The sequence below is a fragment of the Thioclava sp. F34-6 genome (assembly GCF_002213235.1).
GTDB lineage: Bacteria > Pseudomonadota > Alphaproteobacteria > Rhodobacterales > Rhodobacteraceae > Thioclava > Thioclava nitratireducens.
In genome coordinates this window covers 453,477-683,070 of record NZ_NBOA01000001.1, presented here as the reverse complement: position 1 = coordinate 683,070, position 229,594 = coordinate 453,477, and the positions used below count along the sequence as shown (strand labels likewise).

Annotated in this window: 201 protein-coding genes, 3 tRNA genes and 1 other RNA gene (2 of these 205 only partly in view); 103 read left to right on the top strand and 102 right to left on the bottom strand. The window is 63.7% G+C overall.

Annotated features, from left to right (window positions below):
* Positions 1-1,233, top strand: the 3' portion of a protein-coding gene (locus B6V72_RS03115; RefSeq protein ID WP_168173002.1) for a glutamate-5-semialdehyde dehydrogenase. Its footprint begins 33 nt before the window's first position; 1,233 of the gene's 1,266 nt are visible here — the last part of the coding sequence; its start codon lies beyond the left edge, outside the window; it ends in the stop codon at positions 1,231-1,233.
* 40 nt (positions 1,234-1,273) lie between these two features.
* Here B6V72_RS03115 and B6V72_RS03110 read toward each other — a convergent pair whose 3' ends face one another.
* Positions 1,274-1,888 (bottom strand): histidine phosphotransferase family protein, encoded by a 615-nt coding sequence (locus B6V72_RS03110; protein ID WP_088724226.1) that lies wholly within the window; start codon positions 1,886-1,888, stop codon positions 1,274-1,276.
* Between the two features lie 25 nt (positions 1,889-1,913).
* On the opposite strand from B6V72_RS03110, the gene B6V72_RS03105 reads away from it, so the two are divergent.
* From B6V72_RS03105 to B6V72_RS03095, 3 genes are all read left to right on the top strand, one after another.
* Positions 1,914-2,093 carry a DUF3553 domain-containing protein gene (locus B6V72_RS03105; protein WP_233243185.1) on the top strand — a complete coding sequence of 60 codons (180 nt, stop codon included), beginning with the start codon at positions 1,914-1,916 and terminating at the stop codon, positions 2,091-2,093.
* A gap of 169 nt (positions 2,094-2,262) precedes the next feature.
* Positions 2,263-3,039 (top strand): GNAT family N-acyltransferase, encoded by a 777-nt coding sequence (locus tag B6V72_RS03100; protein ID WP_240497673.1) that lies wholly within the window; start codon positions 2,263-2,265, stop codon positions 3,037-3,039.
* A gap of 50 nt (positions 3,040-3,089) precedes the next feature.
* A complete protein-coding gene (locus B6V72_RS03095) occupies positions 3,090-3,863 on the top strand; it encodes a lysophospholipid acyltransferase family protein (protein ID WP_088734678.1) in 774 nt (257 codons plus the stop codon).
* On the opposite strand, the gene B6V72_RS03090 is transcribed toward B6V72_RS03095, so the two are convergent.
* From B6V72_RS03090 to tyrS, 3 genes are all read right to left on the bottom strand, one after another.
* On the bottom strand, positions 3,839-4,063 hold the full coding sequence (locus B6V72_RS03090) for a ribbon-helix-helix domain-containing protein (RefSeq protein ID WP_075776606.1): 225 nt from the start codon (positions 4,061-4,063) through the stop codon (positions 3,839-3,841). The two genes, B6V72_RS03095 and B6V72_RS03090, sit on opposite strands and share 25 nt — an antisense overlap.
* On the bottom strand, positions 4,060-4,242 hold the full coding sequence (locus B6V72_RS03085) for a DUF4169 family protein (RefSeq protein ID WP_088734628.1): 183 nt from the start codon (positions 4,240-4,242) through the stop codon (positions 4,060-4,062). The genes B6V72_RS03090 and B6V72_RS03085 overlap by 4 nt, the downstream gene beginning before the upstream one ends.
* 74 nt (positions 4,243-4,316) lie before the next feature.
* Positions 4,317-5,564 (bottom strand): tyrosine--tRNA ligase, encoded by a 1,248-nt coding sequence (gene tyrS / locus B6V72_RS03080; protein ID WP_088726665.1) that lies wholly within the window; start codon positions 5,562-5,564, stop codon positions 4,317-4,319.
* 59 nt (positions 5,565-5,623) lie between these two features.
* Between tyrS and B6V72_RS03075 the strand changes: the two genes are divergently transcribed.
* Both B6V72_RS03075 and B6V72_RS03070 read left to right on the top strand, forming a co-directional pair.
* Positions 5,624-6,733: an anhydro-N-acetylmuramic acid kinase gene (locus B6V72_RS03075; RefSeq protein WP_088734626.1), complete on the top strand. Its 1,110-nt coding sequence runs from the start codon at positions 5,624-5,626 to the stop codon at positions 6,731-6,733.
* Positions 6,734-6,811: 78 nt separating this feature from the next.
* On the top strand, positions 6,812-7,258 hold the full coding sequence (locus B6V72_RS03070) for a DUF4405 domain-containing protein (protein WP_088734624.1): 447 nt from the start codon (positions 6,812-6,814) through the stop codon (positions 7,256-7,258).
* Here the strand turns inward: B6V72_RS03070 and B6V72_RS03065 are convergent, their stop codons facing one another.
* From B6V72_RS03065 to B6V72_RS03035, 7 genes are all read right to left on the bottom strand, one after another.
* The gene (locus tag B6V72_RS03065; RefSeq protein WP_088734622.1) at positions 7,259-7,687 is read right to left on the bottom strand and encodes a cupin domain-containing protein; all 429 of its coding nucleotides are present in this window, start codon (positions 7,685-7,687) and stop codon (positions 7,259-7,261) included.
* Positions 7,684-8,358, bottom strand: coding sequence for a haloacid dehalogenase type II (locus B6V72_RS03060; protein ID WP_088734620.1), 675 nt, complete (start codon positions 8,356-8,358; stop codon positions 7,684-7,686). Before B6V72_RS03060 ends, B6V72_RS03065 begins: the two co-directional genes overlap by 4 nt.
* A gap of 140 nt (positions 8,359-8,498) precedes the next feature.
* Positions 8,499-9,773, bottom strand: a complete 1,275-nt coding sequence (gene eno, locus B6V72_RS03055) for a phosphopyruvate hydratase (RefSeq protein ID WP_088718730.1) — start codon at positions 9,771-9,773, stop codon at positions 8,499-8,501.
* A gap of 104 nt (positions 9,774-9,877) precedes the next feature.
* The gene (locus B6V72_RS03050; protein ID WP_075776598.1) at positions 9,878-10,774 is read right to left on the bottom strand and encodes a DMT family transporter; all 897 of its coding nucleotides are present in this window, start codon (positions 10,772-10,774) and stop codon (positions 9,878-9,880) included.
* Positions 10,775-10,840: 66 nt separating this feature from the next.
* Positions 10,841-11,560, bottom strand: a complete 720-nt coding sequence (locus B6V72_RS03045) for an endonuclease/exonuclease/phosphatase family protein (RefSeq protein ID WP_088718728.1) — start codon at positions 11,558-11,560, stop codon at positions 10,841-10,843.
* 27 nt (positions 11,561-11,587) lie between these two features.
* Positions 11,588-13,018, bottom strand: coding sequence for a protein adenylyltransferase SelO (locus tag B6V72_RS03040; protein WP_088734618.1), 1,431 nt, complete (start codon positions 13,016-13,018; stop codon positions 11,588-11,590).
* A gap of 68 nt (positions 13,019-13,086) precedes the next feature.
* Positions 13,087-14,187, bottom strand: coding sequence for an AI-2E family transporter (locus tag B6V72_RS03035; RefSeq protein ID WP_077701375.1), 1,101 nt, complete (start codon positions 14,185-14,187; stop codon positions 13,087-13,089).
* A 179-nt stretch (positions 14,188-14,366) separates the two neighbouring features.
* On the opposite strand from B6V72_RS03035, the gene B6V72_RS03030 reads away from it, so the two are divergent.
* From B6V72_RS03030 to B6V72_RS03010, 6 genes are all read left to right on the top strand, one after another.
* Positions 14,367-14,456, top strand: a tRNA-Ser gene (locus B6V72_RS03030).
* Between the two features lie 383 nt (positions 14,457-14,839).
* Positions 14,840-15,631 (top strand): helix-turn-helix domain-containing protein, encoded by a 792-nt coding sequence (locus B6V72_RS03025; protein WP_088734616.1) that lies wholly within the window; start codon positions 14,840-14,842, stop codon positions 15,629-15,631.
* The gene (locus B6V72_RS03020) at positions 15,606-17,150 is read left to right on the top strand and encodes a GNAT family N-acetyltransferase (RefSeq protein WP_088734614.1); all 1,545 of its coding nucleotides are present in this window, start codon (positions 15,606-15,608) and stop codon (positions 17,148-17,150) included. Before B6V72_RS03025 ends, B6V72_RS03020 begins: the two co-directional genes overlap by 26 nt.
* Positions 17,150-17,680, top strand: coding sequence for an AAA family ATPase (locus tag B6V72_RS03015; RefSeq protein WP_088734612.1), 531 nt, complete (start codon positions 17,150-17,152; stop codon positions 17,678-17,680). The genes B6V72_RS03020 and B6V72_RS03015 overlap by 1 nt, the downstream gene beginning before the upstream one ends.
* Before the next feature lie 203 nt (positions 17,681-17,883).
* Positions 17,884-18,972, top strand: coding sequence for a hypothetical protein (locus B6V72_RS18925; RefSeq protein WP_146696157.1), 1,089 nt, complete (start codon positions 17,884-17,886; stop codon positions 18,970-18,972).
* A 14-nt stretch (positions 18,973-18,986) separates the two neighbouring features.
* Positions 18,987-19,490, top strand: coding sequence for a GNAT family N-acetyltransferase (locus B6V72_RS03010; RefSeq protein ID WP_206185765.1), 504 nt, complete (start codon positions 18,987-18,989; stop codon positions 19,488-19,490).
* Positions 19,491-19,667: 177 nt separating this feature from the next.
* Here the strand turns inward: B6V72_RS03010 and B6V72_RS03005 are convergent, their stop codons facing one another.
* The 4 genes from B6V72_RS03005 to B6V72_RS02990 form a co-directional block, all read right to left on the bottom strand.
* Positions 19,668-21,068: a DUF3987 domain-containing protein gene (locus B6V72_RS03005; protein WP_168173001.1), complete on the bottom strand. Its 1,401-nt coding sequence runs from the start codon at positions 21,066-21,068 to the stop codon at positions 19,668-19,670.
* A gap of 86 nt (positions 21,069-21,154) precedes the next feature.
* A complete protein-coding gene (locus B6V72_RS03000) occupies positions 21,155-22,048 on the bottom strand; it encodes a toprim domain-containing protein (RefSeq protein ID WP_088734608.1) in 894 nt (297 codons plus the stop codon).
* 58 nt (positions 22,049-22,106) lie between these two features.
* Positions 22,107-22,292 carry an AlpA family phage regulatory protein gene (locus B6V72_RS02995; protein WP_088734606.1) on the bottom strand — a complete coding sequence of 62 codons (186 nt, stop codon included), beginning with the start codon at positions 22,290-22,292 and terminating at the stop codon, positions 22,107-22,109.
* 338 nt (positions 22,293-22,630) lie between these two features.
* Positions 22,631-23,881, bottom strand: coding sequence for a site-specific integrase (locus tag B6V72_RS02990; RefSeq protein ID WP_088734604.1), 1,251 nt, complete (start codon positions 23,879-23,881; stop codon positions 22,631-22,633).
* 742 nt (positions 23,882-24,623) lie between these two features.
* Here B6V72_RS02990 and B6V72_RS02985 point away from each other — a divergent pair.
* From B6V72_RS02985 to B6V72_RS02975, 3 genes are all read left to right on the top strand, one after another.
* On the top strand, positions 24,624-25,220 hold the full coding sequence (locus B6V72_RS02985; protein WP_088734602.1) for a hypothetical protein: 597 nt from the start codon (positions 24,624-24,626) through the stop codon (positions 25,218-25,220).
* 79 nt (positions 25,221-25,299) lie between these two features.
* Positions 25,300-26,520: a surface lipoprotein assembly modifier gene (locus B6V72_RS02980; protein ID WP_168173000.1), complete on the top strand. Its 1,221-nt coding sequence runs from the start codon at positions 25,300-25,302 to the stop codon at positions 26,518-26,520.
* A 200-nt stretch (positions 26,521-26,720) separates the two neighbouring features.
* On the top strand, positions 26,721-27,812 hold the full coding sequence (locus tag B6V72_RS02975) for a LuxR C-terminal-related transcriptional regulator (protein ID WP_088734598.1): 1,092 nt from the start codon (positions 26,721-26,723) through the stop codon (positions 27,810-27,812).
* A gap of 36 nt (positions 27,813-27,848) precedes the next feature.
* On the opposite strand, the gene B6V72_RS02970 is transcribed toward B6V72_RS02975, so the two are convergent.
* Positions 27,849-29,051 (bottom strand): M24 family metallopeptidase, encoded by a 1,203-nt coding sequence (locus tag B6V72_RS02970; RefSeq protein ID WP_088734596.1) that lies wholly within the window; start codon positions 29,049-29,051, stop codon positions 27,849-27,851.
* 461 nt (positions 29,052-29,512) lie between these two features.
* Here B6V72_RS02970 and aroQ point away from each other — a divergent pair, with 461 nt between their 5' ends.
* Both aroQ and B6V72_RS02960 read left to right on the top strand, forming a co-directional pair.
* A complete protein-coding gene (gene aroQ / locus B6V72_RS02965) occupies positions 29,513-29,950 on the top strand; it encodes a type II 3-dehydroquinate dehydratase (protein WP_088718722.1) in 438 nt (145 codons plus the stop codon).
* A 71-nt stretch (positions 29,951-30,021) separates the two neighbouring features.
* Positions 30,022-30,711 (top strand): DUF2927 domain-containing protein, encoded by a 690-nt coding sequence (locus B6V72_RS02960; RefSeq protein WP_088734594.1) that lies wholly within the window; start codon positions 30,022-30,024, stop codon positions 30,709-30,711.
* Here B6V72_RS02960 and B6V72_RS02955 read toward each other — a convergent pair whose 3' ends face one another.
* The 3 genes from B6V72_RS02955 to B6V72_RS02945 form a co-directional block, all read right to left on the bottom strand.
* Positions 30,712-31,449: a sulfite exporter TauE/SafE family protein gene (locus tag B6V72_RS02955; protein ID WP_088734592.1), complete on the bottom strand. Its 738-nt coding sequence runs from the start codon at positions 31,447-31,449 to the stop codon at positions 30,712-30,714. It abuts the gene before it with no gap.
* A gap of 64 nt (positions 31,450-31,513) precedes the next feature.
* Positions 31,514-32,467, bottom strand: coding sequence for an aldo/keto reductase (locus B6V72_RS02950; protein ID WP_088734590.1), 954 nt, complete (start codon positions 32,465-32,467; stop codon positions 31,514-31,516).
* Positions 32,468-32,486: 19 nt separating this feature from the next.
* Entirely contained in the window at positions 32,487-33,197 is a 711-nt protein-coding gene (locus tag B6V72_RS02945; RefSeq protein WP_088734588.1) for an SDR family oxidoreductase, read from the bottom strand.
* A gap of 228 nt (positions 33,198-33,425) precedes the next feature.
* Between B6V72_RS02945 and B6V72_RS02940 the strand changes: the two genes are divergently transcribed.
* The gene (locus B6V72_RS02940) at positions 33,426-34,097 is read left to right on the top strand and encodes a phosphoribosyltransferase family protein (protein WP_088718719.1); all 672 of its coding nucleotides are present in this window, start codon (positions 33,426-33,428) and stop codon (positions 34,095-34,097) included.
* A 16-nt stretch (positions 34,098-34,113) separates the two neighbouring features.
* On the opposite strand, the gene B6V72_RS02935 is transcribed toward B6V72_RS02940, so the two are convergent.
* Positions 34,114-34,539, bottom strand: a complete 426-nt coding sequence (locus B6V72_RS02935) for a DUF2267 domain-containing protein (protein WP_075776585.1) — start codon at positions 34,537-34,539, stop codon at positions 34,114-34,116.
* A gap of 155 nt (positions 34,540-34,694) precedes the next feature.
* Positions 34,695-35,270 (bottom strand): Hsp20/alpha crystallin family protein, encoded by a 576-nt coding sequence (locus B6V72_RS19110; protein WP_166504531.1) that lies wholly within the window; start codon positions 35,268-35,270, stop codon positions 34,695-34,697.
* A 198-nt stretch (positions 35,271-35,468) separates the two neighbouring features.
* Between B6V72_RS19110 and B6V72_RS18915 the strand changes: the two genes are divergently transcribed.
* From B6V72_RS18915 to B6V72_RS02915, 4 genes are all read left to right on the top strand, one after another.
* On the top strand, positions 35,469-36,308 hold the full coding sequence (locus B6V72_RS18915; RefSeq protein ID WP_168172999.1) for a universal stress protein: 840 nt from the start codon (positions 35,469-35,471) through the stop codon (positions 36,306-36,308).
* 8 nt (positions 36,309-36,316) lie between these two features.
* Positions 36,317-36,763 (top strand): host attachment protein, encoded by a 447-nt coding sequence (locus tag B6V72_RS02925; protein WP_088734584.1) that lies wholly within the window; start codon positions 36,317-36,319, stop codon positions 36,761-36,763.
* Between the two features lie 106 nt (positions 36,764-36,869).
* A complete protein-coding gene (locus B6V72_RS02920; protein ID WP_075776582.1) occupies positions 36,870-37,235 on the top strand; it encodes a hypothetical protein in 366 nt (121 codons plus the stop codon).
* Positions 37,236-37,591: 356 nt separating this feature from the next.
* Positions 37,592-38,305, top strand: a complete 714-nt coding sequence (locus tag B6V72_RS02915) for a response regulator transcription factor (RefSeq protein ID WP_088718716.1) — start codon at positions 37,592-37,594, stop codon at positions 38,303-38,305.
* Here B6V72_RS02915 and B6V72_RS02910 read toward each other — a convergent pair.
* The 3 genes from B6V72_RS02910 to B6V72_RS02900 form a co-directional block, all read right to left on the bottom strand.
* A complete protein-coding gene (locus B6V72_RS02910; RefSeq protein WP_168172998.1) occupies positions 38,280-40,238 on the bottom strand; it encodes a PAS domain-containing sensor histidine kinase in 1,959 nt (652 codons plus the stop codon). The genes B6V72_RS02915 and B6V72_RS02910 overlap by 26 nt on opposite strands.
* Positions 40,239-40,303: 65 nt before the next feature.
* Positions 40,304-40,738 (bottom strand): hypothetical protein, encoded by a 435-nt coding sequence (locus tag B6V72_RS02905; RefSeq protein ID WP_075776579.1) that lies wholly within the window; start codon positions 40,736-40,738, stop codon positions 40,304-40,306.
* 116 nt (positions 40,739-40,854) lie between these two features.
* A complete protein-coding gene (locus B6V72_RS02900; protein WP_088718713.1) occupies positions 40,855-41,727 on the bottom strand; it encodes a Crp/Fnr family transcriptional regulator in 873 nt (290 codons plus the stop codon).
* A 519-nt stretch (positions 41,728-42,246) separates the two neighbouring features.
* On the opposite strand from B6V72_RS02900, the gene B6V72_RS02895 reads away from it, so the two are divergent.
* The gene (locus B6V72_RS02895) at positions 42,247-42,663 is read left to right on the top strand and encodes a cytochrome c (protein WP_075776577.1); all 417 of its coding nucleotides are present in this window, start codon (positions 42,247-42,249) and stop codon (positions 42,661-42,663) included.
* Positions 42,664-43,140: 477 nt separating this feature from the next.
* Entirely contained in the window at positions 43,141-43,503 is a 363-nt protein-coding gene (locus B6V72_RS02890; protein WP_088734580.1) for a hypothetical protein, read from the top strand.
* Between the two features lie 95 nt (positions 43,504-43,598).
* On the opposite strand, the gene B6V72_RS02885 is transcribed toward B6V72_RS02890, so the two are convergent.
* From B6V72_RS02885 to B6V72_RS02860, 6 genes are read right to left on the bottom strand one after another with little or no spacing between them, the layout of a single operon-like run.
* Positions 43,599-44,567 carry an agmatinase gene (locus B6V72_RS02885; protein WP_088734578.1) on the bottom strand — a complete coding sequence of 323 codons (969 nt, stop codon included), beginning with the start codon at positions 44,565-44,567 and terminating at the stop codon, positions 43,599-43,601.
* A 13-nt stretch (positions 44,568-44,580) separates the two neighbouring features.
* Entirely contained in the window at positions 44,581-45,312 is a 732-nt protein-coding gene (locus B6V72_RS02880) for a 3-oxoacyl-ACP reductase family protein (RefSeq protein ID WP_088734576.1), read from the bottom strand.
* Positions 45,309-46,076 carry an SDR family oxidoreductase gene (locus B6V72_RS02875; RefSeq protein ID WP_206185764.1) on the bottom strand — a complete coding sequence of 256 codons (768 nt, stop codon included), beginning with the start codon at positions 46,074-46,076 and terminating at the stop codon, positions 45,309-45,311. The genes B6V72_RS02880 and B6V72_RS02875 overlap by 4 nt, the downstream gene beginning before the upstream one ends.
* Positions 46,073-46,867, bottom strand: coding sequence for an ABC transporter ATP-binding protein (locus B6V72_RS02870; RefSeq protein WP_075776572.1), 795 nt, complete (start codon positions 46,865-46,867; stop codon positions 46,073-46,075). The genes B6V72_RS02875 and B6V72_RS02870 overlap by 4 nt, the downstream gene beginning before the upstream one ends.
* A 2-nt stretch (positions 46,868-46,869) precedes the next feature.
* Positions 46,870-47,670: an ABC transporter permease gene (locus tag B6V72_RS02865; protein WP_077701206.1), complete on the bottom strand. Its 801-nt coding sequence runs from the start codon at positions 47,668-47,670 to the stop codon at positions 46,870-46,872.
* Between the two features lie 58 nt (positions 47,671-47,728).
* Entirely contained in the window at positions 47,729-48,790 is a 1,062-nt protein-coding gene (locus tag B6V72_RS02860; RefSeq protein WP_088734574.1) for an ABC transporter substrate-binding protein, read from the bottom strand.
* A gap of 139 nt (positions 48,791-48,929) precedes the next feature.
* Here B6V72_RS02860 and B6V72_RS02855 point away from each other — a divergent pair, with 139 nt between their 5' ends.
* Together B6V72_RS02855 and B6V72_RS02850 are read left to right on the top strand one after the other, a co-directional pair.
* Positions 48,930-49,562, top strand: coding sequence for a TetR/AcrR family transcriptional regulator (locus B6V72_RS02855; RefSeq protein ID WP_088734572.1), 633 nt, complete (start codon positions 48,930-48,932; stop codon positions 49,560-49,562).
* A gap of 12 nt (positions 49,563-49,574) precedes the next feature.
* A complete protein-coding gene (locus B6V72_RS02850; protein WP_088734570.1) occupies positions 49,575-50,435 on the top strand; it encodes a polysaccharide deacetylase in 861 nt (286 codons plus the stop codon).
* Positions 50,436-50,532: 97 nt separating this feature from the next.
* On the opposite strand, the gene B6V72_RS02845 is transcribed toward B6V72_RS02850, so the two are convergent.
* The 9 genes from B6V72_RS02845 to B6V72_RS02805 all read right to left on the bottom strand — a co-directional run bounded on the left by B6V72_RS02845 (position 50,533) and on the right by B6V72_RS02805 (position 60,000).
* The gene (locus tag B6V72_RS02845) at positions 50,533-52,356 is read right to left on the bottom strand and encodes an ABC transporter ATP-binding protein (protein ID WP_346394062.1); all 1,824 of its coding nucleotides are present in this window, start codon (positions 52,354-52,356) and stop codon (positions 50,533-50,535) included.
* On the bottom strand, positions 52,353-53,312 hold the full coding sequence (locus B6V72_RS02840) for an acetamidase/formamidase family protein (RefSeq protein ID WP_088734568.1): 960 nt from the start codon (positions 53,310-53,312) through the stop codon (positions 52,353-52,355). The genes B6V72_RS02845 and B6V72_RS02840 overlap by 4 nt, the downstream gene beginning before the upstream one ends.
* A 6-nt stretch (positions 53,313-53,318) precedes the next feature.
* On the bottom strand, positions 53,319-54,950 hold the full coding sequence (locus B6V72_RS02835) for an ABC transporter substrate-binding protein (protein WP_075776625.1): 1,632 nt from the start codon (positions 54,948-54,950) through the stop codon (positions 53,319-53,321).
* Positions 54,951-55,024: 74 nt separating this feature from the next.
* Positions 55,025-55,945: an ABC transporter permease gene (locus B6V72_RS02830; RefSeq protein WP_088734566.1), complete on the bottom strand. Its 921-nt coding sequence runs from the start codon at positions 55,943-55,945 to the stop codon at positions 55,025-55,027.
* Complete coding sequence (locus B6V72_RS02825; protein ID WP_075776567.1) at positions 55,945-56,832, bottom strand: ABC transporter permease; 888 nt, start codon at positions 56,830-56,832, stop codon at positions 55,945-55,947. Before B6V72_RS02825 ends, B6V72_RS02830 begins: the two co-directional genes overlap by 1 nt.
* Complete coding sequence (locus B6V72_RS02820) at positions 56,810-57,418, bottom strand: ANTAR domain-containing protein (protein ID WP_075776566.1); 609 nt, start codon at positions 57,416-57,418, stop codon at positions 56,810-56,812. The genes B6V72_RS02825 and B6V72_RS02820 overlap by 23 nt, the downstream gene beginning before the upstream one ends.
* Positions 57,415-58,518 (bottom strand): transporter substrate-binding protein, encoded by a 1,104-nt coding sequence (locus B6V72_RS02815; protein ID WP_088734564.1) that lies wholly within the window; start codon positions 58,516-58,518, stop codon positions 57,415-57,417. The genes B6V72_RS02820 and B6V72_RS02815 overlap by 4 nt, the downstream gene beginning before the upstream one ends.
* 536 nt (positions 58,519-59,054) lie before the next feature.
* Positions 59,055-59,144 (bottom strand) — tRNA-Ser (locus tag B6V72_RS02810).
* 109 nt (positions 59,145-59,253) lie between these two features.
* Positions 59,254-60,000, bottom strand: coding sequence for an SDR family NAD(P)-dependent oxidoreductase (locus tag B6V72_RS02805; protein ID WP_088734562.1), 747 nt, complete (start codon positions 59,998-60,000; stop codon positions 59,254-59,256).
* A 251-nt stretch (positions 60,001-60,251) separates the two neighbouring features.
* On the opposite strand from B6V72_RS02805, the gene B6V72_RS02800 reads away from it, so the two are divergent.
* Positions 60,252-60,845, top strand: a complete 594-nt coding sequence (locus B6V72_RS02800) for an outer membrane beta-barrel protein (protein WP_158275150.1) — start codon at positions 60,252-60,254, stop codon at positions 60,843-60,845.
* A gap of 100 nt (positions 60,846-60,945) precedes the next feature.
* Here B6V72_RS02800 and B6V72_RS02795 read toward each other — a convergent pair whose 3' ends face one another.
* The 8 genes from B6V72_RS02795 to B6V72_RS02760 form a co-directional block, all read right to left on the bottom strand.
* Positions 60,946-61,554 (bottom strand): TetR/AcrR family transcriptional regulator, encoded by a 609-nt coding sequence (locus B6V72_RS02795; protein WP_075776547.1) that lies wholly within the window; start codon positions 61,552-61,554, stop codon positions 60,946-60,948.
* Positions 61,547-62,443, bottom strand: a complete 897-nt coding sequence (ppk2, locus tag B6V72_RS02790) for a polyphosphate kinase 2 (protein WP_088734560.1) — start codon at positions 62,441-62,443, stop codon at positions 61,547-61,549. Before ppk2 ends, B6V72_RS02795 begins: the two co-directional genes overlap by 8 nt.
* Positions 62,444-62,599: 156 nt before the next feature.
* A complete protein-coding gene (locus B6V72_RS02785) occupies positions 62,600-63,583 on the bottom strand; it encodes an alpha/beta hydrolase (protein ID WP_088734558.1) in 984 nt (327 codons plus the stop codon).
* Positions 63,558-64,478, bottom strand: coding sequence for a homoserine O-succinyltransferase (metA, locus tag B6V72_RS02780; protein WP_075776544.1), 921 nt, complete (start codon positions 64,476-64,478; stop codon positions 63,558-63,560). The genes B6V72_RS02785 and metA overlap by 26 nt, the downstream gene beginning before the upstream one ends.
* Before the next feature lie 54 nt (positions 64,479-64,532).
* Positions 64,533-65,387: an ATPase gene (locus tag B6V72_RS02775; RefSeq protein ID WP_075776543.1), complete on the bottom strand. Its 855-nt coding sequence runs from the start codon at positions 65,385-65,387 to the stop codon at positions 64,533-64,535.
* 50 nt (positions 65,388-65,437) lie between these two features.
* The gene (locus B6V72_RS02770) at positions 65,438-66,343 is read right to left on the bottom strand and encodes a DMT family transporter (protein ID WP_088734556.1); all 906 of its coding nucleotides are present in this window, start codon (positions 66,341-66,343) and stop codon (positions 65,438-65,440) included.
* A 118-nt stretch (positions 66,344-66,461) separates the two neighbouring features.
* Positions 66,462-67,559, bottom strand: coding sequence for a hypothetical protein (locus B6V72_RS02765; RefSeq protein WP_088734554.1), 1,098 nt, complete (start codon positions 67,557-67,559; stop codon positions 66,462-66,464).
* 199 nt (positions 67,560-67,758) lie between these two features.
* Entirely contained in the window at positions 67,759-67,965 is a 207-nt protein-coding gene (locus B6V72_RS02760; protein ID WP_088734552.1) for a hypothetical protein, read from the bottom strand.
* Positions 67,966-68,038: 73 nt separating this feature from the next.
* Here B6V72_RS02760 and B6V72_RS02755 point away from each other — a divergent pair, with 73 nt between their 5' ends.
* Positions 68,039-68,932, top strand: a complete 894-nt coding sequence (locus B6V72_RS02755; protein WP_168172997.1) for a GNAT family N-acetyltransferase — start codon at positions 68,039-68,041, stop codon at positions 68,930-68,932.
* Between the two features lie 39 nt (positions 68,933-68,971).
* Here the strand turns inward: B6V72_RS02755 and speB are convergent, their stop codons facing one another.
* Positions 68,972-69,961, bottom strand: coding sequence for an agmatinase (gene speB, locus B6V72_RS02750; RefSeq protein WP_088734548.1), 990 nt, complete (start codon positions 69,959-69,961; stop codon positions 68,972-68,974).
* 107 nt (positions 69,962-70,068) lie between these two features.
* Between speB and B6V72_RS02745 the strand changes: the two genes are divergently transcribed.
* Complete coding sequence (locus B6V72_RS02745; RefSeq protein ID WP_088734546.1) at positions 70,069-71,031, top strand: tellurium resistance protein; 963 nt, start codon at positions 70,069-70,071, stop codon at positions 71,029-71,031.
* Between the two features lie 298 nt (positions 71,032-71,329).
* Positions 71,330-72,778, top strand: coding sequence for an IMP dehydrogenase (gene guaB, locus B6V72_RS02740; protein ID WP_075776536.1), 1,449 nt, complete (start codon positions 71,330-71,332; stop codon positions 72,776-72,778).
* A gap of 568 nt (positions 72,779-73,346) precedes the next feature.
* Here guaB and B6V72_RS02735 read toward each other — a convergent pair.
* Positions 73,347-73,553: a DUF1127 domain-containing protein gene (locus tag B6V72_RS02735; RefSeq protein WP_075776535.1), complete on the bottom strand. Its 207-nt coding sequence runs from the start codon at positions 73,551-73,553 to the stop codon at positions 73,347-73,349.
* Between the two features lie 386 nt (positions 73,554-73,939).
* On the opposite strand from B6V72_RS02735, the gene B6V72_RS02730 reads away from it, so the two are divergent.
* Positions 73,940-75,355, top strand: a complete 1,416-nt coding sequence (locus B6V72_RS02730; RefSeq protein ID WP_146696155.1) for a hypothetical protein — start codon at positions 73,940-73,942, stop codon at positions 75,353-75,355.
* A gap of 735 nt (positions 75,356-76,090) precedes the next feature.
* Here B6V72_RS02730 and B6V72_RS02725 read toward each other — a convergent pair.
* From B6V72_RS02725 to B6V72_RS02690, 8 genes are all read right to left on the bottom strand, one after another.
* Positions 76,091-76,984 carry a 2-oxo acid dehydrogenase subunit E2 gene (locus tag B6V72_RS02725; protein ID WP_240497672.1) on the bottom strand — a complete coding sequence of 298 codons (894 nt, stop codon included), beginning with the start codon at positions 76,982-76,984 and terminating at the stop codon, positions 76,091-76,093.
* 10 nt (positions 76,985-76,994) lie between these two features.
* Positions 76,995-78,425, bottom strand: coding sequence for an NAD-dependent succinate-semialdehyde dehydrogenase (locus B6V72_RS02720; RefSeq protein WP_088718688.1), 1,431 nt, complete (start codon positions 78,423-78,425; stop codon positions 76,995-76,997).
* 19 nt (positions 78,426-78,444) lie between these two features.
* A complete protein-coding gene (locus B6V72_RS02715) occupies positions 78,445-79,803 on the bottom strand; it encodes a biotin/lipoyl-containing protein (RefSeq protein ID WP_088734540.1) in 1,359 nt (452 codons plus the stop codon).
* Positions 79,793-80,788 carry an alpha-ketoacid dehydrogenase subunit beta gene (locus tag B6V72_RS02710; protein ID WP_075776530.1) on the bottom strand — a complete coding sequence of 332 codons (996 nt, stop codon included), beginning with the start codon at positions 80,786-80,788 and terminating at the stop codon, positions 79,793-79,795. The genes B6V72_RS02715 and B6V72_RS02710 overlap by 11 nt, the downstream gene beginning before the upstream one ends.
* 10 nt (positions 80,789-80,798) lie before the next feature.
* Complete coding sequence (locus B6V72_RS02705) at positions 80,799-81,797, bottom strand: thiamine pyrophosphate-dependent dehydrogenase E1 component subunit alpha (protein ID WP_088734538.1); 999 nt, start codon at positions 81,795-81,797, stop codon at positions 80,799-80,801.
* A gap of 77 nt (positions 81,798-81,874) precedes the next feature.
* Complete coding sequence (locus B6V72_RS02700; protein ID WP_075776528.1) at positions 81,875-83,176, bottom strand: Xaa-Pro peptidase family protein; 1,302 nt, start codon at positions 83,174-83,176, stop codon at positions 81,875-81,877.
* Positions 83,177-83,265: 89 nt separating this feature from the next.
* Entirely contained in the window at positions 83,266-84,069 is an 804-nt protein-coding gene (locus B6V72_RS02695) for an SDR family oxidoreductase (RefSeq protein WP_075776527.1), read from the bottom strand.
* Between the two features lie 11 nt (positions 84,070-84,080).
* Positions 84,081-85,886 carry an extracellular solute-binding protein gene (locus B6V72_RS02690; RefSeq protein ID WP_088734536.1) on the bottom strand — a complete coding sequence of 602 codons (1,806 nt, stop codon included), beginning with the start codon at positions 85,884-85,886 and terminating at the stop codon, positions 84,081-84,083.
* Between the two features lie 228 nt (positions 85,887-86,114).
* Here B6V72_RS02690 and B6V72_RS02685 point away from each other — a divergent pair, with 228 nt between their 5' ends.
* The 12 genes from B6V72_RS02685 (at position 86,115) to B6V72_RS02630 (ending at position 99,401) form a co-directional block, all read left to right on the top strand.
* Positions 86,115-87,065, top strand: coding sequence for a sugar ABC transporter substrate-binding protein (locus B6V72_RS02685; protein ID WP_075776621.1), 951 nt, complete (start codon positions 86,115-86,117; stop codon positions 87,063-87,065).
* A gap of 77 nt (positions 87,066-87,142) precedes the next feature.
* Positions 87,143-87,940, top strand: coding sequence for an SDR family oxidoreductase (locus B6V72_RS02680; RefSeq protein WP_075776525.1), 798 nt, complete (start codon positions 87,143-87,145; stop codon positions 87,938-87,940).
* 129 nt (positions 87,941-88,069) lie between these two features.
* Positions 88,070-89,044 (top strand): ABC transporter permease, encoded by a 975-nt coding sequence (locus tag B6V72_RS02675; RefSeq protein ID WP_075776524.1) that lies wholly within the window; start codon positions 88,070-88,072, stop codon positions 89,042-89,044.
* 10 nt (positions 89,045-89,054) lie between these two features.
* Complete coding sequence (locus tag B6V72_RS02670; RefSeq protein WP_075776523.1) at positions 89,055-90,044, top strand: ABC transporter permease; 990 nt, start codon at positions 89,055-89,057, stop codon at positions 90,042-90,044.
* Positions 90,041-91,567 carry a sugar ABC transporter ATP-binding protein gene (locus tag B6V72_RS02665; protein ID WP_088734534.1) on the top strand — a complete coding sequence of 509 codons (1,527 nt, stop codon included), beginning with the start codon at positions 90,041-90,043 and terminating at the stop codon, positions 91,565-91,567. Before B6V72_RS02670 ends, B6V72_RS02665 begins: the two co-directional genes overlap by 4 nt.
* Positions 91,567-92,433 (top strand): NAD(P)-dependent oxidoreductase, encoded by an 867-nt coding sequence (locus B6V72_RS02660; protein WP_088734532.1) that lies wholly within the window; start codon positions 91,567-91,569, stop codon positions 92,431-92,433. The genes B6V72_RS02665 and B6V72_RS02660 overlap by 1 nt, the downstream gene beginning before the upstream one ends.
* Positions 92,433-93,143 carry a ThuA domain-containing protein gene (locus tag B6V72_RS02655; RefSeq protein WP_088734530.1) on the top strand — a complete coding sequence of 237 codons (711 nt, stop codon included), beginning with the start codon at positions 92,433-92,435 and terminating at the stop codon, positions 93,141-93,143. Before B6V72_RS02660 ends, B6V72_RS02655 begins: the two co-directional genes overlap by 1 nt.
* A gap of 154 nt (positions 93,144-93,297) precedes the next feature.
* Complete coding sequence (locus tag B6V72_RS02650; protein WP_075776519.1) at positions 93,298-93,783, top strand: TrgA family protein; 486 nt, start codon at positions 93,298-93,300, stop codon at positions 93,781-93,783.
* Positions 93,784-93,870: 87 nt separating this feature from the next.
* Positions 93,871-95,004, top strand: a complete 1,134-nt coding sequence (locus tag B6V72_RS02645; protein WP_075776518.1) for an NUDIX domain-containing protein — start codon at positions 93,871-93,873, stop codon at positions 95,002-95,004.
* An 86-nt stretch (positions 95,005-95,090) separates the two neighbouring features.
* A complete protein-coding gene (locus B6V72_RS02640; RefSeq protein WP_088718678.1) occupies positions 95,091-96,122 on the top strand; it encodes a cysteine synthase A in 1,032 nt (343 codons plus the stop codon).
* On the top strand, positions 96,119-98,671 hold the full coding sequence (locus B6V72_RS02635; RefSeq protein WP_088734528.1) for a DUF3772 domain-containing protein: 2,553 nt from the start codon (positions 96,119-96,121) through the stop codon (positions 98,669-98,671). The genes B6V72_RS02640 and B6V72_RS02635 overlap by 4 nt, the downstream gene beginning before the upstream one ends.
* Entirely contained in the window at positions 98,655-99,401 is a 747-nt protein-coding gene (locus tag B6V72_RS02630) for an alanyl-tRNA editing protein (RefSeq protein ID WP_088734526.1), read from the top strand. The genes B6V72_RS02635 and B6V72_RS02630 overlap by 17 nt, the downstream gene beginning before the upstream one ends.
* A 194-nt stretch (positions 99,402-99,595) precedes the next feature.
* Here B6V72_RS02630 and fumC read toward each other — a convergent pair whose 3' ends face one another.
* The 5 genes from fumC to ssrA all read right to left on the bottom strand — a co-directional run bounded on the left by fumC (position 99,596) and on the right by ssrA (position 102,913).
* Positions 99,596-100,990 carry a class II fumarate hydratase gene (gene fumC / locus B6V72_RS02625; RefSeq protein ID WP_075776620.1) on the bottom strand — a complete coding sequence of 465 codons (1,395 nt, stop codon included), beginning with the start codon at positions 100,988-100,990 and terminating at the stop codon, positions 99,596-99,598.
* A 96-nt stretch (positions 100,991-101,086) separates the two neighbouring features.
* Positions 101,087-101,488, bottom strand: coding sequence for an ester cyclase (locus tag B6V72_RS02620; protein WP_168172996.1), 402 nt, complete (start codon positions 101,486-101,488; stop codon positions 101,087-101,089).
* Positions 101,489-101,492: 4 nt separating this feature from the next.
* The gene (locus tag B6V72_RS02615; RefSeq protein WP_075776513.1) at positions 101,493-101,957 is read right to left on the bottom strand and encodes a ClpXP protease specificity-enhancing factor SspB; all 465 of its coding nucleotides are present in this window, start codon (positions 101,955-101,957) and stop codon (positions 101,493-101,495) included.
* A gap of 219 nt (positions 101,958-102,176) precedes the next feature.
* Positions 102,177-102,578: a nuclear transport factor 2 family protein gene (locus tag B6V72_RS02610; protein ID WP_168172995.1), complete on the bottom strand. Its 402-nt coding sequence runs from the start codon at positions 102,576-102,578 to the stop codon at positions 102,177-102,179.
* Positions 102,559-102,913, bottom strand: a transfer-messenger RNA (tmRNA) gene (gene ssrA, locus B6V72_RS02605). The genes B6V72_RS02610 and ssrA overlap by 20 nt, the downstream gene beginning before the upstream one ends.
* Before the next feature lie 89 nt (positions 102,914-103,002).
* Between ssrA and B6V72_RS02600 the strand changes: the two genes are divergently transcribed.
* From B6V72_RS02600 to B6V72_RS02590, 3 genes are read left to right on the top strand one after another with little or no spacing between them, the layout of a single operon-like run.
* Positions 103,003-104,586, top strand: a complete 1,584-nt coding sequence (locus B6V72_RS02600) for a glycosyltransferase (protein WP_088734522.1) — start codon at positions 103,003-103,005, stop codon at positions 104,584-104,586.
* Positions 104,583-105,728: a glycosyltransferase gene (locus B6V72_RS02595; protein WP_168172994.1), complete on the top strand. Its 1,146-nt coding sequence runs from the start codon at positions 104,583-104,585 to the stop codon at positions 105,726-105,728. Before B6V72_RS02600 ends, B6V72_RS02595 begins: the two co-directional genes overlap by 4 nt.
* On the top strand, positions 105,725-106,735 hold the full coding sequence (locus B6V72_RS02590; RefSeq protein WP_088734518.1) for a sulfotransferase family 2 domain-containing protein: 1,011 nt from the start codon (positions 105,725-105,727) through the stop codon (positions 106,733-106,735). The genes B6V72_RS02595 and B6V72_RS02590 overlap by 4 nt, the downstream gene beginning before the upstream one ends.
* Positions 106,736-106,753: 18 nt before the next feature.
* Here the strand turns inward: B6V72_RS02590 and B6V72_RS02585 are convergent, their stop codons facing one another.
* Together B6V72_RS02585 and B6V72_RS02580 are read right to left on the bottom strand one after the other, a co-directional pair.
* The gene (locus B6V72_RS02585; protein WP_199224693.1) at positions 106,754-107,935 is read right to left on the bottom strand and encodes a hypothetical protein; all 1,182 of its coding nucleotides are present in this window, start codon (positions 107,933-107,935) and stop codon (positions 106,754-106,756) included.
* A 104-nt stretch (positions 107,936-108,039) separates the two neighbouring features.
* Positions 108,040-109,092 (bottom strand): ABC transporter substrate-binding protein, encoded by a 1,053-nt coding sequence (locus tag B6V72_RS02580; protein WP_088722726.1) that lies wholly within the window; start codon positions 109,090-109,092, stop codon positions 108,040-108,042.
* A gap of 206 nt (positions 109,093-109,298) precedes the next feature.
* Here B6V72_RS02580 and B6V72_RS02575 point away from each other — a divergent pair, with 206 nt between their 5' ends.
* Positions 109,299-110,711 carry a deoxyribodipyrimidine photo-lyase gene (locus B6V72_RS02575; protein ID WP_088734516.1) on the top strand — a complete coding sequence of 471 codons (1,413 nt, stop codon included), beginning with the start codon at positions 109,299-109,301 and terminating at the stop codon, positions 110,709-110,711.
* Between the two features lie 22 nt (positions 110,712-110,733).
* Here the strand turns inward: B6V72_RS02575 and B6V72_RS02570 are convergent, their stop codons facing one another.
* Positions 110,734-111,240: a transcriptional activator RfaH gene (locus tag B6V72_RS02570; protein ID WP_088734514.1), complete on the bottom strand. Its 507-nt coding sequence runs from the start codon at positions 111,238-111,240 to the stop codon at positions 110,734-110,736.
* A 195-nt stretch (positions 111,241-111,435) separates the two neighbouring features.
* On the opposite strand from B6V72_RS02570, the gene B6V72_RS02565 reads away from it, so the two are divergent.
* Together B6V72_RS02565 and B6V72_RS02560 are read left to right on the top strand one after the other, a co-directional pair.
* Positions 111,436-112,866, top strand: a complete 1,431-nt coding sequence (locus tag B6V72_RS02565; RefSeq protein WP_088734512.1) for a mannose-1-phosphate guanylyltransferase/mannose-6-phosphate isomerase — start codon at positions 111,436-111,438, stop codon at positions 112,864-112,866.
* Between the two features lie 164 nt (positions 112,867-113,030).
* Positions 113,031-115,004 carry a polysaccharide biosynthesis tyrosine autokinase gene (locus B6V72_RS02560; RefSeq protein ID WP_088734510.1) on the top strand — a complete coding sequence of 658 codons (1,974 nt, stop codon included), beginning with the start codon at positions 113,031-113,033 and terminating at the stop codon, positions 115,002-115,004.
* 307 nt (positions 115,005-115,311) lie between these two features.
* Here the strand turns inward: B6V72_RS02560 and B6V72_RS02555 are convergent, their stop codons facing one another.
* Together B6V72_RS02555 and B6V72_RS02550 are read right to left on the bottom strand one after the other, a co-directional pair.
* Positions 115,312-116,658: a pilus assembly protein TadG-related protein gene (locus B6V72_RS02555; RefSeq protein ID WP_088718661.1), complete on the bottom strand. Its 1,347-nt coding sequence runs from the start codon at positions 116,656-116,658 to the stop codon at positions 115,312-115,314.
* Between the two features lies 1 nt (position 116,659).
* Positions 116,660-117,037 carry a TadE family protein gene (locus B6V72_RS02550; RefSeq protein ID WP_088722735.1) on the bottom strand — a complete coding sequence of 126 codons (378 nt, stop codon included), beginning with the start codon at positions 117,035-117,037 and terminating at the stop codon, positions 116,660-116,662.
* Between the two features lie 242 nt (positions 117,038-117,279).
* Between B6V72_RS02550 and B6V72_RS02545 the strand changes: the two genes are divergently transcribed.
* Both B6V72_RS02545 and B6V72_RS02540 read left to right on the top strand, forming a co-directional pair.
* The gene (locus B6V72_RS02545; RefSeq protein WP_088734508.1) at positions 117,280-118,440 is read left to right on the top strand and encodes an RsmB/NOP family class I SAM-dependent RNA methyltransferase; all 1,161 of its coding nucleotides are present in this window, start codon (positions 117,280-117,282) and stop codon (positions 118,438-118,440) included.
* A gap of 152 nt (positions 118,441-118,592) precedes the next feature.
* A complete protein-coding gene (locus tag B6V72_RS02540; RefSeq protein ID WP_088734506.1) occupies positions 118,593-120,974 on the top strand; it encodes an ATP-binding protein in 2,382 nt (793 codons plus the stop codon).
* On the opposite strand, the gene B6V72_RS02535 is transcribed toward B6V72_RS02540, so the two are convergent.
* A complete protein-coding gene (locus tag B6V72_RS02535; RefSeq protein ID WP_088734504.1) occupies positions 120,966-121,568 on the bottom strand; it encodes a hypothetical protein in 603 nt (200 codons plus the stop codon). The two genes, B6V72_RS02540 and B6V72_RS02535, sit on opposite strands and share 9 nt — an antisense overlap.
* Positions 121,569-121,784: 216 nt before the next feature.
* Here B6V72_RS02535 and recA point away from each other — a divergent pair, with 216 nt between their 5' ends.
* From recA to B6V72_RS02490, 9 genes are all read left to right on the top strand, one after another.
* A complete protein-coding gene (gene recA / locus B6V72_RS02530; protein WP_075776496.1) occupies positions 121,785-122,852 on the top strand; it encodes a recombinase RecA in 1,068 nt (355 codons plus the stop codon).
* A 124-nt stretch (positions 122,853-122,976) separates the two neighbouring features.
* Positions 122,977-125,631: an alanine--tRNA ligase gene (alaS, locus tag B6V72_RS02525; RefSeq protein WP_088734502.1), complete on the top strand. Its 2,655-nt coding sequence runs from the start codon at positions 122,977-122,979 to the stop codon at positions 125,629-125,631.
* Positions 125,631-125,936, top strand: a complete 306-nt coding sequence (locus B6V72_RS02520) for a DUF1330 domain-containing protein (RefSeq protein ID WP_088734500.1) — start codon at positions 125,631-125,633, stop codon at positions 125,934-125,936. The genes alaS and B6V72_RS02520 overlap by 1 nt, the downstream gene beginning before the upstream one ends.
* A gap of 255 nt (positions 125,937-126,191) precedes the next feature.
* The gene (cysS, locus tag B6V72_RS02515) at positions 126,192-127,592 is read left to right on the top strand and encodes a cysteine--tRNA ligase (protein ID WP_088734498.1); all 1,401 of its coding nucleotides are present in this window, start codon (positions 126,192-126,194) and stop codon (positions 127,590-127,592) included.
* A 172-nt stretch (positions 127,593-127,764) separates the two neighbouring features.
* A complete protein-coding gene (gene cimA, locus B6V72_RS02510; RefSeq protein ID WP_088734496.1) occupies positions 127,765-129,387 on the top strand; it encodes a citramalate synthase in 1,623 nt (540 codons plus the stop codon).
* Positions 129,384-130,148: a squalene/phytoene synthase family protein gene (locus B6V72_RS02505; RefSeq protein WP_088734494.1), complete on the top strand. Its 765-nt coding sequence runs from the start codon at positions 129,384-129,386 to the stop codon at positions 130,146-130,148. Before cimA ends, B6V72_RS02505 begins: the two co-directional genes overlap by 4 nt.
* A 125-nt stretch (positions 130,149-130,273) precedes the next feature.
* Positions 130,274-133,324, top strand: a complete 3,051-nt coding sequence (locus B6V72_RS02500; RefSeq protein ID WP_168172993.1) for a methyl-accepting chemotaxis protein — start codon at positions 130,274-130,276, stop codon at positions 133,322-133,324.
* Between the two features lie 20 nt (positions 133,325-133,344).
* Positions 133,345-134,409 (top strand): chemotaxis response regulator protein-glutamate methylesterase, encoded by a 1,065-nt coding sequence (locus tag B6V72_RS02495; protein WP_088734490.1) that lies wholly within the window; start codon positions 133,345-133,347, stop codon positions 134,407-134,409.
* Positions 134,406-134,927: a chemotaxis protein CheD gene (locus tag B6V72_RS02490; protein ID WP_075776489.1), complete on the top strand. Its 522-nt coding sequence runs from the start codon at positions 134,406-134,408 to the stop codon at positions 134,925-134,927. Before B6V72_RS02495 ends, B6V72_RS02490 begins: the two co-directional genes overlap by 4 nt.
* An 87-nt stretch (positions 134,928-135,014) precedes the next feature.
* Here the strand turns inward: B6V72_RS02490 and B6V72_RS02485 are convergent, their stop codons facing one another.
* The 10 genes from B6V72_RS02485 to B6V72_RS02440 all read right to left on the bottom strand — a co-directional run bounded on the left by B6V72_RS02485 (position 135,015) and on the right by B6V72_RS02440 (position 143,463).
* A complete protein-coding gene (locus tag B6V72_RS02485; RefSeq protein ID WP_088734488.1) occupies positions 135,015-135,377 on the bottom strand; it encodes a hypothetical protein in 363 nt (120 codons plus the stop codon).
* Positions 135,377-135,763: a response regulator gene (locus tag B6V72_RS02480; protein WP_075776487.1), complete on the bottom strand. Its 387-nt coding sequence runs from the start codon at positions 135,761-135,763 to the stop codon at positions 135,377-135,379. The genes B6V72_RS02485 and B6V72_RS02480 overlap by 1 nt, the downstream gene beginning before the upstream one ends.
* 4 nt (positions 135,764-135,767) lie before the next feature.
* The gene (locus tag B6V72_RS02475) at positions 135,768-136,625 is read right to left on the bottom strand and encodes a protein-glutamate O-methyltransferase (protein WP_088734486.1); all 858 of its coding nucleotides are present in this window, start codon (positions 136,623-136,625) and stop codon (positions 135,768-135,770) included.
* A complete protein-coding gene (locus B6V72_RS02470) occupies positions 136,622-137,092 on the bottom strand; it encodes a chemotaxis protein CheW (RefSeq protein WP_088718650.1) in 471 nt (156 codons plus the stop codon). Before B6V72_RS02470 ends, B6V72_RS02475 begins: the two co-directional genes overlap by 4 nt.
* Positions 137,093-137,095: 3 nt before the next feature.
* Positions 137,096-139,333, bottom strand: a complete 2,238-nt coding sequence (locus tag B6V72_RS02465) for a chemotaxis protein CheA (protein ID WP_088734484.1) — start codon at positions 139,331-139,333, stop codon at positions 137,096-137,098.
* A gap of 10 nt (positions 139,334-139,343) precedes the next feature.
* On the bottom strand, positions 139,344-139,709 hold the full coding sequence (locus B6V72_RS02460) for a response regulator (protein ID WP_075776484.1): 366 nt from the start codon (positions 139,707-139,709) through the stop codon (positions 139,344-139,346).
* Positions 139,706-139,990 carry an STAS domain-containing protein gene (locus tag B6V72_RS02455; protein ID WP_088734482.1) on the bottom strand — a complete coding sequence of 95 codons (285 nt, stop codon included), beginning with the start codon at positions 139,988-139,990 and terminating at the stop codon, positions 139,706-139,708. Before B6V72_RS02455 ends, B6V72_RS02460 begins: the two co-directional genes overlap by 4 nt.
* A 113-nt stretch (positions 139,991-140,103) precedes the next feature.
* Positions 140,104-141,060, bottom strand: coding sequence for an ROK family protein (locus B6V72_RS02450; protein ID WP_075776482.1), 957 nt, complete (start codon positions 141,058-141,060; stop codon positions 140,104-140,106).
* The gene (locus tag B6V72_RS02445; protein WP_075776481.1) at positions 141,057-142,385 is read right to left on the bottom strand and encodes a GH1 family beta-glucosidase; all 1,329 of its coding nucleotides are present in this window, start codon (positions 142,383-142,385) and stop codon (positions 141,057-141,059) included. Before B6V72_RS02445 ends, B6V72_RS02450 begins: the two co-directional genes overlap by 4 nt.
* A 46-nt stretch (positions 142,386-142,431) precedes the next feature.
* Complete coding sequence (locus B6V72_RS02440) at positions 142,432-143,463, bottom strand: substrate-binding domain-containing protein (RefSeq protein ID WP_088734480.1); 1,032 nt, start codon at positions 143,461-143,463, stop codon at positions 142,432-142,434.
* A 268-nt stretch (positions 143,464-143,731) separates the two neighbouring features.
* On the opposite strand from B6V72_RS02440, the gene B6V72_RS02435 reads away from it, so the two are divergent.
* The 6 genes from B6V72_RS02435 to B6V72_RS02410 all read left to right on the top strand — a co-directional run bounded on the left by B6V72_RS02435 (position 143,732) and on the right by B6V72_RS02410 (position 151,668).
* Entirely contained in the window at positions 143,732-145,096 is a 1,365-nt protein-coding gene (locus B6V72_RS02435) for an ABC transporter substrate-binding protein (protein ID WP_088734478.1), read from the top strand.
* Positions 145,097-145,169: 73 nt separating this feature from the next.
* Positions 145,170-146,147 (top strand): sugar ABC transporter permease, encoded by a 978-nt coding sequence (locus B6V72_RS02430; protein WP_075776478.1) that lies wholly within the window; start codon positions 145,170-145,172, stop codon positions 146,145-146,147.
* Entirely contained in the window at positions 146,147-147,304 is a 1,158-nt protein-coding gene (locus tag B6V72_RS02425; RefSeq protein WP_075776477.1) for a carbohydrate ABC transporter permease, read from the top strand. The genes B6V72_RS02430 and B6V72_RS02425 overlap by 1 nt, the downstream gene beginning before the upstream one ends.
* Positions 147,304-148,944 (top strand): alpha-glucosidase, encoded by a 1,641-nt coding sequence (locus B6V72_RS02420; RefSeq protein ID WP_075776476.1) that lies wholly within the window; start codon positions 147,304-147,306, stop codon positions 148,942-148,944. The genes B6V72_RS02425 and B6V72_RS02420 overlap by 1 nt, the downstream gene beginning before the upstream one ends.
* Positions 148,945-148,954: 10 nt before the next feature.
* Positions 148,955-150,040: an ABC transporter ATP-binding protein gene (locus tag B6V72_RS02415; protein ID WP_088734476.1), complete on the top strand. Its 1,086-nt coding sequence runs from the start codon at positions 148,955-148,957 to the stop codon at positions 150,038-150,040.
* A gap of 71 nt (positions 150,041-150,111) precedes the next feature.
* Positions 150,112-151,668: a trimethylamine methyltransferase family protein gene (locus B6V72_RS02410; RefSeq protein WP_088734474.1), complete on the top strand. Its 1,557-nt coding sequence runs from the start codon at positions 150,112-150,114 to the stop codon at positions 151,666-151,668.
* Between the two features lie 4 nt (positions 151,669-151,672).
* Here B6V72_RS02410 and B6V72_RS02405 read toward each other — a convergent pair whose 3' ends face one another.
* The 6 genes from B6V72_RS02405 to B6V72_RS18910 form a co-directional block, all read right to left on the bottom strand.
* Positions 151,673-151,948, bottom strand: coding sequence for an antibiotic biosynthesis monooxygenase (locus B6V72_RS02405; protein ID WP_088734472.1), 276 nt, complete (start codon positions 151,946-151,948; stop codon positions 151,673-151,675).
* Between the two features lie 133 nt (positions 151,949-152,081).
* A complete protein-coding gene (guaA, locus tag B6V72_RS02400; protein ID WP_075776472.1) occupies positions 152,082-153,644 on the bottom strand; it encodes a glutamine-hydrolyzing GMP synthase in 1,563 nt (520 codons plus the stop codon).
* A 93-nt stretch (positions 153,645-153,737) separates the two neighbouring features.
* Positions 153,738-155,060 (bottom strand): HlyC/CorC family transporter, encoded by a 1,323-nt coding sequence (locus tag B6V72_RS02395; protein ID WP_075776471.1) that lies wholly within the window; start codon positions 155,058-155,060, stop codon positions 153,738-153,740.
* Between the two features lie 33 nt (positions 155,061-155,093).
* A complete protein-coding gene (locus tag B6V72_RS02390; RefSeq protein WP_075776470.1) occupies positions 155,094-156,071 on the bottom strand; it encodes a site-specific tyrosine recombinase XerD in 978 nt (325 codons plus the stop codon).
* Positions 156,068-157,672 carry a hypothetical protein gene (locus tag B6V72_RS02385; protein WP_088734470.1) on the bottom strand — a complete coding sequence of 535 codons (1,605 nt, stop codon included), beginning with the start codon at positions 157,670-157,672 and terminating at the stop codon, positions 156,068-156,070. The genes B6V72_RS02390 and B6V72_RS02385 overlap by 4 nt, the downstream gene beginning before the upstream one ends.
* Positions 157,662-157,886 carry a hypothetical protein gene (locus B6V72_RS18910; protein WP_146696153.1) on the bottom strand — a complete coding sequence of 75 codons (225 nt, stop codon included), beginning with the start codon at positions 157,884-157,886 and terminating at the stop codon, positions 157,662-157,664. Before B6V72_RS18910 ends, B6V72_RS02385 begins: the two co-directional genes overlap by 11 nt.
* Before the next feature lie 232 nt (positions 157,887-158,118).
* Between B6V72_RS18910 and B6V72_RS19345 the strand changes: the two genes are divergently transcribed.
* The 5 genes from B6V72_RS19345 (at position 158,119) to B6V72_RS02355 (ending at position 161,843) form a co-directional block, all read left to right on the top strand.
* Positions 158,119-158,691, top strand: coding sequence for a shikimate kinase (locus tag B6V72_RS19345; RefSeq protein WP_276206163.1), 573 nt, complete (start codon positions 158,119-158,121; stop codon positions 158,689-158,691).
* The gene (aroB, locus tag B6V72_RS02370) at positions 158,684-159,790 is read left to right on the top strand and encodes a 3-dehydroquinate synthase (RefSeq protein WP_088734466.1); all 1,107 of its coding nucleotides are present in this window, start codon (positions 158,684-158,686) and stop codon (positions 159,788-159,790) included. Before B6V72_RS19345 ends, aroB begins: the two co-directional genes overlap by 8 nt.
* A gap of 51 nt (positions 159,791-159,841) precedes the next feature.
* Positions 159,842-159,918: transfer RNA gene (locus B6V72_RS02365), tRNA-Arg, on the top strand.
* Positions 159,919-160,004: 86 nt separating this feature from the next.
* Positions 160,005-161,003, top strand: coding sequence for a tRNA dihydrouridine(20/20a) synthase DusA (gene dusA, locus B6V72_RS02360; protein ID WP_088734464.1), 999 nt, complete (start codon positions 160,005-160,007; stop codon positions 161,001-161,003).
* A gap of 24 nt (positions 161,004-161,027) precedes the next feature.
* Complete coding sequence (locus tag B6V72_RS02355) at positions 161,028-161,843, top strand: sulfite exporter TauE/SafE family protein (protein ID WP_088718638.1); 816 nt, start codon at positions 161,028-161,030, stop codon at positions 161,841-161,843.
* A 65-nt stretch (positions 161,844-161,908) separates the two neighbouring features.
* Here B6V72_RS02355 and mazG read toward each other — a convergent pair whose 3' ends face one another.
* Positions 161,909-162,751 (bottom strand): nucleoside triphosphate pyrophosphohydrolase, encoded by an 843-nt coding sequence (gene mazG, locus B6V72_RS02350; protein ID WP_088724288.1) that lies wholly within the window; start codon positions 162,749-162,751, stop codon positions 161,909-161,911.
* 63 nt (positions 162,752-162,814) lie between these two features.
* Between mazG and B6V72_RS02345 the strand changes: the two genes are divergently transcribed.
* From B6V72_RS02345 to B6V72_RS02300, 10 genes are all read left to right on the top strand, one after another.
* Positions 162,815-163,978: a M20 aminoacylase family protein gene (locus B6V72_RS02345; protein ID WP_088718636.1), complete on the top strand. Its 1,164-nt coding sequence runs from the start codon at positions 162,815-162,817 to the stop codon at positions 163,976-163,978.
* 308 nt (positions 163,979-164,286) lie between these two features.
* Entirely contained in the window at positions 164,287-164,625 is a 339-nt protein-coding gene (yajC, locus tag B6V72_RS02340; protein ID WP_088718635.1) for a preprotein translocase subunit YajC, read from the top strand.
* 21 nt (positions 164,626-164,646) lie between these two features.
* On the top strand, positions 164,647-166,317 hold the full coding sequence (gene secD, locus B6V72_RS02335; protein WP_075774768.1) for a protein translocase subunit SecD: 1,671 nt from the start codon (positions 164,647-164,649) through the stop codon (positions 166,315-166,317).
* A gap of 13 nt (positions 166,318-166,330) precedes the next feature.
* Positions 166,331-167,317, top strand: a complete 987-nt coding sequence (gene secF / locus B6V72_RS02330; protein WP_075774769.1) for a protein translocase subunit SecF — start codon at positions 166,331-166,333, stop codon at positions 167,315-167,317.
* Complete coding sequence (locus B6V72_RS02325) at positions 167,301-167,690, top strand: Mth938-like domain-containing protein (RefSeq protein WP_088734462.1); 390 nt, start codon at positions 167,301-167,303, stop codon at positions 167,688-167,690. Before secF ends, B6V72_RS02325 begins: the two co-directional genes overlap by 17 nt.
* Positions 167,687-168,319 (top strand): heme ABC exporter ATP-binding protein CcmA, encoded by a 633-nt coding sequence (gene ccmA, locus B6V72_RS02320; RefSeq protein ID WP_088734460.1) that lies wholly within the window; start codon positions 167,687-167,689, stop codon positions 168,317-168,319. Before B6V72_RS02325 ends, ccmA begins: the two co-directional genes overlap by 4 nt.
* Before the next feature lie 163 nt (positions 168,320-168,482).
* Positions 168,483-169,139 (top strand): heme exporter protein CcmB, encoded by a 657-nt coding sequence (gene ccmB, locus B6V72_RS02315; RefSeq protein ID WP_075774771.1) that lies wholly within the window; start codon positions 168,483-168,485, stop codon positions 169,137-169,139.
* A gap of 65 nt (positions 169,140-169,204) precedes the next feature.
* A complete protein-coding gene (locus tag B6V72_RS02310; protein WP_075774772.1) occupies positions 169,205-169,933 on the top strand; it encodes a heme ABC transporter permease in 729 nt (242 codons plus the stop codon).
* Positions 169,930-170,148 carry a heme exporter protein CcmD gene (gene ccmD, locus B6V72_RS02305; RefSeq protein WP_088718631.1) on the top strand — a complete coding sequence of 73 codons (219 nt, stop codon included), beginning with the start codon at positions 169,930-169,932 and terminating at the stop codon, positions 170,146-170,148. The genes B6V72_RS02310 and ccmD overlap by 4 nt, the downstream gene beginning before the upstream one ends.
* Positions 170,141-170,677, top strand: coding sequence for a DsbE family thiol:disulfide interchange protein (locus B6V72_RS02300; protein ID WP_088734458.1), 537 nt, complete (start codon positions 170,141-170,143; stop codon positions 170,675-170,677). Before ccmD ends, B6V72_RS02300 begins: the two co-directional genes overlap by 8 nt.
* Positions 170,678-170,765: 88 nt before the next feature.
* Here the strand turns inward: B6V72_RS02300 and ssb are convergent, their stop codons facing one another.
* Positions 170,766-171,275 carry a single-stranded DNA-binding protein gene (ssb, locus tag B6V72_RS02295; protein WP_075774774.1) on the bottom strand — a complete coding sequence of 170 codons (510 nt, stop codon included), beginning with the start codon at positions 171,273-171,275 and terminating at the stop codon, positions 170,766-170,768.
* Between the two features lie 273 nt (positions 171,276-171,548).
* Here ssb and B6V72_RS02290 point away from each other — a divergent pair, with 273 nt between their 5' ends.
* The 4 genes from B6V72_RS02290 to B6V72_RS02275 all read left to right on the top strand — a co-directional run bounded on the left by B6V72_RS02290 (position 171,549) and on the right by B6V72_RS02275 (position 173,781).
* Positions 171,549-171,812 carry a PepSY domain-containing protein gene (locus B6V72_RS02290; protein ID WP_075774775.1) on the top strand — a complete coding sequence of 88 codons (264 nt, stop codon included), beginning with the start codon at positions 171,549-171,551 and terminating at the stop codon, positions 171,810-171,812.
* Between the two features lie 82 nt (positions 171,813-171,894).
* Positions 171,895-172,494 (top strand): cytochrome b/b6 domain-containing protein, encoded by a 600-nt coding sequence (locus B6V72_RS02285; protein WP_077701218.1) that lies wholly within the window; start codon positions 171,895-171,897, stop codon positions 172,492-172,494.
* 6 nt (positions 172,495-172,500) lie between these two features.
* Entirely contained in the window at positions 172,501-173,040 is a 540-nt protein-coding gene (locus B6V72_RS02280; RefSeq protein ID WP_088734456.1) for a helix-turn-helix transcriptional regulator, read from the top strand.
* A 117-nt stretch (positions 173,041-173,157) separates the two neighbouring features.
* Positions 173,158-173,781 (top strand): lytic transglycosylase domain-containing protein, encoded by a 624-nt coding sequence (locus B6V72_RS02275; protein ID WP_075774777.1) that lies wholly within the window; start codon positions 173,158-173,160, stop codon positions 173,779-173,781.
* A gap of 99 nt (positions 173,782-173,880) precedes the next feature.
* On the opposite strand, the gene B6V72_RS02270 is transcribed toward B6V72_RS02275, so the two are convergent.
* Together B6V72_RS02270 and hemB are read right to left on the bottom strand one after the other, a co-directional pair.
* A complete protein-coding gene (locus tag B6V72_RS02270) occupies positions 173,881-174,438 on the bottom strand; it encodes a YSC84-related protein (RefSeq protein WP_075774778.1) in 558 nt (185 codons plus the stop codon).
* A 141-nt stretch (positions 174,439-174,579) separates the two neighbouring features.
* The gene (gene hemB, locus B6V72_RS02265; RefSeq protein WP_088734454.1) at positions 174,580-175,581 is read right to left on the bottom strand and encodes a porphobilinogen synthase; all 1,002 of its coding nucleotides are present in this window, start codon (positions 175,579-175,581) and stop codon (positions 174,580-174,582) included.
* 157 nt (positions 175,582-175,738) lie between these two features.
* Here hemB and B6V72_RS02260 point away from each other — a divergent pair, with 157 nt between their 5' ends.
* Both B6V72_RS02260 and mfd read left to right on the top strand, forming a co-directional pair.
* On the top strand, positions 175,739-176,272 hold the full coding sequence (locus B6V72_RS02260; RefSeq protein WP_075774780.1) for a hypothetical protein: 534 nt from the start codon (positions 175,739-175,741) through the stop codon (positions 176,270-176,272).
* Positions 176,273-176,321: 49 nt separating this feature from the next.
* Entirely contained in the window at positions 176,322-179,765 is a 3,444-nt protein-coding gene (gene mfd / locus B6V72_RS02255; RefSeq protein ID WP_088734452.1) for a transcription-repair coupling factor, read from the top strand.
* Here the strand turns inward: mfd and B6V72_RS02250 are convergent.
* The 6 genes from B6V72_RS02250 to B6V72_RS02225 form a co-directional block, all read right to left on the bottom strand.
* A complete protein-coding gene (locus tag B6V72_RS02250; RefSeq protein ID WP_088734450.1) occupies positions 179,737-180,411 on the bottom strand; it encodes a class I SAM-dependent methyltransferase in 675 nt (224 codons plus the stop codon). The two genes, mfd and B6V72_RS02250, sit on opposite strands and share 29 nt — an antisense overlap.
* A 66-nt stretch (positions 180,412-180,477) precedes the next feature.
* Positions 180,478-181,698, bottom strand: a complete 1,221-nt coding sequence (locus B6V72_RS02245; RefSeq protein WP_240496892.1) for a multidrug effflux MFS transporter — start codon at positions 181,696-181,698, stop codon at positions 180,478-180,480.
* A gap of 138 nt (positions 181,699-181,836) precedes the next feature.
* Positions 181,837-182,484, bottom strand: coding sequence for a DsbA family oxidoreductase (locus B6V72_RS02240; RefSeq protein ID WP_088734448.1), 648 nt, complete (start codon positions 182,482-182,484; stop codon positions 181,837-181,839).
* Positions 182,481-184,001, bottom strand: coding sequence for a class I adenylate-forming enzyme family protein (locus tag B6V72_RS02235; protein WP_088734446.1), 1,521 nt, complete (start codon positions 183,999-184,001; stop codon positions 182,481-182,483). The genes B6V72_RS02240 and B6V72_RS02235 overlap by 4 nt, the downstream gene beginning before the upstream one ends.
* 278 nt (positions 184,002-184,279) lie before the next feature.
* Positions 184,280-184,609: a hypothetical protein gene (locus B6V72_RS02230; protein WP_075774785.1), complete on the bottom strand. Its 330-nt coding sequence runs from the start codon at positions 184,607-184,609 to the stop codon at positions 184,280-184,282.
* Between the two features lie 248 nt (positions 184,610-184,857).
* Positions 184,858-186,684 carry an extracellular solute-binding protein gene (locus B6V72_RS02225; RefSeq protein WP_088734444.1) on the bottom strand — a complete coding sequence of 609 codons (1,827 nt, stop codon included), beginning with the start codon at positions 186,682-186,684 and terminating at the stop codon, positions 184,858-184,860.
* 317 nt (positions 186,685-187,001) lie between these two features.
* Between B6V72_RS02225 and B6V72_RS02220 the strand changes: the two genes are divergently transcribed.
* Positions 187,002-187,775: a 3-hydroxybutyrate dehydrogenase gene (locus tag B6V72_RS02220; RefSeq protein WP_075774787.1), complete on the top strand. Its 774-nt coding sequence runs from the start codon at positions 187,002-187,004 to the stop codon at positions 187,773-187,775.
* Positions 187,776-187,811: 36 nt separating this feature from the next.
* Here the strand turns inward: B6V72_RS02220 and B6V72_RS02215 are convergent, their stop codons facing one another.
* Both B6V72_RS02215 and B6V72_RS02210 read right to left on the bottom strand, forming a co-directional pair.
* Positions 187,812-188,474, bottom strand: a complete 663-nt coding sequence (locus B6V72_RS02215) for a response regulator transcription factor (RefSeq protein ID WP_088734442.1) — start codon at positions 188,472-188,474, stop codon at positions 187,812-187,814.
* A gap of 198 nt (positions 188,475-188,672) precedes the next feature.
* Positions 188,673-190,157 carry an ATP-binding protein gene (locus B6V72_RS02210; protein WP_168172992.1) on the bottom strand — a complete coding sequence of 495 codons (1,485 nt, stop codon included), beginning with the start codon at positions 190,155-190,157 and terminating at the stop codon, positions 188,673-188,675.
* Positions 190,158-190,408: 251 nt separating this feature from the next.
* Here B6V72_RS02210 and B6V72_RS02205 point away from each other — a divergent pair, with 251 nt between their 5' ends.
* From B6V72_RS02205 to B6V72_RS02190, 4 genes are all read left to right on the top strand, one after another.
* A complete protein-coding gene (locus B6V72_RS02205) occupies positions 190,409-197,281 on the top strand; it encodes a peroxidase family protein (protein ID WP_088734438.1) in 6,873 nt (2,290 codons plus the stop codon).
* Between the two features lie 72 nt (positions 197,282-197,353).
* A complete protein-coding gene (locus B6V72_RS02200; RefSeq protein ID WP_075774791.1) occupies positions 197,354-199,126 on the top strand; it encodes a type I secretion system permease/ATPase in 1,773 nt (590 codons plus the stop codon).
* Positions 199,127-199,129: 3 nt separating this feature from the next.
* Complete coding sequence (locus B6V72_RS02195; protein ID WP_088734436.1) at positions 199,130-201,025, top strand: cadherin-like domain-containing protein; 1,896 nt, start codon at positions 199,130-199,132, stop codon at positions 201,023-201,025.
* 36 nt (positions 201,026-201,061) lie between these two features.
* The gene (locus B6V72_RS02190) at positions 201,062-202,354 is read left to right on the top strand and encodes an HlyD family type I secretion periplasmic adaptor subunit (RefSeq protein ID WP_088734434.1); all 1,293 of its coding nucleotides are present in this window, start codon (positions 201,062-201,064) and stop codon (positions 202,352-202,354) included.
* A 61-nt stretch (positions 202,355-202,415) separates the two neighbouring features.
* On the opposite strand, the gene B6V72_RS02185 is transcribed toward B6V72_RS02190, so the two are convergent.
* Positions 202,416-204,899 carry a penicillin acylase family protein gene (locus tag B6V72_RS02185; protein WP_088734432.1) on the bottom strand — a complete coding sequence of 828 codons (2,484 nt, stop codon included), beginning with the start codon at positions 204,897-204,899 and terminating at the stop codon, positions 202,416-202,418.
* Between the two features lie 48 nt (positions 204,900-204,947).
* Between B6V72_RS02185 and B6V72_RS02180 the strand changes: the two genes are divergently transcribed.
* Together B6V72_RS02180 and B6V72_RS02175 are read left to right on the top strand one after the other, a co-directional pair.
* Complete coding sequence (locus B6V72_RS02180) at positions 204,948-205,922, top strand: NAD(P)-dependent oxidoreductase (protein ID WP_341865708.1); 975 nt, start codon at positions 204,948-204,950, stop codon at positions 205,920-205,922.
* A 74-nt stretch (positions 205,923-205,996) separates the two neighbouring features.
* On the top strand, positions 205,997-206,353 hold the full coding sequence (locus tag B6V72_RS02175) for a YigZ family protein (RefSeq protein ID WP_088734430.1): 357 nt from the start codon (positions 205,997-205,999) through the stop codon (positions 206,351-206,353).
* A 9-nt stretch (positions 206,354-206,362) separates the two neighbouring features.
* Here B6V72_RS02175 and B6V72_RS02170 read toward each other — a convergent pair whose 3' ends face one another.
* The 3 genes from B6V72_RS02170 to B6V72_RS02160 all read right to left on the bottom strand — a co-directional run bounded on the left by B6V72_RS02170 (position 206,363) and on the right by B6V72_RS02160 (position 212,838).
* On the bottom strand, positions 206,363-208,399 hold the full coding sequence (locus B6V72_RS02170) for a bifunctional DedA family/phosphatase PAP2 family protein (protein ID WP_088734428.1): 2,037 nt from the start codon (positions 208,397-208,399) through the stop codon (positions 206,363-206,365).
* A gap of 1 nt (position 208,400) precedes the next feature.
* The gene (gene mprF, locus B6V72_RS02165; protein ID WP_088734426.1) at positions 208,401-211,007 is read right to left on the bottom strand and encodes a bifunctional lysylphosphatidylglycerol flippase/synthetase MprF; all 2,607 of its coding nucleotides are present in this window, start codon (positions 211,005-211,007) and stop codon (positions 208,401-208,403) included.
* A gap of 244 nt (positions 211,008-211,251) precedes the next feature.
* On the bottom strand, positions 211,252-212,838 hold the full coding sequence (locus B6V72_RS02160) for an alpha-amylase family glycosyl hydrolase (protein ID WP_075774799.1): 1,587 nt from the start codon (positions 212,836-212,838) through the stop codon (positions 211,252-211,254).
* 166 nt (positions 212,839-213,004) lie between these two features.
* On the opposite strand from B6V72_RS02160, the gene B6V72_RS02155 reads away from it, so the two are divergent.
* From B6V72_RS02155 to B6V72_RS02130, 6 genes are read left to right on the top strand one after another with little or no spacing between them, the layout of a single operon-like run.
* Complete coding sequence (locus B6V72_RS02155) at positions 213,005-215,401, top strand: glycogen/starch/alpha-glucan phosphorylase (protein WP_075774800.1); 2,397 nt, start codon at positions 213,005-213,007, stop codon at positions 215,399-215,401.
* A gap of 13 nt (positions 215,402-215,414) precedes the next feature.
* Positions 215,415-217,559 (top strand): 1,4-alpha-glucan branching protein GlgB, encoded by a 2,145-nt coding sequence (gene glgB / locus B6V72_RS02150; RefSeq protein ID WP_088734424.1) that lies wholly within the window; start codon positions 215,415-215,417, stop codon positions 217,557-217,559.
* Positions 217,560-217,585: 26 nt separating this feature from the next.
* Positions 217,586-218,857, top strand: coding sequence for a glucose-1-phosphate adenylyltransferase (glgC, locus tag B6V72_RS02145; RefSeq protein ID WP_075774802.1), 1,272 nt, complete (start codon positions 217,586-217,588; stop codon positions 218,855-218,857).
* A 57-nt stretch (positions 218,858-218,914) separates the two neighbouring features.
* Positions 218,915-220,336: a glycogen synthase GlgA gene (gene glgA / locus B6V72_RS02140; protein WP_088718611.1), complete on the top strand. Its 1,422-nt coding sequence runs from the start codon at positions 218,915-218,917 to the stop codon at positions 220,334-220,336.
* Positions 220,333-222,351: a glycogen debranching protein GlgX gene (gene glgX, locus B6V72_RS02135; protein ID WP_088734422.1), complete on the top strand. Its 2,019-nt coding sequence runs from the start codon at positions 220,333-220,335 to the stop codon at positions 222,349-222,351. The genes glgA and glgX overlap by 4 nt, the downstream gene beginning before the upstream one ends.
* The gene (locus B6V72_RS02130) at positions 222,348-223,973 is read left to right on the top strand and encodes an alpha-D-glucose phosphate-specific phosphoglucomutase (RefSeq protein WP_088734420.1); all 1,626 of its coding nucleotides are present in this window, start codon (positions 222,348-222,350) and stop codon (positions 223,971-223,973) included. The genes glgX and B6V72_RS02130 overlap by 4 nt, the downstream gene beginning before the upstream one ends.
* A gap of 123 nt (positions 223,974-224,096) precedes the next feature.
* Here the strand turns inward: B6V72_RS02130 and B6V72_RS02125 are convergent, their stop codons facing one another.
* Both B6V72_RS02125 and B6V72_RS02120 read right to left on the bottom strand, forming a co-directional pair.
* Entirely contained in the window at positions 224,097-225,068 is a 972-nt protein-coding gene (locus B6V72_RS02125) for a quinone oxidoreductase (RefSeq protein ID WP_088734418.1), read from the bottom strand.
* A 47-nt stretch (positions 225,069-225,115) separates the two neighbouring features.
* Positions 225,116-226,045, bottom strand: a complete 930-nt coding sequence (locus B6V72_RS02120; protein ID WP_088724310.1) for a LysR substrate-binding domain-containing protein — start codon at positions 226,043-226,045, stop codon at positions 225,116-225,118.
* A 107-nt stretch (positions 226,046-226,152) separates the two neighbouring features.
* On the opposite strand from B6V72_RS02120, the gene B6V72_RS02115 reads away from it, so the two are divergent.
* The 3 genes in view from B6V72_RS02115 to tkt are tightly spaced (at most 17 nt apart) and all read left to right on the top strand, a layout consistent with a single transcriptional unit that may run on beyond the window.
* Positions 226,153-227,148, top strand: coding sequence for a class 1 fructose-bisphosphatase (locus B6V72_RS02115; protein ID WP_088734416.1), 996 nt, complete (start codon positions 226,153-226,155; stop codon positions 227,146-227,148).
* Positions 227,149-227,151: 3 nt separating this feature from the next.
* The gene (locus tag B6V72_RS02110) at positions 227,152-228,024 is read left to right on the top strand and encodes a phosphoribulokinase (protein ID WP_088722779.1); all 873 of its coding nucleotides are present in this window, start codon (positions 227,152-227,154) and stop codon (positions 228,022-228,024) included.
* A 17-nt stretch (positions 228,025-228,041) separates the two neighbouring features.
* A protein-coding gene (tkt, locus tag B6V72_RS02105; protein ID WP_088734668.1) for a transketolase crosses the window boundary here: on the top strand, positions 228,042-229,594 show its 5' portion. 421 nt of this gene lie beyond the right edge of the window; 1,553 of the gene's 1,974 nt are visible here — the first part of the coding sequence; the start codon lies at positions 228,042-228,044; its stop codon lies off the right edge, out of view.

Genomic DNA, 229,594 nt, shown 5'->3' with positions numbered 1-229,594 from the left:
GAGACGATGGGCGCTGCCGCGCGGGCGGCCGCGGCGGAACTGGCCTTCGCCAGCGCCGAGGTAAAGCAGAAGGCGCTGGAAGTGGCGGCCGATGCGGTGCTCGCGCGTAAAGATGACATCATCACCGCAAATGGCGATGACATGGCCTACGGGGCCGAGAAGGGGCTGAGCCCCGCGATGATGGATCGGCTGATGCTGGACGATGCGCGCATCGAGGCGATCGCCAAGGGATTGCGGGCGGTGGCAGCGCAACGCGATCCGGTGGGCGACACGATCGCGGAATGGGACATGCCCTCGGGGCTGCATATCAAGCGCGTGCGCACGCCGCTTGGCGTGATCGGCGTGATTTATGAATCGCGGCCCAACGTGACGGCGGACGCCGGCGCGCTATGCCTGAAATCGGGCAATGCGGTGATCCTGCGCGGCGGCTCGGAGAGCTTCCATTCCAGCCGTGCGATCCATGCCTGCCTGCTCGAGGGGCTGCGTGCGGTGGGGCTGCCCGAGGCGGCGGTCCAGCTCGTGCCGACCCGCGACCGCGCCGCCGTGGCCGAGATGCTGCGCGCGACCGAATTGATCGACGTGATCGTGCCGCGCGGGGGCAAGGGGCTCGTCGGTCTGGTGCAGGCCGAGGCGCGTGTTCCGGTCTTCGCCCATCTCGAGGGCATCTGCCATATCTATGCCGACGGGGCAGCCGATCTGGAACAGGCGCGGGCCGTCGTGGTGAACGCCAAGACCCGGCGCACCGGGATTTGCGGCGCGATGGAGTGCCTTCTGATCGACCGCGCCTTCTGGAAGAAACATGGCGGCGTGCTGATCGAAGACCTGCTCAAAGCAGGCGTCGAGGTGCGCGGCACGGGCGATTTGCTGCAAATCGAGGGCGTCACCGAGGCAAGTGCGGAAGATTTCGGGCGCGAATTCCTCGATATGATCTGCGCGGCGAAGATCGTCGATGGCGTGGATGGCGCGATCGAACATATCCGCCGCTATGGCAGCCAGCACACTGAATCGATCCTGACCGAGAATGACGCCGCCGCCGACCGCTTCTTCGAGCGGCTCGACAGCGCGATCCTTATGCGCAACGCCTCCACCCAATTCGCCGATGGCGGCGAGTTCGGCATGGGCGCAGAGATCGGTATCGCGACCGGCAAGATGCATGCGCGCGGGCCGGTGGGCGCCGAGCAGCTCACCTCGTTCAAGTACCTGGTGACCGGGCACGGCACGGTGCGTCCCTGAGCGCACCGTACCCTCCGATTTCAGCCTGACGCGGTCGCTGTCAGAAGGCGATCGTGCCGCCTTCGGAATCGACCGACCAATCGAGTCTGCGACCCTGCCGCGCCGCCTCGCGCGGCAGGAGCGCGAATTGCACCCGCGTGGGCGTCAGGTCCAGCGGTTCCCCATCGAGCGCCGCGAAGGCCGCACGATCGGGTCGCGCTTTCTCGGCGCGCGCCGTGATCATCCAGCCGTCGCCGCAGGGCATCGCGCGGATATCGCCGCCGAAGGGCAGCGCGGTTTCGAGGCAAAGCATCGCGAGAAGCGCCAGTTTCACCTCGGCGCGCGGCGTCTCTCCCGGCGCCCGCCAATCGTAGTCCACGCGGCTCTGAGCGGAGACTTCGCCCAGCAACCCGGTGATTTCCGCTTCGCTCAACTGCTGATCGGGGCCGGCGCGTCCAAAGGCCAGCCGGAAGAACTTGACGCGCGCATTCGCCGCCGCCACGCTTTGCGAAATGAGCTCCACCTCCGGGCCGGGCGCTTCGCTTGTCATGGTGAGCAATTCTACCCCATTGCCGATGGCCCCGATCGGGCTGATAAGGTCATGGCACAGGCGCGACGCGACAAGTTCGATCAAATCAGCGTCCTCCGCACCCGCATTCGCGGTCTCGAATGGCATCAAACTCTCCAGAAGGTGAAATGTGATCTATGAAATCCTAGAACCCGGCATGCTGGTCAGGAATCCCGCCCAGCCCGACTGGGGCACTGGCCAGGTGCAATCGCGTATCGGCGAAAAGGTGACGGTCAATTTTGAACATGAAGGCAAGCTTGTCCTGGACGGTCGGCGGGTCGCGTTGGAATTGGTTTTCTCTGAACAAAGTTGATGAAACGTTAACAGGCGCGTGAGGTCACGCGAGAAATTCCGTCAACCGGAGGATGTGGCGCATCGCCCCCCGTCGTGATGCGTCCATGACACGCTCCGCGCCGCGCGATATTGCCAATCCGGGCGCGGCTTTCTAAACCGGGCCAGCGAATATCGGCAGGAGGACGCCCGTGATCGACAGCGCCGCATTCGAAATCAGGCTGGCCCGCGATGCCGCCGATCTCGTGGCGTCCCAGCGGCTTCGCTACCGCGTTTTCGTCGAAGAACTCGGCGGCGGCGGCGAGACGGTCGATCACCAAAATCGTCTGGAAAGCGATCGGCTCGACGCGATCTACGATCATCTTCTGCTGGTCGATCCCGCACGCGCTGAAGGCGAGCATGTGGTGGGCGCCTACCGGCTGCTACCTTCGGATCGGCTGGAGCGGGCAGGGCAATTCTATTGCGATAGCGAATACGACCTCTCGCCGCTGGTCGGCACCGGGCGCAAGTTGCTGGAGCTTGGGCGCTCCTGCGTCGATCCGGACTATCGGGGCGGGGCGGCAATGCTGCTTTTGTGGAATGCGCTGGCCGATTACGTCCTTGCCCATGACATCGAGATTCTCTTCGGCGTTGCGTCCTTCCACGGCACCGATGCCGAGAAGCTGAAAGCGCCGCTGTCGTGGTTGCATCACCATCACCTAGCGCCCGCGCACATGCGTCCGCGCGCGCGGCCAGAGGCGTTCCAGCCAATGGACCTCGTACCTGAGGCGGCGCTGGATCGGCGTGCGGCGCTGGCCGAAATGCCCAATCTGATAAAGGCCTATCTGCGGCTCGGCGGCTTCGTGGGCGAGGGGGCTTTCATCGACTATCCGTTCAACACGACCGACGTTCTCCTGCTCATGGATACCAAGGCGATGAGCGACAAGCATCGCAGCTTCTACACCCGTCGTTTCGAGGGCCGCGCGTGAGCTGGATCGAGGACGAGCCCGATCCAAAGCAGTTCGGCGCGCTCGATTGGATGCGGGCGGGGCTGCGCGGTCTGATCTGGGGGCTGATGCTGCTGATCGGGCTTGTAGTGCTGCTGCTGGTGCGTCTGGTGGAGCGCCCGGTTCACGGGCTGGCGCGGCCCTGGACGCCGTGGATCACGCAAGCGGTCTGCCGGATGAGCTTCCCGATCCTCGGGATCTCCTATCGCGTCACGGGGCGTCCGATGACCAAGATCGGGGCGGTGGTCGCAAATCACGGATCGTGGCTCGATATCTTTGCGCTCAACGCCTGCCAGCGGGTCTATTTCGTCTCCAAGGCCGAGGTCGCCAGATGGCCTTTCGTCGGCTGGCTCGCGCGGGCCACGGGCACCGTTTTCATCAAGCGCGATCCGCGTGAGGCAAAGACGCAGCAGGGGCTGTTCGAGGATCGCATCCGGGCGGGCCATCACCTGCTGTTCTTCCCCGAGGGCACCTCGACCGATGCGCGCCGGGTGCTGCCCTTCAAGCCGACGCTGTTTCAGGCCTTCTACAGCCATGGGCTGGAGCGCGTGATGCAGATCCAGCCGGTCACCGTGGTCTACACGCCCCCCGCGGGCGAGGACGTGCGGTTCTATGGCTGGTGGGGCGATATGGAGTTCGGGCCGCATCTGATCAAGGTGCTGGCACAGGCGCGGCAGGGCGCGGTCGAAGTGGTGTTCCACGCGCCGCTCTCGGTCTCCGACTATCGCTCGCGCAAGGAGCTTGCATGGGCTGCGGAGAGCGCCGTGCGTCGCGGCTTGCCTTACGAGATCGCACGCGCCCGGTAATAGGCCAGCACGTAGAGGCGGATTGCCGTGGCAAGGCCCGTCTCGGTGCCGCGATCCACATCAATTTCGGCTGCCAACTCGTTGAGGCCTAATGATTTCTCATGGGCGATATCGCGGAAGGCACGCCAGAATTCATCCTCCAGCGTGACCGAGGTGCGGTGCCCGCCCAGCGTCAGGGAGCGTTTCTTCGGTCGGCTCATTCGTCGTGCTCGCGCTGATGGCCGTCGAGATCGCGCCGCTCTTTCGTGGCACGGTTTTCCTGTAGCGTTTTCTCGGCCTTGCTGCGACCGAATTTCTCAGCATTCACAGAGCCTTGCTCGCGCTTCTTCACGCGCGCCTGCTGTTTGCGAAACTGGTTGAGATTGGTGACCTTGCTCATGGGCAAAGAGTGCCACAGCCGATCGTATCGGAAAAGGGGCTTGGGCGCGCCCGCATGAGGCGCGCCCGATAGAGTTACTCGACTTCGACCAGCGCGTGACGCTTCTTGCCCGCGCTCAGCTTCACCGGGGTCTCCAGATCGGCGGCGGTGAACATGCGGCCCGGATCGGCGCAGGGCTCGTCATCGACCTTGAGCGCGCCTTCGGCGATCAGCCGCTTGCCGTCCTTACCCGATTTCGCGAGGCCCGAACGCACGACGAGCTGCGCGAGGCTGATCCCGTCGCCCAGTTCCTCGACCGTCAGCGTGAGGGTAGGCAGGTCGTCGCCCACGCCGCCCTTCTCGAAGACTTCGCGCGCGGTTGCCTCGGCAGCATGCGCGGCCTCCCAGCCGTGGCAGAGCGCGGTGACCTCGTTGGCCAGCCGCACCTTCGCCGCGTTGATCTCGGAGCCTTCCAACGCGCCCAGACGCTCGCATTCCTCGACCGGAAGCTCGGTATAAAGCTTAAGGAAGCGGCCAACATCGGCGTCGGTTGTGTTGCGCCAGAACTGCCAGAACTCGTAAGGGCTCAGCATGTCCGAGTTCAGCCAGATTGCGCCCGAGGCCGATTTGCCCATCTTCCTGCCGTCCGAGGTTGTCAGAAGCGGCGAGGTCAGTCCGAAGATCTCCTGATCGAGCACGCGGCGCGTCAGGTCGATCCCGTTGACGATATTCCCCCATTGATCCGAGCCGCCCATCTGCAGCAGGCAACCGTAGCGGCGGTTCAGCTCGAGGAAGTCATAGGCCTGCAGGATCATGTAGTTGAATTCGAGGAAGCTGAGGCTCTGCTCGCGATCCAGCCGCGATTTCACGCTCTCGAACGACAGCATCCGGTTGACCGAGAAATGCCGCCCGATATCGCGCAGGAAATCGAGGTAGTTCAGCCCGTCGAGCCATTCCGCGTTGTTGAGCATCAGCGCCGGCGTCTCGGCCTCGTAATCGAGGTATTTCGCAAACACCTGCTTGATGCCCGCGATATTGTCGTCGATCTGGTCGGGCGTCAGCAGCGGGCGCTCGTCGGCGCGGAAGGAGGGGTCGCCCACCTTCGTCGTGCCGCCGCCCATCAGGGTGATCGGCTGGTGGCCGGTCTTTTGCAGCCAGCGCAGCATCATGATCTGGATCAGCGAGCCGACATGCAGCGACTTCGCCGTCGCGTCGAAGCCGATATAACCCGGCACGGTGCCTTTCGCCAAAGCCTCGTCCAGCCCCTGATAATCCGTGCAGTCGGCCAGAAAGCCCCGCTCGATCATCACGCGCATGAAGTCTGATTTCGGATGGTAGGTCATCGTGCTTGTTCCTTTCGTCTGAGCGTGCGTATATCGGGGCAGGCGACGAGAGGGAAGCCATGTTGAAATCCGGGCCGGTCTGGGCGGTTGGCGCCATGTCGGGCACGTCCTTGGACGGGGTGGACGCGGCGCTCGTGTTGACCGACGGAACCCGCATTCTCGATTTCGGCCGCAGCGACTACCGCCCCTATACCGAGGCCGAGCGCGCGACGCTCCATGCAGCCCTCGGGCGCTGGCCCGGCGAGGCCGGGGTGGAGGAGGCCTGCGAGGTGGTCGAAACCGCCCATGCCGAACTGCTCAGCGGCTTCGGAGAGGCGCAGCTCGTGGGGTTTCACGGCCAGACGCTCGCCCACGATCCCTATGGGATGCAGGGCCCGCGCCGCACCCATCAGGCCGGCGACGGCTCGGTCCTGGCCGAGGTGCTGTCGCGCCCGGTGGTCTGGGATTTCCGCTCCACCGATGTCGAGATGGGCGGGCAGGGCGCGCCGCTCGCGCCCTTCTTCCACTTTGCCTGCGCGAAATACGCCAAGCTCGATGCGCCGGCGGTGTTTCTGAACCTCGGCGGCGTCGGCAATGTGACCTGGGTCGATCCGCGCCAACCCTCGGCAGAGGTGCCGGGCGCGGTTCTGGCCTTTGACACCGGCCCCGCCAACGCACCGATCAACGATCTGATGCGGCTCAGGCGCAAGGCGGAGTTCGATGCGGGCGGAGAGCTGGCGCTGACGGGCCGCGTTGACGAGGCAGTGGTCGAGGCCTTCCTGACGCATCCCTATTTCCTGAAGATGCCGCCGAAGTCGCTCGACCGGAACGATTTTCATGACGTCCTGTCCCGTGTGGCCGCGCTGGAAGACGCGGATGCGGCAGCCACGCTTACCGCCTGTGCGGCAGCCTCGGTCGCGCGGGCGGGGGAGCATTACCCGACCTCGCCCTCGGCGATCTATGTATGCGGCGGCGGGCGGCTCAACACCGCGCTGATGGTGGCTTTGCAGCGGCGCATGAACGTGCCAGTGCAGCCGATCGAGGATATCGGGCTCGATGGCGACATGCTGGAGGCGCAGGCCTTCGCCTATCTCGCGGTGCGGGTGGCGCGTGGCATGGCAACCTCTGGGCCCTCGACGACCGGGGTGTCGGCGCTGATCGGCGGCGGCAAGGTCTCGCGCCCCGGCTAAATTCGCATCACTTGACGCTGATCATGCCGCGCCGCGGCGGACGGCGCTAGGATCGGCCTCATTGAAGAGGGTAGTCCGATGTCTGAAACTCCAACCGATCCCTGTCCGACGCCGCAGGCGCGCAAGCAGGCCCCGTTCTCGAACCGGGCCGCCGCGGTCTTCCTTGCGGGGCTCAGCTTCGTCGTCATGGTCATCTCCGGCCTCGTCGTCAGCATTGCGCCCTCGGGCCGGGTTGCGCGGGATATCGACTGGTCGCTCCTCGCGCTCGACCGCGCCGACTGGGAGCTTTTGCACCTCGCGATGGGGGTGCTCTTCGTCTTCGCCGGGGTCTGGCACATCAAGCTGCACTGGCCGGTGATCCGCAACCTGCTGTGGTCCGCGGCGGCGCAAACGCTGTGTCACAGGCGCGAATTGGCGCTGGCGGTGGGGCTCGTGGCCGCGGTGATCGTGCTGACGCTGCTCTGGTGGCCGCCTGTCAGCTGGCTCGATCAACTCTCGCGTTGGGCGAGCGTCGGGCTCTGGTGATCAGCGGGGGATGTCGAAACCGGGCGGGGCCAGTTCGAACCCCTCGAAGCGAAAGCCCGGCGAGACAGTGCAGCTGACAAGGCTCCACCCCCCGGTCGAGCGCGCGGATTGCCACTGGCCCGCGGGCACGATCCCCTGAGGTTGATCGCCGCCGATCACGTCGGGGCCCAACAGCAATTCCAGCACCGGTCCCGCCTCCTGCGGCGCGATATCGAGCTGCACCGGCGCGCCTGCGTGGAAATGCCAGATTTCGGTCGCGTCCACCCGGTGCCAGTGGCTGCGCTCGCCCGCCTTGAGCAGGAAATAGATGCAGGTGCCCGAAGGACGCGCGCCGTCTGCGGCTTCCGCTTCCCAGGTTTGGCGGTAATGCCCGCCTTCGGGATGCGGCACGAGGCCAAGGGCCTCGATGATCGCGTCGGCCTCGCTCATGCGAAGAGCTCCTTGGCGAGCGTCTCGAAATCGGGCGCGATCGCGTCCCATTCCTCGCTCGGCACAAGGTCCTTGTCCTGAGCAGGCCCGTATTCGGTCGGGCGCGGTACGAAAGCGGTCTTTAGCCCCAGCGACCGGGCTGCCGCAAGATCATCATTATGCGCGGCCACCATCATCACCTCTTCGGGCGGCAGACGCAGCGCGGCGCAGGAGGCCAGATAGACCTCCGGCTTCGGCTTGTAGTCGCGGGCGATATCCGCGCCGAGGATGCAATCCCACGGCAGCCCCGCGTGGCGCGCAAGCCGTGTCATCAGCGCGATGGACCCGTTGGAACATGGCGCGATGATCGCATGGCGCCTCAGCGCGTGAAGGCCGCTGACCGCGTCGGGCCACGGGTTCAGCCGCTCCCAGACATGCGACAGGCTATCGGGTGCCGAGACCGCGAAGCGCTTGGCTACCCGGTGCAGGTTCTCGCGATGCAGATCGTCGAGCGCCACATAGCCGCGCCCGCCGTCGCGAATGCGCCGCATCGCAGGATCGTATTCGCCACGCCACGCATCGGCGAAAGCCAGGGAATCGATCCCGGGAAAGGCAGTTTTCACCTCACGCGCGACGGAGTTCCTCCAATCGACACAGGTGCCGAACACATCGAAAATCAGAGCCTTGATCATGGCCCGACAGTGACGCGGATAAGGGCGCAACGCAATCGCCCCTTCGGCTTGGCCCAAATATCCTCGCCGAAGGCGAAACGAAAACCCCCGGCGAAGCGCGTGCTCCGCCGGGGGCCTGGGTGTCTCACGTCAAGACGCGCTTAGCGCAGGATCGAACGACCCGCATATTCCGCGGTCTCGCCCAGCGATTCCTCGATGCGGATCAGCTGGTTGTATTTCGCGAGCCGGTCCGAACGCGCCAGCGAGCCGGTCTTGATCTGACCGCAGTTGGTGGCGACCGCGAGATCGGCGATGGTCGCGTCCTCGGTCTCGCCCGAACGGTGGCTCATCACGTTGGTGTAGCCTGCGCGGTGCGCCATATCGACGGCCTGCAGGGTCTCGGTAAGGGTGCCGATCTGGTTGACCTTCACCAGCATCGAATTCGCGACGCCCTGCTTGATGCCATCGGCCAGACGCGTCGGATTGGTCACGAAGAGATCGTCGCCCACCAGCTGCACCTTGTCGCCCAGACGCTCGGTCAGGAGCTTCCAGCCTTCCCAATCGTCCTCGGCCATGCCGTCTTCGATCGAGATGATCGGATAGGCCCCCAGCAGCTTCTCGAGATAGTCGACATTCTCTTCCGAGGTCAGCGACAGGCCTTCGCCCTTCATCTCGTATTTGCCGTTCTTGTAATATTCGGTCGAGGCGCAATCCATCGCGAGGTAGATGTCCTCGCCCGGCTTGTAGCCCGCTTTCTCGATCGACTTGAGAATGATGTCGAGCGCGGCCGTGGTCGAGCTGAGTTCCGGAGCAAACCCGCCCTCATCGCCCAGACCCGTGGACATGCCGCCGGCCGAGAGCTCTTTCTTCAGCGTGTGGAATACTTCCGAGCCCATGCGCACCGCGTCGCGGATATTGCCCGCGGAGACCGGCATGATCATGAATTCCTGGATGTCGATCGGGTTGTCGGCATGCTCGCCGCCATTGATGATGTTCATCATCGGCACCGGCAGGACGCGGGCCGAGGTGCCGCCGACATAACGGTAAAGCGGCAGGGTCGAGAAATCGGCGGCCGCTTTCGCGCAGGCGAGCGAGACGCCGAGGATCGCGTTGGCGCCGAGGCGGCCCTTGTTCTCGGTGCCGTCCAGTTCGATCATCGCGCGGTCGATCTCGACCTGCTCGGTGACGTCCTCGCCGACGAGGTTCTCCGCGATCTCGCCGTTCACGGCCATTACCGCTTCCAGAACCCCTTTACCCATGTAGCGGGCCTTGTCGCCGTCGCGGCGCTCGACCGCCTCATGCGCGCCGGTGGAGGCGCCCGACGGCACGGCCGCACGGCCCATCGTTCCGTCTTCGAGGATGACGTCGACTTCGACGGTGGGGTTGCCACGGCTGTCGAGAATCTCGCGGGCGTGGATGTCGATGATGGTGCTCATGGGGGCGCTCTCCTCGGGCTCCGGTTGATGCTTGGCTAGGTGCATACACCCGTGCTGCGCCTGCGAAAAGGCCGTAAGGGCAATTTCTGGAGGAAATGGTACCGCTAACGGCGACCTTCCCTGCGCAGTTTCGCCTGCCGCCACAGCGCATAGAGGCCCGAGCCCACGATCACCGCCCCGCCGATCAGCGTCCAGCGATCCGGGGGCTCGGCGAAGACGACGGTCGAAATCACGACGGCGAAGGCGAGACGCGAATAGCGAAACGGCATGATCACCGCGATTTCGCCCAGCCGCACCGAGGCGATCAGGGCGTAATAGCCCACCGGCCCGATCGCGAGCGCGCCGAGCAGGTAGAGCCAATCCATCGGTGCGGGTGTGACGACCGGCTCTGGCAGCACGGCCAGCAGCAGGAGCCCCAGCGGCAACACGCAGAAGAAGCCGAGTGTCGCCACCTGCAGCGAGGTCACGTCGCGCGGCACGCGCCGCGTGGTGACATCGCGCATCGACAGGCCGATGACCGCGCCGACCGCGAGAAGTGAGAGCATCGAGAATTCGTCCGTGCCGGGCCGGATCACGATCATCACGCCGAGAAACCCGATCAGGATCGCCGAAAGCCTGCGCCAGCCGACCCGTTCTTTTAGAAAGATCGCGGCGCCGAGCGTGGTCGCAAGCGGCGTCGCCTGATGGATCGCGGTGGCTTGGGCGAGCGGCGTGAAAGCCACGGCGGAGACGAAGAACCCGGTGCCGACGATCTCGCCGGCGTTGCGCAGCCAGAGCGCAGAGGAAAGCAGCGAGCGGGTGAAGATGCGCTCGCCCTTCAGCTTGGCGAGCACCGCGAAGATCGTCGCGCCGCCAAGCCCCACGGCGGCGAGAATTTGCCCCACCGGCCAGTCGCCCGCGAGCATCTTGATGAACATATCCTCGAGCGCGAACCCCGCCATCGCGAGGATCATCAGCATCGAGCCGCGCAGATTGTCGTTCTCGGTGGGTTCGGGTGTCATGGGGCGCTCCTGACCGGATGGTCAAGGCCCACCTAGCGCGCCTGTGATCGGCCTTCAAGCAGGGTGTCAGGCGCGGGGATGCGCCCGGGTGACGATACCGCCGATATCGGCCCAGATCGGCAGGTGATCCGAGGCCACGCGCGCCAGTGGCGTATCCAGCACACCCTTGCGCACCACGCGGATTCCCGGCGAGGTCACGATCCGGTCGAGCCGGCCGATCGGGGCGCGCGAGGGGTAGGTCGCGCCCGGCGCATGGATGTGAAAGCCGGTCAGCGCTTCAAAGCCGTGGCGTTCGCGCCATTCGTTGAAATCGCCGATTGCGAGCGCCGGATGCGGCTTCACCCCGGCCATGATCTCGGCGATCCGGGTCCATTGTGCGCGCCGGTCGCTCCGCCGCAGCCCAAGATGCGCCGCAATGAGCAGGAAGGGCGCGCCGCTGTCGGGGGCGATGTTCACCGCGATGGCGCCGCGCGGCTCGAGACCGGGCAGGGTAACCGGCTCGATCCCCAGCACCCGGGAGCCACGCCGGACCAGCACGACCTGCCCATGCCAGCCCAGCGAGGCGGCTGTGGTGCGGGGCATGTCGTGGCGGATGAAATCGGTCTCTTCCTCGATCAGCTTTTGCGGCAGTGCGGCGGGGCGCTCACCCATGCGCTTGTCGACTTCCTGCAAGGCGATCACATCGGCGTGCAGCGCATTGATGACGTTCACTATCCGCGCCGGGTCATGCTTGCGATCGGTCCCCACGCATTTGTGCAGATTGTAGGAAGCGATCCGAAGTGTCATTTTTCTGAGTGCCTTACAGGGTGATCTTCATGTCCCGCAGAAGGTCCGGAAGACCCGTTCGTCGGGCTTCGGGGCGTCTTCATACGAGGCGTAACGCGGATCTTCCGCATAGGGGTCCGCCAGCGCCTCCATAAGCCTGTGGAGTGGACCGTCATCACCATCGACCGCGGCCGCGATCATCTCCTCGACCCGGTGATTGCGCGGAATGCGCAGCGGGTTCGCCATCTCCATGACGGCGCGCGGATCGTCTTCGCTCGCGATCCGCTTCTCCCATCCCTCGCACCAGAGATCGAATGCCATAGGCTCTGTGAACTCTTGACCCGCCGTCTTAGGATCGCGCCGCAGCGCGCTGAAGACACGCGTGAAATCGGCATTTTCGGTCGCCATTCGGTTCAACAGGTCCTCGATGAGCGGCAGGTCTTCGTCGGTCGCCTCAGCGAGGCCGATCTTGCGGCCCATCAGCCGCAGCCATTCGCCCTGATAGACGCCGATGAAGCTGTCGACGGCGGCACTCGCCCGTTCGATCGCCGCATCGTCGTCGCCGATCAGCGGCATCAGGCAGGTCGCGAATTGCGCAAGGTTCCAGACCGCCACTTGCGGCTGGCGCGCATAGGCGTAGCGGCCCTGTTGGTCGATGGAGGAGAAGACCCGCCCCGGATGGTAATGGTCCATGAAGGCGCAGGGGCCATAGTCGATCGTCTCGCCCGACAGCGCCATGTTGTCGGTGTTCATCACGCCATGGATGAAGCCGAGCGCCATCCATTTCGCGACGAGCTCGCCCTGCTTCGCCGCTACCGCACGCAGGACTTCGAGCGGTGTATCACATTCCGGATAATGTCTATCTATCAACGTGGTGAGGAGCGTTCTTAATCCATCGCGATCATTGCGCGCCGCGAAATACTGGAAGGTGCCGACGCGGATATGGCTGCGCGCGACGCGGGTTAGGATCGCCCCGGGACGCCCCGAGGCATCGCGCACAACGGTTTCGCCCGTGCGCACGGCGGCGAGCGCGCGAGTCGTCGGCACGCCAAGCTTCGCCATCGCTTCGCTCAGGAGATATTCGCGCAATACCGGACCGAGCCACGCCCGCCCGTCAGAGCGGCCACGCGAAAACGCGGTGCGCCCGGCGCCTTTCAGTTGCAGATCGAAGCGCACGCCATCGGGTGCGACCACTTCACCCAGCAGCACCGCACGCCCATCGCCCAGACGCGGCACGAAGCCACCGAACTGGTGACCCGCATAGGCCTGCGCGATCGGCTCCGCGCCCTCGGGCATCGTGTTGCCGGCCAGCATCTCGAGCCCTTGGGGGCCCTCCAGCCAATCGGCATCCAGGCCCAGACGGTCGGCAAGGTCGCGGTTCAGCAGCACCAGTTCCGGCGCTTTCACCGGTTGGGGCGGCTGACGCTCGAAGAACGTGTCGGGCAGGCGGGCATAGCTGTTGTCGAAGGGAATGGTCATGGCGTCTCCTTACCTCCCTATCTAAGCCTTGCGCCCTTCAATCCAATCCCCGTTGGCTATCAGCGCCTTCAATGTTCCATGTCCGGCAGACCTTCGCGCGACAGCAGCACCGCGAGCGGACGCAGACGCGGGCTTTGCGAACAGATGATCATCAGCGCCACCATGATCGGCACGGCGAGGAACATCCCCGGAAGCCCCCAGACCGCGCCCCAGAAGGCAAGCGAGATGATGATCCCGAAGCTCGACAGCCGCAGCGCATGGCCCATCAGCATCGGGTCGATCACGTTGCCGATCACGAATTGCAGGATGCCGACCGCGACGAGCACCGTGCCCGCCGTGTAGGGGTTCTGGGTCAGCACATAGACCGCGAGCGTCGCGATAACCGTCGCGATGATCGAGCCGATCGAGGGGATGAAGTTCAGTGCGAAGGTGATGATCGCGACCGGGAGCGCCAAGTCGAAACCGCCCACGGTGAAGACGCCGTAGACCGCGATGGCCGTGACGGCGCTGACGATGGCTTTGACCAGCAGATAGTGGTTCACCCGGCGCATGATCGTGCCAACCATTCGCGCGATCCGCTCTGCGCTGGCGCGATCACCCATCAGCGAGTTCAGCTTCGCGTCGAACCAGATCCGCTCGGCGAACAGGAAGCCCACGAACAGAATGATCAGGATCGTGGCCGAAAGCAGGTTCGAGGCCTGACCCGCCAGGGTGGTCAGATACCCTGCGACCTGAATGCTCTGCATCGATTCCAGCACCGATTGCTCAACCTCGGGGCCCATCCAGCCGAAGAGTTGCGCGATCGCCTGCTGCGCGGGGCCCGCATAGTTCAGCACCATCGTCACGACGGTGTTCACCTGCGAGATCAGCACCGCGCTCAGCGTGAGCAGCCCGCCCGCGATCAGCGCAAGTGCCACCAGCGACGCCAGACGCGGCGGGATCGAGACCGGCCCGATCCGGAGCCGCCCGACCGCATTGATCGCCTCGGAGGTCAGCGAGAACAGGATGATCGCGATGGCCAGAGAGATCAGGATGAATTTCGCCTGCACCATCAGGAACAGCGCCAGCGCGAAGGCGATGATGCCGAGAAGCACGTTGGTGAGCGCGCGCGGCTCGAATGCGCGCCCATCGATCAGGGCGGGGCGGCCCTCATCGGGAGTGTCCTTCATCTTCATCATCTTCCTGTGCCTGCCCCTGACGGGGGCGTAACCTGATTTTCTTATGCTAGGAGCCACCGGGCAGGCGCGCAAGCGCCGAACCCGCGTGTTTTCAGGGCTTTTTAATGTCCTTCGCATTATTCCGGATCGGCTCTTGCATCCCTCCCGGATTTGCGGATAAACCCGTCGGCGGAGCGGTGGCCGAGTGGTCGAAGGCGCACGCCTGGAAAGTGTGTAGGCGGGAAACCGTCTCGAGGGTTCGAATCCCTTCCGCTCCGCCATAAAAATCTCCTAAGGTTTTGTTAATTATCGTTTTATTCTGCTATCGGGATTTTTCTTCCCCCAATGCGTCCCCCGCCGATGCGTAGATACGTCGGTCCGAAGCAAGCCCGCGGAACGTGAACGCACCCACCTTTGGGCGCCCGTGTGTGCGGCACACTTGCTATCTCAAGCTTGTCGTCCGACACTTGGATGAAAGTCACGAGCTACTCCTCTCTGGTTAATTGCAATCTGTTGAGCTTAAGATGGTCACTTCCATCATAGGTTGCGCGATCTGATTTTGGTTGCGGGTGTGCCCCTTCGGTCAATTGCGGGCTCAGAGGTTACATATAGGTTGCCCGTTTCATCTTGAGGGTGTTACCCTCAGTGTAAAACGAGGCATGAAGTGAAGAATCTTTCGGGTAAAGTGATTGAAACAAAAGCGTTTTCTCCCAATGAATTGAAGCCGTCTCTTGGAAAGAAGCTGCGGGAGCTGCGTGAGGTCGCGGGCATGACGCAGAGCGAACTCGCCAGTCAAATTGGAGTCAGTCGTTCAGCGGTTTCGCGTATGGAGAGAAGCGAAGATCTTAGCGTGGTTTTGCTTAAGAAATTCGTCTCCGGATTGGGCGCAACGCTGCGTGTCGACGCAAGTTTCGATTCGACTTCTCCGGTGACGCTTCGTGTTCGCGAGGCGTTTGGCTCCGAATGCACGAATGATGACCAGTTGCTTTTCCCTCTTTTCGAAGAAGAGTCATTCAAGGCAAGCCGAGATGTAGTGCTGAGTATAAAGCCTAGATATTCCACTCGAATACTGGATGGTACCAAGACAGTAGAGTTGCGCCGGCGATTTCCGGTTCAAGTGCCGAAAGGGACTCTAGTCTATATATATTCGACAAGCCCAATACGCGCTTTGACCGGTACCGCACGTATTTTGGGCGTCGAAAAAATTGATCTAGAGGAGATGTGGGAGCGATTTTCGCCGGTTGCATGCATTGATCGTGGTGATTTCGATTCCTATTTTTCGGGCTTAGAGCAGGGCATTGCAATCCTACTTGGAAATGTGCGCCCCTTGTCGCGCGCTATAGGGCTAAGCGAGTTGCGTGACCGCTTTGAATTTGCACCACCGCAGTCTTTCATCTACGCAAACCCATTATTGCGAGAAGCCATAAAAAATGAGTCATCTTCGCTACCTCATTGATACGAATGTATTTATTGGACTAGAAGATGATCGCGAGATAGACCCGAACTTCTCGCATTTACTACAGCTTGCTTCAAAGCATAGTGTGAGGATTTTCGTGCATGAAGCGGCAAGGGATGACATTGCTAGAGATAAAGATACGAGCCGACGGCGTATATCGCTTAGTAAATTTGCGAAATTTGCGCCGTTGTCGAAAGTGCGCGGACTAACTACTTCCGAGCTGTCACGAAAATTTGGTTATCTTCGCAAAGCTAACGACGTTGTTGATGCGACGCTTTTGCATGCACTTAGTCTCGATTTAGCCGACTTTCTTGTAACTGAAGATAGAAAGCTTCACGAGCGAGCGCGTAAGCATGCTCCCGAGTTATCTGATCGACTACTTTTTGTAGCCGACGCTACTTCACTCTTAGAGTCGATTTATGAACCGATCGACGTACCAATCCGGTATATTGAAGAGATTGAAGCGCATGCGGTGCCGCTTGATGACCCAATATTCGAAAGTTTACGGGATGACTACGATAAGTTTGACGAGTGGTGGAAGAAATGCGTTTCGGAGCTAAGAAAATGTTGGATTGTAGCCCGCCCCGGTAGTCAAGGAATTGCCGGCATCTTAGTACGTAAGGATGAGGCTAGTAGATATAGTGACGCCACTCTTTCTGGTACGAAGATATTGAAAATTTGTACTTTCAAAGTTGCACCAGAGAATCGCGGTATAAAGCTCGGTGAGCTATTGCTGAAACAGGTGCTTTGGTTCGCCCAAACAAATGGTTACGATCTTGTGTATCTGACAACATATCCCAAACAAAACGCACTTATCGAATTGCTTGACTATTATGGATTTCAACAAACATTGGAGCGCGACGACGGCGAGTTGCTCTACGAGAAGACGTTCTCGAGAGAAAGATTGATCCTTCCCGAAGGAGAATCTGTTTTCAGTGCTCAGCGGACGAACTATCCAAGATTTTCGACCGAATCATTTATTCATGGGTACGGCGTACCCATCTTGGAAGCCTACCATGACGAATTGTTCCCAGAACTGAGAGATTTAAGGCAGGCGGACATGTTCGAGCACGTCGGTCTATACGGTGGGCCCAGTCGGCCTGGGAATACAATTAGAAAAGTATACCTTAGCCGCTCGTCGGCTAATCTCAAGGAACCTGGATCATTATTATTTTTCTATAAAGGAAAGTCCAAAAGTACCCCGTCTCAGGCGATTACCTCTGTGGGGATTTTCGAAAATATGGAGTTGGCGCATTCGACTAAAGAGCTTATGCAACTCGCGCAGCGACGTTCAGTCTACAGCGAGGCTCAGCTCGATAAATTGGGCGCAACCTATGATAGGCCAGTAAAGGTAATAAATTTCCTTCTTGCTGGTTATTTTAGAGAGCCAGTCGATTTGAAGGAGCTACGCGAAATTGGTGCGATAAAGCACCATCCGAGCCAATCTATTTTTCAGATTAATCGCTGCGCATTGGAAGCCCTCTTTAGGAAGTTAGATCTTGGATTTCGGGTGATTTGATGAACATTGCCCTTGTGGGAATTTCGGGTGTCGGGAAAACTACCTTGCTAAAGGGAGCGGCGAACGTGAGGCCGTTCCTCCACCTGGAGGCCAGTAAGTTAATCAAAGAAGAAATCGCGCTTTCGAAACAAAAGTTCGAGATTGCTGACAATCTACGAAGTGCAGAAGTTGTGGGCAATCAGTCAGCCCTGCTCAAGGCGTTTCACCGAAGAACGGATAGGGAGGCCGGGTTAGTCGTGTTAGATGGCCACACCGTCTTGGATACTGGTTCTCAGCTTCAACGAATACCACCGTCAATATTCGCGGAAATGAACCTACATTCGCTGCTCTTCCTTCAAGACGATCCCGAAGCAATACGTCACCGAAGATCCGCGGACATTGCACGAGTTAGACCCAAGAGATCGACTGACGAAATCAGGCACCTCCAAGAAGTGGCGATTCTTACAGCGGCAGATATCGCACTAAAGCTCGCCATTCCGCTGCATGTCGTCACGCACGAGGATGCGTTGAGAATTTTAGTGACACTGTAGCTATAAAAAATTTCGATGAATCCACCGTGAGCGGGGTCTCTTACATCGGTTCAGCGAGCAAACGTAAGTTGAGGCTTGTACGCACAGGCCTTTCCCAAAGCCACGACCAAGATGAGATCTAGACTTTAGTGCCGGTGCGACTAAGCTTGCCCCAAAATTTGATAGGTTTATTCGGAGGGGATAGCTTGCACCAAAATCACAGCATGGCCGCCTGGTGTCCGGTGAGGCAAGGTCACGAAACGGCGTCGGTCGAGTTCCATTTTAACTTATGGCGTCTGCCAAAACTTGGATGGTGGAGAAAATTTCGTTCGGGTTCGGGGGATCACGACAGGGACTTCATTGAAGTTGGCATTCTTGTTGATCAGCCCGAACAGATCGAAGAAATATGTCTATTTTTTCCATTTTCGGTTGCGCGGGGTGATATAATAGACTGTGGGCCATTTTTTCGGGACGAAAGTATCGCTGAAGGGATTTTCAATGAGCAGATTTCTGTCGAAATTCCAGCTGCAAAGGATGGATCTTATCTAGAATTAAAAACAAATGGCGGGACTTTTTGTCGAGTTCACAAGTTTGAAAAGTCTCGTGGCAACATTTCGGATAATCATCTAGACGTGAAACCTGCGGGTCACGGAACACTTTTGACGATCAAACACATTGCCGTGCAGGCGCCTTTTAACGTAAAGGCCTTGGATGGAAAGACCTATTTTCGCCTTCGCGTGAAACTTCCACAGACTTCGGAGGGGCCGTTCGTCCAAACCATCAGGCCTTCGGATTGGGCGCTCCAAAGTGGGTTTGAGGGGATTGAGTTGATCAATTTTAGGCTTAATGAAATGAGAACTTTGCCGAGCGAAGTTCAGAACTGTCTTCGACGTTCAGAAAATACAAATAACGCGAAAGTTCGGCTGATTGCGTTTCTTGCGGCTGTACCTGCGGTTGCAGATATGGCCTCTTCGAGCACCCCTTCGCACAAAAGTCGTACACTCGAACATGATATTTGGGGCGATTATATCAGTAACGGTCTTCCTGACGATATTGCGATTTATCATTGGAAAAAATCTAGCAACTTTAAAAACGGTGAGGAGCCGATTAGCGATTTTTCCGCGTTCGTTAAACTAAAACAACGACGCGCGGGCTTGGGTACGATCGTCGTTTACCTTGCAATCGCGTTCCTTTTTGGGGTTTTCGGAAACGTCGCTGCGAGCTATATCGTGCCGTCCCAAGCGGTTCTTTTGAGTTCCCAAAGCGACGATATTGCGGTACAAGATCCAGAAGCCCAGGCGGAAAAAAACTAGGCGGAGTATAGAGAATGTCTATGATTTATAAGGATTTTTTTGCCAGCAGTGCGCCGTGTCGAGTGCCGCAAGATGCAGTGCCTAGTAGGGTGCCGGTTCTGTCGAGAGAGCACCTTCAAGCACTAGCTTTCCTTGTGCCCCTGTCTGATGACTATCCCAATATCGACCGCTGGTTCGTTGACAAAGTGGTCACTGGAGAGGCGTTGGGTGCTCGGCATCTTGTGCAGTTTGAACGTGACGGTCGTCTCGTGGCATTGGGTATCGCGAAAGATGAAGGTGGCGAAAAGAAAATTTGCACCGTTCGGGTCCATCCGGAATATTTCGGGCGTGGGTTGGGTGTAAGGATTTTCGATCATCTTTTGGATTGGTTGCAGGTTGATAAGCCGCTCCTGACGGTAAGCGAGAGTAAGTTTCTTCTTTTCCAGCGTCTGTTTGATCATTATGGCTTTGTGCAAACTTCGACAACTCCTAACCTCTACCGAAAGGGCGTGTCCGAGTTGGGTTTCAACGAGAATTGATCTTTCGTCGTTTGGTGATTATTTAGTGTGTCCCGGAGCGCTGATTGAGCGCTGCCGGGCACGCAAATTTAATGAACTGGTGGCAAATTGGTCGCGGACAAAATCGACATAACTTACGAATCCTCCCTTCGCGCGCTGGTTTTTTAGGTTCTGGCAGTATTGTCCTATACGGGTAGCCTAGTGCCGCACAGCCGGATTGACGAGAAATAGCTTACTCGGTCGTCCGCCCTTCGGGCCAGGCGTTCTCTCTGCGGCGCGGACGACATCCCCTTCGATTAGCACAGAGAGAGCAGGGTTCAGCTCCGCCGCTGTCGTGAGGCTTTTACGATCTAAGCGGAGAACTTCGCGTGACGTGAAGCACTCCCACCCTTGATCCCGGATCAATGCTAGAAGACGCCGCGCGGCGCGTTCCGCTTTCGACTGACTCGCATCCGCATAGGCACGCCGTGCCATTCGCAACGCATAGGCCTCAATGAACAGCGCAGCGCGGTCAAATGCGTCGGCTTCAACCCACAAGGGTTCCGGCTCAGATCCGGCAAGCCAATCCAAATAGGTCAGAATAAGCGCAAGACGCACAGCGAGTCCCGGAAGCTTACCAATGAAGGAGAGTAGCAAGCCCTCTGCACCACCTTCCCATTCACGCACAGCCAACCGGAAACAATCGAGCCGGTCGCGGGCGTCATCCGTGAAGGACATGACTGACGGCACCAATTCGTCGCGTTCATTGACGGGCATGTTAAGTCTGTGCAGCCGCAACAGCGCCGTCTCAATAAATTCTTCATCCGGCAAACGTTCAGGACGCCGGATTGGAGCCGGGTCAGGCCACAGCGGCAAAAAGCGGGCGAGCAGGCCATCATCATCGGATTTAAGCAGGAGCGAGCGCAGCCGATCTGGCTGTATACCTCCCAAGACGCCGATCGAGAGGCGATCCACATGGACCGGCGGGCGGCCCATGCGCTCGACAGTGTGCCCCCGCCCGCCGTAGGCTTCCAGCCAGAATGGCCGATCCGAGCCTCCGCCCGCGTAGCGAGTCATTCCGTGGAGCCAACCGGCGAGTTCGTCTCGGGACAGCAAGGTTCCGCGAGGCTGTTCTGCAAGAATAACACCAAGTCGCTCAACCGTCGCATCTGCGATCGCTAGGCGTGGAAGGAAGGGCTCGGGACCGGGGTTCGCTTCTACTGGGCGAGCAGGTGCCTCGTCGCCGTCCTTCAGCGCGCGCTTTACCGCTTCCTTCCAGGTACTTTCCGCAATCTTGGCGAGCTCGGCAGCCTCAAGCCAATTGGCTCGTTCAGCCTCGACCTCGCCGCGCAGCTTTCGCTCGACGTTGCGCAATGGTGTGAGCACTGCATCCAGGCCGGGGGACTTGTTGCTCGATGGGTTGCCGATAGCCATCGTCCAAAGCACTGGCGGCTCCGCCCAACCGGCCCAAGGCATTGCCCAGCGTGTATTCCCGATCGCCGCCCCAACAACAGGCAAGAGCGCGGCGAGCACATAATCCGGCGGCGAAGATTTTGCCTCAGCTGCTCGAGAGATCCAATCAGTCCAACGCGACCCGAATACGTCGGTCAATGGCAGCATAGGGGGAGGTGGAAGCTCGTCGCGCATAAACCGAGGCGCAGGCATGGGCCATTCGGGCGTGAACGGCTGTGGCGGGGGCGGCTGAATCATCTCCGCACCACCTTTCCGGTCAGCACATCGTTCCAGTCGAACCCTTCCGGCGCCGGTAGCATCGAGACGCGCCAGCCTAGAGCATGAGCACGGCTCGCCAACGCCTCGGCTGCCGCGCGCCCCACCGGATCGCCATCCGCCGCAATGACCAGTTCGCTTGGCGTGGCAGGCAATTGCAGGTTCTTCATCCCCGGCGCGCTCAGGGCAGCCCAGATGGATGCAGGGCGGGGGAAGACCCCACTGAGAAGCGACAGCCCCGTTTCAATGCCTTCAGTCACAACAAGCGGGCCGTTCGATTTGGATAGATGGACAGCGCCCCCTCCCGCGGGGCCGAGCATGGCCTTCGCCGGAGAGATCGAAGCCTTTCCACTCCCATCGTCTCTTAAATAGATGCGATGGACCGCGACCGTTCTTATATTAATAATATCTATTGAAGAGATCATGGCCGGGCAGCGCATGGCGGTCGGGTGCCAGCACTCTTTTTGATACCGCAAGGTGCTCGGCAACGCGCAGCTGATGCCGCGCCCTCTTAGATACCGTTCCGCCGGGCTGCGAGCGATCGGGGCTGCTGTCTTCCAAAGGTCCGCTACCTGACGCTTTCGCTTGGCCGCGTTAGTCTTCTCGATATCTTCGCGCTGAGCCCTACAAATGGGGCCGATCGGTCGGAAGCCGCCGTTTTCTGCGATAATGCCACGCGCTCGCAAGGCGTCTCGGATTTCATGGAACGTGCAGCCTGCATGGCAGTGCAACAGTAAACGCCCTTCGGCTCCATCCGCGATGCTTAGGCTTGGGCTGTGATCTTCATGGGCAGGACAGCACGCACTGCCTGAGTTGCCAGTCCATCTTCCGCCCAAAGCTGCCGTGATCGTGCGCGCATCGGTTGCGCGCATGCTGTTCCGGGGTGAACAATACGCTAAGCTCTCATGTAATTCATTTCTTATCATTGGCTTACACCGCGTTGTTCAGGCGATTGTTGAGCCAAATGTGAAGGTCCGTTTCGCGCCAGCCAACCGCGCGTTTGCCGAGTTTGACCGGCTTCGGGAAGCTTCCTTCAGCCATCATGGCGTAAAGCGTCGAGCGCGACAGACCAACCAGCTTCTCGACGTCGGGGCGGCGATAGATACGTTCTTGCATGGACAATGCCTCTACGAATGTCTGGGAACTTTGCTTTGACCCAGAGATTATCCGGCAGTATCGACAAGACAGGGTTTGCTGAAAAAACCTGACTTCTCGTCGGTTCCGGTGTTGGCGCACCGGAGCCGACACGCGCTGCCAACTGCCCGTAAGCACCGCGTGGGTCCATTTGCGCGATCTTCGGTTCGGTGATCAAACGCGCACCGGAGGTAGACAAATTTTCTATAAAATCAGAAGGTAAGAGGAATTTTGGGGGGATAATCTAAGATTTTGGGCGGTTTTCATGATTTTCGCGGAATCGCATCACATAAATGTGAGAGAAATTCGATCGCGTGAAATCAATGGTTTAGAGGGCTTCCTTTAAGTAAATATCGTTCCCATCGCGCCATCATACGACGACGGCGGTCCAGCATATCTGAGCGTCGATAGGCGCGTTCGACAGCGCTTCCCACGTCGTGAGAAAGGGCGATCTCTGCGAGATCACGTTCTTCCCCACTTTCCGCTGCCCAATCGCGAAATGTCGAGCGAAGCCCGTGCGGCACTGCTGGACGCCCCGATCTCACATCAAGAAATCCGGGCTGGTTCGTTTTTACTTCGGCTTCATGCATGCGGCGCATGACTGCCGAGAGTGACATATCCGACAGCATGCCGCCCTGGGGGGCAAAGAAGACATAGGGCGAACGCTTCAAACGAGGAAGCGACCTCAGCAATGACACCGCTCCAGGCGTAAGGGGCTCACGATGCTCTCTCCGTGCTTTCATTCGCTCCGCAGGGATAACCCAAAGCGCCGCGTCGAGATCAACTTCGTCCCAAGCCATGCCCCTGACTTCTCCTGAGCGGGACGCCGTCAAGCAGGTAAATTGCAGAGCGCGTGCGGCCATCCCGTCGCGTTTCGTCAACGCGGCCCACCACCTGGGCGCATCTTTGAGCGAAAGCGCGGGGAAGTTCTGAGATTTCTTCACCTTGCTTGGCTTGGGCAACATTTCAGAAAGGTTGCCCTTCCAGCGCGCAGGGTTTTCCGTCTGGCGAAGTTCGCTGGCGATCGCCCATGAGAAGACGGCTTCGATGCGCTGTCGCAAGCGTGTCGCGGTCTCCGTTTTCGTTTCCCAGATTGGCTCAAGAACACGCAGCACGTCAGCCGGTGAAATTTGGCCAATCGGATCGCTGCCGATCACGGGCTTAGCGTAGGTATCGAGTGTCGAACGCCATTGCTTGCGATGCTTTTCGCTTCGAAACTCGCTGAGTTTAGCTTCCAGATACTTGTCGACCACCTGGGCAAAGTTCATCTCTTCAAGGCGCGCTCGCCGTTTCTCAGTGAGTGGGTTGCCGCCACGACGCACGGTACGCTTGTTCTCGAACGCCTTCTCCCGCGCTTCCGCGAGGCTGACAACAGGCGGGCTGCCAACTCCGAGCTCATGCCGTTTGCCGCCAAAGGTGATGCGCTGAACCCAGAACTTCGTGCCGGTCTTGTCCACCCGCAGGAACAGGCCCGTGCCATTTCCGTCGTGATACTTGCCCGGTTCCTTGATGTTCCGAACGAACGCTGCCGTCAGGGATTTTCCCCTGCGAGACTTCTCGGAATCGAACATTGAACCTCCCCCAATCCCTCCCCCTAAAAATTACGGATACCCCCGGACTCCGCAAGAGCATTCTGGAACAGAATTATATTTTAGTGAATTTTTTCAGATCACTAAGGGAATTCTTCGGAAACGTACGGAACTTGCTATGGCTGCCTTCCGCTCCGCCATTACCCCCTTTCAAGCCCATGTTTTCAAGCGCCTAGCGAGGCTTTGCGCCGCAGTTTGCGCTGCGCCGCGGGAGCCCGATCCCTCGCGTCGCGGGGGCCAGCGTCGACTCGCGCGTCATGGACGGGCGGGACGATGTTTGTGGTGAACGCTTCGCGGCAGAAGGTGCTGCAGTTCTGCTGATCCAGTTGGCGGGACTTGCTTCAGCGGTCGGGACGGAGCCGATGACGTTTTTCCTGGCCAGCATCGTCGGTGCATTCGAGGCGCGCCTTTCGCCGATGGCCCGTTGCGTTCTTTGCAATGCGCTCCGATCCGTCCCGTGCGCAGTTTGTTCCGGGCGATGCCGGACATGGTCGAATGTCTCGAAACGCCGCGCCGTCCCGTTCCTTCATCTCCGAGAAACCAAGGTTTACGCAGGTTTGCACGTTTTCGTGATTTCGGGACTGCGGAGGGCGCTCGGGCGCCAATTTCGCAGAACCCTATAAGTTCTCATAGGTTGCGAGCTTTCGGTGCGGTGACATGAAATGCGCGTGATCGGTTCGTGTGCTTGGGCCGTGACAAAACACCAAAAAATCGGGGTATTCTCATGACATTCAAACTCGCTCTCGCGGCGTCAGCCGCCTGTCTTGCGCTGGCTGCCTGCAACAGCAGCAACGGGTCTTCCGGGGCCTTGACCTCGGCAGAAGCCCAAAACGTCGATGCAACCTATACTGATTATCAGGATCGGAAGGGCGGCCCGACCATGACCGCGACTGCGCCGACGGCGGGGCAGGCGTCGATGTCGGGCTTTATGGGCGTAAGCAACGTCAATCCCGACGACCCGACCACGACCGTGATGGGGGAATTGGCGATGGATGTCGATTTTGGCGCGGGAACGCTGACCGGCAAGGGAACGAACTTCGGCATCTACAGCGGCGACGTCCTGACGAAAGAAGCCAATGTGACGGGCTCGCTCGACGTTGCGGGCACGGTTACCGGCTCGACCATGGCCGCGACCGCGACGGGCACGATGTCGGATGGCACCTCGCCCGGCGCAGATTTCGATCTGAAAATGAGCGGCGGCTTCTATACGGACGCCAACAACGGGAACGTGTTGACCGCCGTGGGTGACGTCTCCGGCACGTTGACCGACGGCACTGATGTCCGCAACGTCGACGGCAATTATTACGCCACCGAGAATTGAGGCGGGGCTTTTCCTGCACAGGCCGGACGTTCTGCGTCCGGTCTCTTTCCGTCTCGCCGAGAGGCAAACGACAAGCGCGATGCGATACCGTTCTTCCTTCCTCCTGATCTGGCTCGCCTTCGCGCTTGTCACCTCCACGCTCTTGCCGACGCGTAGCTTCGCCGAACAGACGGTTTCGGATTGGCTCGGCGTGGCGAATGCGCAGCTCGCGCAGGGCAAACCGGAGCGGGCGCTGCTGATTTTCGGCGAAATCGCGTCGCGCCATCCGGAATTTTCTCCGGCGCAGGCCGGGTTGCAGCAGAGCTTCAGGAAACTTGGCTCCGTGCGCCGTACCGAGGCGTTCCTGCGTTATGCGCTCGCCAAGGATCCAAAGCACGAAGGCGCGCTTCTCGCGGCTTGGCAGGCGCTCGATCGCGCGCATCCGCTGCGCTTCTCCGCCACCGCCTCGATCCTGCCGAGCAGCAATGTCGATCATGTCGCCTCGGAGCGTTACCTCGTGACAGATTTCGGGACCTTCCTGATCAAAGATGGCGGCAACGAGACCTCCGGCCTGGGGCTCGGCTATGGCGCCAATCTCGACTGGTTCGTTCAGCCGCGCCCGGGTCATCGCATCCGGTTTCGCGCCTCTTATGCGGGGTCGTGGTACCACACTGCGACATTGCGTTATTTCGAGCCCGGCCTTGCGGTGCAATATGAGCATCTCGGCCGTCGCGGGCCCTGGTCGGTCGAGGCGTTCGTCCGCGACAGGCGCTATGGCGGCGGGTCGCAAGACATCACGTCGGACAATCTCACGCGCGGAGTCCGGTTCGCGAAGGCGTGGCGGTCCGTGGCGGGCGGGCACACGGTTTTCCGGCTGGGCGGCGAATACGCCAGCTATGGCGAGAAGTCCTACCTGAGCGGGCCGAGATATTACGTCGATCTCGCACGCCGGACGCGGGTGGGGCGGCGCGGTGCCCTGAGCTATGGCCTGAGGCTGGAGCGCGCCGTGCCCCGGACGGACTATCACCGCTATTCCGGCGCCGAATTGCGCGTGGGTTTCGAGCGCCCCTTGATCGCGGGCGTACGGGGCGGGCTGTCGCTCAGCTATGGCGAGCGCCGCTATGATGCCGCCTTTCCGATCGTCGGCGTGCATCGCCGCGACCGGGCCGCAAGCCTCGGTCTGAGCCTGGAGTTGAAGCGGGTGAAAATCCTCGGTCAAACGCCCAGAATTTCTTGCACGGCGCGGCGCACCCGGTCGAATGTCGCGCTCTACACGACGAACTCGGTCGATTGCGCTTTTTCCCTCAAGCTTGATTTTTGAGGAAAAGTCGGTGTTTTATGTCAAAAAACATAATCGGTGAGCATTTCAGCTTCGTCGCAGTCGGGTGCAGGCTCGACGGTCCGATTGGCGGTTGTTTGAAAAGTTTGGGGGGCCAATGCCGGGTTCGTTTCTGCGCGTCGTTTTTCAAGAAACGCACATCATGTCACCAATGGTCCGCCCGCGACGACTGACCTGATCCGATGTCACATCTCATATCGCATCACGAGATCTACGACGCCGCGCTTGACGACGAGTTGTTCACGTTGCTGCCCAGCATGATGGCGCGGGAGATCGACATTCCCTCCGCGGTCTTCATCTGGCTCCATCCCGGCGACTATCGCGAAATTACCGCCGGAACCCAGGCGGAGGCCAATCTCGACTACAATTCCTTCGAGGGGCACGACCCATGGTTGGCCCATGGCACGCCGGAGAAGTGTGGAACAGGGCTGTTTCGTTTGTCGGACCACGTGAGCGCGCAGGAGTTCGAACGCAGCGAAATGTATAACGATTTCATCGTGAAGAACGGTGTCGATCGCTACTGGTGTCTCGCGATGATGCAGAGCACCCGCGACGGTTTGGTCGCCACGGCGTTCCACAAGGGCAAGCGCGGGGGGGATTTCACCGACCCCGAGATGAGGACTCTCGGCGCGCATGTCCAGGATCTGGGGCGGCTGCACAAGATCCGTCGGGAGCTTCATCGCGCCAGTATCCAGCAGGTCACCGCGTCTGATAACAGCCTGCTCGACGACGCCCCGATTTTCGAGCTCGACCACGAGGGCCGCCTTGTGCGGATGAACGGGATGGCCGAGACGCTGATAGCAATCCACCCGCTTCTCGTGCTGAATTTCCAGCGTGTGCTGCGGGCGCGCGGGGCGGCGCAACCTGCCTTGCGCCGCGCGATCGGACGGGCGACCGATGCTGGTAAAAGCGCGGCGGGCTCGCTCGATCTGCCGCAGATGCGTGGGGCGGACGGGCGGATCATTCCGAGGCTGCGACTGAACCTTCTGCCGCGCACAGATGGCGGGCGCCGGGTCCTCGTCATCGTCACGAGCGAGGAAGAGACAGCCCTTCGCGATCTGGTGGATGCACCGCGCGACAGGATTCACCTGACCCCGCGCGAGCGCGATGTCCTGCACGGGATGATCCGCGGCCGCAGGCGCGATCAGCTGGCCCATGACCTCGATCTGGCCATGCCGACAATCGATATGCACAGCGCCAACCTGCGCCGCAAACTCGGCGCCCGGACGATCGCCGAAGCCGTGGCGATCGCATTGCGCTTCGGGCTTTTGTAGCGCGCGGGCAGCCGGGCCGCCCACGTGCCGGTCACATCATCCCACCACGTTGAACTCCGGCCCGTAGGGGTAGCCTGTGATGTTCTCGTTGCCGTTCTCGGTGATCACGAGGATGTCGTGCTCACGATAGCCGCCCGCGCCGGGCTGACCCTCGGGGATCGTCAGCATCGGCTCCATCGAGATCACCATTCCGGGCTCCAGCACCGTGTCGATATCCTCGCGCAACTCCAGCCCCGCTTCGCGCCCGTAGTAATGCGACAGCACGCCGAAGCTGTGGCCATAGCCGAAGGTGCGATATTGCAGCAAGTCACGCTCGGCGAAGAAGGCATTGATATTCTCGGTCACCTCGGCGCAACTCGCCCCGGGTTTCAGAAGGCTCATCCCGTATTCATGGGCGGCGACATTCGCCTCCCAGATCGCGCGCGAGGCGTCGTCAACCTCGCCCACGAACAGCGTGCGCTCTAGCGCCGTGTAATAGCCTGAAATCATGGGGAAGGTGTTGAGCGACAGGATGTCGCCGCGCTGCAAAACGCGCCCCGTCACCGGGTTATGCGCGCCGTCGGTGTTGATGCCCGACTGGAACCAGACCCAGGTATCGCGATACTCGGCGTCGGGAAATCGCCTGGCGATTTCCAACTCCATCGCGTCGCGGCCCGCCATCGCCACGTCGATCTCGCGCACGCCTTCGCGGATCGTCTCGCGGATAGCATAGCCACCCACGTCCGCGACCGCGGCCCCTTGCCGGATCAGGGCGATCTCGGCAGGCGATTTGTGCATCCGTTGCCGCATCGTGGCGGGGGCGATGTCGCGGGTCTCGGTCGGCTCGAGGAAATCCTGCAGAAGCGCCGCCTGCGCCAGCGTCAGGTGATCGGTCTCGATGCCCAGCACGCGGCGTTTGCCGGTGACGGAGGCGATCGCGCGCCAGTAATTGTTCCGCGCCCAGTCGGTATAGGTGATATTGTCGCCATGGCCGCGCCGCCACGGTTGCGCGGCATCGATCCCCGCCGAGATCGTCACGCTGTCGCTTGGCGTCACGACCAGCGCGTAGGGCCGCCCAAAGGCGCAGTATAGAAAGCCCGAGTAATAGGCGATGTTATGCATCGAAGTGAACAGGCAGGCATCAATGCCCGCTTGGCTCATCGCCGCGCGGAGACCCGCGAGCCGCGCCTCGTATTCGCTGGCAGCGAAGGGCAGGATGCGCTCGCCTTGGTGAAATCGGTAAAAAGCAGGACGGTCCATCGGCACTCTTCCTTGTCAGAGGCCGCAACGCGCCGAGGGACGATCTTCCCCCGTCGCGCACTGCGACAAAGCAAGATCCCGGCGTACAGGACGGGTGATCGGGCGGGCGCGCAACGCGCTGGCGACGCCATCGCCTTCAGCCCTCGCCGACAGAGTGGGCGAAAACGGCCCCGCTGCCAAGTCCTTGGCGGCCGCTGCGTGCGATTTGTTTTCGCACACTGGCCGGGGGCGGGGAGGCCATCGCATTGGTCGCGCGGCATCCGCCGCCGCAACTGTTCAGCGAGGCCGAGGCGGGGATCTAGGATGCGCTTGCGGATGTCGTGGTGTCAGCGACCGCTCGCCGCCGCAACCGATCACGCCCTTTTGCTGGACGGAGGGCCGCGCAAGGCACTATAGCTTGGGGAAATTGATCCGCGCGAGGGGCAGGGCGCGCCTGCCTCACGCGCCACTCGGAGCGCAGAATGTCGAAGACAATCCATATCCTCAACGGCCCGAACCTGAACCTTCTGGGCAAGCGCCAGCCCGAGATCTACGGCTCGGACACGCTCGAGGACGTGGAGCGGATTTGCCGCGAGGAGGCGCAGCCCCGCGGCTTCGATGTCGCGCTGTTCCAGTCGAATTTCGAGGGCGAAATCGTCGAGCAGATTCACCATGCGCGCGACGAGGCCTGCGCCATCGTGATCAATGCGGGGGCCTACACCCACACTTCCGTCGCGATCCTCGATGCGCTGAACACCTTCGAAGGCCCGGTCTTCGAAGTGCATATTTCCAATGTTCACAAGCGGGAAAGCTTCCGCCATCATTCCTACATCTCGCAACGGGCGGAGGGGGTTCTGGCAGGCTTCGGGATCGAGGGTTACGCGCTCGCAACCCGCCGCGCCTGTTCGGTTCTGAGTTAAGAGGGGGCTTTAAGATCGGTCTGCAAGCGTTTGAGAAAAGAATTAGAATTGCGTTCGGGCTGATCCTGGGCGTGACCTGCCTCGCACTTGCACTCAACCTTGCGGCCCCCGCCTGGGCGAGCGACACCGGCGCCGACCGGAACATCGCCAATTCCGGCAAGATGAGCGACCGCGACTTCTATCGCGCGATGGCCTGCGCCGCGCGGCCTGGGGGCGCCTGCACCTTGCCCTACCGCCGCTGGGCGGCCAGCAAATGCCGCGATCTGACGGTCGGCCTCGCCTTCCGCTCACAGCATTTTCCAGCCAAGCGCGCCCATGCCATCGAACAGGCCGCCCGTGCCGCGATCGCGCAGATCAACAAGACCGGCGCTGCGTTGCACCTTAGCTATGCCGGGGCGCGTCCCGCCGATATCAAGCTCTACCTGACCGACACGCCCGTGGGCGGCACGGTGCGCGGCACACCATCGATGCGGCTCAATGGCCGGCGACTGGGACCGGGCACGGTCGCGAAGGTGACCTTCTACTGGCAGACCAACACGGGCCGGATCATGGATGCCGATATCGCCTTCAGCCGGGACATCCAGATGCGCGATATCCGCTCGGTCGTGCTGGAAGAGATCGTGCAATCGCTCGGTTTCTCGACCGATCTGGAAGATCCGTATTACACCCAAAGCTCGATTTTCTCGGAGGACGGGAATTCGGTCACGCGGCTGATCGGGCAGGACGCGATGGCGCTGCGCAGCCATTACCCGCCGCGCTGATCACATCACCTGCGTCGCGCCGCGGATCAGCAGCAGGACCGACAGCACTGCCAGCATGATCTGGATAACCCGCATGTAGAGTTGCTGCGACAGCCGAGCGGTCAGCCAACGCCCCGCAACGGTTCCTGCGATCCCCGCCACGGCCAGCCCCGCGACAAGGGGCCAGTTCAGCCCGTCGAGCTGACCGATCACCCAATAGGCAGGCAGTTTCACGATATTTCCGATGGCGAAGGCGATGGCGATGGTGCCCGCGAATTCCAGCTTGGGCAGCTTCTGCGGCAGCAGGTAGGCCTGCGCAGGCGGCGAGCCGGAATGGGTGATGAAGCTCGCGATCCCGGTCAGCGTGCCCCAGAACAGCCCCGGGATCACCTTGGCCTCGGCCTGGCTGTCATCATGCCGTTTCAGCCAGGCGCGCCCGACATGCCATATCCCGATCAGCCCGGTGAAGATGAGCAACGCCCATTCCGGCGTGTAGGGCGTGATCACGGTCGCGATGGCGACGCCGGCAAGCATCGCGGGCACGAGAATGAACAGGTTCCGCTTGGAAAAATGGTGACGGTAGAGCCAGACGCCCACCCAGTCGGTCACGATATAGACCGGCAGTAGCGTGGCTGCCGCCTTCACCGGGTTCATGAACAGCGCGAGCATTGGCACCGCGATGGCCGCAGCGGACGACAGCCCTCCCTTCGACATGCCGACGACCAGCGCCGCGACGATCAGCAAAATGGTTTCATACATGTGAACGGCGTCCGGGCAGGAGGGGAGAAGCGGGCGGCCCGGCGGGCCACCCGAAAGAAGGCGATCAGGCGCCCGCGTCTGTGAGGCGGCGCATCTCTTCGTCGCTGAGCGTCATCTCCGCGGCCTTCGCGAAGCTTTCCACCTGCTCGATGCTGGTAGCGCTGGCGATCGGGGCGCTGACGCCCTCCCGGTTGATCAGCCAGGCGATGGCCACCTCGGCGGGTTTCGCGCCTTTCTGGCTCGCCACGTCTTCGAGCACGTCGAGAAGCGCCATGCCGCGATCGGTGAGGTATTTCTCGACCATCCCGCCGCGCTTGCGGCCTTCCAGATCGGCTTTCGAGCGATACTTGCCCGACAGGAACCCGGCGGCGAGCGAGAAATAGGTGACCACCCCGATAGTCTCGCTCACACAGAGATCGCGCAACGGCCCGTCGAAAGCCTCGCGGTCATAAAGGTTATATTCCGGCTGGATCACCTGATAGCGCGGCAGCCCCTCGCTATCGGCAGTCTCCAGCGCCGCTTTCAGCATGGCGGCATCGTAATTCGACGCTCCGATCGCGCCGATCTTGCCCGCTTTGAGAAGCTTGTCATAGGCGCCCAGCGTCTCGGCATGGCTCACGCTCTCATCGGGCCAATGCGAGAAATAGAGATCGACGTGATCGGTGCGCAGCCGCGCCAGCGACCGGTCGATGGCTTTGGAAATCCACTCCGCGCCGAGGCCTTTCTCGCCCGGGCCGCCCATATCCGAGCCGACCTTGGTGAACAGCTTCACCTTGTCGCGCATTCCGGGGCGTGCGTCGAACCAGCGGCCAAGAACCGTCTCGGACTCGCCGCCCGCATTGCCCTCGGCCCATTTCGAATAGACATCGGCGGTGTCGATCGCGTCGAAGCCGTGGTCGATGAAAGCGTCGAGAATGCGGAAGCTTGCGACCTCGTCGAGCGTCCAGCCGAAGACATTGCCACCGAAGACGATGGGGGCGATCTCGAAGCCGGTCGTTCCGAGAGCTGTGCGTTTCATGGGAGGTCCTTTCGCTTGCTCAGACCAGCAGCCCGCCACCTTCGACGAAGACGGTGGTGCCGGTCATGTAAGGGTTGTCCATCAGGGCGAGCGCCTGAATCGCGATATGTTCGGGCAGGCCCACGCGACCCGCAGGAAGGCGGTCCGCGGCATTGTCGAACATCGCGCGGCGGCTGTCGCCTTCAAGGGTCTCGTACATCTCGGTTTTCACCAGCCCGGGAGAGATGCAGTTAACCCGCACCGGCGCGAATTCCAGCGCGAGGCCACGGGTCAGCCCCTCGAGGCCGGCATTGATCGCGCCCTGGATCGCCGCGCCCGCCTTGGGCCGCTGCGACAGAAAGCCCGAGGTGAAGGTGAGCGAGCCGCCGTGGCCGATCTTCGCCGCACGAGCGAGCCGATAAGCGCCCCAGAACTTCGACTCGAACGAGGCCTGCGCGTCCTCCAGCGGCAACTCCTTCACCGCCGCGACCTTGGTGCTGGCTGCCGAGCAGTAGACATGTTCCCACGCTTCGCGCTCCGCGAAAAACGCCTCCAGCGCGGCGGCGTCGCCGGTATCGAGCGTGACGCCCGCGACTTTGCCGCCCAGCCGTTTGCAGGCATCCTCGATCTTCTGAGCCGAGCGTGAGGCGATGCTCACCTGTGCGCCGCGCGCGAGCGCCGCCTGCGCCACGCCGAAGCCGATGCCGGACGAACCGCCGACGACGAGAATGCGGTTATCTTTCAAACTCATGACGATGGTCTCCTCCTGTCGGGCCCGCGGTGAGGGCGGGGCGGTCTGCGCTTCAAATCGACTTAGGGCCCTGCGCGAGATCGTCCCGAAATTCTTTGCGCCGGGCGCGGGCTGCGCAAGACCCAGCAGAGCGAAAACAAATCCGCCCTCGTTGTTCGAAATCAATGCCACGGGCCGGAGGGCACGGCAGGCTTACGGTCGAATACGCCCCTGCAGAGGCTCATCCGGATGTCCGATTTCGAAGGTTACACCGACCGGAGGGAGGCGGGGATCATCCTCGCCCGAAAGCTCGACGCCTATCGCGGGCGCGACGCGGTGGTGCTTGCCCTGCCGCGCGGCGGGGTGCCGATCGCGTGGGAGATCGCGGAGCGTCTCGATCTGCCGCTGGACCTCGTTTTCGTGCGCAAGCTCGGCGCGCCCAGCAATCCCGAAGTAGCGCTTGCAGCGATCGCGGGTCTTCGCGGCGAGGTGATCGTGCGCAACGCGGACGTGATCCGCGCCACCGGCTGCGACGCGGCGACGCTGGAGCGTCTCGCAGCCCGCGAACGCGAGGTGATCGCGGACCGGATCAAGCTTTACGGGGCCCCGGGGCTGCCGCTGGCCGGGCGGGTCGCGATCCTCGTGGATGATGGGGTGGCCACGGGGGCCACGATGCGCGCGGCGTTGCGGGCAGTGCGCGCCGCCGGTCCAGCCGAGCTGGTCTGTGCGACCCCGGTCGGCGCCACCGACGCGTTGGAGGCGATCCGCACCGAGGCCGACCGCGTGGTCTGCCCGCTCGAGGTGGAATTCTTCGGGGCGGTCGGGGCCTATTACACCTATTTCGATCAGGTGCCGGACGCCGAGGTCACGCAAATTCTCGCGAAGGCGCGGGCGCGCCCCTTGGGCAAGGATCCGGCATAGCGGCCCAGCGGCGCGATCAGGCCAGGAGGCTGCGCAACGAATGACGCATCGCCTGCGTCACCTGCCGGTATTCGCCCTCGGAAATCCGCTCGTGCAACAGATCGAACACCGCCGCCACCTCCGCTTCGGGATCGTCGAGCGGGCGGTCTGCGAACGCCTCCGTGACCCTCGCCACGAAGGCATCGCGATTGCGCGGATGCGCGGGCTGGCGGGAGGGCACAAAACCGTCATAGTAGATGCCGCGCAGCAACACTGGAAGCTGCGCCCCGAGATCGGCCGCTTCCGCGGTGGTCAGGAAATCGCGGATCGCATGCAAGGTGGTACGCAGCAGCAGATAGGCGTGGCTGCGATCCTTGTTGTCCAGACGATATTCCAGATCGTTGAGCCATTCCGCCACGATTTGCGGGGCGTGGTCGATGGCGCTCAGGCCGGTCACTTTCATCGGTCGAACCTCCCGGTCGAAGTACTGAAGACACCGCCTCAGCTTTGGATACTCGCGAGATATTCCGCGATCAGCAGGATTGTCCTTCCAGATTTGGGGCGGCCCCGCGCGCCTAACGGTTGCGGCGCACGGGGCAAGCCTCCGGTCATGTGCAATTATTGCGCCTTGACCGCGATGCGGCGGTCTTTCTCGCGCGCTTCGGTGGTTTTCGGCAGGGTCACGGTCAGAACCCCGTCGCTCAGAACCGCGTCGATGCGGTCTGGATCGACCCCGCGCGGCAAGGTGATCGTGCGTTCGAGCCTACCGGAGCTCCGCTCCTGCACGACGTAGTCTCCCTCATGCGTCTCGCGCTTGCTGGAGCTTTCTCCGCGGATCTTCAGGCGTCCGTCGTCGAGCTTGAGCTCGATCTCCTCGGGCTTGAGCCCGGGCATGTCGACGCGCAGCTCGTAGCTTCCGTCATTCGCGACGAAATCCATCGCGGGCGCGGAGAGCGAAAGGTCGCCGAAGCCCGACGGCAGGGTCAGGGCGCGCGGCCATCCGGCTCCGGGACGCGCAAAGTCGTCGAACAGGCGGTCGATCTCGGAACGCAGCATCGCGAAGACATCGCGCCCCCGCGCGGGCGGGGCGGCGCTGGAGGCTGGAGGTTTCGCCGGTGTTTCGGCGCTCGGGGGCTTGCTGGTCGGCGGGGCGCTCTCGTGCTTGACGCCGATCTCGGTGGCTTGTGGTGTCATGCTGGATCTCCCATGCGAAGTGTCTTGGTAGAACGCCATCGAAGCTGTCACGACCGGTGCGGCTTGCGCATTGACGGCGCGCATAGGGGGCGCGGCGGACCGATGGTTCCGAACCGCTCCGACGTTGCGCGCGATCAATGCCGCATCGCCCGCAGCGGCGCAGTCTCGGCGCGATGCCAGCCACTCAGGAGCCCGAAGATGATTCCGCGCACCGTTGCCGCCGCCTTTCTCGAGACCGACGACGCCCGATGGCTCGCCCCGATGACGGCCGGGTTGTGTCGCGGTTTCAACGCCCATCTGATCGGGGTGCATGGCGTAGAGCCGCTGCCGCTGTTGGGGGGTGATCTGGCGAGCGATCCGATTATCTACCCCGAATTCCTCGACTGGCAGCGCAAGGAGGCCGCCGCGATCCGCGAGACCTTCGAGCACGCGCTGACGGCGGAGGATGTGCAGGGAGAGTTCCGCAGCCCGGTCGACACGCGCGACGCGCTGGTCGACTTTCTCGTCGATAGCTGCCGCGCCGCCGATCTGGTCGTCTCGGCGCGGGTGCCGCCCCACGCGGGCCGCGCGAGCGACATCCGTCTGCAGGAGCAACTGATCCGCCAGACCGGACGTCCGGTGCTGGTGGTGAGCGAGACCGTAAAGCTGGAGCGGCCCGCGCGGCACGTTCTTCTCGGTGTTTCCTGCAGCCGCGAGGCGATGCGTGCGGCGCATGACATGCTCTATCTTGCGGCCAGCGGTGCGCGGATCGATCTGCTCTCGGTGTCGCCCTCCGGGGGAGAGCGGCAGGCGGTCGACGATCTGCGCGACGATCTGGCGACGGCGCTCGACCGGCGCGGATATGACGTGACGCTTCTCGACCGGATGAAAACGACGTCGGAGGCGGGCGACGAGTTGCTGCATACCGCGCGCGAACGCGGCGCCGAGCTGATCGCCGTCGGCGCGTTCGGTCATTCGCGGCTCTATGATTTCGTGATCGGCGCGGTGACGACGCGCCTGTTGGAGACTTCCCATCTGCCGGTGCTGTTTTCGAAATAGGTGAGCCGATGCCCCAGCCGAAGAAAATCGAATGGATCGTGGTGATGAACTCTGCCAGCGCGCATGTGCTAGCCGATGCCGAGGGCCATGCGCTGGTCTTCGAGCTTGAATCGCCACATGCACGCCCGCGCGACCGAGACCGCGACCGGGCCGGGCGCAGTTTTGCGATCGGATCGCCCGGGCGGCGGGCCGCGATGGCGCCGCATGGTGATCCGAGCCATGTTCAGGAACTCGCCTTCGCCCGCGATCTGAGCGACCGCCTCGAACGCAGCCTCGGGGAGGGGGAGTTCGACACGCTCGTCCTCGTCGCGCCGCCACGCATGCTCGGTGCGATGCGCGAGGCGATGCCCGATTCCCTCGCGGCGCGCGTGAACCGCGAAATCCGCTCTAACCTTGCGAGCCTTTCGCCGAACCAGTTCCGCGAAAAACTGCAGGAGGCGCTGAAGGTGACGTGACCCGCGCATTTGCATTTTGCAGTGACAGCGATCAATGCGCGCCGCCTCGCGGCTTCGCATCCTGACCCTGCCGCACGGAGTCGAACCCGATCAGAGGAGAAGTGTCATGGCCAAGTCCTCCAGCGAAGACACGCCCGACCGCGCCGATATCGAGGAACACGAGCGTCTGGCAGTCGAGGCGATCCGCTCCGATCTCGAAGATCTGCGCGAGGATGTGACGGAACTGGCGCAGGCGCTGCGTCGTCATGGCCGGTTGCGGGCCAGCGATCTTGGCGCCGAAGCGACGCGGCGCGGCCACGAGTTCGTGGAAGATGCCCGCGACGCGGTCTTCGAGATGCGCGAGGCGCTCACCGAGGCGCAGCACGACCTGCGCCGCAGCGTGCGCAGCCATCCCGTGCCGTGGGCCGGGGTGCTGCTGGGGATGGTGGGGACCGGGCTGCTGGTCGCCCTGCTGATGGAGCGACGCAATTGAGAGTTGGCGGCATGGGAACGGGTGCAGGCCGCGCGGGCGGTTGGGGTCGATAAAACGACACTGCTTGCAGGTCTGTTGGGGGAGTAGCGCGCGTTTCCACATCGGAAGCGCGCGCTGCGCATTCTGGGGCCGAGTTCCACCGCACACGACGTCCGTATACTCGCGTCCCGTCCAACCGGTTATTTTCCGAGATGTCTCGCGCCAGGGCTCCGACCGGCTCAACGGCTTTGGCGAGGGGCCGATGATCACGCGGCGCTCAAGGTTAATTGCCCGCGCCCCGTTTCGTCGCTTGATCACGGTCAAAGACAGAACCGGCAGGGCGAAGGGATCATGGCGTACCTTCGGAGGAGGCGCCTGTGGAACGGCAGACAATTCTTATCGTCGAAGATGATGCCGCCGTGCGTGCGGCGCTGCGGGAGTGTCTCGAGGCGGAAGGCTGGGCGGTGCGCGAGGCGCAAGACGCGGCCGGCATGTTGCGCGAGATCGAAACGGGCGGCATCGACCTCGTGACGCTCGATCTGGGGCTCGGCGCCGATGACGGGTTTGCCTTGGCCCGGGTTCTGCGCGGGCGCAGAAACATTCCGGTCGTCTTCATCACGGGATATGGTCAGCCGTTAGACCGGGTACGCGGGCTGGAGGCGGGGGCGGACGACTATATCGTCAAACCCTTTGCCGCGCGCGAAGTGGTGATCCGCATCCGCCGCGTGCTCGAGGGATACCGGACGCGGGCCGTGCCGGTCGACCGGCTCCATATCGATCACAGCAGCATCGACCTGCGTCGGGGTGTGATCGAGCATCGCGACGGGCGCCGCGAGGACCTGACCGGAACCGAGACGAAACTGCTCGAGCTGTTCCTCAGCCGCCCGGCGCAGGTGCTCTCGCGCGACGATATCAACCGGGCTCTGCACGGGCGCGACTGGTCGCCCTACGACCGCACCATCGACACCCATATCGCCCGGCTGCGGCGCAAGATCGAACCGGGAGACGCGTCGCCCCGGATGATCCGCTCGGTGCGCGGCGTGGGCTATGTCTTCACCGGGCAGATCAACCAGGAGGCGCGTCGGGGTTAAGCGCGCGCGCGACGGCTGCGCTCAATGTCGAGAGCGAATAGGGTTTCGTGAGCAATTCGATCTCTTGCTCGACCTTCGGACGCCCGGCGAATTTCTCCGATGCATGCCCCGAAGTCAGAAGCACCGGCAATCGGGGGTCTCGGGCGCGCACCCGATCGACCAGGTCGAAGCCCGAGCAACTGCCGGGCAGGACGACGTCGGAAAACAGCAGATCCACCGGCTCGCCCGCCTCGATCTGCTCCAGCGCCTGATGCGCATTCCCGGCCTCGATCACCGCGTATCCCAAGGCTTCCAGCCGGTCGAGAACCGTCTCGCGCACCAGCGGATCGTCCTCGACCACGAGCACGAGCTGACCGTCACCCATCCGCAGCGCGTCGCGATCTTCGGCTGCGGCAAGCATGGGATCCCCGTCGACCTCGGGAAGATAGAGCGTGATCGTCGTGCCCTCACCGGGGGCGCTGTCGATGTCGAGAAAACCGCCCGCCCGCGCCACCGAACTCGCGACGCTCGTCAGCCCGAGCCCGTTCCCGACCCGCGCATCCTTGGTGGTGAAGAACGGATCGAGCGCCTGCCGCCGCACATCCGGCGTCATGCCGTGGCCGGTATCGCTCACGCTAACCGTCAGGAACCTGCCCGGGTGCGCGCCTTCGATTTCGCCTGCCTGCTGCACGTCGAGCTGCGCGCTGCCGGTCCGGATCGTGATGGTGCCAGCCGCCGAAATCGCATCGCGGGCATTGATGACGAGATTGAGCAGTGCCCCGTCCAGTTCCCCGCGATCCATGTAGATCTGGCCTCGATCCGCGCCCGGCAAGAGACGCAGATGCACCTGCTCTCCGAGCACCCGCTCGAGAAGCGTCCATGTCTCTGCGAGCTGCGCATCGAGGCCGAAGCGCACCGGTTTGGGCGTCCGCGCCCCCGCGAGCGCCAGCAGCCGCTGGTTGAACCCCGCGCCGATCCGCGTCGCGTCGATGGCGCGTTCGAGATGCCCGCGCGCGAGATCGGCCATCTCGGTGCGCGCCGCCAGCTCCAGATTGGACAGGATGACGGTCAGAAGATTATTGAAATCATGCGCGATCAGCCCCGCCATCCGGCCTACGGTTTCCATCCGCTGCCCGCGCACCATCGCCGCCGCGATCCGAGCGCGCTCGGTCCGGTCGAGGATTGCGCCGATAGCGCCGACCGGGCGGGGCGGGTCGGCGCTCTCGTCGAAGCGGATGTTCCCGCGCAATTCGATCACCTTGGGCTCGGCGCTGCGGGCGAGCTTGAACTCGATGGAGAATTTCCGGCTGCCCGTGGGATCGATCGCCGCGCGATGCGCCTCTTTCAGGCGCACACGATCCTCGGGCGCGGCGAGGGCAATCCACGTGTCGAAGCTGTCGGGCACCTCCTGCGTCTCAAGGAGTTGCCGGGCGGGCTCCGTCGCGACGAGCGTGTCGCGGTCGAAATCCATCTCGAAGAACGCAATTCCCGCGGCTTTCATCGCCTCGATGATCTCTTCCGCGCGCAGGTCCGTCAGCTGTTGAAATTCCTTTTCGGCGCTGATGTCCTCGATGATCAGGATGATCCCCGCGACTTGTCCTGCGCGGCGCAGCGGTGCGACGGTCCAGCGGGTCCACGCCTCGCGGCCGTCGGGACAAATCGTGCGGCTCTCGTCGCACTGCACGGTTTCGCCCGCCAGCGCTTTGCCGCGCGCGTCGCGGCAGGCTGCGGGTAACCTAGGCAGCAACGCGTCATGGTCCGACCCGACGGCATGTGCGATATCGCCCCCGTAGGCCGCCAGAAACGCCGCCGAAGCCGCGACGAACCGCATCTCGGTGTCGAACACCGCGACCGGAACCGGTATCAGATCGATCACGCCCTCCAGATCCTCGGCGAGCGCCGCAGCGCCGTGGCCCGGTCTCGGGTCGGGCCTGCACTCTTCGGAATTTGCCATCGACGCCACTCCTTGCGCGCTTGGCACCACGCGTCCCGTGCCGCGCCAACCGCTGCCGCGGGCTCTCATACGGGCGTCGCGTGACGCTTCTCTCCGGAGCCCGCGACCCGCAGTGAGGTCACGAAAAGTTCCTGCGCCTGTTTTTGCGTGTCGAACACAGCCGCCGTCATTTCCTCGGCGACCTGTCCCCAGAGGCGGCGATAGAGCGCGGAATAGTCGTCGATCGCGCCCGAGACGAATTCCGACCACGCGGCGGCGATGGCCGCCGGATCGCCGGGATTGGCGAGATTGGCGAGCAGGGCGCGGTCACAGGTGATCCGATCGGTGGTGAAGCGCAGCCATTCCTGGTTGAACTGCAATGTCCGATCCGCCGCCTGCATCTGCATCGCGACGAAGGGGCCAAGCAGCGCAGGGTCCGGTCCGTCGGGTGGAAGCAGGCGTTTCAGCAGTTCGGCGTAGCCCGCATTGGTGTACGCGGTCGCGTCGGTCGAGCTGGGCATCGGAGCCTCCTCCGGAGTTGATGTCGGCTCCCCGAGCTTTGCCGCAGGGGCAGGCGCGTGCATTGATGGAGATCAATGCGCGCGTGGCGAAACCCGCCTTGGCCCGGGGCGGTTGCCTAGCGCCGCGTCCCGGGAAACGCGGCAGCCAGCGAGCCTTTGGGCGCTTGTCCCGCGCCGCTACGCATGGCCGCGGCTTTCCCGCCCATCGCCCCTCGGTCGAAGTCCGACAGGCGCGGCGCGGGAGCGGGTTCTGCAAGGGCCGCGCCGATCCGCTCGTTCTGGAACTTGGCAAGTCGCCGCAACCGCCCGAGATCGGTGACGGCGAGATGATCGGGCGCAAGCAGGCGGATCGCGCCGCGCTCCTCGATCTGGTGCAGCGCGCGGCACAGGGTCTCCACTGTCATGTCCAACAGCGAGGCCAGATCGCGCCGGGTCAGCACGATGCGGATTTGCGGCGTGCTGCCCTCGGTCGCGCCGGGCAACTGCTCCACGAGCCAGAGCGCGAGCCGCTGCACCGTACTGCGCCCGCGCATCTTCACCACGCTCATCTGCAATTCTTCGAATTGGCGGTTCAGCGCCGACAGGAAGCCCCGGAAGATTTGCGGATGTGACTGCAGAAAACCGTGCCAGGTCTGGCGCGGCATCCAGCAGATGGTGGTCTCGGTGGCGGCCTCGCTCGAGAACCCGTTCACCTCGCGTTCGGGGTCGCCGATCAGGTGGCCCGTGCGCAGAATCTGCAGAACGTGTTCGTCGCCGCCTTCGGTCAGAACGACGAGTTTCACGAGCCCGGATGCGACGATCCCGATCCGGTCCGCCGCTTCGCCCTGTGCCGCGATCTCGGCCCCTTGGCGATAGGTTTCGCGGTAGCTGCGCCGGGCGAAATCGAGTAGCGCGTCACGATCGAAAGCGCTGCAGAGCCCTGTCTGGCGCGCCGTGCAGTCGTCGCATTTCGCATCGAATTGCGGCCGTATCGGCTGAATACTTGACATGTTTCCCTCCCCCTTGGGTCGCCCGGTCGGTGGCAGTTCGCGGGCAACGGTCACCTGCGTGACGAGAGGAATCTTGCCGTGTCGGAGGGCATCTGTCAGGCGGTGAATTGTAGAGAAATGTTAATTTATGCAATTTGAGTGGCGTTGTGCGCAATATTGTTGCGCGGAGCATGGGGGATGGAGGGCGGCGGAGAAAAACCGCCACGCCGATGAATTCGGTCCCGCCGGCCACGCCTCGGGGAGGGGCGCATGGTGGCCGACGGGATTCGCGAAATGCTCTTCGACCGGGGCGACCGAGCGAGGTCACCCCGAGCCTTCCGCGAATGCCAAATGATGCCCCAGCGCGGAGCAGGCGCCATTATCGGGCGTCAATCGCGGCGTAGCGAGGGCGCCGGTGCGGGGCTCGGCTATCTGCGCGTAGGACCAGGCGCGCCCCGCCAGCGCCTCCGAATTGACGGCGGACAATGCCGCGGCACCGCGCCGCGGGAAAGCTGGGCCACCGATATGGGAGGATATCAAATGACTCAGGTTCGACCTTTCCTGCTCGCTCTCGTCTTGATCGGCGCGGCGGGACCGCTCGCGGCTCAGGACGCCATGACGTCCGACGAGATGGGCGCGCAGCTTTATGCGGACAATTGTGCCGCCTGTCACGGCATGAAGGGGCAGGGTGACGGCCCGCTCGCAGAGGCCTTCATTCAGGACATTCCCGCGCTGACCGGGTTGTCTGCGGCCAACGACGGGACGTTCCCGCTGCTCAAGGTTATCCAGATCCTCGACGGGCGGACGGAAGTGCGCGGGCATGGCGGGCCGATGCCGGTCTTCGGCGCGCTGTTCCGCAACGAGCTGGAGCCGTTGGTCGGGCGTTTCGGAACCGAGGCGGTGATCCGGGGCCGGGTGCTGGCGATCGCGGAGCATGTCGCCACCTTGCAGGAATGAAGGCACCTGCCGCGCGATTGTCGCTGGTCAATGCAGGCCGCGCGGATCGCGCGCAGACTTCCGAAATCGATGCGAGGAGTCGATACGGAGATCGCCATACGGATACGCTGCGCGCTGCGGCCCGGTGGCCGGTCCGCCCCGACACGGAGAGCTCCATCGATCGAAGGGTCATCGTTGTCGTGTGATTTCCGATGTGAAAACATCGACATCGCGCGTCGGACGATGGCCCTTCGTCACGTTTGACGCACCCAGGGGCCGGGGCGGCCAAACTCTCCGGCGCTTTGACCAAATTTTTTTCGCGCAACTGTGACCCTGTCTCGCGCCTGTCGCAAACCTCTGCGAGAAATGGGCGAAACCCCGCCCAGACAGACCGTCCGAGAGGGTTTGCGGGTTTCGCATTGACGGTGGTCAATGGCGCGGCTGGCCGGATTGGTTTTAGCTGGGAGGCGTCATAGCCAAGCTCGAAGGAGTGTGCGGATGTTTCGTTGGATCACCCCCGAGAACAGTTCTGACCTTCTGCCGCAGCCGCGAAGGGCGCGGGACGATGGCCTCGCGCCGGAGACCGTTCCGTGGCCGCTGCCGGGCGCGCGCGCCAGACCGGACGACACGGCCGGCCCGACCGGAGTGCGGCTTCGGAAAACGGGACCGGACCGCACATTGGAGGTCTCGGCGTTGCGCGATCTCGGCCTCTCTCCACAGGAGATCGCGCGCTATCTCGGCCTCGCGCTGCAGGAGGTCGCCAGTTTGCTGAGCGCCGATCTCGACCTCGCTGCGAGCCTCGCCAACAATATGACCCCGGTTTATCGCACCCGCGCGAACGCGATGCGCTGGGTGGGGTGAGCCGGTCCCGCGATCATCGCAGACCGTCCTCCGGAATGTGAAGGGCGGCCTGCGAAATGCCGGGACAGGACAGGGCAGGATGGGGGCGGTCGCGGTTACCCGCGCGTCATGGTCACGGCCATCTGGCACAGGATCTCGAACATTACCGAGACGCCGAGGAAGGCGGTTGCGCCGGAAGGGTCGAAGGGCGGGGAGACCTCGACGAGATCGGCGCCCACGATATCCACCCCGTCGAGCAGACGGATCACCTGCAACGCCTGATAGGAATTCGGGCCGCCCACTTCCGGCGTGCCCGTGCCGGGCGCGAAAGCCGGGTCGATGAAGTCGATATCGTAGGAGAGATAGGTGGGCTTGGATCCGACGATCTCGCGTGCCTCGGTCATCACATCCTCGACGCCGCGGGCGTGGAACTCCTCGATCGGGATCACGCGCACGCCTACGCTGTCGGCAAAATCGCGATCTTCGCTATCATAGGTGGAGCCGCGAATACCGATCTGCACCACGCGTTTCGGGTCGAGCAGCTCTTCTTCGATGGCGCGGCGGAAGGGCGTGCCGTGCGTGTACATGGTGCCGCCGAAATAGCTGTGGAACAGGTCGGTATGGCTGTCGAAATGTACCATGCCGAGCGGCTCGGGCGTGCCCAACGCGCGCAGGATCGGCAGCGAATTGAGGTGGTCGCCGCCTGCGGTGAGCGGGCGGATTCCATGCTCGCGGACCGTCTCGAAAAACCGGGTGATCCGGTCCATCGCGTCCTGAATGTCGGCGGGGTTCGGGGCGACATCGCCGAGATCGGCGCAGTTGACCATCTCGAAGGGGCGCACGCCGGTCGCGCCGTTCTGCGCCCGGATCATCGTCGAAAGATCGCGCAACTGGCGCGGGCCGTGGCGCGGGCCGGGACGGTTGGTGGTGCCGGAGTCCCACGGGCTGCCGATCAGACCGATCTGCACGTCGCTCAGGCGCGGATCGTCGAGCGGCACATGCGGCAGGCGCATGAAGGTCGGCACGCCCGCGAAGCGGGGCAGATCGAAGCCGGAAACGGGGTGGAAAAAGGGATCGCTGGACATGGGGTCGCTCCTGTCAGGTCATGACGCTGCCACCGTTCACGCCGAAGCATTGACCGGTGATGAAATTGCTCTGCGGGCCCGCGAGATAGCAGGCCATCGCGGCGATATCCTCGGGCTGGCCGAACCGGGCGAGGGGCGTCGCCATGTCGATTGCCAGCTGTTCGGGGCTCATCGAGGCGGGGCTCGTCATGTCGGTCTCGATCGAGCCCGGCGCGATGGCGTTGACAAGGATTTTCGGTGCCAGTTCGCGCGCGAGTGTCCGGGTGAGCGCGATGATCCCGCCCTTAGAGGCGGTATAGGCGGACATTTCCTCGCGCCCGAGAAAACCCAGATCGCTCGCGATATTGATGATCCGGCCTTCCTCGGCCCTGCGCACGAAGGCACGGGCGGCGAGGAATGTGCCGCGCAGGTTCACCGCGATCACGCGGTCGAACTCGTCTATCTTCGTCTCGGCAATCGGGCTTTCGCGCAGGATCCCCGCGTTGTTCACGAGGATGTCGACCCGCCCGAACCGCGACTTGACGGCGTCGAACATCCCCTCGACCTGCGCCTCGTCGGAGACGTCGGCGGGCAGGGATTCCGCCTCGGTCAGCTTTTGAAGTTCGGCGAGCGTTTCGCACGCCTGCGCATCGTCGGGATGGCAGAACGCGACTTTTGCGCCTTGTGCAGCCAGCGCCAGCGAGATTGCGCGCCCGATCCCGCGCGAGCCGCCGGTGACCAGTGCGACTTTACCGTCGAGGCTCATGACATGACCTCGCCGCGGTCGACGTTGAGCGCCTGACCGGTGATATTCGCGCCAGCCTCGGACGCGAGGAACATATACGGATCGGCCATGTCGGCGGGCACCATCAGCCCGTCGATGGCTTGCGCGGCCATGATCTCGGCCTCGACCTCGGCCTCGCTGCGCCCGCTGGACTCCGCCAGCTCCCGCAGCGAATTGGCCGCCGGCCCGGTTTTCACCCAGCCGGGGCAGATCGCGTTGACGCGGATGCCGCGGGGGCCCAGCTCCTGCGCCCATGTCCGGGTCAGCCCCAGAAGGGCGTGTTTGCTGGCGACGTAGGCCGAGAAGCCCGGTACGGCGGTGCGCGCCCAGATCGAGGCGGTGATCACGATGCGCCCGCCCTCGGGAATGCGCGAGATCAGCGCGTCGGTCACGTTCTGCGTGCCGGTTACGTTGATCGCCACGATCCGCTCGAACATCGCGTTGCCCGTGGGATTGTCGCCGGTGAGCGGCGTGGGGCGCTCGAGCCCTGCATTGTTCACCAGCACATCGACGCGTTTGATATCGGCCAGCGCCTCGGTCACCATCTCCGCCTCGGCGATGTCGCAGCGGATCGCGCGGACCTTGCCGGGCAGGCTCTCGGCGGCCTCATAGATCGCGTCGGTCTCTGACAGAATGATCAGGTCGGCGCCGGCGCGGGCAAACCCTTCGGCGATGCCATAGCCGATCCCGCTCGATGCGCCGGTGACCAGAACGGTCTTTCCGGTGAAGTCGAATGTCACACTCATTCCTTGCCGCGTCCTTCCTCTCTCATCAGCCGCATCAGATGCCCCTCCAGGTCGGAGTAGCCTTCCAGTTTCACGGCTTTTTCCTTGTCGGCGATCCGCGCGCCCTGCTTGAATTCGGGCACGATCACCTCTTTCACCCGGCCCGGATGGCTCGAGAGAAAGACGATCTTGTCGGCGAGGAAAATCGCCTCCTCCAGATCGTGGGTGACGATCACCATCGTCGTGTTGGTCTTCTCAGCGACGTCGATCATCAGCTCCTGCATCAGCCAACGGGTCTCGGCATCGAGTGCGCCGAACGGCTCGTCCATCAGCAAGACCTCGGGGTCATTGGCGAGCGTGCGCGCGATGGCGACGCGCTGACGCATCCCGCCCGAGAGTTGCGACGGGTAGGCTTCGGCGAATTTCCCGAGGCCTACGAGATTGATGAATCGCTCCGCGCGTTCGCGGCGCTCGGCGGCCGGGACGCCGTTGATCTGCATCCCGAACTCGACATTCTTGCGCACCGTCAGCCAGTCGAAGGAGGTATAGGCCTGAAAGACCATGCCCCGGTCGCGGCCCGGTCCCTCTACGCGACGGCCGCCGATGACGATCTCGCCGCCGCTCGGGGTCTCGAGCCCCGCGATCATGCGCAGGATCGTCGATTTCCCGCAGCCCGACGGGCCGAGAAGGACGCAGATAGAGTTGCGTTCGACGGTGAAGCCCGCGCCCTCGACGGCGACCAGCTTGCGCCCGCCCGACAGCTCGAATTCCTTCGTGATTTCGCGGATTTCCAATGCGGTTTCGGCAGCCATGCTCAGCTCTTTCTCAGATAAGGGAAGGCCCAGCGATGCAGGGCGGAGAAGGCGAGGTCGAACAGCAGGCCCAGCACCCCGATCACGATGATCCCCGACAGGATTTCATCGGTCTTCAGGAAACGTCGCGCGCGCATCATCATCGCGCCGATGCCGGTGGTGGAGGCGACGATCTCGGCGATCACCAGATAGGTCCAGGTCATCGCCAGCATCTGGCGCATCGCGGTCACGATATCGGGCAGAACGGCGGGGAAGATCACGCGGGCCACGACCTTGCGGCGCGGTGCGCCTAGCGTGAGGGCAGTCTCGACGAGTTCCTCGCGGACGTTCTTGGTGTGATCCATGATCAGCGTGATCAGGAAGAAGATCACCCCGAGGAACAGCAGCGCCAGTTTAGGGGCCTCGCCGGTGCCGAACCACATTAGCAGGATCGGGATGAAGGACGGCGCGGGCAGATAGCGCCAGGCGGAGACGAAGGGGGCGAAGAACGCCTCGATCGCGGGGAAGGAGCCCATCATCACGCCCAGCGGCACCGCCACGGCGCTGGCCAGCGCGAAGGCGATCAGCACGCGGCTGATGGAGATCAGGACATCGCTGCTGAACCCGCGACTAAAGAACAGATCGAAGGTGGTCGCGAAGACCTGATGCGGGGCTGGGACGAGAAGCGGGTTCACCAGACCGCTGGCCGAGGCGACGATCCAGATGCCGAAGAACAGCACCCAGACGGCGAGCGCGGAAAGCAGCTTCTGACGGCGGTTCACGGGCTTGCGCAGCTGGAGAAAGGGAGTGGGTCGGGCGCTCAAGGCAGATGCTCCGGCTTGGGGGAAGGGAAGCGCCGGGACGTGGCGCTTCCCGCGTGTGTTAGTGTGCGGTCAGGCTCTGGCGGTAGCCGGACTTGACCAGATCGCCCATCAGCGAGCAGTCGACGCCCTTCGACGCATCGACCTTGTTTTCCATCAGGCCGAGTTTGATCCACCAGTCATTGGTCATCGCGATCGAGTCGACCATCGAGCCGTTGGCCATGCCAAGCGGGCCTTCGCCGTCGAGCACGCCGCAGAGCCGGGCAGACTCGTCGAAATCCATCATGTAGATGCCGCCCTCGAAGGACTTGCCGTTGGTGCCGATAACGTAGCCGACATCCTCGGCGGGCCATTGCAGGAAGGAGGCGATCATCTTGTTGGCCTCTTCGGTATGCTGGTTCCAGTAGGCCAGACCATCCCAGCGCGCCTTCAGTACCGCCAGCGCCGCCTCGCGGTTATCGGCGATGAACTTCTTGTTCATGTAGAGCGCGTCCATGAAGATCCCGGTCTTGAGCATTTCCGGATCGGAGGTGTCGACGATGGAGCGCGCGCCCGGTTTCGCCTCGAGCACCTTGGAAATCCACGGCTCGTACATGTAGGCGGCGGACAGGTCGCCCGACATCATCGGACCGACGGCTTCATCGGCGTTGAGGTTCACCCATTCCACCTGATCGGGAGTGATGCCCTCGGAATCGAGCCAGATCCCCATCAGCAGCTGGCCGATATAGGCCTGCGGGGCCGCGACCTTCTTGCCCGGCAGGTCGGTGGGCTCGGTGTCCGGTGCGAGGATGACGTGATCGACCCCGTAGGAGGGGTTGAGCTGAGCCACGTTCACCACGTCGGTGCCGCGATCCACGACCAGCGGCGTGTAATCGGCGGTGCAACCATAGACGTCGATCTGACCCGCGGCGAGGGCGGCATGCCCGCCCAGCGGATCTTCGAAGATCGTGATGTTGAGATCGTAATCGGGGATCAGGTTCTGCTCCTTGGCGACTTCGAGCATGGCATAGCCCGGCCAGGAGACGCAGACCCCGACATTGACGGTTTCAGCGGCGGCAGCGGAGAGGCTGCCCGCGGAGAGGGCGACCGCGGAGGCGGCGGCGATTTTGAGAACGGAGCGCATAAGCGGACCTCGCTGTTGGTATGGATTCTTGATCTTGTGAAGAAAACTTTATGAGATAAAAACTTTTATGCAATAAAAAATTTGTCTTGACCAAAAACGAGCCATCGCAGACAACTGTTCGCAACCCTAGGAGGACCTTGTGAGCAACCTGCGCGCCCAACAAAAAAAAGACCGTCGCAACCGCATCGTGACATCGGCCAAAGAGCTTTTTCGCGAAAAGGGCTATGACAAGACCACGATCGAGGCGATCGCGGTCGCCGCGGGCGTCTCGGGGGTGACTGTCCACAACTACTACGGAACCAAGGCGGGGGTGCTGCTCGCGCTGGTCATCGAGAGCGACAAGCAGCTCTTGGAACGGCTCGACGCCAGGTTGCCCGGGAAAGAGGCCGATCTCGTCGAGCTGACGCTCGCCTTCGCGCATGAGATCATGGAACACGCGATGCAGACGCTGGAGAAGGAAATCTGGCGTCAGGTCATCGCTGCGGTCACGATCGAGGCGGGCACGCAGCTGTCGAAGGCCTATTTCAAGCTCGACGAACAGCTTGCCTCGGTGCTGGTGCGCCGGATCGAGGCGATGCAGCGGGACGGCCGGCTCAGTGCCGATCTCAACCCGCTCCACCTGGGCCGCGCGCTGTTCCAGCTGCAGAACGCCCGTTTCATCCAGTTCATTTCCACCGACGCCGCGCGCCGGGACGATATCGAGACCTGGCTGCGCAACGATATCGTGGCGCTGTTCTCGGTGACGCTCCCGGTGTCCGCCGATCCTTCCTGAGCGGAGAGTGACATGTTTCTCAACCCGATCACCTGGCCCGAGGGCAAGCGCTGCGCCGCCTGCGTGACCTTCGATATCGACGCGGATTCGTTGATCCGCACCGCCCGTCCTGACGATGCCGAGCTGCGCCTGCAGCCGATTTCGATGGGTCGCTACGGGCCGACGGTCGCGGTGCCGCGCATCCTCGAGACCTATCGCCGTCTGGGCCTCACGCAGACCTTCTTCATGCCCGCCTGGGTGATGCAGAATTATCCCGCGACGGTCGAGGCGATCCTGAAGGCAGGGCACGAAATCGGGCACCATTCGTGGATGCACGAAGACCCCATGGAACATTCCGACGAACGCGAGGCGGAGCTGTTCGAGCGCGCGCTGGAGGTTCATGTCTCGATGACGGGCCGCAAGCCGCGCGGCTATCGCGCGCCGGTCTATTCCTTCACGCCCGCGATGCTGAACCGGTTGATCGAGCACGGGTTTCTCTATGACAGCTCGATGATGGCCGACGAGTTGCCCTACCGCGTCGAAACCCCGAAAGGCAGCCTGATCGAGATGCCGCCGCATTGGGGCACCGATGACTGGCCGCCCTTCGCGCATTTCGGCGAGATCGACTACCTGATGCCGATCCGTGCGCCCTCCGATGGCATCCGCGCCTTCGCCGAGGAGTTCGACGCGATGCACGAGGCAGGCGGGTTCTGGATGCCGGTGCTCCACCCGTTCCTGACGGGCCGGTTGGCGCGCTGGCGCGAGATGGAACGGCTGCTGGAACGCGCCGTGGCGACGCGCGACGTCTGGTTCGCACCGATGGAAGAGATCGCCAGCCATGCGAAAGCTACGGAGGCGACGCTTCGCCACGAACGGATCGGCGTCGAGACGTAAAGCCGCTTCGGGAACGAACGCCACCGATCTGCCAAATAGAACACCGCGGCGCCGAACAGCGCCGCGGTGTTTTCGTTTATCTGTTGGCTGTTCGCGCTTATTCGGCCGCGGTGTCGGAGGGCATCGCGGGGAGATCACCATCCGCCACCAGGTGTCCGTCGCCAACGTCGCGCAGCGTGAGCCGCTGCGGGCCGGTGCCCAGCTTGTAGACCGGGCTGGGAACCTCGCCGGAGAGGCGCGGAATGGGTTCGCGCACCTTGTCGGGGTCGGGGATCGGCACGGCGGCCATCAGGCGCTTCGTGTAGGGGTGCTGCGGTGCGCCGAAGATCTGCGCCCGCGTGCCCATCTCCACGATCTGCCCCATATACATCACCGCGATCCGGTCCGATATGTTCTCGACCACGGCCATGTCATGGCTGATGAACAGGTACGCGATGCCGAACTCGCGCTTCAGTGCCTCGAGCAGGTCCAGCACCCGTGCCTGCACCGACACATCCAGCGCCGAGACGCTTTCATCCGCCACGATCAGTTTGGGCTGCAGCGCAAGCGCGCGGGCGATGCAGATTCGTTGGCGCTGGCCGCCCGAGAACTCGTGCGGATAGCGGTCGAGCTGATCGCGGGTGAGGCCGACGCGTTCGAACAGCGCCGCGACCTTCTCGCGTTGCTCCTCGGGCGTACCGATGCCATGGATCACCAGCGGCTCGGCTACCAGATCGCCCACCCGCATCCGCGGATCTAGCGCGGCCATCGGGTCCTGAAAAACGATCTGCACGTCGCGGCGCATCTCCTTCATCTTCGCGCCGCTCAAACTGCCCATCGTGTGGCCTGCGACCTCGATGCGGCCCTGATGCGGCACGAGGCCGGTCAGCGCCTTCGCGATGGTGGATTTGCCGCAGCCGCTTTCACCCACGAGCGAGAAGGTCTCGCCCTCCATGATGTCGAAGCTTACACCTTCGACCGCGTGCACTCGGTGCGTGACCTGCGACAGGATACCGCCGCGTATGTCGAAATGCACCTTCACGTCGCGCAACCGCGCCACGGGTTTGGCATCCGGGGACGCGCCCGCAGCGCCGCTGCCGTCGCCCATGCGCGGTACCGCGGCCAGCAGGTCCTGCGTATAGGCCTCGCGCGGGGCGGTGAAAATCTGCGAGACAGGGCCGGTCTCGACCGCCTGACCCTGCTTCATGACGATGACCCGCTCGGCCATCTCGGCGACGACGCCCATGTCGTGGGTGATCAGGATGATCGCCGTTCCCATCTCGTCCTGCAGATCGCGCAGCAGATCGAGCACCTCGCGCTGCACCGTCACGTCGAGCGCGGTCGTGGGCTCATCGGCGATCAACACGTCGGGGCGCAGCGCCAGCGCCATCGCGATCATCACGCGCTGCCGCATGCCGCCGGACAGCTCGTGCGGATATTGCGTCATGCGACGCTCGGGTTCGGAGATGCGCACACGCCGCAGTGCCTCAAGCGCACGGGTCCGAGCCTCTGGCTTCGAGACCGGCTCATGCGCGCGGATCGCTTCGGAGAGTTGCAAGCCGATCGTCAGCACCGGGTTGAGCGAGGTCATCGGCTCCTGGAAGATCATCGCGATGCGGTTGCCGCGAATGGCGCGCATCCGGCCCTCGGGCAGGCGCGTCAGGTCTTCGTCATGGAAGCGGATGGCGCCGGAACTGACCCGAAGGGCAGGGGGCGGCAACAGACCCATGATGGCCAGAGAGGTCAGCGACTTGCCCGACCCGCTCTCGCCCGCGATGGCGATGGTCTCGCCGCGTGCGAGCGTGAAGCTCAGATCGCTGACCAACGCGCGCTCGCGCCCCTCCGAGCGCACCGAGATCGTGAGACCTTCGACGGCGAGCACCGGCTGGGCGGTCTCCGGGGCCATGACGGCCCCGGCTTTCGTTTGTTGCATCTCGATCATTCGAACACGTTTCTCGGGAAGTAGAAGCTGACGACCCAGTTGGGCATATCGACGATCTCGGAGATGCGCAGATCGCCACAGGTCGAAACCAGCATATAGGCGTCGACCGCCGACATGCCGCGCTGTGTGCACAGAAGGTCGATCATGCCCGAGACCGCATCGCGCGCGCCCGACATCAGGTCCGGGCCGATGCCCGTCGTGACCTCGTAGCCCGCCGTGTCGAGGTGGCGCGTGACCGGCCCCGGCGTGGTGAAGCGCGGGAATTTCAGCGTCTCGTTCTTGATCAGGTCGAAGCTGAGCACGCAGTTCATCGGGCTTTCGATCGCGGTGCCGCAGACCTCGCCATCGCCTTGGGCGGCATGGGTGTCGCCCACGGAGAACAGCGCGCCCTCGACCTCGACCGGCAGGTAGAGCGTGGTGCCCGCCGCCAGATCGCGAATGTCGAGATTCCCGCCCACGCGGCGCGGCGGGACGATGGAATGCGGGCCGGCTTCTGCCGGGGCGACGCCGATCGTGCCGCAAAACGGTTTGAGACCCACCTTGCCTTCGCTGCCCCAAAGCGCCTTGTCGGGCGAGCCAGCGTCGTATTTCCAGATCGTCAGCGCCGGATCCTCGAACTGATCCGCCAGCAGGCCGAAGCCCGGAATGTTGGCGGTCCAACCCCAGGCGGAGCCTTCCTGCTCGCGCGGGGTGAAGCTGTCGATGGTGACCTTTAGCACGTCACCGGGCTTCGCGCCTTCGACATAGATCGGGCCGGAGACCGGGTTGATCTTGCCGAAATCGAGCGTCTTGACGTCTTCCACGGTCGAGGACGGTCCGAGCTGTCCGGCCGAGCTGTCGTGGCAATGGAATTCGATGGTCGATCCCGGGGCCACCGTCTCGGCCGGGACAAGCGAGTTGTCCCAGCCGAAATGGTGCTGTGCGCCGTGGATCGTATAGTCACAGGCTTTGCACATGCGCGCTTACTCCGTCACGTACACGTAATCGTAGTTCACGGGGATCGAGACCGGGTCGACATAGAGCGCATCTTCGCCGCCCATACGGCTCGACTTCATGGTGTAGCGGTTCTCGTTGAACACCGGCACCCACGGCGCGTCTTCCATGACCTTCATGTAGACGTCGGACCATTTCTGCAGGCGTTCGTCCTGCTTGGCCGGGTCGGTGATCGAGTCCGCCTCGGTCGCCATCGCGTCGAGTTCCTTGTTGCAGTACCACGACCAGTTCCAGCCGCCCTCGACCGCACCCGCGCAACCCAGGATCGGCCCGTAGAAGTTGGACGGATCGGGGAAGTCGGCGATCCACGCCATGCCGCCCGACCAGATCATCGGCGCGGTTTTCGGCGTGCCGCCCGCTTCGATCACGTTGGCCTGCGCCAGCGCCTTGATGTCGACCTTCACGCCGATCTGCGACAGGTCCTGCTGGATCGCCTGGGCGATGCGCGGGTTCGGGTCGGTGTTCATCACGTAGAGCTCGGTCTCGAACCCGTCGGGATAGCCCGCATCCGCGAGCATCTGCTTGGCCTTTTCCTGATCGAAGGGGTAGCCTTCGTAATCCTTGGTATAGCCCGGCATCGACGGCGGCAGCGGCTGGTTCGCGGGCGTGGCGCGACCGTTGATCATCTGCACGATGCGATCCTTGTTGATCGCCATGTTCATCGCCCGACGCACCTCGACCTTGTCGAAGGGCGCCATCTGGGTGTTCAGCGTGATGTAACCGGTATGCAGCTGGCCGCCCATGACGACGCGTTTGGCCTCGTCGGGATTGTTCATCACCTCGTTGAACTTCGCCGGCGGGATGCCATCGCCGGGCACGTCCACCTCACCCTTCTGCAGGCGCAGCAGGGCCACGATCGGCTCTTGGCCGACCTCGAAGGTGATGGTGTCGAGATAGGGGATGCCCTCGCGCCAGTAATCGGCGTTCTTCTGGAACACGAGCTGCTGGCCGATCGTCCAGTCGGCGAGCTTGAACGCGCCGGTGCCGACGGGATGCTTGCCGAAATCGGTGCCGTATTCGTCGACCGCTTCCTTCGGCACGACCGAGGCGAAGTTCAGCGCCATCACGTGCAGGAAGGTCGCGTCGGCGCGCGACAGCTCGATCTTGACGGTGTAGGGATCGACGACGGTCACGCCTTCGAGGCTCGTGGCCGAGCCGTCCGCCATCGCGTCATAGCCCTTGATCGAGCCGAAGAAGCCTGCGCCGGGCGACTGGGTCGCGGGCGTGGTCACGCGGTCGAGCGAGTATTTCACGTCTTCGGCGGTCATTTCGCGACCGTTGTGGAACTTTACGCCCTTGCGCAGGTGGAAGGTGAAGACCGTGCCGTCATCCGAGATCTCGTAGCTCTCGGCGAGGCCGGGGCGCAGCTCGGTGGTGCCGGGAACGTAATCCATCAGCCCGTCGAAGATTGATTTGATCATCGACCAGTTCTGCCAGTCATAACCGATCGCCGGGTCCAGCGTGGCCACGTCATCCTTGTAGGTGATGACGATATCGCCGCCTTCCTTGGCGTTCGGGTCGGGGGTGTAGTCCGCCGCCGCGGCAAAGCTGCCGAAGCCCAGCGACACCGCGAGGGTGCTCGTCACGAGCATCTTTCTCATCAAGCTCATTTTGTCTCTCTTTCTCCGTTGGACGTTAGTCGAGGGGCCCGGTTCCTCCGGGGCTCTGGTTGCGATCAGCGCAGCTTGATGCGCGGATCGATGAAAGGTGTGATCAGGTCGGCCAGCAGGTTGCCCAGCACGATCGCGCAGGCGGATACGAGCGTGACGCCCATGATGATCGGGATGTCGACGCGCTGGATCGCCTGCCAGGCGAGCTGCCCGATGCCGGGCCAGCCAAAGACGCTTTCCACGACGACGATGCCGGACATGAAGATGCCGATATCGATCCCGATCATCGCGATGATCGGCAGGATGGCGTTCGGCATCGCGTGCAGTGCCAGCACCCGGAAGCGCCGCAGCCCCTTGGCGCGGGCGGTACGGATATAGTCCGAGCGCAGCACGTCGATCATCGAGGAGCGCATCATCCGGCTGTACCAGCCCGAGCCCATGATCCCGAGGGTCAGCGCCGGCAGCACGAGGTTCGAGAAGCTGCCGTAGCCGCCGATCGGGAACCAGCTCAGCTTGACCGCGAATACATAGAGCAGAAGCAGGCCGACCACGAATTGCGGCGCCGAGACCGCGACGAACGAAGTGATCATCAGCGACTGGTCGAGCGCGCCGCCGCGGCGGATCGCGGCGACGATGCCCAGCGTGAGCCCCATGATCAGTTCGGCGACGATCGCGCCCAGCATCAGCAGGAGCGTCGCGGGCAGACGCGCGGCGACCAGCGTCGCGACCTCGGTCTTCTGCAGGTAGCTGCGGCCCATATCGCCCTGGAACAACCCGGTCAGGTAGCGCCAGTATTGCACGATGAAGGGCTGATCGAGGCCCAGCTGGTGGCGGATATTGGCAACCGTTTCGGGCGTGGCCGAGCGGCCCGCGATCTGACGCACCGGGTCGGCCGGCAGCACGAAGAGCAGGAAGAATGTGATCAAGGAAACGCCGAGAAGGATCAGGGCAGCCTGGATCAGGCGTCGGATCAGATAGGCCAGCATCAGTCACGCCCTCTCTGCGTCGGGTCGAGCACGTCGCGCAATGCGTCGCCCACGAGGTTGAAGGACAGCGCCAGCAGCAGGATCGCGGCGCCCGGGATGAAGACGAGCCAAGGGGCCGCCTGGAAATAGGTCTGGTTCTCGAAGATGATGTTGCCCCAGCTCGGCGTCGGCGGCTGAACCCCCACGCCGAGATAGCTCAGCGTCGCCTCCAGCAGCACCGTGGTCGAAATCCCCAGCGTGCCCCAGACGATGATCATCGGCACCAGATGCGGCAGGATGTGGCGGAACAGGATGCGCACGGTGCCCGCGCCGAGGGTCCGCTCGGCGGCGACGAATTCACGCTCGGCCAGCGCGGAGGTCTCGGTGAAGACCACGCGCGCCGTCTGCACCCAGTTCACCAGCGCGATCACCATCGCGACGATCCACAGCGACGGCGTGAAGATAGCGGCGAGGCAGATCGCCAGCAGCAGCGCCGGGAAGGCCATCATCAGGTCGGTGAAGCGCATCAGCACCGCACCGATCCAGCCGCGGAAATAGCCTGCCGTCACGCCGATCAGCGTGCCGATAATCAGCGCAAGGCCGTTCGCGACGACGCCGATGATCAGCGAGGTCCGCGCGCCGTAAAGGATGCGCGAGAACAGGTCGCGGCCGAGAAGGTCGGTGCCGAGCCAGAACTTTTCGCCCGGCGGCATGGGGGCGCCTTCCAGCGTCAGCCCGTCGAACATCTGGTCCTGCGGCTCGAATGGCGCGATCCACGGCGCGAAGATCGCGCCAAGCGTTACGATCGCGATGATCGCAAAGCCCAGAAGGGCGAGCTTGCGGCGCATCAGGCGGCGCAAGGCGCTTTGCGGTCGGGCCGGTCCCTCAGCCAAGGTCGCGTCGGTCATCGGTCTTCCTTTGTTCGTCATGGTTGGCGACGATGCGGCGCGCGGCATCCTCGAAACTCACGCGCCAGGCCATCGCCATCTGGCGGAGCTGGTCATAGGCCTCCGCCTCACTCTTTCCCCGCGCGGCCAGCAGAGTGACCGCCCGCACCACCGTCTGGCGCTCGTCGAGGCGGCGACGCAGATCCGCGATCTCCGCCGAAAGCTGCGCCCGCGCCTCGAAACCGAGCCGCGCGATCAGCAGCGCTGAATAGACCCCGCCATCGCCCACCGGTTTGAGGAGCTGCGCATGGGCACCGGCTTCCAGCGACCATTCGATCCGGCCCGGCGCTTCGGTCCCGATCAGCGCGATCATCGGCATCGGGCTTTGCCCCGGCTTCCACGGGAATTGCTCGTCATAGCCCTGATCCGCGTCGAAGAAGACGAAATCGCCCGACAGCGCTTCCGCCGGAAGTTCGGGCCAGCAATGCACGACCGTCAGGCCGATCGCGCGCAACTGCCGCTCGAGCGCCTGCACGGTCGCGTGCGGGCGATGCAGGATATAGGCGCGGGCGCCACCGAGATCGGGGATGCGGATCTTGCGCTTCATGACACCACCTTCAGTCGGGGCGCGCCGGGCGAGACCGCGTTGCGACCCCGTGCGAGATAGGGGTCGCCCGCGACGGCTTCGAACCGCTCGCGAACGGTGAAAGCGCCGTTCTCGACCTGCGCGATCAGGACGGGCAGGGCGGTATGGTGGGTCGAGGCGTCGATGCCCTCGGTACCCTGCGGCGCATCGTGCAAGAGTTGTGCGAGGCTCTGGTCCGGGGCGTCTTCATGCCCCGAGAGCAGAAGCGCGAGACGATAGACCGAGGACCACGCGGCCGCTTCATGCGAGGAGCCGAAATTGCGCTGCGCCTGCGGCCAACCGGTCGCGCCGCGGAAATACGGCCCGGCGGCCACGAGCCCCTCGGCCGCGCCCGGATGGATCGCGGGCAATTCGCATTCGGTCAGATTGCATGAGAGGATCGGGCAGGTCTCGGGCCGGAAATGGGCGTCCTCCTGACCGAGCCTGTGATAGGCTTCGAGGAAGGCGTATTGCGACGGGCCGATCAGGTTGTTGAGAATGAAATCGGGCCGGGTCGCGCGAATTTCAGCAATCATCCGGTCGACATCAAGCGAGCCGAGCGGCAGGTAACGTTCGCCCAGAACCTCGCCGCTAGCGGTCGAGATCACGTCTCGGGCGAGCCGGTTCATCTCCCAGCCCCAGATGTAATTCGAGCCGGTCAGAAAGCCCCGCCGTCCCAGCCGGGCGAAGGCCCAGCCGAGCATTGGCAGCAGGTGCTGGTTCGGGCAGGCATGGGTGTAGACGACATGATCGGAGGCTTCGAACCCTTCGTAGGGCACCGCGTACCAGAGCGTACCGCCCGCTTTCTCCAGCGTCGGGATCACTTCCTTGCGGCTCCACGACGTGACGCAGCCGATCACGTGGCGGGCCTCGCTGTCTCGCAGAATTTCCTCGCAGAGCGGACCGTAGGCGTCGATGTTGCCCTCTGGGTCGCGCTCGACCGGAGCAAAGGTGAGCGGGAAATCGGGCATCGCGTTGATCTCTGCAATCGCGCTCAGCGCCCCGGTCCGGCAAGCCTCTGAAATCAGAGAATAGCTCCCCGAGCGGGAATATAGCAGGCCAAGTTCGATCCGTTTCTTCATATCCGCTCCCGCAGCACCCCTGATCCAAAACGCAAAACGCCCCGCTGACTTGCCGCAGGAAAGCGGTGTCAAAGCGAGGCGCAATTGCCGTTCGGGTTGTTCCGATGTGGAAACAAATTTGCAGCGTGAGACTCAGGCGGCAAGCGCAAATTGCGAAACCTCTGCGGGTTCACAGCTCAGAGGTGGATTTTTCGGGGTGGCTGCACAAAATTTGTGCACAAAACCGTCATCTGAGAGCAATGTTTTGTCACACTCCGGTGAGAATCGGTTTTGGAGGGATCGGTTTCTTTCGTCAGAGGACGACGCGCCGCGTCTGCCGCCGGGAACAATACTCCCGGCGCGGCGACTGGCTTCGGTCCGGGAGCCTCTGACTTTCCGCAGGGGGCGGCTGTTTGCCAAAATTCGGAAGCCGGGAAAAGGGCAAGCGCTCCGCTGGCATGGCAAATTCACCGAAAGAGCTGGGACACGCGCCGAGCTACGCTAGCTAAACGCTGATTTTCTTGGATATTTTCCCCACATTCATTCGCCGGGGAAAGTGGCGGAGAGACAGGGATTCGAACCCTGGGTCGGCTCTCACCGACAACGGTTTTCGAGACCGCCGCATTCGACCACTCTGCCACCTCTCCGCATCAGGGGTCGTTTCGTAGGGCGGGATTTAGCCGCCCTCGCGCGCCCTTGCAACCCGTTTTTCGAGGATTTTTTCAGATCCTTCGCAAAGCCGTCATAAACGTGAGGTCAACGCATCCGGAGCGCCCCGTCGAGGCGGATCACTTCGCCGTTCAGATAGCCGCTCTGGACGATGAAACCGGCAAGTTTGGCGTATTCCGAGGGATCACCGAGCCGCTTCGGGAAGGTGACTTCGGCGGCGAGGCTGTCCTGCACCTCCTGCGGCAGGCCCTTCATCATCGGCGTGGCGAAAATGCCCGGCGCGATGGCGCAGCAACGGACGCCCTGGCTGGCCAGATCGCGGGCGAGGGGCAGGGTCATCGCGACGATTCCGCCTTTTGACGCCGCATAGGCTGCCTGGCCCTTCTGGCCGTCGAAAGCCGCGATGGAGGCAGTGTTGATGATCACGCCACGCTCGGGGCCCGGGTTGCGGGCCATCTCGGCGGCGGCGAGGCGGGCGACGTTGAAGCTGCCCACGAGGTTGATGTCGATCGTGCGCGCGAAGCTCTCGAGCCGGTGCGGCCCGTCGCGGCCGACCACGCGCTCGCCGGTGGCGATACCGGCGCAATTGACCGCCACATCGATGCCGCCCATCGTGTCTACTGCGGCTGCGATCCCGGCGGCGACGCTGTCCTCGGAGGTCACGTCGACCTCGGCGAAGGTCGCGCCGATCTCTGCCGCATAAGCCTCGCCGCCCGCCTGGTCGCGGTCGAAGAGCGTCACCTGCGCGCCCGACTCAACGAAGTGCCGCGCGGTCGCAGCCCCCAGCCCCGAAGCGCCGCCGGTGATGATGGCGCGAATTTTGCTCAACTCCATGTGATACTCCCTCGAAATGAACGCGTGTTCATTAACCAGTGGAACCGCCGCTTTGTCCAGTGTTGCCAATGCATTTTGCGGCTGCAGCATCCGGCACCCCGATCACGTCTTGTGACAGCTTCGGCAACCTGCCGCCTATGGCCGGAACCAAGCCGATTGACGTTGCATTGAATGAGCATAGGTCCGGGCAACGGATCTGATCCAAAACGTCTCAACGGGGGATGAACCCCCAAGACAGGAGAGAGAGAAACATGAAACGTATCATCGTTACGTCGAGCATTCTGGCACTCGCTGGCTCCGCCGCGATGGCGGGCGGCTACACCACCCCGGCACCGGCTCCGGAAGTCACCCCGGCCCCGGTCGCGGTCGCGCCCGCGCAGTTCAGCTGGGACGGCTTCTATGCCGGTGCTCAACTCGGCTACGGCAAGGCTGACCAGTCGATCGATGGCGACGGCGTCGTGGGCGGTCTGCACGCGGGTTACCTGCGCGACTTCGGCGGCTATGTCCTCGGTGGCGAGCTTGCCTATAACGCCGCGAACATCGACGACAACACCACCGGCGCGAAGGTCAACTCGATGACCGACCTCAAGATGATCGCCGGTGCGCCTTACAACAACATGCTGTTCTACGGCACGCTCGGTGCGTCCTACGTCGACGCTGAAGACAATTCGGGCGCCAGCTACTCCGACACCGTTCCGCTGGTTGGCGTCGGCATGAAATATGCCATCAACCCGAAGTGGACCGTCGGTACCGAGCTCGACTACCGCAAGGGCAACAACTTCGACGGCACCACCAACGATCTGAACACCACGACGCTGAACCTCACCGCGTCCTACAAGTTCTGATCTGGAACGGATCGTCTGATATCGACGGGCGGGGGGAAACCTCCGCCCGTTTTTCTTTGTCCGGATGATGCTGCGACGCGGCGGGATCGCGCAAGGCCGCTCAATCCGGAGCGATCAGGCCCAGCCCGCGCAGATAGACGCCGATGCCGCTTTCCAGAAGGTCCTCGGGGGCATAGGGCGCGCGATTTCCCTCGCGGGAATAAAGCTCCACGACGCCGTGGCTCATCGCCCAGACATGCGCCGCGACCATCGCGACGGGCGGGCGCTTTTCCGGCGGCATATGCGCCATCAGGGCGCGCGTCGCCCGTTCCATCGCGTCGCTGGATTTGCGCGCCACCGCCGCAAGATCGGGTGAGCGGTTGGGCGATATGCCGCTTTCGAACATCGCCATGTAGTGACCGGGATATTTCCGCGCGAAGGCGAGATAGGCGCGCCCCACCGCCGAGAACGCCGCCAGCGCCGAAGGCTTGCCGCCGTTCCACGCGTGATCCAGCAGGTCGCCGAAGATCAGATAGCCCTGCCGCGCACATTCCGCGATCAGGTCCTCGCGCCCCTCGAAATGGCGATAGACCGCAGCCGGGGTCACGCCTGCGCGTTTCGCCGCTTCCGAGAGCGTGAAGCCGGTCGGGCCCTTCTCCTCGATCAGCTCCAGCGCGGAGGCTACGAGCGCCTGACGCAGGTTGCCGTGATGATAGCCTTGCTTAGACATTCAGAACGTCGATGCCACCGCAGATTTCACCGTCGATCTCGCCGATCGCGTCGCGGTCCTTATGCGCATAATCGACCGCGTTCAACACCGTCTGGATCGCGGCGATCCGGGCGCGTTTCTTGTCGTCCGAGCGGATTACCGTCCAGGGCGCATGCGCATTGTCGGAGCGCGCCAGCGTCTCCCGGATCGCGTCGGAATAAGCGTCCCAGCGCTTGAGCCCTTCGACGTCGATCCAGCTCAGCTTCCACTGTTTGAGCGGATCCTTCTCGCGCTTGAGAAAACGGCGCAACTGTTCGGCGCGATCCACGTTGAGCCAGAGCTTCACGAGGATGATCCCGTCATCGACCAGCATCTTCTCGAAATCGGGCAACTGGCAGAAGAAATGCTCGCGCTGCTCGGGCGTGCAGAAGCCGAAGACATGTTCCACCACGCCGCGGTTGTACCACGAGCGGTCGAACATCGCGATCTGGCCCGCGGCCGGAAGCCAGTCGACATAGCGCTGGAAATACCATTGCGTGGCTTCGGTCTCGGTGGGCTTCGGCAGCGCCACGACATAGGCCGAGCGCGGGTTCAGGTTCTGCCGCATCCGCCCGATCGTGCCGCCTTTGCCTGCCGCGTCGCGCCCTTCGAAGATCACCGCGATCCGCTTGCCGGTTTCCTTGGCGTCCCAGAACATCTTGACCAGTTCGACCTGAAGCGCATCCATGTGACGGTCGTATTTCTTGCGCTTCATCTCCTCGTCGTAAGGGTAGGAGGGCGAGAGCATGTCATCCTTGCCCGCCTTCTCGATCGCCTCGCGCACGACATCCGGCGCTTCCTCCTCGAGGTAGCGGGTGATGTCGCCCACGAAGGGGATATCGAACGGCGGGTCGCTCTTGTCCTTGGCCATGATCTGCCTTTTGTCGTTTCACGGCAGTATGCTGCGCGGGCCGGGACGCTGCAAGCGGTGCCGCACAGCGGCGGGCAGGCGATACCGGGCGTGTGACGTGCGCGCAAAACCGCAGGAGTGACCGCTTTTCACGCGACTGCAGTGCTTGAGTGTCGGTTACTCCGCCGCCGCCTTCATCGGGATATCATAGCCAGCGCGCGTCGCGACACGGTCCGCCGCGGCGACGGTCTGGAGCAACGCGACATGCGGGACCATGTGTCCGATTCCGTCGAGCGAGATCAGTTCCGCCCCCGGCACCTCCTTCGTGAAGGGCACCGCGTGGATTTTCTCGCCCACGATGGTGTCGGCCGTGCCATGCAAAGAGACGACCGGGAGGTCGAGATCGGGATAATGGGGGATCATCTGCTGAATTTCGGGCTTCAGCTCGGCACGCTGGCGCGCATTCACCCGCATCGTTTCGACCCGCAGCGTCATGCCGGGGCCGAACCAGCGCATGTAGCCGATCGGCATCTCCTGCGGCGCGAAGACTCCTTCCACCTCGGAGCGAATGATCGCGGGTGGCGTCCAGGCCGAAATCAACGGGACAGCGATCGCCTGACCCAGTGGCGGCGACGTGATCTGATAGAGAAGCGGCAGCCCGGTGTCCCAGCTATGCGAGGGAGCGGAGACTGGCACCAGACCCGAGAGCGTGCCGGGCAGATATACCGCCCAGGCAATTGCGACAGCCCCGCCATAGGAATGGCCGAGCACGATCGGTTCCTCCGCGCCCGCCATCTTCGTCGCCTTCTGCAGCAGCTTGGCCTGGTCCTCGATCGTGTCGTGCCCCTCCGGCAGCGGATCGGAATAGCCGAACCCCGGACGGTCGGGCACGAAGACGCGATAGCGTTTCGCTAGTTCCGGTGCGAGATCGAAGGTCAGATCGCGGGCCGAGCCCGAGGCGCCGTGGATCAACACGACCGCCGGGCCGTGATCGCCCTTGATGACCATATGCACACGCTGGTTCCCAACGTCCACGAATATGCCGTTGGGCGGATAGCGCTGCTCCGCCATCCGGCCGCGCCAGCTCTCGAGTCCCCAGGTCGCGCCGCCCAGAATGAGCAGCACGAGGACGAGGCTAGTTACCAATCTCGGCCAGATCATACGGAGTTTCCTGATAAATCTCGTTAATCCAGTTGCCGTAAAGCAGGTGGGCGTGGCTCTTCCACCGGTTCGTCGGCACCCGGCTCGGGTCGTTCTCAGGATAGTAATTCGCGGGGACGTTGATCGGTTTCCCCGCCGCGACGTCACGATCGTATTCTTCTTTCAGCGTGCCGCTGTCATATTCCAGATGGTTGAAGATGTAGAGCGCCCGATGAGCGCGATCTTCGACCAGACAGGGCCCGGTTTCATCGGAATGGATCAGCGTGATCATGCCCGCCGCTTCCAACTCGTCACGCCGCATCTCGGTCCAGCGGCTCACCGGGATCAGCAGATCGTCCGAGAAGCCGCGCAGGTAAGGCGAGGCGGGCGCGCAATTGCGATGCCGGAAGCAGCCGAAGGCCTTGTGATCGAGCATGTGCTTGTTCACGCCGTGGAAGTAGTGGGCCATCGCCATGCCGCCCCAGCAGACGCCGAAGGTCGAAAAGACATGGGTCTGAGTCCAGTCGAAAATCCGCTTGAGCTCTTCCCAGTAAGTCACCTCCTCGAAAGGCAAATGTTCGATCGGAGCACCGGTGATGATCAGCCCGTCGAACTTCTCGCCGGTGGCCTCGACCTCTTCGAAGGGACGGTAGAACTCTTCCATATGCTCGGCGGCGGTGTTCTTCGTCTGATGCTCGCTCATGCGGATCAGCTGAAAGTCGATCTGCAGCGGCGTCGCTCCGATCAGGCGTGCGAACTGGTTCTCGGTCTGGATCTTCTTCGGCATGAGATTGAGAAGGCCGATCCGGATGGGTCGGATTTCCTGCCGCGATGCGCGCTCGGGCGACATCACCATCACGCCTTCCCGCGACAGGATGTCGAAGGCGGGGAGGTTTTCAGGCAGCTTGATCGGCATTGTTTCTCAGTCTCTTGCAGGGTGAAGTTAAAGTAATGCGTGAAGTGTCGCGGCTCACGCGGGCAGCGCGTCGGCGATCAGCGATGTAAAGCCTTTTGCGTCGCGGACAAGGTAGAGGTCTTCGGCACGGATCGTCACGCCCCAGTTTCTCGCCATCGCCGCATAGCGCGGCTGACGATGGGCCAGCGCTTGCGCATAGGTCCAGCGCACGAAGTCGTCGGGGTCCACCTCCGTTTCGGCCACACCTTTCAGATCGCGATACTCGTCCCATTTCGCGGCCAGAAACGCGGGCTGATAATACATCGGCTTCGGCGCGCGCGAGAAGCGTTTGATCAGCTCCTCGGTATGGGCTTCGGAGCCCTCGATCCAGACCATCAGCAGGTTCTGCGACAGCGAGGTCAGGATCGGATCCTCGGGGTCGTCGGGGTCCACCACTTCGCAGATCGAGCCGCCGGAATCGCACAGGAAATTCTCGATCCCGTAAATCTGCTTTGCGCGGTCGATGAAATGCGCGGTGTCGAGAAGCGCGTCCATCTCGGCCTTGCGGTGCTGGCGCTGGCGTTCGAGGTATTCCTCGAAGGGCAGTCCGCCCTTGGTCGGATCGCCCGGCTTGCCGAGATAGGTCGACAGCGGCGCGAGGTTCTCAAACGTGATGTTCGACGCGATATAGACCGAGTCCGACAGCAGAAGCTCCGCCAGGAACGGGTTCTTCATCGCCTCGCGCTTGAAGTTGTCGGCGATATATTCGCCCATGTAGCGCGTGCCGATCCGGTAATCGACGGAGTAGTGGAACCAGCCCTCGTCGCGCAGCAGGTTCGCAGCCCAGGTCTTGCCGAGGCCGGACATGCCGAACAGGGCAACCTTCCTCGATTTGGCGGCCAGCCACTCGGCGCGATTGGAATAGATCATCGTGTCCCCATAGGTCTTTCGCCCCGGTGTAGCCCGGCAAGGCGCGCACGTCACGGGGTTTTGGGGCGGCGGTTGAGGATCATCAGGCCAAGCGCGAGGATCGCGAAGCCCAAGGCCTCCGCCCAGCCCAGACGCTCGCCATAGACTGCCCAGCCTGCGAGGATCGCGACCGGCGGGATCAAGAGCGTGACGAGGGCGAGATTGGCTGCCCCCGCCAGCGCGAGAATGCGGTAATAGAGCAGGTAGGCCAGCGCCGAGCAGCCGACACCCAGCCAGAGCATCGCGATCCAGACCGAGGGCGCGTAGTCGAAGCTCGGCACGCCTTCGGTGAGAAGCAGGATCGGCAGCGTCCAGATCGCACCGCCGGTGAGCATCCCGGCTGCTGCAACTTCGGGCCGTAAGCCTCTGATTGCAAAGCGCGCATAGGCGCCCGCGAAACCATAGCTCAGCGCCGCTCCCAGCACGGCGAGCTGGCCCGCCGAGGTCAGATCGAACCCCTTCAGCGCATCCGGCCCGATCGCCACCACGACGCCCGCGAAGCCCACCGCGATTCCAGTGGCCTTGCGCGCGCTCAACCGCTCGTCGGTGAAGACCACCGCCGCGACCAGCGCCCCGAAGATCGCGGTCGAGGCGTTCAGGATCGAGGCCAACCCGCTATCGATATGCTTCTGCCCCCAGACGATGAGCGAGAAGGGAATGGCGTTGTTCAGCAGCCCCATGATCAGGAAATGCCCGAGATAGATCGGGTGCCGCGGCACCGGCAGGCGGCGTAGCGCGACATAGGCCCAGATCAGCACCGCGCCCGAGGCGACCCGCAGGAAGACCACGGTAAAGACTCCCGCACCTTCCAGCGCCGCGCGGTTCGACAGGAAGGACGAGCCCCAGATCAGCGCGAGCGCCGCGAGCAGCGCCCAGGCGAGTGGGGTGAGGGATAAAGGGGCGGGTGCGTGTTTCATCGCTTCGATCTAGCGGGCGGCAGCGACGCGCACCACCCGGAACTTGCGGCAATGTCGATATTCCAAGAAAAAGCCCCGCACGAGACGGGGCTTTTCGAGAATTATCAGTACCTTGCGATCAGAAGTTGATCCCGACGCGGAGGCCAGCGCCCCATCCGTCATTGCCGGAGAAGTCGGTGGTGTAAGGGTCGATTTCCGTTTTGGCGTTGCCAATATCGACATAGCGCACGCCGCCGGTAATCTTGATGTTGCTGGTCGCCTGGTAGCTTGCCGCCAGCGAGACAGATTTGAAGCCATCGGTCGGACCGAGGTTGCCCACGATGCCTCCTTGGTGCTTCTCATAGCCGAACATGATCGCGCCCGACCATTGGTCGTTGAAGCGCCGACCCACGCCGAGATTATAGGTGATCGTGTTGTTCGCATAGTCCACGAGCGAGTCACCCTTGGTCGCGATCTGGTAGCCGAGCGGGGTGATGTCGAATTGCTTCCAATGCACCCAGCGCACGGAACCCATCAGTAGCGTGTCCTTCATGATTCCGGTCTGAAATTCGAGGTTCACCGATTCCGGAACCGTCGTCGTGAAGGGGGCGCTCGGCGCGCCGTTTTCGGTCACGTCGAACGTGTGGTCGATTTTCGAGTTGTAGGTTAGCGCCACACGAGCGGCGATCTCGGGCTTTTCCCAAGCCGCGCCTACGACGTAGCCGAAATCGGTCTCTTCCGACGTGGACATCGTGTAGCCTTGGGCCGGCAAGTTCACGTTACCTTTAACGCTTTCGCTGCGCAGGCCGCCATAAACCGAGACATTGCTCGGCATCTTGTAGCGGACGAGCGCAGTAACTGCGGATGATTTGATCGAGGCTTGTGAGCCGCCAGCCGGGTAGCCTGCGGGAGGGGCAGGCTGCGCGGGATAGTGCACTTTCGCGCCGACGGGCTGGTCAAAAATGACCGCGAGATCCCACTGGTCGTTGAGCTGTTGCTTATATCCAAGGCTCAGCGTGCCATAACCCGGCGCCATGTCGCCGGACTCGGCGCCGACTCCAGGAGCATACGTCACCGTACCCGACACATCCGGGTTGAACGCACCGAAGCTCACTTCGCCGTAGTTTCCCTGTTCGAACAGGATGCCGACCGATTGCGTCGAGCGCTCCACCCCGCCCGCATGGGCCGCGCCTGCGCCAATCGCGAGTGCGGCCATCGAAGTCATCACACGTTTCATAATTGTCCTCTTCCCTAACGTGTCCCGAAGGAGATCCTAACGTCTCGAAGGAATTCCTTTTGGCGACGCTACCACCCGGAAGGGGTAAATCAATCTGGGGATCACGGTGACGTCACGTTCTGTTGCAGCTGTGCAGGGAAAAGCGTGTCTTCGCGGTCACTCCAGGGTGACCTGAACGTCAAGTTCTGAACTGAAGCGTTCAGAAGCCACTGGAAAAGCTGAGAATCGCGAGAAGGCCGAGCCAGAGCGCCGCGCCGAAGATTGCGATGAAAAGCGCGCTCCAGAGAGTCGCGCGTGACGCTGGCAGGTTTCGCGGTTCCTCGGTCTGGCGGGGGCGCAACGATTTGCGCGCGGTTCTGGGTGATTGGCGCAGGTTGCGGAGCGCGTTGGGGAGAATGCGGGGCATGTTCGCCTCAAGGTTGAAACGTTTCGCGTCTCCATTAACCCAGACTTAGGTGAAGCCGGCCTTAATGACAGCGATGAAACCTCTTCGTGTCATGCAGTTTCCCGGCTCCGACGACAGCTGGAACCGTGCGTTGCGCGCGCTTGCGCCGGAACACCCTCCGGCCGTTCAGCAGGCGGCGCTCTATGGAACGATCGCGGCCGCGCGCGGGCGGCGGTGCCTGCGGCTGGAGGCGACATGTCAGGGCAGGCGGGTCGCGCTGGCCCAGATGATCGGGCGCGGCGGTTTGTGGCTTCTGTCGCGCGGGCCGGTCTTTGCGCCGGAGCTCGGTATCTGGATCCGGCGCGCAGTGCTGCGTCGGATCGCGCGCCGTGCCGGGCTGGTGCTGATGACGCCGGAAAACCCGCTGGCCGGGTTCGGGCTGATCCCGCTGATCACCCCGCGCCACCATGCGCATTGGTCCTTGCTCCCCGATGCCCACACGCTGCGCGCAGGCTTGGCGGGAAAATGGCGCAACAGGTTGGCGGCAGCAGAGCGTGCCGGGCTGTGCGTGGAGCCCGAACCCGAGATCGAGTGGCTTCTCGCCTCCGACGCGGCCCAGCAACGCGCCCGCGGTTACCGCGCCTTGCCGCCGAGCTTCACCCTCGCGTGGGCGGATCGCAGCGCCGCCGACCTTCTCGCCTTGCGCGTCGCGACATCGAAAGGCGAGCGGATCGCGGGCGGCATCTTCCTGCTTCACGGCGAAGGTGCCAGCTATCACATCGGATGGACCGGGCCGGAAGGGCGCGTGTCCGGCGCGCATAACCTGATGCTCTGGCAGGCCGCGCTGCGGCTGAAGGCGCGCGGAATCCGACAGCTCGATCTCGGTGCGGTGGATAGCGAGGACGGGGCAGGGCGGATGCACTTCAAACTGGGCACCGGCGCCAAGCCGCACAGTCTCGGGGCGACTATGTGGGTGTTGCCGCGCTAACCCCTTCCTCTTGATCCAAATATCCCCGCCGGAGGCTCCTCAGCCCGCCGCAGACGCGCCGCTGGACTGTCGCGCGTGGAAGATGAAGCCGAGGAAATTCAGCAGCACCTGCGCTGCGAGGATCGGGGTCGAGCCGCTGGGGTCGTAATCGGGGGCGACCTCGACCAGATCGATGCCGACAACTTCGTGCCGCTTTGCCACGCCCTGCAGGATCTCCAGCACCTCGTAATAGAGAAACCCGCCATGGCTCGGCGTCCCGGTGCCGGGCGCGATCGAGGGGTCGAACCCGTCGATATCGATCGTGACATAGATCCGTGCGCCTTCCGGGATGCGGGCCAGCACGCCCTGGGACCCCAGCTTGCGCACCTGCCGCACGCTCAGGAAGTCGTCGCCCATTGCGCGGGCGGCGTCATACCCGTCTTTCGCGGTGGAAGAGACGTTGCGAATGCCAAGCGCGGTGATGCCCGAGACATAGTCCTTCTCGGCGGCGCGGCGCATCGGATTGCCGTGGCCTTCGGTGACGCCGTGACGCTCGTCCACGAAATCGAGATGGGCGTCGATTTGCAGGATATGGATCGGTCCCTTCTCGGCGCAATCGGACTCGAAGGCGCGGATGCAGGGAATATTGATCGAGTGATCGCCGCCGATCACCACCGGCAGCGCGCCCGCCTTCAGCATCGCACGCACGCCGGCCTCGATATTCGCATGGCTCTTCACCGTGTCGGTATGGACGATGTCGGCATCGCCGATATCGACGATCGTGACCTCCGGCCCGAGATAGGTCGCGTCATCCTCGTGGTCGTAGGCGCCCGCGTGTCCGAAGGAGAACAGCGTCGAGGCCTCGCGCACCGCCCGCGGCCCGAACCGCGCGCCGGGGCGGAACTGCGTGCCGAAATCGAAGGGCGCGCCCATCACCGCCACATCCGCCTCGATCGCATCCCAATCGGCCACGTATGCGCGCTTGCCGAAAGTCGAAATCCCCACGAAAGGCAGGTTCAGCCGCCCCGCCTCATACCCATGTTCCGCCATCTTGCCTCCAGACACCCTGTCGCACCCCCGACAGCTTTTCGCCACGCGCGAAATATTGCAAGCTTCTGCGCGACCGAAATGATTTGCCGATTGCCCGAGGAGAGCGCATGTCCTTCGCCCCGCCCAAGATGACGCCCAAGGGCCTGTTTCGCCGTACGCCGCCCGCGATGTTCCCGCCCGTGCTGGGGCTGATGGGCCTCGGGATCGCGTGGCGGCGCGGTGTGGGGCAATTCGCGCTGCCGCCCGATCTGGCGGAGCTGTTTCTGGGCGCGGTGACCTTGCTCGCGCTGTTCACGCTGGTTGCCTATGGCGCGAAGATCGTGCGGCGTCCGGGCGTGGTGTTCGAGGATCTGCGCGTGCTGCCCGGGCGTGCGGGGCTCGCGGCGGGAACGCTGACGATCTATCTGATCGCGGCCTCGCTTGCGCCCTATGGCGGGCTGGCAGCGATCGTCTTCTGGCTGGGCGTCGTCGTGCATCTGGGGCTGATCCCGGCGGTGATCTACACGCTCGCGACCGGCCCGGCCGAGCAGCGCCGCGTCAATCCCACGCGGCAGCTGACCTTCTCGGGCTGGATCGTCGGCGCGGTGGCGGCCGTGATCCTCGGGCTCGATAGCGTGGCTCTGGTGATGTTCTGGGTCGCGATGCTGTCGGCCGTCGTGATCTGGATGATCTCGCTGCGACAATTCGCACATGAGCGCGTTCCCGCGCCGCTGCGCCCGCTACTCGCCATTCACCTCGCGCCTGCGGCGCTGCTCGGGACTGTCGCGAGCGGGTTCGGCGCGATGGGCATCGCGCAGGCGATGGCGATCCTGTCTGCGGGCTATTTGCTGGCACTGGTCGTGTCGGTGCGCTGGCTGCTCGCTGGGGGCTTCTCGCCGCTCTGGGGAGCGTTCACCTTCCCGGTCGCAGCCACGGCGGGGTGCTGGCTCGCGCTTGGCGGCGTCTGGGCGCTGCCCGGCGCGCTGATGCTGACGGCGGCGACGCTGGTCGTAGTACCGATCGCGCTGAAGGTGTTGCAGCTTTGGGCGAAGGGGCAGCTTGCGATGAAGACCAACGCCGCGATTGCGTGAGGCGAAAGGGCGGCCCCGAGCCTCGGGTGGGCGCTTTGCTCCGCACGTGGCCGGCCGCTTTGTCTTGAAGGCCCGGATGTCGAGTGTGCCCGCGACGACATGACCAATGCGCCCAACCGGGGGAGGCTCGGGCGCGGCCCGGGGGCTGGTCGCCCCCGCGCCCAGAGACCGTTGGCGCGGCGCACGCAGGCCGACCTTTCCGCACACCCGCTGCGTACCGCGTCCGCGAGGGGTTGCCTTCGCGTCCATTGCGTGAAACAGCAAACTGCCAAACGCATCTGGACACTGGAGACCCCCCATGCAGATTCGCGAGGCGCTCACCTTCGACGACGTTCTTCTTCTTCCCGCAGCCTCTTCGGTGCTTCCGGCAACCGCAGATGTTTCGACCCAGGTGACGAAGAAAATCCGTCTCAACATCCCGCTTCTGTCCTCCGCGATGGACACCGTCACCGAGGCGCGCATGGCGATCGCGATGGCGCAGGCGGGCGGCGTGGGCGTGATCCACAAGAACCTCACCGTCGCGCAGCAAGCCGACGAGGTCCGCCGCGTCAAGCGTTTCGAGAGCGGCATCGTCTACAACCCGATCACGCTGCGCCCCGATCAGACGCTGGCCGATGCGAAGGCACTGACCGAGCGCTACGGTTTCTCCGGCTTCCCGGTCGTCGATGAAAACCGCCGCGTCGTCGGCATCGTGACCAACCGAGACATGCGCTTCGCCCAGAAGGACGAAACTCCGGTCTCGGTGATGATGACCACCGACAACCTCGCGATCCTGCAGGAGCCGGCGGATCGGTCCGAAGCGATCGCGATGATGCGCGAGCGCCGGATCGAGAAGCTGCTGGTGACCGATGACGAGGGCAAGCTGACCGGCCTGCTGACGCTGCGCGACACCGAGCAGGCTGTCCTCAACCCCACCGCCTGCAAGGACGAGCTGGGCCGCCTGCGCGTGGCCGCCGCGACCTCGGTCGGCGATGCGGGCTTCGAGCGGTCCGAGGCGCTGATCGATGCGGGCTGTGACCTGATCGTCGTCGACACCGCCCACGGCCATAGTCAGGGCGTGATCGACGCGGTGAAGCGCATCAAGCAGGTGTCGAACGATATTCAGGTGATCGCGGGCAACGTGGCGACGGCAGATGCCACCAAGGCGCTGATCGACGTGGGCGCGGATGCAGTGAAATGCGGCATCGGTCCGGGTTCGATCTGCACGACGCGGATGGTCGCGGGCGTGGGCGTGCCGCAGTTGACAGCAATCATGGATTGCGTGAGTGCGGCTGGAGACGTGCCGATCATCGCCGATGGCGGCATCAAGTTCTCGGGCGATTTCGCGAAAGCCATCGCGGCGGGCGCAAGCTGCGCCATGGTCGGCTCGATGATCGCGGGCACCGACGAGAGCCCCGGCGAAGTGATCCTCTATCAGGGCCGCTCGTTCAAATCCTATCGCGGCATGGGCTCGCTCGGTGCAATGGCGCGCGGCTCGGCCGATCGCTACTTCCAGAAGGATGCGGCGAACGACAAGCTCGTGCCGGAAGGCATCGAGGGGCAGGTGCCCTACAAAGGCCCGGCAGGCGCCGTCGTCCACCAGCTCGTGGGCGGTCTGCGCGCAGCGATGGGCTATACCGGCTCCGCGACGGTGGCCGAGATGCGCACGAACTGCAATTTCGTCCGCATCACCGGCGCGGGTCTCAAGGAAAGTCACGTCCACGACGTCGCGATTACCCGGGAGAGTCCGAACTACCGGATCGGGTAAGTATCTGATTACATGTATTAATAGATCCTGCGGGCCGCGCGCGATGCGCGCGGCCTGAAGGTGAACAGGATACGAACTACCCAGAACTGGACAGCGTTTGCTTATGCGAACTGATTCAGTTTCGTTGCAGCTGCATCCGTTCGCTCCGATGCTATCTTTATCGAGGCGCGGTATATTGCTGACGCGTCGCTGTCGAACGGGGTTATGTTGATGCTTCAATGCACTGCCGATGCGCGCAGGTGTCGAGCGCGTCAGATAAACTGGTAGCGATACGGAACGGTCATCATGTCAGAGACAAAGTCTCGGAAAATTGGCCGATCGCCCGATGTTTTAGTGCACATCCAGCGATCAGCTACGCCCAGCAGCCCCGGATGACTAGCTCTTGTCGGCCCATCCCAAACCAGACACTTGCTCCAAGCACAGCAGGCGTCCGCTCGCTTGAATTAACCTCTCATCTAATGACAGCAGTCATGCATTGCGCGGCTGCAACGCAATAAAGGTGTGCTGGAGGGCGACTGCTCGCGCATGACACCCGTGAAGGAAATGCCACCGCCCTCCCGGCACAGGATCAATCGTCGCGGAGCGCGAAGCGTTTGTAGAAGGCGGTATCCGCGTCCTCACGTGATATCCCCATGTCCTCGAGTCGTTCGTCGGTCATGGAGCGCAACTTGTGCGAAGCGCGGTAGTTGGCATTCTGCTCCACAATCCAGTGGAGGGCGTGCATCCAGCCCTTGGGGCGGCGAATTTTGAGGGCAATGTCGCTTAGGGTTTGCATCTCTGGGCTCCTGCTGAAGTGGCAAACTGAAGCCAGATTGCCAGTCTTCCGCAAAACACCCGCAAAAGCCGCCCACCAAAACTCTCCCTCCAGCGTAAAAATCGCGTAAAATCGAATGCGACGACCGTAAGAAGCTTCGAGAACCGCGAGATATTATGGCTACGTCGACGGGACAGCTGCATTTGACACTTATCCTTCACGGAGTGTTCTCTGCCCATTATGGGTCAGGCCTCGAACTCGTGGGCCTGTCGCGAAGGGGGCAAGCGCTGCTTGCCTTCCTGTCACAACAACCGGAAATGCGGGCCGAGCGTGCGCGATTGGCAGACCTTCTCTGGTCGGACCGATCCGAGGGGCAAGCCCGGGCATCGCTCCGACAGGAGTTGTCGGTGTTGCGTCGCGTTTTGCCCGAAGGGGTTCTTGACGCGAACCGACAACTCGTCTGGCTGGACCCGACCGCAGTGGTCGCCGACAAGTCCGGCTCGGGCGTATTTCTCGAAGGGTTCGATCTTGCCACGGAAGGTTTCGAAGATTGGCTCCGGGAAATGCGGCAAGCCGAGCGCCCTGGCTCAGCCACTCCTGTAGCTACAGCCGCCCCTCATAGAGCAAGGCGGCTTCCCAGCCTTGCAGTGCTCCCCTTCGAAGAGATCGGAGTGGCTGCAACAGACATGTTTGCCGACGGGGTGGTCGAGGAAATTACTGGTGCGCTCGGCCGGGTGCATGAGTTCCACGTCATCGCCCGCCAATCTGCAATCGCGATTATCGGCGAGCATCTGGATGTGCCTCAAGTCGCCGAAAGACTCGGGGTTGATTACGTTGTTGAGGGGACCGTCAGGCGCGCCGACGACAGAGTGCGGATCTCAGTTCAACTCGTAGAGGGGCGCGACGGTCGCACAATCTGGACTGAACGCTTCGACGACCGGCTCGACGACCTATTCGCCTTGCAGGATAGGGTCGCAGGCCAAGTCGCGGGGCAGATTTTACCCAGTCTGCGCAATGCCGAGATCGCACGCGCAAGAACCACTCCGCCGGAAAGCCGGAATGCTTACGAATTGTTTTTGACCGGCCTGCCGCACATGTGGGCCCATCAACGCAAAAGCAACGCACGAGCGATTGACCTGTTCGATAGAGCGCTTTCGATCGCTCCGGACTATGGACCTGCTCTGGCGCATAAGGCATGGGCGCTTGCGCAACAGTGCTCCTACATATGGTCAGACAATCCTTTGGCGGATAAGGCAGAGGCGCTGCGGTTGGCGCAGCAGGCTGCCCAATTCGTCGGTGAACATGCGCCTTCGATGGTGGCTGTCGGCGCAGCAGTTGACCTCGTTTCAACGGATCACGATTTCAGCAGAACTTTTATTGATCGCGCGCTTGCGATCGACCCAAATTGTGCTTGGGGCTGGATGCGCCGCGGCTGGAACCGTCATTATCTTGGAGAAACCGAAGAGGCGCGCTTGAGCTTTGATCGTGCGGAAGCCCTTAGTCCACTCGACCCTTTCCTGTTCAACATAGAGTTTGGCCGCGGTGTCACATATCTCCATGAAGATCGCTTTGAGGAGTGCCTCAAACACTTCAAGCGAGGAATGGCCCTCTCTCCTGGCGTCGAATGGGCCTACCGTTTCATAGCGTCTCTGAATATTCGGCTTGGACGGCAGGCGGATGCCGAAGAAGCCTATCGAAAGCTGCTTGCAGCGTATCCTGGGTTGACCGTTCGCAAACTGAGCGACTCGCTTCCACCATCAGCCGTAGAGAACCGGCAGGAGTTCTACGACGCAATGCGTCGGGCAGGTTTGCCAGAAGAATAGCTTCGTCACTCAAATACCCGATGACGCATGCATTGAATGCCATCTGACCATGAAGTCCAATTTGTTTTGGCCGATATAGTGAAAGTCCAGTGCCTGCCCGTTGGGGCCGTTCGTGGATATCGCAAGGAAATTCCGTTTCCCGCCCGGCATCCCCCGAGCCCGCCGCAACGCGCTCTAACCATACATTTGAACCGAACGCAGCGAACTTCTGGAATCCGCCCTTCTGGCAGTATGTCGGAAGCTAATCATCTCTGAGCAGAAAGTTTGGCATAGGGTTGAGAGCTCGATTTTTTTGCACAGGCCGATGTCGACCCATCTCCATTCCGGTTTCCACAAATGCCGGAGACAACAAATGGAAAATCGTCACTCGAAACATGCCTCGACGGATCAGTGCAGGGGATTGCTCGCCGTAACCCCCCAGAACCTGGGAGGCAGAACACATGGCGTGTGAAAAACATCAATCGATCGGTGCTGAGCCTCAGGAAGGCCCGCTGCCCCGCTACTGTGAGACCGACGAACTCGCAGTTCGGTTTCGCCGCCATACCCGCACGATCCCAGATCGGATTCAAAAGGGATGCCCGGTGAACGGACGTCGCTTGAAGCTACCGGCCACGCGTCTCTTTGGACGCTGTGCCTTTACCCGGCAATCGTAATCGGCGGGCTGTCTCCGGCGGGGGCGGCAGATCGCCACGTCGACCACGGCGAGGGCGCGATGCTTCGCGCCCCGTTCCGCCGTCAGATCAGCATCCGGCGCGGATCCGCCATCAGTGTTGCATAGCGCGACAGGAAGCGCGCGGCATCGGCGCCGTTGATGACCCGGTGATCGTAGCTCAGATCGAGCGGGCAAAGCGGCACCGGCACCCATTCGCCTTCCCAGACCGGTGTGATCTGGCTGCGGGTGATGCCGAGGATCGCGACTTCCGGAGGGTTCACGATCGGGGTGAAGGCGCTGCCGCCGATCCCGCCGAGATTGGAGATCGTCATCGAGGCGCCGCCCATTTCCTCGGGGCGCAGTTTCCGGCCCTGCGCCTTGCGCGACAGTTCGGTGATTTCCGCCGCGATTTCCCAAAGCCCCTTGCGGTCGGCGTCGCGGATCACCGGAACCATCAGGCCGTTCGGCGTGTCGACCGCGATGCCCACATGGACGTAATCCTTGAGCACCAGCGTCTCGCCGCTTGCGTCGAGCGAGGCGTTGAACCGGGGGAATTCGCGCAGACAGCGCGCCAGAACCCGCACATGGAAGGCGAGCGCCGTCAGGCGGGTGCCACGGTCCCGCGCCTCGTCGCGAAGGCCTTTTCGGAAGGCTTCGACCGCGCGCATGTCAGCGCTGTCGTGATGCGTGACCTGCGGGATCAGCGAATTCGCTGCGGACAGGTTGTCGGCGGCGACCCGGGCGATCCGTGAGAGTGGGTCTTCGGTCACCGGCCCGAAGGCCGCATGATCGACATCCCAGTAGCGCGCGGCATCCGGGGCGGGGCCGGGTGCGACACCGGAGCCCGCCCCGTCGGCCTTGCGATCCACATCTTCGCGCGCGAGCGTCTCGCGCCCGGTCTCCTGCGCGAGGCGGTCGAGATCCACCCCGCGTTCGGCGGCGTAGCTGCGCACCGAAGGGCTTGCGACATAGCTCATGACATCCTCCTCACCAGCTGGCCGAGATGTATTGCGTTTCCATGAATTCGAGCATCCCTTCATGCCCGCCTTCGCGGCCGAGACCCGATTGCTTGGAGCCGCCGAAGGGCGCTGCAGGATCGCTGACGAGGCCGCGATTGAGCCCGACCATCCCGTAATCGAGCCGTTCGCAGACCCGCATCCCGCGCGCCATGTCCTGCGTGAAGACATAGCCCACGAGCCCGTATTCGGTGTCGTTGGCGCGCGCGATCACGTCTTCTTCGTCGGTGAAGGTCTGGATCGCGGCGACCGGGCCGAAGATTTCGTCATGCACGCATGCGGCATCCTGCGGCACCTTCGTCAGAACGGTCGGCGGGTAGAAATAGCCCGGCCCGTTCGGGACCTTGCCGCCGAGTTTCAGTTCCGCACCACGCTCCAGCGCGTCGGTCACGAAGCTCGCCACCTTGTCGCGGGTCTTGGCGTTGACCAGCGGGCCGACATCGACGTCCTTCTCGACGCCGTTGCCCACCTTCAGCGCGCCCATCGCCGCTGTCATCTTCGCGGTGAATTCCTCGGCCACCGCCTCGTGGACATAGAACCGGTTCGCTGCGGTGCAGGCTTCGCCGAGATTGCGCATCTTGGCCAACATCGCACCTTCGACAGCGACGTCGATATCGGCATCCTCGAAGACGATCAGCGGCGCGTTGCCGCCCAGCTCCATCGCCGGTTTCAGCACCTGATCGGCGGCCGAGCGCAGAAGCTTGCGGCCGACCCCGGTGGAGCCAGTGAAGCTCACGACGCGCACCCGCGGATCGTGCAGCATGTGATCGACGATCTCCGCGGAATTCTCCGACGGCAGCACGTTCACGAGACCCTTGGGCACGCCGGCCTCTTCCAGAAGCGGCATCAGCGCGAGCATCGTCAGCGGCGTCTCGGAGGCGGGCTTGATGATCACCGGGCAGCCTGCGGCCAGCGCAGGCGCGATCTTGCGGGTGCCCATCGCGGCGGGGTAGTTCCACGGCGTCACCAGCACCGCGATGCCCGCCGGTTTGTGCTGCACCACGATCCGCGCGCCGGAGGCGGGGGCGCGGGTAATCATCCCGTCGGCGCGCACGGCTTCCTCGGCGAACCAGCGGAAGAACTCGGCGGCGTAGCGGGCTTCGCCCATCGCGTCGGCCCCGGCCTTGCCGTTCTCCAGCGTGATGAGATGCGCGAAGTGATCAAGCCGTTCGGTCATCAACTCGAACGCCTTGCGCAGGATTTCCGAGCGTTCACGGGGCGAGCGCGCCGCCCAGTCCACGAAGGCCTTCTGCGCGGCGTCGAGCGCCGCATCCGCGTCTTCGATCTCGGCGGAGGCGACGGAGGCGAGCACTTCCTCGGTCGCGGGGTTGATGACATCGAAGCGGGCGCCTTTCGCGCCCTGGCGCCACGCGCCGTCGATATAGAGGTCGGTCTGGTCCATGTCGGTCCGGTTCCTTGTATCAGAGGAGATGGCGCAGCGGCTCGGCCAGCCGCGCGGCAAATCCGGTTATCAGGTCGAGCGCCGTCTCGGGCGCGAGCTGGCCGGGATCGGCCTCGAGCGTGAGGGTCAGCGGATCGGAGCCGGTGAGCGTCAGCACTGGCTGCGCCTCTGCGCCGAGCGAGATCCGCTGCAACGCGCTGCCGCGCAGATCGCGGATCAGGAGCGCGGGGGGGGCATCCTCTTCCGACTCGGGGGCTTGCCCCAGCGGGTAACGGCCCGGATCGGCAAAGCAGCGGCTGCGCCCGTGACGCGAAACCGCGACCGGGCCCGAGAACGTCGCACCTGCCGCGAGACCGGCGAGCAGCGCGCCCGGATCGGGGGCCTGACCCGTCTCCGCTTCAATCCAGTCGCAGAATGCGGCGAAGCCTTTCGCCGACACCTCGGCGCTCAGATGCAGCGCTTGAGCGGTCGGAGCCGTCGCTGCCGCCGCTTGCGGTGCGGGCAGGGTGCGCAGCGTCTCGAGATCCGAGACATGGTAGGGTTGCGCGATGCCTGCCTCGGCCAGCCGCGCGAGGTCGAGCCCTTGTTCGCGGGCCAGCCGTTTCGCCTTCGGCGAGGCGAGGATGCGACCGCCGGGCGCGGGGGCTGCCGCGGGTTTCGCAGACGGCCTAGCCGCTGCGGGCTTCGATGTGGTCTCTTTTTCCGGCGTGGCTTTGTTCGCCGGGGCTTCTGCCTTGGCAGCCTTGGGCGCGGCCGGTTTTTGCGCGTGGCTGCGGCGGACCGGGTTCGCGGGCGCCTCCGCCGAAATGATCGCAATCGGCGCGCCGACCGGAACTTCCTCGCCGGGGTCCGCGAGGATCGCGGCAAGGTAGCCCGAGACACCGGCAGGTACTTCGACGGCGCTCTTGTCGGTCTCGACCTCGAAGAGGATGTCGTCGGCACCCACCGCGTCGCCCGGCTCCTTGAGCCAGGTCGTGATCTGACCGGTCTCCTGCGCCATGCCAAGCGCGGGCATGATGACCTCCGCACCCTCGGGGAGCGCGTCGTCGTTCGCGGTCTCGGTATCGGACCCGGAGGCTGGCTCGTCGGCAGGTGCGTCTTGGGCAACCTCTCCGCCAGCTTCGGCCTCCGCGGCTTCCTTCGTCTCGGCGATCACCGCGACCACGGAGCCCACGGGCACGTCATCGCCCGCCTTCGCGCGCAGCCCGCCGAGGTAGCCGTCGGCCTGCGCCTCGACCTCCATCGTGGCCTTGTCGGTTTCGACCTCCATCAGGGGTTCGCCCGCCTTTACGGCATCGCCCGGCGCTTTCAGCCAGGCGACCAGTTGGCCCGATTGCTGGGCCATGCCGAGCGCGGGCATGATGACCTCATGCGGCATCGCTCACCTCCTGCCGGACCAGCCGGCGGGCCGCTTGCGCCACGCCCTCTGCCGTCGGCACGGTCAGATCCTCGAGCGCGGGCGAGAACGGCACCGGCACGTCCATCGCGCCCATCCGCAGCACCGGCGCGTCGAGGTGGTAGAAGGCCTTCTCCGAGATGCGCGCGGCGATCTCGCCGGTGATGCCGTAGCTCTGGTGGCCCTCGTCGATGACGATGGCGCGGCTGGTCTTGCGCACGCTGTCGAGGATTGTCTTCTCGTCGAGCGGCACGATGGTGCGCGGGTCGATCACCTCGGCGGAGATGCCCTCCGCGGCCAGCGTCTCGGCGGCAGCCTGTGCCACCTGCACCATCGACGAGGTGGCGACCAGAGTGATGTCGCTGCCCTCGCGCAGCACGTTGGCCTCGCCGAAGGGAATGTAATACTCCTCCTCGGGCACCGGGGCCTTGTCGTTATACATCAGCTTGTCTTCGAAAATGACGACCGGGCTGTTGTCGCGGATCGCGGTCTTCATCAGCCCCTTGGCCTCGTAGGCCGAAGAGGGCAGGGCGACCTTCAGCCCCGGGATATGGGCCACGAGCGCATGGAGCGACTGGCTGTGCTGCGCCGCCGAGCGCCGGGTCGCGCCGAGATTGGTGCGCAGCACCAAGGGCACGCTCAGCTTGCCGCCCGACATGTAATGGGTCTTGGCCGCCTGGTTGCAGAGCTGATCCATCACCAGAAACAGGAAGTCGCCGAACATCAGATCGACGATGGGTCGCGATCCGGTCATCGCCGCGCCCACCGCGAGGCCCATGAAACCGGGCTCGGAGATGGGGGTGTCGATGATCCGCTCGGTGCCGAATTCCTCGACGAGCCCGGAGAGGACCTTGAAGGGGGTGCCGGCTTCGGCCACGTCCTCGCCGATCAGGAAGATCGTGGGATCGCGGCGCATTTCCTCGGCGATGGCCTCGTTGACGGCCTTGGACAGGGTGATCTCGCGCATGATTTCCTCCTCAGGCGGCGTCGTTGGGGGCGTAGACATGCATGTCGACCTCGCCCGGATCGGGGTAGGCGGCGGCCAGCGCATATTCGACGGCGTCGGCGGCGTCTTTCTTCACCGCTTCGCGGATCTCCTCGAGTTCCGCATCGCTCGCGACGCCCTCGCCGACGAGCCACTTGCCGAAATTGATGATCGGGTCGCGCTGCTCCTTCCAGATCGTCTCTTCGTCCTTGGAGCGGTAGTAGTCGCGGTTGATGTCGCCGACATGGTGACCGTGATAGCGGTAAGTCTTGAGTTCGATGAAGAACGGGCCTTCGCCCTTGCGGGCGCGGGCGACCAGTCGCTGCGCCAGTTCGTTCACCGCCAGCACGTCCTGCCCGTCGACCTCGAAGGCTTCGATCCCGAAAGCCTCGGCGCGCGCGGTCAGCGAACCAGCGGCGATCTCGTCGGTCTTGGTGTATTCGGAATAGCCGTTATTCTCGCAGGCATAGATGACCGGCAGCTTCCAGAGCGCGGCCATGTTCATCACCTCGTACCAAAGACCCTGAGCGGTCGCGCCGTCGCCGAAGAAGCAGACGGTCACGTCGTCGCGCCCGAGCCGCCGGGCCGAGAGCGCGGCCCCAGTGGCGATCCCCATCGAGCCGCCGACGATTGCGTTGGCGCCGAGGTTGCCGTGGCTCTGATCGGCGATATGCATCGAGCCACCCTTGCCGCGGCAATAGCCCTCGGCCTTGCCGAGAAGCTCGCAGAACATCTGCTTGAACTCGGCCCCCTTGGCGACGCAATGGCCGTGGCCCCGGTGCGTCGAGGTGATCTTGTCGTCGTCGGTCAGCGCCTCGCAGATGCCCACCGCGACGGCCTCCTCGCCGGAATACATGTGGGTCAGGCCCGGCATCTTGGCCGAGAGATACAGCTGGTTGGCGTTGTCCTCGAAGCTGCGGATGCGCACCATCTGGCGATACATGCGCAGGTAGTCTTCGGTATTCGTCTTGCGCTTGGTGGCTTTGGCCATGGCGCGCTCCCCCCTTTGGCGTAGGCGTTATGCGTAAGGTCCGGGCCCGCGCGGAATGGCGCGGGCCCGGGAGCCGGTCAGTAGCGGGCCGCGATCGGCAGCTCTTCGGCCGGGAAAAGGCTGATCACGGTGCAGCCCTTGTCGGTCACCACGACCTCCTCCTCGATCCGTGCCGCCGAATAGCCGTCAGAGGCCGGGCAATAGGTTTCGAGTGCGAAGACCATGCCGGTCTGGATCTCCATCGGATTGTCGAGCGACACCGCCCGGCTGATGATCGGCCGTTCGTGCAGCGCGAGACCCAGCCCGTGGCCGAATTGCAGACCGAAGGCCGACAGCTCGTCGGGGAAGCCGAATTCCTCGCATTTCGGGAAAGCCTTCGCGACGACATCGGTGGTGACGCCCGGCTTGATCAGGGCGATCGCGTTGTCGAGCCATTCGCGGCACCGGATGTAGGCGTCGTTCTGCGAGGGCGTCGCGCGACCGATGTTGAAGGTCCGGTAATAGCAGGTGCGGTAACCCTGATAGCTTTGCAGGATGTCGAAGAAGGCCTGATCACCGGGCCGGAACAGGCGGTCGGTGAAGTTATGCGGGTGCGGGTTGCAGCGCTCGCCCGAGATCGCGTTGATCGCTTCCACGTCGTCCGAGCCCATCTCGTAGAGGAGCTTGTTCGACATCGCGACGATATCGTTCTCGCGCACGCCCGGTTTCAGCTCCTCGTGGATCATGTGGTAGACGCCATCGACCATCGAAGCCGCCTGGTTGAGCAGCTGGATCTCATCGATATTCTTGATCTCGCGGGCCGAGAGCATGACCTGCTGGCCGTCCACGACGTTCAGCCCGGCTTCCTTCAGCGCGAAGAACATCGCCGTCTCGGCATAGTCCACGCCCACCGGCATGTCGGCCATGCCCGCCTTCTTGATCAGCGAGGCGATCTCCTCGGCATATTTCTTCATCAGCCCGAAGGAGGGCGGGATCGTTCCGCGCATGCCGACGACGCCCGCCAGCATCCGCTCGGGGTCGAGCCAGTCGCAATATTCGCGGTGGTGCACGGCGGCGGAGCCGAAGTCCCAGACATAGGGTTCTTCATCGCCTGCGAGCAGGCAGAACCGGCACATCTTGTCGCGTTCCCACTCGCCGATCTTGGTGCCGGAGATGTAGCGGATGTTGTTCACATCAAACAGCAGCAGCGAGCCGCAGCCCGATTTCTTCAGCGCATCCTTGGCGCGGCTGAGGCGGTAGCGGCGCAGACGGTCGTGATCGACGCGGCGCTCGAAATCCACCGAGGTGTGACCCCAGGCGGGGATGTGCTTTTCCCAGCGCCAGTTCGGGTCGATGTCCCCGGGTTGCAGAATGCGCGGGTTGAGGGCGGTCGTGGTCATGATATGTCTCCCGGCGCGGCCGTTCCGGCGCGCCTGTTCGGTTGCGATTGTCTAAGAGTTCCGGGGTGTTGGCCCGGTTCAGGCGCGGATCACTGGATGACCCAGCCGCCGTCGATATGGATCATCTGGCCTGTCATGTAGTCGCTCTCCGGGCTGACGAGGAACGCCGCCGTTCCCTTCACGTCATCCGGGTAGGAGACCTTCTTGAGCGCGAGGATTTCGGCCAGATCGTCGAAGGCCTGACCTTCACGCTCCTTGAAGCCGATATCCACGAGATCCTTGTCGAGCTGCTCCCAGAGCGGCGTCTTCACCACGCCGGGCGCGTAGCCGTTCACGGTGATGCCATGCTCTGCCAGCGCGATCGCCCCGCAATGGGTCAGCGCGAGGCAGCCGTATTTCGAGGTGCAGTAGACCGTCACGTCGACCAGCGGCTTGCGCGAGGCGACGGAGCCCACGTTGATCAGCTTGTAGGGATAGTCCTGCTTGCCCTGCGCGATCATCTGCCGTGCGGTCTCCTGCATGCCGAGCCACATGCCCTTGGTGTTGACCGTCATGATGTGATCCCAGTTGTCTTCATCGATATCCATGAAGAACCGGGGCTTGTTCAGGCCCGCATTGAACAGGCCGACATTGATCATGCCGAAGGCGTCGACGGTGGCTGCGACCGCATCGGCATTGTCCTTGCGCTTGGTGACGTCCATGCGCACCGCGATCGCCTTGCCGTTGCCGCCCTTGTTGATACGGTCGGCGGTCTCCTGGGCTGCGTCGAGATCGATATCACCCAGGCAGACATTCGCGCCCTGCTGCGCGAAATACTCCGCGTTGCACGCACCCATGCCCTGGCCTGCGCCGGTGATCAGGATGTTCTTTCCCTTCAGTCGATCGGGGTCCATGTCTTTCCTCCCTAACTTGAACCTGTCCTCAGCACCCGGTCGGCCCGGATCTGGACCTTGCCGAGTGCCTCGCGCGGGGTGGTGACCCCGCGCAGCATGTCGTGAATTTCCTGCCCGCAGATCTCGATCAGCTCGCAGATGGTCGGCAGCGGCGGGCGCGGCCAGAATTGCAGCTCGTCGCGCCAGGACATCGCGTCCACCGCCTCGAAGATCGGCGAGAGATGCTGCACCTGCGGATCGGCGCCGACCGAGTAGCGCGGCACCGTGCGGCTGCCGTTGAGCACGTACAGTTTCTGCGCCGCGGGCGAGGTGAAGGCGATCAGCGCCTCTGCCGCGGCGGCGCGCCGCTCCTCGGGTAGATTGGCCGGGATCGCGAGCACGTATCCGCCCACAGGCGCCACCGGCTTCGCGCCAAGCCCTGTCGGATGCGGAAGATAGCCGGTCGTGTCATGCGCGGGCGAATTCGCGTCGAGTTCGAAATACGGCGCGAGCAGCGTATAGCCATAGGCCATCGCGACCTTGCCCGCCGCGTAGGGGCGCACGCGCTCGTACCAGGACATCGACAGGATGTCGGGCGGCGAGACGCTCATCAGTTGCAGCAGGTACTCTGCAGCCGCCTCGGTCGCGGGGGTGTCGAACTGCGCAACGAAATCGTCCCGATCGAGATGATCGGCGTCGAACCCGCCCGCGATCGGGTCGAGATTGACGACCGGCTGGCCGAAATCGGCCATCGCCATGATGAAGGTGTGCCCCAGCGCGGTGCCGCGCGCGGCGTTCCACGCGATGCCGTAGCGGCCATGCGTGGGGTCGTGGAAATGCCGCGCGGCCTTGAGCACGAGATCGGTCGTGGACGGTGGCTTCAGCCCGGCTTCGGCGAACAGATCCTTGCGATAGAACAGCAGCTCCGGCGTGGTCTGGCTGGGCACGCCATAGGGGCGGCCCTCCCAATGCGCGCCACGCCAGCCCGCGGTATGGAAATCGCTCGGATCGAGGCGCGAGATATCCATCACCTCGTCGAGCGGCATCAACAGCCCTTTCTTCGCGAATTCCCCGATCCACGGCAGGTCGACGGCGATGATGTCGTAATGGCTGGTCTTGCGGGTGGCATTGCGCAGCGTCTCTTCGTGCAGCCGGTCGATCGAGAAAGCCCGCTGCGAGATCGATGTACCCACGATATGTTCAAACTGGCGCTTGAGGTTCTCCATCACCATGAAGGTCGGATCGCCATGGACCAGAACGCGCAGGCCGCCCGGCACGGTGATCGGTTCGGGCAGCACCGAGGGCGGAGCAATCGAATGACCGGCGAGGTAGGTGCCGCCGAAGTAATAGTCGCGCTCGCCCCCATCGGAGTCGGCGAGGTGCTTGCGGGCCAGACGCGCGACGCGATCGGAAAGCTGTCCCCAGTTCGTCAGCAGCTGCGTGCTGGCATGAAGCGAAACGGTCTTGCCAGAGCGAGTGCGCGGGCGTTGCTCGATCATCCCGGCATCGATCATGTCCGAGAGTTTGCGCATCGCCGTCGCGTAGGGCACGCCCGAAGCCGCGACGAGCGAGGAGGGCGTGACGATCTTGCCCTCCAGATGGCAGCGCACCAGATGGGCGGCCATCGCGAGATACGGGTTCGGGGTGGAGAGCGCGAGCGTGGAATCGATCTCGTCGGCAAGAGACTCGAGCAGGTCGATCATCGACAGAGCGGTGTCCCGATCCTGAACGACGGACGCGGACGGCGCCGGGGCGCCGGTATGTCCATGTTGGATATTTTGCGGATCGAGTTTGGTCACGCGTCTGTGTCCGAGCTGTGGTTTTGGTTGCTTCGCCATGAAGTCCTCCGAAAGATGTCCAGATCGAGGATCGTTCACCTTAGCAAAAATATCCATTATGGATGTAACGATGTTCAAAATGGATAAGTTGGCGGGCGAAAGCCGGGGCCGCTGTCGGAATGATCAGGATGTGCCGCCGGAGGATTCGGGCTGCATGGCAGACACTCAGGAGGGGGTGGGTGCCACGGCTGACCAACGGCCGGACTGAAACATCATGGGAGGATAATGATGAAAAGATCGATGAAGGCGCTCGTCGCCGGAACTACCGCAGTCGCAACGCTCGCGCTTGCCGGCGGTGCATGGGCCGAACAGATGAAGATCGGCATTACGCAGAACAACGTCGGGGTGGACAGCTACCAGACCACCTATGAGAAAGCCTTCAAGGAGGCGGCGGCGGCCAATCCCGACGTCGATGCGGTCGTGCTCGATGCGGGCGGCGACGTGGCGCGCCAGATCGCGCAGATCCAGGATCTCGTGCAGCAGAAAGTGCAGGCGATCATCGTCTGGCCGACCAACGGCAAGGCCGTGGTCCCTGCGGTCAAGAAGGCGCATGACGCGGGCATCCCGGTCATCATCACCAACTCCAACATCGCCGAGCAGGGCATGCCCTTCATCGCCGCCTTCTCGGGCCCGAACAATATCGAGCAGGGCAAGGAAGCCGCGGACATGATGTGCACCGGGCTCAACGGCAAGGGTGACATCGTGCAGATCTCGGGCAAGCCCGGCTACACCACCGCGATCGAACGCCAGAAGGGCTTCGAGGACGAGCTGGCCAAAGCCTGCCCCGACGTGAAGATCATGGACACTCAGCCTGGCGACTGGAACCGCGAGAAGTCGCAGCGCGTCATGGAAGATTTCCTCGTGAAATATCCGAAGATCGACGGCGTCTATGCGGCCGATGACAACATGGGCGTCGGTGCGCTCAACGCCGCCAAGGCTGCGGGTCGTGCCAAGGACATCAAGTTCGTCGGCGCCACCAACTTCGCGGTCGGCTACGAGGCGATGAAGAAGGGCGAGTATTACGGCTCGGTTTACCAGTCGCCGATCGACGATGCGAAGAACGCGCTTCAGACCGCGATCGACGTGATCCAGGGCAAGGACGTTCCGAAGATGAACTACTTCAAGACGCCCCAGATCACCCAGGAGAATATGGACCAGTTCAAGAAGCCTGCCTTCTGATCTCTCCTCCCCAGGGCATGGGTCAAGCTCACGGGGCGACCCATGCCCACCTTATTGCAGGAAAAACGGAGAATTCGATGGGACGCGTAACTGGACGGGTCTGTCTCGTGACGGGTGCTGCGCGCGGTATTGGACGCGCGATTGCCGAGGCTTTGCTGGATGAGGGTGCGGATGTCTGTTTCGCCGATCTCAACGGTGAGCGGGTCGCCGAACTTGCGACGGAGAATGCGGCGCGCGCGGAAGCTGCGGGTGGCCGGGTGATGTCGGCGCAGGTGAACGTGACCAAGCGTGACGAAGTGCGCGCGATGATGCAGAAGGTCGCTGCGGAATTCGGCCGGGTCGACGTGGTGTTCAACAATGCGGGCGTCAATCGCCCGATGAACTTCCTCGACGTGACCGAAGATAATTGGCATTTCATCATGGATATCAACGGGCTAGGCACTCTGATCGGGATGCAGGAAGCAGCCCATCAGATGATCGCGCAGGGCGGTGGTGGCAAGATCATCAACACCGCTTCGATCGCGAGCCGTCAGGGCTTTGACAACGTGGCGCCCTATTGCGCCTCGAAATGGGCGGTGGTTTCGCTGACGCAATCAGGCGCGCGCGATCTTGCGAAGCACGATATCACCGTGACAGGTTTCGCGCCGGGCGTGGTGGCGACGGAGATGTGGGAAGAGGTCGATCGCGACCTGATGGAGATCGGCGCGGCGCAGGCGCCCGGGCAGGCGATGGAGGAGTTCGCCTCGGGCATCCTGCGCGGACGGGTCGCACGACCTGCCGATATCACGGGAACCACGACGTTCCTCGCCTCGCCCGACAGTGACTACATGACGGGACAGATCGTGATGATCGACGGCGGTATGACACTGGTCTGACCCGCCGTCAGCGGCAGCGAGGAGGCTGCCCGACGGGAGGAGAAAATGGCGAATTCGCATGTGGAGAAGCCGGCTGCCGCAAGCAGCCCGCACACGGCGCGCGTGGCGCGTGACAGCAGGGGGAGTGGAATGAACCGAGACAGGTGGAAAACGATCGCCGGCGTGCTGGCGCGGCAGGGCATCCTGGTGGCCTTCGCTCTGTTCCTGATCGGATTCTCGATCTTTTCGGATCGGTTCCTGTCGCCGGAGAACCTCTTCTCGGTGATACGCTCCTCGGCGATCATCGGGGTCATGGCGCTAGGCGTGACGGTGGTGGTGATCGGCGGCAATCTCGATCTGTCGGTGGGCTCGATGCTGTCCTTCTCGACCGTCCTGGTGGTCGATCTGCATGACAAGATCGGCCCGGCACCGGCGATTGGTGTGATGCTGGTCGCCACTCTGGCGCTCGGCGCGGTGAACGGTTTGCTCGTCGGCGTCGCGCGGCTGAATTCGCTGATCGTGACCCTCGGTATGCTCTCGGCGATACAGGGCCTCACGCTGATTTATTCGGGCGGCAAGAACGTCGATATCGTCAATCAGGATCAGACCTGGTTCAAGATTTTCGGGCGCGGCTCGATCTTCGATATCCCGACGCCCATCGTGATCTTCGGGATCTGCGCGATCGTGCTGCACCTGACGATGGCCTACACCCCCTTCGGACGGCGCATCTACGCCACCGGCGGCAACGCCACGGCGGCGGTGTTCTCGGGCGTGCGGCGCTCGCGCGTGGTGTTCCTGACCTACCTGATCTCGGCCACCGGCGTCGCCATCGCCGCGATCATCCTCGGCAGCCGGGTGATGGGCTCGCAGAACAACGTGGGCCAAGGCTACGAGCTGCAGGTGCTGGCGGGCGTGATCCTCGGCGGAACGTCGCTGCTGGGCGGCTCGGGCACGATCTGGAAGACGGTGATCGGCGTGCTGATCCTCGGCTTCATCCAGAACGGCCTGCTGCTGATGGGCTTCGAATATTACGTGCAGTGGCTGGTGACGTGGGTGGTGATCATCCTCGCGGTCTGGCTCGACATCGCGGCCAAGCGTGGCCGGCTGCTTTCCCCGATCGCCTGAGGAGGAGACAATGGCGGATACCGTTATCAAATCGCCCGTGCGTTGGCTCGCAGCCAACCCGATATGGGGCTTCATCGTTCTGATATTCGTGTTCTTCAGCTTCGCGAACCCGTATTTCTTCGCGGTGCAGAACTTCCAGAACATCCTCGTGCAGACCTCGACCATCGGCCTGATCGCGCTCGGCATGACGCTGGTGATGATCAACGGCAATATCGACCTGAGCGTCGGTGCGGTCGTCGCCCTCGCGGCAAGCCTCTGCGTCGACATTCAGGGCTGGGATATGTTCTCGGCCTGGGGCAACTGGGCGCTCCTGCCCGCCGTAGTCGCGGCGCTGGTAGCGGGCACCGCCCTTGGCGCGCTCAACGGGTTCATCGTCTGGAAAACGGGGGTCGATGCCTTCATCGTGACGCTGGGCGCGATGCTTGGCGTGCGCGGGCTCGTCTTCGTCTACACCAAGGAACAGTCCTTCTTCGCGATGAACTTCTCCTTCTCGGATTTCGGGTCGAGCAATCTCGGACCGTTGCCGACGCTGGCGGTGTTATTCCTCGTCTGCACGGTAGTGGTGCATCTGCTGCTTGCGCGCACCGTGCATGGCCGTAACACCTACGCGGTGGGGGGCAACCGGGCAGCAGCGGTGAATGCGGGGATCCGCGTGGGGCCGCACATGCTGATCAACTTCATGATCGTCGGCTTCTTCGCGGCGCTTGCAGGGGTCACGCTGTCCTCGCAGATGGGCGCGGCGACGCCGAACCTCGGCACGAATTACGAACTGTGGGTCATCACCTCGGTCGTGCTTGGCGGCACCAAGCTGAACGGCGGTGCGGGCAATATCATCGGCACGCTGGGCGGCGTGCTCGCCATCGGCATCCTGCGCAACGGGATGAACCTGATGCAGGTGCCCGCTTTCTACGTGCTGGTGATCCTCGGGACGATCCTGATCGCCGTGCTGCTGCTCGACAAGCAGCTCAACCGCAAGGGCAAAGAGGAGCTTCGGGTATGAGCGACGCTGCTGAAACCAAGACCCCCGCGCTGCAACTCAAGGGGATCGTCAAGACCTTTCCCGGTGTGCGCGCACTGGACGACGTGACATTCGACGTCCGCGCAGGCGAGGTCCACGCGCTGCTTGGCGAAAACGGTGCGGGCAAATCCACCCTGATGAAGGTGCTCGCCGGGATGTATCAACCCGACGAGGGCACGATCGAGATCGAGGGCAAACCAGTCACGATGCGCACGCCCCTCGAGGCAAAACGGCGCGGCGTGGTGCTGATCCACCAGGAGCTGTCGCTGGCCGAGGAGATGACGGTCGCCGAGAACATCTACCTTGGCGAGCTGCCGCGCCGGAGCCTTGGCCGGGTCGACTGGAAGACGCTCTTCGCCAAGTCGGAGGAAATCCTCAAACGCCTCAATTGCGGCTTCGGCCCGAAGGACCGGGTGGGCGCACTCTCCATCGCCAACCAGCAGATGGTGGAGATCGCCCGCGCGCTGACGGTAGATGCGAAGGTCGTGATTTTCGACGAACCGACCGCCTCGCTGACCGATGCCGAGAAGGTGGTGCTGTTCGAGATCATCAACGACCTGAAGGCGCGCGGCGTTGGCATCGTCTACATTTCGCACCGAATGGACGAGATATTCACGCTGGCCGACCGGATCTCGGTGCTGCGCGATGGCGGCTATCGCGGGACGCTGGTCGCCGGCGACACCACCGAGGACGAGGTGATCCAGCTGATGATCGGGCGCTCGCTCGACCTGTCGCGCCGCCAGCATGCCGAGGTGAAGACCGGTGACGTCGCCCTGAAGGTGGAGGGGCTGAGCTGCGGCAAGCTGTTCCAGGATGTCAGCTTCGAGCTGCGCGAGGGCGAGGTGCTGGGCTTCTACGGTCTTGTGGGCGCGGGGCGCACCGAGATCGCCGAGACGCTGTTCGGCCTGCGCCGTCCCACCGCCGGCACGATCGAAATCGACGGCAAGGAGACCTCGATCCACTCGCCCGCCGACGCGATCGCGAAAGGCATCTCGCTGGTGCCCGAAAGCCGCAAGGAACAAGGGCTGGTGCTTGGCATGAACTGCCGCGACAACATCACCCTGCCGCAGGTGGGCGATCTGACCTCGGGGCCGTTCGTGTCGGACGGGGCCGAGATCGCGATCTTCGACCAGTATCGCGATACGCTGAAGATCAAGACTCCCAGCTGGCGGCAGGCGGTCGGCAATCTCTCGGGCGGCAACCAGCAGAAGATCGTGATCGGCAAATGGCTCGCGATGCATCCGCGCATCCTGATCGTGGACGAGCCAACGCGCGGCATCGACGTGGGCTCGAAATCCGAGATCCACGACCTGATCCGCGAGCTTGCCCGCTCGGGCTACGCGGTGATCGTGATTTCTTCGGAGATGCCCGAAGTGCTTCATGTCTCGGACCGCATCCTCGCGATGTATCATGGACGCGTGATGCGCCGCTTCACCGCCGAGGAAGTGACCGAGGACAACCTCGTCGCCGCGATTTCCGGGATCGAGCAAGAACAGGTCGCGTGATGCGGATCGGGTTTGCGGGGCTCGGGCGGATGGGTGCGCCGATGGCGCGCAACCTGATCGCGGCCGGGCACGAGGTGACGGTCTGGAACCGCTCTCCGGACCGCGCTGAGACCTTCGCCGCCGAGACCGGAGCAGGGGTGGCCGCCACCCCGCGCGCCCTGGCCGAGGGGGCGGAACTGGTGGTGACGATGCTCTCCGACGACGCGGCGTCCTCCGCCGTGCATCTGGGAGAGGACGGTCTCTTCGCCGCGTCCGGTCCGCTGACGGTGCTTGAGATGGGCACGATGAGCCCCGAACATATCGCTGATCTCGCGGGCGAGGCCCCCGCAGACTGGCAGGTGATCGACGCGCCGGTCTCGGGTTCCACAGCCGCGGCCGAGGCGGCGAGCCTGATGATCATGGCGGGCTGCACCGAGGATCAGGCGGCGCCGCTGCGCCGCGCGCTCGACGCGATGGGCAAGACGGTGATCTGTCTGGGCAATGTGGGCGACGGCGCGGTGATGAAGCTCGCCGTGAACATGCTGATCCACAGCCTCAACCAGACCCTCGCCGAGGCGCTGAGCCTCACCGACGCGGCAGGCATCGACACAAGCACGGCCTTTGCCGCGATCGAGGCTTCGGCCGCCGCCGCGCCGATGCTGAGCTACCGCAAGCCGCTTTATCTGGACGAGGCGGCCCACCCGGTCAGTTTCACAGTGGCGCTGGCGCGCAAGGATATGGAGGTCACGCAGGCACTGGCCGCGCAGCTTGGCGTCGCGCTGCCGCAGGGCGAGGTTGTGCTGGAGCGGCTTCGCGCCGCCGAAGCTGCGGGCCGAGGGGCGCGCGACATGGCTTCGATGGTCGATTTCACGCGAAAGGATAAATAATGAAAGCCGTTCTCTTCGTCGGAGGCTGGGAAGGCCACGCGCCGACCGAATTCGCAGACTGGTGCCGCGACCTGCTGGAGGGCGAGGGCTTCGAGGTGGTGGTGCATGATACGCTCGCGCCCCTTGCCGAACCCGAGAAGATGGCTGATTGCGACCTGATCGTGCCGATCTGGTCGTCCGCCCGCTCCGCGCACCAGCCGGAATTCGGCAACATGACCAAGGCGGAGGAGGACGGGCTTCTCAAGCTGGTGGCAGGCGGCTGTGGGCTGGCGGGCTGGCACGGCCATATGGGCGATGCCTTCCGCGACCGCCCGACTTACCACTTCCTGATCGGCGGGCAGTTCGTCGCCCATCCACCGGGCTGGCCGGACAACCTTGTGCCGACCGACGATTACGTCGATTACGACGTCACGATCTGCCGCCCCGCAGATCCGATCGTGAAGGGCATCCGCAGCTTCCGGCTGAAATCCGAGCAGTATTATATGCTTACCGATCCGAGCAACGAGGTGCTCGCGACGACGACCTTCTCGGGCGATCACCTGTGGTGGATCGAGGGCACGGTGATTCCGGTCGTGTGGAAGCGGCGCTGGGACAAGGGGCGGATCTTCTATTGCTCGATCGGGCACACGCTCGACGATCTGAAGGTCGAGCAGGTGACCGAGATCGTCCGGCGCGGGATGCATTGGGCGGCGCGGGGGCCTGACATGTGAAAGCGAGCGACGCGACCGGACGAATGCGTCCTTCGCGATGGCCTTCTTGATGGCGCATTACCTTACGTCAGCCTTTCATAGTTTCGCCGTAATCGCGCGTTAACCAGTAGGGATCACCCTCAGACCGGATCGGTTTCGAGATGGAGGCCCGGCAATGATGCAACGTATCGCAGTGCGCAAGTCGCAGGCGCAAATCCCGACCCTCGCGAAACTTTTCGCGGCGCTCGCGCTCGGGGCGACGGGGTTCTTCGCTGCCCAACAGATCATGCCTGCGATTCCGGCTGGGGTCGATGGCGCGAAAGAGCTGGGCCTGATCATGGGCTCCTTCGGGCTTCTGGTTGGTTGGCGCGTGGTGGGCGTGTCGGAAGGACGGCGTTGGGTCGATGCAATCAATGACGGGCTGCGCGGCGGGATCTATGTCCTGATGTGGACCTTCTTCTTCCTCGGCACAATCCAGATGCTGAAGCTGGCACTGCGGATGCGCTATGACGACGTGCTCTCCGCCGTGACCGATGTCATCGGGCAGGGTGTCGCGATCGGGGTGGCCTCGCTGGGGGTGGCGCCGGTCATCACGCTCGGTCTGGGCGCGATGGGCGCGGGCCTGCTGTCGGAGTTCGCCTATCGCCGCTACGGGCGCTGAACACCGCGCGGGCCGCACCCTTGGCTTGACATCGCGCGCTTGCCTTGCAGGTTGAAGCGCATGATGCGCCAAGCTGCGGGGATGCTCATGCAACCACATTTCTTTTACGGAACGCTTTGTCATCCGCCACTGCTGGAGGCGGTGATCGGACGTGTGCCGCAGCTCGTTCCGGCACGGCTGGAAGGTTTCGCGCCGCACGAGGCCTGCCGCGAGGGGCAGGGTCTGGGCTTTCCGATCCTGATCGAAACGCCGGGGGCGGTGACGCGCGGGGTCGTGGCCGATCTGACCGAGGCCGAGGCGGAGCGCATCGCGTGGTACGAGGATGGTTACGACGCCGAAATTCGTGAGCTGGAAACCGGGGCGGGGTCGCGCGAGGCGAAGCTCTGGCTGCCGCAGGCCGATCGCTGGGAGGTCGGCGCGGAGTGGACGCTCGGCGACTGGGCGCCGAAATGGGCAGCGCTGAAGACCGAAGCCGCGCGCCTGTTCATCGCTGAAGCGCAGGCCGTCGGGCCCGACGCCGCCAATGCGCGCTATCATGCGATCCTCGTGCGCGCGGCCTCCATCCTGCGGGCGCGCGCTGCCCCGATGGCGCAGGACCTGCGCCGCGACCTGCAGGATGGCGACATCAAGATCGACGCGCAACAGACTGCCTATGCTAAGTTTTTCGCCGTCGAAGATTACAAGCTGGAACACCGGCTCTTTGCCGGAGGCATGAGCGCCAAGCTCGACCGGGCGGCCTTCGTTTCGGGCGATGCGAGCGTCGTTTTGCCTTATGATCCGGTGCGCGACCGGGTGATGCTGATCGAACAGATCCGCACCGGGCCGCTGGCCCGCGGTGAGCCGAACCCGTGGATGATCGAGGCGATCGCGGGCCGGGTCGATCCCGGCGAGACGCCCGAGGAAGCGGCGCTGCGCGAGGCGGGGGAAGAGGCGGGCATCACGATTGCGCGCCTCATCGAGGCCCCGCGCTACTATCCGTCGCCGGGAGCCAAGAGCGAATTCGTCTATTCCTATATCGGGATCGCCGATCTTCCCGACGAGGCTGCGCAGCTTGGCGGCAAGGCCGATGAGCATGAAGATATCCGCGCTCATCTGGTGCCGTTCGAGCGTCTGATGACGCTGGTGGCGACCGGCGAGGCGGGCAATGCGCCGCTTGTCGTGCTCGCACTCTGGCTCGCCGGGCAGCGCGCCGCACTGCAGCGGATGGCGGGCGTCGCGTAATCGCGGGGTTGAGGTGGCGCGCGCCGCGTCCTAAGTCTGGCTTCAACGGCCCCGTGGCGGGCAACTCGATACGGGAGGAAAGCGCGATGCGTATCTGCAGCGATCTGGCGTCGGCGGTGGGAAATACCCCGCTCATCAAGCTCAGGAAGGCATCGGAAGAGACCGGCTGCACGATCCTCGGCAAGGCGGAATTCCTCAATCCCGGCCAATCGGTGAAAGACCGCGCGGCGCTCTACATCATCCGCGACGCGATCCAGCGCGGCGAGCTCGCACCCGGTGGCACGATCGTCGAAGGCACGGCGGGCAACACCGGCATCGGCCTCGCGCTCGTGGGCGCGTCGATGGGCTTCCGCTCGGTGATCGTGATCCCCGAGACGCAGAGCCAGGAAAAGAAGGACATGCTGAGGCTGGCCGGCGCCGAGCTGGTGCAGGTCCCGGCCGCGCCCTATCGCAACCCCAACAACTACGTGCGCTATTCCGAGCGGCTTGCGAAGGAACTGGCCAAGACCGATCCGCATGGCGCGATCTGGGCCAACCAGTTCGACAATACCGCGAACCGGCAGGCTCATATCGAAACGACCGGCCCCGAAATCTGGGATCAGACCGGCGGCAAGGTCGACGGCTTCATCTGCGCGGTGGGCTCGGGCGGCACGCTCGCGGGCACCGGCATGGCGCTGCAGCCCAAGGGCGTGAAGATCGGCCTCGCCGATCCCGATGGCGCGGCGCTGCACAGCTATTACACGACCGGCGAGTTCAAATCCGAGGGCTCGTCGATCACCGAAGGCATCGGGCAGGGGCGGATCACCGCCAATCTCGAGGGCTTCACCCCGGATATGAGCTTCAACATCCCCGATAGCGAAGCGCTGCCGGTGGTATTCGACCTGCTGCAGGAAGAAGGCCTCTGCTTGGGCGGCTCCTCGGGCATCAATATCGCGGGCGCGATGCATATGGCGCGCGAGCTTGGCCCCGGCCATACGATCGTGACGGTGCTGTGCGACTACGGCAACCGCTACCAGTCGAAGCTCTTCAACCCCGACTTCCTCAAGGGCAAGGGTCTGCCTGTGCCGGAATGGCTCGACCGGGCCCCGCGTGAGATGCCGGAGGTGTTCGAGGGATGACGATCCTGCGTCTGGCGCGTCTGCTATTGCTGGCCGTCGCGCTGGCGCTTCCGGGGATCGTCTTTGCACAAAGCCCCGAGCCGCCGGATTACAAGGCGTGGGAAAAAACCGCGACCGAAGCCGAGCAGATGGTGCAGGCCGACAAGGCACAGCGCCAGGAATTCGACAAGATCCGGCAGGAGGTCGTCAACTGGCGCGAGAAATTCAAGGCGGCCGAGGATATCAACGCCAGCCAGATCTCGACCGTCAAGGCGCAGATCGAAGCGCTCGGACCTCCGCCGAAGGAGGGCCAGAGCGAGGACAAGGCGATCGCCGACCGGCGCAAGAAGCTCAACGACGAGTTGGCGCAGCTTCAATCGCCGGGGTTGCGCGCGACCGAGGCCGCGAGCCGCGCGGATTCCATCGTTGCCAATATCGACCAGCTTCTGCGCGCGCGGCAGACTGACAAGCTGTTGCGGCTCACACCCTCGCCGCTGAACCCGATAAACTGGCCCGAGGGGCTGAAAGTGCTGTCGGAACTGACCTCCGAGCTTGCCTCGGAGATGGGCCAGCAGCTCAATGACACCGATCCCTATGCCAGTGCGCGCAACAACGCGCCCGCGATCGTGGGCTTGCTGTTGGTGGCGCTGCTTCTGGTGGCGCGCGGCCGGACATGGATCGACAAGCTGGCCGATGTGCTCGAGGCGCGGCTGGCGCGCAATGCGCAGAGGGTGATCGATTTCATCGTCTCGCTGGGGCAGCTCCTGCTGCCGATCGCGGGGATCGTGCTGCTCGAAGCCGCGCTGGTTCAGACCGAACTCTTCGGCTCGCGATGGATGGAGCTGCTCATAGCGATCGGCGTGGTGCTGAGCGCGGCCTTCGTCGCCTTCTGGCTCTCGGGCCGCATCTTCCCGCGCAACGACCGGCAAGTCGCGCCCTTCACCCTGCAAAGCGAGCGTCGCCGCGAAGGCCGGTTGCTGACGATCTCGCTGGCGGTTTTCGCGGCGATCCAGGGCCCGTTCGGCGATTGGCTCGTCGCGCGCGGGCAGGATGTGATCGAGGGAAGCGCGAAAACGGCCGAAGAGATCGATGCGGCGGGGCATACGCTCGATGCCGGTTTCGGCGTCTTGGTCTTTCCGCTGCAGGTTCTTGCCGCGATCGCGCTCTTCCGCTTCGGGCAACTGCTGCGGCGTCACCTGCGCAACGAGACCTCCGGCTCCGAGGAGGGCGCGTTCCGCGACCGGCTCGTGGGGGCGCTCGGCAATGCGCTGATCGCGGTCGCGGTGGTCGCGCCGGTTCTGGGCGGTATCGGCTATATCAACGCCGCCAACGCGCTGATCTTCCCGACCATCCTGACGCTGGGGCTGATCGCGCTGCTCCTGGTGCTCAACCAGTTCTTTACCGATGTCTATGTGCTGGTCGCCCGGCGCGAGGACGACGGGCGCGACTCTCTCATCCCGGCGCTGATCGGGTTCCTGCTTGGCCTGCTCGCGATGCCGCCCGCAGCTCTGATCTGGGGGGCGCGCCCGGCCGATCTGGCCGAGATGTGGACGCGTTTCCAGAACGGTGTCTCGGTCAGCGGCGTCACGATCTCGCCTGGCATTTTCCTGACCTTCGCGATCGTCTTCGTGATCGGCCTGATGGTTACCCGGCTCCTGCAAGGGGCGCTGAAAACCTCGCTTCTGCCGAAGACCAAGATCGACAAGGGCGGGCAGAACGCCATCGTCTCGGGCCTTGGCTATTTCGGCATCTTCCTCGCCGCGGTGATCGCGATTTCCTCGGCCGGGATCGACCTCAGCTCGCTCGCCATCGTCGCCGGTGCGCTCTCTGTCGGTGTCGGTTTCGGTCTGCAGACCATCGTGCAGAACTTCGTCTCGGGCATCATCCTGCTGATCGAGCGTCCGATCTCCGAAGGCGACTGGATCGAGGTCAACGGCCAGATGGGAATCGTGAAGGCGATCTCCGTGCGCTCCACCCGGATCGAGACCTTCGATCGCACCGAAGTCATCGTGCCCAATGCGGACCTGATCTCGGGGCAGGTGACGAACTGGACGCGCGGCAATGTCACGGGGCGCCTGATCGTGCCGGTCGGCGTGGCTTATGGCACCGACACCCGCAAGGTCGAGACCATCCTGCACGAGGTGGCCGCGAACCAGTCGCTGGTGATGATGAACCCCGAGCCTGTCGTGATCTTCAAGGGCTTCGGCGCGGACAGCCTCGATTTCGAGGTGCGCGTGATCCTCTCGGACGTGAACTTCATCCTCCGCGTCCAGAGCGAGATGAACCACGAGATCAATCAACGCTTCGCCGAGGCCGGGATCGAGATTCCCTTCGCACAGCGCGACGTCTGGTTGCGCAATCCCGAGGTGCTGCGGCCCAATAAGGACGACGCCGAGGCGCAATCCGCCGAGGCCGAGGACAAGGGTTCGGAGGACAGTGACGACACCGCCTCCAAGCGCCCCGTCAGCCGCGCCGAGTATGGCAAGCCCCAACCCGGCGAAGGTCCGGAAGGGTTAGAACAACAGCGCCACGACAGTTCCGATGGAGAGGCCGATGCAGGAGACCGTTAAACAATCGCAGCAGCAAAGCTACCGTATCCACCCCTATGCCCGCGATCTCGAAGTTCGGGTGACCGGGCTGACCGACGAAGGCGGCATCTATTGCGCGGATTCGATCTTCTACCCGACCGGCGGCGGCCAACCGGGGGATAGCGGCAAGCTGGTCTGGGACGGCGGCGAGATCGAGATCGCGACCACCGTGAAGGCCGAACCCGGCGCGCCCGGCGCGGTGATCCTCGTGCCCGCCGAGCCGCAACCCCTGCCGCCTGTCGGTGCTCAGGTGCAGCAGCATCTCGACTGGGAACGCCGCCACCGCCACATGCGCGTCCATACCGCGCTGCATCTGCTGTCGGTCGCGATCCCGCTGCCGGTGACGGGCGGACAGATCGGGTCCGACAAGGGGCGGCTCGATTTCGATATGCCGGAGAGGCCTGAAGATCTGGAAGCGATCGAACGGCAGCTGAACGATTGGGTCGCGCAAGACCTGAAAGTGGTCGAGCATTGGATCACCGATGCTGAACTCGAGGCGCAGCCAGAGCTGGTCAAGACGCTCTCGGTCGCGCCGCCCAAGGGGCAGGGCTGGGTGCGGCTGGTCGCGATCGGCGAAGCTGCCGACCGCATCGACCTGCAGCCCTGCGGCGGCACCCATGTCGCCTCGACCGGCGAGATCGGTGGCCTCCGGCTCGGCAAGATCGAGAAGAAGGGCAAGATGAACCGCCGCGTACATCTTCATCTTGCCTGAGAACTGCGGGCCGGGCAGGGGCGCTGCCCCTCTGCCTTCGGCATCCACCCCGGGATATTTAGACAAGCCCGAACGGACATGGCTGCATCGGGCTTGCCGAAATATCCCGGGGGAGCGCTGAAAGCGCGGGGGCAGAGCCCCCCAATGAAAAAGGGCGACCACTGGGCCGCCCTTCGTCATTCATGGAAGCTGGATCAGGCTTTCGGGCCGATCATCTGCTCGGGGCGGACGACCTTGTCGAAGGTTTCCTCGTCGACGAAGCCAAGCTTGATCGCCTCCTCCTTCAACGTGGTGCCGTTCTTATGCGCGGTCTTCGCGACCTTGGTCGCGTTGTCGTAGCCGATCGTCGGCGCGAGCGCGGTGACCAGCATCAGCGACTCGTGCAGCAGCTTCTCGATGCGCGGCTCGTTGGCCTCGATGCCGGCAACCATGTTGTCGGTGAAGGCCGAGGCGCTGTCGCCCAGAAGCTGCATGGATTGCAGCACGTTATAGCTCATCATCGGGTTGTAGACGTTGAGCTCGAAATGGCCTTGCGAGCCGGCGAACCCGATGGCCGCGTCATTGCCCATGACATGGGCGCAGACCATGGTCAGCGCTTCGGCCTGCGTCGGGTTCACCTTGCCCGGCATGATCGAGGAGCCCGGCTCGTTCTCCGGCAGGATCAGCTCGCCCAGGCCGCAGCGCGGGCCAGAGCCCAGCAGACGGATGTCGTTGGCGATCTTGAAGAGCGAGGCGGCCACGGTTTTCAGCGCGCCCGAGAACATGACCATCGCGTCATGCGCGGCGAGCGCTTCGAACTTGTTCGGCGCGGTGACGAAGGGCAGGTCGGTAATCTCGGCCATATTCGCCGCCACGGTCTCGGCCCAACCGACTTGGGTGTTCAGACCGGTGCCGACGGCGGTGCCGCCTTGGGCCAGTTCGTAGATGTCGCCGAGTGAGGCTTCGACGCGCTCGATTCCCTTCTTCACCTGATGGGCGTAGCCGGAGAATTCCTGGCCGAGGGTCAGCGGCGTCGCGTCCTGCGTGTGGGTGCGGCCAATTTTGATGATGTCCTTGAAGTCCTCGGACTTGGCTTCCAGCGCCGCGTGCAGTTTGCGCAGACCGGGCAGCAGCACGTCGCGCGCCTGCATCGCGATCCCGACATGCATCGCGGTCGGGAAGGTGTCGTTCGAGGACTGCCCCATGTTGCAGTGATCGTTCGGGTGGACCGGGTCTTTCGACCCCATCTCGCCGCCCAGAATTTCGATCGCGCGGTTCGAGATCACCTCGTTGGCGTTCATGTTCGACTGCGTACCCGATCCGGTCTGCCAGACCACGAGGGGGAAGTTGTCGTCGAACTTGCCTTCGATCACTTCGCCGGCCGCCTCGATGATCGCATCGGCGATCTTCGCGTCCAGCTTGCCCTGCGCCTTGTTGGCCATCGCGCAGGCTTTCTTGATCACGCCGAGCGCGCGGATGATCGGGACCGGCTGGCGCTCCCATCCGATCGGGAAGTTCATGATCGAGCGCTGCGTCTGCGCGCCCCAATATTTGTCTGCAGGAACTTCAAGCGGGCCGAAGCTGTCGGTTTCGGTGCGGGTCGCGGTCATCTGGGCCTCCATGATTGCGCGCAATCTTTCGCACGCACTGATAGGGCCCGCGAAGGAATTTTGCAACGGTATACGGAGGTATACTTGGGGCGGCTCTCAGATCTGTGCGGCGATCGCATCCCGGTCGATCAGCGAATGCACCTCGCGGATGCGGCCATCCGCAACGCGATAGAAGACATGCTCGTCGAACCTCACGCGGCGGCCATTCACCGGCAGATCGAAGAGCATTCCCACGGGCGTGCAGTCGAAGCGCAGCCGTGCTGCGATCACTGGCGGATCGGCCGCGAGCGTTTCCGCATCGAAATGAAGGTCCGGGATCGCGCGATGGTCACCCTCGAGCATCTCCCGGTAGCCCGCGAGGCCAAGCGGGCGCGCATTATGAGTGACCTCGGGATGCACGAAATCACCGAGACGCGCCCAGTCCTGTTCGTTCAGGCAAGTCAGATAGCCGTGAAAAAGCGACAGAAGCGCTTCGCGGTCCGGAGGCTCCGACGCCACCGGGTTACTTGCGGAATTGATCGAGGCTCACGACCTCGGCCTCGCCACGCGCGGCGGGGGCCGCCTCTTCTTCCTCGGCCACCTCTTCCTCTTCGAACTCGTCTTCGTCGTCATATTCCTGCGTCTCGAAACGCAGGCCGAACTCTACCGAGGGATCGACGAAGGTGGTGATCGCGTCGAGCGGCACATAGAGCGGCTCGGGCGAATTGCCGAAGTTCAGCGTGATCGAGAAACCGTCCTCGCCCACTTCGAAATTGTCATACCAATTCTGGATGACGATCGTCATTTCCTCGGGGTACCGTTCGCGCAGCCAATCGGCGAGTTCGGCGTCGGGATGACGGGTATCGAAGGTGATGAAAAAGTGGTGTTCACCGGGCAGGCCATTCGCCGCGATGTCGCTCAGCACTGTCTGGATCAGCCCGCGCATCGCGTGATGCATCAGGTTTCCGTAATCAATGGATTGCGTCATGGCCAAGTCCCTTTCTTCTCGGCCTCAAGCATAGGGGATTCTTGGCGGGCCGCAAGGCGGGCGAGGGAGCGCGAAGCGCGACTTTGCGGGGACGCGCCAGCCTCGTCGCGATCGATGCCTTTGCATCCTAGAGGCGAGACGGGGTAGCGTTTCTACTTACTCCAGCATCTCCCCGGATAGGCAGAGCGCGACCGTGTCGGGGGGCATCAGCTCCAAGCCCTAGAGCAGCGCGATCACGTCGTGAGTGTTGTAAGATTCCACGATTTTTTCTCCGCGAAATCGCATGGCCAATTGTCCGGTAAACTCCACCGAACACGCGGTCTGCGCGGATTTTCCAGCGACTTTCAGAAGCGTCCAGAGCCAGTCGCCGGATTCGACATGGCGCAGCACGTCTATCTGAATTCCGTGTAAATGCGCCCGCAACGCCGGCACCCGTTCGCGGAAATCCTTCGGTCGAATCTCGAGCCCAGAGATCAGTCCTTTGGTCAAGGCATCCGCGTCAAACAACCCGTCGATTTCGTCCAGCCGATCCTTTCGGGCCAGCATTGCAGCCACGAATTTCAAACCGGTTAACGGTGATCGAATGAAAAAAGGGGGAAGAAATGCAGGATTCTGTTGCAAGGCTCCTGCGGGCCCCGCCTTACGCGGCTAAGCGCAAGGAGTTAAGTTTCGGTTACCCGAGCTGCTTACGCAGCCAGAGCGACCGGAGCACGGTTGTCGTTGGCAACTGTACAATTTGCACCGATAACGGTGGTGGCTCACCGGGACAAAGCAAACATCTTTACACGTTCGTCGATCCTATTTCGGCCCCATTCTCCCCCAACGAGGGTTGATGGTGGAGCCGCCGGGTACCGCCCCCGGGTCCGATCCGCTTATTACATGCGCGTTTATGCCCATAGTCCCCGTTGCCGGGAACGCTTTGGAATATAGGGGGAAGATCAGGGCGCTTCAAGGCGTCGGATGGGATGAATGCGCATTAACCGGACGTGAACTTGCAGCACGCTATAGCTCGAGTCGGGTCAAGAACTGGCCATGGAGGGGCGCGATGCGCGACAAGACGATCCTGATCGATCTCAGCACGAGCTATCAGTTCCGCCATTGGCGCCCGATGGGCATCCTTCGGGTGGAACATGAGGTCTGGCGGGCGTTTGCCGCGCGCTTCGGCGTGCGGACGGTGCCAGTGATCTATGACGAGGCGCGTGGCGGGTTCTATCGCATCCCTCAGGCGATCTTCGAAGAGGTCATCTTTCGCAACGGTTTTCAGCCGGAGGCGCCTGCGCGCGCCCTCACCGCGCCGCGCCGCTGGCGGTCATGGGCGCGGATCGGGCGGTTTGTCTGGCGGGTCTCGCGCAGATTGCGGGCGGTCGGACGCGACTCGGGGCAGGGCGCAAGACCAAGCGAAGCTGCACTTCGTGCGCGGCGTGAGAGCGCCGCGGCGGAGGAATTGCTGCGGCTGAGCGGTGACGAATATGCCCAGATGCGCCGCTGGCTCGTACGGCTCGAGGGGATCGCTCCGCCTATCGCGCCGCGCATCCGCGCGCTCGATGCGCTCAATCACCGGGCGCATTACGGTCTCATCGATACGGTCCATGACGAGATCTGCGCCGATCGAAACCGGATTTCGCCCGAGGAAGTGAGTGACTATGTCTCGGCCGGCGGATTCTGGGGCGATGCGCGCTACCGCGCGGCCTATGAGATGCGCCAGTCCCACGGCTGGCGGCTGAGCTACTACATTCATGACCTGATCCCGATCCTCTGGGGGCATGTCGCCGAACCCACGACGCGCAAGACTTTTCCGCCCGCGCTGCACTGGATGCTCTGGGGGGTGGATCGGATCTGGACGAATTCAGAGGTGACGCGGTGCGATCTGCTCGCCCACGCCGCCAGTTGCGGCTACCCCGAGTTGGACCCGACCCAAGTGCGTGTCGTTGCCCTCGGTGCCGATGCGGTGGCGCGAACCACGCCCGCCGACGATCTCTCGGGAATCTTCGCGCACCGAAACCTGGAGCCCGGGCGTTACGTCCTCATGGTCGGCACGCAAGAGCCGCGCAAGAACCACGCATTCGCCTATCGCCTCTGGCGGGAGCTGTGTGCGCGGCACGGCGGCGATGTCTTGCCCTTGGTCTGGGTGGGGCAGCCCGGCTGGTCGATCGACCCGCTGCTCGCGATGGTGCGGGCCGATCCCGGCCTGCCGCATGGCGCGATCCGCATCCTCGACGATGTGGACGATGCCGAGTTGCAGGTGCTCTACGGCAACTGTCGCTTCACCATCTACCCCTCCCATTACGAAGGGTGGGGCCTGCCTGTCGTGGAATCGCTGCTGCATGGCAAACCCTGTCTCACGTCGGATGCGCCGGCGCTGATCGAAGCCGGGGGCGGGGCCTCCGAGGCGATCGGTCTGTTCGAGGGCGAGCGCTGGCTTGCGCGCGCCGAGGCGCTGATGGTGGACGAGGCGGCCTATCGCGCGGCCCGCGCGCAAGCGGAGCGGTTCAAGCCGCATAGATGGGCCGATTTTCGAGTGGCGTTGACCGAAGGTTTCGACGTGGACTCGTCGGAGAAATCTTCACGTCCCGCCACATCCTACGCGCTTTCCGAAAACGCCACGACCTACCGGGAGGACGCCGCATGAAGATCGCCGCTTTCGGTCATTATCCGATCCACCGCCCGCTACATGGCGGTCAGCGCCGGGTCGCAGCCATTGCGCGGCAGGCGCGGGCGGCGGGGCATATCTTTCGCTATGTCCCGATCTATTCGACGCGCAGCTATCCCGACGGCTCCCCGGACGAGCAACGTACGGCGGTGCCGATGGCGCTGCTGCCGCGTCTCCACGATCCGCAGCGCCGAGAGGATCTGCATATATCGGACGCTCTCGCCGCTCATCCATTGATCCCCGGGCTGATCGGCGAGTTGCGCGATTTCGCACCCGACGCGGTGCAGTTCGAGCATCCCTGGCTCTATCCGCTTTTCGCCGAAGCGCTGGAACGCGACCCCATCCTGCGCCGCGCCCGGCTCATCTATTCCGCCCATAATGTCGAGGCGGCGCTGATCGACCCGCATTGGCGCGCGCAGGCGGAAGCGCTCGAAGCGGCGCTCGTCGCGGCAGCCGATCTGGTCATCGCGGTCTGCGAGGCCGATGCACGGCACTTCGCGTGCCAGCCGGGCGCGCCGGCAATCGTCGTGGCTCCGAACGGCTGCTGGGCGCCCGATCCCGAGGCGCGTCCACCCGCACCGTTGGATGGGGCTTACGCACTCGTTGCGGGCTCGGCGCATCCGCCGAACGCCACGGGCTATTGGGCGTCTTTTGGCGAAATTCCGGGGTTCCTTCCGCCGCGTAGCCGCCTCGCCGTCGCGGGGGCGATGACCCACCTTATTACCACCGACGCCCGCTATGAACGTTACGCGCAGATGAACGCGGAATTCGTCGCGCCCCTGGGCGTGGTCGCGGAAGAAACCTTGAGTGGTCTTCTGCATCACGCCCGCGCCATCTGCCTGCCGATCACCGAGGGAGGCGGCACCAATCTCAAGACCGCGGAGGCGCTTTTGTCCTGCAAGCCCGTCGTCGCGATGCGCCCCGCGATGCGCGGGTTTGAAGACGCGGAGGGACTGAGCGGCGTTCATGTCGCGGACGATCCTGTGCAGTTTCGTCGCTTGTTGCGCGATGCCATGACGGGGGCGATCGGCTCGCAGCGCCGCCCCGAAGACGTAGCGCAATATGGCTGGCCCGCGCAGCTCGCGCCTCTGATGTCCCGCTATGAAAGTCTCGCCGCATGACGGATTTATCCCTGCAGCCCGTCGCCTTTGACGATCCGGAACTGGCCGCGCAAATGCGCGCCACGCCTGCCGCGATCGACACGTTGTTTCAGGCCTATCTCGGGCGGCCTGCGAAAGCGCGGGCGCAGGCCGCGTTGAAAGAGCGGCGCGCGAGCGTGGCCGATGTCGAGCGGGAGCTGCGCGGGTCGGAGGAATATCGACGCAAGGCCCGGCTTCTGCGCGATCAGGATCGTAGCCAGTACGATGGCGCGATGCTCTACATTGCGCCGGCGCGGGTGGTGTTCTGCCCGATCGCGAAGGTCGCCAATACCTCGGTCAAGGATTGGGCTCTGCGGTTGGTGGGCGATGGACGACCCGAGCCGGGCATGTCGCATTACTGGCTCGATTCCGGGCAGAGCCGCATGCAGGCACGCCACTGGGCCTTCGCCGCACGCGCCCGCGTTGATCACGCGCCGGATTGGGTCTCGGTCGCGCTTCTGCGCGATCCCGTCGATCGGCTCGTCAGCTGCTATTGCGACAAGTTCGGGCGCAACCGAATGCAGGGCTCGGTGCTCCATCATACCCGGTCGGTCTATGCGTTCTTCGCGGGGGGAGATGCGCCGGACCGGGAGATGGTCGAGCGCGGGCTGAGCTTTCGCCAATTCTGTTTCTACATCAACGCCACTGCGCGCGAGGTGCAGGACAGCCACTGGGCGGCACAGTGGAGCTATCTGCAAAATCGCCGCTGGGACAGGCTCTTCGCGCTGGAAAAGATCGAGAGTTTCGAGGCCTTCCTGCGTGAGCGCCTGCCGGAGGATCTGCGCGAGATCCGGCTCGGGCTGACCAATGCGGCGCAAAAGACACGCGGGACGCCGACGCGCGATCTCTCCGATGCGCTGCCGGGGGACTGGATGGCGGCGCACACCCCGCCTTACGAGGCGTTCCTGACGGACGATATTCGCGGCTTCATAGGGGATTACTATGCGCTCGATGCGCGGCTGCATGCGCAGGCGCTGGCCGAGAGCTAGCCTGGCCGGATAGGCGCCTCAGTCGCCTTCGGCCGGGATGCCCAGAAGCGTGATCGCGACCCCAAGCGCAGCAAGTGCCCAGAACGCGTGGCGCTTCGTCCCTTCGGTTTGCAGTGCGGCCAGCACTGCTTGCAGCGCGTAATAGCCCGCGAAGGCGCGCGAGGCGTAGGAGATGATCTGGAACAGGTCGGTCGTCCAGGTCAGCACGATGCCCGCGCCGATCAACACCGGGTAGGCCGCCTTTTGCGGGATCTTCCCACGCGAGAATTCCGCGATCAGACCGCCCGCGCCACCGGTATCGGCCACGGCAGCGGAGAACTGCGCGGCCAGCGCCGCGGCTACCAGCATGGCCGGCAGGATCGGGGCTACGACGCGCATCATGTCGATGATCGCGGTCTCGGTCAGGTTATGGGCGTTGGGCGTGAAGATGTAAGCCAGCAGCGCGATATAGACCATGTAGATCGCGGTCGCGAGCATCTGCGCCCATTTCATCGCAGCGACCCGGGTGTCGGCATCGTAGCTCTTGCCCAGATAGCGCGCGGTCTCGAACCCCTGCACGGTCACGATCAGGCCGAAGAGCAGCCGTAAAGAGTCCCACGGCCCCAGCGTCGGCGCATCGACCACAAGATCGCCCGCGACGGCGACCTTGCCGAAATAGACCGCAAGGCCGAGGATCAGTCCGGCGATGATCGCGAGCTTGAGTGCGACCGAGGCATATTCCATCTGCTCGAGCCGTTTGAACCCGCCCGAGAACCCGGCGATCGCGACGATGGCGAGCATCGTCGTCGTCACCGCGCGCGCCGCGAAATCCGTATTCCACGGCGTAAGCGAAACCGCGAATGCCCCGAACAGGTTGAGGTAATAGGCGACCGAGATGACATAGGCGAAGGCGAGTGCGAGCTGTGCCACCTCTTCGATGCGCTTGACGGCGCGGGTGTCGGGCACGTCCTCGGCGCGGATATTGGCGCGCACGGCCGCGCCGAACAGCCATCCCAAGCCACACAAGGCCGCCATCGCAAGCGGAGCGAAACTGCCGTAGCGCACCTCTAGGATCGGCCCCAGCACCAGGAAGCCCGAGCCGATGATCGAGGCCAGCGGCGTCACCATGGCGCGCCAGCGCGGCAGGTCGCGTAGCTGCGGCAGGAACATCGCGGCAAGGACGATCAGGGCGAGAATGAGAATGGCTGCGTCGAGGATCATGGTCGGTCTCAAATGGTCGGTTGCACGCAGCTAGCACGAGGGGGGCAATTAGAAAGGGCCGCGTCAGACGCGGCCCTCGGGTTGTGACGTATTCGGCGCAGTGATCAGAAGCCAGCCTTGATCTTCTCGAACTCGGCCAGTTGCTTTTCACGCAGCTCCGGCGAGTTCGGCGTCTGTGCGAGGACAGGCGCGTTGATCTCGGTCAGGCCTGCCGTTTCCAGCTGCTCCGGCGGGATCAGCTTCATCGCCTCGGTGTTCGTGTGACCATAGCCGATCTCGTCGACGAGAACCGGGCCCGCCTCCGGGCGCAGCCATGCGTTCATGAAATCGTAAAGCTTTTCTTCCGAGCCGGGACCGTCCTTGAGGTTCACGAAGCCGCAGAACCAGGTCGACGAGCCCTCTTTCGCCTCGCGCTGGAAGGCGACCGGATAATTGTCGTCCTGCAGATAGGCGACGCCGTCATTCCACGACCACGCGACCAGAACCTCGCCCGAGGCCATCAACTGCGCCTGCTGCGAGGGGTCGGTCCAGTAAGATTGCACGTTCTTGTTGGCTTCGCGCAGCCAGTCGGCGGCGGCCTGGAACTGCTCGTCGGTGACATTGGTCCAGTCGGTCACGCCGGTCGCGAGATAGGCCAGCGCCCAGACGTCGTCCGAGCTGTCGGGCAGCGAGGTGCGGCCCGCATATTTCGGGTTCACGAAGACATCGAGGCTGGCCACGTCCTCGGCCGGGACCTTGTCGGGATTGTAGGCGATCGCGGTCGCGCCCCAATCGGTCGGCAGATACCAGACGTTCTTGTCGTCATCGACGAAAATCTTCGAGTTCAGGTATTTGGGGTCGATATTCTTGAACTCCGGGATCTTGGAGACATCCCAGGGCTCGATCAGCCCGGCGTCCTTGTATTTCGAGATCATCTGCGAACAGGGATGGGCGGCATCTGCTTTGAAGCCGGAGGCGAGTTTCTGATAGGCTTCGTCGTCATCTCCGTAGAAGGCGTAAGTCGGGCTGTCGCCGTATTTGTCGATATAGGGCTGGAACAGGCCCGGAATTTCGAAGCCGGCCCAATCGAAGATAGTCAGGTCCGGATCGGCGGCCCGCGCGGGCGCGCTCAGTGCGGCCACGGCGATCCCCGCCATAAGGAGAGCAGAAGTCTTCATTGTATCTTCCCTGTTTTGTGTTCGTTTTGTGAAAACGCTAGAGCGGCTTTTTCGCCCTCGCAAGAGGCATTTGCACGGCCGTTAGGCAGGAGCGCCGGGTTTGACGGTGCGGCGCGATGGTCAGCCGGTGCGGATGCGGAAAATTTGGGCGCGACTGAACCGGATCGGGCGCGGCGCGTAGGGAGAGGGAGGCAAAGGAGACGAGCATGAGTGACACCCCCGTCCTGTTATGGCTGCGGCGCGACTTCCGATTCCACGATCATGAGGCGATGGCGGCGGCCGCGAAGACCGGTGCCCCGGTGATCCCGGTCTTCATCCATGACGACCAGGTCGAAGCCTTGGGGGCGGCGGCGAAATGGCGGCTCGGTCTTGCGGTGGAGGCATTTGCGGAAAGCCTCTCGGAGAAAGACTCGAAGCTGATCCTACGCAAGGGCGCGCCCCTTACTGTGCTCCGTGCGCTGATCGAGGAGACGGGGGCGGGCGCGGTCTATTGGTCGCGCCGCTACGACAAGCCGGGTCGCGACACCGATACGGAGGTGAAATCCGCGCTCTCCGACGACGGGATCGAGGCAAAAAGCTTCACCGGGCATCTGCTGTTCGAGCCGTGGACGGTGGAGACCAAGACCGGCGGCCCCTATAAGGTTTACACGCCCTTTTGGAACGCGGTGAAGGGCACGGATGTCGCGCCGGAAGTTAAGACAGTGTCTGAACTTCGCCCGCCAAGTGATTGGCCAAGAAGCGAAAAGCTGGAGGACTGGAAGATGGGAGCGGCGATGCGGCGCGGTGCGGCCATCGTTGCGAAACATGTCAATGTCGGCGAGCGCGCCGCGCAGTCGCGGCTGTCGAATTTCCTGCGCGATCGCCTCTCGGCCTACAAGACGCAGCGTGATGTGCCCGCTTCGGGCGGTACCTCGGGCCTGTCCGAAAACCTGACTTATGGCGAGATCTCCCCGCGTACGATCTGGCATGCCGGTTATCGCGAGATGGCCGAGGGCAACCCCGGTGCAGAGACCTTCCTGAAAGAGCTCGTCTGGCGCGAATTCGCCTGGCACCTGTTCTTTCACTGGCCCGACATGGCCGAGAGAAACTGGCGCGACGAGTGGAACGGCTTCGACTGGCGGCGCGACAATAACGACGCCGAGGCGTGGCGGCGCGGTATGACCGGAGAGCCTTTCGTCGATGCGGCGATGCGCGAGATGTATGTCACCGGCACGATGCATAATCGCGCCCGGATGATCGTGGCCTCTTATCTCAGCAAGCACCTGATGACCGATTGGCGGGTGGGCTTGCGCTGGTTCGAGGACTGCCTGATCGACTGGGATCCGGCAAGCAACGCGATGGGATGGCAATGGGTCGCAGGTCCGGGGCCGGACGCGACGCCCTATTTCCGCGTGTTCAATCCGGAGACGCAGCTGGATAAATTCGATAGGGACGGGCGCTACCGGAAGGATTTCATCGCCGAGGGGCAGGCCAATCCGCCCGAGACGGCGACGGATTATTTCGAAGCGATCCCAGAGAGTTGGGCGCTAACGCCGGATCAGGACTATCCCGATCGACTGATCGATCTCAAGGAAGGGCGGGAGCGCGCCCTGGCCGCGTATGAGCAGCACAAAGGCTAGGCTGTAGCGCTGGTTCGCGGGCTTAGATCAAGGCGTCAGGCGTAGCCTTGATCCGGGTCTCGCGGCCCATGAAATCCAACAGCAGCCAGACCCGTCTCTCGGCATCGACCCTTTCAACCGTCGCCACAAAATCCGCGAACGGCCCGGTCGCCAGCGTGACCGCATCGCCGGGCGCGTAATCCGGTAGCGGCTGAACTTGATCTTGAGTATCGCAGCGCGCGCGCAGCGCCTTGATCATCGCGTCGGGCACCGGCGTCGGGCGACCTGCAAGCGCCACGAGCCGCGTTATCCCCTGCGTCCCGTTCACCGCGCCGAGATGCGCCGAGCCAGGTGTCTCGCGCAGGAAAAGATAGCCTGGAAAGAGCGGCGCGCTGCGGGTCACAAATTTGCCCGCCTGGCGCCGCGTCGTCTCGATCATCGGCAGGAAAACCTCGAACTTCTGGCGCGCCAGATTGCGCCGGGCGATGGCGGCGCTGTTGGGCTTGAACTGCGCCACATGCCACGCGCGGGCCGGGCTCTGATCGGTCATGGCTTGGGCCTTTTGTCCAACCGGGGTGTGCTTTGCTGACTGATGGATAGGGCCTGACAAGTCAATCTGACAAGGCGAATTCGTGCGTAAAGATGCGCGCCAAAGTGGTTCCGAGCGTCGTTAACGTAACGTTAGGAATGACCGTGCAAAGCTCCGACATGGCAGGGGAAACCTGCCGAGATGGGGAGGATGCACATGATCACTCCGGTTCTTCTAGCGGGCGGGTCGGGAACGCGTCTGTGGCCGCTGTCCCGGCGCAGCTATCCGAAGCAATTCGCCGAACTGACAGGGCCGGTAACACTGTTTCAAGCGACGGCAGAGCGGTTGTCGGGCGCGGGTTTCGCGCCGCCGCTGGTGCTCACACAATCCGACTTCCGCTTCATCGCGACCGAGCAGCTTGCCGCGGTCGGCATTGATCCCGGCGCGGTGATGCTGGAGCCCGAGGGGCGCAACACCGCCCCCGCCATTCTCGCCGCGGCGCTCTGGCTCCGACGCGAGGCAGGGGAGGAGGCGCTGATGCTGGTCGCGCCCTCGGATCATGTCATCGCCGATGCGCAGGCGTTTCAGGAGGCGATCGCAGGCGCAGAGCTTGCGGCGCGGAGAGGGCGGTTGGTGACCTTTGGCATTACCCCCGACCGGGCCGAGACGGGATATGGATATCTCGAACCTTCTCAGGAGTCAGGCGTCGGCGGCCCCGTGCCCCTGGTCCGGTTCATCGAAAAGCCCGATCTCGTACGGGCGCGCGCCCTCTATGAAAGCGGCGATTACCTATGGAATTCCGGCCTCTTTCTGTTTTCCGCGGGCGCGATCCTCGAGGCCGCGCGAACCCACGCGCCGAGCCTCCTCGCGCGCGTCGAGGCGGCATTCGCTGCCGCGCGCGCCGATCTGGGTTTTCTGCGACTCGACCCGGATACCTGGGGGGATGCGCCCGACATCTCGATCGATTACGCGATCATGGAACGCGCGGGCTGCGTCTCCGTGATGCCGGTGCAGGCGGGCTGGTCGGATCTGGGCGATTGGGAGGCGGTGCGCCGCGCGGCCCCGGCTGCGGGTTCCGACGGGGTCGCGCTGTCGGGCGCTGCCACCGCGATCGATTGCCGCGACAGCCTGCTGCGCTCGGAAGATCCGCGGCTACACATGGTCGGGATCGGGCTTGAGGACGTGATCGCGGTGGCGATGCCCGACGCGGTCCTCGTCGCGCATCGCTCGCGCGCGCAGGATGTGAAAGCGGCGGTTAACGCGCTCAAGGCCCGCGACGCTGCGCAGGCGACAGACTTCCCGCGCGATCACCGACCTTGGGGCGGGTTCGAGAGCCTCGTCACCGGCGATCGGTTCCAGGTGAAGCGGATCACGGTGAAGCCCGGCGCGGCGCTCAGTCTGCAAAGTCACCACCACCGGGCCGAGCATTGGATCGTCGTTCAGGGCACCGCCCTCGTGACGCTGGGCAAGGAAGCGCGCCTCGTGACGGAAAACGAATCCGTCTACATTCCGATCGGCGAGACGCACCGGCTCGAAAACCCCGGAATGATGCCGATGGTTCTGATCGAAGTGCAGACCGGGGCCTATCTCGGGGAAGATGACATCATCCGCTACGAAGATGTCTACATGCGCGCAGTGGGCGAATAGCACGTGCTCGGCGGCGGGTCGCCGCCCGGCAGTGCAAATCGGTGACAATTCCTTGGAAAAGCAGCAATTCGCGTTTCAGAGGAGTGCGACTCTCTGCTAGGTCTCCAATTGATTGTGACCGAGGCGGATTTTCCTGACATGTTGGCGCGCCCCTACCGCTCCCGATGCAGACGCTTCTCGGCAGCGATGTTGGCGGCAAATCGCAGGCCGAGACCCAGATCGCGATCATGTCGTCGCGGCTGGTGCTGGGCGATGCGGCGAACAAGCTCGACCTGCAGAACTTCGTCATTCCGCGCCGGCTGCCGCTTATCGGCATGCTTCCCGCGAACCTGCACTTGCCCGATCCGGGCCTGTTCACCCAATACCAGTGGAACGCAGAGACGGTTCAGATCGGTAAGCTGAAAGTGCCCGCTCAATGGCAGGGAGAGCCGATGACGCTGACCGTGACCGGCGCGGACAGCTATCGCGTCACGCTGCTCGACGGCACCGAAGTCAGCGGTACGGTCGGCCACGAAGTTACCGCGCGCGATGGCGATTTCGCGCTTGCGCTATCCGAGATGGATGCCCCGGTCGGCCGCGAGTTCTACATCGGGCGCCGCTCTCTCAACGCGACGATTCAGGCGATGCGCGAAAACTTTTCGGTCTCCGAAAGCCCGCGCGGTTCGAACATCCTGCATACCGCATATCAGGACACCGACCGCCAGCGCGCGGAAAAGATCCTCAACGCGATCGCGGCGTCTTTCGTGGACCAGAATATCGAGCGCAATTCGGCCTCCGCCGAGAACAGCCTCGAATTCATCCAGAAGCAATTGCCCGAGGCGCGCAAGAACGTGTCCGAGGCGGAGCAGGCGCTCAATGCCTATCGCCAGAAGCAGAAATCGGTCGACGTGAAATACGAGACCCAGGCCCTGTTGGAGCGCGTCACGAAGATCGAGGGGGAACTGTCCGCGCTCGATCTGAAAGAGGCCGAGCTGAAGAACCAGTACACGGTCAACCACCCCGCCTATCAGGCGCTGCTGCAAAACCGCAAGGAACTGCAAGCGCAGCTGGAACAGGCGAAGAAGGCGACCCAAGGGCTGCCGGAGACGCAGAAGGACATCTTCAATCTGCAGCGTAACCTCGAAGTGGCGCAGCAGGTCTACACCCAGCTTCTCAACCGATCGCAGGAATTGCAGGTCGTGCGCGCCTCGACTGTCGGTTCGGTGCGCGTGATCGACAAAGCCTATGCGAGCATCATCCCGGTTGCGCCGCGCAAATCGCGGATCGTCGCGCTGGCGGGGATACTGGGTCTCATCATTGGCGCAGCCTACGTTCTGATCCGTCGCGCGCTGCGTCACGGAATCAAGGGCGCCGAAGAGATCGAAGCGCTCGGTCTGCCAGTCTTCGCAACCGTTCCCTTCGCCAAGGAGGCGTCCGATCTGCGTCACCGCAAGGGCGACCTACCGATCTTCGCGCTTGAACATTCAGACGCCGTGACGACCGAAGCGCTGCGATCCCTGCGCACTTCGCTGCATTTCGGGCTACTGGATGCGCAGACCAACTCGATCCAGGTGACCTCGGCCGCGCCGGGGGTGGGCAAGACCTTCCTTTCGATCAACCTCGCCGTAGTCGCGGCGCAAGCGGGGCAGCGAGTTTGTCTGATCGATGCAGATATGCGCAAAGGCTATCTCGCGCGGTTCCTGCATCTGCCGAAGACGGTGGAGGGCCTTTCGGATTATCTCGGCCAGGAGAAGGCGCTGGAAGAGGTGATGCGCGACGGGCCGGTCGAGGGGCTGAAGGTGATCACCTCGGGCCGCTACCCTCCGAACCCGTCGGAACTGCTGATGCGGGCCGAGTTCGGGACCATGCTTCGCCAGCTCGACAGCGAGTTCGATCTCATCATCGTCGATGCGCCGCCCGCGCTTGCGGTCACCGATCCGGTGGTGATCGGGCGCTCCGTAGGCGCGAGCATCGTGATCGCGCGCCATCTCGAGACGATGCAGGGCGCGGTGCGTGCCGTGCAGGCGAGCTTCGAGGCGGCGGGCACGTCGATCACGGGCGCGGTCCTCAACGGCTTCAAGGCCGAGGCGGCCGAGCGTTATGGCGGCCATTACCAATATCACTATAACTACCGATACAGCTACAAATCCGACGATTGAGCAGGGCCCTCCCGGTCCGTGACCGGGGCGGGAGGCGCGACTGCTGCGAAAACTGCTGGGCGGGGCGAAAATCTCGAAGCTCGGGATCACCACGCCCGAACCGCGACCAGGCCGCCATGGCATCCCCGGGAGCGGGTGCCGCATTTGTTGAAACCGATCGCCACGCGCGGTAGGGAAGGCGGTTGCGCGGAAACGGCGCGATCAGGCATGGCGACGTCGGGAGCAATGGAGCGGCCAAAACGTGGCCTCTCCTATCCCTTCTTGCGCGGATTGTTTCGATCGCGCTTTGCGCCCGCTGGGAGGCCCCTTACATCCGCAGGCGGAAGTAGCTCATCTCGATATTGCTCTCCATGCCGGTATCGCAATGACCGAAGCGCGAGTTGGAGGTGCCGTCGATCTTGCCGCCAGAGACGATCGCGACTCCTTCGATCCCGTCTGCCTGCGCCGAGAAGCTTACATCCTTCATCGCGAGGATCTGACCGCCGTAGAAGGAAATTTTTGCCGCCGAAGAGACACCGCCCATCGTGATCAGCTTCGCGCCGCCATCGGGTGCGCAATTGTCGTCGCGCCCGATCCGCAGCCCCTGCGGCGCCGAGAAGCTGCGATCATCGGTCGAGGTGTTTGCGAAGATCGCATTTTCCAGCGCGACGCCATTGCCGAATTTCACCGGGCAGTTCGCGATAACCGCGACCTCGGAGATCACGCTCGGGTCGGTCGTCACGGACCCGTCGACCTTGTTCGGGACCGAGATCGTCACGCTCGAATTGCAGTCGAGTATGTAGAGATTGCCGGGCGCGAAATCGGTGGTGTCGAGCTTCGTCCCGTTGAGGAAGGTCGGCGTCCGGTTCGTAATATAGGAGGGCAAATAGCCAGTGCCGTCGCGCATGGATTCGATGATCTTCGGAATGCGGTCGAGCACGCGCAGCTTGTAGAAGGAGGTGCGCAGCGCCTCTTGCAAGCCGTCGTTCTGCTTGAAGCCGGATGCGGGGATGTCGAGCTTGCTGGTGTCGGGCATCGACACGATCGCGCCGCTCTCGAACATGTTGTTCTGGTTGAGCGACACGTATTGCGCCGCGTAGAGGCAGAAGCCCGACGCGAAGCTGTTGCCCGATTGCAGGTCGATGACACCTTTCGCGGCCAAGCCTTCGGTGAGGCAGGCGGGCTGGTATGCTTCGGCGACGGCGCCGGTATTGATCTGCCACCCGTCCTGACCGATCACCTTACCGAAGAAGGTGGGCGCTGCGTTCGCGCGGTCGGTGGTGCGATGCGCCATCACGCGCACCGCGGGGCTGAGATCGAGGTCGGGGGCGTAATCCGTAAGGAAACGATTGTTGGTCGCGTCGTAATAGCCGAAGGTCACATCGTCTTTGGTGATGACCGAAGTCGCATCGTCGGAGCCGAGGTTGGAATGGGCCAGCTCGGCCGCGCGGGTCCTCGCCTCGTCTTTGGTGATCAGGGGGTCGGAAGCAAGATACATCGCACCGAGCGCGGCAGCATCCGTCGCATCCTGCATCTGCACCCGCTCGCGATATCCGTTGGAGACGTCGAGCGCGAGGCTGCCGACGGCGAGGAACAGGATCGTCCAGAACAGCGAGAGCTGAGTGATCATGCCATCTTCTTCAGCGGTGAAATCGGTAATCGTTACGCGGCTCATCTCAGGACTCCATGTAGCGGTAGTCGCGGACCGTGAGGTCCATGTTCAGAACTTTGGTGAAGAGGCCCGTCGCGACGAGTTCGGACATCGGAATCGTCACGCGGGTCTCGATGATCCCGTCGGTGACGCTCGTGTCGAGCGTGTAGGTGTTTTGGTCATAGGGAAGGAGCGCGCGCAGCCGCGCCATGGTGTCTTCGTCATTCTCGAACCGCCCGACCGAATAGGCGCGATCGACGTCCTGCACGATGCCGAGGATGCGGGACTGGGCGTTGAAAATGAGGGAAACGTCGACGGTTACCGCCAGCATTCCGACGAAAAGTGGCAACCAGAGCAGCGCCTCGATCGTCGTGGCGCCGTCTTCGGCCGACAGAAAACTCATTAATCGCTTCAAGGAGGGATACCCCGTGGCTGAAAACGTCCTTTTACATGTTCCTTAGGGAGAAAAAGGGAGTTGTCGCGGCGTAAATGTGGCGAAAAGTGGGTTACGATCAATAAATTAAGGTTTAACAGCAAGATTCTACGAGCGTGTGACCGGGGAGCGGTCTTTGTCGCGTGGCATTGCGCCGCCCAGCCGGCGCGCCTAGAACCGGGCCAGATCACAGCCCGCCTCGGAGCCCGCCCATGACGCCAGCCGCGCGCTATGCCGCCGCCATCGATATTCTCGACCGCATCCAGTCGGGCGAGGTGGCCGAGCGCGCGCTGACCAACTGGGCGCGCAGTCACCGTTTCGCGGGTTCAAAGGATCGCGCGGCGATCCGCGATCACGTCTTCGACGTGCTGCGCTGCAAGGCAAGCGCAGCGCTTGCCGGAGGCGGGGCCGGGGGACGCGCGCTCGTCGCCGGGTTGCTGCGCCTGCAAGGCGTCGATCCCGCGACGATCTTCACCGGGGAGGGCTTTGCGCCTGACCCCTTGTCCGAAGCCGAGCGCGCCGCGCTGCCCCATGCCTTGCCCGACGATATTGCCCAGCTGGACTGGCCCGATTGGCTGCGTGATCAGCTCGCTTCCGATCTTGGTGCGGATTTCGGCGCCATCTCCGAGGCGATGCGCGCCCGCGCACCGGTTTTCCTCCGCGTCAATCTTGCCAAGACGGACCGCGACCGTGCGATCGCGGCGCTCGCGAAGGACGGGATCGAAGCCACGCCGCACCCGCTGGCCGCGACCGCGCTGGAACTCGGCGCGGGGGCGCGGCGCATTCAGCAGGCAGCGGCTTACAAGGACGGTCTGGTGGAGTTGCAGGACGCGGCCTCGCAAGCGGCGATCGCGTCGGTGCCGCTCGGGCCCGGGGAGCGTGTGCTCGATTATTGCGCGGGCGGTGGCGGCAAGTCGCTGGCGCTGGCGGCAGCCTGTCCGGAGGCGCTGATCGCAGCGCATGACATCGATGCGGGCCGAATGCGCGATTTGCCCGCGCGCGCGAAACGGGCCGGGGCGAAGGTGTCCCTGCGCGCGCCGGGGGATCCGGGGACGGGCTACGATCTGGTTCTGGTCGACGCGCCATGCTCGGGCTCGGGAACGTGGCGACGCACGCCGGATGCGAAATGGCGTCTGAGCGCCGCGCGGCTGTCGGAACTCGTCGCCTTGCAGAGCGAAATCCTCGACGCCGCGCGCGGCTTTGTCGCCCCCGGCGGCCGTCTCGTCTACATGACCTGCTCGCTGCTTACGGTCGAGAATGGCGCGCAAATAGCCAATTTCGCCATGCGCCACGGCTGCGAGGTGCTGTCGCAGCGCCAGATCACGCCGCTCTCGGGTGGCGACGGGTTTTTCGTGGCCCATCTCCAGTTTTGAGTTTCCCGAACGGGCGCTCGCTTTCTCACGGCCGTGTGATTGACTCGCGCGTTCGCTGAAAGTCTAGTCTCGTTAATTGGGTTTTAAGTTTTTTGCCGCGCTATGGGACCGAGACGTCAGGCAGGGAGGAGAGTGTGGGGCGGAACGAATTGATGCTGCAGCCACTCTCGAAGACGATGGCCGCGCTGGCGCCAGGTGCGGTTTATCTGCTGCTTGCTGCAGGGATCGCGGCTGCGGTTGCCTTCGTGATGCCCGACGAGGTTGTGACCTGGGCCATGTTTTCCGTCGCCGGCACGCTCGTGATCACGGCGGGTTGGTTGCGGCTCGCCTTGGCGCAGGAGCGAAGGCGACGGGCGCGGCAGCAGGAAACGATCGCGAATTTCGTCGCCCATGACGCCGCGCCCAGCTTCACCACGGACCCGGAGGGCGAGATCGGCTATCAAAACCGCGCCGCGCTGGACCGGTTCGGCTCTCGCGGCGGGCAGGGGCTGGCGCGAACCCTTGCGGAACTTTTCGCCGATCCGGGCGCGGTGCTGCGTCGATTGCAGAGCAAGGCGGAGGCGAAGGGGGCCGCGCGCGAGGATCTGGTGACCCGGCGCGGCCATCTGCGTCTCTCGGTGCACCGCATCGGCTCTGGCGATTTTCTGTGGCGTCTCGAAGACATGGCCGAGAGGGCGATTGGCGGGCGCGGTGCGGAAACGATCAGCCTGCCGATGCTCACCGTCTCCAAGGGCGGCACGATTCTGTTCATGAACGAAGCGCTGAGGCGGCTCGTCGGAGAGCGGGTGCGGTCTCTCGACCGTATCTTCACCGATCTTCCGCTGCGCTCGGGCGAGGAGCATGAGATCAAGGGGCAGGATGGCCCGGTCACGGCAGTCGTGGCGCAGCTTCAAGGCGCAGGAGGACGATCCGAGGTCTATCTGCTCCCGATCCCCGGACCGCGCTCGGCAGAGGAGGGCGCGAATTTCGAGGCGCTGCCCGTCGCGATGCTGCGTCTTTCCGCACATGGCCGGGTGCGCGCGGCCAATCGCGCGGCGCGCGGCCTGTTGGGCCGGATCGAGCCGCAGTCCCGTCTGCCGGACTTGCTCGAAGGGCTCGGCCGCCCGGTCTCGGATTGGGTGAACGATGCCCTCGCCGGTCGTGCCGATGGCCGCCCCGAAGTGCTGCGCGCCCGACGCGGCGACAAGGAGGTCTTCCTGCAGGTCACCCTGTCGCGGATCGTGGAAAACGGACGCGCGGGGCTGCTGGCGGTGCTGTCCGACGCGACTCAACTCAAGACGCTCGAGGCGCAATTCGTGCAAAGCCAGAAGATGCAGGCGATCGGTCAGCTCGCGGGCGGGGTCGCGCATGATTTCAACAACCTGCTCACGGCGATCTCGGGGCATTGCGACTTGCTGATGCTGCGCCATGACAAGGGAGATGGCGATTACGCCGATCTTGACCAGATCAGTCAGAACGCCAATCGCGCCGCGGCGCTCGTCGGCCAGCTACTCGCCTTCTCCCGAAAGCAGACGCTGAAACCCGAAACCCTCGATCTGCGCGACACGCTGTCAGACCTGACCCATCTGCTCAACCGGTTGGTCGGCGAGAAGGTCGCGCTGAGCGTCAGGCACGAATGTGATGCCGGACGGGTGCGTGCGGATAAGCGGCAGCTCGAACAGGTCATCATGAATCTCGTGGTGAATGCGCGCGACGCGATGCCCGGCGGCGGCGAAATCCGGATCGAGACCGAAGCGTTCCACCTGGCCGAGAACCGCCCGCGCGACCGCGTCACGGTGCCCAAGGGCGATTATGTTGCGATCAAGGTCACCGATACCGGCTCCGGGATCCCCGCCGACAAGCTCGGCAAGATTTTCGAACCTTTCTTCACCACGAAACGCACGGGCGAGGGGACCGGGCTCGGCCTCTCCACCGCCTATGGCATCGTGAAGCAGACCGGGGGCTACATTTTCTGCGATTCCGTCATTGGCACGGGGACGAGCTTCACGATCCTGCTGCCCGCCTATGACTTGGCGGAGGAGGCCGAGGTGTCGCAATCGGCCGAGCCCGCGCCCGAGCCCGCGCCCGCGACAAAGGCGCCGGTGCCGCCACGCGCCGCAGCATCGACCATCGCGCCCAAGTTGGAGATCGCACAAACCTCCGTCCCTGACAGCCACGTCATCGCCGGTGACGCGACCGTACTTCTCGTCGAGGATGAACCGCCGGTTCGCGCCTTCGCCTCGCGCGCGCTCCAGCTGCGCGGCTACACCGTGCTCGAGGCTGAGAGCGCCGAAGAGGCGTTGGAATTGCTGGAAGACTCGGAGCTGAAGGTGGATATCTTCGTCACCGATGTGATCATGCCCGGTCTCGACGGGCCAAGCTGGGTGAGGCAGGCGCTCGAGGCGCGGCCGGGCACGCGCACGGTCTTTATGTCGGGCTATGCCGAGGAGGTGTTCCAGAACGGCAGCTCGCCGGTGCCCGACTCGGTCTTCCTGCCGAAACCTTTCTCGCTTGGCGAATTGACCGCGACTGTGCAGGAGCTCCTCTCACGCTAAGGCGCGGGTGACCCGATCGTAGAGCGCGAGATCTTCCTGCATCGCGGTCCGCAGCGCCTCCTCGGTCTCGGGGGCGAGCCCGGTCTCGACTGCAGGCGGCACGTTCACCCGCGGCAGGGTTATCGCGAAACCGAGCCGATCCTCGAGGAAATGCACGAAATCCTCGATCCGCTCATAGGGAAAAATCCGGTCGACCAGCGTGTTGCCATCGCCGTCGCACAGGAACGCCGACTGACTGGGCACGTCGCTGAACCCGGCGCGCGGATCGTCGATATAATCGCGCGCGAACTGGTCGAAGGAATAGCCGGCGGAGATGTCGCTCTCCTCGATCAAGTCGCGCAGCCGAAAGCGATAGAGCGAACGCAGCCAGTCGAGCGGCTCGCGCATCAGCGCGACCGTGGTAAAGCTCGCATCGGTTTTCGCGGCAAGAAGCGGCTCGAGATGGTCCCGGAAATTGCGGGCGGAGGCGTGTTTGAGAACCGCCGGACGTGTCAGCGCGACATCGGCGAGGGACTCCAGAGCGGTTTCGACCGCCGAGGAGCCCGCTTTCGGCGTGGCCAGAAAGACGAGTTTTTGTGTCCAGAAAATCAGCATCTTGGCGGGTCTAGCTCCTAACTCCGCCGGTGATAATCATTCGGTTCGCGTCGGTAAACCGTTTCTTAAGGGTAAATGCGGTTCAGTAGGGCTATCAGAATTTTATTGTAATGTTCATGTTTCGTGCGCATAGTGCGAGCAGAACATGAGGTGAACATCCGCGCGAGGGCGTCGCATTGCCGACCGGCCGTCGCTGTGAAATAAGGAAGCGGACAAATGGCAGTAGCGAAGCTTTTCGACATGGATAAATCTCCCAAGGCAGACAAGCAGAAGGCGCTCGACTCGGCGCTGGCGCAGATCGAGCGGCAGTTCGGCAAAGGCTCGATCATGAAGCTCGGCGGCGAGACGCCCGCTCGGGAAATCGAAGCGACGTCGACCGGCTCGCTCGGTCTGGATATCGCGCTCGGGATCGGCGGTCTTCCGAAAGGCCGGATCGTCGAAATCTACGGGCCTGAAAGCTCGGGCAAGACGACGCTGACGCTCCACGCGATCGCGGAAGAGCAGAAGAAGGGCGGCGTCTGCGCCTTCGTCGACGCCGAACACGCGCTCGACCCGCATTATGCACGCAAGCTCGGAGTCGATCTCGACGAACTGCTGATCTCGCAGCCCGACACGGGCGAACAGGCGCTGGAAATCGTCGATACGCTGGTACGCTCCGGCGCGGTCAGCCTCGTGGTGGTCGACTCGGTCGCGGCGCTCACGCCGAAGGCCGAGATCGAAGGCGATATGGGCGACCACACCGTGGGCGCGCAGGCCCGCCTGATGAGCCAGGCGATGCGTAAGCTGACCGCGTCGATCGGGCGTTCGAATTGCATGGTGATCTTCATCAACCAGATCCGGATGAAGATCGGCGTGATGTTCGGCTCGCCGGAAACGACCTCGGGCGGCAACGCGCTGAAATTCTACGCCTCCGTGCGCCTCGACATCCGCCGCATCGGCTCGATCAAGGATCGCGACGAGGTGGTGGGCAACCAGACCCGCGTGAAAGTGGTCAAGAACAAGGTCGCCCCGCCGTTCAAGCAGGTCGAGTTCGACATCATGTATGGCGAGGGTATCTCGAAGATGGGCGAACTGGTCGATCTGGGCGTCAAGGCGGGGGTCGTCGACAAGGCCGGCGCTTGGTATTCCTACGGGGACGAACGGATCGGGCAGGGCCGTGAAAACGCGAAAACCTTCCTGCGCGAACATCCCGATGTTGCCTACGAGATCGAGGATAAAATCCGCGCCAGCCACGGGCTCGAATTCGACAATCTGTCTGAAGACGACGCGCTGACCGAAGACTGATCTTCACCGCGAATTCTTGCAAAGGCCGGGAGCGCAAACTCCCGGCCTTTTGCGATTGCTGGACAGGGGGAAGGGCGGGCGTTAAACGGGAGCGAACAAGCCCGATCAGGCGAGACAGGACACTATGCCCAGCCTTAACGAAATCCGCTCCACTTTCCTCAATTACTTCGAGCGCAACGGCCACCGGGTCGTTGACAGCTCGCCCCTCGTTCCGCGCAACGACCCGACGCTGATGTTCACCAATTCCGGCATGGTGCAGTTCAAGAACTGCTTCACCGGGGTGGAGAAGCGTGACTACAACCGGGCGACGACCGCGCAGAAATGCGTGCGCGCCGGGGGCAAGCATAACGACCTCGACAATGTCGGCTACACTGCGCGCCACCATACCTTCTTCGAAATGCTGGGGAATTTTTCCTTCGGCGACTATTTCAAGGAAGGCGCGATCCCCTTCGCCTGGGAACTGCTGACCAAGGATTTCGATATTCCGAAAGAAAAGCTGCTGGTCACGGTTTACCATACCGATGACGAGGCGGCGGAGATGTGGAAGAAAGTCGCGGGTCTGCCGGACGAGCGGATCATCCGCATTCCGACCTCGGACAATTTCTGGCAGATGGGCCCGACCGGGCCGTGCGGTCCCTGCACCGAGATTTTCTTCGATCACGGCGATCACATCTGGGGCGGCCCGCCCGGCTCGCCCGAGGAAGATGGCGACCGCTTCATCGAGATCTGGAACCTCGTTTTCATGCAGAACGAGCAGTTCGAGGACGGCTCGATGCGCGCGCTCGACATGCAGTCGATCGACACCGGCATGGGGCTCGAGCGGATCGGTGCGCTGCTGCAGGGCAAACACGACAATTACGACACCGACCTGATGCGCCACCTGATCGAGGCCTCGGCCAACGCGACGGATGGCGCCCCGGACGGGCCGGGCAACGTGCATCACCGCGTGATCGCGGATCACCTGCGTTCGACCTCGTTCCTGATCGCGGATGGCGTGATGCCCTCGGCGGACGGGCGTGGTTACGTCCTGCGCCGGATCATGCGCCGCGCGATGCGCCACGCGCACCTGCTGGGCGCGAAGGATCCGGTGATGCACCGTCTTGTCCCCTCGCTGATCCGGGAGATGGGCGCGGCTTACCCCGAGCTTGGCCGGGCGCAGGCACTGATCGAAGAGACCCTTCTGGGCGAGGAAACCCGCTTCAAGACCACGCTCGATCGCGGGCTCAAGCTGCTCGATGAGGCGCTTCTGGACCTCCCCGAGGGGCAGAAACTGCCGGGCGAGACCGCGTTCAAACTCTATGACACGTTTGGCTTCCCGCTCGATCTGACGCAGGACGCTCTGCGCGAGCGGGATCGCGAGGTCGACACCGAAGGGTTCGACTCCGCGATGGAAGAGCAGAAGGCCAAGGCGCGCGCCAGCTGGTCCGGCACGGGGGAAGCCACCAATGCCGCGATCTGGTTCGACCTGTCCGAGAAACTCGGCGCGACCGAATTCCTCGGCTATGACACCGAGACTGCCGAGGGGCAGATCACCGCGTTGGTAACCGACGGTGCCGAGATCGACACAGCGACCGGCGAGGTTCAGGTCGTGGTCAACCAGACCCCGTTCTACGCTGAAAGCGGCGGCCAGATCGGCGATCGTGGCTGGATCGTGACCGACACAGGTAAAGCCGAGGTTACCGACACCAAGAAAGTCGCAGGCGTGTTCATCCATTTCGCGCGTGTGACCGAAGGCGAGATTGCCAAGGGGCAGGGCGCGAAGCTGGAAGTCGACCACGCCCGCCGCAGCGCGATCCGGGCGAACCACTCGGCCACGCACCTGCTGCACGAGGCGCTGCGCCGCACGCTGGGCGATCACGTGGCCCAACGCGGCTCGCTCAATGCCGAGGATCGTCTGCGCTTCGACTTCTCGCACAACAAGGCGCTCAGCCCGGAGGAAATCGCGAAGATCGAGCGTGAAGTGAATGAATTCATTCGCCAAAATACGCCGGTCGACACGCGGATCATGACGCCGGATGATGCTCGCGACCTGGGCGCGCAGGCGCTGTTTGGCGAGAAATACGGCGACGAGGTGCGCGTCGTCTCGATGGGCGAACTGGCCAATTCCGGCAAAGGCACGACCGGCAATATCTATTCGCTCGAGCTGTGCGGCGGCACCCACGTGAAGCGCACCGGGGATATCGGTACTTTCGTGCTGACGAGCGAAGGCGCGTCGTCGTCTGGCGTGCGCCGGATCGAGGCGCTGACCGGCGATATCGCGATGGCCGAACTGCGCCGCCGCGACAAGCTGCTCACCGAGATCGAAGGGCTGATCAAGACCTCCGAGCAGGATGTGCTCGGGCGTCTGCAGGCGATCCTCGACGAGCGCAAGGCGCAGGCCAACGAGATCGCGCAGCTGCGTCGCGAACTTGCGATGGGCGGTGGTGCTTCCGGCGGCCCGGACGTAAGTGAAATCAATGGCTTGAAGTTCGTGCCTCAAGTGGTGTCCGGCGTAACCGGCAAGGACCTTCCCGGCATCGTGGACGAGTTGAAGGACAAGGTCGGTTCCGGCGTGATCCTCGTCGTCGCGGATGCGGGCGGCAAGGCGGCCGTGGCGGCTGGCGTGACCAAGGACCTGACCGAGCGTGTGAGCGCGGTCGACCTGGTGAAGGCCGCGGCGCAGGCTCTTGGTGGGAAAGGCGGCGGTGGCCGTCCCGACATGGCGCAAGCCGGCGGGGCCGATCCATCGAAAGCCGAGGAGGCCGTTGCGGCCGTGAAAACTTTGTTGGAGGAACTTTGATGGCAGGCGCATTCTGGATCGCCCATGTAACCGTGAAAGACGCCGAGGCGTATGGCAAATATGCCGAAGGCGCGGGGCCCGCGATCGCGAAACATGGCGGGCGGTTCCTCGCCCGTGGCGCGCGTTACGTGCAGCTGGAAGGCAATGACCGGGCGCGCAACGTGGTTGCCTGGTTCCCCTCGCTGGACGCGGCCGAAACCTGCTACCGCTCCGACGACTATCAGGCGGCGCTGGCCCATGCCGACGGCGCGGCCGAACGCGATCTGGTGATCGTCGAGGCGATGGACGACGTCGAGTTCAAGTGAAGATCGTCGCGTAAATCGCTGATCAGAAGTCCGAAAAGGGGTGGCTGCGGCTGCCCCTTTTCGTTTTCGGGCGCGCCCAATTTTGCTCTGGACCTTTGGGCGGGCGACGGCTTATCTTCTCGCCATGACAACGAAGACCATCATCATCTGCTGCATTATCCGCTGACATCGTCACGCGGGCCGGTCTTCTCTTTCCAAAAACGACATGACCTTGTAAGCCCGCCGGCAGGTGCCGCCGACCCTTTGCGAGGACTTATGACCCAGATCCGTTTGCGCAATTCCCTGACCCGGAAGGTCGAGGATTTCCATCCCATCGATGCGAAGAACGTGCGGATGTATCTCTGCGGGCCGACCGTTTACGACCGCGCCCATCTCGGCAATGCGCGGCCCGTCGTGGTGTTCGACGTGCTCTACCGGCTGCTGCGCCACGTCTACGGGCCGGAGCACGTCACCTATGTGCGCAATTTCACGGATGTGGATGACAAGATCAACGCGACGGCGCTGGCGCGCAAGGAGGCCGGGGCCGAAGGGTCGCTCGAAGAGCTGATCCGCGCGCGGACCGAGGAGACCATCGGCTGGTATCATGCCGACATGGATGCGCTTGGGGCGTTGCGCCCGGATCGGGAGCCGCGCGCGACCGACTATATCGGCGCGATGATCGCGATGATCGAGACGCTGATCGCCGACGGTCACGCCTATGCCGCCGAGGGGCATGTGCTGTTCCGGGTGCGCAGCTACAAGGACTATGGCGCGCTGTCGGGTCGGACTGTCGATGACATGATGGCGGGGGCTCGGGTCGAGGTTGCGCCGTTCAAGGAAGACCCGATGGATTTCGTGCTCTGGAAACCCTCCGACGAGGGGCTGCCGGGCTGGGAGAGCCCGTGGGGCAGGGGCCGTCCGGGCTGGCATATCGAATGCTCGGCCATGTCTTACGAGCTGCTGGGTGCGTCGTTCGACATCCATGGCGGCGGGATCGACCTGCAATTCCCGCACCACGAGAACGAGATCGCGCAAAGCTGCTGCGCCCATCCCGAGGGCTCCTTCGCGAATTACTGGCTGCATAACGAGATGCTGCAGGTCGAGGGCAAGAAAATGTCCAAGAGCTTGGGCAATTTCTTCACCGTGCGGGATCTGCTCGACGGCCATGACGGCGAGAAGGGTATTCCGGGCGAAGTGATCCGGTTCGTGTTCCTGCAGACGCACTATACGAAGCCGATGGATTGGACGGCTGAGAAGGCGCGGGCGGCGGCTGCGACCCTGCGCAAGTGGCGGACAGCTGTTGATGGGGTCACACCTTCACCCGAGGCGGCGCCGGAGGTGATCGCTGCGCTCACCGACGATCTTAACACGGCGGGTGCCATCGCGGCGCTGCATCAAATCGATGATCCAGCAGTTCTGAAGGCTTCCGCTGCGATGCTCGGCCTGCTTGACGATGGGATGGGCGATTGGGTCGCGGCACCGGAGGCCGATCTCTCGGGGCTCGCCGACAAGCTCGTTGCTTTGCGTGCTAATGCGATGGAAACCAAGGACTTCGCGCCGGTCGATGCAATGAAACAGGCGCTCGTCGCGGCAGGTGTTGAGGTGCGCATGTCGAAGGCCGGGGTGGAATTGCTGCCCGGATCCGATTTCGACCCCGCCAAGCTGGAGGGTCTGTGATGGCTTACGCAACGCAGGTTTGCCCCCGGCCCGAGGGTGGGGGCATCTTCGCCCCCGCCCTGGGGGGCGGGTCGGGGGCGAACCGGATCGCAAGCGATCCGGTGGTTCTTGGACCCTTAGGGCGCGGCCCGACGTGCCGCTGGGCGGAACGTAACCTCGACGGAGGCAACCAATGACCAAACAACGCCTCTATCTCTACGACACGACGCTCCGCGATGGGCAGCAATCGGCGGGCGTCCAGTTCTCGGTGCCTGAGAAGATCGAGATCGCCAAGGCGCTCGACGCAATCGGCATCGACTATATCGAAGGCGGCTGGCCCGGGGCGAACCCGACCGACAGCGATTTCTTCGAAGCGCGGCCCGAGACGCGGGCAACCTTCACGGCTTTCGGGATGACCAAGCGGGCAGGGCGCTCGGCCGCGAATGACGACGTTCTCGCGGGCGTGATGAACGCGAATACGCCCGCCGTCTGCCTCGTCGGCAAGACGCATGACTACCACGTCACCACCGCGCTCGGGATCACGCTGGAGGAGAACCTAGAGAATATCCGCGCCTCGGTCGCACATATGGTGGCGCAAGGCCGCGAGGCGCTGTTCGATGCGGAGCATTTCTTCGACGGCTACAAGACGAACCCGGACTATGCGCTGGAGTGCTGCCGTGCGGCCTTTGAGGCGGGCGCGCGCTGGATCGTGCTTTGCGACACCAATGGCGGCACGCTGCCGGGCGAGATCGGCAAGATCGTCGAGGCGGTGATCGCGGCGGGCATTCCCGGCGACCGTCTCGGCATCCATTGCCATGACGATACCGGCAACGCCGTGGCGGGCAGCCTCGCCGCAGTTGAGGCCGGTGCGCGCCAAATCCAAGGCACGCTCAACGGTCTGGGCGAGCGCTGCGGCAACGCGAACCTGATCACGCTGATCCCGACGCTGCTCTTGAAAGAGCCTTACGCGTCGACGCTCGACACTGGCATCAGCCATGAGAGCCTGCGCGGGATCACCAAGCTCTCGCGCAAGCTCGACGATATCCTGAACCGGGTGCCGCTGCGCTCGGCGCCCTATGTGGGCGCCTCGGCTTTTACTCATAAGGCTGGTCTGCACGCTTCGGCAATCCTCAAAAATCCAGACACTTACGAGCATATCGATCCGGCTGTGGTGGGGAATACGCGGCTGATCCCGATGTCCAACCAGGCCGGCCAATCGAACCTGCGCGCGCGGCTCAAGGGGATGGGGATCGAGGTCGAAAAGGACGATCCGCGCCTCGCGCGTATCCTCGATCTTATCAAGGAACGCGAGGATCAGGGCTATGCCTATGACGGCGCGCAGGCGAGTTTCGAGCTTCTCGCGCGTGCCGAACTGGGGCAGCTGCCGAATTTCTTCGAAGTGAAGCGCTACAAGGTCACTGTGGAGCGTCGGAAGAACCGCTACGACAAGATGGTTTCGATTTCGGAAGCCGTCGTGGTGGTTAAGGTCGGCGGCAAGAAGATGCTCTCGGTCTCGGAAAGTATGGACGAGCAGGGCCATGACCGCGGCCCGGTGAACGCACTCTCGAAAGCTCTGTCGAAGGATCTGGGCCCCTATCAGAACCTCATCGACGACATGAAACTGGTCGATTTCCGGGTCCGTATCACCCAAGGCGGCACCGAGGCCGTGACCCGCGTCATCATCGACAGCGAAGACGGCGCAGGCCAGCGCTGGTCCACCGTGGGCGTGTCGCCGAACATAGTCGACGCGAGTTTCGAGGCGCTCCTCGACGCGATGATCTGGAAACTGCTGCGCGACGGGGCGCAACCGGCATGAGCGATCTGGCCGCCTCCCTGCAAGCGTCAGCCGAGGCCGTGCGCCAGGGCGATCCCGATCGCTTCGCCGCGACGATGGCCGCGCCCGCCGAACTGCGCGACCGCCTCTGGCCGCTCTACGCCGCCAATCTCGAGATCGCGCGCGCGCCCTGGGCTTCGTCAGAGCCGATGGTCGCCGAGATGCGACTGCAATGGTGGGTCGATGCCCTCGAGGCGCTGTCCGAACAGCGGGAGCCCCCGCACGAGATCGGCCCGGCGCTGGTGTCGGTCGCAGCGCCCGCCCGCCATCTGATTGCTGCCGCCGAGGCTCGACGCGCCGACTGTTGGCCCGAACCTTTCGACGATATTTCAAGCCTTTGGGCCTATCTCGACCAGACCTCCGGAGCGCTGTACTGGGCCGCTGCCGAGGCGCTCGGCGCGCCGAATGAGGCCGAGATCGCGGTGCGCAGTTTCGGCGCGGGCGCCGGGTTGGCGGCGCTTCTGCAGGCATGGCCCGACCTGGCTGCGCGCGGTCGTCCGCCACTTGCTGCGCCCGACGCTGAGACCTTGCGCCAGCTCGCGGCCGAGGGGCAGGCGCGCCTCGAGCCCGCGCGCAAGCTGCGGCTCGGCGCCGCCAAGGCCGCGCTTCTACCGGGATGGCAGGCGAGAGCCGTCCTCGCGCGCGCGCACGGCTCAGATGACCCGCTCGCGCCGGGCGCATTGGTGCTGTCGGAATTCCGGCGTCGCTCGGGCCTTCTGCGCGCCGCCTTGCTTGGTGTCTGAGCGCGTCTGCATCGTAGAGCGCAGGAAATTTTCCGAAGTTAGAGGAATCTTCAACTCTTCGCCGGATGGTGACCGCGATTGCCCCGATCTATCGGGTCGCTGCCGCAGTTCGCCGGAGGACGTTGATGCGCTTTTTCGACAATCTCAAACTCGGATTGAAGTTACCGCTGATGCTGGTGGCGATCGCAATGGTCGCACTGACGATCATGGGAATTTCTGCCTATCGCACCGCGCACGGGTTGCTGGAAAGCGAGGGGAGGCAGCGTCTCGGGCGGACGCTCGAGGCGCGCGCGGCGCTGGTGGAAGACTGGGCGCAGCGGCTTGCTTCCAACACGCGCACGATCTCGGCCAATCCCGACACGGCCCGGGCGCTTTACGAGTTCACAAGAAGCGTCGACAACCTCGACTCCGCGGCGATCGATAGTTTGAGAAACGGGACGGCCGAGGCCGGCGCGTCCGCGGGCGAAATGAGCGGCCCTCTGCGGGACTACCGCCTGCTGCAGGACCGCTATGGCCCTGTGATCGAACAGATTTTTGCTGAGCATGGATTGGACGATCTTTATCTGGTCGATCGCGACGGTCGCATCGTCTTCGCGGTTCGTGATCACGCCGCGATCGGCCACCCCCTCAGGGACGAGCCCGCCGGCCTGAAGGAGGCCGCGACAAAGGCTTTGGACTGGTTGAACGCGCCGCGGCGCATGGTGTCGGCAAGCACCGTCGCCGTGCCTCCGCCGCATTTCAACGCCGGCGAGGGGCGGTTTTTCGCAGCGCGCCCCGTGCGCAGCGGCACCGGCCTCAACCTCGGAGCGGTGGTCTTGCAAAAGCCCATGACACAGCTTGGGCAGATCATGGCCAACCCGCGCGGCATGGGCGAGACCGGTGAGGGGTTCCTGATAGATGCGGAAGGTCGGCTGATGAGCGACCTTCGCTTTCCTGACGCCGCACCGAAGCCGGGGGAGGCTTTGCCCGAGCCGACCCTGAATGCCGTGAAACAGGGGCAGGATGAAGTGACTTCGCTTTCGGGGCACCCGGCAATCGAACGAACATTGGCGCTCACCCTGTTCGATGAACCCTATTGGGCGGTCGTGGAACAGGACAGGGCAGAGCTTTTCGCGCCAGCTACGTCGCTCGCCCGCTCGATGCTTTTCAATGCGTCCTGGCTCATCCTTCTGCTTGCGGCGCTGTCGACCTGGATGGCGCGATCTGTCTCAAATCCCCTTAAAGGACTCGCGAAGTCCATTCGCAAGATTAGCGAAGGGGATTACACCGGTGAGATCGTGCAGACCCGTCGCGGCGACGAGGTCGGCGCGATCGCCTCGGCGCTGAGCAACCTGCGCAATGAGCTCGATCGTGCCGAAGCCATCCAGCGCGAGGCGACCCGACAAGGCGCAGCCTTTGCGAATGCCTCCGCCGCGCTGATGATCGTCGATCAGGATTTCCGCATCACGCATGTCAACCGTGCGCTGGTAGAACTGGTCGCATCCCGGATCAAGGAGTTTCGCGTCGTCAGTCCCGACCTTGATCCCGACGGTCTCGTTGGCCGGTCGATGGACGACTTCCATGCGGAGCGGCATCACGCGCGTGCGCTGCTCGATGATCCCGGCAAATTGCCGCTTCATGTCGATATCAAGGTCGGTGATGGCCGTTTCGGAGTCGACGTCACCAATTTTGTCGATGCCGACGGCAATCAGGCCGGTTTTGTCGTCGAATGGCAAGATGTCACCGAGCGTCGCATGAAGGATGCGCTCGTTTCGGCCATCGAGCGTGGCCAACTCGTTTGCGAAACGGATCCTGCGGGCTTGGTGACGCGAATGAACGCAAATATGCAGACGCTCCTTGGAGCGCAGGCGCAAAACCTGACAGGGCAGCCGCTGAAGGAATGGCTGAGCCCTATCGATGGCAGCGATCCTTGGCCCACGGTCGCCGCCGGGCAGTCCGTGACCGCCCGCTTCACGATGCGCGCCCCGGAGGGAGATGCCTACCTGCTCGACGGCACGCTGAATGGGATCTCGGACAAAGCCGGTCGCTTGATGAAGATTTTTCTCATGGCGAATGACGTGACTGCGGCAGAGACCGCTCTCACCACCGCGCAGAACCGCAACCTTGCAATGCTGGAGGCGCAGAAATCGGTGGTCGAGTCCTTGCAGGTCGGCCTTGCCGCCCTCTCCCGCGGCGACCTGAGCCTGACTCTCGACATGGAGTTCACCGAGGAATACGAGGCGCTGCGCAATGACTTCAATGATGCAGCGCGAAATCTCGCTGCAGCAATCGAAACCGTGATAGACAACGCGGCGGCGATCGATACCGAGGCACGTGAGATCGCGTCGGCCTCTGACGATCTCAGTCGCAGAACCGAACAACAGGCCGCCACGCTCGAAGAAACGGCTGCCGCGCTCGATGAATTGTCATCGTCTGTCACAACCTCGGCGCAAGGGGTGGCCGAAACGGATCGCGTGGTCTCCGAGGCCCGTAATAGCGCCGAGACATCGGGCGAAGTGGTGAAACAGGCAATTCAAGCTATGGGCGAGATCGAAACCAGCTCGCTTCAGATTTCCAAAATCATTGGCGTGATCGACGAAATCGCGTTCCAGACCAACCTTCTCGCACTTAATGCCGGCGTCGAAGCTGCGCGCGCGGGTGAAGCGGGGCGCGGCTTCGCCGTCGTCGCCTCAGAGGTGCGTGCCCTCGCGCAGCGCTCTTCGGAGGCCGCTCGCGAGATTGATGCCCTGATCACCGCGTCGAGCGAACAGGTTACGCGCGGCGTCGGCCTCGTCCATGAAACCGGTCGCGCCCTCGAGGGCATTCTCGGCGCGGTGATGGACATTTCATCGCGCGTTTCAGAAATAGCGGGCGGCGCGCGTGAACAGGCGGAAGGACTCAAGGAGATCAATACTGCGGTCAATCAGCTCGACCAGGTGACCCAACAAAACGCTGCAATGTTCGAAGAAACCACAGCGGCGAGCCACGCCTTGACCACAAACGCGACTTCACTGCGCGACATCACAGCGCAATTTACAGTCAATACGCAGTCACTCTCGCCGCCTGCGCGCGAGCGCTCCGAGTTGTCGCAAGTAACATCGAACGAAAGAGACGGGAACGTCGAGCTTTCGCGCGCGGTCGGCGACACGACGCCGCGCGCCGCCAGCTTTGCAGCCGAAGACTGGGAAGAATTTTGAGTTCGCGCGAGGGAAAACCAATGCCGGATGATTTTGCTTCCGCCAAACGGGTTCTCATCGTCGATGACTCCGCTACGATGCGTAAGCTCATTCGGGCGCGCCTCGCGACGGACCGGCGGCTTGTCGTGGTCGGCGAGGCGGCAGACGCGTTCGAGGCGCGCGAAAAAATAAAAATGCTTTTGCCCGATGTGATCACGCTCGATGTCGAGATGCCGCGAATGAGCGGTCTAGTTTTCCTCGAACGCCTCATGCGTTTACGGCCGATCCCCGTGGTCATGGTGTCGACAGAAACACATAAAGGATCGCGTGCGGCAATCGAAGCGCTCGCCCTCGGAGCGATTGACTGCGTTGGAAAGCCCCGGTTCGGTAATCTCGAAAGAAGTTTCGAAGTGCTTCCGGAAATTCTTCTCGCAAGTGCGAACGCGCGACTACCTCAAAGAGCGCGTGATCGCGCCGCGATTACACCCGCGCGAAACTTTCGGTGGGACGGTCAAATCGTGCTTATCGGTTCCTCGACCGGTGGTGTCGACGCGCTTGAGACGATACTGAAAGGGTTTCCCGGGAATTGCCCTCCCACCCTCATCGCGCAACATATGCCGGAAAGCTTCCTAGCGAGCTTCGCCGAACGACTCGATCGCATGATAGCGCCAAACGTTCGCCTCGGCATGACGGGGACGTCTCTTGAGCAAGGTCATGTTTATCTCGCGCCTGGTGGCGCAACGCATCTCACGGTTCGAAACGCGAAAGCTCCTGAACTCGCATTGATCGAGAGCGAGAAGCGAAACGGGCATCGCCCGTCAGTAGATGTGCTATTCGAATCTGCGGTCGAGATAGCGGCGAAGGCGGTCGCTGTTTTGCTCACCGGTATGGGAAGGGACGGGGCGGAGGGAATGTTGCAACTTCGCAGAGCTGGAGCACATTGTTTCGCCCAAGATGAAGCGACATCGATCGTTTTTGGAATGCCGCGTGCTGCTCTTGAACTTGGAGCCGCGTCCTATTCGGTTCCGCTGGAAGAGATTTCGCAAGAAATTCTGACTAGATCTGCTCAGATTTCCGCGCCGGAAGGCAAGGTGGGTGGTACATGAGCGCCGTTGCTTCAGGTCGGCCAATCCACATTTCGCAAGGTGAGTTTCTTGTCGCAGGAGCGGGAGCGCAATCTATCACGACCATCCTTGGTTCCTGTGTGGCCTGCTGTCTTTACGATGGGAAAGCGCGTGTCGGCGGAATGAATCACTTTCTCTTGCCAGATACCACCGGCTCAACTTTTCAAGCGGCGAGCTTTGGTGTGAACGCAATGGAACTGCTGATAAATGAACTGATCAAGCAGGGTGCGCAACGTGGTGACCTTTGCGCGAAGCTCTTCGGTGGCGCGCGCATGGTCAATGGACTATCGGATATCGGATTGAAGAACAGCAAGTTCTCAATCGAGTTCCTCGCCAAGGAGGGTATCCCCTGTGTCAGCCAAAGCCTAGGGGGCTCGCAAGCTCGTCGGATAGTGTTTTGGCCTGACACCGGGCGAGCGCGCCAGAAGCTGCTCGGGGATGCAAAGGTTCTTGAACGCGAGATTGCACCAGCGCCATCTCTCGACATCGAGTTGTTCTAGTACGTCGGATGAAAAACACGTTACCTTCCTTCGTAGTTCGGGCATGGCTCAATCGAGTCGCAAAATGTATTCGGAAGCTCAGCTACTTCAAAACCAACTGACGTCACCGTCAGTGGCGCGTTTTTGAAACTCGGCAAAATGCTCGGGATCGAGAGCTGCTGCAAGGTCTTGAAGCCGAAGTGAGGCAAAAACCGTGTCTGCGTCGCAGGCGAGGTCGGGCGATATCTGCTCAGAGAGCTTGTTGACGAAAGCCCCGAGGTCTTCAAGAGATTGACTTATGAAATCAATGCTTTGAATCTCACGAACGATATGCGGCGAGAGATCGCCGTCAATCCCGCTTGCTGAAAGCGTTTTCTGGAGTGAAACCGACAAGCGAGCGAGCGTTTCCAATTCTCGCCCGACGCGTGCGGTGATGTCTCTGACTGGGAGTTGGCGGGCGTATTGCCGCATTACAAACGTCCCACGACAGCTTCGATACACGCTTTCAGTTCGGGCGGGGTGAATGGTTTCTTGATGAAGTTGTTCATCCCAAGACGTCGGCCAGTCTCGATGATTTCGCGATCGGCTCGTCCGGTGATCAGGATAAATCCTAGCCCCTTCGTGCGTGCGTTCTTTCGCATTGCCTGAAGGAACTGCAAGCCGTCCATTCCGGGCATGTTGTAGTCAGAGATCACAAGATGAACGGGCTTGGCTTCGAGGCTCTGAAGTGCGCTTTGACCGTCGGTCGCGTATCCGACCTGTCGAATACCCATCGCGTCGAGCGCTTGCATAATGAGACCTCGACTCGTCGACATGTCGTCGACCACGAGGATACGCAATTGGTCTCTCAATGCCATGAAGTCAGATCCTGCTGGTTCGATTAGTCAGTTGATAGGTCGTGACGCCTGCGGTTCGGAGATTCGAGTGTTTCCCGTCCGTTACCCGTTCAGAATGGCCAACAAAGAGGTATCCCCCTGGTGTCAGCTGTTCTTCGAACCGCTCCCAGAGCAGGGCCTGCGCTGCCGGCGCGAAGTAGATGACGACGTTGCGACAAAAAATCACGTCGAATTTTCCGCGCATTGGCCAGCGGTCGTGGAGATTGAGTTCACGGAACTGCACAAGACCGCGAAGGTTCGAGACAACTTGATAATCTTCGCCTTCCTGTCGAAAATATTTTTTGCGCAGGTTCTCTGGCACCGCCTCAAGCGCAGCTGCGGGATACCTCCCCTTCGCGCCCTGTTCGATCATGAGAGGATCGATGTCGGTTGCGAGGATGCGCAGGTTCAGGGTCGCGAAATCGGGAGCGAGCTCGGCTATTGTCATGGCCATCGAGTAGGCTTCTTGACCGTTCGAGGATCCCGCTGACCACAGACGAACGCGGCCTCCGCGGCGGGCTTCTTCCAGGAGGGGGGGGAGCACTACTTGGCGCAGTGTCTCGAAGTGGTGGTTCTCGCGGAAGAAATGGGTGACATTCGTCGTGAGAGCCGAAACCATGCGACGGCATTCGTCGCGCCCCCCCTCGGAGCTCACGAGCGCAATATAGTCCTTGTAGGTTGCGAGCCCCAAGGCCCTGAGCCGTTTAGCAAGACGGCTTTGGACCATCGAGGTTTTGCCGGGCGCGAGCACAATGCCCGTCGTGTCGGAAAGGAGCTGTGCGATCGCTCTAAACTCCGCCTCTGTCGGCGCGACTTGCCCCAATGTGGACTGCGGAGCGTTCATGCGGCCTCGATCGCCTCTTGCGGGAGTACGGACGTGAGGTCGAGGATCCGGATCATTCGGCCTTCGACGATCGTGAGCGCCGAAATGTAGCGTTGCGAGATGTCGGCGTTGAGATCGGGCGGAGGTTGCATCTCCGAACGGGGGAGGGCGAGGATGTCGGAGACCGCGTCGACAAGGAGGCCTGCAGTTTGCCCGCCGACCTGAACGACGATTATCACGTTGCGAGCATCGCCTGCGACCGGTTCCATTCCCAGGCGAACGGAAAGATCTACAACGGGCAGAACCGTGCCACGCAAGTTGATCACGCCGCGTACGAAGGTGGGCGCGTGGGGCAGTGGGGTGGCGCGGGTCCAACCGCGGATCTCGCGGACCGACATGATGTCGACGCTGTATTCCTCTTCGCCCAGACGGAAGGAGAGGAGCTCGACTTCGGCGGCTTCAGATTTGGACGAATTGTCTTCGGTCATGGCTTATCCTGCGAGTGAGAGATCGATGGCGCGGGTGTTGCCCGAGGCGGTTTGCACGAGATCGGCAGGGTCGAGAATGAGCGCGATCTGACCATCGCCGAGGATTGTCGCCGCAGCGACGCCCGGAATGTGGCCGTAGGACTGTTGTAGGCCTTTGATCACCACCTGCCGTTGCTCGAGTATTGAATCGACGACAAGTGCGGATCGGGCGCCGTCTTCCTGCGCTGTGAGCAGGACGACATCTCCGCTATAGGAGTTCTTCGGGTCTCGGTATCCGAGTTCCGCGCCGAGATCGAAAAGGGGCACGAAGGCACCGCGCAGGTGGATCACATTGGTCGATGGCCCAAGTGCGCGGATGTCTTCACTTGTTAGCGTGGCCGTTTCAAGGATCGACGAGAGAGGCACGACGAGGGTTTCTCCGGCGACGTTGACGACCATGCCGTCGAGCACGGCGAGTGTCAGCGGCAGGGAAATCGAAAAGCAGCTGCCTTTGCCGGGGGCGGAGGTGATCGAGATTCGACCGCCGAGGGATTGAATCGAGCTTTTGACGACGTCCATGCCGACGCCCCGACCTGAAAGCGCCGAAACCTGATCGGCGGTGGAGAAGCCGGGCAGGAAGAGCAGGTTGTCGATTTCGCTGTCCGAGAGTTGGGCATCGGCGGCGATCAGGCCTTTTTCGACCGCTTTGCCGAAGACTTTCTTGCGGTTGATGCCGCCGCCGTCATCGCTGACTTCTATGACGACCCGGCCGGAGCGATGGTGGGCCGAGAGGGTGACGATGCCTTCGCGTGGTTTGCCTGCGGCCACGCGCGTGTCCGGGGCTTCGAGACCATGATCGACGGCGTTGCGGATCATGTGGGTGAGTGGATCGGCGAGGCGTTCGATGACGGTCTTGTCGACCTCGGTGGTCTCGCCTTCGGTCTTTAGGCGGACATCCTTTCCGATTGCCGAGGAGGCCTCGCGAACGATCCTGGCCATTCGCTGGAACAGCGGTTTGACCGGCTGAGCGCGGATCATCATTACGCTGTCCTGGATGTCGCGAGTGAGCATCATGAAAGCTTCGAGCCCAGTATTTACGGCTGAATTGGGCGGAAGCCCGGCTTCGGCGACGGATTGGGCGAGCATCGCTTGGTTGATCACCAATTCGCCGACAAGGTTCACCAGACGATCGATCCGCTCGATGTCGACGCGCACCGTGGCACCTTGTTCGGCGGCCGGCGCGGGGGGGGCGGCGGCTGCGGGCTGCGCAGCGGTTGGCTTCGCAGTCTCAGCTTGATGCCCGGTGGGGGACGGATCGGCCTTGCGCGAGGGGGCTGCGGGCGCGGCCTCGGCTCCCTCTTCCGCTCGGGGAGGGGCGGCGTTTTCCGAACTCTGCGCTTCCGATTCAAGATCTTGGCCGTCGTCTTCCTCTTCGTGGGCGTATTCGCGCAGTTCGCTATCGATGCCGGGGAGCCCCGCGGGGGGCACTTCGGGTGTTTCTAGTGTCGGGGAGATATCGAGCTGACAGACATCTTCGACGAATTCGAAGACCTCGCGAATTTCGTCTTCACCGATATCGCCGGTGATCTGTACCGACCAGCCGAGATGGTTCTCCTCGGCGTCGAGCGCGTCGAGCGACGGGACCGCAGTCGTGTCGGTCACGACGGAGATATCTGCAATATCGGAAAGGGCTCGCAGGAGTTGGAGCGGTTCGTTGCCAGAGGCGTAGAGAGCGGTATCCGGGCGGAACTCCAGGTTGAATCCCGACGGAGGTGCCTCCACCGGCACGAAATCGAAGTCGAGATCGAGCGCAAGACCCATAGGTTGGAAATCTGAAACCTCATCGTCTTCCGCTTCCGCCACGCGCTCTGCCCCGCTCTCGCCCAAAAGCGCTTCGAGAGACTGCAGGCACGCCTCGGCGGTTGCGGGTTCAGGTGAGCCTTCGCGGGCGGCATGGATCTCGTCGGTGAGCAAATCGGCCGCTTGAAAGAATAGTTTCACCGCTTCGGGCGTGAGGGCGAGCCTGCCTGAGCGCAGTTCGTCCAGCACGGTTTCGAAGCGATGGGCGAAAGCGACCAGCGCATCGAGGCCGAAGGCGCCGGCGCCGCCCTTGATCGAATGGACCGCCCGAAAGACGACGTTGATCGTTTCGCCATCGTCGGCCCCTTCGTCGAGGTCGGAGAGCGCGTCTTGCAGGCTTTCGAGCAGCTCTTCGCATTCGATGAAGAAGGACGCTTTGATTTCTGCCATCGGGTCGGACATGTCGCGCTCCTTACCCGGCAACCATGTTGAGCGCCTTGACCAGCTTGGTCGGGTCGAAAGGCTTCACGATCCAGCCGGTCGCCCCGGCGGCGCGGGCGCGGGCTTTCAGCTCTGCCGCGGATTCGGTGGTGAGGACGAGGATCGGGGTGGCGCGGTGGCGTTCCTGGCCGCGCACAGCCTCGATGAAGCCGAACCCGTCGAGGCGCGGCATGTTGATGTCGGAGATTATCGCGTCAGGCTCCAGCCCGTCGAGAACCTCCAGCCCGTGCACGCCGTCTTCGGCGAGATAAAGCTCCATCCCGGCGTGTTCGAGGGTGAGTTTGAGCATGTCGCGAATGGTGCGGCTGTCGTCGACCGCGAGGACTTTCAGGGTCATACGGCCTCCGCATCCGGCTGATGTTGCAGATCGGCGCGCGAGAGGCCGAACCGGGCGAGCGCGCTTTCGAATGCCTCGGAGCTGGACGTGATCTCGAGGCGGTGGCCCGCGCTTCGTGCGGTTTTCGCCGCGGACACCAGCAGCTGTAGCCCAAGCGCCCCGAGATGGGTCACGTTGGAGGCATCTAGCGCGACGTCCTGCGTCGCCACGCATGTCAGCGACTCATGCAGCGAGCGCACGGTCGCAAGATCGATCCGGTCGGGCAGGGTAAGCGCAGTCATGGCGCCACCGGAAAGTCACGAAGGCAGGGCGTACGCATCGGCAACCTCTTTCAAACACATCCGTGAAAGAGGTCTAAGTTCAAGCCGTTAAAATAGGCTTGACGGAAACGCGCCTATCGCGACATCCGCGAAGAAAGATAGGAGGCGCAGCCCTGCAGCGCTGCGTAATCGTCTTCGATCACATAGACCGGGAAGGCGCGCAGGAACTCCGAGAAGCGGCCCTTGGCCTGCATCGCTTCGGCGAAGCCGAATTCCTCGAGCCACGGCACGACGCCGCGCGCCGCGCCACCGATCAGGTAGATGCCGCCGAAGGGCAGGTGGGTCAGCGCCAGATCACCCACGACACGGCCCAGCATCTGAACGAACAATTGCCCCGCCGCGACGGCTTTCTCCTCGCCACGGGTGATCGCTTCGAGGATTTCCTGCCCGGACGTGGTCGCGTCTTCCTCTCCCCGGAGATAGGCGTAGAGACGTTCCAGACCGCGGCCCGACACGACATGCTCGACACTGGCGAAATCATGTTTCGCATCGAGATAGGTCTTGAGCGCGAAATCGGCCTCGGTCTCGATCGGCAAGGTGGTGTGTCCGGCCTCGGAAGGGGGGACGACGCGGCCGCCGGGGCCCTCGTGCACGGGAGCCGCGTTGAAGCCGGTGCCTATGCCGACCACCAGCCGCGCGGAGCCTTCCTTCGCGGGCAGCCCGGGCAGGATCGGACGCACGGCATCCTCGGCGAGACTTCCCAGCGCATGACCCTGCGCCTGCAGATCGTTGAGCACGAAGACCTGATCCGTCCCGGTCAGGCGCGCGATATTGTCGGCACGGATTATCCAGGCGAGATTGGTCATCTCGGCCACGTCGTCGCGCACCGGGCCGGCGGCGGCGACGCAGGCACCCGCAATGGGACCGCAATCCTCGTCGCGGATATATTCAGCGAGAATCTCCTCCAGCGCACCGCGGCCCAGATTGGGATACCGACGGATCGTGGAATGGATCAGCTTGCCGTCGCGGGCCATCGCGACCCGGGTATTGGTGCCGCCGATATCGGCCAGCAGGGTGATTTGATCGCTCATCCGCGGCTCCCCAATGCGTCTTTCCATGCCAGATAGGACGCTTTCGGGGTGCGCTGCAAGCTGTCGAAGTCCACGTGGACGAGCCCGAAGCGTTTCTCGTAGCCCAAGGCCCACTCGTAATTGTCCATCAGTGACCAGCCGATATAGCCCTTCACGGGGGTGCCCTCGGCGATCGCGCGCTGCACGGCGGCGAGGTGCTCGCTGTAATAGGCGATGCGATGCGGGTCCTCGACCTTGCCATCCTCGACCACGTCGGGCGCGGCCATGCCGTTCTCGGTCACGTAGAGCGGCAGGTCACCGGTATATTCGCGCGAGAGACGGGTCAGGAACTGATAGAGCCCCTCGGGATAGATCTCCCAGCCCATCGCGGTTTTCGGCAGCGGGCCGTCGACCTCGTGATGCGCGGGCCACGGGCCCTCGGTGGGCGCGATGCGCTTGCAGGTGTAGTAATTGAGCCCCAGCCAGTCGAGCTTCTCGCCGATCAGAGCGAAATCGTCTTCCCAGTTATGCGGCATGTGCGGCGCGAAGGCTTCCATCACCTGCTCGGGGTAACGTCCCTTGAAGATGCCCTCAACGAAGAAGCGGTTGTAATAGGCATCATAGAGATCTGCAGCGGCGGCGGCCTCGGGGCTGTCATCGGCGGGGATCGGGTATTCCAGATTGCATACCGCGCCGAGGTTCTTCATCCCGTGCGCGCGCATCACACGCGTCGACTTGCCATGGGCGAGCAGAACGTGATGCATCGCATGCGCCGTCGCGCGAATGTCGCGCAGGCCCGGCGCGTGATGGCCGAGGAAGTGGCTCAGCCAACTGACGCACCAAGGCTCGTTGATCGGGGCGGCGGACCAGATCCGGTCGCCCAGACGATCCGCGATGACCTGCGTGAAGTCGGCGAACCAGGAGGCGATATCGCGGTTGCGCCAACCACCCTTGTCGGCGAGCGGCGCGGGCAGCTCCCAGTGATAGAGCGTGAGCGCCGGTTTCAGCCCGCGCTCCAGCATCCCGTCGACCAGTCGGTCGTAGAAGTCCAGACCCTCGCGATTCACCGGGCCGCGCCCTTCGGGCATCACGCGCGCCCAGGAGGTCGAGAAGCGGTAGATGTCGAATCCCGCATTGGCGATCAGGTCGAGGTCTTCTTCCCAGCGGTGGTAGTGATCGCAGGCCACGGCGCCATTCTCGGCGCGCACGACATTGCCCGGTGTGGCGGCGAATGTGTCCCAGTGGGTCGGGCCTGCGCCACCAAAGGAATGGCCCTCGATCTGGTAGGAGGAGGTGGCGACGCCGAACTGGAAATCGGCAGGAAAATCAGAGCGTTTCGGGAGCATCTTCATCCTGTGTGTAAAATTGGTTTCAATTCGGGCGCGGCGCGCCTCATTGTGCGGGGACGGGTCCGGTGGACTGGCCGAGAACCAGAACCGCCTCCATCAGTTCGTGGCGCGGGCTGCGGTCGCCGCTCTCGATCTGCTCGATCAGCAGCGCCGCGCAGCGTCGTCCCGCCTCGCGCACCGACGAGCGCGTCGCGGTGAAGATCGGCTCTTCCGCCGTGCCGTTTCTCAGGTAGCCCAACTCGTCGTCATGGGTCACGATTGAGACATCGCGCCCCATCACCAGCCCGGCCTCTTCGATGCCGCGTCGCGCCCCCATCGCGGATAGCAGCGAGGCGGTCAGGAAGGCGGTCGGCGGGTCGGGCCATTGCAACATCTCGCGCGCCGCATCATGGCCCTGTGCCTCGGTCATCTCGCCCTCGACGATCAGGTCGGGATCGACCGGAAGGCCGCGCGCCCGGAGCGCCGCCTCGTAGCCGCGTCGACGCCTGCAGGCGAAATCCATCTCTTTGATGCCGTTGATCAGCGCGATCCGCCGATGACCCAGATCGAGCAGGAAATTTGTGGCCCGCTCGAAGGCGCGCTTGTTGTTCACATCGACCCAGCTGAAGGCGGAATCCGATCCGCTGACCCGCCCGTGCAGAACGTAAGGCAGCCCCAGCGCGTCGAGCATCTCGATCCGGTGATCCCCGACTTTCGGGGCGTGGATCAGCACGCCGTCGACATTGCCTTTCGAGCGCAGTTCGGCATAGGCGCGGGCCTCGGAATCGTCGGGCACGATCGTCATGACCATGTCGTAGCCCCGCTGCGCATAGACTTCACCCGCGCCAGCGATGAAATCGGCGAAGACCGGGTTCACGATCTCGTGCCGATCCGAGATCGGGATGATGTGACCGATCGCCATCGTCCGTCCCGTCGCAAGCCGTTTCGCCTGCGTATTGGGGTGGTAGTTCGCGGCCTCGGCAGCTTCGCGCACGCGGCGGCGCGTGGCTTCCGAAACTTCCGGATAGCCATTGAGCGCGCGGCTCACCGTGGTGGGGGACAGCCCCAGTTCCTGTGCCAAGGTCTTGAGATTCATATCGGGTTCTAAAAGCCAAACCGCTTTGGATTGGAGGCGAGACTAGGCTTAGCCTCGCACGCCGTCAATGCTGCGCGCGCGGCGTTCCTCCTGCTGCGCCGCGGCGTGCAGCTGCGCGCAACCAACGACGATATAGAGTATATTTGAACACGACGAGAGCGCGTTTTGTTGACATCGCTGCGAGGCTCTGAAACGGTCGCAGACGTCCAAAGCGCTTTGGGTCGGGCGAGTCGCCAAGCCGAAAAGCGCGACACACCGGGAGGATTTCATGACCAAACATCTGATGCTTGGGATCGCGGCGCTGGCGCTGTCGGCCGGGCTCGCTAACGCGCAGGATCTCAATTTCGCGCCGGGCAGCGACGGCGACAAGTTCGACTGGCAAAGCTATGACCAATTCAAGAGCGACACCGATCTGAGCGGCGAGACGCTGACGATCACTGGCCCGTGGACCGGCAATGACAAGGCGCTCTTCGAGAGCGTTCTGGCTTATTTCGAAGCCGCGACCGGGGCCAAGGTGAACTACTCGGGGTCGGAGAGCTTCGAGCAGGATATCGTGATCGCCGCCAAGGCCGGCACGCCCCCGAATATCGCGGTGTTCCCGCAGCCGGGCCTCGCATCGGACATGGCCCGCCAGGGATACCTGACGCCGATGCCCGACGGGACGGGCGACTGGATCAAGAACAATTACGCCGCCGGAAAATCCTGGGAGGATCTGTCCACCTACAAGAACAAGGATGGCGAGGCGCAGACCTTCACCTTCCCGTTCAAGGCGGACCTGAAATCGCTCGTCTGGTACGTGCCGGAGAACTTCAAGGAAGCGGGCTACAAGGTGCCTGAGACCATGGAGGATCTGAAGTCGCTGACCGAGCAGATCAAGGCCGATGGCGGCACGCCGTGGTGTATCGGTCTGGGTTCGGGGGCTGCGACCGGCTGGCCCGCGACCGACTGGGTCGAGGATATCATGCTGCGCACGCAGTCGCCCGAGACCTATGACGATTGGGTCACCAACAAGCTGAAGTTCAACGATCCCAAGGTCGTCGAGGCGATCAAGGATTACGGTTGGTTCGCCAAGACCCCCGGCTTCGCCGAAGGCGGCGAGCAGGCGGTGGCCACCACCGACTTCCGCGACAGCCCGAAGGGTCTCTTCGACTTCCCGCCGAAATGCTACATGCACAAGCAGGCGAGCTTCATCCCGACCTTCTTCCCCGAAGGGACCAAAGTCGGTCAGGACGTGAACTTCTTCTACTTCCCGGCCTATGCAGACAAGGATCTGGGTAAACCGGTTCTCGGCGCGGGCACGATGTTCGGCATCACCAAGGACTCCAAGGCTGCCGAGGCCTTCATCAAGTTCCTCGAGACGCCGATCGCCTCGGAAATCTGGATGGCGCAATCGGGCTTCCTGACGCCGAACAAGAACGTCAATCCGGCGGCCTTCGCCAATGACGTGCAGCGTCACATGAACTCGATCCTGCTGGACGCCACGACCTTCCGCTTCGACGGGTCGGACCAGATGCCGGGCGAGATCGGTACCGATGCGTTCTGGAAGGCGATGGTCGCCTACACGACCGGTGACGAGACCGCGCAAGAGGCCGCCGACGCGGTCCAGAAGCGCTGGGACAGCATCCAGAAGTAACCAACGCCTGCGCCCCCGGAGCGTTTTTCCGGGGGCGTTTGCATCTTCACACGCCGGTTCGGGGAGGGACCTGATGTCACCGATCTTGCAGGGGCTGATAACGATCGCGCTCGGGGTGGGCGGTTGTGTGGCCTATTTCTACGCCGCCAACATCGTCCTCGACCGAGTCATCTTCCCGCCGAAAGGCGCCGATCCGGGGCGCAACATCAACCGCGCGAACATGGTCCGCCCCTGGCTGTTCCTGTTCCCGGCGATCTTCGCGCTCGGTCTGTATCTCGCCTATCCGGTGGTGGGCTCGTTCTGGCGCTCGCTGTTCAACCGCGATGGCGGGACCTTCATCGGCCTTGGCAATTACGAGCGGCTCGCGATGGATGCGAGCTTCCGTCAGGCCGTGTTCAACAACTTCCTCTGGGTGCTTGTCGTGCCTGCGCTCGCGACCTTCCTCGGTCTGCTGGCCGCGCAGCTCACCGACCGCATCAAGTGGGGTAACATCGCGAAATCGCTGATCTTCATGCCGATGGCGATCTCTTTCGTGGGTGCTTCGCTGATCTGGAAATTCGTCTATGCGGTGAACCCCGATATCGGGATGATCAACGCGATCCGCGTGGCCTTCCACATGCAGCCGCTCGACCCGTTGCAGGTGCCGTTCTGGAACAACTTCTTCCTGATGGTGATCCTGATCTGGATCCAGACGGGCTTCGCGATGGTGATCCTGTCGGCCGCGCTGCGCGGGATCCCCGAGGAGACGATCGAAGCCGCGGTGCTCGACGGGGCGAACCCGTTCCAGCTGTTCTTCAAGATCAAGGTGCCTCAGATCATGCCGACGATCGTCGTGGTCTGGACCACGATCACGATCCTCGTGCTGAAGGTCTTCGACATCGTCTACGCAACGACGGGCGGGAATTTCGGCACCCAGATCCTGCCCAGCTACATGATGCAATACATGTTCCGCGACGACGGGCGCGCGACGGCTGTGGCCTTCGTCATCATGATCATCGTGCTGCCGGTGATGATCTGGAACATCATTCAAGCCCGTAGGGAGACGCGCTGATGGCCGCTATCGCAGGACAGAAATCGCGCCTGACATGGGCGGTGCAACTCTCGGTCGTCTTCATGGTGGTGCTTTGGCTCGTGCCGACGGTGGGGCTCCTGGTCAGCTCCTTCCGCACGACGGACCAGATCAGTCAGTCGGGCTGGTGGGACGCGGCATTCTCGGTCGAGAAAGCCTTCCGCGACCGCATCCCGGCCGACGGTGAGAAACAGGTCGACGGGCTCTACGTGCTCGAGGGCGATCTGCTCAATAACGGGCAGAACGCGAATGACCTGAAACCGGGCACGACGATCACCGCTTTCGGCACCTCGGGCATCAAGCCGGGCGCCTACAAGGCGGGGGAGACGGTCGATACCGGCGATGGCGGCACGCTGAGCGTCGCCAAGGACGGCACCTACAAGGCCACGTCGAAGACGAGCTTCGAGGGCTCGGGCCCGCGGGTCTATTTCGTGGCCGAGATGCCGCCCGCCTTCACGCTGGCCAATTATCGCAACGTGCTGTTCTCCGACGGCATGGGGCAGGCCTTCATGAACACGCTGACGGTGACGATCCCGGCGACGATCATCCCGATCCTCGTCGCGGCTTTCGCGGCCTATGCGCTGGCCTGGATGGAGTTCCCGGGCCGTGGCCTGTTGATCGCGGCCGTCGTGGGCCTTCTGGTCGTGCCACTGCAGCTCGCGTTGGTGCCGCTTCTGCGGCTCCATCAGGAGATCGGCATCGGGCAAAGCTTCCTCGGGATATGGCTGGCCCATACCGGCTTCGGCTTGCCGCTCGCGATCTACCTGCTCAGGAACTACATGGTGGGTCTGCCGCGTGACATCATCGAGAGCGCGAAGGTCGACGGGGCGACAGATTTCCAGATCTTCATGAAAATCGTGCTGCCTTTGTCATTCCCGGCGCTCGCTTCTTTTGCAATCTTCCAGTTCCTCTGGGTCTGGAACGACCTACTTGTCGCGAAAGTCTTCCTTCCGGCCAATGACGCGTCGAAGGTGATGACCGTGAAGATCGCCGACGACCTTCTGGGGTCGCGCGGCGGCGATTGGGGTATTCTGGCGTCCGCCGCCTTCATCTCGATCGCCGTGCCGCTCCTGGTGTTCTTCGCAATGCAGAAATATCTCGTCCGCGGTCTGCTGGCGGGTTCGGTTAAAGGTGGTTGATGAAAACCCTTACAAAGAAAGAAGACTGGTGGCGCGGAGCAGTGATCTACCAGATCTATCCGCGCAGCTTTCAAGACAGCAATGGCGACGGCATCGGCGATCTTCTCGGGATCGTCAGACGCCTGCCGCATGTCGCGAGCCTCGGGGCGGACGCGGTCTGGATTTCGCCTTTCTTCACTTCTCCGATGAAGGATTTCGGCTATGACGTCAGCGATTACACCGATGTCGATCCGATGTTCGGCAGCCTTGCCGATTTCGACCAGGTGATCGCGACGGCCCATGCGCTGGGTCTGAAGGTGATGATCGATCTGGTGCTGAGCCATACCTCCGATCAGCACCCGTGGTTTCAGGAAAGCCGGTCGAGCCGGGATAACCCCAAGGCCGACTGGTATGTCTGGGCCGATCCCAAGCCCGATGGCACGCCGCCCAATAACTGGCTGTCGATTTTCGGCGGGCCGGGCTGGCATTGGGACAGCCGGCGCGAGCAGTATTACATGCACAACTTCCTCGTGGAGCAGCCCGATCTGAACTTCCACAATCCGGAAGTGACGCAGGAATTGCTCAACGTGGCGCAGTTCTGGCTGGAGCGCGGCGTCGATGGCTTCCGCCTCGACACGATCAATTTCTACATGCATGACGACGAGTTGCGCGATAACCCGCCGCTGCCGCCGGAAGAGCGTAACGATCAGACCGCGCCCAAGGTGAACCCCTATAATCACCAGCGCCACATCTACGACAAGAACAACCCCGAGAACCTGCGCTTCCTGCGCAAGCTCCGGACGCTGATGAACAATTACAACGCCGCAGCCGTCGGCGAAGTGGGCGACAGCCAGCGCGGGCTGGAGATCCTTGGCGAATACACCTCCGGCGCGGACAAGATGCAGATGTCCTACGCGTTCGAGCTTCTGTCGGGGCACGAGCCGCTCAAGGCGGAGTTCATCAAATCCGTGTTCGACAAGGTCGATGCGGTCGCCAAGGACGGCTGGGTCTGCTGGGCCTACTCGAACCACGACGTGGAGCGCCATATTTCTCGCTGGAACCTGACGCCCGCCTCGGCACGGCTCTATACGACGCTGATGATGTGCCTGCGCGGCTCGCTCTGTCTCTATCAGGGCGAGGAACTCGGGCTGCACGAAGCGGAACTGTCCTTCGAAGATCTGCAAGACCCCTACGGCAAGGAGTTCTGGCCCGAGTTCAAGGGCCGCGACGGCTGCCGGACCCCGATGGTCTGGGAGCGCGACGCCGCCTATGCGGGCTTCTCGCAGGCGCGCCCGTGGCTTCCGGTGCCGACCACGCACCAGAATATCGCGACCGATGTGGCCGAGCACGACCCGGCCTCGCTCCTGCACCATTACCGCCGCGCGATCGCGTTCCGTCGCAATCACGACGTGCTTCGGACCGGCGCGATGGAGGATATGTATTGCTCCGGCGACCTGCTGGTCTTCACGCGCAGGAACGAGGAGGAGACGATCCTGTGCTATTTCAACCTGTCCGATCATCCGGTGAACGCCACCGTTCCGCCGGGCAACTGGGTGACGGTCGGGGGCGAGCTGGGCTCGATCCGCCCGATGCCCGATCACACTTTGCATCTCGGCCCGTGGCAGCCGAGCATTCTGCGCCTCGACGAACACGGGGCTTGAGGGGGAGACAATGGCCGAACTCAAACTGGAAAACGTCGCGAAAAGCTATGGCGAGGTGTCGGTCCTCAAGGACATCAACCTCGACATCAAGGCCGGAGAGCTGATCGTCTTCGTGGGCCCCTCGGGCTGCGGGAAATCGACACTTCTGCGGATGATCGCGGGGCTGGAGAAGATCACGGGCGGGACGCTCGAGATCGACGGGGTACGGATGAACGACGTGCCGCCCTCGAACCGCGGCATCGCGATGGTCTTCCAGTCCTACGCGCTCTATCCGCACATGACGGTGCGCGACAACATGGCCTTCGCCCTGAAGATCGCGAAACAGTCGAAGGAAGAGATCAACGCCGCCGTCGAGAAGGCCGCGAAGATGCTGCAACTGACCGATTATCTCGACCGTTTGCCGAAGGCGCTCTCGGGTGGTCAGCGGCAGCGCGTAGCCATCGGGCGCGCCATCGTGCGCGACCCGAAGGTGTATCTCTTCGACGAGCCGCTCTCGAACCTCGATGCGGCGCTGCGCGTCGCGACCCGGATCGAGATCGCCCAGCTGAAAGAGGCGATGCCCGATCGCACGATGATCTACGTCACCCACGATCAGGTCGAGGCGATGACGCTCGCGACGCGGATCGTGGTTCTGGCCAACAAGGGGATCGCGCAGGTCGGCACGCCGCTGGAGCTATACGAGAAGCCGCAAAACGAGTTCGTCGCACAATTCATCGGCTCCCCTGCGATGAACCTGCTGTCGGGCGAGATCACCGAGACGGGTGAGATGACCACGGTGAAACTCGATGGTGGCGGCCTCGCGCGATCCACCATCGCGACCCGTCCGGAAGACCTGTCGCGCCGGGTCAATATCGGCGTGCGCCCCGAGGATTTCGAACCCGTCGAGGGCGAGGGGATCTACACCGGAAAGGTCGATATCGTCGAAGCTCTGGGCGAGGTGACGCTGCTCTACTTCGAGGCGGAGGGCGGTCATGAGCCGATCATCGCGAAACTGCCCGGCATCCATCACGACCGTCGCCACAGCGAGATTAAGCTCGGCGCGGATCCGTCCAAGGTACACCTCTTCGCGGACGGTCAGTCGCTTCTCTACCGCTGACGGACGCAAACAGGCCATCGCGTATCCCTCTGCCCGTTAGTTTGAGGTGAGATAAACGGGCGGAGGCAATCATGGCCGATTCGGATTTGGGTGAACGTGTAGGGCGTCGCGCGCGCGGTGGTGGCGGGGCAGCCCGTCGGGCCGAGCGCACGGCCGTGAAGGTGGAGTTCTCGCGCTTCATCACGCGCAATATTCCCGACATGGAAATCCTGAACGAGGAAGCCCTCGAGATCATCGAGCATAATGCGGAAACCGTGCTCGAAGAGATCGGCGTGAACTTCGTCGAAAACCCCGAAGCCCTGGAGCGTTGGCGCGAAGCCGGCGCCTCGATCGAAGGCGAACGCGTGCGCATCCCGCGCGGTCTGGCCCGCAAGCTCTGCGCGACCGCGCCGTCGCAATTCACCCAGCACGCCCGCAACCCCGAGCGCAATGTCGAGATCGGCGGCCGCAACCTCGTGCTGGCCCCGGTCTATGGCCCTCCCTTCGTGCGCGACGCGCAAGGCGGTCGCCGCTACGCGACGATCGCGGATTTCCGGAACTTCGTGAAGCTCGGATACATGTCGAAATGGCTCCACCATTCCGGCGGCACCGTCTGCGAGCCGACCGATGTGGCGGTGAACAAACGTCACCTCGACATGCTCCACGCCCATATGACGCTGTCGGACAAGCCCTATATGGGCTCTGTTACCGAACCTTCGCGCGCCGAGGACAGCGTCGAGATGTCGAAGATCCTCTTCGGCGAGGAGTTCGTCGACAATAACCCGGTGATGACCTCGCTCATCAACATCAACTCGCCGTTGACCTTCGACAACACGATGATGGGCGCGCTGGAAATCTACGCCCGCAACAATCAGGCCTGCATCATCTCGCCCTTCATCGTGGGTGGCGCGATGGCGCCGGTCTCGGTCGCGGGCACGCTGACGCAGGTGCTGGCCGAGGTGCTGGCGGGCGTGGCCTATTCCCAGCTGATCCGTCCCGGTGCGCCGATGATCTTCGGCGCGTTCGTGACCTCGATCGACATGAACTCGGGCGCACCCACGTTCGGCACGCCGGAAGCCTCGCTGATCACGCTTGGTGCGGGCCAACTCGCACGCCGTCTCAACCTTCCTTACCGCTCGGCTGGCGGCTTCACCGGCTCGAAACTGCCAGATGCGCAGGCCGCGTACGAGAGCGCCAACACGCTCAATAACGGCCTCTATGCGGGCGTGAACTTCATGCTCCATGCCTGCGGCTGGCTCGAAGGCGGGTTGGTGTCGTCCTATGAGAAATTCGTAATGGATGCCGATCAACTGGGCGTCCTCCATCGTCTGGCGCAGGGCGTCGACGCCTCGGAAAACGGGCAGGCGATGGACGCGATCCGCGAGGTTGGCCCGGGCGGCCACTATCTCGGCTGCGCCCATACGCAGGCCAATTTCAAGGACGCGTTCTGGCGCACGCAGCTGCTCGATTACCGTCCCTTCGAGACCTGGGAAGAGCAGGGCGCACCCGACACGATGGCGCTCGCGACGAAGCGGGTCGAGAAGATGCTCAGCGAGTATCAGCAGCCCGCCATGGATCCGAGCATCGCCGAGGCGTTGGCGGCTTATGTCGCACGAAAGAAGGCAGAAGTGCCCGACGCTTTCCTGTAACGGCTCAGTCTTCCTCGATCTGATAATCCCGCGCGATCCCCTGGGTCGCGCGGCCCCATTCCGAAGCCTGCACCCGCGCCTGATGCGCCTCGAACGCGGCCCGGTCGGTGAAGCGTTCCGAGACCGTGAAGACCAGCGGATCGGCTCCTTGCCTGACTTCGAACATCTCGCATCCCGGCTCGGCATGGGTGAGCGCGATGTGGTCGGGCAGATGGGCATGAACGATCCCGGCCTCGGTCGAATTGGCGCAGATGAGGCGTCCGGTCAGTCTCAAAGCCATCACGGCCTCCCCGAAAGAAAAGGCCCGCGCCTTTCGGACGCGGGCATCAGCCCTCGGACGGGGGCCTCGGGCGTTCGCAACTTAATTCCTTCCACTGGAAGGAATTTGCGGCCCCAGAGGGGGCCGCCGCGGCTCACTCCCACTCGATCGTGCCGGGGGGCTTCGAGGTGATGTCGTAGGTCACCCGGTTGATGCCTTTCACCTCGTTGATGATCCGCGTCGCGGTCTCGCCGAGGAATTCGTGGCTGAACGGGTAGTAATCCGCGGTCATGCCATCAACGCTCGTCACCGCGCGTAGGGCGCAGGCGTAATCATAGGTCCGCCCGTCGCCCATCACGCCGACGGTGCGCACCGGCAGGATCGCGACGAAAGCCTGCCAGATCTCGTCATAAAGCCCGTGCTTGCGGATCTGGTCGATATAGACCGCGTCGGCCTTGCGCAGGATCTCCAGCTTGTCGCGGGTGATCTCGCCGGGGCAGCGGATCGCGAGGCCGGGGCCGGGGAAGGGGTGGCGGCCGATGAACGACGCCGGCAGACCCAGCTCGTGACCGAGCGCGCGAACCTCGTCCTTGAACAGCTCGCGCAGCGGCTCGACCAGTTTCAGGCCCATCTTCTCGGGCAGGCCGCCGACGTTGTGGTGCGACTTGATCGTGACGGAAGGGCCGCCCGAGAAGCTTACCGATTCAATGACATCGGGATAGAGCGTGCCCTGCGCGAGAAATTCCGCGTTCTCGATCTCGCCCGCGTATTTCTGAAACACGTCGATGAAGAGGCGTCCGATCGTCTTGCGCTTCACTTCAGGGTCGGTGACGCCTTCCAACTCGCCGAGGAACAGCTCGCTCTCGTCGGCATGGATCAGCTTGATATTGTAATGGTCGCGGAACATCGTGACCACTTCTTCGGCCTCGTTATGCCGCAGCAGCCCGTGATCCACGAAGACGCAGGTCAGCTGATCGCCGATCGCCTCGTGAAGCAGGATCGCGGTGACCGAGCTGTCGACGCCGCCCGACAGGCCGCAGATCACATGGCTGTCGCCGACCTGCTCGCGGATCTGCTTGATCGCCTCGTCGCGATAGGCATCCATCGTCCAGTCGCCGGTGAAGCCCGCGTCGCGCACGAAGTTCTCATACAGCGTCTTGCCGTTGGGCGTGTGATGCACCTCCGGGTGGAACTGCACCGCATAGAACCGACGGCTCAGATCGGCGGTAATCGCGTAAGGTGCGCCCGGCGAAGTGCCGTAGACCTCGAAGCCCGGCGCGATGCGGCTGACATGGTCGCCATGGCTCATCCAGACCTGCTCGCGGCCCGCGCCATCCATGAACCAGCCGGTGAGCAGATCGATGCGCGTCTCGGTCGGCGTCACATAGGCGCGCCCGAATTCGGCGGAGCCGTGCTTGGCCTCCACCAGGCCGCCCAGATCCTGCATCATCACCTGCTGGCCGTAGCAGATGCCGAGGATCGGCACCCCAAGCTCATAGGCCGATTTCGGCGGCCGCGGAGAACCCTCTCGCGTGACCGAATCCGGCCCGCCCGAGAAGATGATCGCTTTCGGGGCGAACTCTTTCAGGAAGGCGTCGGTGACGTTCTGATAGGGATGGATTTCGCAATAAACATTCAGCTCGCGAAGCCGCCGCGCAATCAGCTGCGTGACTTGAGAACCGAAGTCGATGATGAGGAGGCGCTGATGGTCTGTCATGCCGATGGCATTAGGACGCGTTTTCGCGCTTGGCAAGAGGGCAGCTTGCGCAACGGTTGTTTATCGCGCGTGTTGCTTCTTCGACATCGCCGCTCAGCTCTCCGGATAGCCACCCGGGATCAGCGGCCGGATCTTCAGCCGGGTGATCCGGTTGTCCTTGCGGCCCGCGACCTCGAAGCGGAAGCCGTGGAAGGAGAAGACCTGACCCTCGGTCGGGATGGTCTGCGCCTCGTGGATCACCAGACCGGCGACGGTGTTGGCCTCGTCATCGGGCAGCGTCCAGTCGGTCTCGCGGTTCAGGTCGCGGATCGTCATCGCGCCGTCGACGATGTAATCGCCGTTCTCGGTGGGTTTCAGGCGTTTCTCGGACTTGGGATCGAACTCGTCGGTGATCTCGCCGACGATTTCCTCGAGGATGTCCTCCAGCGTCAGCAGACCGCGCAGATCGCCATATTCGTCCACCACCAGCGCGAAATGGGTGCGACGTTTCAGGAACTCCTGCATCTGTTCGTCGAGCGGCGTGGTCTCGGGGACGAAATAGGGCTTCATCATCACTTTGGAGATGTCGAGGTCCGCCACGCTCTCCAGCGTCCCGTCGCCCCCGCGCACGACTTTCTCGACCGCGCGCAGCAGGTCTTTCGAGTGGATCACGCCCACCACGTTCTCGCGCTCGCCGCGATAGAGCGGCAGCCGGGTATGAGGTGAGGACAGCACCGCCGTGAGGATCGCATCGGGGTCTTCCTCGATGTCGATCATCTCGATCTGGCTCCGGTGGAGCATGATCTCTTCGACCGTGCGATTGCCAAGGTCGAGCGCGCCCAGCAAGCGGTCGCGATCTTCCTTGTCCACCGTGCCCTCGGATTGCCCCAGCGCCAGCGCGCCCGCGATTTCCTCGTGGATCGAGAACATATGGGTGTTCTTGTCGGTCCGCATCCCGAAGGCATAGAGAATGCCGCGCACGATCATCCGCACGATGGCGACGATCGGGGCGAGGACGAGGGTCACGACGCGGATCGGGCCCGCGACTTTCGAGGCGACTTTCTCCGGCAGGGTGATTGCGTAGGTCTTGGGCAGGACTTCCGAGAAGACCAGCACCAGCACCGTCATCACCAGCGTCGCGAGCGCCACACCCGATTGCCCGAAGACCCGCGTAAGCAGCGCGGTCGCCAGCGAGGCCGAGAGGATGTTGACCACGTTGTTGCCCAGCAGGATCGCGCCGATCAGACGCTCGCTATCCTCGGTGACCTCAAGCGCGGTCTGCGCGCCACTTTCGCCCTTGTCGGCCTGCGCGCGCAGCTTCGCGCGGCTGGCCGCGGTCAGTGCGGTTTCCGAGCCCGAGAAGAAGGCCGAGAGCGCCAGCAGCAGAATGATCGAACCGGCGGTGAGCCAGAAGGCAAAATCGAGTGTGTTTTCCATGGTGTCAGGTTATGGGGCGCGGGCAGGACGCATTCAAGCGGTGCCGTCACTTTTGCCGCGCGGTTTCGCCAGCGGGTGATGGGTCAGCACCAGCTCCTTGAGCCGTTCGTCGAGCACATGGGTGTAGATCTCCGTGGTCGACAGGTCCGCGTGCCCCAGAAGCATCTGAATCGCCCGCAGATCGGCACCGCCTTGCAGAAGATGGGTAGCGAAGGCGTGGCGCAAGACGTGGGGCGTGACCTTGGCGGGGCTCACCCCGGCCTTGACCGCGATATCCTTCAAGAGCTTGTGAAAGCCCTGTCGCGTGAGGTGACCTTCCTTGCCGCCCGACGGGAAAAGGTAGCGCGAGGGCGGCGCGCGGTGTTCGATGCGCGCCTGTTCCTCGGCCTCGTCGCGTGCGGTCAGCCAGTCGGCGAGCGCCTCGCGAGCGGGGGGCGAGAGCGGCACCATCCTCTCCTTGTCGCCCTTGCCGCGCACGAGTAGCATCCGGGGGTCGCCGCGCGCGGAGGAAACGGGCAGGGAGACCAGTTCGGACACCCGCATCCCGGTCGCGTAGAGCAGTTCCATCAGGCAGCGATTGCGGATCTGGTCCTTTTGCGAGCGGCCCTGATCGCGGGCAGCCTCCAGCAGAGCCTCCACCTCCTCGAGGCTCAGCGTCTTGGGCAGGCGCTGCGCGCGCCCGGGGCCGGAGATGCGGATCGCCGGATTGTCCGCGCGCCAGCCTTCCTCATAGGCGAAGCGATAAAGCTGCCGGATCGCGGAGAGTCTGCGCGCGCGGGTCGATTTCGCCAGACCCTCTGCCTCGCAGCGGATCAGGTAGGTCTCGATATCGGCGCGGGTGAGGCTGGCGTAGCTAAGCCCCTTTGCCTGAAGAAACCCCGCGAAGTCATTGAGATCACGCCCGTAACTCAGGATCGTGTTGCGTGCTGCGCCCGCTTCGGCGGCCTGAGCGTCGAGGAAGATCGGCAGCCATTGCGGATCGGGCGGCGCGTCTGAACCGGGGCCGGTCACGGGGTGTCTCCGAGTACAATCATCTCGATCGCGGCGCGCCGGGCGACGGTTTCCAGCCCGGCGAGCCGTAGTAGGCTCAGACCTTCCCGAAGCCGCGGGTAATCGCCTTTCGATCCCTCGCTTACATCGCCGATCGCTTCGATCAGGGCGAGGCCCAGCTGGTCGGGCAGCAAGCTCTCGTAGCGAGCAGGCGGCGCAGCGGGGGACGCATCGAAGACGGATTTCAGCGCCTGATCGCGGGCCCCGGTCGCTGGCGCGGTTCCGGTATCGCCCGCAGCGAGAGCCTTGAGCAGCTTGGCCCGCGGTGACTGCGGCGCCGATTTCAGGGCGTTCTCTTCGTAATTCGGGGTGAGCAGGCTCAGCTCATAGGCGATACGCCCGGCGCGGCCCGGCAGGTCCATGCCCGCGAGCCGGTCGCCGAACAGGGTGCCCAGCACCGGCACCAGGTCTTCCGGGGCCATCGCATCATAGGCGGCGGGCAGGGCGGTCGCGATCGCATCGGCTTTGCCGCTCTCCAACGCATCATCCAGCGCGCTCACCGCCGACACGCGATCCCAGAGCGCGCCCGACGCGGCTGCCTTGCGCTCGGTATAGAGCCCCAGCAACTGGTTCGGGTCGAGCACACCCGCGCGGGCCAGCCGCTCGGCGGCCTCCAATTGCGACTTCCAGCCGTTATTCTCGGTCAGATCCGCCTGTGCGAAGGCCAGGGGCAGCGTCGCAGTAGGCAGCGGCTGACCGATCGCCTCCATCATCTTGAAGGCCAAGGGCGTGACGTGATCGGGCGGCGGCGCATCGCCGGCCTCCTCGGCCAGCGCCGGATCGAGGAATTGCTCCAGCAGCGACTGGTCCTCTGCCGGGATCTGCCCCAGCGCACTGCCGGTGCCATAGGTCAGCTCGGCCGTGTCCCATTGCCCGTTGCGCGCAAGGCAGAACACCCGCGCCGCGTAGGATGGTGCGATGCCGGGAGTGCGCTCGATGATCTTGCAGGCACGGTTTTCCTGCCCGAGAAGCAGCGCCACGTCGAAGCTGCGGCGGAAAATCTCGGGGCTCGCCGTGCCTGCCTGTCCCAGAAGGGCATTCGCCTGTTCGAGCGCACCCATGTCCAGCAGCCGGTCGATCCGGGCGAGGAAGAGCTGGTTGCGTTGCGCCGGCGTCTCGATCTGGGGCGGATTCAGTTCCGCCAGCAAAAGCGTCAGGCTCAAGCCCTGCAGCGCGGGCAGCTGATCGAGCGGCATTGCCCGCAGCGCCTGCGCCAGTTCCGGCTCGGGCGTCTTGCCCCAGAGATCGCGCGGCAATCCGGTGCGATCCGGGGTCAGAAGCCCTAGGCTGTCGGCGGAGGGCGCATCGAGCGAGAGCACCGCGATATCCTCGATCCCGCCCGCGCCGGTGACCGGAGCTTGCGAAGAGGTCGAGCCGCCGCGCGGCGTGGTCGCCAGCGAATGTGAAAGCCAGTCGATTGCGGACATCGGGCTGCCGGTCGTCGCGGAGGCATCCACCGGCGTCGTCGATTGCGCGGCCGCCGGACCCGCCACGAGACCGCCAAGCGCGAAACCGCTCAGCCAGATCAGGCCGAGGATCGCCGGACGGCGATCAGTTGCCACTCGCAGTATCTCCGTCGGTCCCGGCATCGGTACCCGTCTTGGTGCTCGCATCGGAACTACCCGCGCCCGGCGCGGAACCCGTGCCGTCGGGCAGGGTGACCTCGATACGCTGTTCCTGGCTGTCGGGGCTCATGTCGCCCAAGTAAGCAAAGCCGATCACGCCGATCGCGCCAAGCACCAGAAGGATGACGATAAGCTTGAAGATGCGCCCCATAATCTCTCTTTTCTGCCGTCTGTCGCGGCCCGTCCCAGATCGTGTCTCTCGGCGGGCGGGCCGTTCTTGGTTGCGGTTTCGCGTTGATCATATATGGCATTTCAGGGAAGTTCACGCCATTCAAGGGGTCCTGCGTCACGATTGTGCAAGGCTCCGCCGATGGCAAGCCTTGTCCGCCCCGCCGGGATTGACAGGGCCGGAATGCCGCAGGCGACGCGAGGCAGGGGGCGCAGTGGAAGGCGAAACCGGGAAAGTGGGCCATCTGACGCGCTCCGTCGTGCTCGTGGGCATGATGGGGTCTGGAAAGACCGCCGTTGGTACCGCGCTGTCCAAGATGCTCGATTCGCCGTTTCTCGACAGCGACCACGAAATCGAACGCGCCGCCCAGATGACCGTGGCCGAAATTTTCGCCCGCGATGGCGAGCCGTTCTTCCGCGCCCGCGAATCGGAAGTGCTGGAGCGGCTGCTGATGGGGCCGCCCGGCGTCATCTCCACCGGAGGTGGGGCTTTCCTGTCGGAAAAGAACCGCGAGTTGATCAACCGGCTGGGCGTGTCGGTCTGGCTGAAGGCGGATCTGGATATCCTGTGGAATCGCGTGCGCCACAAGAACACGCGGCCCCTGCTGCGCACGGCCGACCCGAAACGGACGCTGAGCGACCTGCTCACGGCGCGCCTTCCGCATTACGAGAAGGCCCAAATCGTGGTCGAGGCCGAACCGGGCCTCTCGGTGCTGGGGATGGCGCGCAAGGTGGTGAGCCATCTGCGCGAGGTGGATGGATTGATCGAAGAGGTGAAAGATGCGTGAGATCGTGCCGGTCGAGCTGGGCGAGCGTTCCTACGAGGTGCGCATCGGCACCGGGCTCTTGGAAAACGCAGGCACCGAGATCGCACCCTTGCTGCGCCGTCCGCGCGTGGCCGTCGTCGCCGATCAGACGGTGGCCGATCTGCATCTCGCAACCCTGCGCCGCGGTCTTGGCGATATCGAGATGGTCTCGCTGACCCTGCCGCCGGGCGAGGGTACGAAGAGCTGGCCGCAATTCACCCGCACCGTCGAATGGCTGCTGGAGCAGAAGGTCGAGCGCAAGGATATCGTCATCGCTTTGGGCGGCGGCGTGATCGGCGATCTGGTGGGGTTTGCGGCCGCCGTGCTGCGCCGGGGCGTGCGCTTCGTGCAAATCCCGACCTCGCTTCTCGCGCAGGTCGACAGTTCCGTGGGCGGCAAGACCGGGATCAACGCGCCGCAGGGCAAGAACCTGATCGGCGCCTTCCATCAGCCGTCGCTGGTGCTGGCCGATCTCGACGTGCTCGGCACGCTCGAGCCGCGTGATTTCCTCGCGGGCTATGGCGAGGTGGTGAAATACGGCCTTCTGGGCGATGCCGATTTCTTCGACTGGCTCGAGGCGAACGCGCCAGCGATGGCGGCGGGCGACATGGAAAAGCGGCTGCATGCTGTGAAACGCTCGGTCGAGATGAAGGCCGAGATCGTGGCGCGCGACGAGACGGAAGAGGGCGACCGCGCACTCCTCAATCTTGGCCACACGTTCTGCCACGCGCTGGAGGCCGCGACAGGCTATTCCGACCGCCTCCTGCATGGCGAGGGCGTGGCGATCGGCTGCGCGATGGCGTTCGAGCTCAGCCAGCGCCTCGGCCTGTGTTCGCAAGAGGCCCCGAGCCGCGTGCGTGCGCATCTGCGCGACATGGGGATGAAGACCGATCTGGCCGATATCGAAGGCGATTTGCCGGGGCGCGACGCGCTGATCGACCTGATGGCGCAGGACAAGAAAGTGCTCGATGGCAAGCTGCGCTTCATTCTCGCGCGCGGCATCGGGGAGGCTTTCGTGACCTCGGATGTGCCGCGCGACGTGCTGGCAGGCGTGCTCGACGACGCGCTCGCCGCGCGGTAAGCCGATTTCCCAGTTGCGAGCCGCGCGCTCCTTCTTTATACGCCGCTTCAGGCACCCATAGCTCAGCTGGATAGAGCGCTGCCCTCCGAAGGCAGAGGCCGAAGGTTCGAATCCTTCTGGGTGCGCCATTTCCCCAGTTTCCGGAATTTCAGCGCCTTGGGGGCGGCACAGACGCTATCGAGACGGCCCCGAGACAGACCCGATGAGAGATGCGATGACGACAGATGACGCCCTGATCCGCGCAGCGAAGCTCTCGGTCGCCCCGATGATGGACTGGACCGACCGCCATTGCCGCTACTTCCACCGTCAGATCAGCCGCAATGCGCTGCTATACACCGAGATGGTGACCGCACCCGCAGTGATTCACGGCGACCGGGAGCGGCTGCTGGGGTTCGACGATGCCGAGCATCCGGTGGCGTTGCAGCTGGGTGGCTCGGATGCCAAGGAACTGGCCGAGGCGGCGCGGGTCGGTGCGGATTTCGGATACGACGAGATCAACCTCAACTGTGGATGCCCGTCGGATCGCGTGCAATCCGGGGCCTTCGGCGCCGTCTTGATGAAGACGCCCGATCTGGTGGCGGAGTGCTGCGCCGCGATGATCGCCGCGCAACCGGTTGAAGTCACGGTGAAATGCCGCATCGGGGTGGATGACCAAGACCCGCAGGAAGTGCTGCCGGAATTCATCGAGAAAGTCGCCGCCGCAGGCGTGACCCGGATCACGATCCATGCGCGCAAAGCGTGGCTGCAAGGCCTTTCGCCCAAGGACAACCGTGAGATCCCGCCGCTCGATTACCCGCTCGTCCACGCGATGAAGGCGGCCTATCCGCAGCTTCACCTGTCGATCAATGGCGGTATCAAAGATCTCGCCGCGGCCGAGGCGGAACTGGCGCAAGGTCTTGACGGGGTGATGGTGGGCCGCGCGGCCTATCACCAGCCGGTGGAGGTGCTCGGCGCCGCCGATCAGCGCATCTGGGGGCAGGGCGAGGCGCGCGATCCGTTCGATGTGGCGCAGGCGATGATCCCCTATATCGCGCGCCATCTCGAACGCGGCGGCAGGCTGCACCAGATCACCCGCCACGTGCTGGGCCTGTTCCACGGCAAGCCCGGCGCGCGCCGCTTCCGGCAGATCCTGTCGGAAGGCGCGACCCGCGACGGTGCCGGGGTTGAACTTTTCGAGAGTGCGTTGTCAGCGGTACGTGAACGGGTTAACTGAGCGGAACCCAAGGAGATTTCCGACATGCCCGATTTCGCCACGCTCGCGCCGCTCGTCCTGATCCTGATGGCAGTGGGGGCGTTCGCAGGCGTTCTGGCGGGGCTTCTGGGCGTCGGCGGCGGGATCGTCCTCGTGCCCGCGTTCTTCTATCTTTTCAGCGGATTGGGCTACGGGTCGAGCGATCTTATGCAAGTCTGCGTCGCAACCTCTCTGGCCACGATCATCGTGACCTCGATCCGCTCGGTCATGGCCCATAACCGCAAGGGCGCGGTGGACTGGGATATCCTCAAGCAATGGATCGCCCCCATCGCCATCGGCGCGATCATCGGGGTGCTGGTCGTCCATCAGCTGCGCTCTTCGACCATGCAGATCATCTTCGCGGTCATGGTGCTGCTGATCGCCTGCTACATGATGTTCGGGAAATCGAGCTGGCGGATTTCGGACGGGCTGCCGGGTGGCATCTTCCGCGCGTGGTTCGGCCCGCTGATGGGCTTCCTGTCGGTGCTTCTGGGCATCGGCGGCGGATCGATCGGTACGCCGATGCAGACGCTGCATGGCATTCCGATCCACCGCGCGGTCGCAACCTCGGCAGGCTTCGGCGTGACCATCGCGCTGCCCTCGGCGATCGGCTTCCTGCTGACCCCGGTCCCCGACGCGCCGCCTTACTCGATCGGCGCGGTCAACATCCCCGCCTTCCTGATCGTCATCGCGATGACCACGCTCACCGCCCCCCTGGGCGCAGCGCTGGCGCATAAGCTCGATCCCAGGAAGCTCAAGCGTGTCTTCGCGGGTTTTCTTATGCTCGTCGCGCTGAACATGCTGCGAAAAGCGTTCCTCTAAGTCTCTTCGGGCTTGCTGAAAATATCCCGGGGGGCGCGGATGCGCGGGGGCAGCGCCCCCCTCCGTCACTTGATCTTGCGCGCCTTAGCCTCGTTCCAGAGCGCATCCATCTCGGCCAGATCGCTGTCCTTGGGCGCTTTCCCACGCGCCTCAAGTTCACGCTCGATATGATTGAACCGATTGGTGAATTTCAGATTGGCCGCGCGCAGGGACGCCTCCGGGTCCAGCCCCAGATGCCGCCCCAGATTGACCATCACGAACAGCAGATCGCCATATTCCTCGGCCAGTTCCTCCGGCCCCAATTCGTCGCGCGCCTCTTCCAACTCGCGCGCCTCCTCGACGATCTTGTCCAGAACCTCGTCGGTCGAAGGCCAGTCGAACCCAACACGGGCCGCGCGGTTCTGCAGCTTGATCGCACGCGTCAGCGCGGGCAGGCCCAAGGCGACCCCGTCCAGAACACCGACACGCTCGGATTTGCCTGCAGCCTTGCGCTCGGCCGCCTTGATCGCTTCCCAATCGGCGGTCTGTTGTTCGGCGGATTTCTCGCGGCTCTCCGACCCGAAGACATGCGGATGGCGTGCCACCATCTTGGCGTTGATCGCGCGCAGCACATCGGAGATGTCGAAACGCCCGTCCTCGGACGCCATCTGCGCGTGATAGACCACCTGCAGCGCGAGATCGCCCAGCTCTCCGGGCAATTCCGCCCAAGCCTCGCGCGCGATCGCATCGGCGACCTCATGGGCTTCTTCGATCGTGTAGGGCGCGATGGAGGCAAAATCCTGCTCCAGATCCCACGGGCAGCCGGTCTCGGGATCGCGCAGGCATTCCATGATCGCGGTCAGCCGGGTGAACTGATGCGCGGCGTCTCCCGTATCGTCAAAGATCAGGGCATCGTCGGGTTTGGCCATTGCAGCTTGCCTCCTGCCATGCGAATGCCTCTGGCCTAACCAGCCCGCAAGGGGAAGTCCACTATGCCCGTTCTCAACCGTATCGCCGATCTCGGCCCGCAAATGACCGAATGGCGGCATTGGCTGCATCGCCATCCCGAGCTGCGCTTCGCGCTGCACGAAACCTCGGCCTATGTCGCGGCCCGGCTGCGTGAGATCGGGGTGGACGAGATCCATGAGGGCATCGCCGAGACCGGTATCGTGGCGCTGATAAAGGGGCAGGGCGCGGGCCCGACCGTGGGCCTGCGGGCCGATATGGACGCTCTGCCGATCACCGAGGAAACCCATGCGGACTATGCCTCGGAAACCCCAGGCAAGATGCATGCCTGCGGGCATGACGGGCATACGGCGATGCTTCTGGGCGCGGCGGCCTATCTCGCCGAGACCCGAAAATTCGCCGGGACCGTCGCGCTGATCTTCCAGCCCGCCGAGGAAGACGGCGGCGGCGCCGAGGTGATGGTCGAGGACGGCGTGATGGAGCGCTTCGACATCTCGCGCGTCTACGCGATCCACAATGCGCCGGGGCTGCCTTTCGGGCATTTCTACACCACGCCCGGTCCCTATCTTGCGTCGGTCGACGAGGTCCGCGTGACGGTGACGGGGCGCGGCGGCCATGCGGCGACACCGCAGGGTTGCATCGATCCGATCCCGGCGCTCTCGGCGATGGTCTCCTCGCTGCAGACGGTGGTCGCGCGCAACGTGGGCGCGGGAGATGCGCTCGTTATCTCGGTAACGCAGATCCACGCGGGCACCGCGCTCAACATCATCCCCGAAAGCGGCTTTCTCACTGCGACGATTCGCTGTTTCGAGCCGGAAATCCGCGATCTGGCCGAGAAACGGATCCACGAGATCTGCGAAGGTATCGCGACGGCGCACGGCGTCAGCGTCGAGATCGAATACGAACGTGGCTATCCGCCCACCGTGAACGACCCTGACGAGACCGGCTTCGCCGCGGAGGTCGCAAGTGAAATCGCGGGCCCCGAGCGCGTGGTCACCGATGCTCCGCGTGAAATGGGCGCCGAGGATTTCGCCTATATGCTGGCCGCGCGGCCCGGCGCCTATCTGTTCATGGGCACCGGCGAGGGGGCGGGGCTCCACCATCCGCGCTTCGATTTCAACGACGAGGCGGCGCCGGTGGGCGCATCGCTGCTCGCACGTCTGGCCGAGCGCGCCCTGCCGCTGGCCTGACGGCCACCGGGTGCCCTTTCCCCTAGGTGCAGGTATTCCGGGGACGCTCCGCAGGAACGGGGCAGAGCCCCTCTTTCCGCGTCGAGTGTCTCCCTTTCGCGACGCGGGCCGCACACCGTTTCCGTTGCTCTTTGTCGCGACCGGGCGACGACCCCGCGCTGCGCGCCTCCTTTCGCCCCGTCAACGCGACGTGAGGACGCGCGTGCCGGGGCCCGCTTCGCCTTGCCAAGCCTCAGGGCCACGGATAGGGTGCGCGCCGACAACCGGGGCGTCATGCCCCCAAGGCCCATGACAAAGGACCATAGATCATGTTCGTGACCCCCGCTTTCGCGCAGGCCGCCGGTGGCGCCAGCAACCCCGCCGCCGCGTTCGGCCAGTTCCTTCCCCTGATCCTGATCTTCGTGATCATGTATTTCCTGCTGATCCGTCCGCAGCAGAAAAAAGCCAAGGAGCACAAGGCGATGCTCGAGGCGCTGCGCCGCGGTGATCAGGTCGTGACCCAGGGCGGTATCCTCGGCAAAGTCACCCATCTCAAAGAAGACGGCGAAGTCGAAGTCGAGATCGCGCAGGGCGTGAAGGTCCGCGTTGTGAAATCGACCATCGTGCAGGTTCTCTCGCGCACCGAACCCGCCAAGACCTCCGAATAAGCCATATAAGGCCCGTCCCCCATGTTGCATATTTCGCTGTGGAAGCGCGTGCTGATCCTGATCGTCGTTGTGATCGGGCTCGTCTTTGCCGCGCCGAACATCTTTTACAACCGGGTGGAGGGGCATAACGATGCCGTTGCCGCCGCTGCGAAGGGCCAGGCCCTGACGCCCGATCAGCAGGCCGCGCGCGCGGGCTGGCCCGACTGGCTGCCCTCCGACATCGTGAACCTCGGTCTCGATCTGCGCGGCGGCGCGCAGCTTCTGGCCGAGGTCAATGTCGACGAGGTCTACAAGGCCCGCGTCGATGCGCTCTGGCCCGAGTTCCGCAAGGCGCTCGCCGCCGAACGCGGGACGCTCGGCTCGATCCGTCGGCTCAACGCCGATCCCGGCGTTCTGCGCATCCAGATCGGCAATGCCGACCAGATCGCCGAAGCCCAGAAGATCGCCGAGACGCTGAACAACCCGGTCTCGTCGCTGACCGGCGTGGGCCAGAAGACGCTCGCGATCACCACCCAGGGCAACCAGCTGATCGTGCAGCTCTCGGATGCCGAGAAAGCCGCGACCGACGACCGCACGATGCAGCAATCGCTCGAGATCGTGCGCCGCCGGATCGACGCCGCTGGCACCCGTGAACCCACGATTGTGCGCGAAGGCTCCGACCGCATCCTGATTCAGGTGCCGGGCGCGAGCTCCGCGCAGGAGATCAAGCAGCTGATCGGCACCACGGCGAAACTGACCTTCAACTCGGTGATCGGCACCAGCTCGAACCCGAATGAAGCCGTGGGCTCGGATCAGGAAATCCTGCCCTCGGCCGACCAGAAGGGCCTCTATTACATCCTCGACAGTGTTCCGGTCGTGACCGGTGAGGACCTGACGGACGCGCGCCCCGATACCGATCAGAACGGCTATCCGGCGGTGGCCTTCCGCTTCAACGCGAGCGCGGCGCGCACCTTCGGCGATTACACGCAAAACAATATCGGCAAGCCCTTCGCCATCGTGCTCGACAAGAAGGTGATCTCGGCCCCGACGATCCAATCGCATATCGCGGGCGGCTCGGGCATCATCACCGGCCGCTTCACGGTGAAAGAGGCGACCGATCTCGCGCTGTTGCTGCGCGCCGGCGCGCTGCCTGCTTCGATGAATTTCCTCGAAGAGCGGACCATCGGCCCGGAACTCGGCGCGGATTCGATCGCCGCGGGCAAGATGGCGGCGGCCGTGGGCGCGGTGCTCGTGGTGGTCTTCATGATCGCCTCCTATGGCACGTTCGGCGTCTTCGCCTCGCTGGCGCTGGGGATCAACATCGCTCTGATCTTCGCGATCATGTCGGCAATCGGCGGCACGTTGACGCTGCCCGGTATCGCTGGGATCGTGCTGACAATGGGGACCGCGGTCGATGCCAACGTGCTCGTGTTCGAACGTATCCGCGAGGAGCTGCGCAATCAGCAAAAGGCGAAAGCCGCCAGAGCGATCGAACTGGGTTACGAGCGCGCGATGTCGGCGATCATCGACGCCAACGTGACCACCTTCCTCACCGCGGTGATCCTCTTCGTGCTGGGCGCGGGCCCGGTGCGGGGCTTCGCCGTCACCTTCCTGATCGGGATTATAACCTCGGTCTTCACCGCGATCTGGGTGACGCGGCTGTTCGTGAGCCTCTGGTTCGCGCGCCGTCGTCCCCGCGAACTGGTTCTGTAAGGGAGATCGAGACATGGCATTCCGTCTGAAACTGGTCCCCGAAAAGACCAACTTCGACTTCTTCAAGCATCAGGTCGCGACCTTCGGCTTCTCCGTCGTCATGGTGCTGGCCTCGATCGTGCTCGTGCTGACCATGGGTCTGAACCTCGGCATCGACTTCCGGGGCGGCACCACGATCCGTACCGAGGCCGACCAGACCGAACCGGTCGACATCGGCGCCTATCGCTCGGCCATCGCGCCGCTCGGTCTGGGCGACGTGCTGATCACGCAGGTCTATGACCCCAACTTCCGCGCAGATCAGAAGGTCGTCACGATCCGCATCCAGGCGCAGGACGGCCAGGAGGCGATCAGCCCCGAGACCCAGGCCAAGGTGCTGGACTCGCTCAAAACGGTGAACAAGGACATCAAGATCGTCGCGACCGAGTCGATCGGCCCGAAAGTCTCGGGCGAGCTGATCTGGACCGCGATCTGGTCGGTTCTGGCCGCGGTCGCCGCGATCCTCGTCTATATCTGGCTGCGGTTCGAGTGGCAGTTCTCGGTCGGCGCCGTCGCGGCGCTGATCCACGACGTGACCGTTACCGTGGGCATATTCGCGCTGTTCCAGATCAAGTTCGACCTGTCGATCATCGCGGCGCTGCTGACGATCCTCGGCTACTCGATCAACGATACCGTCGTCGTCTTCGACCGTCTTCGCGAGAACCTTGTGAAATACAAGAAGATGCCGCTGCGCGAGGTGATGAACCTCTCGGTCAACGAGACGCTGTCGCGCACCGTGATGACCTCGGGCACCACGCTGCTGGCGCTGATTTCGCTGCTCGTTCTGGGCGGCGACGTGATCCGCAACTTCGTCTTCGCGATGACATGGGGCGTGATCGTGGGTACCTATTCCTCGGTCTATGTCGCAAAGAACATCGTCCTGTTCATCGGGCTGGACCGCAACAAGGAGAAGAAGGACCCCTCGGAGAAGTTCTTCGACAAAACGGATGTCGCTACTGACTGAAGCCAATTTCGGGGCCGCGCTGCCGATCGACGGTTACGGGCCGGGATTTTTCCGCGTCGCCGGAGAGGTCACGCGAGGCTCGATCTGGGTCTCGGGAGAGGAGATGGGCAGCTGGGGCGGTCTGGACGACCGCGCGCCGCTGCTCGCGCTCGCAGGAAAGCTCGACGTGCTGTTCATCGGCACCGGCGAAGAGATTGCCCATCTGCCGAAGGACCTCGTGGCCGAACTGGAGGCCGAGGGACTGATGTGCGAGGGCATGGCCACGCCGTCGGCGGCGCGTACCTATAACGTGCTGCTGTCCGAAGGCCGCCGCGTCGGCTGCGCGCTGATCGCGATGCCGGAAAAACCCGACGCCTCCGAGACGCCTGAATGAGCATGCTGTCGGTCGACGGGCTCGCAGTGTCGCGCGGGGGGCTTCCGGTGCTGGAAGACCTGAGCTTCACGCTCGACGCCGGTCATGCGCTAGTGCTGCGCGGTCCCAACGGGGTCGGCAAGACGACGCTCCTGCGCACCTTGGCGGGGCTGCAACCGGCTCTGGCGGGGACAGTCTCGGTGCCGCCGGAAAGCATGGCCTATGCCGCCCATTCCGACGGGCTGAAATCGACGCTGACCGTGCGCGAGAACCTCGGCTTCTGGGCGTCGGTTTATGCGACCCGCGATATCGAGCCGGCACTGGCGCGGATGAACCTCAAAAGTCTCGAGACACGGCCTGCGCATAGCTTGTCGGCGGGGCAGAAACGCCGCCTCGGGCTTGCGCGTCTTCTGGTGACCGGGCGCCCGATCTGGGTGCTGGATGAGCCGACCGTCTCGCTCGACACCGCCTCCGTCGCGCTGTTCGCCGAGGCCGTGCGCGGCCATCTCGCGGGTGGCGGAGCGGCGCTGATCGCGACCCATATCGATCTTGGGCTGGACGAGGCGAAGGTCCTCGACCTGACGCCCTACAAGGCCAAGATGCCGGAAGAGGGCGGGATGCAGGGCGCCTTCGACGAGGCTTTCCTATGATCGCGCGGCGCGCTATCGGCGCGGTCGGGAGCCTCCGGCGGGGATATTTGAACCAAGGCGAAGGCAGCTGCGCGTTGTTTCGGCTTGGCCGAAATATCCCGGGGGATGAGCGGCGCAGCCGCGAAGGGGGCAGCGCCCCCTTGGCTCGCGAAGGAGGTCGGGCATGATCGCGCTTCTGATGCGAGACCTGCGCCTCGCGGTACGCGCAGGTGGCGGCTTCGGGCTCGGGCTCGCGTTTTTCCTGATCGTGGTGACGCTGGTGCCTTTCGGCGTCGGCCCCGAGGGGAAAATCCTCGCGCGGATCGCGCCGGGGATCCTGTGGGTCGGAGCGCTTCTGGCTTGCCTGCTCTCGCTCGACCGGATCTTCGCGCTCGATTACGAGGATGGCTCGCTCGATCTGCTGGTCACCGCGCCTGTGCCGCTGGAAGGGGTGGTCTCTATCAAGGCGCTCGCGCATTGGATCACGACCGGGCTTCCGCTGGTCGTCGCGGCGCCGATCTTCGGGATCTTGCTGCATCTGCCGCAAGGGGCGCATGTCTGGATGGTGGTTTCGCTTCTTCTGGGCACGCCCGCGCTTTCGGTTCTGGGCACGTTCGGGGCCGCGCTGACCGTCGGGCTGAAGCGCGGAGGACTTTTGTTGTCGCTGCTGGTCTTGCCATTCTACGTGCCGACCCTCATCTTCGGGGCGGAGCTCGTGCGCCGTGGCGCCGAGGGGATGAACACCGAGACACCGCTTCTGATGCTCGCCGGGATCACGGCGGCGACGATCGCGCTCGTGCCCTTCGCCTCGGCCGCCGCGATCCGCGTCAATCTGCGCTAGGGCTTCCCGCGCGCATCCCATGATAGGAAGAGCCAACCTGGCCAGAAGGTGAGCAGAACAACAAGATGTCGATCTGGGAATACGCCAACCCCGTCAAATTCATGAAGACCACGGACAAGGTCCTGCCCTGGACGGTGGGAATTGCCGCGATCACGCTGATCGTCGGGCTGGTCTGGGGCTATTTCTTCGTCCCGGCCGCCGAGAATTTCGGCGGCTCGGTGAAGGTGATCTATGTCCATGTTCCCGCCGCGATGATGGCGATCAACATCTGGGTGATGATGGTCGTGACCTCGCTGATCTGGCTGATCCGGCGCCACCATGTCTCGGCGCTGGCCGCCAAGGCCGCGGCGCCGATAGGCGCGGTGATGACGCTGATTGCGCTGATCACCGGCGCGGTCTGGGGCCAGCCGATGTGGGGTACCTGGTGGGAATGGGATCCGCGACTGACCTCGTTCCTGATCCTGTTCCTGTTCTATCTCGGCTATATCGCGCTCTGGGCCGCGGTCGAGAACCCCGATACGGCCGCCGATCTGACCGGCGTGCTCAGCCTGGTCGGCGGGGTCTTCGCGGTGCTCTCGCGCTACGCGGCGAATTTCTGGAACCAGGGCCTGCATCAGGGGGCGACGCTCTCGATGGATTCCGAGCAGCACATCGCGGATGTCTACTGGTTCCCGCTGCTTCTCTGCATGGCCGGGTTCATCTTCTTCTTCCTCGCGCTGGTGCTGATCCGCACCCGCACCGAGGTCCGCGCGCGCCGTCTGGGCGCCATCCAGCAACGTGAGCGCATGGCATGAGTGATACGACCGAACAAGGCGGAACCGTCACCGAGGGCGGCGTCGTCCTCGTGGACCCGTCCACCAAATCCTACACCTACACCGTCAATATCGCCTGGGCCTCGACGGTCGTGCTTCTGGTGCTGATCGTCGTAGTCTCGCTGATGCGGGGCGCGAAGGTGAAACGTCAACTGGCCGAGGCCGAGGCCCGCCGGAAAGGGGGCGCACATGGTTAAGCCGCTGATGCTATTGCCATTGATCGTGGTCGTCGGATTTGTTGGTGCGGCTTATGTGGGGATGCAGCGCGAGAATCCGACGCAAATCCCCACCGCCTTTGCGGGCAAGCCCGCACCGCCGGTGCAACTCGAACCGCTGGGCGATTTCAAACCCTTCACCGATGCCGATCTGAAGGACGGCAAGGTCAAGCTGGTGAATTTCTGGGCCTCGTGGTGCGCGCCGTGCCGGGTGGAGCATCCCAACCTCGAAGCGCTCTCGGACGAAGGCATTCCGATCTATGGGGTCAACTACAAGGACAAGCCCGCCAAGGCGCAGGGTTTCCTCAGCGAGATGGGCAACCCCTTCGCTGAGCTGGGCGCCGATCCGAACGGGAAGATGGCGCTGAACTGGGGCGTCTACGGCGTGCCCGAGACCTTCGTGATCGATGGCGCGGGCAAGGTGCTCTATCGCTTCGCCGGGCCGCTGACCGAGCGCGTGATCGCCTCGGATCTGCGACCGCTTCTGAACGGCGAGACGGCCGAGAAGTAAGGGCAGGGCGCAAGCGCGCGACTTCCCCGGATTCCGATAGCTTCAAAAAGCAAAGGCCCCCGAACCGGGGGCCTTTCTTGTTTCTGGCTTAGAACGGGATCTCGTCGTCGAAATCCGAGCGGCCACCGCCGCCGCCGCCGCCCGAGGACGGGCCGCCATAGCCGCCGCCGTCATCGTAGCCGCCGCCACCCGAGGACGGGCCGCCGTAGCCACCGCCACCGCCGCCCTGACCGCCGCCCGAGCCGCCAGGCCCGTCGAGCATGGTCAGTTCCGAGCGATAGGGGCGCAGCACGACCTCGGTCGAGTAGCGGTCCTGACCGTTCTGGTCCTGCCATTTGCGGGTCTCGAGCTGGCCTTCGATATAGACCTTCGAGCCTTTGCGCAGATATTGCTCGGCCACTTTCGCCAGCGGCTCCGAGAAGATCGCGACCGAATGCCATTCGGTGCGCTCCTTGCGCTCGCCGGTATTGCGGTCGCGCCACGTCTCGGAGGTGGCGATGCGCAGGTTGCACACCTTGCCGCCGTTCGAGAAGGTCCGCACCTCTGGGTCGCGCCCCAGATTGCCGATCAGAATGACCTTGTTGACGCTGCCTGCCATATTGCCTCCGCCTGCGATTCTAGAATTGGTCCCAAAGGGTATAGAGCAGAGCCCCGCTGGAGCCTAGGGGCGAAGCTTCGCTCAACCGTGACGGAAAGCGGCGAAATCCCGCGTGCATCTTTGGTTTGAGAGCGATTTCGGCACCGCATTTCCAACCTTGCGTCGATAGCTGGCGGTCCGGGTTTGCCCCAGGTCTGCACGAGCCGGACGGCACCCGGGGACGACCCCGCCCGATCCGGTCGAGCAAACCCATATCCCATGAGGAGATACCCCATGAAATACCTGATGCTGATCGCCGCGAGCGCTACGATTGCCGCTGCTTCCACTCTCCCCGCACTCGCCGAAGGTGGCGAAGGCGACGTGGCCCCGGCACAAGAGCAGAAGCTCGCAGCCGAGCTGAAAGATCAGGGATACCAGGTTCGCAGCATGGAAACGGATGGCGGCTATATCGAGGTTTACGCGATGAAGGACGGCAAGCGCGCCAAGCTCTTCTTCGACTCGAACCTCAAGCAGGTGAAGCGTTCGGACAGCAACTGATCCGATCCTCGGGGACGGGCCGGCACGATCGGCCCGTCCTCTTCACGCCAGTCTTTCCCGAAAGCAGCAGGAGGGCCCGATCATGGCCATCGAAGACGCGAGCTTTACCGATCTTCCGTCGCATGAAACGTCTCACGCAGAACCGCCGCCCGTTGGCGCGCATAGCGTCTGGGACCCGTTCGTCCGGGTGTTCCACTGGTCGATCGCGGGCCTCTTTACCGCCAACGCCTTCTTCACCTCGCCGAAGAACGATCTGCATCACTGGATCGGCTACACGGTCGCGGGGCTCGTGATCGCGCGCATCCTCTGGGGGGTGTTCGGGACGCGTCATGCGAAGTTCAAGGATTTCCCGCCATCGCCCACCGGCGCGCTGACGCAGCTGCGCGATATGGCGACGGGGCGGCGGCACGCGCATCTGGGCCATTCGCCACTCGGCGCGCTGATGATCTACAATCTTTTGATCACGCTTCTGGTCATCGCGGGCTCGGGCTACCTGATGACGACTGACGCCTATTGGGGCGTGAAATGGCCCAAGGAAGTGCATGAACTGGCTGTCAACTGGGCCGAGGTTTCGATCGCCGCCCATATCGCCGCCGTCGTCTTTGAGAGCCGTCGGTTGCGCGTGAACCTTGCGCGCGCGATGATCACCGGTAAGAAGGTGTTCCGCAGCAACAGAGGGTAAACGCCCATGGCGATATCGCGAGCGCGAGTCTCGGTCTGGACGAAAGAGGGCGCGTTGGTCGCCCTCATCTTATTCCAGACGGCCTGTGCCGCTCTCTTCGTGGCAGACGTGTTCAACGACATCCGCGAAGCCGGACGGTTCACGGTGGATCTCAACATGGAGCTGTTCGCCAATCTCGGCCTGATCGCGGGGATCGTCGTTGAGGCGACGGTGCTCTGGGCGCTCCTGCGCCGTCAGGCGCGCGCGGATCGCACCATCGGGGCCGCACAGGGCGCGATGGCCGAGATGATGGGCGCGCAGTTCGACCAATGGGGGCTGACGCCCGCAGAGGCCGATGTGGCGGCCTTCACCATCAAAGGGTTCTCGGTCTCGGAGACCGCCTCCTTTCGCGGATCGAGCGAGGCGACGGTGAAATCCCACCTCAATTCAGTCTACCGCAAAGCAGGGGTCTCGGGCCGCTCCCAGCTTGTCTCGATCTTCGTGGAGGAGCTGTTTCACGGCCCCATCAAAGCTGATGCGAAAGTGCAACAGGCACGCGCAATCTGACGTTAGGGAAGCGAGTCGGCGGGAGATTGCCGAGGCATTCGGCGTTTTCCTTTAACTTTTTGCCGATTTCTTTATAGTTTGGCCCCGAAAATATGGACAGTGAATGGTAAGGGGCCGATGCGTAGGACGATCGGAATTCTCGGGCTTGCGGCGATCGCCGCGGCAACGGTGATGACGGGCCCGATGAGCGCCCAGGCAGAGGGGCTGAGGCTCCAGGGTAACTCTTCGAAATCGCGTGCGATGCTGTTCCGAAACCAGACCAACATCCTCGACACGCGCGCAGCCCAGCAATACGAACATTCCTCGCGGCTGCGACCCGGCGGCAAGCTGACCCAGACCGCCAGTGCCGAGAGCGTTCCACGCTACAACGGCAAGTATCGCGGCCAGTATATCAACACCGCGAAATCGGTGGCCTCGCGCCACGGCATTCCGACCGACCTGTTTCTGCGGCTCGTGCAGCAGGAGAGCGGCTGGAACCCGCAGGCGCGCTCGCACAAGGGGGCGATGGGGCTGGCACAGCTGATGCCCGCGACCGCCGCGAAACTGGGCGTGAACCCGCGCGATCCGGCGCAGAACCTCGAGGGCGGCGCGCGCTACCTGAAGATGATGTATGATCGCTTCGGAAGCTGGCGGCTGGCGCTCGCGGCCTATAACGCAGGGCCGGAGGCGGTCGCGAAACATAACGGCATTCCGCCGTATCGCGAGACTCGCAACTATGTGCGTGTGATCCTCGGCGGTTGATCCGTTATGCGCCCGAAATCATGAAAAGCCCCGCAAGATCAGATATCTGCGGGGCTTTCTTTATGTTTTGCGTTAAGGAAGCAGTCTAAGCGGGAGATTTTACGGAATGATCCGGGTATACTTGGTGCCCGCGAGCGTCGCGCCCGCCATCAGACCTGCCTGGCCGAAGACCAGCGCGATGATCGGCGCGGTCGAGGTCAGCGTGGAGGCCGAAATCGCGCCGCCCTGATCCGGCACCGCGTAGCGTGCATCCGCGCCCAGTTGCCAGCCATCGCCGCGGCGGAAGCTGGACAGCGCCTCGGGCGTCATGAAGAACAGGGCATGAGCATATTGCTGCGCGCCGATCTGCAGACCGAAACTCGCCGCTGCCGCCGCGTAGTAATCGACCGTCACGTTGTTGATCCGCAGTGCGCCGCGCCCGAAAGCCCCACCTACGCCGAAGCCCGCCTCGGTCATCAGCGGCATCCAGAGCACGCCCACCGATTTGTTCTCGAGATCGCGCGTGCCGGGATATTTCGTCAGAAGGTAGTTCCGGGTGGCGTCGACCCGCGCGTCCAGCTTGGCACTGCCTGCGCTGCCCACGCCGTTGCCGCAGGCCGCAAGGCCGAGCCCGGCACCGCCCATCGCCAGAAGGGTCCGTCTGGAAAGTTTCGTCATGTCTGTCGCTCCGCTCGATATGCCCGATCTCGCGTCGGGCTGATTGGTCTTATTACGACCGCTTGGCACAATTAATAGACGAGGGAACCCGCTTTGTCACTTCTTCTTGAGCCAATTCACGCCGAAGTGGCAAGACCCTGCTCAGCCGTTACCGAGCAGTTTCGCGGCCTCCGGCGCGAAGTAGGTAAGCACGCCATCGCAGCCCGCGCGGCGGAAGCTCATCAGACTTTCGAGCATGACCTTCTCGTGGTCGAGCCACCCGTTCTTAACCGCCGCCATGATCATCGCGTATTCGCCGGACACCTGATAGGCATAGGTCGGTACGCCGAACTGCTCTTTCACGCGGTGGCAGATGTCGAGATAGGGCATCCCCGGCTTCACCATGACCATGTCTGCGCCCTCCGACAGATCGCGCGCGACCAGCCGGATCGCCTCGTCGGAATTACCGGGGTTCATCTGATAGGTTTTCTTGTCGCCCTTGAGCGCACCGGTGGCGCCGACCGCGTCGCGGAATGGTCCATAGAAGCCGGAGGCATATTTCGCGGCATAGCTGAGGATCGTCACGTCCGAATGACCCGCGCCTTCGAGCGCCGAGCGCAGCGCCGTGATCCGCCCGTCCATCATGTCCGAAGGCCCGAGGATATCGGCCCCGGCTTCGGCCTGCGCGATCCCCATTTTTACAAGACATTCAACGGTTTCATCGTTGAGGATAACCCCGTCGCGCACCAGCCCGTCATGGCCGTTCGCATTGTAGGGGTCGAGCGCGATATCGGTCATGATCGCGATCTCGGGCACCTCGGCCTTGATCGCGCGGATCACCCCGTTGGTGATGTTCTCGGGGTTCCAGGCCTCTTCGCAGGTCTCGGTCTTCACTGCCGGATCGGTATAGGGAAAGAGGCAGATCGCCGGGATGCCAAGCTTTGCGGCCTCTTCGGCGGCGCGCACCGCACCCTCCAGCGTGCGGCGCACGACGCCCGGCATCGAGGGCACCTCGACATCCGCGCCGGGCACGTCGGTGATGAAGATCGGCCAGATCATGTCCTTCACGCTCAACCGGTGTTCCTGTGCCAGATCGCGAAGCGCTGCAGTGCGGCGCATCCGGCGCAAACGGGTGTGGGGGAAGGGCGGAAGGATCGGATTCATCGGCTGGCTCCTCTGGCTCGGGCAAAATGGGTGCCACGGATCGATGTAACAGGCAAGCGCGGCAGATCCGCGCGGGCTTCCGCTCGGGGCTGGGCTGGTCTATGCATCGTCAGGAGGGGGCGCGACACGACGACCCGGAAGAACGAGGGCGAGGGGCTTGGAAGTTTTCGACACGATCGCGCGGCTGATCGACCTGCGCAGCTTTTCCAACCTGTGGTATTGGATCGCCTTGGCCGCAGTCTGGTCTTCGGCCTCGCATTGGGTGTTGGGCGTGCCGTGGGACATGGTGATCCGCGCGCGCCGCAAGGGCGGCGACGCGGGTCAGGATCTGGCCGCGATGACGGCGCTGAGCGCACGGCGGCTGAACCGCATCCGGCGCGATGCCGGGTTCTCGATGTCGATCACCATCCCCTTCATGTTGAGCTTTCTCATCATCACCGGGTTCATCTACGGCTCGGAGACGGCGCAGGCTTTCGCTCTGCTGCTGGTGCCGATGATGGCCGTGTTCGGCTTGAGCCTGCGACTGGCGCATAAACTCGATGCAGAGCCCACGCTTGCGCATGACCCGGCGATTGCGATCAAGGCACTCTCGCGCCACCGGGTGAACGTGCAGGCGATCGGCGTGGTCGCGATCATCGTGAGCGCGCTCTGGGGAATGTATCAGAACCTTCTCGCCTCGATGCTGGTTTAACGCGCGAAGCAACTTGACACCGGAGACAGGCCGGATACCTCGCTTGGCTATGGAGCATTTTCTTCTCTCGGGCGCCCCGGAAGGGTTCGACGCCGCCTTGCTGGCCAAGGAACTTGCCAAGGGCAAGTCGGTCATCCATGTCGCGCGCGACGATCGCCGTCTGGCGGCCATGCGCGGGGCGCTTGCGTTCTTTGCGCCCGAGGCGACGGTGCTGGACTTCCCGGCGTGGGATTGTCTGCCCTATGACCGGGTCTCGCCCAATGCCGATATCTCCGCCACGCGGATGGCGACGTTGGCCGCGCTGGCTTCGGGGATGCCCGGGCCGTTCGTTCTGTTGACGACGCTTTCGGCTGCCATGCAGCGCGTGCCCGCGCGCGAGGTTCTGGCGGGCGCGAGCTTCACCGCGCAGGTCGGCAAGCGGATCGACGAGCAGGCGTTGCGCGAATTCCTCGTCCGGATGGGCTTCTCGCAGGCCTCGACCGTGTCCGAGCCCGGCGATTACGCGATCCGCGGCGGCATCATCGACATCTTCCCGCCCGGCGAGGGCGGTCCGGTGCGGCTCGATCTGTTCGGCGATGTGCTGGACGATGCGCGCGGATTCGATCCGGTGACCCAGCGTACGACCGAGAAGCTGAAAGGCGTGGAGCTGGCACCGGTCTCCGAGGTCATCCTCGACGAGGCGGCGATCACCCGTTTCCGGCAGAATTACCGGATCGAATTCGGCTCGGGCGGTGCGGAAGACCCGCTTTACGAGGCGGTTTCGGCAGGGCGCAAACAGGCGGGGATGGAGCATTGGTTGGGCTTCTTCCATGAAAAGCTCGAGACCATTTTCGACTATCTGCCCGATGCGTCGGTGATGCTCGACGACCAGATCGCGGCGCAGCAGGAAAGCCGTTGGGACGGCATCGCGGATCAGTATGACACGCGGCGCGAAGCGATGACCCGGCGCGACCGGCTGGACTCCGTCTACAAACCCGCGCCGCCGCAGCTTTTGTATTTGAACCCAGAGAGTTGGGAAGCGGTGTTGAAACCGCTTCGCGTGCTGCGCCTGCAGGTGATCCCGGCACCGCCCGGTCCCGGCATCCTCAATGCGGGCGGGCGCGTCGGGCGCAATTTCGCGCCCGAGCGCAAGGTGGAAAACGTCAGCCTGTTCAGCGCGTTGAAAGACCATGTTCAAGCGCGTCTGGCCGATGGTCCCGTGGTGATCGCCTCGTGGTCCGAGGGGGCACGTGAGCGCCTGAAAGGCCTGATGGAAGACGAGGGCGTGATCGGCGCGAAGCTGATCGGATCGGCGCGCGAGATCGGGCAGGGGGTGAACCTCACGGTCTGGCCGCTCGACGAAGGGTTCGAAGCCCCGCGCGATGGCAGCGAGATGACCGTGATCTCGGAGCAGGACGTGCTGGGCGAACGGCTCGTCTCGAAGCCGCGGCGCAAGCGCAAGGCCGAGAACTTCCTGACCGAACACACGACGCTGTCGCCCGGCGATCTGGTCGTCCATGTCGATCACGGGGTGGGCCGTTACAAAGGGCTGGAGACAGTCACGGCCCTTGGCGCGCCGCATGAATGCGTGCTCTTGGAATATGCGGGCGGGGATCGCCTTTATCTGCCAGTCGAGAATATCGAACTGCTCAGCCGTTACGGCCATGAGGAAGGCTTGCTCGACAAGCTCGGCGGGGGCGCGTGGCAGGCCAAGAAGGCCAAGCTGAAAGAGCGCATCCGCCAGATCGCCGACAAGCTGATGCGGATCGCGGCAGAGCGTCACCTGCGCCACGCGCCCATTCTGGAAGCGCCGCATCACGAGTGGGAAAGCTTCGCCGCGCGCTTCCCCTATACCGAGACCGACGATCAGATGAGCGCGATCGAGGATGTGGTGGACGATCTGAAATCGGGCACGCCGATGGATCGTCTCGTCGTGGGCGATGTGGGCTTCGGCAAGACCGAAGTCGCGATGCGCGCGGCCTTCGTCGCCGCGCAATCGGGCATGCAGGTCGCGGTGATCGCGCCGACGACGCTGCTTGCGCGCCAGCATTACAAGACCTTCGCCGAACGCTTCCGGGGCACCGCGCTGAATGTGAAACCGCTCAGCCGCTTCGTCTCCGCCAAGGAGGCTACGAAGACCCGCGAGGGGCTGCGCGACGGCACGGTCGATATCGTGATCGGCACCCATGCGGTTCTGGCGAAATCGGTGAAATTCGCCAATCTCGGCCTGCTGGTCATCGACGAGGAGCAGCATTTCGGCGTGCAGCACAAAGAGCGCCTGAAAGAGATGCGCTCGGAAATCCACGTGCTCACGCTGACCGCGACGCCGATCCCGCGCACGCTGCAACTTTCATTGACCGGGGTGCGGGACCTGTCGATCATCGGTACGCCGCCCGTCGACCGCCTTGCGATCCGTACCTATGTCTCAGAATTCGACACGGTCACCGTGCGCGAGGCGCTGCTGCGCGAGCATTACCGGGGCGGGCAGAGCTTCTATGTCGTGCCGCGAATTTCCGATCTTCCCGAAATCGAGGAATTTCTGCAAACCCACGTGCCGGAGGTGAAATATCTCGTGGCGCATGGGCAGATGGCCGCGGGCGAGTTGGACGACCGGATGAACGCCTTCTACGACGGCAAATACGACGTTCTGCTGGCGACGACGATTGTCGAAAGTGGCCTCGACATCCCGACCGCGAACACGATGGTAATTCATCGCGCCGACATGTTCGGCCTCAGCCAGCTTTACCAGATCCGGGGCCGGGTAGGCCGCGCGAAGACACGGGCCTATTGCTACCTGACGACGAAGCCGCGCATGCCGCTGACGCCACAAGCGCAGAAACGGCTGCGTCTGCTGGGTTCGCTCGACAGTCTCGGGGCGGGGTTCAACCTTGCGAGCCAGGACTTGGACCTGCGCGGCGCGGGCAACCTGCTGGGCGAGGAACAGTCGGGCCATATCCGCGAGGTGGGTTACGAGCTCTATCAGTCGATGCTGGAAGAGACGATCTCGAAGCTGAAATCGGGCGAATTGACCGAGACGGCGGATGGCGACTGGTCGCCGCAGATCAATCTCGGCGTGCCGGTGATGATCCCCGACAGCTACATCCCCGATCTCGACGTGCGCCTCGGTCTCTATCGTCGCCTGTCGAGCCTGACCACCAAGGTCGAGCTGGAAGGGTTCGCCGCCGAGCTGATCGACCGCTTTGGCGAGCTGCCGAAAGAGGTCAACACGCTGTTGCTGGTCGTCCGGATCAAGGCAATGTGCAAGCGCGCGATGATCGCCAAGCTCGATGCCGGGCCGAAGGGCGCGACCGTCCAGTTCCACAATGACAAGTTCCCCAACCCGCAGGGGCTCGTGGAATTCCTGACCGCACAGCGCGATCTGGCCAAGGTGAAGGACAACAAGCTGGTCATTCGCCGCGACTGGAAGAACGACAAGGACAAGATCAAGGGCGCCTTCGCGATCGCCCGCGACCTGGCCGAGAAGGTTATCGAGGCGAAGAAGACGAAGGCCTGAGCGGCTCCGCGCGGAACATCACCTGTCCGCGCGGCAGCATCCGGTCGTCGCGGATAAGGCGCCAGCCAGCCGCCTCCGCCATCGCGTAGAGCGCGGCTTCCGAAAGGTGATAGGGCGCGCGGGTCGCGTGGGTGACGACGCCGTCGTTCTGTCGGTGGATCGTGGCGCCTTCGGGGGCTAGGAATACCGTAAGCAGCAGGCACTCCAGTTGAGCAAAGCGCCGCAAGCCGTTGAAGCAATGTGCAATCGCGTCGCCTTCCAGATGCGGAAAGACACCGAAAGCGATGGCATGGGTGACCGTGTCGGTCACGACAGCAAAACCGAAATCCGCGTCTTCGACCAGCTGCATAGGATCGAGCCGGTCGCGCGCCTCCAACTCCGCCGCATAGCCCGCAAGCATCAGTGCGCGCGAGGCATCCGTCGCCCAGTAATGGCCGGGCTCCAGATAGGGCACCGCCTTGCAGCCAAGCCGCAACGCCCCCGCACCGATATCGAGAAGGACATGATCGGGCCGCAGCCCGTGATCCAGAAGCGCGGCCATCTGCGCGCGGCCCGTCTCGTCCCAGCGGCCGCCCACGATGTCGCGGTGGCGTCCCTTGGCGAGCGCCTCATCATAGAACCCGGGGCGGGTATAGGGCGACGACATCGGTGAGGCTCCGTGACAAGGGCGATGCGCGCATATGTAGCTTTTGCACCTGCGCGTAAAGCCCCGTCAGCCGGTTTCCTGCGTCTTGCGGATCAGCCACCAGGCGAGGCTCGAGCAGGTCAGCGTCGCGATCACCATCGGCAGCGCAGTGCCGTTGAAGGACAGGCCCACCGGGGCTGCGATAATCACCGCGCCGACGGTCGAAATCGCCGACACGATGGACGCCGCCATGCCCGCGATATGGCCCATATGTTCCAGCGCCAGCGCGTTGAGATTGCCGAAGGTCAGGCCCGCCATCGCGAAGACCGAGACGGAGTAGATGAAGATGAACGGGAAGCCCGCCGCGCCGTCAGTGAACCCGAGCAGCACCAGCACCAGCATCACCGCCGAGATCGCCACCTGGGAGATATAGGTCCCCTTGACGATCTTGCGCATCCCCAGCCGCATCACGTAGCGCGCGTTGAAGATCGTGGCCGAGCCCGCGAGCAGCGCGCCGATCGCGAACCACATCGGGAAGGTGTCGGTGACGCCATGCGCCGCGTAAAGCTGCTGCGCGGTGGACAGCAGGCCGAACATCTGCCCGAAGCCCAGCGTCATCGTCACGATATAGAGACGCACATCCGAATGGGTGATCACCTCCAGCGCCGCGGCGCGCAGCTTGGATACGCTCAGCGGACGGCGATCCTCGGGGGCGAGCGTTTCGGGTTGGCGGATCATCAGCCAGCTCACGCCGACGCAGCCGAAGACCATGAAGGCCCAGAATACGCCGCGCCAGCCCGCGAGAGCGATCACCAGTTGGCCGACCGAGGGGGCGACGGCCGGCACGAGGATGAAGATCATCATGATGAACGAGGTGATCTTCGCCATCTCGCGCCCGGCGAAGAGGTCGCGCACCAGCGCCATCACCGTGATCCGCGGACCCGATGCGCCGATCCCTTGCAGCACCCGCGCCGCCAGCAGCGCTTCGAGGCTTTGCGCATGGGCGGCGACGAAGGCTCCGACCATGTAGATCGCAATCCCCCCCGCGATGGTCTTGCGCCGCCCCAGCGCATCCGAGATCGGCCCGGCGAACAGCGTGCCCACGCCCATGCCCAGCACGAAGGCGGTCAGCACCAGCTGCGCACGGTTGACCGCGTCGGGGCTCAACTCTGCCGCGATCTGCGGCAGTGCCGGCAGCATCGCGTCGATCGAGAAGGCGACCGTCGCGATCAAGGAGGCGAGCATGACCGTCAGTTCGGGCAGCGAAAGGGGCGTGCGCGCCCGGGGCGCGTCAGAGATGTGGGACATTCTGGGGGACTTTCCGAGAGTCGGATCTATTCGAAACGCGAGCATAGGGAGCTGCGCCGATTTGGCCAGAGGGCCGGGCGCGCAGCCCCCTGTGCGCTCACGCGATAGTGACGGCGGCTGCGACGCCGGACAACTCGGTCAGTGCTGGGTCGCGTCGGACGGTGTGCCGGACAGCTCGTCGATGACCTGCAGCCACAGCTCGGTCGGTTGCGCGCCGCTCACCAGATGAGCATTTGCGACAACGACCGAGGGCACCGCGTTGATCCCACGCTCGCGCGCATGTTGTTCCTTGGCGACGATCGTGTCGATATCGGCATCCGAAGCCAGAAGCCGCTCCACCAGTCGCCGGTCCATCCGCGCCGCCTCGGCCACTTCACACAGCACGGTCGAGTCGCCGATATTGCGCCCGTCGCTCCAATGTGCGGCCAGCAGCCCCTCCATCGCCTCTTCCTGCCGCTCTTCCAGCCCCGCCCAATAGAGCAGGCGATGCGCGTTGCGGGTGTTCGGCTGATGGGTGACGCGCTCGGGGTGGAAATCGTAGCCCTCGGCCTCCGCGATCTCGAGCAGCTGCACATGCATCTTCGCCGCCCCGTCCTGACCGAACTTCGCCTGCAGGTAATCGGCGCGCGCCATCCCCTCGGGCGGCATGGTCGGGTTCAGCTCGAAGGGCTGCCACGCACGCTGGAACGGGTGGTCGGGGCGTTGGGCGAGCGCCCGGTCGAGCCGCGCCTTGCCGATGAAGCACCACGGGCAAACGGGATCGGCGAAAATATCGAGCGTGATCATGAGGTGACCTCCTGTTGCAGCATGGTGCGGATTTCCGAGCGCAGCACCTTGCCGTTGCGGTTGCGGGGCAGGGCGGCGATATGGGCGTAAAGGCGCGGCTGCTTGTAACGCGCAAGCCGGGCCTCGGCATGGGCGCGCAGCGTCTCTTCCCCGGCGTCGCCGGTATAGGCCAGTGCGATGACGCTTGCATCGGCTTTCACCGCGATTTCGACCGCGGCCACGTCGCCCGCGCCGGGGCAGTCATGCATGATCTCTTCGACCTCGATCGGCGAGACCCGGAAGCCGCCCGCATTCATCATATCATAGCCGCGTCCGAGATAGGTGATCGCACCATCTTCGCCCATCGAGACCGTGTCGCCGGTGACGAACCACGGGCCGATCCGGCGCGCCGCAGTCTCTTCGGGCGCGTTCCAATAGCCCAGATAGAGCCCCGGATCGCTTTCATGGATCGCCAGCTGCCCCGACTCGCCGCGCGGCACCGGTTGCCCGTCTTCGTCCAGCACGGCGACATGACGGCCCGCCTGCGGATAGCCGCAGGTGCCGGGCGGTGCGGGATGGTCCGGATTGCCCGAGATGAAGGTAGAGCATTCGGACATGCCGAGCGCCTCATAGACCCGGGTGCCCGTCGCCGCGATCCAGGCCGCGCGCGTGGGCTCCGGCAGCGCCTCGCCCGCGCTCAGCCCATGGCGTAGCTTCGGCAGCGATAGCGCCTCATGATGTTTCAGGATTTGCCGGTAGACTCCGGGAGCGGCGGCGAAGATCGTCGCGTCGAAGCGCTTGAGCAGCAGGGGCAGGCTGCGCGGCTCCACGCCGTCCGCCGGGATCAGCGCGGTGGCGCCCAGCGTCCACGGGTCCATCAGCCCGGTGCCGAGCGTATAGGTCCAGTTGAAGGCGCCTGCATGCATCAGACGGTCGTCGGGCCCCATGCCATACCAGCCGCGATACATCATCTGCCGCGCCCAGATCGCGCGATGCGCATGCATCACGGCGCGCGCCGAGCCGCCCGTGCCGGAGGTGAAGATCATATAGGCGAGGCGGTTCGGATCGCCCATTGCGTAGTCGCAGGGGGCGGCGTCCTCGGCCTTGCGCAGAATATCGGCGGGGATTGCGCGCGCCGGATGATCGGGCAGGGCTATCCCATCGCCCGCCACGACAGCCGCCGGATCGAGATCGCCCGCCAGTTTGGTAATCTCCGCCTCGGTCAGCTGCGCCGATGTCGGCACCGGCACCAGCCCGGCTGCGATGGCGCCAAGAAAAGCGATGGGAAATTCCGGACCGTTGCCCAGCCGCAGCATCACGCGATCTCCGGGTGTCAGCCCCGCGTCGAGCAACAGCGTTCCCGCACCGCGCACCGCCGCGGTCAGCCGCCCATAGGACCAGCGCTGCGCGCCCGAAGGCTTCACGATCTGCATCGCCAGCTTGTCCGGGGTCGCCGCGCCTGCCGCCAGAACATGCGCGGCCATGTTGAAGGCGCTCGGCGGGGCGGGGATCGGGTCTGTGCGGTAAACGGAATCCATGCCGCCTAGCTAGGACGCGGCGCGCGCCCGAGCAAGCCCGAACGCGCGACCTTCACTCTGACTTCGCCTTGGCGAAATTATCTTGGGGTGGAACGAGCTGCCTTCCAGTGGAAGGACGCCCCGCCGAACGCCCGGAGCGCAAACGAAGGGCCACGACGCAGCGGAGGCAGAGCCCCCTGCAACTTTAGCCATGTGCGACCGTGCGCGGGAGCAAAGCGCCCATGTGGAGCAAAGCGCCCATGTGACGTGAAGTTTGCGCGCCTATGCGCGGGCTAAGCTTACTCGTCCTCTTCCTCGTCGTCGCCGAAGCGCGCGTCGTCGTCATATTCGTCCTCGCCTTCGGGGACGTATTTCGAGGAGGCCGCGATCGAGTGACCGTCATGAGTCGGGTCCATGATCACGTCGGAGGGCAATTCGCCTCGCATCCAGTCGCGAATTTCGTCGCGCGCGTCGGCGGGCTCCTGTTCGGTCAGCTCGGCGATATAGCGGATGAAGGCTTTCTGATCGCCGTCGATTTCGTCAAGCTCGGCCTCGTCGGCATCCGGCCACCGATCCACGATAGCCTCGTAAAATGCCGCCCAGTTTTCCTCGATATGGTGCCATTTCATCGCTTTTGATCCTTTTCTTCACGGCTCGTGTCGCGGGTGACCCTCATACTGAGAAAGGGACGCGCGCGGGGCTTTGCAAGGCACAAGGCCGAGATAGCTCGCGCGGTTCCATATCGCGTTGAATTCCGGGAGTTACCTGAACCAGCCCTGCACCGAACGGGCACCGCCCGAGATGTCGTCGCCCACACCGGCCACCGTGTTGCAGCCCGCCATTGCCGCAGCGATCGCTGCCAGAAGGATGAGTTTCTTCATTGTCCTGCCTCTTCGTACCACCAGACATCGGGCTCGAAGCCCGGCCATGCCCCGTATAGCGGGGTCTTCTCAGGGTAGTGAAGCTGCTTGATATGGGCGATCCGGTCAACCGGTGCGTACCAGATCGGAATGACATAGCGGCCCGCAGTCAACACCCGGTCGAGCGCACGGGTCGCGGCGACGAAATCCTCGTGGCTTTTCGCATCGAGCATGGCCTTCACCATCGCCTCGGCGGCTGGGGAATTCATGCCCATCCAGTTGCGCGAGCCGGGCTCGTTCACGCCTTTCGAGCCCCAGTAGAGGTTCTGCTCGTTGCCGGGCGACAGTGACAGAGCGCGCCAGTACCACGCCATGTCGAAATCATAGGAATTGGTGCGCTGTGTGTATTGCGCATCGTCGATCACGGTCACTTTCGGGAAGATACCCAGCTTCTTGAGCGCCTCGGTGTAGATGTCGACGATGCTTTGCGTCTCGGCCGCGCCCTGTTGCAGCACGATCTCGAAGGTGAAGGGCTTGCCGTCCTTCTTGAGCACACCATCGCTGTCGACCTGCCAGCCGGCCTCTTCCAGAAGCTTCGCGGCGGCGCGCATGTTCTTGCGGTTGCGCACGCCACCATCCGAGGTCGGCAGCGTATAGCCGTCGATCGTGCCGGGCGGGAGCTGATCGGCGAAGGGCTCCAGCAGGGCCTTCACCTTGCCCGCGGCGGCGCCGTGCTCCATCCCCAGCTCGGAATTCGAGAAGTAGGACGAGATCCGCGGCTCCGCGCCGCCATTGATGGTCTTGTTGATGAATTCGAAGTTGAACGCGTCGATCATCGCCTGACGCACCCGCCAATCCGCGAAAACCGGGTTGCGGGTGTTCATCACCAGCCCCTTGATCCCCGAGGGACGCCCGTTCGGAATCTCGGATTTGATCACGTCGCCCGATTGCACCGCCGGGAAGTCGTAATTCCGGCCCCAGTCGGCCGCGTTCCATTCGGTGTAGCTGTCGGTCTCGCCGCCCTTGAAGGCTTCGAACACGACGCCGCCATCGCCGAAATAATCATAGCGGATCGTGTCGAAATTGTTCCGGCCCTTGTTGAAGCCCAGATCCTTCCCCCAGTAATCGGGGTTGCGTTTCAGCTCGATATATTTGCCCGGATCGACGCGGCCCACGACGTAGGGGCCGGAGCCGATCGGAGCCATATTCGTGGTGGAGGCGAAGTCGTGCCCCTCCCATTGCGACTTCTCGAGAACCGGGCGCATCCCCATGATGAGCGCCATTTCGCGGTCCTTCACCTCGGGTTTGAAGGTGATGCGGACCTTGCGATCGCCGGTCTTCTCGATCTTTTCGACCTTCGACCAGGCGTTCTGATAGCGCGGATGGCCTTCGGTCCCGAGCGTCTTGTAGGACCAGATGACATCCTCGACCGTCACCGGGTTGCCGTCCGAGAACTTGGCCTCGGGGCGCAGGGTGAACTCGACCCAAGTGCGGTCCGGGTCGGTCTCGACCGATTCGGCGAGAAGCCCGTAGAGCGTGAAAGGCTCGTCCATCGAGCGGCCCATCAGCGATTCGGCGACATAGCGGCTGATTCCTTCCGCCGGTCTCCCGTTCAGGATCCACGGGTTGAGCGAATCGAACATGCCGGCCACGCCAAATCTGATCTCGCCGCCCTTTGGGGCATCGGGATTGGCGTAGGGCAGATGGGTAAAGCCGGCGGGAAGTGCAGGCTCGCCGTACATTGCAATCGCAGGTTGTGGCTCCGCGGCAGCGATCCCTGTAAATACAGGGGCGAGCCCGAAAAGAGCCCCGCCGAGTAAATGGAAAAACACCGATCTCGTCATGTTAACAATCCCTGCCTTGCCTGCATTTATTGGCGCCAAGCTAGCGAGAGGTTTGAAACTGCGCAAACTTTTCCCTTGGAGAGCGGCGCAGGATTGCTTATAAGGGATGCACTGCTCGATAGGTTTCTTGCCTGTATGAAACCTGCCTCATGACTTGACGCCCGCCCTAGCGCGGGCGTCTTTTTTTACCTCATTACCCAAGAAAACAAGGCCCTCACCGCGATCTCACGCGGTATTGCGCTTGCAGCATGGCGTTCGCACGCGCGGCGCGGCATGATCCCGGCGAATCCGTCACTTACGTCACCGAAGGAGAGAACATGTCGCTTCAGGGAAAAACCGCCGTCATTACCGGGTCGAATTCCGGGATCGGTCTCGGGGTCGCGCGCGAACTCGCGCGCGCGGGCGCCGATATTGTCATCAACTCCTTCACCGACCGCGACGAGGATCATAAGCTCGCCGCCGATATCGCATCGGAATTCGGTGTCACCGCGCGCTACATCAAGGCCGATCTCTCGAAAGGTGCCGAAGCGCGCGCCCTGATCGAGCAGGCGGGCAAATGCGATATTCTCGTGAACAATGCTGGTATCCAGCACGTCTCGCCGATCGAGGAATTCCCGGTCGAGAAATGGGACGCGATCATTGCGATCATGCTGACCTCGGCCTTCCACACCACCGCCGTCGCGCTGCCGATGATGCGCAAGGCGGGTTGGGGCAGGGTCGTCAACATCGCCTCCGCGCACGGTCTGACCGCGTCGCCCTATAAATCGGCCTATGTCTCGGCCAAGCACGGCGTCGTGGGCCTTACCAAGGTCACCGCGCTCGAGACCGCGAAGGAAGACATCACCGTCAACGCGATCTGCCCGGGCTATGTGAAGACCCCGCTCGTCGAGGCGCAGATCCCCGACACGGCGAAGGAATACAACATGACCGAGGAAGAGGTGATCGAGAAGGTCATCCTCGCGCGCCAGCCTTCGAAGGAATTCGCGACGGTCGAGCAGATCGGCGGCACCGCCGTGTTCCTGTGCTCGGACGCGGCGGCGCAGATCACCGGGACCACGATCTCGGTCGATGGCGGCTGGACCGCGCTGTAACTTGAAAGACTGGCGGAGCGGTTTCGCTCCGCCTCTTCAATAGGGGCGCGACGAGAACGTACGCTCATGCGCCTGACGATGCGCGATCACAGCCTCCAGCCGGTTCTTCACCCCGTATTTCTGCATGATGTTGGTCATGTAGAACTTCACCGTCTTCTCGCTGATCGCGAGGCGCTTGGCGATTTCGCGGTTTGTCTTGCCGCGCTCCAACTCGCGCAGCACCTGCATCTCGCGGTGGGTCAGGCTCTCGCTCTCGGATTTTTCCTGCCCCGAAAGCGCCGCCTGCAGCAGCGCCGCCGCGAAGCTCGGCGAAACGAATGTGCCGCCGTGCAGGATCGCGTCGATTGCCGCCTGGAGTTCCGAGACGCCGACCCCTTTGAGAATGTAGCCCTTCGCCCCCGCGCTCATCGCTTCGATCGCGGTGGCGGGCTCGTCGCAGGCGGTCAGCAGGATGCATTGCATGGACGGGTCGTGATCGATGATCTTGCGAAGCGCGTTCAACCCGCCGCCGGGCATGCTGAGATCGAGGATCATCACGTCGGGCCGTCGCGCCCGGGCAAGCTCGATCGCGTCGATGGCGGAACTGCCTTGATCGAGCACGTCGATATCGAGCGCGTCCTGCAGCACGGCGCACAGCCCCTGCCGGAAAATTGGATGGTCGTCTACAATACAAGCCGTCGTCGGCACAAAATCGGACATCGAAATACCCCTTGAACGATCCCGCGACCGCGTTCCCCAACGCGTGAAGGCCAAGCCATCCGGACTGTCGCGAAATCCGTCTTCCCCCCGGACGTCCAGAATGAAGAGGTCTTGAAGAAACACAATAAAGAAAGACGCTTATCATCTAGCCCCATCGGTGTATGGGCGTAGCTCCAAGGGTTTACCTTTGCGTCACTTTCAGCGGCGTTCCGGTTCGAGCGGGATACGGCAGATCACCTCCGATCCCTGCGGCTCAAGCAAGCGGAACTCGAGCGTGCCTCCCAGCGATTGCGCCCGGAATTGCATCCCCGGTAGACCAAGCCCGCCCTCGCGGTATTCGCGCTCCTGCGGGGGGGTGTGGCCGGGGGCCGCGCCGCTGTCGCTTATGCGCAGAACGAAATCGCCATCCTCTTGATAGGTTTCGATTTTCTGCGTCGAGCCTGGAGCGTGTCGCGCGGCATTGGCCAGCGCTTCCTGCACGATCCGGCCCAAGGTGCGCCGCGTCGTCTCGGACAGTTCCGGAGCGTCAGGTGCGAGCGAAAGCGTGACCTCCAAACCGGTGCGTCGGCGGTGATCGGTGGCGAGCGTTTCGACCAGCGCGGCCAGCGTCGGCGCAGCGTCGAATTGCGGCGCGACCAATCCGCCCGAGATGGCACGGATTTCCTCCATCGTCTTGCGCGCAACTTTTTTGATTTCCGAGACAATCCCGGCCGCTTTCGCTTCATCGGTCGCCCCGGGCGAACGAATCAGATGCTCCAGCCGGTCGATCTCCAGCACCAGGTAGGAGAGAAGCTGGCAGGCGCCGTCATGCAGGTCCGCGCCGATCCGACGTTTCGCGCGCTCGTCGATATCGGCGGCATTCCGCGCGGCTTCGGCGATCGAGCGGTGCAGTTGCGAATTGCCGAGCAGCAGCCGCTCGCGCTCGGCGAACTGGCGGCGGAGCTCGACGGTCTGGCGCTCGATCGTCAGGCTGCCGCGCTGCACGATCAGGAACAGCATGGTGAACACGATGATCGCCACTGGCCCGACAAAGAGCCATGTCGTCTTGGCGGAGGTCAGCAGCGCGCCCCGGACCACATCGGCGTTCTGATAAAATTCTCCGACGGCAAGAATGGTGCCGGTCTCCAGGTCGCGCAGCGGCGCATAGATTTCATAGAGATGCACGCCCAGCGCGCGCTCGGCATCATGGGCCGCGTCCTCGAGATCGGGAAACCTTCCGAAGACATTCCCCTTGAGAGCCTCGAAGATCTCGTCGTCGGGCAGCACATGGCCAAGCCCTGCATCGGGCGCGAAGATCAGCTTGCCCTCGCGGCTCCAGATCTTGATGGCGAGGAAGTTGCCCTGTTTGCGAAACCCTTCCGCGAGCGCGTGCAGCGCGGCGAGATCTTCGGCGCGCAACGCATCCGATCGGCCCAGCGCCTGAACATGCGGCTGCAGAAGGTTCTGCATGTAGAAGGCGGCAGTGTCGGCAGAGGCGTCGAGAAGCCGGGTCGTCGCGCGGTTGTTGATCCAATAGGCGAGGGAAGCCAGCAAGAGGCTCAGCACCAGGCCCAGACCCACCAGAAACTGCAGGGATAACGAAAATCCCAGAAACCAGCGCAGCGGGTTGCGCACCGGCTGCACCCGGTCCGGGGCCCCCACATCCCCGACCTTGGTCGCATCGCTCTTAGACCTTCGTCCCATGTTCCCTTGCGTCCTTTGGCGAGGAGCGTTCCCGACCATAGGGGAAAATCGCGTTGGACCTAAGACAATTTTCGTCGTCCCGATTCGATGGCCTCATGGAAACAGGAAAAGCGCCGAGCTTGTGGGGGTGTCGGCGAGAGATGCGGCGCAGGTGTGTTTGCCGTCTCGCACAGCCTCCTATGAACCGAGCTTCGGCAATGGGTGTGACACGGACCGCGATGCGCGGGCCGAATTGGTCTTAGGGGGCTACCATGACGATCAAACTGGCCGGAGCCGATCTCGATTATCTGCTGCAACAGGCAAATATCCTGAACGATTATTCGCGACTGACGAGCGCGCTCGACCCGAACGGGGTGCGCGAAGTGTCGGGCCACAACAACAACCTCGCGGGCGGCTATACCGTCGATGAGAACGGCAACGTCGTCTGGACCGGCGGTGGCAACGTGCATCCCGATTGGGGGCAGGCCGATACCGAGTTCCTGCGTATGTTCATGACAAACCACCCGACCGAGCCGGAATACGGCACCTCTTATGCGACCGTGCAGAAGATGTGGGTGACGCTGGTGCTGCCCGACAGCGAGGGCCGTTTGCCCGGCGATCTCGATTATGTCCCGACCTCGAAGCAGGTGCTGGTCGACAACCCGATGTCGATGTCGCCCTCGATGTTCGTGGCCGACTCGAACGGCGTGGCACCGGGTGCAACGGGCTACCTGCCAACCGTCAATGCGACGTCGATGATGACCGCGATGTCGGACGCGCAGCCGGAATACCAGTTCACAAGCGATGGCTCGACGCTGGATATCCTCAACAGCTCTGTCGTGGTGGATTCGACGCCGCGCCTGATCTCGCAGCTGATCAGCAGCTCGAATGTCGACATGACCGATCCGAACTACAACCCGGCTGCGGTCGCGGCGATGAACGCGCTTGGCGGCTCGGCAGTGGATGTGTCGAACTCCGTGGTGGGCGATATCACCACCGCGTTCATCCCGAATCCCGGCGTGCTGGGCGGGGTGAGCTATAACGAATGGTTCGTGGCCTTTGGTCAGTTCTTCGATCACGGGCTGGATTTCATCCAGAAGACCGGCGGCGTGGTGATGATCCCGCTGAGCCCGAACGATCCGCTCTACGTTGATCCGATGTATGCGCCGAACCCGGATTACGTGGATGCGGCGACCACGCCGAACGTTCCCGAGATGATCGCGACGAACCCGTCTTACATTCCCGGCGTCTCGAACATGATGATGCTGAGCCGGGCGAAGCTGTCGAACCCGGATTCGGATTTCGACGATTACGGCAACCTGCTGCCCGGCGTGACGCCGCTCTACAACAACAATACCGGCCTGATGATCGATCAGAGCCAGACCTACGGCTCGCACGAGTCGGTCAACGCGCTGCTGCGGCACTACGATGCCAATGGCGTCGTCACTGGCAGGCTGATCACCGGATCCGAGGACGGGATCGTCCATCGCCAGGATGCGAATGGAAATCTCGTGGCGCTCGACGTTTCGGACGGCGCGGCGATCGCGCCCGATGGTACGGAGGTCACGGGTAAGGACGAGCTTGCGACCTGGGCCGACATGAAGGTCAACGCGATGCGGATCGGCGTCGAACTGATCGACACGGATGTGCTCGATTGCCCGTGGATCAACGCCGATGCGATCGGTCGGCTGAACTTCACGCCGCAGCAGGATTTCCACTTCCGTTCGGATCAGAGCATCGCCGATATCGACGAGATGTTCGCGATGACGCCTGACGGCGTCGATATCAACGGCATGACCTACCACTCCTACGCGCAACTGGAAGCCGCGGGCTACGATCCCTTCGTGCGTTGGACGCTGCAGGATGCAATGGACGGCCATTGCGCGGCGGCTGATATCGGCGAAGTGCGCACGACGAACCAGCCGATCCTGATCGATATCGCGCATGGCGCGACGCCGGGCCTCGACTTCCAGGGCAACGAGCTGAACCCGGCCTCGGATCCGAATTCGGGCGCTTTCACCTATGACGACGCGCTTCTGGCCCGTCACAAGGTCTCGGGCGACGGCCGTGTGAACGAGAACATCACGCTCACCTCGGTCCACCACGTCTTCCACGAAGAGCACAACATCCAGGCCCATAACATCATGATGTCGGCGGTCCGCGATGCGATCGAGACCGGTGACCTCAGTGGCCTGAACGGGACCGACGCGGCCAACGAGGGCTGGCTCGCGGTGGATGTCGATCAGGCGACCTTCGACAGCTGGGCCGGGACCGACCTGACCGACGACGTGGCTGTGCAGGCCATCGTGGACAGCCTCACCTGGGATGGCGAACGCGTCTACCAGGCCGCACGTCTGATCACCGAGAGCGAGTACAACCACGTCGCGGTCGATCAATACATGACGACGCTCTACCCGGCGCTGCCGGAATTCGTGTCCTACTCGGCCGATATCAACCTCAATATCAGCCTTGAATTCGCGCAGGCGGTGTTCCGTCTAGGCCACTCGCAACTGCGCGAGACCGTGCAGATCGCGGTGACTGACGACGCCGGCGTCCATCCGGGCGAGCCGGGCTACGTGCCGACCTATGTCGAAAGGGGTCTCTTCGACGTCTTCCTCAATCCCGATCAGTTCGACGCCTACGGCGCATCCGGGATCGCTGCGGGTCTGCTGTCCCAGCAAGGCAACGAGATGGACGAATTCGTCACCGCGGCCCTGCAGCAATCGCTGGTCGGCGTGCCGCTCGACCTGGCCGCGCTGAATATCGCGCGCGGTCGCGATGTCGGGCTGCCGACGCTGAACGAGCTGCGCCAACAGGTCTTCGACGGGCTGATGCAGAATACCTCGAACAACGCCAATGGCGCGGGCATCGCGCCCTATCACAGCTGGGAAGATTTCGGCGCGCATCTGCGCACCCCGGAATCGCTGGTGAACTTCATCGCGGCCTATGGCCGGGACGAAGCGGGCACGTTCAAGCTGCAAGAGGCGCGCGACGCCTATCAGGCGGGCACGGGCGAGCTGTGGCAGATCCGCGAGAAGGCGCAGGCGATCATCGATGCGGCGGCGGATGCGTCCGATCCGCGGCATGACGCGGCGCTGATGTTCATGCGCGGCTCGGGCGAGCCCACTTACACCCCGGGCGAGGGCTGGACGCTCTCGGGCGGTTCGGGCGATCAGGGCTTCTGGGATATCGACCTCTGGGTCGGCGGCTTGGCCGAACAGCCGATGTTCGATGGCCCGCTCGGCACGACGTTCAGCTTCATCATGCTGGACTTCACGCAGCGCCTGCAGGATGGCGACCGGTTCTATTACCTCTACCGGATGCCGGTCGGTCACCATCTGGGCGACCAGATCATCGGCGAGCAATTCGCCCACCTGATCATGCGCACCACCGGGCTGGAGCATATCCCGGATGCCTTCGCGACGCCCTCGGCCACCTATGTGCTCGACGGCGAGACCTCGGCGGGCACCATTAACGACAATGCGCGCGATGGTCTGGTGGCGGATGGCACCGACGCCTACCAATACAACGATTACTTCAACGCCACGCTGGAGCGGCTGCCCGACGAGGTGCGCCAGATCGATGTCGGCAATGGCAGCTTCGAAGAGCAGGTCATGGGCAATGGTGTCGGCACGACCAACACGAACGGCACCTACCTGAACGGCGCGCCGCAGGGTTGGCAGCTGACCAATGGCGGCACCTGGGCGCCCGAGACCGAAGTGCTTTCGGCCGATCCCAATCCGCCGGTGGACGGCGCGATGCTGACCGGCGATCAGGTCGCCTATCTCGGCGATGCCGCAATCCTGTCGAAGACGGTGCAGACACCGCTCGTCGAGAACGCGACCTATACACTGACCTTCGACGTGATCGACCGGCTCGACCGGGAAGCGACCGGCGGCGAGGCGAAGCTCTTCGACAGCAACGGAAATCTGCTGGGCTCGGTCATCTTCGACCCGCCGACCGTGAACGGTGGCAAGGTGACGGTGACGCTGGTGAGCGACCCGATCCCGGCTTCCTCGGCGGGGCTGGACCTGCGCATCGTGATCGAGAAATTCGATCTCGCGGGCTCGATGGACCAGATCCTGATCGACAATGTCCAGCTGACAGAGAGCATCCCCGGCGGTCCGGCCAATGACGGCCATATCACGGTGATCGGCCTCTCCGGCGACGACTTCATCGTCGGCGCTCTTGGCGATGACGTGCTCTACGGCGACGAAGGCAATGACCGCATCGAAGGCGCGCAGGGTAACGATCACATCTATGGCGGCGACGGCGACGACTACATCACCGATTACGAGAACGACGACTTCATTCTCGGCGGACTCGGCAACGACACGATCTTCGCCGGTCCCGGCGTGCTCGATACGGCGCATGGCAACGAGGGCGATGACGAGGTCCATGGCGGCGACGGCATCGACGAGGTCTTCGGCGACGACGGCGATGACCGGCTCTATGGCGAGGGCGACACCGACCTGATGATGGGCGGTGACGGCAACGACTACATGGATGGCGGCGACAGCGTCGACGAGATGTTCGGCGGCAACGGTGCGGACTGGATGGTCGGCGGCGTCGGCGACGACAACATCAACGGCGGCTCGGGCAACGACCTGCTCGAAGGCGGCCTCGGCCCGACCGCGAACGATGGCGACCGCCTCAACGGCGACAGCCCCGCGCAGCTCAACCCGGTGATCGAGTTCAACGGCGACGGCACAGAGGGCGACATGGATATCGGCTCCTACGAGGACGCCTATATCAACGTGATCGCGAACCTGCAGACCTCGAACAACGCAGGGACCGGGTCGGTCCTGATGGACCAGTATGCCTTCCTCGAAGGGCTCGTGGGCTCGCAATACAATGACGAGTTGACCGGCGCGGACGAGAACGGCATCGGCTCCAACGGGATGAACAACTATCTCGTGGGCGGCGGCGGCGATGACAAGCTGACCGGTCTGGGCGATGGGGGCGACGAGACCACGGGTCAGGCCGATTTCATCTTCGGCGACAGCGTGGTCGTGGACTCGAACCTCTACTGGATCGGCGACAACCGTCACGACCAGTCGGTGTTCGAGGTCAAGCGGATCGAGAACTGGTACGGCACCGGCGACACCCGTGTGGTGTTCTCGGACGGCTCGCTGGGCCACATCCTCGGCGACACCGGGGCGGAGGGCACCGACACCGCGCTCTATACTGGCAACCGCGACGACTACCGCATCGAGCTGATCGCGATGAACGGCCAGCAGGCGGTTCGGATCACCGATCTTCGCAGCGGCACCGACAACCAGGGGAACCCGGTCGCGACCGATGGCGTGGATATCCTCGTCGGCGTCGAATTCGCCAAGTTCGCGAATGGCGAGATGCTCTCGCTCGCGGCGGACCCGATGTCCGACATCATGATGAACGCCACCGGGAACCGTGGCGGCGGAACTATCGCGACGCTAAGCGCGGATGTACCTTTCGACGGGCAGGCGACCTACGAACTGGTCGGAGGCTCGCCGGAGATGCGACTTCGCGGCGCCAATAACGATGAGCTTCGCGTCGCGGGCGGGCTTGGCGACAACGAGACGCTGAGCGCGACGATCCGTGCCACCGACCTCACCGGGACGCAGGTCACCGAGACCCTCAACATCGTCACCGGCGATGCCGGAGACAATACGATCGATCTGAGCGGCTCGACCAATGACACCTTGGTCTATGGTCGCGAGGGTAATGACACGATCACCGGCGGGGCGGGCGACGACTCCTTCGTCTGGACGGTAACGAACCAGCGTCCCAATCAGCCAGAGCGCCCGGACGGTCGCGATTTCGTGGATGGAGGCGCCAATGGGGCGGCGGGAGATCGCTTCGTCGTGTCGGGCAACAACACCCGCGAGACCTTTGCGATCTACACGCTCGCTGCTGCGCTTGACGCGGGGATAGCGGTTCAGAATTTCGCGAACGCCGAGATCATCATCACACGCGACGGTGTCGTGATCGCGGAACTTGCCAATATCGAGGAAATCACGATCAACACGCTCGATGTGACCGCGGACAACGGCAATGGCGTGCCCGACGGCGCGAATCCGCGGCGCGGCGACACGGTCCAGATCGTGGGCGATTTCTCGGGCACGAGCCTCGCCTATTCCACGATCACCATCAATGGCGACGCGGGCGACGACACGGTCGACATCTCGGGGCTCACCTCGGATCACCGCATCGTCTTTAACGGCGGCGGCGGAGATGACATGGTGGTCGGCGGCGAACGTCCGCAGGACGAAGTTCACGGTGCCCGCTATGGCACACGCTCGGAGAGTTCCGATCAGGACGGCTCGAACAGCGGCAGCGATGGCGGCGCCGACGACAGTTCCGACGACGCGATGTCCGACGGGCTGGTGCTGGTCGGCGACGACACCGCCGAGACCTTCATCGGAATGGAGGGCAATGACGTCATCTTCGCAGGCGGCGGCGCGGACAATGCGCTTGGCAACGGCGGCGACGACATGATCTTCGGCGATGGCGGGGCGGATCGCCTCTTCGGCGGCGACGGTGACGACGTGATCGAAGCCGGCAAGGGGCATGACATGGTCTTCGCCGATGATGGCGACGACACGGTCATCGCGACCGAGGACGACGGGGCCGACAGCTACTGGGGCGGAGAGGGCTCGGATACGCTCGACTACGCCGCGATCCAGGCCTCGGTCGAGGTCGATCTGGGCCACGGCACCAACGGCCACGGCCAGGTGATGATCGGCGAGACCGCCGACCAGATCTACAGCTTCGAGAACGTCATCACCGGCAGCGGCGACGACACGATCATCGCCAACGGCGCGGTCAACGTGATCGATGGCGGCGGCGGCCACGACACCTTCGTGTTCAACTCCGCGGCAGATGCCGACGGCGACCGGATCAACGGCTTCGCACCGGGCGACAAGATCGACCTGAGCGGGATCGACGCAGATCAGGGCGCGGCCGGTTCGCAATCCTTCGTCTTGTTCGCGGCGGGCGATTTCAGCGCCGCGGGCGAACTGCGGGTCTCCTTCGAGATGCGCGACGATGGCGAGCACACCATCATCGCCGGCAATGTCGACGACGATCTGGATGCCGATTTCGAGATCGACCTCACGGGTCATCACATGCTCGACGCCTCTGATTTCAACGGAGTGAACTAAGGGTTGGCGCCCGGCGGAGGGGTCCGTCGGGCGCTTTGTACATAAGTCTCAAGATCTTGGTGGGAGGATCACATGAGCAACGCACGTCGTCGTTTTCAAGCCAGCGAAGAACTCGTTTCCGAGCGTCTGGGCCGTTATCGCGGTCTGATCGTCTTTCTCCTCGGACTGTCCTTCGTGATCAGCCTGCTCGCGCTGACGGGCTCGTTCTACATGCTGCAGATCTATGACCGGGCGCTGACCAGCGGCTCGGTTCCGACGCTGCTTGCACTCTCTGTTCTGGCCATCGCGCTGTATCTGTTTCAGGGGCTGTTCGATGTGCTGCGCAACCAGATCCTCGTGCGGGTCGGTGCGCGGATCGACAACCGCCTCGCGCCGCTCGCGCATCGGGTGGCAATCGAAATGCCCCGCTTCGGCTATTCCACGTCCGAGGCGTTGGAGCGCGGCCGCGACGTCGACACGATCCGCAGCTTCGTCTCGGGGGCAGGGGCCATCGCGCTTCTCGACCTGCCGTGGATGCCGCTGTTTCTGGGCTTCGTCTACATGCTGCATCCGCTATTGGGGCTGCTGACAATCGGCGGTGCCTGCGTGCTGATCACGCTGACCGTCATCACCGAGATGCTGTCGCGCCGTTCGGGCCGGGAGCTGCAGAAGGCCTCCATCGCCCGCGCGATGATCGCCGATACCAACACGCGCAATGCCGACGTGCTGCACGCGATGGGCTTCGGCCGCCGCGCGGTGGAGCGGTTCGGCACCGCCAATGCGGAGCACCTGCGCCTGCATGCGCGCACCAGCGACATCACCGGCACACTGAGCGGGTTGTCGAAGGTCACGCGGATGATGCTGCAATCGGCGCTGCTGGGCCTCGGCGCGTATCTGACCATCGTGGGCGAGCTGTCGCCCGGTGCGATCATCGCCTGTTCGGTCGCAGCCTCGCGCGCACTCGCGCCGGTGGAAATGGCGATCGGCAACTGGAAGGGCTTCACTGCCGCGCGCCGCAGCCATGCGCGTCTGCGCGACACGCTGGCGACGCTTGAGGATGACGACAGCCTGATCGCTCTGCCCGCGCCGACCGAGAGCTTCACGGTCGAGGGGATGACGGTCGTTGCGCCAGGCTCCGGCGCGGTGCTGCTGGGCGATGTCAGTTTCGATCTCAAAGCCGGCGATGCGCTCGGCCTGATCGGGCCGTCTGGCTCGGGCAAGACAACGCTCGCCAAGGGCATCGTCGGGATCTGGCCGCTGCTGCGCGGGCATGTCCGTTTCGACGGGGCCGCGCTCGACCAGTGGCGCGTGGATCTGCTGGGCGATCATATCGGCTACCTGCCGCAGGAGGTTTCGCTGATGGAAGGCACGGTCGCCGAGAATATCGCGCGCTTTGCGCCGGACGCGACGGATGCCGATGTGGTGGCCGCGGCGAAGGCCGCGGGTGCGCATCAGACGATCATCCATCTGCCCGATGGCTACCAGACGCAACTGGGCCCCTTCGGCACCTCGCTCTCGGCGGGGCAGCGTCAGCGGGTCGGTCTGGCGCGTGCGCTCTACGGCGCGCCGTTCCTTGTGGTACTGGACGAGCCGAACTCGAACCTCGACGCCGATGGCGAAGCGGCACTCAGCGCGGCCATCGCCTCGGTCCGCGCGCGTGGCGGCATCGTCGTGGTGATCGCGCATCGCCCGAAGGCGCTCGAATCCGTGAATCTCGTGGGCTTCGTCCAGGGCGGCAAACTGGTGGCCTTCGGCCCCAAAGACGAGATCGTGAACCGCTCCGTCGGGCTCAAACCGCTGCCCAAGGGAAAACCCGCGGCACCGGCGGCGGAGCTGGGAGACAGTATCGAGCAGGCGGTGGGCTGAGCCATGGAACAGGACAAGCTCAAGCTCGGTATCCCGGACGACGAAGCGGCCATCGCGCCGATGCAGAAATACCGTGCGCCGGAACGGCGCTCGGTCTGGCCCGGCCGCGCAGCGGTGGGGCTGGTCGCCATTGCCTGGGCTGCGCTCGCGCGCAAGCTCTTCGGCACGGATGCGGCGCAGGCGGAAGGCGTTCAGGATGGACCGGCCCACCCCCCGGCAGATCCCGACGCCCCCGCCGGCCCGCAGACGCCGAACGCGCATCACATCCCCGAAATGGGGCCGAGTGACGTGCTTACGGAGGAAAACACGCCGCCCGATCCGTTGCCCGACAACGTGATCCTGTTCCCGGGCGCCAATCCCGCGCCCTTCACGCTCTCGCCGCAGCGATGGCACGCTAAGCACAAGGCGACGGTGGAGGCGCAGGGCGATACGCTGTTCTTCCCGGACGCGATCGAGGTCAAGGAACTCGATCTTCCGAAAGTGCCGGTCTTCACCTCGACCCGTGCCGCTGCACGCAAGGCGCGTGAAAGCCGGGGCGCTCTCGATGAAGCCCGTCCTCCGGACGCGGCGACCGAAGCCCCCCGCAACCGTGCGCCGGAGACGAAGGGGCCGGTTCGGCTGTCGCCCGGACGGCGGGATGAGAGCTTCTTCATAGTGGCGGCGGTCCTGCTGACCGGGGCGAGCGATCCCGATGGCGACCCGCTCTCGATCCTGTCGATGCAAGCGCAAGGCGGCGAAGTGATCGCCCATGGCGCGGGCGAATGGCTGATCAAGCCCGATCAGGGCTTCGAGGGCGAGCTGGTGATCACCTACGATCTCAGCGACGGCGAGTTGTCGATCGGCCAGACCGCGACCGCCCTGATCCTGCCACCCGAGTATCACGACGTGATCGGCACCGCCGAAGACGATCTGCTGCTCGGCACGCCCGACCGCGACGCGATGCGGGGCGAGGGGGGCGACGACATCCTCTATGGCCGCGAGGGCGACGACATGCTCGACGGCGGAGAGGGCTGCGACGTGCTGATCGGCGGCGCGGGCGCGGACGTGATCTATGGCGGCGCCGGCAACGACACGGTCTTCGCGGGCGCGGGTGACGACATTGTCTTCGGCGAGGCCGGGGCGGACCTGCTGCATGGCGAGGACGGCAATGACTATCTCGACGGTGGCTCCGGCGCGGACAGCCTAGATGGCGGGGCGGGCAACGACACGTTGGTCGGCGGCGAGGGCTCCGATCTGCTCGACGGTGGCGCGGGCGAGGACCTCGTGACCGGCGGCGCGGGCGAGGACCGCATCGTGGTTTCGCAAATCGCGGAGGCTACGGGCGACAGCTACGATGGCGGCGCGGGCTCGGACACGCTCGATCTGCACCGCATCGCGGAGTCGGTCACCGTCGATCTGTCTTCAGGGACAATGACGAGCGAGACCGGCGAAGCGACGCTCGTCAGTATCGAGAACGTCGCTTCCGGCGCCGGAGATGACCAGCTGATCGCAAGTGATGCCTGCAACCTGTTCAGCGGCGGCGAAGGCGAGGACGTGTTCGTCTTCACCTCGGTCTCTGCGATCCGCAACGCGGGCGCGGGCCATGACCGCATCACCGATTTCGAGCCCGGCGACCGGATAGACTTCTCGCATATCGACCCGATGGGCGAAGGCTACGGTGAAATGCGGCTGTTCTACGCCGGTGCCAATGGCGAGGTCGCCGAGGCGCGTGGAGGCGTTTTCGTGGCTTACGAGATCGAAGACGGCGACGAGGGGCACGAATTCACCATCGTGAAAGCCAAGCTCAGCGCGCAGCACGAGGATGGCAGCGTCGAGGATTACGACTTCGAGATCGAACTCGACGGCCATCACACGCTGGAAGAAACCAATTTTCTGTTTGACTGCGACGCGACCGTCTGACGGGCGCTCGCGAGTTTTTGGTGGGGGGAACCGAAAATGACCAAGACTGACCATGATCCGGCCCTGTTCTCGATCCGTGCGCGGATCCTGTTCGCGACGGCCTTTCTGGGCGCGCTGATCCTCGTCTTCGGCGGATGGGCGGCGCAGGCGAAACTCTCCGGCGCGGTGATTGCGCAGGGGCAGGTTGCGGTGAAATCGCAGCTGAAGGTCGTGCAGCACCCGGACGGCGGCGTGATCCGCGAGATCCGCGTGGAGAACGGCGATCTCGTGCAGGCGGGGGATGTCGTGCTGAGCCTCGACGACACGCAGCTGCGCTCGGAACTGGGGATCGTCGAGACCCAGATCCGCGAGCTTATCGGCCGCCGCGCGCGGCTTCTTGCAGTGCGCGACAGCGCCGTCGAGATCGTGTTCCCGGAGGGGTTCGATACCGCCGAGGAAACCGCTGCGATCGCGGATGGCGAGCGCCAGCTTCTGGCCCATGACCGGGCGATGCAGGACTTGCGCCGCGACCAGCTTTTGTCTCAGGTCGACCAGTTCGACGAGGAGATCCGCGCGCTCGAAGCGCAGCGCCACTCGAACGAGATCGAACGGCGTCTGCGCGGCGAAGATCATGCCCGGCTCGAGACGCTCCTGAAGAAGGGGCTGACCGAGAAAGGCGCGATCACCGAGATCGAGCGCGACATGGCGCGGCTCGACGGGGTCTCCGGAGAGATAGAGGCAAATATCGCGCGGGTGCGGGGCCAGATCAGCGAGTCGAACCTGCGCATCTTGGAACTGGATCATCAGGCGCGCACCGCCGCGCAGAAGGAGCTGCGCGACATCGATGCGCAGATGGCCGAACTGCATGAGCGCGCCGTGGCCGCGCGCGACCGGCTCTCGCGCACCGAGATCCGCGCGCCGATCGCAGGGGTGGTGAACGAGTTGGGCGTGCATACGGTGAACGGCGTGATCGCGCCCGGGGAGCGGGTGATGGCGATCGTCCCCGATGGCGAGCTGATCGTGGAGGCGCGGCTGCGCACCACCGATATCGACCAGGTCATGCCGGGGCAGCCGGTGCGGCTGCGCTTCACCGCGTTCAACCAGCGGACGACGCCGGAAGTGGCAGGCGAGGTGCGCGTCGTCGCGGCCTCGGCCACGAAGGACGAGAGCGGCGGTAACTACTATCTCTGCACCGTCGCACTGACCGAGGCGCCGGTGCTGCCTGACGGGCGGGGCCTGCGTCCGGGGATGCCGGTGGAGGTGTTCTTCCAGACGGGGGAGCGCACCGCGATTTCCTACCTGCTCAAGCCGGTCGCCGATCAGGTGCAGCGCACGATGCGCGAGGACTGAGGGCGCTAGGACTGAGATTTGATCCGGGGCGGGCCAAGGTCCGTCCCCGTTTCATTATGGATCAGTTGGCCGCTTGCGCCGCGCCCTTCGGCACCAGATGGGTGATCCCCGTCGCCGCTGCCCGCGCCAGTGCCGGATCGAGCGACATCGGGATATATTCGCCCGAACGCCACAGCTCTGACAGGTCGTCGTAATGGCGGCTCAGCGGATGGCCCGATTGCCCGGTCGAGATGATGAAGACCGAGCTGTCCGGATCGGCGAAATCGAGTACTTCGCGATAGCCCGCCGCATGGACATTGGCGAAGCGATCGGGCCCGTCGCCGCCCTTGGTCCGCCCGCGCATCAGGGTGAAATCGCCACCCGACGTCGATTGCCGGATATTCACGAACCATTTCAGCCCCGGCACCTTGCCCAGCACCGGATTGTCCTGCTCGGCGATATGCGCGTCGCCCCAGCGCCAGCTTTCGATATTCGGCCCGTATTTCTTCGACAGGTCCAAGAGCGCCGCGTCGAGCGATTGCCGCGCGATATCGCTGCAGGTCTCCTTGGGCGCGGATTGGATGATGTCGCACCAATGGCTCGCGCCTTGGGTGTCGCGGAAGACGCGCTCGATGAACAGCGGCTCCAGGTGGTCGAATTTCTTCGCCAGCGGGCCCAACTCGTCGCGGATCAGCCGGTTTTGCAATTCGCGCATCCAGGCGGCGTAGATCAGCGGCTCGGGCAGATGCTCGGACATCTCGCCATCCCAACTCGCCAGCATCTCCAGCGCGCGCTGACGCATCCGCTCGGGCGTGCCGTCAGGCGCGGGATCGCCGGTATACCACAGGTTCGCACCGACCAGCGGCAGCAGGCCGCGCGCGGCGGGCGAGACGGTATCGAGCTGCGCCGAGATGAAACTGTCGCGCGAATGCACCTCGCGCTCGCCCATCAGTTTCGACAGGCGCTGGATGCGCTGCGTGTCGCCCCAGTGGAACGAGACGTTATAGGGGAAGGGCCGGTCCACCGTCTTGTTGTTGGTGTTCACGACGATGCCACTTTTGGGCTCCACGAATTGCGGATTGTCCTTGAAGGGCAGGGCGCCTTTCCAGCGGTTTTCAGGTTTCCAGCCCGCGTTGGGCATCCGGCCCTGCGTGTCATTCGCCCGGTCGCGCAGCGGGATTTTCCCGGCGGTGACCAGCGCCACACCATCCTTGTCGGCCAGCGTGATATTCTGTGCAGGTGCTACGATCTCTTTTGCGGCGTCGAGCGCCTGCGGGATCGATTTCGCCCGCATCAGGTCCATCGCGCCGGTCATCGTGGTGTCTTTCGGATCGAAGGCCGTCCAGCTGAGCGACATCACCGAATGGGGCGGCGTCACCGTCGCCAGATCGAAATGGCTGCCGGGCAGAACCGGGCCGTTATCGGTCCAGCGCAGGGTGAGTGTCACGGGTTTCGCGTCCTTCACCTCGACGATCACCCGCTTGGTCTTGAAATGCTTCCAGCCATCGGGCGTGCGGTATTTCGTCGGATCGTCGGGGTCGATTTCCTCGATATGCAGGTCCTGATCGTCGACATAGGCCGTGGTCAGCCCCCAGCCCAGATCCTTGTTGCGGCCCGACAGCACGAGCGGCATTCCCGGGATCGTGCCGCCGATCACGCCGCCCGATTGCAGTTGCAGCCGCGCGAGATACCAGATCGAGGGCGCGGTGAGCCCAAGATGCGGATCGTTGGCCAGAAGCGCGCCGCCCGCGGCCGAGCGGTCAGGCCCCGCGGCCCATGCGTTGGACGCCCCGGCAGAGCCGCGCTCGGGGAAGGGCGAGAACGCGCCGGGCGCGCCGTTCTCTGCCGTCTGGATGCCTTTTTGCATTGTCGGGAACAGGCTAGCGTAATCGGGCAGCGCGGCGGTCGCCTGTTGCGGATCGTCGGGCATGATGTCGCGCACGAGATCCTTTCCGGCGAGCGAGACGCGGGCGCGCAGCACCTCGTCCTGCAGCTGGTTCGACAGCTGCACCGCCATCAGCTTCATGATCGCGAGCGAATCCGCGGGCGTCCAGTAGGAGATCTTGCTGTCGAAAAGGAAGAATTCCGGTGCGCCGCGCCCCATCGCGCCCTCGTTGACGATCTGGATCCACTGGTTGACGCCGCGCGCATAAGCCTGAAGCGCGGCCTTGGTGTAAGCGTCCTGCGATGCCACGGAGTCGACCGCCGCCTGATAGAGGCCCAGTCGCCGCATCAGCTCGTCGGTCTTCAGCGTCTCCTGCCCGAATACCTCCGACAGCCGCCCCTGCACCGTGCGGCGCATCAGCGTCATCTGCCAGAGCCGGTCCTGCGCATGCGCCAGACCGAGGGCGAAGAACACGTCCGGGTCATTCTTGCCGAAGATATGCGGCACGTCCTCGGTGGAGCGCACGATCTCGACCGGGGCGGTGAGGCCAGTGACCTTGTAGGTCGCGTCGTAATCGGGCAGCGAGCGCGAGGCGAAGAAATAGATCAGACCCCCGATGAGCACCACGCCCACGATCGCGGCCATGATCAGCCGAACGCCCCATCGAAATGCCTTGTACATCGAGCCCTCTGCGCGCCTCACCCGGAATCCCTCCGACCGGCGCATGAGTTGACGCGCCGGGATGGCGCGTTACTAGTTGAGCCCGACGCTACAATCAACGCGCTCGCGCTTCACGGGGCGCGGTTTCGTATTCACGCAAGGGAGAGGTCGATGGCGAAAGTTGCATTTCTGGGGCTTGGGGTGATGGGTTATCCGATGGCGGGGCATCTCGCATCGGCGGGCCACGAGGTCACGGTCTATAACCGCACGGTCTCCAAGGCCGAGAAATGGGTGTCCGAACATGGCGGTTCCGCCGCGCCCACGCCGCGCGAAGCGGCCAAGGGCGCCGATTTCGTGATGTCCTGTGTCGGCAACGACGACGATCTGCGCGAGGTCTGCCTTGGTAAGGACGGCGCGTTCAAGGGGATGAAAACCGGCGCGGTCTTCGTCGACCACACCACGGTTTCGGCTGCCGTGACCCGCGAATTGGCGGGCGAGGCGGCTGGTCACGGCGTGGCCTTCATCGACGCGCCGATCTCGGGCGGGCAGGCGGGGGCCGAGAACGGTCAGCTGTCGGTGATGTGCGGTGGCGATGCGGCGGCCTATGACAAGGCCGAGCCGGTGATCGACGCCTATGCCAAGATTTGCCGCCGTCTGGGCGAAAGCGGCGCCGGGCAGGTGACCAAGATGTGCAACCAGATCGCGATCGCGGGTCTGGTGCAGGGCCTCGCGGAAAGCCTCCACTTCGCCGAGAAGGCCGATCTCGACATCGCCGCCGTGGTCGAAGTGATCTCTCAGGGCGCGGCCGGCTCGTGGCAGATGGCGAACCGCTACGAGACCATGGCGAAGGACGAATTCGACTTCGGCTTCGCGGTGGACTGGATGCGCAAGGATCTGGGCATCTGCCTGAAGACCGGCGACGAGATCGGGGCCTCGCTGCCCGTCACCGCGCTGGTCGACCAGTTCTACAAGGACGTGCAGGCGATGGGCGGCAACCGCTGGGACACGTCCTCGCTGATCGCCCGCCTGCGCAAGCTGGGCTGAGCGGGCAGGGCGGCGGGCCATCGGGTCCGCTGCCCGCCCTTGCCGCTTCGGCGCTTGGCCCATAAACCTGCGCCATGCGCATCCTCGAGAACATCATCAGCGACCGCGGCTCGAAATACGCGGTTTCGGGCGGGCCTTGCACCTCCGAAGAGGAGGCCAAGGCCTTCGTCAAGGAACTCTGCCGGAAAAAGAAATATGCCAAGGCGACGCATAACACCTGGGCGCTTCTGACGGCAGACGCTCCGGTTAAGAACGACGACGGTGAGGCAGGCGCCGGCATGGTGATCCTGCGGATGCTCGAGCGCGAAGAGCTCTATGACCACATCATCGTCGTCACTCGCTGGTTCGGCGGCAAGCATCTGGGCGGCGACCGATTCCGTCATGTGCAGGAAGCGGTTCGCCTTTATCTCGAGGATTTGCACGCAGGCTGACATGCGCGCTTATCGCAGCGCCAGAACCGGGATCGCCGACGCGTCAGTGCCGGAGATATGGCCGACCGTCTTGGCCCCGCCGCTCTGGCTCAGCGCCTTCACAACGTCAGAGGCCAGCGGCCCCGCCGCCGACCCGTCGCTCGGCACCAGCCCGTCATCGCGAGTGATCGCCCCCATCCAGAGCCGCGCGCCGGACGCATCGGTATAGCGCGTCTGCCACATTCGCAGCCGCGGCAGCTCGTCGGTCGCGTCGCCCTCCGGAACGCGGGTGAAGCCAAGCTCGCTCGGCTTGTTGTTCCAGAAAAGCGGTGCGAGGGCTGCGCCGGGGCGTATCGTGTCGCGCACCGCTCCGAAGGCCGCGCCCGCCAGCGTCTTCAGCGTCACCGGATCGGCGCGCTGCCAGCCGATGGATGTCAGCGCCGCAGTAATCTGATCGGTGTTCGCCGCCCACATCCCGAGCGAAAGCGGGAACTGTTGCTCCGCATCGAGCGTCTGCGCCATCAGCGGCGCGTCGCTCAACGCCTGCGGCTCGGCCCCTTGGGCGATCACGATCAGCGGCTGCGCGACCGGCGGCGGGTTCAGCGCCTTGGAGTAGTCGCGCACCCGAACCATCGTGAAGCCCATAAGCGCGAGCGTCACCACCCCGATCACGCCGATCTGCCAGCGCGGTCGCGTGCGCGGCGCCCCGGCCCAACGCGGATAAAGCCACTCGGCCACGGCGATGCCCACGAGCAGGCACAGCGCGCCGAGAAGCCAGCCGCCCATCACGTCGCTCAGGTAATGCTCGACAAGGTAGAGACGGCTCAGCCCGATCAGCCCGGCGAACAGGAACGCCAGGAAGCTCGCGCTGAGTGCTCCGATCCGGGATAGCCGCCAGAGGAGGAAGACCAGCATCCCGTAAAAGGCGACAGAGAGCGTCGCGTGGCCGGAGGGAAAACTGCCCGAGGTTTCGTGGAAATAGCCGAGGATCGAACGCGGCCGCCCGAAGCCGGCCTTCAGGATTATCACCGAAATCAAATCGAGTCCGAGCGAGACCACGAGCCCCGTGGCGAGATCGAAGCGGCGCAGCCACGCGAGCCAGACGAGGGCCAGCACGAGCAGCGCGGCCACGAGCTGCGTATCGCCGAGCGCGGTGATCCAGGTGAATATCTGTATGAGGCCCGGCGTCCAGAACAGCCGCATCAGAGCCGCCAGCCGTGCGTCGATCTGCACGATCGGGTCGCTTTGCAGGAAATCGAGCGACAGCCCGACCAGCACGGAGGCAAGGTAGAAGAAGGCCAGTGCGAGAAGACTCAATGGCAGTCCGGAGAATTTCGTCCGGTCGAGCCTGCGCGCGATCCAGGCCGCCGTTTTCGGATGGCGCCCGCCCCAGCTGTCGATGCGGGGGTGGCGCGCGATGTCGTCCATCAGGCCGCCCGCCATCGCAAGGAGATAGGGCACCGCCCGGTCGAGTCGGCGCAGAATCCAGAAAAGCACCGCGGCGATCACGACAATGCCAAGCACGAACAAGGTGTTGCGCGTCATCATCGGGCTGAGCTGGGCGAAACCCGCGCCAAGAGCATAACCGAAGCCGACATGGAAGACAGCGTAGGGAAAGCCGCTCAGCAGGTTCCAGATCCGGAAGCGTCGCGTCTCCATCCCGGCGACGGCGGCAGCGAAGGGAACGAAGCCCGCGACGGGACCGAGGAAACGCCCCATGACGATCGCCAAGCCGCCATGGCGGGCAAATAGCTTCTCCGCGCGTCGATAGGCGGCCATGCCTTCGACATTCCAACGCCCGAGCATGCCGCGCCGTGCATGACGACCGAGCCAGAAGGTCGCCTCGCCGCCGAGCACCGAGCCGATCGCGACGAACCACAGCAGGTCGAGCAGGTCGAGCATCCCCCGCTGAACCATCACCCCGCCGGCGTCGACGAGAAGCGTTCCCGGCAGGAACAACCCGGTTGGCAGGAAGGCCTCCAGCCCCGCCGCGGCCCCGATCACCCAGTAGCCGAAGATCCCCAGAGCGGCGAGATTCGGGAGCACTTGGTGGATGGCGTCTAGCATGTCAGTCCTTTGTCAGCAGGTTGCGCGCACCGCCGGAGATCAAGAGCGCGATCTCGGTCAGCGCGAGATAGGGCGAGGTGCCGGGCGGCAGCGCCACGTAATGCGGCCGCCATTCGGGGCGGAATTTCTGTTTGAACCGGCGCAGCCCCTCGAAATTGTAGAAGCTTCCGCCGTGACGATAAATCAGGTTTCCCACCCGGCTCGTGAGCCGCGCGGAGGCGCGATCGGGCAGCCCCGCCAGCGGTGCGAGGCCGAGGCTCAGCTCGGTCGCTCCGCGATCGCGCAGTGCCTCGATCAGGCCGAGGAACAGGAATTGCATGACGCCGTCGGCGGCTTCCGGGCGATATCGCATCAGGTCGATCGCGAAATGTTGCGCTCCGTTGCCGCCCAGAAGGTTCGCGAAGCCGAGGATCTCTCCCTCGCAGCGGATCAGGGCGATCTCGCAGTGGTTGAGGTAGCGCGGATCGAAGCGTCCGATCGAGAAGCCTTTCTCGCGGCCTTTCTGACCGGCGAGCCACGCATTGGAGATTTCCTGCAGCGTCGACAGCAGCTCGGGCGCATGCGGCGGGGCGGCGAGTTCGAGCGTGTATCCTTCGCGCAGGGCGCGGTTCTGCTCGGCCCGCATCGTTTTGAATTTCGACCCCGAAAGCGAGAACTTCTGCAGGTCGATCACGGCCTCTTCGCCGATCTTGTGCAGCGCGTAGCCCATCTCGATCCAGAGCGGCAGATTGCGCGTCGAGACCTCGTAGAAGACGGGGGTGAGCCCCTCGCTCACGGCGCGTTCGTGAAACTCCCATGCCAGTTGCCGCGCAACCTCCGGCGGGCCGACGGGATCACCAAGGACGACCCGCATCCCGCCGCGCTGCGCATACATCAGGAAAGCGGAGCGGTCGGGGGAGAACATCACGCATTTGTCGCCCGTCAGCGCGAACCAGCCCTGCGGCACGTCCTGCGCGGCGAGGATCGCGGCGACCGAGGCATCCTGCTCGGGATCCACGGAGAAGGCGAAGTGGCGTATCGGGCGCAGCATCAGCCAAAGCAGGAAGCCCAACAGCAGTGCGCTGATCAGAAGACCTGCGCGAAGCGCCCGCGGTGTCGGCGAACGTGCGGTGAAATCGAGCCAGAGCGCGTTCGAATAAGGATGCGCGGCATAGGCGAGGAAGAAGAAAACCGCCGCCGAGGCCACCATCCCCAGGATCACAGCGAACCACAGCGGCCCGTAGCCCCCTTCGGTGAGCGCGACCTGCCGGTGGAACGCGCGGCGAAACGGCAGAAGCACCAGCGCGGCAAGTGACAGGACGATGGCGTTGTCGATGTCGAGATCGGCCGCCAGCACCGAGATCACACCGAGCACGAGCCCGGCGAGCGCCAGCCAATAGGCGAGCCGTACCCGGCGAACCAGACCATGCGAGAGCACGATCAACAGCACGCCCGCCAAGGCGCAAAGCTGGGTGCCGCCCTCGGCCAGAACCGCCGTGATCAGCCCCGGCTCGCCGCCTTGCTGTCCCAGTACGGGCATCAGCGCGACGATAACCATCCAGAAACCGAGGCCAAGCACCGCGACCCCGGCGATCCTTGGCGCGATACCCTCGATGCCGCTGATCACCGGGCGCATCGGCTCGGATATCTCGCCGAAGACGCGCGTGGCCCAGCCGCCTGCGAGACGCGCCTCGTTCAGCGAGACCACCACGAAGGCGATCACGAAGGGCAGCAGGAAATAGATCATCCGGAAGGCCAGCAGGCCCGCCGCGGCATCGCCGAGGGGCACGCCCGCGGGCAGGGCGGCGATCACCACCGTCTCGAACACGCCGACCCCGCCGGGCACGTGACTGAGAATGCCGACCATGCTGGCCGCAGCGTAAATCGCGACGAAGCTCGCGAAAGGCGGCGTGCCTGCGGGCATCAGCACCCAAAGCGCGCCCGCCGCCATCGTCGAGTCGAAGAGCGCCACGCCGAGTTGCCCGACAAGGATACGCGGGGCCGGCATCGCGATCTCGCGGTCGCGGATGCGCAGGGCGCGCCCCGTATAGGACAGGTAGAAGGCGCCGCCCAGGATCAAGGCCGTCGCGGCCAGCGCGCCGACGCGGATCAAGGACTCGGGCGCCGAGATGACCCCGGCGAGCGCAGCAGGATGCACGGAAAGCGCCAGAACGCCCACCATCGTCAGCCCGAGTCCCATCGCGATCGCGATATAGGAGGACAGCGCCGCGACCTCGAACGCGTTCAGCCCGGCGGCGGAGTAGATGCGGTAGCGCACGGCGCCGCCCGAGATCACGCTGATCCCGACCGTGTTGCCGAAGGCGTAGCCAAGGAACCCGCCAAGCGCCACGGTGCGCAGGGGCAGCTTTTTGCCGAGGTAATGCAGCGCCCAGAAATCATAGCCGACAAGCGCCACGTAGCCCAGCGAGGTCGCCCCCACGGCCGCGCCGAGCGTGGGCCACGGCGTCGCCCTGATCTGCGCGATTACCTGGCGCACGTCGATGCTGGCGAGCAGATGATGCAGCGCCCAGAGCCCCATCAGGAACAGCAGCAGCCCCAGCGCGATCGGCCAGAGTATCTTGACGCGCGACGAGGCAGGGGCGGCTTGCGCCGGATCAACGTGAACCATCTTGTATTTCCAAGTTTTTCCAATCTCTGGCGGAACGATCGCAGAAGGAATTTATGTCCTTCTTAAAATTCCGTAAGAAATCGCTTCCGATGGCATCTTATCGACCGAGACGGCGCGGCTGACCAGAGGCAGAACACCGGAATGCGAACGGCGTCGAGAGCAAACGCTCCCGACGCCGTCGCGGGTCCGAGACGTGGCGGCAGGCTGCAATTCGGGGCCCGCGCGCCGCGTTTTTCCGGTTTGGTTAGATCTTCAGCCAGGCGGCGCCGTTCGGGCCGAGCGACAGGGTGCCGTCCTCCAGCGTCGCGGCGAGACAGGGGCCGACAAGCTCCCCGTCCGCTTCGAGCGTCACCGGATCCGGGCCGAGGTTGAAGTAGCAGGCGAATTTCGTCTCGCCATCGTCGCGGATGAAGCCGAGGATCGGGTCCGGCAGGTCGAGGAAGGTCGACGCGCCTTTGCGCAGCACCGGGTTTTCCTTCCGGAAGGACAGCACGCGACGGTAATAGGCCAGCACCGAGTGCGCGTCGGCCTCCTGCACCGAGACCGCCCGGGCGGCTTGCGGCGGTTTCACCGGCAGCCACGGCTTGGCCTTGGAGAAGCCCGCATTCGTGCTTTCGTCCCAGACCATCGGCGTGCGGCAGCCGTCGCGGCCCTTGTTCTCGGGCCAGAAGCGCAGGCCGGGCGGGTCGGTAAGCTCGTGATATTCCATCTCGGTCTCGGTCTGGCCGAGTTCCTCGCCCTGATAGATGCCGATCGTGCCCTGGAACGACGCGAGCATCGCGATGGCCAGCCGTGCGATGCCGTCCTCGGTGCCGTATTTCGCCCAGCGGGTCACATGGCGCTGCACGTCGTGGTTCGAGAAGGACCAGCTCGGCCAGCCATCGGGGGCATTCTCGAAGAAGCCTTCGATCTTGCCGCGGAAATGCGCGGGCGAGAATTTCGGCCCCAGCATGTCGAAGCTGTAGGCCATGTGGAGGCGATCGACGCCGCGCGTGTATTCCTCCATGAGCCCGAGCGCGCGATGCGGCGCTTCGCCGACTTCGCCGATCAGAGTCCGGTCTTCGTATTCGTCCATCACCACGCGCATCTTCTTGAGGAAGGTGATGTTCTCGGGGCGGTTCTTGTCGAACTCGTGATCCTGCATGTCGTAGGTCGAGACCGGCGGCCAACGCTCCGGGTCGGGTTCCATCGCCGGGTTGTCGCGCAGCTTGGGGTCGTGGAAGTAGTAGTTCACCGTATCGAGCCTGAAGCCATCGACGCCGCGATCGAGCCAAAAACGGAAAATGTCGAGCAATTCCGCCTGCACCTCGGGATTGTGCAGGTTCAGGTCGGGCTGTTCGATGAGGAAATTGTGCAGGTAATACTGGCCGCGCTCGGGGGCGTATTCCCAGGACGAGCCGCCGAACACCGCCTGCCAGTTGTTGGGCGGGCTGCCGTCGGGCTTGGGATCGGCCCAGACATACCAGTCCTTCTTCGTACCGCCTTTCTTGGAGTCCTTGAACCACGGGTGCTGATCGGAGCTGTGCGAGATCACCTGATCGATCACGACCTTCAGGCCCAGTTCATGCGCCCGCGCGACCAGCGCGTCGAAATCCTCCAGCGTGCCGAATTGCGGATCGATACCGCGATAATCGGACACGTCATAACCCATATCGGCCATTGGCGAGGTGAAGATCGGCGACAGCCAGATCGCATCGACGCCCAGCGAGGCGACATGATCAAGCCTGCGCGTGATCCCCTTGAGATCGCCGATCCCGTCGCCCGAGTCGTCTTGAAAGCTACGCGGATAAATCTGGTAGATAACTGCTCCGCGCCACCAATCCTTCGCCATGAATCGCTCCTCTTTCAGTTTCCTGTTGCCCGTTAACGCGGCAAGGGTAGACTTGTTAGCGCAAACGGCAACAGCTGCTCAGATGGTTTCTACGCCGTCGCTTGACCTTGAACAGGGGGCGGCTCATCAATCAATTGCTATCTGAAGAGATCCGGAGACCTCCCCCTTGAAAGACACCCAATTGCCCAGTGCCGAGACGGTTCGCGAAGAAATTTTGCACCACATCACATTTTCGATGGGCAAGGATCCCGATCACGCCTCGGTCTATGACTGGCGCATGGCACTGAGCCTCGCGATACGCGACCGGGTCGTGGCACCGTGGTTCGCGGCCACCCGTCGCACCTGGGAGGAAAAGCGCAAGCGGGTGTACTATCTCTCGATGGAATTCCTGATCGGACGGATGCTGGAAGATGCCGCGATCAATCTCGGGCTGCGCGCGATCTGCCGCGAGGCGATCGAAGGGTTGGGGCAGGACTGGGAGACGGTGGTCGAGAACGAACCGGACGCCGCGCTCGGCAATGGCGGGCTGGGGCGGCTGGCGGCGTGCTACATGGAGAGCATGGCGACGCTGGGCTGCCCGGGCTACGGCTACGGCATCCGCTACGAGCACGGCCTCTTCAAGCAGCGCTTCGAGGGCGGGCGTCAGGTCGAGACGCCTGAGGATTGGCTCAAGCAGCGTCATCCGTGGGAATTCGAGCGTCCAGAGGCGGCCTACGAGATCGGCTTCAAGGGCCATGTCGAGACGCTGGACGGCAAGCCGCATTGGATCCCCGGCGAGACGGTGCTGGCCGAGGCCTATGACATGCCGATCATCGGCTGGGAGGGCAAATGGGCGAACACGCTGCGGCTGTGGTCGGCCAAGCCCACCGAGCTCTTCGACCTCGCGCGGTTCAATCACGGCGATTACGCCGCCGCGGCCGAGCCCGAGGCGCTGGCGCGGACGTTGAGCCGCGTGCTTTACCCGGATGACACGACCTATGCGGGCAAGGAGCTGCGGCTCAAACAGGAGTATTTCCTGACCTCCGCCGCGCTGCAGGACATCATGCGCCGGCATCTGGCTTCGGGCTATACGCTCGAAGAGCTGCCGGACTATGTCGCGATCCAGATGAACGACACGCATCCGGCGATCGCCGGGCCGGAACTGATCCGCATCCTCGTCGATCTGCATGACATGGAGTTCGAGACCGCGCTCGAGATCACGATGCAATGTCTGGGCTATACCAACCACACGCTGCTGCCCGAGGCACTGGAGCGTTGGGCGACCTATCTGATGGGCACGGTGCTGCCGCGCCATATGCAGATCATCGAGAAGATCGACAGTTGGCACCGCCGCACCTATCCGAAACGCGCGCATTTCGTGGGGATCGTGAAGCATCAGGAAGTGCGGATGGGCGAGCTGGCCTTCATCACCTCGCACAAGGTGAACGGCGTCTCGGCGCTGCATACCGAGCTGATCAAGCGCAACCTCTTTCCCGAGCTCGACGCGTTGCATCCTGGGCGGATCATCAACCAGACCAACGGGATCACGCCGCGCCGCTGGCTGCGGATGGCGAACCCGGCGTTGTCCCACCTCATCATCGACACGATTGGCGAGGGCTGGGAGGCCGATCTCGACAAGCTGCGCACGCTAGAGCCTTACGCCGATGACGCGGGCTTCCGCGAGGCCTTCATGGGCGCGAAACGCCATAACAAGGTGCATCTCGCGGAGTGGGTGCACGAAAGCCAAGGGATCACCATTGACCCCGACGCGATCTTCGACATTCAGGTCAAGCGCATCCACGAATACAAACGCCAGCTGCTGAACATCCTGCAGACCATCGCGGACTGGCATGCGATCCGCGAGAACCCGCAGGCCGATTTCCAGCCGCGCGTGAAATTCTTCGGCGGTAAGGCCGCGCCGGGCTATCACACCGCGAAACAGATCATACGGCTGATCAACGACGTGGCGCGGGTGGTGAACAATGACCCTTACGTCGATGGGCGCCTCAAGATCGTCTATCCGCCGAACTACAACGTCTCGATGGCCGAAAGACTGATCCCGGCCGCCGATCTGTCAGAACAGATCTCGACTGCGGGCAAGGAAGCCTCCGGCACCGGCAACATGAAGTTCGCATTGAACGGTGCGCTGACCATCGGCACGCTCGATGGCGCGAATGTGGAAATCCGTGAACAGGTCGGCGCGGAGAACTTCTTCCTCTTCGGCATGACCGCCGACGAGGTGATGGAGCGCCGCCGCGATCCCGAACATGCGCGCAACGCGATCCTTGAAAGCCAGCCTTTGCAGGACGTTTTGCAGATGATCGCCGAGGGACGTTTCTCTCCGGAGGAACCAGAACGCTATCACGATCTTGTTCATAACATGTGGCACAGCGATTATTTCCTCGTTGCCTCCGATTTCGAGGCCTACCGGACCGCCCAGAAAGAGGTGGACACGGCCTTCGCCGATCGCGCAGGCTGGGCGAAGATGGCTGTTTTGAACACCGCGCGGATGGGGTTCTTCTCCTCCGACCGGGCAATCAAGGGCTACATGGACGAGATTTGGACCACGCGATCTGCCCTGTGAACCAAGGAGCGATATGACACTTTCCCGAGACGAGGCCGAAGCGCTGATCGAAGCGCATCATCCCGACCCGTTTTCCGTGCTGGGTCTTCATGACGGGAAAATCGTGGCACTCGTGCCCGGGGCGGACGAGGTCTGGGCGCTCGGGAAAAAGGACGTCGCGCTGGAGCCTGTGGTGCCCGGGGTCTTCGCCGGAAAGTGGAGCGAGGAGACCTATTGTCTGCGCGCGCGACGCGACCAGACGACATGGGATTTCGACGACCCTTACAGCTTCGCGCCGGTGCTGGGCCCGATCGACGAGTATCTGATCGGGGAGGGGACGCATAAGCGTCTCTGGGAGAAGCTCGGCGCCCATGCTATCACCCATCAAGGCGTCGAAGGCGTCCATTTCGCGGTCTGGGCGCCCAATGCGCGCCGGGTCTCGGTCGTGGGTGAGTTCAATTTCTGGGACGGGCGGCGCCACCAGCTGCGCCGGATCGGTGCGTCCGGCGTGTGGGAGATCTTCGTCCCCGGCATCCATGAAGGCGCGCTCTACAAGTACGAATTGCTCGACGCCGAGGGCACGGTGCTGCCGCTGAAGGCGGACCCGGTCGGCTTCGGCGCGGAGCATCCGCCTGCGCAGGCCTCGGTCGTGCGCAAGCTGGGGCTGCACCGCTTCGGTGACAGCGCATGGTGCCAGACCCGGGCCGAGGCGCAGGAACGTCACGCGCCGATCTCGGTCTACGAGGTACACCTGGGTTCGTGGATGCGGATTTGGGACGATGGGGGCAGGCCGCTCTCGTACCACGAGTTGGCCGAGAAGCTGGTCGATTACGTCTGCGACATGGGTTTCACCCATATCGAGTTGCTTCCCATTACCGAACACCCGTTCGACGGCTCCTGGGGCTATCAGCCGATCGGGCTTTACGCCCCGACGATCCGCCATGGCCGCCCCGAAGAATTCGCGGAGTTCGTCGATGCCGCACACCGGAAAGGGCTCGGCGTCATCCTCGACTGGGTGCCGGGCCATTTCCCGACCGACGATCACGGGTTGAGACATTTCGACGGCACGGCGCTTTACGAGCATGCCGACCCGAAAGAGGGCTTCCATCAGGACTGGAATACGCTGATCTACAATTACGGGCGGCGGGAAGTGTCCAACTACCTGCTTGCCAACGCATTGTTCTGGCTGGAGGAATATCACCTCGACGGGCTGCGCGTCGATGCGGTGGCCTCGATGCTCTACCGCGATTACTCCCGGGCGGCGGGCGAATGGGTGCCCAACAAATATGGCGGGCGCGAGAATCTCGAGGCGATCGAATTCCTGCAGAACATGAACGCGGCCTCTTACGGCGGCGCGGAAGGCATCATGACGGTGGCCGAGGAAAGCACCGCCTATCCCGGGGTCACGCGGCCCGTGCATGAGGGCGGGCTCGGTTTCGGCTACAAGTGGAACATGGGCTGGATGAATGACAGCCTGCGCTATTTCGCGCGCGATCCGCTTTATCGCAAATTTCACCATAACGAGCTGACCTTCGCGAGCTCGTACGTTTACAGCGAGAATTTCATTCTGCCGATAAGCCATGACGAGGTCGTGCACGGCAAAGGCTCGATGCTGGGCAAGATGCCGGGAAGCGAGCCCGAGAAATACGCCAACCTTCGGGCCTTCTACGCCTTCCAATGGGCGCATCCGGGCAAGAAGCTTCTCTTCATGGGGCAGGAATTTGGCCAGTGGTCGGAATGGAGCCACGAGCGCGAACTGGACTGGTATCTTCTGAACGATCCGCGCCACGAGGGGCTGCGCGCGCTGGTGCGCGACCTCAACCGGCTCTACCGCGACACGCCCGCGCTGCATTGGGGCGATTGCGAGCCGCAGGGTTTCGAGTGGATCGCGGCCAACGATTCCGAGGCCTCGGTCTTCATCTTCGAACGCCGCGCGCCCGGCTCCGATCCGGTCGTGGTCGTCGCGAACCTGACCCCGGTCGAACGCAGCTACCGCATCGGTCTGCCCCAGAGCGGCGAATGGTGCGAGATTTTGAACACGGATTCCGAATTCTATGGCGGTGGCAACCGCGGCAATCTCGGCGCGATCGCCGCTGAAGACGACGCCCATGGCCGCTGCGCCCATAGCGCGGAGGTATATTTGCCGCCGCTTTCAGTCGTGATGTTCACGCCCGCATAAGCGGTGCCCAGAGGAGGGGGAGGATTATGAAACCACAGCCCAACACGCGCCTGAGCGCACAGGCCATGGCCTTCGTGCTGGCGGGCGGCCGCGGGAGTCGCCTCAAGGAGCTCACCGACAGGCGCGCGAAACCCGCGGTCTATTTCGGCGGCAAGACCCGGATCATCGATTTCGCTCTGTCGAACGCGCTCAATTCCGGCATCCGCAAGATGGCCATCGCCACGCAATACAAGGCGCATTCGCTGATCCGCCACATCCAGCGCGGCTGGGATTTCTTCCGCGCCGAGCGGAACGAATATCTCGACATCCTGCCCGCAAGCCAGCGCGTAGCCGATAGCCGCTGGTATGCGGGCACCGCCGATGCGGTCGCTCAGAACATTGATATCGTTGAAGATTACGGCGTGAAATACGTCATCATCCTTGCCGGCGACCATATCTACAAGATGGATTACGAGGTGATGCTGCGCCAGCATGTCGAGACCAAGGCCGATGTCACCATCGGCTGCCTGACGGTGCCGCGCATGGAAGCGACCGCCTTTGGCGTGATGGCCATCGACAAGACCGGCCAGGTCACCGATTTCCTCGAAAAGCCCGCCGATCCGCCCGGCATGCCCGGCGATCCCGATCACGCGCTGGCCTCGATGGGAATCTATGTCTTCGACTGGGAATTCCTGCGCGAATTGTTGATCCGCGACATGGAGGATCCGAATTCGAGCCACGATTTCGGTCATGACCTGATCCCGCAGATCGTCAAGCACGGCAAGGCTATGGCGCATAAGTTCTCGGATAGCTGCGTGACGACGGGACTGGAGACCGAGCCTTACTGGCGCGACGTCGGTACGGTCGACGCGTTCTGGCAGGCCAATATCGACCTCACGGATTTTACGCCGAAGCTAGACCTCTATGACACCGAATGGCCGATCTGGACCTATGCCGAGATCGTGCCGCCCGCGAAATTTATCCACGATGAGGACGGACGACGGGGCTCTGCGATCTCCTCGCTGGTTTCTGGCGATTGCATCGTCTCGGGTGCGGAGGTGCGCAATTCACTGCTTCATACGGGCGTGCGTGCGCATAGTTTCGCAAGCCTCGAGGAGGCGGTGGTGCTGCCTTACGTCGATATCGGGCGACATGCGCGGCTCAGCCAATGCGTGATCGACCGCGGCGTGCAAATCCCCGCAGGCCTTGTCGTGGGCGAGGATCCGGAAGAAGACGAGAAGTGGTTCCGCCGGTCGGAAGGCGGGGTCGTGCTGATTACGCAGGCGATGCTCGACAAACGCGCGGCGGCATTGGACTAACTGGGCGGATAGCGGGGCGCTGCCCCGCACCCCGGGATATTTGGAAAGAGCGAAGACATGAAACGCGTGCTCTCGGTTGCGTCAGAAGCGGTTCCACTGATCAAGACGGGCGGTCTGGCCGATGTGGCAGGTGCGTTGCCCGCCGCTCTCAAAGGGCAGGGCTGGGAGATGCGGGTGATGATCCCGGCCTATCGCGGAATCCTGAAAAAGCTGAAATCGCCGAAACCAGTATGGGAAAGCGAGAGCCTCTATGGCGGTCCGGCGCGGCTGGTGCTGGGCAAGGCGGGCGGCATGGAGGTTCTGGCGCTGCAGGCCGACCATCTGTTTGACCGTGACGGGGGCCCGTATTCCGAAGACGGGCGCGACTATCCCGACAATGCCGAACGCTTCGCAGCCCTCAGTTTCGTCGCCGCCGAGATCGCGCGCGAGGGCGCGGGCAAATGGCAGCCCGATCTGGTGCATTGCCACGATTGGCAGACCGGGCTCGTGCCATGGTATCTGCGCGGCACCGGGATCCCGACCGTGATGACAATCCACAACATCGCGTTTCAGGGCCGGTTCGGCCGCGACAAGCTGGCAGCCCTCGGGCTGCAGGCGTGGGATTTCACCCGCGAAGGCGTGGAGTTCTGGGGCGACATCTCGACGCTCAAGGCTGGGTTGGTTGCGGCGAGCGCAATCACCACGGTCAGCCCGCGTTATGCCGACGAGTTGATGCGCGGCGAGTTCGGCATGGGGTTGGAAGGTGTCATTCAGGCCCGCGCGGGCGATCTGCACGGTATCCTCAACGGCATCGATCTGGAGGTCTGGAATCCTGAGGCCGATCCGGAGGCGACGTCTTTCTCGGCTACGAAGCTCGGTGGGAAATCTAATAATCGCAAGGCCTTGGAAGCCGAGTTTGAACTGGATGCGCCGGGGCCGCTTGCGATTCTGATTTCGCGCCTGACAGCGCAGAAGGGGATGGATCTGATCGCCCCGGCGCTCGAGCCCTATCTCGAAGCGGGCGGTGGCCTTGCCGTGCTTGGATCGGGCGATGGCTGGGCCGAGGATGCGATGCGCGAGCTTGCTGCGCGCCATCCCGGTCGGGTTGGCGTGAAGATCGGCTATGACGAGGCGCTGAGCCACCGGATGTATGCGGGCGGCGACGCGGTGCTGGTGCCCTCGCGGTTCGAGCCCTGCGGGCTGACGCAGCTTTACGGGCTGCGTTATGGCTGTATCCCGGTGGTCTCTGCCGTCGGCGGTCTGGCAGATACGGTGGTGGGCGCAACGCCCGCGACCGAAGCCGCAGGCGCATCGACCGGCATCGTGTTCCATCCCGTCGACGATCTGGCGCTGCGGCAGGCGCTGATGAAGTTGATCGCGCTTTACGGCGATCGAAAAGGCTGGTCCGCGATGCAGCGCCGCGCGATGAAAACCGACTGGGGCTGGGAGCGGTCAGCCGCGCGCTATGCCGCGCTGTATGACGACCTTGTCGCTCGATGAAGGTCACCCCTGGGAAACCGGACCCGCTGGGCGCGACGCCCTGCGAAGGTGGCGTGAATTTCGCGCTTGCCTCGGCCCATGCCGAGAGGGTGGAGCTATGCCTGTTCAACGGAGAGAAGGAAGAACGCATAGACTTGCCGGGACGGTCGGGGCCGATCTGGCATGGCCTCGTCGAGGGGCTCAATCCGGGCGCACGCTATGGCTACCGGGTGCATGGGCCCTGGGCCCCCGAAGCTGGACATCGGTTCAATCCGGCGAAGCTGCTGATCGACCCCTACGCGCGGCAGATCGACTCGAAGATCAGCTGGCAAGCACCTATGCAATATGGAAAATCCAGGCCAGACCGGCGAAACAGTGCGAGCGTTGTGCCGAAGTCGGTCGTGACCGATATCGAGCGGCCCAAATGGGATCGCCCGCGCCACAGCTGGTCGGAAACAGTGATCTACGAGGCCCATTCCAAGGGGCTGACGATGACCCATCCGGACGTGCCCGTGGCGCCGCGCGGCACATGGGCAGGGCTCGCCTCTGATCCGATCCTGTCGCATCTCGCCGATCTTGGGATCACCGCGATCGAGCTGCTGCCGAGCTGCGCCTATCTCGACGACCGCTTCCTGGTCGAGAAGGGGTTGAGCAACTACTGGGGCTACCAGCCGATCGCCAATTTCGCGCCCGAGCCGCGCTATTCCGGGCCAGATCCGCGCGGCGAATTCCGCGACATGGTGCGGCGCTTCCATGGCGCCGGGATCGAGGTGATCCTTGATGTCGTCTACAACCATACGGGTGAGGGCAACGCGGTCGGGCCGATGCTCAGCCTTCGCGGCCTCGACAATGCGAGCTATTACCGCCTGACACCGGACGGCGCCTATATCGACGAGACCGGAACGGGCAATACGCTGGACCTGTCGAACCCGCTTTGCCTGCGTCTGGTGATGGATTGCCTGCGCCATTGGGTCGAGGAGATGGGCGTCGATGGCTTCCGCTTTGATCTGGCCGCGACGCTCGCGCGCGGATCGTCGGGGGCGGTCGAGGCGCATTCGCAATTTCTCACCGCGATCGAGCAGGATCCCGTCCTGCGGACTGTGAAGCTGATCGCGGAGCCGTGGGATATCGGGCCGGGCGGCTATTACCTCGGTGGCTTCCCGCATCCGTTCACCGAATGGAACGACCGTTTCCGTGACGACGCGCGGCGCTTCTGGCGCGGTGATCGTGGGATGGCGGGCGATCTGGCGCGACGCGTCGCGGGCTCGGCGGAGATCTTCGACCAGATGGGGCGGCCCGCGACGGCATCGGTGAATTTCATCACCGCGCATGACGGATTTACGCTGCAAGACCTCGTCTCCTATGGCGAAAAGCAGAACCTCGCGAATGGCGAGGAAAACCGCGATGGCCATGATGCGAACTTCTCTGAGGCGCTCGAGAACCCTGAGGCGCAGGCTTTGCGCAAACGCGCGTTGCTCGCGACGTTGCTGATGAGCCAAGGCGTTCCGATGCTGCTGGCGGGCGACGAGATCGGCAATTCTCAGGGCGGCAACAACAATGCCTATGCGCAGGATAACGAGGTCGGTTGGATCGATTGGAGTGGACCTGACGAGACTTTAACAACATTCGTCAAACGCTTGATAGAGATACGAAAAAATCACCGCGTCTTGCGGCAGAACCGCTATCTGCATTCGCTGATCCGCAAGCAGGACGGGATGCGCGATCTGATCTGGCGGCTCGCCTCGGGGCAAGAACCCGAGCCGCATGATTGGAACGATCCCGAACTGCGCTGCATCGGTGTCGAGATCCGTGGCGCCGCCGAGGGGCCGGCAGGCGAGGCCGGGAGCGAAGCGGTCTATGTGATCCTCAACGCAGGGCCCAAACAACAGGTGCAGTTACCTCCCGGTCGCTGGACCTGCTTGATCGATTCCGCGTTTCCTGAACGGGAGGCGGAACAATTGGGCGCCCCTGAGGCTTGCCTTGCCGCACAATCCGTTCAAGTCTTTACCCGCGCAACAGTGCAGGAGAAATCATGACCCGCCACGCGACCCAGCCCATCGACGGCCAGAAACCCGGAACCTCGGGGCTGCGCAAGAAAACCCGCGTATTCATGCAGCCGAACTATCTCGAGAACTTCGTGCAATCGACCTTCGACGCGATCGGCGGCGTGCGGGGCAAGACTTTGGTTCTTGGCGGTGACGGCCGCTATTTCGGACGTGAAGCTGCGAGTACGATCCTGAAAATGGCGGCTGCAAATGGGGCCGCGCGGATGATCGTGGGGCAGGGTGCGTGGCTCTCGACGCCCGCCGCCTCGAACCTGATCCGGCAGCATCAGGCGAACGGCGGCATCATCCTCTCGGCCAGCCACAATCCGGGCGGCCCGGCCGAGGATTTTGGCGTCAAATACAATAGCTCCAATGGCGGTCCAGCGCCGGAATCGATCACCTCGGCGATCCACAAACGCACGCAGGAGATCACCGAATATCATCTGCTCGACGCGGCAGACCCGGATCTGGACAGCGTCGGTGAGACGAAACTGGGAGAGATGACCGTCGAAGTCGTCGACCCCGTGACCGCCTATGCCGACCTGATGGAAACGATATTCGATTTCAACGCTTTGCGCGATGTCTTTAAGGCGGGCTTCCGGACGCGGATGGACTCGATGTGCGCCATCACCGGACCTTACGCGGTCGAGATCTTCGAGAACCGTCTCGGTGCGCCGGCGGGGACCGTGACCCATGGCACGCCGCTGCCGGATTTCGGCGGTATGCATCCCGATCCGAACCCGACCTGGGCGCATGAGTTGATGGACGAGATGATGGGCGCAAACGCCCCGGATTTCGGCGCCGCCTCGGATGGCGATGGCGACAGGAACATGATCCTTGGCGCGGGCACTTATGTCTCGCCGTCGGACAGTCTTGCTGTGCTGGCCGCAAATGCGCATCTCGTTCCGGGCTACAAGGACGGGCTGAAGGGCGTCGCGCGCTCGATGCCGACCTCTGCGGCGGCGGATCGGGTGGCCGAGGCGCTTGGCCTCGATTGCTACGAGACGCCGACGGGCTGGAAGTTCTTCGGCAACCTGATGGATGCGGGGCGCGTGTCGCTCTGTGGCGAGGAGAGCTTCGGCACGGGCTCCGACCATGTGCGCGAAAAGGACGGGCTCTGGGCGGTGCTGATGTGGCTCAACATCCTTGCCGCGCGGAAGATGTCGGTGGCCGAGATCATGGCCGATCATTTCGCGCGCTATGGCCGCAACTACTATTCGCGCCACGATTACGAGGCGCTGCCGACCGAGCAGGCAGAGGCGATGCTGGACGATCTCCGTGGCCGCCTTGGAGAGCTAAAAGGGACGCAGGTCGAAGGGCTTACGGTCGAAAGCTCAGACGAGTTTTCCTATACCGATCCGGTCGATGGCTCGGTCGCGGAAGGTCAGGGTTTCCGTATTCTGTTCGAAGGCGGCTCGCGCGTCGTACTGCGTCTGTCGGGCACGGGCACCGAGGGCGCGACGCTGCGCGTGTATCTCGAGCGATATGCGCCGGGACCGGATGGGCTGGACCATGATCCGCAAGAGGCGCTGGCACCGATCATCCGGGCGACAGAGGCGCTGGTGGGGATCCGAGAGCGTACGGGGCGCGAGAAACCCGACGTCATTACCTGAGCGCTACAGGCAAGAAATCCTGAACCGAAACAAAGTCGGGGGGCTGAAATCACCCCCCGCTTTTTTATCATCGTAATACCTATAATCGGTATTATGTAAATTATGAATGCGATTTGACGCCCATTATGGGGTCAAAACCGTGCTCCCGACCGTTTTCCGGCCCTCCAGCGCCTCATGGGCTGCAGCAACATCCTCCAGAGAAAACGTCTGCGGCACGTCGATCTTGATGTCGCCTTTTCCAATCATCTCAAAGAGTTCTGCGGCGGAGTTTCGTAGCCACCCCGGTTGATCCGTGTGTTGGAACAAGGTCGGACGCGTCAGGAACAGCGAGTTACGCGCAAGATCGCCGATCTTGAACTGATCCGCCGGTCCCGAGCTTTGTCCGAAGCACACCAGCGTGCCGAAGCGCTTGAGCACATCGAGCGACGTCATCACCGTGTCGGCGCCCACCGAGTCATAGACCGCCGCGACGCCTGCGCCGTCGGTGAGCCGTTTGACCTCTGCGCCGAAATCCTCAGTCCGGTAATCGATCACCGCGTCATATCCGTGCTCAAGAGCACGCGCGCATTTCTCAGGCCCGCCAGCCGTACCGATCGCGCGTACGCCCTTGGCCTTGAGCCATTGACCCGCGATCGAGCCGACGCCACCAGCCGCCGCGTGGAAAAGCACGGTGTCACCGGGCTTTACCGCATACGAGTGATGGATCAGGTAATGCACGGTCAGACCTTTAAGCATCACCGCCGCCGCGACTTCGTCGGAAATATCGTCCGGGATCGGCACCACGTTTTTCGCCGCGATCACCCGGTGGCTCGCGTAAGCGCCGTTGGGCTGCGTATAGGCCACGCGCTGCCCGACCTGCAGATCGACGCCGTCGCCGACCGCCTCGATGACGCCCGCCGCTTCACCGCCGGTGATCAGGTCGCTCTCGACCGGCCACGGATAGAGGCCGGTACGGAAGTAAACATCAATGAAATTCAATCCGATAGCGGTATGTCTTAAGGTGATTTCGCCCGGGCCCGGCTTCGGAACCTCGATTTCGATCTTGTGGAATTGGTCGCGCCCGCCGGGGCGCGCGATTGCCATCGCATAGGCCATGATATCCTCCCTTTTGCCGCGCAAAGGTACTGCGCGCAGCCCCGGCGTCAATCCGGGATCGGATGCGGAAGGAACGCGCCGTTCATCTCGACGATCTCATCCCAGACGCGCAGCGCCAGTTCGCGCGGGCGTTCGCTCTCGCGGCGCACGAGGAACCAATGACGCATCAGCGGCAAACCAGGCGCCGGGATCAGCGCCAGACGTCCGGTCTCCAGCTCGTCCGTCACCGTGTGCAGGCTGAGAAACGCGATGCCGAGACCCGCCATCACCGCCTGCTTGATCGTCTCGTTGCTGTCCATCTCCAGCGTGTCATAGAGCCGCCCGTCACCGACCCGGTCGAGCCAGCGCGACATCAGGATCCGCGTCCCCGATCCTTCCTCGCGCGAGATGAAGGTCTCGCCGAAAAGCTGCTCCAGATCGTCGGCCTTGGCGATCAGCGGATGGCCCGGCGGTGCGACCAGCGCATGCGGATGCTGGCCGATCGGTTCGGCCACAACGGGCGGATGGCGCGGCGGACGGCCCATCACGGCGATGTCGAAACTGCCGCGCTCGATCCCCTCGATAATGGCCGAACGGTTGCCCACGCGCAGTGCGACCTCGATCTCGGGATGGGCGTCTTGCAGCATCTTCACCAGCCGCGGCGCGAAATACTTGCCGGTGGAGACGACGCCGAGCGTGATCCGACCCACCTGCCCCCGTGCGATGGCGCTCAGCGTCGCTTCGGCCTGCGACAAGTTGTCCTCGATCCGCAGCGCGCTCTCTCGCAGCGCTTTGCCTGCTTCGGTCAGCTCGGATCCGGCGCCATCAGCGGCACGCTGGATCAGCTTCATCCCGATCGCGTCCTCCAGTCCCCTGATTTGCGTATGAATTGCTGGGGTTGTGAGGTTCAGGCTCTCTCCGGCAGCCGTCAGCGAACCGCCGCGAGCCACCGCATCGAGCGCGCGCAATTGCTTCAGCGTCACAGCATTCATCCGCATTGGGTTTCAAATTTCCTTAACGCACATTCCCTTTATTTAAATTTCATAAAAAACCGATCCGGGCAATGGTCTGGCTCACAAGAACATCGTCTTTGGAGGAGGAGAAGATGTCCGTGAGTTTCGACGGCCTCGGTATTTCTGCCGATCTTGCCGACACCATGACCCGCTTGACCAGCGTCGGCGCCCAGCTTGCCCGCATGATCGCGCGCAACGGGCTGGACGGAAATCTGGCGGAAGCGGCTGGCACCAATGCCGGTGGCGACGGGCAGAAAGCGCTCGACGTGATCGCGGACGAGGCCTTCATGGCCGCGCTGCGCGGTGGTGCGGTGCGCCATTACGCCTCGGAAGAGCAGGACGAGGTGGTCGATTTCGGGACCGGCACGCTCGCGCTCGCCATCGATCCGCTCGACGGGTCGTCCAATATCGACGTGAATGTCTCGATCGGCACGATCTTCTCGATCTTCGAGGCAGCCGACGACACGGAGGCCAGCTTCCTGCGTCCGGCGAACGAGCAGATCGCGGGCGGCTACATTATCTTCGGACCGCAGACCGCCCTGGTCGTGACCTTCGGCAACGGTGTGCAGCAATGGGTTCTCGAGCCCGGAAGCGACATCTGGCGCCGCGTGGCCGATCCGAAGCCCCTGCCCTCCGAGACCTCGGAATACGCGATCAACGCCTCGAACTACCGCCACTGGCCGCAGCCGATCCGCGCCTTCATCGACGATCTCGTCGCCGGCGCCGAAGGCCCGCGCGGGCGCAACTTCAACATGCGCTGGATCGCGTCGCTGGTGGCCGAGACCCACCGCATCATCTCGCGCGGCGGCGTGTTCCTCTATCCCGGTGACGACCGCGAAGGCTACCAGCGCGGACGCCTGCGGCACGTCTACGAATGCGCGCCAATCGCGATGCTGATCGAGCAGCTCGGCGGCGAGGCCACCGACGGCGCCGATCCCATCATGTCCGCGACGCCCGACCGGCTGCATGCCCGCACGCCATTCGTATTCGGCTCGGCCAGCAAGGTCGCCCGCGTCGCCGCCTATCACGACTTGCCGCAGGATGAAGCCCACGCGCTCTTCAATACCCGCGGCCTCTTCCGGAGCTGATACATGTCCAAGAAACACCCCATCATTTCCGTCGTCGGTTCCTCCGGTGCAGGTACCTCGACGGTGAAATCGACCTTCGACCAGATCTTCCGCCGCGAAGGGATTTCCGCAGTCTCAATCGAGGGAGACGCCTTCCACCGCTACAACCGCGCCGACATGAAGGAAGAGCTGCAGAAGCGCTATGACGCGGGCGATCAGGGCTTCTCCCACTTCTCCTACGAAGCCAATGAACTCAAGGAGTTGGAGCGCGTCTTTCGTGAATATGGCGAGACCGGCAAGGGCAAGACCCGGCATTACGTCCATGACGATGCCGAGGCCGAGAAATGGGGCACGCCTCCCGGTCATTTCACCGACTGGAGCGATTTCGCCGACGAGTCCGATCTGCTTTTCTACGAAGGTCTGCACGGCTGCGTGGTCAATGACGAGGTGAACCTCTCGGCGCTGGCCGATCTGAAGATCGGCGTGGTGCCAGTGATCAACCTCGAATGGATCCAGAAGATCCATCGCGACCGGGCCTCGCGCGGCTATTCGACCGAAGCCGTCACCGACGTGATCCTGCGCCGCATGCACGCCTATGTGCATTGCATCACGCCGCAATTCACCGAGACGGATATCAATTTCCAGCGCGTGCCGGTCGTCGACACTTCGAACCCGTTCATCGCGCGCTGGATTCCGACCGCGGATGAGAGCCTCGTGGTGATCCGCTTCAAGAACCCGCGCGGGATCGATTTCCCTTATCTCACCTCGATGATCAACGGCTCGTGGATGAGCCGCGCCAACTCGATCGTCATTCCCGGCAACCGTCAGGATCTGGCCATGCAGCTGATCCTCACCCCCCTCATCGAGCGCCTCGTGCGCGAAGCGAAGCGGGCTTGAGAAGGATGAACAAGGCGATGAAAGATATTCAAATTACGCAAGAAACCCGGATGGCGAATGCGATCCGCGCGCTCGCGATGGATGCGGTGCAAAAGGCCAATTCTGGCCATCCCGGCATGCCTATGGGCATGGCAGATGTGGCGACGGTTCTGTTCAACCGCTTCATCAATATCGATCCCACCGCGCCGAAATGGCCCGATCGTGACCGCTTCGTGCTGTCGGCCGGGCACGGTTCGATGCTGCTCTACGCGATCAACCATCTGCTGGGCTATGAAGACATGGGGATGGACCAAATCAAGACGTTCCGCCAGCTGGGTTCGCGCACCGCTGGTCACCCGGAATACGGCCATGCCGACGGGATCGAAGTGACCACCGGGCCGCTTGGTCAGGGTGTCGCGACCGCCGTGGGCATGGCGATTGCCGAGAAGATGAAGAATGCGCGCTATGGCGCCGATCTGGTTGATCATTTTACCTATGTCATCGCGGGCGACGGCTGCCTGATGGAAGGGATCAGCCACGAGGCGATCGACCTCGCGGGTCATCTGGCGCTCGGCAAGTTGATCGTGCTGTGGGACGACAATTCGATCACCATCGACGGCGACACCGATCTTTCCACCTCGATGGATCAGAAGGCGCGTTTCGCCGCCGCCGGCTGGCATGTCGTCGACTGCGACGGCCACAGCCCGACCGAGATCGCCGCTGCGATCGAGGCCGCGCGTCAGGATCCGCGCCCGTCGATGATCGCCTGCCGCACCATCATCGGCTTCGGTGCGCCCAACAAGCAAGGTGGCCACGATGTCCACGGCGCGCCGCTGGGTGACGCCGAGATCGCTGCCGCGCGCAAGCAACTGCATTGGGACCATCCGGCGTTCGAAATTCCGGCCGCGATCTACGAGGAATGGGGCCGGATCGCCTCGCGCGGCGCTCGGGCGCGGGCGGACTGGGAGACGAGGCTGAACGCCGCGACCGCTCGCGCCGACTTCCTCGCCGCAGAGGAGGCAGACACCAGCGCCCTGCCCGCCGCGATCGCCGTCTACAAGCGCAAGCTGTCGCAGGACAGGCCCAAGGTGGCGACCCGCAAGGCGAGCCAGATGGCGCTGGAAGTGGTCAACGCCACCCTGCCCTTCACCGTGGGCGGCTCGGCCGATCTGACCGGCTCGAACCTCACGAAATCGTCGGGCATGAAATCGATCACGCCTACCGATTTCACCGGCGATTACATCCATTACGGCATTCGCGAGCACGGCATGGCCGCTGCGATGAACGGTATCGTGCTCCATGGCGGGCTGCGGCCCTATGGGGGCACCTTCCTGGCCTTCGCCGATTACTGCCGCCCCGCAATTCGTTTGTCGGCACTGATGGGCGTGCCGACCTGCTATGTCATGACCCATGACTCGATCGGCCTCGGTGAGGACGGTCCCACCCATCAGCCGGTAGAGCATCTGGCCTCGCTCCGGGCCATTCCTAACCTGCTCGTCCTCCGACCGGCCGATGCGGTGGAGACCGCCGAGGCCTGGGAAATCGCCATGACCTCGACGGCCACGCCGACGATGATCGTGGCCTCGCGTCA

Bases quoted from the DNA above. Each gene is read 5' to 3' on its own strand.
- B6V72_RS03110 (WP_088724226.1), bottom strand. From the start codon at position 1,888: ATGCCATTCGAGACCGCGAATGCGGGTGCGGAGGACGCTGATTTGATC.
- B6V72_RS03095 (WP_088734678.1), top strand. From the start codon at position 3,090: ATGCGGGCGGGGCTGCGCGGTCTGATCTGGGGGCTGATGCTGCTGATC.
- B6V72_RS03090 (WP_075776606.1), bottom strand. From the start codon at position 4,063: ATGAGCCGACCGAAGAAACGCTCCCTGACGCTGGGCGGGCACCGCACC.
- B6V72_RS03085 (WP_088734628.1), bottom strand. From the start codon at position 4,242: ATGAGCAAGGTCACCAATCTCAACCAGTTTCGCAAACAGCAGGCGCGC.
- tyrS (WP_088726665.1), bottom strand. From the start codon at position 5,564: ATGACCTACCATCCGAAATCAGACTTCATGCGCGTGATGATCGAGCGG.
- B6V72_RS03075 (WP_088734626.1), top strand. From the start codon at position 5,624: ATGTTGAAATCCGGGCCGGTCTGGGCGGTTGGCGCCATGTCGGGCACG.
- B6V72_RS03070 (WP_088734624.1), top strand. From the start codon at position 6,812: ATGTCTGAAACTCCAACCGATCCCTGTCCGACGCCGCAGGCGCGCAAG.
- B6V72_RS03065 (WP_088734622.1), bottom strand. From the start codon at position 7,687: ATGAGCGAGGCCGACGCGATCATCGAGGCCCTTGGCCTCGTGCCGCAT.
- B6V72_RS03060 (WP_088734620.1), bottom strand. From the start codon at position 8,358: ATGATCAAGGCTCTGATTTTCGATGTGTTCGGCACCTGTGTCGATTGG.
- eno (WP_088718730.1), bottom strand. From the start codon at position 9,773: ATGAGCACCATCATCGACATCCACGCCCGCGAGATTCTCGACAGCCGT.
- B6V72_RS03050 (WP_075776598.1), bottom strand. From the start codon at position 10,774: ATGACACCCGAACCCACCGAGAACGACAATCTGCGCGGCTCGATGCTG.
- B6V72_RS03045 (WP_088718728.1), bottom strand. From the start codon at position 11,560: ATGACACTTCGGATCGCTTCCTACAATCTGCACAAATGCGTGGGGACC.
- B6V72_RS03040 (WP_088734618.1), bottom strand. From the start codon at position 13,018: ATGACCATTCCCTTCGACAACAGCTATGCCCGCCTGCCCGACACGTTC.
- B6V72_RS03035 (WP_077701375.1), bottom strand. From the start codon at position 14,187: ATGAAGGACACTCCCGATGAGGGCCGCCCCGCCCTGATCGATGGGCGC.
- B6V72_RS03020 (WP_088734614.1), top strand. From the start codon at position 15,606: ATGAGTCATCTTCGCTACCTCATTGATACGAATGTATTTATTGGACTA.
- B6V72_RS03015 (WP_088734612.1), top strand. From the start codon at position 17,150: ATGAACATTGCCCTTGTGGGAATTTCGGGTGTCGGGAAAACTACCTTG.
- B6V72_RS18925 (WP_146696157.1), top strand. From the start codon at position 17,884: ATGGCCGCCTGGTGTCCGGTGAGGCAAGGTCACGAAACGGCGTCGGTC.
- B6V72_RS03010 (WP_206185765.1), top strand. From the start codon at position 18,987: ATGTCTATGATTTATAAGGATTTTTTTGCCAGCAGTGCGCCGTGTCGA.
- B6V72_RS03005 (WP_168173001.1), bottom strand. From the start codon at position 21,068: ATGCTGCCATTGACCGACGTATTCGGGTCGCGTTGGACTGATTGGATC.
- B6V72_RS03000 (WP_088734608.1), bottom strand. From the start codon at position 22,048: ATGCGCGCAACCGATGCGCGCACGATCACGGCAGCTTTGGGCGGAAGA.
- B6V72_RS02995 (WP_088734606.1), bottom strand. From the start codon at position 22,292: ATGCAAGAACGTATCTATCGCCGCCCCGACGTCGAGAAGCTGGTTGGT.
- B6V72_RS02990 (WP_088734604.1), bottom strand. From the start codon at position 23,881: ATGTTCGATTCCGAGAAGTCTCGCAGGGGAAAATCCCTGACGGCAGCG.
- B6V72_RS02985 (WP_088734602.1), top strand. From the start codon at position 24,624: ATGACATTCAAACTCGCTCTCGCGGCGTCAGCCGCCTGTCTTGCGCTG.
- B6V72_RS02980 (WP_168173000.1), top strand. From the start codon at position 25,300: ATGCGATACCGTTCTTCCTTCCTCCTGATCTGGCTCGCCTTCGCGCTT.
- B6V72_RS02975 (WP_088734598.1), top strand. From the start codon at position 26,721: ATGTCACATCTCATATCGCATCACGAGATCTACGACGCCGCGCTTGAC.
- B6V72_RS02970 (WP_088734596.1), bottom strand. From the start codon at position 29,051: ATGGACCGTCCTGCTTTTTACCGATTTCACCAAGGCGAGCGCATCCTG.
- aroQ (WP_088718722.1), top strand. From the start codon at position 29,513: ATGTCGAAGACAATCCATATCCTCAACGGCCCGAACCTGAACCTTCTG.
- B6V72_RS02955 (WP_088734592.1), bottom strand. From the start codon at position 31,449: ATGTATGAAACCATTTTGCTGATCGTCGCGGCGCTGGTCGTCGGCATG.
- B6V72_RS02950 (WP_088734590.1), bottom strand. From the start codon at position 32,467: ATGAAACGCACAGCTCTCGGAACGACCGGCTTCGAGATCGCCCCCATC.
- B6V72_RS02945 (WP_088734588.1), bottom strand. From the start codon at position 33,197: ATGAGTTTGAAAGATAACCGCATTCTCGTCGTCGGCGGTTCGTCCGGC.
- B6V72_RS02940 (WP_088718719.1), top strand. From the start codon at position 33,426: ATGTCCGATTTCGAAGGTTACACCGACCGGAGGGAGGCGGGGATCATC.
- B6V72_RS02935 (WP_075776585.1), bottom strand. From the start codon at position 34,539: ATGAAAGTGACCGGCCTGAGCGCCATCGACCACGCCCCGCAAATCGTG.
- B6V72_RS19110 (WP_166504531.1), bottom strand. From the start codon at position 35,270: ATGACACCACAAGCCACCGAGATCGGCGTCAAGCACGAGAGCGCCCCG.
- B6V72_RS18915 (WP_168172999.1), top strand. From the start codon at position 35,469: ATGATTCCGCGCACCGTTGCCGCCGCCTTTCTCGAGACCGACGACGCC.
- B6V72_RS02925 (WP_088734584.1), top strand. From the start codon at position 36,317: ATGCCCCAGCCGAAGAAAATCGAATGGATCGTGGTGATGAACTCTGCC.
- B6V72_RS02920 (WP_075776582.1), top strand. From the start codon at position 36,870: ATGGCCAAGTCCTCCAGCGAAGACACGCCCGACCGCGCCGATATCGAG.
- B6V72_RS02910 (WP_168172998.1), bottom strand. From the start codon at position 40,238: ATGGCAAATTCCGAAGAGTGCAGGCCCGACCCGAGACCGGGCCACGGC.
- B6V72_RS02905 (WP_075776579.1), bottom strand. From the start codon at position 40,738: ATGCCCAGCTCGACCGACGCGACCGCGTACACCAATGCGGGCTACGCC.
- B6V72_RS02900 (WP_088718713.1), bottom strand. From the start codon at position 41,727: ATGTCAAGTATTCAGCCGATACGGCCGCAATTCGATGCGAAATGCGAC.
- B6V72_RS02895 (WP_075776577.1), top strand. From the start codon at position 42,247: ATGACTCAGGTTCGACCTTTCCTGCTCGCTCTCGTCTTGATCGGCGCG.
- B6V72_RS02890 (WP_088734580.1), top strand. From the start codon at position 43,141: ATGTTTCGTTGGATCACCCCCGAGAACAGTTCTGACCTTCTGCCGCAG.
- B6V72_RS02885 (WP_088734578.1), bottom strand. From the start codon at position 44,567: ATGTCCAGCGATCCCTTTTTCCACCCCGTTTCCGGCTTCGATCTGCCC.
- B6V72_RS02880 (WP_088734576.1), bottom strand. From the start codon at position 45,312: ATGAGCCTCGACGGTAAAGTCGCACTGGTCACCGGCGGCTCGCGCGGG.
- B6V72_RS02875 (WP_206185764.1), bottom strand. From the start codon at position 46,076: ATGAGTGTGACATTCGACTTCACCGGAAAGACCGTTCTGGTCACCGGC.
- B6V72_RS02870 (WP_075776572.1), bottom strand. From the start codon at position 46,867: ATGGCTGCCGAAACCGCATTGGAAATCCGCGAAATCACGAAGGAATTC.
- B6V72_RS02860 (WP_088734574.1), bottom strand. From the start codon at position 48,790: ATGCGCTCCGTTCTCAAAATCGCCGCCGCCTCCGCGGTCGCCCTCTCC.
- B6V72_RS02850 (WP_088734570.1), top strand. From the start codon at position 49,575: ATGTTTCTCAACCCGATCACCTGGCCCGAGGGCAAGCGCTGCGCCGCC.
- B6V72_RS02845 (WP_346394062.1), bottom strand. From the start codon at position 52,356: ATGATCGAGATGCAACAAACGAAAGCCGGGGCCGTCATGGCCCCGGAG.
- B6V72_RS02840 (WP_088734568.1), bottom strand. From the start codon at position 53,312: ATGTGCAAAGCCTGTGACTATACGATCCACGGCGCACAGCACCATTTC.
- B6V72_RS02835 (WP_075776625.1), bottom strand. From the start codon at position 54,950: ATGAGAAAGATGCTCGTGACGAGCACCCTCGCGGTGTCGCTGGGCTTC.
- B6V72_RS02830 (WP_088734566.1), bottom strand. From the start codon at position 55,945: ATGCTGGCCTATCTGATCCGACGCCTGATCCAGGCTGCCCTGATCCTT.
- B6V72_RS02825 (WP_075776567.1), bottom strand. From the start codon at position 56,832: ATGACCGACGCGACCTTGGCTGAGGGACCGGCCCGACCGCAAAGCGCC.
- B6V72_RS02820 (WP_075776566.1), bottom strand. From the start codon at position 57,418: ATGAAGCGCAAGATCCGCATCCCCGATCTCGGTGGCGCCCGCGCCTAT.
- B6V72_RS02815 (WP_088734564.1), bottom strand. From the start codon at position 58,518: ATGAAGAAACGGATCGAACTTGGCCTGCTATATTCCCGCTCGGGGAGC.
- B6V72_RS02805 (WP_088734562.1), bottom strand. From the start codon at position 60,000: ATGGAGTTGAGCAAAATTCGCGCCATCATCACCGGCGGCGCTTCGGGG.
- B6V72_RS02800 (WP_158275150.1), top strand. From the start codon at position 60,252: ATGAAACGTATCATCGTTACGTCGAGCATTCTGGCACTCGCTGGCTCC.
- B6V72_RS02795 (WP_075776547.1), bottom strand. From the start codon at position 61,554: ATGTCTAAGCAAGGCTATCATCACGGCAACCTGCGTCAGGCGCTCGTA.
- ppk2 (WP_088734560.1), bottom strand. From the start codon at position 62,443: ATGGCCAAGGACAAGAGCGACCCGCCGTTCGATATCCCCTTCGTGGGC.
- B6V72_RS02785 (WP_088734558.1), bottom strand. From the start codon at position 63,583: ATGATCTGGCCGAGATTGGTAACTAGCCTCGTCCTCGTGCTGCTCATT.
- metA (WP_075776544.1), bottom strand. From the start codon at position 64,478: ATGCCGATCAAGCTGCCTGAAAACCTCCCCGCCTTCGACATCCTGTCG.
- B6V72_RS02775 (WP_075776543.1), bottom strand. From the start codon at position 65,387: ATGATCTATTCCAATCGCGCCGAGTGGCTGGCCGCCAAATCGAGGAAG.
- B6V72_RS02770 (WP_088734556.1), bottom strand. From the start codon at position 66,343: ATGAAACACGCACCCGCCCCTTTATCCCTCACCCCACTCGCCTGGGCG.
- B6V72_RS02765 (WP_088734554.1), bottom strand. From the start codon at position 67,559: ATGAAACGTGTGATGACTTCGATGGCCGCACTCGCGATTGGCGCAGGC.
- B6V72_RS02760 (WP_088734552.1), bottom strand. From the start codon at position 67,965: ATGCCCCGCATTCTCCCCAACGCGCTCCGCAACCTGCGCCAATCACCC.
- B6V72_RS02755 (WP_168172997.1), top strand. From the start codon at position 68,039: ATGAAACCTCTTCGTGTCATGCAGTTTCCCGGCTCCGACGACAGCTGG.
- speB (WP_088734548.1), bottom strand. From the start codon at position 69,961: ATGGCGGAACATGGGTATGAGGCGGGGCGGCTGAACCTGCCTTTCGTG.
- B6V72_RS02745 (WP_088734546.1), top strand. From the start codon at position 70,069: ATGTCCTTCGCCCCGCCCAAGATGACGCCCAAGGGCCTGTTTCGCCGT.
- guaB (WP_075776536.1), top strand. From the start codon at position 71,330: ATGCAGATTCGCGAGGCGCTCACCTTCGACGACGTTCTTCTTCTTCCC.
- B6V72_RS02735 (WP_075776535.1), bottom strand. From the start codon at position 73,553: ATGCAAACCCTAAGCGACATTGCCCTCAAAATTCGCCGCCCCAAGGGC.
- B6V72_RS02725 (WP_240497672.1), bottom strand. From the start codon at position 76,984: ATGAGCTATGTCGCAAGCCCTTCGGTGCGCAGCTACGCCGCCGAACGC.
- B6V72_RS02720 (WP_088718688.1), bottom strand. From the start codon at position 78,425: ATGGACCAGACCGACCTCTATATCGACGGCGCGTGGCGCCAGGGCGCG.
- B6V72_RS02715 (WP_088734540.1), bottom strand. From the start codon at position 79,803: ATGCCGCATGAGGTCATCATGCCCGCGCTCGGCATGGCCCAGCAATCG.
- B6V72_RS02710 (WP_075776530.1), bottom strand. From the start codon at position 80,788: ATGCGCGAGATCACCCTGTCCAAGGCCGTCAACGAGGCCATCGCCGAG.
- B6V72_RS02705 (WP_088734538.1), bottom strand. From the start codon at position 81,797: ATGGCCAAAGCCACCAAGCGCAAGACGAATACCGAAGACTACCTGCGC.
- B6V72_RS02700 (WP_075776528.1), bottom strand. From the start codon at position 83,176: ATGACCACGACCGCCCTCAACCCGCGCATTCTGCAACCCGGGGACATC.
- B6V72_RS02695 (WP_075776527.1), bottom strand. From the start codon at position 84,069: ATGGACCCCGATCGACTGAAGGGAAAGAACATCCTGATCACCGGCGCA.
- B6V72_RS02690 (WP_088734536.1), bottom strand. From the start codon at position 85,886: ATGGCGAAGCAACCAAAACCACAGCTCGGACACAGACGCGTGACCAAA.
- B6V72_RS02685 (WP_075776621.1), top strand. From the start codon at position 86,115: ATGAAAAGATCGATGAAGGCGCTCGTCGCCGGAACTACCGCAGTCGCA.
- B6V72_RS02680 (WP_075776525.1), top strand. From the start codon at position 87,143: ATGGGACGCGTAACTGGACGGGTCTGTCTCGTGACGGGTGCTGCGCGC.
- B6V72_RS02675 (WP_075776524.1), top strand. From the start codon at position 88,070: ATGAACCGAGACAGGTGGAAAACGATCGCCGGCGTGCTGGCGCGGCAG.
- B6V72_RS02670 (WP_075776523.1), top strand. From the start codon at position 89,055: ATGGCGGATACCGTTATCAAATCGCCCGTGCGTTGGCTCGCAGCCAAC.
- B6V72_RS02665 (WP_088734534.1), top strand. From the start codon at position 90,041: ATGAGCGACGCTGCTGAAACCAAGACCCCCGCGCTGCAACTCAAGGGG.
- B6V72_RS02660 (WP_088734532.1), top strand. From the start codon at position 91,567: ATGCGGATCGGGTTTGCGGGGCTCGGGCGGATGGGTGCGCCGATGGCG.
- B6V72_RS02655 (WP_088734530.1), top strand. From the start codon at position 92,433: ATGAAAGCCGTTCTCTTCGTCGGAGGCTGGGAAGGCCACGCGCCGACC.
- B6V72_RS02650 (WP_075776519.1), top strand. From the start codon at position 93,298: ATGATGCAACGTATCGCAGTGCGCAAGTCGCAGGCGCAAATCCCGACC.
- B6V72_RS02645 (WP_075776518.1), top strand. From the start codon at position 93,871: ATGCAACCACATTTCTTTTACGGAACGCTTTGTCATCCGCCACTGCTG.
- B6V72_RS02640 (WP_088718678.1), top strand. From the start codon at position 95,091: ATGCGTATCTGCAGCGATCTGGCGTCGGCGGTGGGAAATACCCCGCTC.
- B6V72_RS02635 (WP_088734528.1), top strand. From the start codon at position 96,119: ATGACGATCCTGCGTCTGGCGCGTCTGCTATTGCTGGCCGTCGCGCTG.
- B6V72_RS02630 (WP_088734526.1), top strand. From the start codon at position 98,655: ATGCAGGAGACCGTTAAACAATCGCAGCAGCAAAGCTACCGTATCCAC.
- fumC (WP_075776620.1), bottom strand. From the start codon at position 100,990: ATGACCGCGACCCGCACCGAAACCGACAGCTTCGGCCCGCTTGAAGTT.
- B6V72_RS02615 (WP_075776513.1), bottom strand. From the start codon at position 101,957: ATGACGCAATCCATTGATTACGGAAACCTGATGCATCACGCGATGCGC.
- B6V72_RS02600 (WP_088734522.1), top strand. From the start codon at position 103,003: ATGCGCGACAAGACGATCCTGATCGATCTCAGCACGAGCTATCAGTTC.
- B6V72_RS02595 (WP_168172994.1), top strand. From the start codon at position 104,583: ATGAAGATCGCCGCTTTCGGTCATTATCCGATCCACCGCCCGCTACAT.
- B6V72_RS02590 (WP_088734518.1), top strand. From the start codon at position 105,725: ATGACGGATTTATCCCTGCAGCCCGTCGCCTTTGACGATCCGGAACTG.
- B6V72_RS02585 (WP_199224693.1), bottom strand. From the start codon at position 107,935: ATGATCCTCGACGCAGCCATTCTCATTCTCGCCCTGATCGTCCTTGCC.
- B6V72_RS02580 (WP_088722726.1), bottom strand. From the start codon at position 109,092: ATGAAGACTTCTGCTCTCCTTATGGCGGGGATCGCCGTGGCCGCACTG.
- B6V72_RS02575 (WP_088734516.1), top strand. From the start codon at position 109,299: ATGAGTGACACCCCCGTCCTGTTATGGCTGCGGCGCGACTTCCGATTC.
- B6V72_RS02570 (WP_088734514.1), bottom strand. From the start codon at position 111,240: ATGACCGATCAGAGCCCGGCCCGCGCGTGGCATGTGGCGCAGTTCAAG.
- B6V72_RS02565 (WP_088734512.1), top strand. From the start codon at position 111,436: ATGATCACTCCGGTTCTTCTAGCGGGCGGGTCGGGAACGCGTCTGTGG.
- B6V72_RS02560 (WP_088734510.1), top strand. From the start codon at position 113,031: ATGCAGACGCTTCTCGGCAGCGATGTTGGCGGCAAATCGCAGGCCGAG.
- B6V72_RS02555 (WP_088718661.1), bottom strand. From the start codon at position 116,658: ATGAGCCGCGTAACGATTACCGATTTCACCGCTGAAGAAGATGGCATG.
- B6V72_RS02550 (WP_088722735.1), bottom strand. From the start codon at position 117,037: ATGAGTTTTCTGTCGGCCGAAGACGGCGCCACGACGATCGAGGCGCTG.
- B6V72_RS02545 (WP_088734508.1), top strand. From the start codon at position 117,280: ATGACGCCAGCCGCGCGCTATGCCGCCGCCATCGATATTCTCGACCGC.
- B6V72_RS02540 (WP_088734506.1), top strand. From the start codon at position 118,593: ATGCTGCAGCCACTCTCGAAGACGATGGCCGCGCTGGCGCCAGGTGCG.
- B6V72_RS02535 (WP_088734504.1), bottom strand. From the start codon at position 121,568: ATGCTGATTTTCTGGACACAAAAACTCGTCTTTCTGGCCACGCCGAAA.
- recA (WP_075776496.1), top strand. From the start codon at position 121,785: ATGGCAGTAGCGAAGCTTTTCGACATGGATAAATCTCCCAAGGCAGAC.
- alaS (WP_088734502.1), top strand. From the start codon at position 122,977: ATGCCCAGCCTTAACGAAATCCGCTCCACTTTCCTCAATTACTTCGAG.
- B6V72_RS02520 (WP_088734500.1), top strand. From the start codon at position 125,631: ATGGCAGGCGCATTCTGGATCGCCCATGTAACCGTGAAAGACGCCGAG.
- cysS (WP_088734498.1), top strand. From the start codon at position 126,192: ATGACCCAGATCCGTTTGCGCAATTCCCTGACCCGGAAGGTCGAGGAT.
- cimA (WP_088734496.1), top strand. From the start codon at position 127,765: ATGACCAAACAACGCCTCTATCTCTACGACACGACGCTCCGCGATGGG.
- B6V72_RS02505 (WP_088734494.1), top strand. From the start codon at position 129,384: ATGAGCGATCTGGCCGCCTCCCTGCAAGCGTCAGCCGAGGCCGTGCGC.
- B6V72_RS02500 (WP_168172993.1), top strand. From the start codon at position 130,274: ATGCGCTTTTTCGACAATCTCAAACTCGGATTGAAGTTACCGCTGATG.
- B6V72_RS02495 (WP_088734490.1), top strand. From the start codon at position 133,345: ATGCCGGATGATTTTGCTTCCGCCAAACGGGTTCTCATCGTCGATGAC.
- B6V72_RS02490 (WP_075776489.1), top strand. From the start codon at position 134,406: ATGAGCGCCGTTGCTTCAGGTCGGCCAATCCACATTTCGCAAGGTGAG.
- B6V72_RS02485 (WP_088734488.1), bottom strand. From the start codon at position 135,377: ATGCGGCAATACGCCCGCCAACTCCCAGTCAGAGACATCACCGCACGC.
- B6V72_RS02480 (WP_075776487.1), bottom strand. From the start codon at position 135,763: ATGGCATTGAGAGACCAATTGCGTATCCTCGTGGTCGACGACATGTCG.
- B6V72_RS02475 (WP_088734486.1), bottom strand. From the start codon at position 136,625: ATGAACGCTCCGCAGTCCACATTGGGGCAAGTCGCGCCGACAGAGGCG.
- B6V72_RS02470 (WP_088718650.1), bottom strand. From the start codon at position 137,092: ATGACCGAAGACAATTCGTCCAAATCTGAAGCCGCCGAAGTCGAGCTC.
- B6V72_RS02465 (WP_088734484.1), bottom strand. From the start codon at position 139,333: ATGTCCGACCCGATGGCAGAAATCAAAGCGTCCTTCTTCATCGAATGC.
- B6V72_RS02460 (WP_075776484.1), bottom strand. From the start codon at position 139,709: ATGACCCTGAAAGTCCTCGCGGTCGACGACAGCCGCACCATTCGCGAC.
- B6V72_RS02455 (WP_088734482.1), bottom strand. From the start codon at position 139,990: ATGACTGCGCTTACCCTGCCCGACCGGATCGATCTTGCGACCGTGCGC.
- B6V72_RS02450 (WP_075776482.1), bottom strand. From the start codon at position 141,060: ATGAGCGATCAAATCACCCTGCTGGCCGATATCGGCGGCACCAATACC.
- B6V72_RS02445 (WP_075776481.1), bottom strand. From the start codon at position 142,385: ATGCTCCCGAAACGCTCTGATTTTCCTGCCGATTTCCAGTTCGGCGTC.
- B6V72_RS02440 (WP_088734480.1), bottom strand. From the start codon at position 143,463: ATGAATCTCAAGACCTTGGCACAGGAACTGGGGCTGTCCCCCACCACG.
- B6V72_RS02435 (WP_088734478.1), top strand. From the start codon at position 143,732: ATGACCAAACATCTGATGCTTGGGATCGCGGCGCTGGCGCTGTCGGCC.
- B6V72_RS02430 (WP_075776478.1), top strand. From the start codon at position 145,170: ATGTCACCGATCTTGCAGGGGCTGATAACGATCGCGCTCGGGGTGGGC.
- B6V72_RS02425 (WP_075776477.1), top strand. From the start codon at position 146,147: ATGGCCGCTATCGCAGGACAGAAATCGCGCCTGACATGGGCGGTGCAA.
- B6V72_RS02420 (WP_075776476.1), top strand. From the start codon at position 147,304: ATGAAAACCCTTACAAAGAAAGAAGACTGGTGGCGCGGAGCAGTGATC.
- B6V72_RS02415 (WP_088734476.1), top strand. From the start codon at position 148,955: ATGGCCGAACTCAAACTGGAAAACGTCGCGAAAAGCTATGGCGAGGTG.
- B6V72_RS02410 (WP_088734474.1), top strand. From the start codon at position 150,112: ATGGCCGATTCGGATTTGGGTGAACGTGTAGGGCGTCGCGCGCGCGGT.
- B6V72_RS02405 (WP_088734472.1), bottom strand. From the start codon at position 151,948: ATGGCTTTGAGACTGACCGGACGCCTCATCTGCGCCAATTCGACCGAG.
- guaA (WP_075776472.1), bottom strand. From the start codon at position 153,644: ATGACAGACCATCAGCGCCTCCTCATCATCGACTTCGGTTCTCAAGTC.
- B6V72_RS02395 (WP_075776471.1), bottom strand. From the start codon at position 155,060: ATGGAAAACACACTCGATTTTGCCTTCTGGCTCACCGCCGGTTCGATC.
- B6V72_RS18910 (WP_146696153.1), bottom strand. From the start codon at position 157,886: ATGGGGCGCATCTTCAAGCTTATCGTCATCCTTCTGGTGCTTGGCGCG.
- aroB (WP_088734466.1), top strand. From the start codon at position 158,684: ATGCGTGAGATCGTGCCGGTCGAGCTGGGCGAGCGTTCCTACGAGGTG.
- dusA (WP_088734464.1), top strand. From the start codon at position 160,005: ATGACGACAGATGACGCCCTGATCCGCGCAGCGAAGCTCTCGGTCGCC.
- B6V72_RS02355 (WP_088718638.1), top strand. From the start codon at position 161,028: ATGCCCGATTTCGCCACGCTCGCGCCGCTCGTCCTGATCCTGATGGCA.
- mazG (WP_088724288.1), bottom strand. From the start codon at position 162,751: ATGGCCAAACCCGACGATGCCCTGATCTTTGACGATACGGGAGACGCC.
- B6V72_RS02345 (WP_088718636.1), top strand. From the start codon at position 162,815: ATGCCCGTTCTCAACCGTATCGCCGATCTCGGCCCGCAAATGACCGAA.
- yajC (WP_088718635.1), top strand. From the start codon at position 164,287: ATGTTCGTGACCCCCGCTTTCGCGCAGGCCGCCGGTGGCGCCAGCAAC.
- secD (WP_075774768.1), top strand. From the start codon at position 164,647: ATGTTGCATATTTCGCTGTGGAAGCGCGTGCTGATCCTGATCGTCGTT.
- secF (WP_075774769.1), top strand. From the start codon at position 166,331: ATGGCATTCCGTCTGAAACTGGTCCCCGAAAAGACCAACTTCGACTTC.
- B6V72_RS02325 (WP_088734462.1), top strand. From the start codon at position 167,301: ATGTCGCTACTGACTGAAGCCAATTTCGGGGCCGCGCTGCCGATCGAC.
- ccmA (WP_088734460.1), top strand. From the start codon at position 167,687: ATGAGCATGCTGTCGGTCGACGGGCTCGCAGTGTCGCGCGGGGGGCTT.
- ccmB (WP_075774771.1), top strand. From the start codon at position 168,483: ATGATCGCGCTTCTGATGCGAGACCTGCGCCTCGCGGTACGCGCAGGT.
- B6V72_RS02310 (WP_075774772.1), top strand. From the start codon at position 169,205: ATGTCGATCTGGGAATACGCCAACCCCGTCAAATTCATGAAGACCACG.
- ccmD (WP_088718631.1), top strand. From the start codon at position 169,930: ATGAGTGATACGACCGAACAAGGCGGAACCGTCACCGAGGGCGGCGTC.
- B6V72_RS02300 (WP_088734458.1), top strand. From the start codon at position 170,141: ATGGTTAAGCCGCTGATGCTATTGCCATTGATCGTGGTCGTCGGATTT.
- ssb (WP_075774774.1), bottom strand. From the start codon at position 171,275: ATGGCAGGCAGCGTCAACAAGGTCATTCTGATCGGCAATCTGGGGCGC.
- B6V72_RS02290 (WP_075774775.1), top strand. From the start codon at position 171,549: ATGAAATACCTGATGCTGATCGCCGCGAGCGCTACGATTGCCGCTGCT.
- B6V72_RS02285 (WP_077701218.1), top strand. From the start codon at position 171,895: ATGGCCATCGAAGACGCGAGCTTTACCGATCTTCCGTCGCATGAAACG.
- B6V72_RS02280 (WP_088734456.1), top strand. From the start codon at position 172,501: ATGGCGATATCGCGAGCGCGAGTCTCGGTCTGGACGAAAGAGGGCGCG.
- B6V72_RS02275 (WP_075774777.1), top strand. From the start codon at position 173,158: ATGCGTAGGACGATCGGAATTCTCGGGCTTGCGGCGATCGCCGCGGCA.
- B6V72_RS02270 (WP_075774778.1), bottom strand. From the start codon at position 174,438: ATGACGAAACTTTCCAGACGGACCCTTCTGGCGATGGGCGGTGCCGGG.
- hemB (WP_088734454.1), bottom strand. From the start codon at position 175,581: ATGAATCCGATCCTTCCGCCCTTCCCCCACACCCGTTTGCGCCGGATG.
- mfd (WP_088734452.1), top strand. From the start codon at position 176,322: ATGGAGCATTTTCTTCTCTCGGGCGCCCCGGAAGGGTTCGACGCCGCC.
- B6V72_RS02250 (WP_088734450.1), bottom strand. From the start codon at position 180,411: ATGTCGTCGCCCTATACCCGCCCCGGGTTCTATGATGAGGCGCTCGCC.
- B6V72_RS02245 (WP_240496892.1), bottom strand. From the start codon at position 181,698: ATGTCCCACATCTCTGACGCGCCCCGGGCGCGCACGCCCCTTTCGCTG.
- B6V72_RS02240 (WP_088734448.1), bottom strand. From the start codon at position 182,484: ATGATCACGCTCGATATTTTCGCCGATCCCGTTTGCCCGTGGTGCTTC.
- B6V72_RS02235 (WP_088734446.1), bottom strand. From the start codon at position 184,001: ATGGATTCCGTTTACCGCACAGACCCGATCCCCGCCCCGCCGAGCGCC.
- B6V72_RS02230 (WP_075774785.1), bottom strand. From the start codon at position 184,609: ATGAAATGGCACCATATCGAGGAAAACTGGGCGGCATTTTACGAGGCT.
- B6V72_RS02225 (WP_088734444.1), bottom strand. From the start codon at position 186,684: ATGACGAGATCGGTGTTTTTCCATTTACTCGGCGGGGCTCTTTTCGGG.
- B6V72_RS02220 (WP_075774787.1), top strand. From the start codon at position 187,002: ATGTCGCTTCAGGGAAAAACCGCCGTCATTACCGGGTCGAATTCCGGG.
- B6V72_RS02215 (WP_088734442.1), bottom strand. From the start codon at position 188,474: ATGTCCGATTTTGTGCCGACGACGGCTTGTATTGTAGACGACCATCCA.
- B6V72_RS02210 (WP_168172992.1), bottom strand. From the start codon at position 190,157: ATGGGACGAAGGTCTAAGAGCGATGCGACCAAGGTCGGGGATGTGGGG.
- B6V72_RS02205 (WP_088734438.1), top strand. From the start codon at position 190,409: ATGACGATCAAACTGGCCGGAGCCGATCTCGATTATCTGCTGCAACAG.
- B6V72_RS02200 (WP_075774791.1), top strand. From the start codon at position 197,354: ATGAGCAACGCACGTCGTCGTTTTCAAGCCAGCGAAGAACTCGTTTCC.
- B6V72_RS02195 (WP_088734436.1), top strand. From the start codon at position 199,130: ATGGAACAGGACAAGCTCAAGCTCGGTATCCCGGACGACGAAGCGGCC.
- B6V72_RS02190 (WP_088734434.1), top strand. From the start codon at position 201,062: ATGACCAAGACTGACCATGATCCGGCCCTGTTCTCGATCCGTGCGCGG.
- B6V72_RS02185 (WP_088734432.1), bottom strand. From the start codon at position 204,899: ATGTACAAGGCATTTCGATGGGGCGTTCGGCTGATCATGGCCGCGATC.
- B6V72_RS02175 (WP_088734430.1), top strand. From the start codon at position 205,997: ATGCGCATCCTCGAGAACATCATCAGCGACCGCGGCTCGAAATACGCG.
- B6V72_RS02170 (WP_088734428.1), bottom strand. From the start codon at position 208,399: ATGCTAGACGCCATCCACCAAGTGCTCCCGAATCTCGCCGCTCTGGGG.
- mprF (WP_088734426.1), bottom strand. From the start codon at position 211,007: ATGGTTCACGTTGATCCGGCGCAAGCCGCCCCTGCCTCGTCGCGCGTC.
- B6V72_RS02160 (WP_075774799.1), bottom strand. From the start codon at position 212,838: ATGGCGAAGGATTGGTGGCGCGGAGCAGTTATCTACCAGATTTATCCG.
- glgB (WP_088734424.1), top strand. From the start codon at position 215,415: ATGACACTTTCCCGAGACGAGGCCGAAGCGCTGATCGAAGCGCATCAT.
- glgC (WP_075774802.1), top strand. From the start codon at position 217,586: ATGAAACCACAGCCCAACACGCGCCTGAGCGCACAGGCCATGGCCTTC.
- glgA (WP_088718611.1), top strand. From the start codon at position 218,915: ATGAAACGCGTGCTCTCGGTTGCGTCAGAAGCGGTTCCACTGATCAAG.
- glgX (WP_088734422.1), top strand. From the start codon at position 220,333: ATGAAGGTCACCCCTGGGAAACCGGACCCGCTGGGCGCGACGCCCTGC.
- B6V72_RS02130 (WP_088734420.1), top strand. From the start codon at position 222,348: ATGACCCGCCACGCGACCCAGCCCATCGACGGCCAGAAACCCGGAACC.
- B6V72_RS02125 (WP_088734418.1), bottom strand. From the start codon at position 225,068: ATGGCCTATGCGATGGCAATCGCGCGCCCCGGCGGGCGCGACCAATTC.
- B6V72_RS02120 (WP_088724310.1), bottom strand. From the start codon at position 226,045: ATGCGGATGAATGCTGTGACGCTGAAGCAATTGCGCGCGCTCGATGCG.
- B6V72_RS02115 (WP_088734416.1), top strand. From the start codon at position 226,153: ATGTCCGTGAGTTTCGACGGCCTCGGTATTTCTGCCGATCTTGCCGAC.
- B6V72_RS02110 (WP_088722779.1), top strand. From the start codon at position 227,152: ATGTCCAAGAAACACCCCATCATTTCCGTCGTCGGTTCCTCCGGTGCA.